This is a genomic window from Pantoea sp. S62, assembly GCF_016658625.1.
Taxonomy (GTDB): domain Bacteria; phylum Pseudomonadota; class Gammaproteobacteria; order Enterobacterales; family Enterobacteriaceae; genus Pantoea; species Pantoea vagans.
On the sequence record NZ_JACVVI010000004.1, the window covers coordinates 1 to 230,686 of the forward strand.

Here is a 230,686-nt window from a genome sequence, read left to right on the forward strand (position 1 = left end):
ACCACCAGCGACAGCACGCCAACGATTGGCGGCGGCGGCATGCAGCCGGGCTCAACCGTGACCGTCTCTGACGGCGACAGCGAACTCGGCACCGCCACCGTGGGCGAGGACGGCAGCTGGACCTTCACGCCTGAAACCCCGCTGGACGACGGCGAGCACGCGCTGGTCGTTGACGGCACCGACGCGAACGGCAACGCCAGCAGCAGCACCGTCGACGTTATCATCGACACCAGCGCCACCGCGCCGGGCCTGACCGACGACGCCGGTAACCCGGTCGCCGACGGCGCAACCACCAGCGACAGCACGCCAACGATTGGCGGCGGCGGCATGCAGCCGGGCTCAACCGTGACCGTCTCTGACGGCGACACCGAGCTCGGCACCGCCACCGTGGACGCGAACGGCAACTGGACCTTTACACCGGATACCGCGCTGGCCGACGGCGAGCACGCCCTGGTCGTTGACGGTACCGACGCGAACGGTAACGCCAGCAGCAGCACCGTCGAAGTCATTATCGACACCAGCGAAACCGTGCCCGGCATGACCGACGACGCCGGTAACCCGGTCGCCGACGGCGCGACCACCAGCGACAGCACGCCAACGATTGGCGGCGGCGGCATGCAGCCCGGCTCCACCGTGACCGTCTCGGACGGCGACAGCGAACTCGGCACCGCCACCGTCGGCGAGGACGGCAGCTGGACCTTCACCCCGGATGCGCCGCTGGACGACGGCGAGCACGCGCTGGTCGTTGACGGCACCGACGCCAGCGGCAACGCGGTGAACGACACCGTGAACGTGAACGTCGACACCAGCGCCACCGCGCCGGGCCTGACCGACGACGCCGGTAATCCGGTCGCGGACGGCAGCACCACCAGCGACAGCACGCCAACGATTGGCGGCGGCGGCATGCAGCCGGGCTCAACCGTGACCGTCTCTGACGGCGACAGCGAACTCGGCACCGCCACCGTGGGCGAGGACGGCAACTGGACCTTCACGCCCGATGCGCCGCTGGCCGACGGCGAGCACGCCCTGGTTGTCGACGGTACAGATGCCAGCGGTAATCATGTCAATGACACCATTAATATCGTGGTGCAAACCGCGCCGTCTATGGAAATCGTTGATGATAACGGTACCGCTATTCTGGATGGCGACACCATCAGTGACAGTACGCCAACGTTCAATGGTAAAAACTTTGAACCTGGAACCACGATTGTCATCGCAGACGGCGATACCACGCTGACTACTGTGACTGTAGGCGCAGATGGCAACTGGACCTTCACACCAACCGCTGGATTGATTGACGGTGCGCATGCCATCGAGGTCACCGTTACCGATCCACAGGGCGTCAGTGCCAGCGGCGTCTTCAACGTCACTGTCGATACCACACCGCCGGAAGGGGTTGATATCTCTACGGTCACGATGGTCGATAACGACGGTGCCACCATCACCGCAGCCGGTATCACAGCAGATAATACGCCAACCTTCAGTGGTACAGCGCTGGAGCCGGGCGCGACCGTGATTATTCGCGATGGTGAAACCGTATTGGGTGAAACCACGGTCAGCGAAGATGGCAGCTGGTCCTTTACACCTTCAACCTCGCTTGACGATGGTGAACATCAGTTCACATTCGAAGTCACCGATGCAGTCGGTAACAGCAGTGGCGTATCTGAAGCGCTGGACCTGTCAATCTCCGCAACTAAAGGTATCAACACCGGTGTTGTGGTGACCGATGATGCCGGCAATGTAATTGTGAATGGTGAAGCCATTAACGACAGCACACCGACCTTTAGCGGCCAGGATCAGACGCCAGGCGTAACAGTCACCATCGCCGATGGTGAAACCGTGCTGGGCAGTGTCGTGGTTTCTGAGGACGGAAGCTGGAGCTTTACGCCTGATACAGCGCTGGCTGACGGTAACCATGCATTAATCGTGACCGTAACAGATGCGGAAGGAAACACCCGTACAGACACTGTTAACGTCGTGGTCGACACCGTTGCGCCAGAGATCATTGATCTGGCCGCAGTTGTCGTCTCTGATGATGCTGGTAATGCGTTAGCTGCTGGCAGCGCGATCAGTGACACCACGCCGACCTTCAGTGCCTCAGGACTGGAAGCAGGCACCACCGTTATCGTTCGCGATAACGATACGGTATTGGGTGAAGCGCAGGTTGCAGATGACGGCAGCTGGTCATTCACGCCGTCTGAAGCGCTGGCTGATGGTGATCACAGCTTTACGTTTGAGACAGTCGATGCGGCAGGTAACAGCAGCGGTAAATCAGACGCTGTCAGCTATGTGGTGGACTCTGTGGCACCTGAAGGCGTGGACATTACTACGGTAGTGATCACGGATGAAGTGGGTGCAACTATCGATACAGCCGAAATCCAGAGCGACAGCAAACTCACCTTCAGCGGCAGCGATCTTGAGCCTGGTGCCACGGTCACGATGTACGACAAAGGCCAGGTTGTCGGTGAAACCACCGTCGCCGAAGATGGCAGCTGGACTTTCACCGCCACTGACGGATTGTATGATGGCAGCCATGAAGTGACCTTTACTGTCACAGACGCGGCAGGCAACAGCAGCGATCCATCCGGCACGCTGGATCTGAATGTGCAGGCCATTACGCTGACGGCCTCCGACAATGTCAGCTCAGGTGCCGCGGTAGGCTTTACCTATCCGGTTGATGTCAGTGAGGATCTGGGAACCATCCTGCAGGACGGCGGGTTAATCGCGTTCAACAATAAGATCGTCAGTGATCCGATTGTGGTCGCAGACGGCACCATTATCGATCTTGATGTAACCGCGACTTCTTCTGCCTTCATTAACGTCGCCAGTAACTCGACACTGGTGTTGCAGAAGTATGACTCGTCAACCAGCACCTGGGTCACCGTGTCTGAAGAAAACAGCGGAAACCTGTTTGGCATGTTTGGACTGGGCGCATCGACGTCCACCATCACGCTAACCGGGCTGACTGCCGGCCAGTATCAGCTGGTTTACACCACCAGCGGTATTAACGTCGGCGTAAGCTTTAATCTGGACGCCTCTAAAACCGTCTATACGCTGGCGGAACAGGGCACACCGACCGACTACACCACAGCAACCGGCAATGTGATAACAGATGTCGACAGCGTTTATGGTGCAGATGGTATTCCGCACAGTGCCTATACCTCTGTGAGCGCAGCGAGCGTGACCAACAGTGATGGCACCGTGACCTCTGTCACGCTGGATGCCACCACCAAAACCGCCACGCTGGTCGGTCAGTATGGCACGCTGGTCATCAACGCTGATGGCAGCTATGTCTATACCCCGATCTCATCCATGGACAGCATCGGTAAGGTGGATTCGTTTACCTATACCATTACTGACTCTGCGACAGGTCTGAGCTCATCAGCTCAGATTCACGTACAGATTGGTACAACAAACGAAGCGCTGGATCTGAGCTGGGATGCTACCGATCCTTCTGCAACAGCCGTGACGGATATCGCTTCCAGCAACGAGGCGAATGCCAGCGTTACGGTGACTTACGAGTCATCCAGTGCGACGAATACCGACGTTAAGCTGGTCGCAGGCGGGACCGAGAACTACAGTTCGACCTTTACCCTGGCAGGGAATGACGACCTGGTTACCGGTTCGCTGACGCTAACCACCGAGTGGGGATTATTCGGCAACAACTTTGACTCACCATTGAACATCACTTATGCCGTGCAAATGCAGAATAGTGATGGCACATGGACCACGGTGAAAACGCAGACTGCCGTCGTAGCAGCCGGACAGCACAATGAAGAAGTTATCCAGAACCTGGAGATGTCGTCGCTGCTGGACGGCCTGGGTGAGGGGACCTACCGCGTGGCGATTTCAACAACTGGCGCAACAAACGTGGTGAAACTGGATATGTCAGTTCAGACAGTCAGCCCCACCGAGTACGTTATCACCGCGAATGAGGTCGCAACCGGCAACGTGCTGACCGACGAAGGCACAGACGGTGCAGTTGATAAGCTCAGCTCTATCTATACACGGATGTATGCCAAGGCCGGTGACAGCACCAGCGATGTAACGGTCGATAACAGTTATACCTGGGTCACCGAAAGTGGCGTCTCCATAGCGGGTCAGTATGGCACCCTGGTGATCTATAACAACGGTGCTTATACCTACACCCCTGCCACGACTACACTGCCAGCCGGCTCTGAAGACGTCTTCACCTATGCGCTGAAAGGGGCCAATGGTGAAGTGGTTAATGCTACCGTTACGATCCATCTGGGTGTTGAAGTCAACGGCAGCAATGGCGGTGCGCTGGTGTTCCACGGCACTGAAGTCAATGATGTGTTTGATGTGTATGACACCAGCTTCGCCTCGGTAGATGGCGCGGCTGGCGACGATACACTGGCATGGCATGGCAATGGCCAGCTGGTCTTGAGCGACGTCGCGGCGAAAGTCAGCAATATCGAATCAATCATGCTGACCTCAACCACCAGCAGTGACAACCTGGTACTGGATGCGCAGAGCGTGGAAGATGTCACCAGCGAAAGTAATGCTCTCTATATCAAGGGAATCGCTGGCGACAGCGTGACGCTGGAAGGCACCTGGATCAACAGTGGTACGGTGATTGTCGACAGCATCACTTACACGCACTACACCAGCACCACTGCTGCCGGTACCCTGGTCGATATCTACGTGCAGCAGGGGGTTAATCTCTCTTCAACCACCTATACGGATAGCCAGAATGGGACGGAATATACCGTTACCGCTGCGCAGGATGTAACCGGTACGGCAAGCGACGATATCTTTAACGTGAGCGATACCAGCTTTACCCACATTGATGGCGGTGAAGGTCTGGATACGCTTGTGTGGAGCGGTACGGGCACACTCACACTCAGCGATCTGCAGTCGAAAATCAGTAACATCGAAGAGATCGAGCTGGTGAATGACAGCGCAGTGAATAATCTGGTGGTCACCGCGCAAAACGTAGCGGACATCACCGATGCTGATAACACGCTGTTTGTTAAAGGTGTCATCACAGACACACTGACACTCTCTGGTAGCTGGACGCTGTCAGGCAGTGAAGTGGTCAACAATGTGGATTACGTCCATTACGTTGGTACCACCGCTGATGGTCAGACGGTGAATCTCTATGTTGATCGCGACATGAAACTGAGCAGCACCGAAACCGCGTCTGAAAACAATGCGGCCGACGTAACGGGCGATGTTGCCCTGCTCAGCGACAGCGTGGCACAGAGCACCACGATGAACACCGCAACCAGCAGTTTTACCAGTGAGAGCTTCACGGTTAACAGCATCAGCGATCTGCAGGAGATTAACGTCAGCGTGACCGGGGCGTCGATCAATGCCAGCAATACTGTTTCGGTGAACTGGTCGTTGCAGGTTTACAACGAGCAGACGCTGCGCTGGGACAACGTGACCACCGGCACACAGGCGATCACCAGCGGTAGTCCGCTGAATGTTTCGCTGGCGGGTCAGAATGCGGGAACCTACCGCATCGTGGTCGACAGCACGCAGTCCGGACATCCTGGCTTCCTGTGGTCTACCAGCTATGACGCGCTCACCGTGAAAGTGGCAGTGAACATCGTCAGCACCACCGACTATAAAGTCAGCACCAGTTCCAGCGTCAATGGTTCGGTCTTTACCAGCGACAGCACCAGTGACAGTTCGCTGGTAGTGACGTCGATAACGGCGGGTATTGTGACCGGTGCCGCAAGCTATACGTTGGTTGCCGCTGCGGGAACCACTATCGCGGGTACTTACGGCACGCTGACGATTAAGAACGATGGCAGCTATAGCTACACACTGAATAGCGACTCGGTGATCAAACTCACCGGCAGTGAAGATTCATTCACCTATGTTCTGGCGGATGGAAGCACCAAAAATCTGGTGATCACGCTGGGTGTCTCCGTGGATGGCTCTGAAGGTGGCGCGCTGATCTTTGCCGGTACCGTTGGCGATGACAGCTTCACCGTTCACGACACCCAGTTCACCTCGGTGGACGGGAAGTCGGGTCAGGATACGCTGGTCTGGAATGGCACAGGCGAGCTGAATGTCAGTGAGATTGCGGACAAAGTGAACAATATCGAAATCATCGATCTGCAGGATAACGCCCAGGCAACGGCGCTGCTGATTGGTGCCGATGATATTGAGAAAATCACGGATGCCAGCAATGTGCTGTATGTCAGGGGTGGCAGCAATGACTCCCTTTCACTGCAGGGCGTGTGGGCTGTTAACGGCGTGGAAACGCTGAATAACATCACCTACACCCTCTACACCAGCACGGCGCTGGATGGCACGGCAATCAAACTCTATGTTCAGCAGGGTCTGCAATTCAACGAAGTGACAGAGCATCTTGCCGGTTCCATCCAGGATGTCTCCGCCGATCTGACCGTGGTATCGGTGAGCCAGAACGGTGAAACCACCGCGATCACTGACGATGCGGTGAGCGTCAAAGGTGCCTACGGCACGCTGGTTATCGATGAAGCGGGTCACTACAGCTACGTGGTGGATGATGCGTATGCGCACAGCGGCAACACTGACACCTTCACCTATGCCCTGTCAGACGGCAGCAATGCTTCTCTGAGCTTTAACCTGGGCGTTGATGTTGATGGCAGTGCAGGCGGCGAGATCACCTTCACCGGTACCCGCGGTGGAGATGTTTTCGAAGTCTATGACACCGATTTCACCTCTATCAACGGTGCAGAGGGTAACGATACGCTTGCCTGGCATGGCACAGGAACGCTGAACCTCAGTGATATCTCCGCCAGGGTCAACAATATCGAAACCATCGACCTGATGACGGATGCCGGAAAAGACAATCTGGTCGTAAGTGCAGAAAGTCTGCTGAAGGTCACTGATAACGATAATACGTTATATGTCAGAGGGGAAAATGGCGACACGGTGACGCTGAATGGTAACTGGGAGCAGGCAGACGGAATAGTGGCAAATGGGGTTAACTATAACCATTACACCAGTTCTGCAGCCGATGGCTCCGTGGTACAGTTATATATTGAAGACGATATCACCATCGGATAATTAATATCCGCATTAAAAGCAGGCTGGGTTATTTATACCAGCCTGCTACTTCCCCGCGCTTTAAGCCACCTTTTATGACGGAGATATATTTAATTATCTAAACATCATGAAAAAAATTATTATCATTTTGCACTGCATTCTTATTACCCAATATTCTTTTGCTGCCGATCAAAAACTTTTCTCAGGCAGCGAGCCAGCCATTAATGAAGCACCGGCAGGTTTCTGGGGCGTATTTTCTAAAACGCCGGATCCGGGAACCTTACCTGCAGGCGGCTCTGCGCTGGCAGACAAATTACAAATTAATCCGGCAGAAATTGAAATGCAGCCTGCGGCGTCGAACGGGGCTGAAAGCTTTCCGGCTGACTGGCAGGCGGCTATCCAGCTGGCGGTGAATCATCATCCCTCCATCAGCAGCAGCATTGCGACGCTGGAGTCATCAGGGTTCACCATTGATGCTGCAAAAGCGGGCTATCTGCCCTCGATAAAAGCGGGCATCACAACCGGTCGACAGCAGGATGAAGGCAGCGGCCATATCGCCACCGTCGGCCTCTCTCAGATGCTTTACGACTTTGGTAAAACCGGCAGCGCGGTCGATCAGGCCAGCGCGAAATATCTGCGCCAGCAGGCCACTGTTCTGATGCAGATCGATACCATTATCGAACAAACCGCACTGGCACTGAATGAAGTTTATCGCTCGACGCAGCTGCTTGATAACTCGAAGAAAGAGGTAAAAGCCCTGCGGGATATCCTGGCGCTGACGCAAATGCGTGCCGATGCCGGAGCCAGCACACGGGTGGATCCGGTTCAGGCGCAGGCGCGTGTTGAAGCGGCCCAGGCAGAGCAACTGGATCTGGAAATCAAACTCCAGCAGCAGAAATACCATCTGCAATCATTGCTGGGACAGCCGGTTGCCGAAAAGAAAATATCCGCGCCGATCTCGCTGCTGCCGCTGATTGAGCGTCAGAATGCCCGGATTGATTTAAACCGTAACCCGACTATTTTAGTTGCCCAGGCCGATGCCGCCGTGGCACTGGCCGAGTTACGTAATTATAAAGCGCAGCGCTATCCCACTTTATCGCTTGAAGCCAATACCAATAAATATATCGGCGATATTGCGGATTATCAGCGCCATAGCCAGTACCAGAACGTTTATCTGTCTGTTAACAGCACGCTTTATCAGGGTGGTGCATTAGTGGCGCAGGAAAGTGCCAGTGCCCGCGCACTGGAAGCGGCCAGAACCACTATAGCCAGTAAAAAACTGGAGATCAGCGATCAGCAACGGAATTATTTCCAGAGCGTAACGGGATTACAAAAAAATATCAGCCTGCTGACGCGTCGTATGAAAACGATTATGGAGACGCGCTCCCTTTATCGTGAGCAATATTTATCACTGGGTAACCGAAACGTACTCGACTTACTTAACGCCGAACAGGAAATAAGCCGTGCTCAGCAGGATTTAATTAATGCCCGCTGCGACCTGTGGGCCTCATCCGTTAATTATCTGGTAGTCACCGGTATGGCACGCGAAGCGTTTGATTTAAATAATAAGGTCATTCAGGGACTGCGCATTGCGCCGTAATTCTGTCAGCAATTAAGAGAAGATGATAATGAACACGATATCTGACAGCGAAAATGCATCAGCACAGCCTGAGGCTAAAAAGGCTTACACCCCCTGGCTCGACGCGCTGCTGCTGGTGGCGAAACATTACCGCCTTGATGGTTCACCTGAACGGGTGAAAGGCGAAGCGGAATGGCACATGCAGCACCTTTCACAGGATGCCCTGATTGAGAATATGGCGCGCCAGCTCGGCCTGCTGGTGATTTTTGACGCGTTTGACCCGGATCAGCTCGATCCGTGGCGCATGCCGTTGATCGTCGATTTCGGTCCTCGCGGCGTCGGCGTTATCACCACGGTGGGCGAAGATGGTCAGGTCAGCGTGATGCTGAGCGGTGAAAAACAGCTGCAGACCACGCTGAGTATTGAAGATCTGTCGCAGCATGCACAGCGCGTACTGCTGGCGAAACCGGAGTCTTCCGTGCCGGATGCGCGGGTGGATGACTATATTAAGCCGCATCGTGCTGACTGGCTGTGGCAGACCATTCTTCGTGAGTGGCCAGCCTATGTAAACGTCATGTTTGCGTCGCTGATCTCCAACGTGCTGGGCCTCTCAGCGATGCTCTTCACCATGCAGGTGTATGACCGGGTGATCCCTTCCCAGTCCGTTCCCTCTCTCTGGGTACTGTTTGGCGGCGTCATGATCGCCCTGACCTGCGTGTTTGTGATGCGCATTATCCGCACGCATATCTCTGATGCAGCCGGTAAAAGCGCGGATCTGCGCATCTCCGATCGCGTCTTTGGTCACGCGCTGCGGATCCGTAACGATCAGCGTCCCAAATCGACCGGATCGTTTATTGCTCAGATCCGCGAGCTGGAACAGATCCGTGAGCTGATTACCTCGACCACCATTTCAGCAATTGCCGATCTGCCTTTTTTAATCATCTTTCTGTTTATCCTCTGGTTACTGGGTGGATGGCTGGTGCTGGTTCCGCTGGCGGCGATTCCGCTGATTGTTATTCCGGGCCTGCTGGCGCAGGGTTCGCTGGCGAAGCTCTCCAAAGCAACCATGCGCGAGTCCGCAGTGCGCAGCGCTATGCTGGTTGAGACCGTACAGGGCATGGATGACATCAAGCTGCTGCGCGCAGAGCCCTACTTTCAGAACCAGTGGAATCACCTGAATGAGGTGATCAGTAAATCTTCACAGAAGCAGCGTTTTGTCAGCGGCCTGCTGATGAGCTGGACCAGTGAAGTCCAGACCGTTGCCTATGTCAGCGTGGTGCTGGTGGGTGCCTTTTTTGCCATGAGCGGTGACCTCTCTACCGGCGTGTTAATTGGCTGCTCGATGCTGGCGTCACGCATGATGGCACCGCTGGGCCAGCTGGCGATGATATTTGGCCGCTGGCAGCAGGCCAAAGTGGCGCGTGAAGGACTGGAGAACCTGCTTAATAGCGAGGTCGATCAGCCAGAACGCAGCATCCGCATTCATCGCCCGCGCATTAACGGCGAATATGCTCTCTCTTACGTCATCTATCGCTACGACCCGAACTCCCCTGAACCGGTGCTGACGGTGAAAAAGCTGACCATTAAAGCGGGTGAGAAAGTGGCGCTGTTGGGGCGTAACGGATCCGGTAAATCAACGCTGTTGCAACTGATGGCAGGTCTGTTGCAGCCGGGCGAAGGTGCCCTGCTGCTGGATGGCGTGCGGCTTTCCTCCATTGACCCGCTGGATGTAAGGCGTGACGTCGGGCTGCTTACCCAGAACGCATCCCTGTTCTACGGCACGATTCGCGAGAACTTACGCCTGGGCATGCCGCTGGCGACCGAAGAGGAGATGCTTCAGGCCCTGGAGATCAGCGGCGCCCTCGACTTTATTCAGCGCCTGCCGGAAGGCATGGATTATCTGTTACAGGAAGGCGGCAAAGGCTTATCTGGCGGGCAGCGTCAGCAGCTGCTGCTCGCGCGCACCCTGCTCCGCCAGCCCAGCGTGTTGTTGCTGGATGAACCTACCGCCTGGCTGGATGATGCTGCTGAAAAACATCTGATTGAACGACTGATGACGTGGATGGGCAACCGCACATTAATTATCGCCACTCACCGGCCGGCGGTATTGCAGCTGGTTGACCGCATCATGCTGATCGATAAAGGCAGGATCGCGCGGGATGGCTCAAAAGCAGAGATGCTGGTTACCCGGCCCGAAGCCAGTGCCGCGCCTCATCAGGGCAAAGTCAATGTTAAACCGCAGGGAGCACAGGCATGATTTTCTCCTTATTCCGTAAAAAGAAGCATCAGCGTTCCCGTCAGCGCGTCTCTTCCGGCGGTCTGATTATTATGTCAGTGCTGATCATGCTGCTGTTGTTCTTTATCTGGGCTTCGAACTTCGAACTGGATGAAGTCACCGTCGGTGTCGGCAAAGTCGTACCCAGCTCACACGAGCAGATCATCCAGTCACTGGAGGGCGGGATCCTGAAAGAGCTGAAGGTTCACGAAGGCGATGTGGTTGAGGCGGGTCAGGTGCTGGCATTGCTGGATCCCACCCAGATTGACTCGGGTGTGCAGGAGAGCACGTCGCGTTTACGTGCTGCGCTGGCGACGGCGGCCCGCTTGCAGGCTGAGACCGCAGGCACGCTGCTGATATTTCCGCCGGAAGTATTAGCGGATCCGCCACTGGTGGCTGCTGAGACGGCGCTCTATCATTCACGTCGTGAGAACTACAGCAAAACCATCAGCGGCCTGACCGAAGCGCTGAGTCTGATTAATCGCGAGCTGCAGCTGACCTCATCACTGGTGGCAAAAGGCGCGGCCAGTAACGTGGAAGTACTGCGCCTGAAACGTCAGGCTAACGACCTGCAAAGTAAGCTCAACGACGCGGAAAATAACTATATTGTGCAGGCCCGTGAAGAGCTGGCGAAAGCCAACGCCGAAGCGGCATCTCAACGCTCCATTATCATCGGGCGAGCGGACTCACTGAAGCGCACAGTCGTTGTCACGCCGGTCAGAGGAATCGTTAAAGATATCGAGGTGAACACCGTTGGCGGCGTTATCCCGCAGCGCGGCAATCTGATGGAAATTGTGCCGCTGGATGAGCAACTGATGATTGAGGCGCAGATCGCCCCGCGCGATGTCGCCTTTATCACGCCCGGCCAGCGTGCGGTGGTGAAGCTGACCGCGTATGACTACAACATCTATGGGGGTCTGGAGGGCAAAGTGGCTTCTATTTCGCCCGACACCATTCAGGATGAAGTGCATCGCGACCAGTACTATTATCGCGTCTATATCCGCACCGATAAGGATTATCTGGTCAATAAAAAAGGCAAAAAGTTTCCGGTTTATCCGGGGATGATCGCGATGGGCGAGATCCACACCGGCAGTAAAACCATTATGGAGTATCTGATGAAACCGCTGAACCGGGCGAAGGAAGCGCTGCGGGAGAGGTAAACATAAGATTTGCTGCCCCTGCTGGTGGGGCAGCTAACACCGGATTTCATGCCCTGCCCCGCCCATCAGGCACCCACTCATCTTCCACTTCCCTGTTCTGATATTCTTTAACCTCCTCTCAAAATATTTCGAAAATTCACTTTCAGGTGGTCAGCCTGACCGTCGGGTTGTGGCCATGTTTTAATATTTACATGGCATAGTCCCTTTGCTTAGATGATAACTGACAAGGTGAATAACTGATTAAGCGGACCCTGATGATGATGAAGGCGCTGACTGAGCGGCAACTGACGATTATGCGACAGCTTATTTCTCATAACAGTTATGTGAGCCTGCACACTATTTCAGAAAAAACAGCCATCACCACCCGAACCTTACGCCGCGACATCGCTGATATTAATGAAAAACTCTCTGACCAGGGAATCAACCTCAGCGGTAAAAGTGGGAGAGGCATCACAATTAAATTTGCTGACGCACAGTCAGAAATAGCCGCACGCCGGATTTTCTCAACAGAAGCGGATGATTTCAGCAGCAACTTCCGGATGCTGAAAATAGCGTCAGACCTGTTAATGCTGTCACCCAGAAGTTCATCGATCAGTGAACTGGCAGACAAATATTTTATCAGCCGGGCTTCGATAGTAAATGATTTAAAAACATTAGAAGCCTGGTTACATCAGTTTGATTTAACCTTATTAAAAAGTCGGGTCGGCACCAGCATAAAAGGCAGTGACCAGAATATTCGCATGGCGATGAAAGCGCTGGTATTAAAATCGATTTATAACCATCAGGACATGATGGAAAGCCGTCTGGATGAAAGCACGTTGCAGGAGCTTTCAGAAAAATTTGGTCAGCAGGCTGTCCACTTTACCCTGCAATTAATTAATTTTATTGAACAGCAACTGCAGTATACGATTAGCGATCCTTACTACATCAATTTATTTACTCATATTCTGGTGCTGATCCACCGGAGTCATTCGCCGATGCACAGGACCGATGCCCGCGCGGTGACCATGAGCCGGGTCAGCGACCATCACGCCTGGCAGGTTTCGCTGGCAGTGATAGAACGCATCGAAACCGCTTACAACACGGTACTGGTAGCTGAAGAGTCTCACTCTATCTATCAGTATCTGGTCTCCTCCGGTAAGGCGGGCGGCGAGATGCCACAGCATGATGACTCGCTGATATCCGAACGTGAAACCCGCTTTGCTGAGGCGCTGATTGCCCGCGTAGCGCAGCGCATCAACATCGAAATCACCACTGACCAGAACCTGCAGGCTTCGCTGTCCTCGCATATCAAGCCGATGCTGAACCGCCTCCGATATCACATCCGGATTAAAAATCCGCTACTGCATGATATCCGGACCGAGCTGGGAACGGTCTTCGCCGCCGTCAAAGCGGTCATCAGCCAGCTGACGGAGGAGTACAGCCTGGATGAGATCAGTGACGATGAGGTGGCGTACCTGACCGTGCATATTCAGGCCGCCATCGAAAACAGCATCAAGGTCAAGCGGGTATTGCTGGTCTGCTCCAGCGGTCTGGGCACCTCACAGCTGCTTTACGGGCGGATTATCCGCGCCTTTCCCGACTGGAAGATTATCGACATCGTGCCAGGGAAAAACATCGCGGATTCCCTGAAACGACATGAGTGTGACGTGGTGATCTCCACCATCCGGCTGGAGCCGCTGGAAAAACCGGTGGTCTATGTCTCGGCCCTGTTTTCAGCGAAAGATATCGCAAGAGTAACGGAGTGTCTGGTATCGAATTCGATTAATTAATAATGGAGAAGCAACATGACGACAGCTGTAGCTATTAATGAAGTCCTGAAAGAAGAATGTATTATTCTCGATGTCGACTGCCAGACAAAAGAACAGATTATTTCTCAGCTGACTGACCTGCTCTGCCAGAGCGGCGCGGTCACTGATAAAGCTGCGTTTCTGAACGATGTGTATCTGCGTGAGGAATTAGGCTCAACAGGTTTTGAAAATCACATTGCTATTCCGCATGGCAAATCTGCTGCCGTGGCCAAAACCCGGATTGCCGTCGGGCGTTTACGCCAGGATATTCCCTGGGAGACTATTGACGGCACCAAAGTCCGGCTGGTTATTCTTTTCGCAGTGAAAGAGTCTGATAAAGATGTCGGCCATATCAAAATGCTCGCCAGAATATCCATCGCGCTAGGTGATGAAGATGTGGTCGAACAATTACTGAATGTGGAACACCGCGAAGAGATGTTTCATTTACTGCTATCCCGATCGGGGGCCTGAATAAACCGAAGCTATTTATGAAATAAAAGATTAAGGAGGTATTCCAGGTTGTAGCCATCCCTTCAGACCGAAAAACATAAATATAAAATTTTCACTGGAGAACGTTTATGAACATCATTGCCATTACCGCCTGTCCTACAGGTGTCGCCCACACCTACCTTGCCGAAAGTAATTTAAAAAAAGCGGCTAAAAAACTGGGCCTGAATGTATTAGTTGAAACCCAGGGCGCGATTGAGAGCGAATATATTTTCAGCGACGACGATATTCATCAGGCCGACGTGGTGTTAATCGCCGCAGATAAGAAAGTTGAGATGGCGCGCTTCCAGCACAAAAACGTGATCGAGGTCCCCGTCACCCGTGCCGCGAAAGACGCTGAAGGATTACTCAGCGCCATTGTGAACGGAGAATTGGCGCCCAGGCTGGTCGATTCCGCCCCTCAGAACAATACGTCTGAACCGGCTAACAGCGCGCGCGAGGCGTCAGGTTCCCGTTCCTGGATCTCAGAGTTTTATGTGCACCTGATCACCGGTGTGAACCTGATGATCCCGTTTGTAGTGGCTGGCGGCATTCTGATCGCCCTGAGCTTTTCATTCGGGATTACGGCGGCCACACCAGGGGACGCTAATTTCAGCCCGATAGCGAAGATGCTCTCTGACATCGGCGGCGGTTCGGCCTTTGCCCTGATGCTGCCGATTCTTGCGCTGGGGATCAGCCAGTCCATCAGCGGCAAAGCGGGCATCGTGGCAGGCGCGGTGGGCGGAATGATGGCGATCCACACCGGCTCCGGCTTCCTTGGCGCGCTAATTGCCGGCTTTCTGGCCGGATATATCACGCTACTCATCACCAACCATATTCATCTGCCCAAAGCGGTCGCCGGGTTAAAACCTATTTTAATCGTGCCGCTGCTGAGCGTGCTGCTGACCGGCGCACTGATGGTGCTGCTGATTGGTGAGCCCATCAAAATGCTGCTCGGCTGGCTGACCGCCTTCCTCAGTTCACTGGGTAACACCAACGCAGCCATCCTCGGCCTGCTGTTCGGCATGATGGTGGCCTTTGATATGGGCGGCCCGCTGAATAAAACCGTCTGCATGTTTGCGATTGGCCTGATGTCGAGCGGTATTTATGGACCGATTGCGGCCTGTATGGCGGCGGGCATGGTGCCGCCGCTGGGCATCGCGCTGGCGACCACCCTCTTCCGCCGCAAATTTACCGAGCAGGAGCGTGAGACTGGCAAAGTCACCTACATCCTCGGCCTCTCCTTCATTACCGAAGGCGCTATCCCTTTTGCGGTCGCCGATCCGCTGCGCGTCATCCCGGCCATTGTGGCGGGTTCCGGTTTAGCGGGCGCCCTGTCAATGATGCTGGGCTGTGCTTCCCGCGCGCCGCACGGCGGCATTTTCGTCATCTTCATTCCCAACGTGATCAGCAATGTCATGGGTTATCTGTTTGCGATTGCCGCAGGCAGTTTACTGACGGCGCTCATCCTGTTGTTCCTGAAAAAAGATATCTCCGTTCCTGCAAAATAAGGATAAAACCTATGCTTTACAACATGAAAGATCTGCTCAGCGTTGCCCAGCGTCATCAGTTTGGTGTGGGCGCGTTTAACATCGCCAGTGCGGAGTTTGGCCGCGTGGCGGTTGAGACAGCCGAGCGACTGGATTCCCCGCTGATTCTGGAGATTCATCCCGAAGAGATGGCGTTTACCGGCCCGGAATTTATCGGCTATCTGCGGACGCTGGCGATTCAGGCGCGTGTGCCGGTGGTGATCCATCTGGACCATGGCCGCTCTCTGGAAGAGGTGATGAAGGCGATCTACGCCGGTTTTACCTCGGTGATGATTGACGCCTCATCTCACCCTTTTGAGCAGAACATTGCACTGACGAAGAAGATTGTCGAGATAGCGCACACGATTAATGTCTCTGTGGAAGCGGAGCTGGGCACCATCGGTGTGGCAGAAGGCAGCGGCGAAGGCGGCAGTAACGAGATTCTCTATACCGATCCACAGCAGGCCGCGACCTTTGTACGCGAGACCGGCACCGATACGCTGGCGGTCGCCATCGGCACCTCGCATGGTCTCTACCCCAAAGGGAAGCAGCCGAAGCTGGATATCGAGCGTCTGCAGCAGATCCGTAAGGTGGTTGATATCCCGCTGGTGCTGCATGGCGGTTCGGGCAATAAAGACAGCGAAGTCGCGGAGTCGATCCGCTATGGCGTCGGTAAAATCAATATCTCCAGCGACATGAAGAAAGCGTTCTTCGTGGCGCTGGAACAGGAGCTGAAACAGGGCGGACACGAGCCTAATGCTCTGTTTGTTAAACCGATGCAGGCGGCAAGTGAAGTGGTCGCGGCAAAGATGGCGCTGTTTAGTTCGGTGGGGAAAGCGGCGCTGTATCGGTAAGGGTTATATAGAGTGGGTTAAGAAGAATTATGAAAGGCACTGATTTTAGTGCCTTTTTAGGCTAGGGTTGGACACGGAAGCGGAATGATTTGAGTGGCAGACCTGTGATCAGTATGCCAAAAATGCTGTTGGAGATTCTTTTCCAGGAAAATCATATACTAAAAATAAATCCCGAGGAAAATATTATAATAAGTGAAAAATATCGAAATAATAAAGAATTTAGATAAAGTAACACTTAAAATTTTCGAGTTATTCTGCTATATCACTGCCTTCTCTTATAAGCAATTTTAGAAAGTTCATTTGCTATCTCGCTAATCGTATGAATTGAAGTTTGTAACGCGATTTTATCTGCCAAATAATAGCTATACTGTGCTACTTCACTTGCATCAATATTATGCCAGATGGGTAACAAAACCTTATTTTCATCATTTACAGCCCTATGAATCAAACCATCTAACTCATACTGAGTCCATTTTTTACTAAAAAAAGAATGTGAGAGAATAACAATCCCATAGGATGCTTTTTTTAAACCGGCATCTATATTTCTTCTTAAACTATCGCCTAACTCTAAAGTCTGCTCGTCATACCAAACACTAATTCCTAGTCGTGCCAACTCATTAACTAATGGTCGGACAAAACTTTCTTTGTCTTCACTGGCGTGGGATATAAAAAAATCAAGGTATTCTTTCTTACTTTCTTTCATTACGGTATTCTGAACCTCATAAGACTGATGAAAAACAGCTTGTAATTTAGCCCACTCCATTTCTGCTCTACTTTCTCTTCTCTGATAAAATATTTTATGAACAGGAAAGTCAATATTTGATATGTAAATAAAGAAGGTGTTTTCTATCTTTTTCCCATCGAGTTCTTTCCATTTCCACTCATAGTTATGTATATAGGAAATCGACTGTTGAAAATAATTATAATCAATAAGACTTCCCACACGAAAAGAAGCGGCTGCAATATTAAATGCTATGTAAGAGTTGCCTGCTCCGGAAAAAATAATATTATAACCATCTTTGGCAAGATGAGTATGAATCTCCTTTGATATTTTAAGCTGCTTAAATGAAAAGTATATCATAACCGGCACTATTAAAACCATTATGACAATTGGCAATGCAGGGAATAGCTCCATAAATAAAACCTCACAGAAATAATGATTACAAACAAACGCATATCATACTAAAAAGCTCTCGTATAAATTTCGCGTCTTAATTTTATGCGGAGATCAGGTTAAAAATCTTCTTTCACTGTCCGGAAGAGCTTAAGCATTGGACTATTTTCATACATTTATGAGTATAATGCGCGGACAAGTCTATTTCAATGAATGCATTGAAATCCTTTTCAATCATCATGGGTGTGTGGTTCATTACCTTCGGGGCTGCTTAATGGGATGCTAAGGCCATAATGAAAAATGCTGATGATAACCTGCCGACCCGTAACGTCAAACAATGCCTTGATATTTGCTCACAATCATCTTTAAGCCACATGTAAGCTTGATTAGGAATTTGACAAATTCCTTTTGAAATTAATTACCTTGATAAACAAACTGTAGCAGAAGTTTTTTAATAAAATATTTAGAAATACAAGTACTGTAAGAATGTAAGCAGAAGAATTTTGTTTATCTATAATAAAAAAGCCATAAGGCAGGAAGCGAAATAGCACAAAAAAATGAATGTTAATGAGAATATTTTTGCTAACCGACGTAGTGTCGAAAACATCCACTCTTTAGGGAGACAGGCTGGCCTGATTTTAAGCGTCACTCCGTTGGAAAAAGTGATAAGCACACTCATGACTGGAACAGCAATCAATATGTTAATTAAGAGACTAAAGCAAACCTGCAACGATTCCCAGGCCTCTGAGTCAGGTTCGCCTAAAATGAAATGGGTAAACCTTTGAGCGACTGGAAAATCATATCGCGCTGTTATAGAATCCACGAGTCCCTCATATGGAAACACTTTGGTATAAATAACATAGTCGCAATAAACAGCGTTATTTTGCTAAAAAGACTAAAGGCATGTTTTGCCATTGGCAATGACCTCAATCGTCCCGTAGGCCAATAACTGCTTCATGCAAGGAACTTCAACTTCCTCTGTTCTTAATAATGTATTTCGTAACATGGCATAATCTGAATCATGTGGAAGTGTAATACAGCCTTCAGATAACGTGCCGGGGTGCAAACGGACGTTACTACGTTTAACACTCTCTACCCATGTGTATTCATCGATTGTCCAGTCATCCCGCCATATTGCAAACAATTCTGAATGTCTGAATGAAGCACCACGGGAGAAATACTTATCAATATCCCTTACTCTGGCATTCAGCTGTGATTTAATACCGCCTTCAGGACGGTCAACGATCCAGTACTTTCCTGCGGGTACGGGTCCCTTTTCGGGAATTATTCCACAGCCACCACGTTACGGTAAGCACCATTACCAGAGAACGCTAAAAACGTCCCCACGCCCGGAAAGGATAATGGTGAATGATATGCGTCATTGATTATAAACTTTCCATGCAGAGCCATTAACTATCCTTGTACTTATAATCTTTTATGCCCTAATCCTACACTTTATAAATGAGGCTGAGGTTTGGTTATTCCCCGGCTGAAACGTCAGCCGGCGGCGTTGAAAGAATATCGCAGCGTTTATCCAGTAGCGACTCAACAGACGCCCGATTGCCCTTATCCCAGCCGCGCCGGGTGGTTAGCAGGATAAATCCTTTTTCTCCTGAGAACGTCGACGGGATAAGCGCCACACCTGACTCCGCCATCTGCGGCGAGGACACATGGAAACGGTGCGCCACGGAGGAAACAGGATAAATCCCCATCGCTGTGGGCTGCATAACACGACGGGCATAGTAGGTGTGGTTCAGCAAACGGTCAGGCAAGGGTCGCCAGTCATTATGAATAAAGGGGCGCTCGGCCTGAAGCTGGCGATAGACATCTTCCCGCAGGCAGGTCAGATGAATATGTAGTTGATTCTGGCTGCGGCCATAAGCGGAATTCAGCGCCATGCCGAGACGATCCTCAGGCACTTCAGCACCATAGGCCGCCATCAGACGATAACGCATTAACCAGGCGTAGCCGAAATAATCGGGACGTCCGGGACGCGACAGCGTAATGCTCTCAATACCGGACATCGCCACCGTGGGTACCAGAATAAAGTGCAGCTTATGGCGAGGATTCTGGATGATGCTGTAGCCCTGTGTGCTGTCCTGCGGCAGATAGATTTGCTGGCAGGGTGCAGGATCGCGACGATAGTGATAGTTATTCATGCAGAGGTCATGCGTGACCGTCCACAGCGCGTCAGAGCGGGCGCATCCTGTGAGCAGCAGCGCGATGACCAGCGGCAGAGACCGGCATGGCCACAATAATTTCCCGTTCGGTGGATTGCGTCCGGTCAGGCGGCTCAATGCAGGTACAACCTCCTCAGCAAGGGTTCATATCGGGGGAGCGTTTATCCGAATGGCAAATCAGCATTTAGCCTTAAGATAGAGATGCACTAACCTTTTGCCTCAAAAGATTCAGGAATTCTGCAGGCGTAGTTTCCCATAAGTCTGTAGAAAATTCCGCGCCATAGCGGCTTTCGAAATCCTCATCCAGGTTTTCACATTCCCTAATAAACTGCTCAACATCACCAATCAAGCCATGTCGGGAAGCAGGAGTGGAATCAGCAAGCCAGGCGTTGATTTGGGCATCAACACTTTCACTACTACCGAACAGGTCATAATCCTGTCCAAAATAGATGGCAATAAGACTATCCAGTCCGGCTATGTTAATGTTTTTCATAATTGCAGCCAGGGAACCTCATTTATTCAGAATCTTAGTCAGCTCAATCTCACGGGTAGTAGGGTTAACGTACAGATAAAACAGATCCCCATCCAGCTGATCAGGCTTTGCCCATATCTCCTTCTCACCCAGACTACGCTTTTGCTTCTCGTATCCCAGCTTTTCGAGATAAGTGCGCAGCGATGCAGTATCGGAAGCTCCTTTAAATACGATGCTATTTGAAGGGGAATAACCGTCACCAGGATGCGATTCAAAGTAGTAGTTGTCCGTTATACGCGGGGCATTTTCAATATCCGGATCTGTCAGCATGTGGTAGTTAAAGAAATCATTTTCTTTATAAACAGTCGCCTCATCAGAGCCCGATGCAACAAACCAGACAAACAAGCCAATGAGAATAAGGAGGGTGGCAGCCACAAGTGCGGGCCACTTAAACAGGTTTTTCATTGCTTCGTCCCCATGAATGAGAGTGATGTCCCATCATTGGTAACGACCTTAACGATTCCAGAAGTGAAATCGTTCCATGGCCTGAGCCAGGTCATAAAATGCGGAAGATTTACCTTATATGGCTGATGTCGGACGCATTTGTCATCCGGGTCAGGAAAAAGAATCGGGCGGAATCCATGATTTTTATGGGAGCCGATAGCCCCGTAGTAGTCCCAGCGCCGAACAGCTGAATCATAGCTGACTGGCTTGAGACGATAGCCATATCGACCCGGTATGATAGCCCGATAAAACCCGAACAGATCAGACACCAAATCCTCACCACTGAAGCCACTGTCTGTATACCATGAGAATGACCGCAGACTTTGCAGACCTTCAAATCTGGACGCGGTGTTCATCATCATCGCCAGCATGATTCTGTTTATCTCATCGGTGCTCCGGCCTCGCTTAATTTCCCAGTGAGAGAATTTGCCAACACCAAAGCGCGATTTGAACTTAAAAACGCCCATATCCTGCCGATACATGACTGAATAAGATGGCTTGCCGCTGCGCTCGCCCTCAGAGAACTGACGCCTCAGTGCAGCAACGTCATTGCCACGAGCATGGCCCATATCAATCCAGCCCAACACTTCGGTATAAACAATGCCTCTGTCGAGTACGTCAAATGATGCTCCATCCTTAATTTCTCTTCTGGTGCTCATACTTACATCTCCTTATGTAGTTCGCCCGAGAATGGTATAGCTGATTTTTCAGGCAGTCCAGATGTGAAGCGGATTTGATTAACCTGCTTCCCATTAATGCATACTCCACATTTGCTGCAGGGCGGTTCAGGCAACAAGGACTGTGAGGTCGTGGAACAGATGCAACTCTGTGAGTGTTCTTCTTAACATGCATTGAATCTCATACTTTTTAAGAGCATGATCGCAATAATTATCCGTTGCTTAGCCCTGACTATGACTCCAGCCCAATCACTTCAGATTGCCATTTCCGATGTAGCGGTCTGGCGCAAAGGCGATCAATGCGCCCCTCATAAACCTCTATTGCTGCTCTATGTATTATCCCAATACAGGAGAGGACATTCGCGGCTATTTAACTATGGAAATGAGATTGACGAGCCGTTAACCAGGCTGCTGATTGAGTTTGGTCCGAAAAGGCGTGAGTACTATCCCAATATGCCTTTCTGGCGGTTGAGAACAGATGGATTCTGGACGCTGGAAAACACAGAGAACTGCAGACCTCGTAAAGGAAACATCCAGCCGACTAAGCGCGAGCTGATTGAAAATCAGGTTAGCGGCGGATTTGATGAGGATAATTATCAAACGCTGAAAAAAAATCCAGCCCAGATCGACAAGCTGGCGCAGCAGATTCTGACTGAACGCTTTCCCGAGAGTCTCCAGATTAAACTGGCCGAACTGTTAGGCTTCGATTTAGTCACGCTGATGAGAACTCGCGACCCTCGCTTTCGCGACATGATTTTACGGGCTTATCACTCACAATGCGCCATTTGCGGGTATGACCTGCGACTGGATGGTGCGCTGGTCGGACTTGAGGCTGCGCACATACGCTGGAAGCAATATGGTGGCCCTTGTGAAGTCAACAACGGACTGGCCCTATGCTCCGTACACCATTCTGCATTCGACAAAGGTGCTATCGGCATTGATGAAGACCTGAAGATTCAGATATCAGGTGGGGTCAATCGTAGCCCTATTGTGGACCAGCTTTTCTGGGCGCTTGAGGGGCAAAGACTTCATCTTCCTAAAGATAAAATGCTTTGGCCTGCTGAGCGGTTTATTGAGTGGCATCAGACGCAGGTGTTTAAAGCCTGAGACGCATAAAAGCCTCCTCAGCCTTACGTTAATTATGCGGATGGCAAATGTCGGCAGAGGCTGAATATTTTCTTTTATTAATAAATAGTATGCTGGCGCATTCGCTTTGTATGAAGTGGATATAACGTTGACGTCGGGGATAGTATTTCTTTGCAGTCGGGCATTAAGGCGTCAGGCTATAATGCGGTGAACGTGGCCAACAGTGAAGAAGGTTTGGCAACGGATGTGCTGGTATAAGTGTTCTGGTCCTGATAGTTAACCGCTCCCGAAGCGATATCGGGAGCGGCGTTTCATTCAGACGACTTTCTGTTTACCAGATATAATCTGAATAAACTCCTGCACCTGCTTTTGTTTCCGCGCCGACAGCTTGCACACCTGGCGCAGCGACTGCATCAGTTCGCTCTCCTGTAGCGCGGTGAGCACAATGCAGCCTTCCATTACCTTTACGTCTACTGGTGTGCCCGTGGCAAAACCGGCTGTTTCCAGCCATTGCCCTTTCATGGTGATGGCGGGAATCCGGCTGTAATCCGGATAGCGACTCGCGTAGCCAACCGTTAATTGACGGTTATTTGCCGGGGAGACTTCTGATTCATATGGTTGTGCAATAGAATGGGCGTCAGTCATGATTACTATTCTCCGTAAATAGTAGTTGTGATTAGCGGCGCGGGTGTGTTGGCGCACATTCGTGCCGCGCTAAATACCTGTATATATCATCAGGAAAGGGAAGAAAAGTCCAGCTAAAAACAGAGTGAAATAAGTAAGTTATAAAATCATTTTAATATGAAGCGTAAGTTTTATTTGGCAGGAAATAATAAGAAGCGCACCAGCCAGGTGCGCAATAAATAAGAATCAGAATTTTTTTACGCGACGATTTTTTACCTGTACTGGCTGCACGTGCGGCTTTGATTTTTTCCAGTGCAGTGGGACGCCATCCATGTACACCGCCCGTGGATAAGGGAAGGTAAAAAGAAATGATGCACTGCCCGTACTGCAAAAGCCCGGCACATACCCGTTCAAGCCGGTATATGTCTGAACAGGTGAAGGAGCGTTATCACCAGTGCACAAACCTTGACTGCTCCTGCACCTTCAAAACGAATGAGAGCATTACGAAAGTGATTACCGCGCCGCCGCAGCCCGAACCGGCCCCCGCAGTTATCCCGGAGCGGATTAAAGAATGCCAGACTATCGGGCGCTACGGCTCAGCCTTCCACACCCTCCATTAACCGTCACGGCCGCTGAAAACAGCGGCTTTTTTGTCTCCGCGTTTAGTCCTTTCAACGCCCTTTTTCTGGCCAGCCCGGTTGTAAATAGCGATGCATTCATAAGGTGCATGGATTTGCATGCAAAATGCAGCGCCCCAGATACCCTGTCAGCCCACACCCGGCGAGGCTTTGCCCGGTTCATACAGCTGCATAAAACGATGCACAAAGCGGGCAGGCGAGGCGGGGGTAACATTGCGCGCTGGAGGTTAAATAGCTCATAGCCTATAAACAGAGACAGCCGCTCTTATTATTTAATAGAGTATACCTTCAAAGGATTCCGGGCGGAAATTCAAAAGAAATTACTATTGCTCATATAATAAAGAAGAGGCGCAAAATGCACCTCTCAATATCATCACAAAATGTTATGCATTAATTCAAAATGATGTTTAATTGTCATCTTTTTAATATAAGCAAGATTGGTCCTCTCGCCTGGAGTGTTATAAATGGCAATTAATTCTTTACAAGCAGTAGACCAATTTAAAATATCAGGTCTTTGACTACTGATAAATGCTTCTAATTTTTCGAGTGCTTCATCAATCAAAATAGCAACATCTTCAGCCGCCACTCTTGGATCCGACAAAAAATGATGAGCTAGAATTTGTGTTTTGTCTGTATCCTCATAAGTAACATGTATCACTGCTGTGACGGCTTGGCCTCCACCTTCTACAAAATGGTCGCCAACTATTGAAAAATCACCAAAACCCTGAAATCCTATCTGTCTGTAGTTCAAATATAAATCTGAGAAAAACTCAATAATATTATTAGCATATCCAGCATTTGTCTGAGTTCGATTTAATCCGTCATGTACTAACACTTTAAAGGTTTGGTTAAAGTTTGATACATAACTTGCACTACACTTACCTTCAATAAATATATTGCTTTTAAATAACCTATCAGAAAGTTCAATGCTGAGGAGTTGCTGAGCATTTACATAACTGCTCTTATGTATAATAGACTTTGCTTGCTGGAGATATGCATTGAAAAAAGAAGTGACCTGTGTGGGGCTAGTAGTATCATCCACAATAAAACCAAGCTCAACTTGGGGATATAATTCGATAGCACCTTTTATTAATTCTTCTGTAAGCCTTTCATTTCCCTCTAGCTCCCCGCACTTAGGGTTAACTATCAATATCAATCTTGCATTTTCATTTTTTGCATCCCTCAAACAACTATATAAATCCCTATTATTTTCTCTAACAGGCTCAATGATAATAGCCATATTTTTCTGAACTATTTTCGGTAAACACGACCTAACAGCTAATAGTTCATATTGTTTTGCTCTCAAATAACAATAGTACATGCTGTGATTCCTTATCAATTAACATAATGTTTCTACCATGTTTTCCCTAAGTGTCATTAAGCTCTTTCTATTTAATCGCAAATTTAATAATGTAGCCAGCAGTGACTGAGGAAGAAAAAGAAAATGATCTTTTTCAAATCGCTCAAGACCTCTTGCCGTTAATTTTTTTAGCATTTCCTTATGCGCGTTTTCAATGTCCAGCTCAACAAAAACATTTCTGCACATATCTTTAATATCGGCAGCTCTTCCAAAAGCTTTAATGCCAACTATTTCCTCATAAAGAGAAGCATGCTCAGAAGGCCTTAAACAATTAAATATTTTTTCTTTGGAAAGGGATTTTATATTTGAAATAGCCATACGTTCATAATTCAGGACATTTTTTTCATTTAAAGTTATTATCCCAGTATTATCATGTGCAACTCTTAGCGCTTGATTTTTTTTCTTTTCAGGTACAACCATATAGACAAACTCAAAAACATCCTTATAAACAGATAGTTGGTCATCCAGCCTTTCAAAAGAATCGAGTTCTGTCTTAATCTCGTAAGCGGTGGATGTATCATTAAAAATAGCCACGTCAGCTATACAACCATTGACCTTAAATTCATTAACATAACTAACATTACAAAATTTGTGACTTTTCCTTATTATATTTTTTGCTATTTCGTTCTTGTAAACATACTCGTTTCTGTATTTCTTTTTCAGCAAAGTATACATTTCATCGTATATCTTAGATATAGACTTACCTTTTGAGTTGTACGAAGGATAATTCTCCATGAGAATACTTCTAAACAACTCTAATCTGTTCTTCTTTGCTATTTCCAATACAACATTACGACTAAATATTTTACTTATCGCTTGATAATTCATTCTATTTTATACCAAAAACTCGCTAAAAGACTTTTTAAGAAAATCACTATAAATGAGAGACTTTAGAGTAATATGATTAAGAAATTTTTTTTTGTCAAACTATTATTATAGTAGCTAAAATAGCGTGATAATATAAATCACATTTAATATCAGTTAGTTATCTGTATCTTGTAAGCCTGCATTTCAAATTTACCCTTGCCTTGCGAAATCATAGGGGATTACAAACTCCACCTTATTTGCATCAAGAAAATCCGCCCACCATTGCATCATCAATCTGCGCTCATCCAAATGTTCAGAGGTATGAATGTAAGCAGCGCGTACATTATTACGATCGGAATGGCTCAACTGCCGCTCTATCGCATCATCACTCCACAATCCTGACTCACCCAGCGCGCCTCGTGCCATTGTCCTGAAGCCATGCCCGCAAACCTCGGTCCTAGTGTCATACCCCATAGCGCGCAGGGCATTGTTAACTGTGTTTTCGCTCATGACTTTTTTGGGATCATGATCGCCGGGAAAGAGTCTCTCGTTATCACCGCTTAATTGCTTCAGCTTTTCCAACAAGGCTAAAACCTGACGGCTTAGCGGTACAAGATGCTCCTCTTTCATCTTCATACCACGGTGAGAGTAACGAACTCCTTCTATCTCTTCGCGTTGTGCAGGAACCCGCCATAAAGCTCTTTCAAAATCGAACTCATCCCACCGGGCAAAGCGCAGCTCACTGAAACGGACAAAAGTCAGTAATGAAAGCTCTACAGCAATACGCGTCATAATTCGTCCACGATATGCGGCAAGGCGCTCAAGAAATTCAGGAAAACGACTGAACGGTAATGCGGGGTACTGGCGAGCCTTGACCGGAGAAAGTGCCCCAGCCATATCATGAGCGGGATTAGATTCTATGTAATCGTTCTGCACGGCATAGCGCATTATCGCCGTAACACGCTGCTGAAGGCGCTGAGCGACGTCATGCCTGCCACTGGCATCAACGGCCTTAATGGGTGCTAACAGCTGGCTGGTTTTCAGCTTACGAACATCTGCCAAACCAATATGAGGAAAAATATACAGCTCAAGATAGCGAAGGATGCGTGAGCGGTGATCGTCACTCCATCGCTTGTTACTGGCTTGCTATTCGCGGGCGATCGTTTCAAAAGTATAAGCCCCCGCATTTTCAGCCTGGGCTTCTTTCTGTTCAGCTTTGGGGTCAATTCCCTGCCCTAACATCTTTTTAGCTTCGTCACGCTTAGCACGTGCCTCAGCAAGCGTTACTGTCGGCCAGACGCCTAAGGCAAGCCGGTCTTCTTTTTTGTCGGCTGGCCGTCGGTACTTCATACGTCAGTACTTTGATCCTTTGGTCGTGACCTCGAGGTACAAACCGCCACCATCAGCCATTTTATAGTTTTTTCTTTAGGCTTTGCAGTGTCGACCTGACGGGCATTCAGCTTCATTTTGGGGGCACATTTCTTATCGAAGTGGGGATGCCCCCAGTGGGGTCTGGATTGCAACGGATGTGCTCGGACGATTCCGGATGATAAAATCAGCCTGCATATTGATTTTAAAGGCTTATTTGGACTTCCCCGGACGGGGATGGACAGGATACTGGTGCCGAAGGCCGGAATCGAACCGGCACGCCTCGCGGCGGTTGATTTTGAATCAACTGCGTCTACCGATTTCGCCACTTCGGCACTGAAGGGTATGCGGAAAACGTTGAGGATTATACCGTTACCCCCTGTTTCCGCAACCCTTATCCGCAGGCAGTGGTGCAACTGCTGAAAAAAACGTCTTTTGGGATCTCAGGTTCACCGGCTTAACCCGAAACAGGCTTCACATCCGTTACCAGCGTCGGCAGATCCCAGGTGCCGCCCGCATGGATATAACGGCACATGCCGGTCCCGCCGTCATAGCTTTTGCGGAAAGCCTTGCCGTCCCATACCCAGCTTTCCTGGCTCATGCAATCGCCAATGCCGCGTCCTTTCTGCACGCTGGTAATCTCGCCCTTGTCATAATCGGACCCGGAAATGGTCACCAGCTCAGGCTTGCCTTTCAGCTGGTTATCAATAACCCAGTAGCCATAGCCTTCGTTATAAGCGGCACGCCAGCAGAGCGCTGAAAGCAGAACGTGGCTGTCATCCAGCGGCGTAAGCGTGAGTCCGTCAGTTTCCGGATCGCTGTTTTCTGCTGGTGAATAGAGACTGTCGCATGTGTCATCGTCATTATGATTGACCGTTGCAAGCAGTCGGGTTTTCAGCGCGTCGCTTTCCGCAGCGGTCAGCAAACGGGGGTCGCCGCTGAGAGTTTTCGCCGCCTGGATAACCGGTGCGGGCACAGCCTTAACCACGCTGCTTTCCGGTTTATTGCCCTTTTTGGTGAGCGCGCCTGGCGTTCCGATACGACCCTGCACGTCGTCCGCTTTCAGCAGCACGGCATACGCGCCTTCACCAGAAAGCTGGAATGGCTTGGTGCCGCCTTTAAATTCCACTTTACCGCTGCCTTTCACGGCGCTGATTACCGCAGCGGTCTGACTGGCCGACATTCGCCAGTTGTCATCAGCCGCCACCAGATCGCCAGCGGATTTTCCATCGATCCATAGCGTCAGCTTTTCCGCCGGTTCGCTGTCATCTTCGGTGTCGCCCAGCGTCACTTCACCCACTGTCTCCGTTCCCGGTCCAGCAGCACGGGTGAGCAGGATAGAGCCGGAGGGATCCTCTTCTTTGGCATAACCCGCAATGCGGCAGGTCAGGGTGTTATCACAGACCACTTCCCAGTCTTTGTGCTCAAGCGTTTTGCCGCTCTGAGCGGCCTGAGCCGACAGGGAGAACGCCGCCAGCATGAAAAGCATCGGTTTACAGTTCACTTTAATCCCTCAGGTTTTATTTCTGCCCGGTCTGCACAGATAGCGCCTGATTATATCGAAGAGAATTTGACGTCGTTATCCGTTTTTATTGCCTTCCCCACACAACGCAAAAGAGCCAACCTCGCGGTTGGCTCTTCCTTGCATCTTCAGCATTGGGTATCAGCGATACCCATCAGCGCCTGTTGTTGTCAGGATAAGCGCCTCAATGCGAATGATCATGCAGCTTATGCTCTACCTTATCTTTCACTTCGCCAGCTTTGTCCTTCACTTTCTCAGTCAGGCTCTCTTTGTGGTCGCGGTTATGCACGCCGGGTGACTGCGCAGCGGCGGCAGGTTTCCCCCCTGCTGCTGTACCCGGCAGTTCGCTCTCCAGACCACCTCGTGCATGGTCGATGTCCACTTCCTGACGACGCACCGTGTCGTTGATGGTCTCAGTACGATCGCTGCCGTCGGTACGCACCACCACTTCTTCTTTCACGTGGGTCGTTTTGTTAATCACCGGCTGTTCGTGAGTCTCAGCAACCTCAACGGTTTTCTCTGACCAGTCCACTTCTCCGGCCAGCGCGGGTTCGTTCACCGAGCGGCGGAAGATGTCAGCGTGCTGCTCATGCAGCGAGATATCTTCAGATACGTTGTCGGTCACGGTATAGCGGCGTACGCGGGTCGAACCTTCGCTGACCAGGCGTTTACCCACTTCCACCTGCTCTTCGGCCAGACGCAAAATATCTGCTTCGCTCTCATCACCGGTCAGTGAGGTGCGTAGCGGCTCAGCCGGGCGGTCGTTGGTCTCACCGGCAAATTGCTTGCCTGCGGTCGGGTTAATGCCCGGTGCAGTGGTGCCGTTCCCGACTGAACTTTGCATACGTGACGGCACATCTACCGAGTCATGAGAATGGAGAATCGTCATGGCGCGGGCCAGCTTCTCTTCCTCGGTGCGGATGGTCAGCACGACGCCGCCCTTGTCCATTGCCCGGGTGTAGACATCCGCCTCATCTTTATCGACGTCATGCCCAAACAGACGCTGCCACAGGCTCGGATGGCGGATAGACTGCCCTTCCTGCTGCAAACGTTCTCCACTGATAAGACTGATGTCCCGATCAGAAAAGCCTGCTTTTACGAGATTTCTTTTCGCGGCCTCTGCCTGAATTGCAGAATCGAACAGTGTTACGATTTTTTCCTGTGCCATGATAGGTTCCTCTCTGTTAGCTGATTTGATCGTCATCTCTCTCAACGTTCACCTGCTGCTCACGTCGGGTCACCACTTCCTGAAAAGGAACATTCTCCTGCACTTTTCGGATGTGGATTTCCTCTTTAAGCACCAGCTTTCTGACGATTTCGATTTCTTCCTCTACTACCGGGACAATCAGTACACCGTTCTCTTCCCTGATTTCGGGCATCGTTTCAACGGGCTGTGCTTTCGCTACATGCTTAACCTCAACCTTCTCCCGGTTAAGCAGCGTACTGATGACCTCGTCATGCTCAGTTGTGGAACGGGTAACGCGGACATGTCCATCCACAATCTTTTGCTTCGTCAGGGCTATTTGCTCTTCAACGAGTTTAAGCGTGACCTCTGCATTATTATTGTGCTCTGGCTGTCCAGCCATAATAACTCTCCCGTTAATTTAAATATCGGCCACAACTGCCTGACACAGTGATTAAGCATGAACACCCTCGCGATTTTCGCAAGGCGGGATAATAAAATTTTTTGCGGAAACAATTTAATTACGGCACAAAAAAACCAGAATAAAACCAGTAAACCCTCTTTCATCACCGCTACGCTAAAAATAAAAAATCCTTATAAAACCGAAACCTGAAAATAAGTAATTGCGAAGGTAAATATTAACACCGCAGACACAAAGACTTATAAAATCGCTTATAGAAAAACGGATATTTTAATTCAGACCAGGACAATTCCTGATAAAACTGGCGAGAATATTAAAGAATGTTTCAGCCGAAGAGATAATTGACGCATCAGGGCAAGTCATCTCACGAAATAATAACACCCGTACTCATCCGGATATTTAATCGCCTTTATTACAGAAGATTCCCAAAGCGTTATTTATGAAGGGAGTTCAGGAACTTTCTGCTCGTCAGACTCTCTTAGCAAAACTGAATAAGCAGATACTGAGGTTAAGATGAAACAGGCACAACGCAGTGCATGGATGTTGGGCATGGCGGCACTTCTGGTGGCAGGCAGTGCATCAGCGGCAAGCTGGCAGGATCAGCTGAGCAGTGCAGCATCGCAGCTCAGCCAGCAGAACAACGGCAGCACCACCAGCACCACGCAGCAGAATGGCGGCATGTCGCTTTCTACTATTACCAGCATGCTGGGCGGCGGCGACAAAGCGGTCAGCGCCAACAGTATGACCAATGCGGCCGGTGTAATGCAGTATTGCGTCGAACACAACGTGGTGAAAAATAATGTGCAGTCGGTGAAAGATCAGGTGCTGAGCAAGCTCGGTCTGAACACCACTACCGCGCAGGAGCAGAAAACCGACTACACCCAGGGCGTGGCAGGCCTGCTGAATACCGGGAACGGCCAGCAGCTGAATCTGCAAAGCCTGAGCAACTCACCGATGGGTGAGAAGCTGAAAACCAAAGCCTGCGACGTGGTCCTGAAGCAGGGCAAAAACTTTATCTCCTGATCCCTCTCCTCTTCTCTCCCCTCTCTTCTCAGAGGGGAGCGTTAAACCCCGCTTTGCTGTGATGCCTGACATTCCCTTAACCTGGGGTTGAGCGCTATAGTGTTGTTTTGGTTTCTACAGGACAGCACGCATGAAAGGCATCAACATCGCACTTTACTTCGACCCCGATCAGATTCAGGCCTGCGTTCACGAACAGGACGACAGCTATCTCAGCAAAAAATTCGAGTATGACGATGGCGTGATTGAAGAGATCTACCAGTGGCTGGAGCAGTACGAACCTAAACGCACCCACATCTGCCTGATTGAAAACGAAACCGCCGAGTTGCTGGCCGATGAGCTGGTCGACAGCGGATTCCGCGTCCATCAGGTCACTATGCATCAGCTGCTGAGCTGGTTTGCTACCGAGCCACCCTCCACGCCAGACGGTACGCCGATGCGCGCGATGCTGCGCTTCCTGGAAGATGAACATCCGCGTGAATATGAGTCGCGCACGCCGCAGACCGAAGCGCTGATGGAGATGTTCGACGAGCTGGATGCGCTGGAGATGGTCGATGACGCCGATGATGAAGACGCGCTGCCAGGCGATCTGCTGCGCGCCATGAAGAAGCACAAAATCACTGCCAGCGCCGCGGCCCAGCGCCTGCTGCCGGACGTCAATGAGCGTATCCGCGAACATCTGATGCAGTATCCCGAACTGATGACGCCGGAAATCCTGCAGGACTTCTTCCCGGAATTGCTTGAGGCGCTGGAGCGCCCGAAACACTAATCAGGGAGATCGGACATGCTGGAGCTGATTAAAGCGGTCAGCCTGGGGCTGGTCGTCATCCTGCCGCTCGCGAACCCGCTCACCACCGTAGCGCTGTTTTTAGGGCTGGCGGGTGACATGAATTTCGAGGAGCGCAACCGTCAGGCGCGCCAGGCTTCCATCTACGTTTTCGCCATCATGATGGTGGCGTGGTACGCGGGCAGCGCGGTGCTGAACACCTTCGGTATCTCTATACCAGGTCTGCGCATGGCGGGCGGCCTGATCGTCGCCTTTATCGGCTTTCGGATGCTGTTTCCGGCGAAGCCGGCGGGTCATTCGGTAGAAGCGAAGCACAAACTGGATGAACAGGAGGCAACCAAAGAGCCGGTGAATATCGCCTTCGTGCCGCTGGCGATGCCAAGCACGGCGGGACCGGGAACCATTGCGATGATCATCTCCTCTGCCTCAACGGTAAGAAGTGGCGTCGATTTTCCTGCCTGGGTGATCAGTGTTGCGCCGGTGCTGACCTTCCTGCTGGTGAGCCTGATCCTGTGGATCTCGCTGCGCAGTTCGGGAGCCATTATGAAGCTGGTGGGTAAAAGCGGCATTGAGGCGATTTCACGCCTGATGGGATTTTTACTGGTCTGTATGGGCGTGCAGTTCATCATTAACGGCGTGCTGGAAGTGGTGCGCACCTTCCATTAATCCGGGTTTTCCCCTCTCCGGACAGGCAGAGGGGAAAGCGCGATTACTTCAGCGTTTTACGTACTTCAGCAACCTCATCTTTGCTCACCGCAGGCGCGGTGTTGCTCCAGCCCTGACGAATAAAGGTCGCCAGCTGCGCGACTTCATCATCATTCAGCCGCTGGGCAAAGCCCGGCATCGCCAGTTTAGACGGCGCTTTCTCGGTAGAAGGCTGCTGCGCGCCGGCCAGAATGGTGTGGATCAGGCCGGTTGGATCCTTGGCATTGACGATGGTTGCGCCATCCAGCTCCGGGAAGATCCCTGGTGCGCCTTTGCCGGTCACGAAGTGACAGGCGCCGCAGTTATCCAGATAGAGACGCTCGCCTTCGCTGAGGTTCTTCGCGGCAGTGAGTTTCGCTTCCGTTGCCTGCTGCGCCTGCACGTTGAAGGCCTGCAGTGGCGGATTGCCGCCCAGGAACTTCAGGTAGGCCGCGATAGCTTTGAGATCGGCATCGGTCATGTGTGAGCTGCTGTGCTCAACCACCGAGGTCATCTCGCCGCCTACTGCCGCTTTATCGTTACGGCCGGTCTGCAGGTAATCGATGACTTCCTGCTCGCTCCAGTGTGGCAGGCCACGCAGTGACGGCACATCCCAGTTGTTCAGGCTGCCGCCCGCCAGGAATTTATCGTCACCGCTATCCAGCGCTTTCTCGTTCATGCCCAGACCGCGCGGCGTATGGCAGCTGCCGCAGTGGCCCAGACTCTCCACGATATAAGCACCGCGATTAACTTCGGCTGATGCACCGCCAATCGGCTGGAACGGCTTATCGGACGCGAATGCCCAGTTCCAGAACCGCATGCCCCAGCGCTGGCTGAACGGGAAGCTCAGATCGGTTTCCGGTGGCTGTTCCGCGCTCGGCTGCACGCCTTTCATGAAGTAGACGTAGAGCGCGTGCATATCGGCATCGCTGATTTTGGCGTAGTCAGGATACGGCATCGCCGGATAGAGGTGCGATCCATCCGGTAATACACCCTTGCGCACCGCGTCAGAGAACTGCTGCTCGCTGTAGTTACCGATGCCGTGCTGCTTATCCGGCGTGATGTTGGTCGAGAAGATGGTGCCGAGGTTCGACTCAATCGCCAGACCACCTGAATAGGCCGGTTTGCCGGGTAGCGAGTGACACGCCATACAGTCGCCCAGCCGCGAGAGATACTCGCCCTGCTTAATCAGTTGCGCTTCATCCTCGGCGTGAACCGGCAGCGCAAATCCGCTGGCCAGCAGCACCGCGTTAGCAAAAATAAAAGACTTCAGTTTCAGCTTATTCATGCGTTTATGCCTGTACCAGTGGGCCGGGATTTTTCAGGTAGTGATCTTTGATCGCCTGCGCCGCCATCAGGGTAATCGCACCGATGGTATCGGTCGGGTTCGCCTGGAAGTTCTGCGGGAAGGCGTTGCCGCCGGGCACAAAGACGTTATGCACATCCCAGCTCTGCAGATACTTGTTCAGCGCCGAGGTTTTCGGGTTATCGCCCATCACCGCGCCGCCCACGTTGTGGGTAGAGACATACTTGGTGATATCGAAGTCCGCGCCCATCGGCAGGAAGCTCATGCTCATGCTGTCGGGGTTCAGTTCTTTAGCGATGTTGCCGACGATGCCTTTCAGATGCTGCTGCAGCTTCAGCTCATTCTCTTTCCAGTTAAACGTCATACGCAGCAGTGGCAGGCCACGGTGATCGTTGTAGTTCGGATCGAGATCCAGATAGATGTCGCGATAAGACTGGCAGGTGGTGGTGATACTGATCTTCATCGAATGGCCGTACCACTCTTCCAGACCTTCCTTGTAGCCCATGCCCCAGGTCGGCGTGCCTTTTGGCAGCGCGGTACTGATCGGCGTGCCGGTCGCCTGTGAGCTGTGGATCTTCGCGCCGCCCAGGAAGCCGAGCGAAGGACCGTCGAAGTTGCCTGGCGAGATATCGTTAAACATCTGGCCGGTCGCGCCCGCAGTCGCATACGGATTGAAGTTTTTATCTTTGAAGAACAGCGTTGCGCCGCCGTTCGACAGGAACGCGTAGTTACGGCCGACCACGCCCTCTTCGGTAATCGGATTGTAAGGCTTGCCGATACCGGAAAGCAGCATCAGACGCACGTTATAGAGCTGGAAGCTGCTCAGCACCACGATTTTGGCGGGCTGGAAGCACTCATTGCCCTGTGCATCGATATAGATCACGCCCTTGGCGGTTTTCTTATCATCGTTCAGCACGACCTTAATCACTTCCGCATTCACTTCATACGAGAAGTTCGGCATACGCTTCAGCGAATCCATCACCGCGGTCTGCGGCGACGCTTTGGAGTAGTTCAGGCACGGATATTTACTGCAGTAGCCGCAGTAGTTACACGGTGCGATCTGGTTGCCGTACGGGTTTTTCCACGCACGCGACACACAGGCTGACGGGTTCGGGAACGGGTGGTAACCGAGTTTCGTCGCCACCTCTTTGAACATCACGTTGTTCAGCGTGTCATCCAGCGCGGGCAGCGGATAAGGTTCAGAGCGCGGGCCTTCAAACGGGTCGCCGCCTTCCAGGATTTTACCGCGCAGGTTGCCGGTGTTACCAGACTGGCCGCAAATCAGTTCAAATTTGTAGTAATAGGGCTCGATCTCTTCCCAGCTGAACGGGAAGTCCATCACCCGCATATCATCCTGCAGAATGCCGGGCTTGTACGCCTCGTCAACGTAGGTTTTAAGTTTGATATCGGTCGGCGTCGGACGGATCAGTACCGCCGTCCAGTGCAGGCCGGAGCCGCCCACGCCAGTGCCCGGGGCGAACGCGCCCCATTTACGGGTTGGCAATGCCGTCTGGCTGCTGTTGTAGCGCACGGTGACCGCCACTTCGGCGGGTGTCGCAAACACTTTGTTGCGCACCGCGTAGGCATATTCATCCGCCGGTTTCGGGTAGGCGAACTCGTCATAATCGCGATCGCCGCCGCGCTCCAGGGCGCGCACGTCCAGACCTGCCAGTGCCAGCTCGATGCTCATCAGCGAGCCTGCCCAGCCGAGGCCGCAGACCACGACGTCGACTTCTTTTTTAGTAACCTGTGCCATGATAATCCTGTTTACCTGATGTGGAAGCGCTTATGCGCGTTCACCTTTGATGCTGACCGGGCCGAGTGGATAAGGAACGTTGTGCTGTTTCACCCATTCGGTGAAGCTGGCACGCGCCCCCGGGAAGCCGATGGCGATCCAGGCTTTCATGCCTTTATTACCGCCGTACATCGGGTCGGCCAGGTAGCCATGCTTGGTATCGGAAAGCAGCTGGCTGAAGAAATGGGAAGGCTTAAGATCGGCTTCGCCCAGCGCGGCAAAGTCGATCTCGTTTTTGTTGACCTGGGTCAGCACCGCATCTTTCTCTTCCAGCGTCAGCGCATGAAACGCTTTCTGGTGCGTGTTCTGCGACCACTGATTGATCAGCCGGATACCGGTCTGATACATCTGCTGGGGACGGAACGGGATCTGATAACCCATCGTGGCGGGTGCTTTCGTGTTGAAAGGTCCCTGCATATAGATTTCGCTGCCAAACGCTTCGCTGTGCAGCTGCTGATCGATAAAGATCGGCACGTTAGTTTCCAGCGCGCCTGGCGCTTTGCCTTTGCCGCCCGCCGGAATCAGGCGGTCGGTGGCGGCCAGAATAAACTGCCACTCATCGGCACTAAAAAAGATCGGTTTGTAATCGGCTAACTCGGGTGCGGCCATCTCTGCAGCCTTTGCCGCAGTCATGCCTTTCAGGACCAGCTCACTTAATGGCAACGCCAGCAGTGAACCGAGCAAAAATTTACGCCTGGTGGTGGGTTTTTCTAAAAGCATATCCGCACGACTCTCATCTGCTAAATACCCGCTTACGGTGTTATGACGCTGAAAGGCCTGGTGCAGGCAGAAAACTTCCCGCAGGGATGAACGCACACAGCACAGACAACGGCAGAACAGAGAAGGCAGGTAGAATTATGGTTCGGTGACTAACGGAACATATCGGTTAATAACCTGGCAATATTAGGGATATAACTATGTCTGAATGTAAAAATTGAATTTAAAATGTGTCGCAGTGAAAGTTTATCATGGTGTTGCGGAAGGGTTACGGATAGGTAAAAGATTTACAGCGAGGAAATTGCGTCTAAAACCGCATAAACATCGGGTATTTAGCCGTTTTAACGCAGGAGCGACGGATATTATTTTCGTCCTGTCATCATCACGCTGAATAACCGATAAAAAAATATCATACTTCCATACCAGAGAATCATTCTCATCGATAACACTATAGTGACTTTGATGGTCATACAATCAGACAGTGCGCAAATTGTGATCGCCTGGATAAATCCGGCTTTATTCCGCCTGCTGTAAAATGACGCTGAAATAATAACTGACCGACATTATCTTAATTCGTCTTTTTGCCTGAATAACTAAGCATGTAATTGTGCAAAGCTCATAACAAACCGGCATTTTGAGATTATCCGGCGCCCGATAGAGTAGAGCGATCAACGACTCAGGATAACTCTCGATGTGCAAATCGCTACTCTCACTCTCCTTATTGACTGCACTGGCACTGGTTCACCCGGCACACGCCGCGACGCCTGCCGACACGCTGGTGGTTGCCGTTCCCCTGGATGGCATCATTAGTTTCGATCCGGCGGAAAGTTTTGAAATGGTCAGCAACAGCAGCCAGCGCAATATCTATCAGAGGCTCGTGGAGCCGGACCATCAGAATCCGCAAAAATTATCGCCGCTGGCCGCTACGTACTGGCAGGCCGGGAAAACGCCGCACAGTCTCGTTTTTGATCTCAATCCGCAGGCCCGCTTCTCCAGTGGTCATCCACTGACGGCTCAGGATGTGGTGTTCTCATTAACCCGTGCGGTAAAACTCAACAAGGCGCCCTCCTTTATCCTGGGTGAGTTTGGCTGGACGCCGGAAAATATCGATCAGCAGTTCACGGTGATCAACGATCACCAGATTGAGCTGCGCTGGCCGGCTGAGATCGGCAGCGATCTGGCGCTGCGCCTGCTGACTGCGCCGGTCGCCTCCATCGTTGACAGTAAACTGGCACAGCAGCACGTCAGCAACAATGATTACGGCAACGCCTGGCTGAAAACGCATTCGGCTGGCAGCGCGGCATATGCCATCAAACAGTTTGTCCCGCTGCAGGCGCTGGTGCTGGAAGCTAACCCTTACAGCACGCAGAAGCCGCATCTGAAGCGGGTATTGCTCAAGGGCGTCGCCGAAGCCGGCAGCCGCCGACTGCTGCTTCAGCAGGGTGACGTGGATGTCGCCTACCAGCTCGGCCCGGACCAGATTGCCGCGCTGAAAAATGTGGCCAATGTGCGGGTCGACGCCTTCCCGTCCAGCCTGGTTTACTACGTTGGCTTTAATACTCAGAGCGCGCAGCAACCGGCGCTGGGCAATCCGGCCCTGTGGCAGGCGGCACGCTGGCTGGTGGACTATGACAGCCTGGCAAACCAGTTGCTGAAAGGTCAGTACCGCATCCATCAGAGCTTCCTGCCGGACGGCTTCGATGGTGCACTGAACACCACGCCGTTCCATTACGATCTGAAAAAGGCGCAGGAAATCCTGCAGAAAGGCGGCATCAAACCGGGCACCCACATCGCGCTGACGGTGGTGAACCAGCCGCCGTTTATTGACGTGGCGCAGGCGCTGCAGGCGAGCTTTGCCAAAGCGGATGTGCAGCTCGATATCCAGCCGGTGGCGGAGTCAGAGCTGTGGAGCAAAATGCGCAGCCGCGACTTCCAGGCCATCTTCACTTACTGGGGCGCGGACTACGTCGACCCCAACACCAATGCCAGCACCTTTGCTTCTAACGTGCCAGGCGGCGGTAAAACCCTGGCGTGGCGCGTCGGCTGGACCATTCCGGAGCTGAGTGCGCAGACCCGCGCCGCCGCCGGAGAGAGCGATGCGGCTAAACGCCGTAGCCTCTATACCGGGCTGCAAACCCGTATCCAGCAGGATTCGCCGTTTATCGTACTGTTACAGGGCGCGACTCAGGTGGCGGTGCGCAGCAACCTCAGTCACCTGCAGCAAGGCATCGGCGTCAGCCTGCTCAATTTCGAAGAGGTGCAGAAGTAATCCCGCGTTTCAGGCCGCTGCTCTAGGGGCAGCGGCCGCGTTTTTGACGAATTGTTCTCCTCCTGTCTATGCTCCGCTTGCTATCCTTCAGGCATAATCCTTTGACTGAGAGTGGAAAACTATGACTTCCCCGCTACTGATTGCCCGTACGCCAGACGTCGAACTTCATCTGTTACCGCAAATGGCCAACCGTCACGGTTTAATTACCGGTGCGACCGGCACCGGGAAAACCGTGACGCTGCAGAAGCTGGCCGAATCGTTCTCTGCGAGTGGCGTACCGGTCTTTATGGCTGACGTCAAAGGCGATTTAACCGGCGTGGCGATGGCGGGCCAGTTCAGCGAAAAGCTGCAGGAGAGGCTGGCGAAAATCGGCGTCACCGACTGGCAGCCGCAGAGCAATCCGGTAGTGCTGTGGGATATCTTTGGCGAGAAAGGCCATCCGGTGCGCGCCACCGTCTCCGATCTCGGTCCATTACTGCTGGCACGGCTGCTGAACCTGAATGAAGTCCAGAGCGGCGTGCTGCAGATTATTTTCCGCATCGCCGATGACCAGGGCCTGCTGCTGCTGGACTTCAAAGATCTGCGCGCCATGACGCAATATATCGGTGACAACGCCAAAAACTTCCAGACCCATTACGGCAATATCAACAGCGCCTCGGTCGGCGCGATTCAGCGCGGATTACTGACGCTGGAGCAGCAGGGTGCGGAACACTTCTTTGGTGAGCCGATGCTGGATATCGCCGACTGGATGCGCGTCGACAGCAACGGCAAAGGCGTCATCAACATCCTCTCCGCAGAGAAGCTCTACCAGATGCCAAAACTCTACGCCACCAGCCTGCTGTGGCTGCTGTCGGAGCTTTACGAGCATCTGCCGGAAGCGGGCGATCTCGATCAGCCAAAGCTGGTGTTTTTCTTTGATGAGGCGCACCTGCTGTTTACCGACGCGCCAGCCGTGCTGCTGGAGAAAATCGAGCAGGTGATGCGGCTGATCCGTTCCAAAGGCGTTGGCGTCTGGTTCGTCACTCAGAACCCGGCAGATATTCCCGACCGGGTGCTGGGCCAGCTCGGCAACCGCGTCCAGCACGCCCTGCGTGCTTTCACCCCGAAAGATCAGAAAGCGGTGAAAACGGCCGCCGATACGCTGCGCGCCAATCCGGCGTTTGACAGCGTGGAAGCGATTCAGGCGCTGGGCACCGGCGAAGCACTTATCTCTTTCCTGGATGCCAAAGGCAGCCCGTCGGTAGTAGAACGCGCCATGGTCATTGCGCCAGGCTCGCGCATGGGTCCGGTCACCGGCGATGAGCGTAACGGCCTGATCAACCATTCGCCGCTTTATGGCAAATATGACACCGAAATCGATCGCGAATCGGCGTTTGAAAAGCTGCAAAAAGGCTTTCAGGCCGCCAGCGATGAGGCGAGTGCACCCCCGGCCAAAGGCGACGCTGTCGCGGTCGATAATGGCATTCTCGGTGGTCTGAAAGAGATCCTGTTTGGTCATACCGGCCCGCGCGGCGGCAAACACGATGGCGTGGTCCAGACCATGGCGAAAAGCGCCACCCGCCAGATCACCAGTCAGATCATCCGTGGGGTGCTCGGCAGCCTGCTGGGTGGCCGTCGCCGATGAACCGCGCTCTCTGCTAAGATCAGGTTATGGATAAACACTACGAACTGAAACGGATGAAACGCCTGGCGCTGCTGTTGCTGCTGCTCGCCGTCGCCACCTTTGTTGTCACCCTTTTCCTGCCGCCCGGCTTCTGGGTCAGCGGCGTCAAAGCGATTGCGGAGGCCGCGATGGTCGGCGCACTGGCGGACTGGTTTGCCGTGGTGGCGCTGTTCCGGCGCGTGCCGGTGCCTTTTATCTCGCGCCATACCGCCATCATTCCACGCAATAAAGATCGTATCGGTGAAAACCTCGGGCGCTTTGTGCAGGAGAAGTTTCTTGATACCGACTCTCTGCTGAATCTGATTCGCCGTCACGATCCTTCAAACCTGCTGGCACAATGGCTGAATGCGCCGGGCAATGCCGACCGCGTTGGCCGCCATTTGCTGCAGGTGATGCGCGGCTTCCTTGATCTGACCGATGACGCACGAATTCAGACCTTTATGCGCCGCGCGGTGCATCGCGCCATCGACAAGGTCGATCTCACCCAGACCAGCGCTATGGTGCTGGAGAGCCTCACCAAAAATAACCGTCATCAGGCGCTGCTGGATGCGGCCATTGAACAGCTGCTGAAGCTGCTGCATAAACCCAGTACCCGCGAGTTTATTGCGATGCAGCTGGTGCGCTGGCTGAAACGCGAGCATCCCATCAAAGCCAAAATGTTGCCGACCGAATGGCTGGGCGAACACAGCGCCGAGCTGGTGGCGAACGCGGTCGATTCTCTGCTGGATGATGTGGCGCTGGATCAGGGCCATGAGCTGCGCATCGGCTTCAACCGGGCAGTTGATAAACTGATCGTTAAGCTGCAGACCGACCCGGAAATGGCCGAGCGCGCCGAAGAAATTAAGGGCTGGCTGAAAGAGGATGCCTCGTTCAATCGCTACATCGGCGAGCTGTGGAATGATATGCGTAACTGGCTCAAGGCGGATCTGAGCAGTGAGGATTCGCGGGTGCAGGAGAAAGTGCGCGGTGCGGCCCTGTGGCTGGGCGAAACCCTGGCGGCCGATCCGGCGCTGCGTGACTCCATGAACCAGCATCTGGAACAGGCGGCGCGCAGCGTTGCGCCGGAGTTTGCCAGCTTCCTGACGCGTCACATCAGCGACACCGTGAAGAGCTGGGATGCGCGCGACATGTCGCAGCAGATCGAACTCAATATCGGCAAAGACCTGCAGTTTATCCGTATCAACGGCACGCTGGTCGGCGGCACCATCGGGCTCATTCTCTATCTGTTGTCGCAGTTGCCCGCCGTGCTGCCGGTGGTGAAAAGCTGGCTGATCTGAACCTGGTGTAGCACGGTGGCCGCCACACTCCACCGTTCTCACCTGAACAAAAAACGTCGCCTCATCTATGGGATTTTCTGTTGCCTGCGTCAGGTGCTAAACGGCAGCTACGCCTGATCCAGCGCAGCCTGCGCCACCGCCATAAAATGTTTTACCCTGTCCCGATCCACATCGTTCCACCAGACGCCATCGACTTTGAGCGCGCTGGCAACAATGACAGCCTGCGTGCGTTCCAGAATCTGGCAGATGTTGGCAGGCGTCACGCCCGATCCCACCAGCAGCGGCAAAGTGGTGGCGGCGCGGATCTCGTCGATTTCCTCCAGCGTGGCGCTGTCACCGGTACGTTGTCCGGTGGCGATAACCGCATCCGCTTCGAAGAAATCGACATCGCGGGTCAGCTCCTGAATGGAGCGATCGGCCACTATCGCATGGCTGCCGTGTTTAACGTGGCTGTCGGCGAACACCCGGATATGTTCGGCGCGAAGCTGGCTTCGGTAGCGCAGCGCTTTTGCCGCGGCCCCTTCAATAAAGCCTTCATTGGCGATATACGCATTGGCCCATTGATTGACGCGGATAAAATCCGCCCCGCCCGCCAGCGCGGTGGCAAAAGCAGGTAAGGCTGCGTTCGCCAGCACGTTAATGCCCAGCGGCACGCCGAAACGCTCCCGCACTTTTTCCGTAATTACCGCCATCAGCGCCGGCGTTTCCGGGCCAATATCCTCAGGTTTTGAAAAAGGAATATCGCCATGATTTTCCACAATCAGGCCATGAACGCCGCCAAGAATATAGTTTTCCGCATCACGTAACGCACGATCAATTATCGCGCTGACAGGTTTGCCGCGATATTTTGGTGACCCCGGAAAAGGGTCACAGTGAATGACGCCAATAACTGCTTTAGGGCGTGAAAATATCGCTTGTATTGCATCAATTTTTTCTGCTGATATAGCAACCATCGCTTCTTTATCCTGTTCAGGAAAACACTATGCGTGTTTATGTGGCTGGTAATATTACTGTCGATGAAACCTGGTCTGTGACTGATATTCCGGCTAAGGGCGCCTCTGTTCACGGTTATCAACGTTCGCAGGATATCGGCGGTAAAGGCGCGAATCAGGCGATACTTTTATCCCGTTGCGGCATTGAAACGTATTTAATTGCCGCGACCGGTTATGACAGCAATGGAAAATGGATCCGCCAGCAGCTCATGAACGAGCCCGTGACGTTATTGCCCACGCAGCCCATGACTGCGTTGAGTGATACCTCGCTTATTCTGCACAGCGCCGATGGCGATAACGCCATTATTACCAGTACAACGGCGGCAGATGCGCTGGACATCGATACGCTTAAGCACCATCTTGCCAGCTCGCGTCCGGGCGATCTGCTGGTGCAGCAGGGCAATTTCTCGCCCGATAAAACCTATGCGCTGTTCAGCCTGGCCAAATCCCACGACCTGATCACCGTATTTAACCCCTCGCCAGTGCACGCAGGGTTCAGCGCATGCTGGCCGCTGGTGGATATTGCGGTGGTCAATCAGCACGAAGCCCAACAGCTGCAGCCCCGCGTAGTGAAAACGTTAGTGACCACATTCGGCAGCGCCGGTGCCTGGCTGACGCAGGGTGACCAGCGAACCTTTTACCCGGCACAACCCGCCAATGCCGTCGATACTACCGGCGCAGGTGATACCTTTCTGGCCGTGATGCTGGCGTCCGCACTCCTGCGTGGGGGTGAAATTGATACCCTGGCACTGACTCATGCCAGTCAGGCTGCTGCGCTGACCGTCAGCCGTCATGGGACACTTCAGGCCTTCCCCACCGCAGAGGAACTCGCCGCGCTGCTCCAGACAGGCGGCGAGTCAGCGATTACTTAAATATCGCGCGGTAGCTGTCCACATTGGCTTTGGTGACCACCGTGGCCGGCACCAGAATGGTTTTTGACACGGTTTTGCCCGACGTAAGCGCGTTCAGGGCCTTAACCGCCTCTTCACCCATCTTTTTCGGATCCTGCTGCAGCACGGCCTCGACATAACCGCCATCAATTCCGCTAATGGCTTTTGACGTCAGATCCCAGCCAAAGACTTTGATCTCCTTCTGACGGCCCTGGTTTTCAACAGCAGCAATCGCCCCCAGGAGTGCCGGTTCACCGGTCGCATAGATAGCGGTTAAATCCGGGTTACCGGTCATCAGGTTTTCTGCCGCCGTCATTGCGGTATCCTGCACGTTCTGGCCATCAACCACGTCTGCCACGGTGATGCCCGGATTGCTCTTAATGGTGTCTTCAAACCCTTTCTGACGCTGGTTCTGCACGGCTGAATTCAGCGCGCCCACAATGCCCAGTCGCGCTTTGCCGCCCATACTTTTCGCCACGTAGTCGACAAAATATTTACCGATAATTTTGCCGCCTTCCAGATTATCCACGCCCACCTGCGCCGCCTGAGGGCCCGCCGGTAATACCGCATCAATCGCAATCACCGGTATTTTAGCGGCGGCCGCTTCTTTTATGGCTGGCATAATGCCGTTGACGTCAATCGCATCCACCAAAATACCCTTCACGCCCTGTTGAATATAATTTTCGATCGCATCGTTTTGCGACACAGGATTATCGTTGGCGTTAAAGATCACTAACTTTTTACCGCTGGCGTTTGCTGCGTCCTGGGCGCCCTTATTCATCTGATTAAAAAACAGGGCCTGCTGATTAATCTGAACCAGCGCATAAGTGGGAGCGGCCTGCGCCAGTGAAAATAAAGAACCCGCAGACAGTAAGCCGGTTGCCAGCGCAACAGCACGCAGTTTTCTGGTGTTAAATGCCATCATCTTAAAATTCCTCGTCGGGAATGAGCGATAACCAGTTGATCTCCGCATCGAAATGCAGAGGGAATAGTGTTGGCGGGCAAATATCGTCTGAATGGCTGCTTGAGCCAGAACCTGAATAATCGACTTTCTGCACACCGTCCATTATGGTGCACGTGTGAAAGGGATTAATCGGGTTTGGGAGTGACTCCCGGGTAATGCGGTAAACTGCCTTTAACATTCGCTTTTGGCTAAATTTTGTCAAGCGATTATTTTATCGTCAGCGGGCAGGGAAAAACTGTATTCGCTGCGCGCAACGGTGTTAACTGAGAGCCGATTCCGGGCAAGATGGCAGGTGATATGAGTAAAAAACGGGTGCTGTTATCCGATGTCGCAGCGCTGGCTGGACTGTCTAAAGCGACCGTATCCCGCTATATGAATCAAAGCATTATGCTGCCGCAGGAGACGATTAACCGTATCGAAGCGGCGATTCGTCAACTGGATTATCGCGGTAACAGCCTGGCACGCCGCCTGAGTAAGGGCGGTAGTGAAACCCTGGGGCTAGTGCTGCCTGATATTACCAATCCCTTCTTTGCCGAACTGGCAGATGCCGCCGAAGAAGCCGCCTCTGCCCATGGCTACAGCCTGGTGCTGTGTATTACCCGCAACCATCCAGACAAAGAGAGCCAGTTTATCCGCTGGCTGGATACCTGCCAGGTAGACGGCCTGCTGTTTACCACCAACCATCCTGATAACGGCCTGTTGTGCAAAGAAATTAACCGCCACCAGCGCATCGTGCTGCTGGATGAGGACATTCCTGGCAGCGAAGTGCCCAAGGTGTTTGTCGATAACGTTCAGGGTGGCCGGATTGCTACCGAAAAGCTGATCGCTGCGGGTCACCGGCATATCGCCTTTGTCGGCGGTCCGGACGAACTGATGAGTGTGCGCGAACGCTTCCAGGGGTTTTGCACCGCTATGGAGCAGGCTGGCCTGTGTATCCCGCCCGAATGGGTGATGTACGGCGAATACCAGCGTGAGTTCGGTAAACAGGCGCTGGAACAACTGTTTAGCCGCGCTAAACGCCCTACTGCCGTCTTTGCCGCGAGCGATTTTCTCGTGCTGGGATTGATGGATGGCCTGCGCGCGCGTGGACTCAACGCGCCCGACGCGCTGTCGCTGGTCGGCTTTGATGACGCGACCTATGCTGACTTTACCCAACCCCGTATTTCAACCATCCGCCAGCCCGCCCGTGAACTGGGCCGCACGGCGGTAGAGATCATGCTGCGCATTCTGAATGACGACCTCCCCGTCCCCGCCGAAACCCGTCTGCCAGTGGAATGGGTGGCGCGCGATTCAATACAAATGTGTTAACAACGTCCCGAAATGGCGCAAAAGCGCACAGTTTTAGCGCAAATAACGCGCTTTTTAATTTCTCAGCATTATAGTAAGTAAACCGGTTTACCTGAAGTTAACATTTAAATGTTCTTCATTACAAAAGGTTAGACCGCGAGTGTAGCGCCTGTTCACAGGCTGGCACGGAAGCTGCAATGTCTTACCCGGCAAACAAATATCGTTGTAGCGTGTTGTTCTGTGTGTTGTGACAAAGGTTTTATTCTGCAGGTAAACCGGTTTACATGGGCATAAACCGTGCCGGATAACCCTTTTTTGCATACAGAGTAACGGTCCCGTTAATGGTGATGGGAGTAATCACATGCAGCAAGCACAAACTGCCCGGACTCGGGTAGAGATGGTGAATATTACCAAGACCTATGGCGCGATACGGTCTCTGCGCGGCGTCAATCTGCAACTGGCGCCGGGTGAAGTACTGGGCCTGGTGGGCGACAACGGTGCGGGGAAATCCACCCTGACCAAGGTGCTGTCAGGTGCAGTCGTACCGACCAGCGGCACGATTCGTATTGATGGTGAGGCTCAGCATTTCAGCAACCCGGCGGATTCACGCCGCTGCCATATCGAGATGGTTTATCAGGATTTGTCGCTGTGCGACACCGTCGATGTGGCAGGCAATCTGTTTATGGGACGTGAGCCGATGAAATCGATTCTCGGCATTCCGTTTCTGGATGAAGAGAAAATGCACGCTGACGCACGGGAGATGCTGAAGGGACTGGGGATTTCTATTCCGGACACACGATTGCTGGTGCGCAATTTATCCGGCGGACAGCGCCAGGCGATTGCCATTGCGCGCGCCGCCGCCTTCGATCCCAAAGTGCTGATCATGGATGAACCCACCGCCGCGCTGGCCGTCGCCGAAGTAGAGGCGGTGCTGGAGCTGATCCGGCGGGTATCGGCACGTGGCGTGAGTGTCATCCTGATCACGCATCGCCTGCAGGATCTGTTCCTGGTCTGCGATCGCATCATGGTGATGTACGAAGGCACTAACGTGGCGGAACGCCGGGTGGCCGAAACGGATCTGACCGAGATCGTCAATTTGATCGTGGGTGAGAAATTTGTCGCCCGCTCGGCCGCAGCGCACTGAGCGAGGTAACAGGATGACTATTATGAATCTGAGCAGTTCCCGTATGGCACAGCACTCGCTGCCGCGTCGCCTTCTGCACAACCACTCTGGCGTGGTCAGCATCGCGCTGTTTTTCGTTTTCTGCTGCGTGGTGTTTTCCCTGATCACCGGCAACTTTCTCAGCAGCGCGAACTGGCTGAATATCATTCGTCAGAGTGCGCCGCTGCTGATCGTCGCCACAGCGATGACGCTGGTGATCACCACCGGTGGGATTGATCTTTCGGTGGGATCGACACTGGCGCTGGTCGGCGCGCTGTCCGCTATCGCCCTGAATAACTGGGGCCTGCCCTGGCCGGTGGTGTTGCTGGGCGGTCTGCTGCTGGGCGCGCTGGTCGGTGCCATCAACGGCTTCTTTATTGCTTACGAAGGCATCCCGGCCTTTATCGTCACGCTGGCGACGCTGGCGGTGGTGCGCGGCGTGGCGCTGCTGGTCACCCAGGGTTACTCCATTCCTATCCCTGCCGACAGCCTGTTCGCCTTTATGGGACGCGCCTGGGTGCTGGGCGTTCCGATGCCCGCACTGATTGGCATTGTGGTGCTGGTGGTCGGCCATATCGTGCTGAACCATATGCGTTTTGGTCGTTATGTCACGGCAATTGGCGCGAATGTGGAAGGCGCACGCCGCAGCGGGATTAACACCAAAGCTGTGACCATGAAGGTCTACATCCTCAGCGGCATGGCGGCAGCGCTGGCGGGCATGATCATCACCGCCCGTCTCGGCAGCGGATCCTCTAATCAGGGCGAAGGCTTTGAGTTGCAGGTGATCGCTGCGGTGGTGCTGGGCAGTACCAGTCTGTTCGGCGGCTTCGGCACCGTTATTGGCACGCTGTTAGGCGCGCTGTCGATTGCCATCATCCAGAACGGCCTGATTTTGTCGCATATCTCCCCGTTTTACACGCAGATCGCCACCGGTACGATTATTCTGCTGGCGATCTGGCTGAACACCCGCATTCTCAACCCGACGCGATCGGCGGCGAAAGGATAGCTGATGAAACATTCGATTTTTCGTCATCCTGCCCCCCTGCCGCTGGGCATTAACAGTGGCTATGTGATGACCGTACTCGGCCCGCTACCTGTCTGTGAGATGGGTGTGACGCTGATGCACGAACATATTTTGCTGGATGCCTCCGGCAAATGGGTGCCGCCCTGCTGCTGTAGCGATCGTCATCTGGCGGAATTGCCCGTCAGCATCGAAAACCTGGGCGAGCTGTCGCTTAATCCCCTCATCAGCCGCGATAACTGCCAGCTGTTTGATGTCGATTTAGCGGTTGAGGAGCTAATGAAGTTCCGGGCGCTGGGCGGCGATACCGTGGTGGACCCCACTAATATTGGCATTGGCCGCGATCCCAAAGCACTGCAACGCATCGCACGCCTGACCGGGCTGAATATCATCATGAGCACCGGGTTATATCTGGAACCGTCGCATCCGGATTGGGTGAAAACGATCAGCATCGAAGCCCTGACTGAGAAGCTGATTTACGACCTCGGCGGCAGGGAGGAAAAACCCGAGGTGCTGGCTGGCCTGATTGGCGAGATTGGCGTGTCCAGCCGCTTTACGCCCGACGAGGAGAAATCCCTGCGGGCGGCGGGCCGTGCCAGTGCCGCGACACGTGTGCCGGTTGAGGTGCACCTGCCCGGCTGGGCACGATTAGGCCATCAGGTGCTGGATATCCTTGAAGATGAAGGGGCAGACCTGCGCCATGTGGTGCTGTGTCACATGAACCCCAGCTTCGCCGACAAACGTTACCAGCGCGAACTCGCGCAGCGCGGAGCCTTTCTGGAGTACGACATGATCGGCATGAGCTATTACTATGCCGACGAGTCCGCACAGTCACCGTCCGATGAGGAGAATGCCCGTGCTATTCGCGAGCTGATCGATGACGGCTTTATTGAACAGATTTTATTGTCGCAGGACGTGTTCCTGAAAACCATGCTGACCCGCTACGGCGGTCATGGCTATGGCTACATCCTTAAACATTTTGTTCCGCGTCTGAAACGCCACGGCGTGAGCGGCGAACAACTTGAAACCTTACTGATTGCTAACCCACAGCGCGTTTTTGGTGGGTAAGGGAGAACCGTAATGCAGAAGAAAATTTTACTGGTCGGCGAGTCCTGGACCAGCACGTCTGTTCACGTCAAAGGCTTCGATCAGTTTGCCACCGCTACCTGGCATAATGGCGCAACCGACTTTATGGCGGCGCTGGCCGACAGTGATTATGCCATTACCTACATGCCCGCCCATGCTGCTGCCACCGAGTTTCCTTTAACACCGGACGGGCTTCAGCAGTGGGACGCGATCATTCTCTCCGACATCGGCGCGAATACATTGCTGCTGCACCCGGATACCTGGCTGAAGAGCCAGCGCACGGCGAACCGTCTGACGCTGATTCACGACTATGTGGCCGCGGGCGGCGCGCTGATGATGGTGGGCGGCTACTTTAGTTTTCAGGGTATTAATGGCGGCGCGCGCTATCGCAACACGGCAGTTGAGAAAGTCCTGCCGGTGCGCTGCCTGGCCTGGGATGACCGTATCGAAACGCCCGAAGGCGTTTACCCCAGCGTGACGGAATCCCACGCGCTGTTCACCGATATGCCAGACGAATGGCCGTGGTTGCTGGGTTATAACGAAGTAGAAATGCACCCTGAAGGCACATTGCTGGCAACCATTGATGGTACGTCACATCCGCTACTGGCGGTGCGCGAGTATCAGCAGGGCCGCTCACTGGTCTGGACCAGCGATATGTCTGCGCACTGGCTGCCGCAGGAATTTGCCCGGTGGCAGGGTTATCGCCAGCTGTGGATCAACTGTCTGGACTGGTTAACGGTGCGCGGATGATGAGCCAGAGCCAGACGCTGGCGCAGCAGCTGCTGCGCTTTGACACCATTAACCCACCGGGCAATGAAGCGGCCTGCATGCACTTTCTGGCGAACTGGCTGGTGGAACAGGGATTTGACGTCACCTTGTCCTCCTTCGGTGAAAATCGCCTGAACCTGATTGCCAGTCTGCCTGGCAGTCAGCCCGGACCGCAGCTGGCGTTTACCGGCCATCTGGATACCGTCCCGCTCGGCAATGCTGACTGGCAGTACGATCCTTTCGGTGAAATCGTGGGTGACCGACTTTACGGGCGGGGATCGAGTGACATGAAGGCCGCTGTCGCGGCGTTTGCTGTTGCCTGCGTGACGAATCAGCAGGCGATTCTGCAGGGTTCCGGCGTAGTGCTGTTGATCACCGGCGGGGAGGAAACGGGCTGTGACGGCGCGCGGGCGCTGATTGATACCGCTGACCTGCCCGATATTGGCGCATTGATTGTCGGCGAGCCTACCGCCAACTATCCGGTTATCGGCCACAAAGGAGCACTATGGCTACGCTGTGAAACCCGCGGGAAAACAGCCCATGGCGCAATGCCGGAACTGGGCATCAATGCCATTTATCTGGCGGCGGAGGCACTGGGAAAGATTCAGCACTTCTCACCTGGCGCACCCCATCCGCTGATGAAGCAGCCGACCATTAACGTCGGACGCATTGCAGGCGGCCTGAACATTAACTCGGTGCCCGATCGCACACATTTTGACGTGGATATCCGCAGCGCACCCAATCTGCAGCACGCCACCATTCGTCAGCAACTGACAACCTTACTGGGAGACAGCGTAACGGTGACGACGCTGGTGGATCTGCCGGCGGTGCTGAGCGAAGACAATCAGGCCTGGATTCATTCTGTTTATCAGCATTGTCAGGCGTTACATGACGCCCCGCTGACACCGCGCATTGTGCCCTACTTTACAGATGCGTCACTGTTGTTACCCGCGCTGGGTTCGCCGCCCTGCATTATCCTCGGTCCCGGCGAGCCTTCAATGGCGCACCAGACCGATGAATACTGCCTGCTGAGCCGGTTAGCGGAAGCGGAAGTGTTGTATGGTGCGTTGATTAACGACTGGATGAGGTAATGGAGAGATGCATCAGACGGCTGGACGAATAAACTGACGCACAGTGCCTGCCATAAAAAAGGCCGCCCTGAGAGGCGGCCATTTGCGTGATGACGGTCAGCGCCGCTTAATCAACATAAACATGCTGATAGCAAAGAACGCAAAGCTCGGCAGAATCGCCCCCAGAATCGGCGGCAGGCCGTAAACCAGACTCAGCGGGCCGAAAATCTGGTCCAGCACGTAGAACAGGAAGCCGAAGCTGATACCGGTTACGACGCGCACACCCATCGACACGCTTCGCAGCGGACCAAAGATAAACGACAGCGCCATCAGCATCATCACCGCGACGGACAGCGGCTGGAAAATCTTGCTCCACATATTCAGCTGATAACGTCCCGCTTCCTGACCGCTCTGCTTCAGATACTTGCTGTAGCTATGCAGACCGCGAATCGACAACGCGTCAGGATCCAGCGCCACCACACCCAGCTTGTCTGGCGTCAGATTGGTTTTCCATTCGCCACTCAGACTCTGTGAACCGGTAATCTGCTTCGGATCGGTCAGGTTTGACTCATCGACCTGTGACAGCATCCAGCGCTTTTTAGCCGCATCCCAGGTCGCCGTCGCCGCGTAACGCACGCTCTGCAGACGACGCTGATCGTTGAAGTTATAGATGCTCACACCATCAATTTCATTGTCGCCTTTGATGCGCTCAATATAGATGAAGTTATTGCCATCTTTCGCCCACAGACCATTCTGCGTTGAGACCAGTGCGCCGCCATAAAGCTGCTGCGCCCGATAGTTACGCGCCATCTGCTCGCCCGATGGCGCAACAAACTCACCAATCGCCATGGTCAGCAGCACCAGCGGAATCGCCGTTTTCATCACGGACAGCGCCACCTGCATGCGGGTAAAGCCCGCCGCCTGCATCACCACCAGCTCACTGCGCTGCGCCAGCGCGCCCAATCCCAGCAGCGCACCCAGCAGGGCCGCCATCGGGAAGAAAATCTCAATATCTTTCGGCACGCTGAGCAGGGTGTAATAACCGGCACTCAGCGCGCTATAACTACCCTGGCCGGTTTTACGCAGCTGATCGACGAACTTGATGATGCCGGAAAGCGACACCAGCATGAACAGCGTCAGCATTATGGTATTAAAGATGGTTTTACCGATATAGCGGTCAAGTACGCGAAACATCAGACCGACCCTCCGCGGGTAAAGCGGGCGCGAATCCGACGCATCGGCACCGTATCCCACAGGTTAAGCAGCACCGCCAGCACCAGATAGCTGATATTCACCACCCACATCCAGAGCGCCGGATCGAGCCGCCCTTTCGCTCCGCTCGACTTCAGCGAGCTCTGCAACAGGAAGAAGATCAGATAGAGCAGCATGGCGGGCAGCATCGACAGTACGCGACCCTGACGCGGGTTCACTACGCTGAGTGGCACCACCATCAGCGCCATCACCAGCACCGCAAACACCAGCGTCAGACGCCAGTGCAGCTCGGCCTGGAAATCCGGTGTCTTATTCGCGAATAGGTCGGTCATGCTGGCCTGCTCGGCATCGTTAGGATCGAGCGTTGCCGCTTTATAGCCCACGATCGCCTGATAGTTGGTGAAGTCTGTGATACGGAAATCACGCAGCAGTGCGGTGCCCTCAAAGCGGGTGCCTTTATCCAGCGTTACCACCTGCGAGCCATCTTTATGCTGCTCCATGTGACCGCTGTCAGCCAGCACCACCGAAGGACGCGCGTTGCCTTTTGGCCGTAACTGCGCCAGGAATACGTTGCCAAAGTTGTTGCCCTTCACATCCTCGACAAACAGCACGGCGCTGCCGTCGCTGGAGGTCTGGAACTGCCCGGCGGCCATCGCCGCAGCACCTGGGTTCGCTTTGGCGTTCTGCGTCACCTCATCCTGATAGCGGGATGACCATGGCCCCAGCCAGATGACGTTCACCGCTGCCACCACCGAGGTAAACAGCATCAGTACCATCGCCGCTTTTACCAGGACGGCCTTACTCAGGCCGCAGGCGTGCATCACGGTAATTTCACTTTCCGTGTAGAGACGCCCCAGCGTCATCAGGATCGCCAGAAACAGACTTAAGGGCAGTATAAGTTGTGCCATTTGAGGCACACCGAGTCCTAACAAGGTCAGAACGAGGTTTGTCGGCACTTCGCCATCCACCGCGGCTCCCAGGATCCTGACTAACTTCTGGCAAAAGAAGATGAGTAGCAGGATAAACAGGATAGCCAGCTGGCTTTTGAGCGTTTCCCGAACCAGATATCTAATGATGATCACGCTTAGTACGCCTGTGAAAACTTGTCTTTTTGCAGGAAAATCGCTAGTTTCAACGCTTATCAGCCATTTTTCTTCATCAATGGCCGTCGCCGTAGCTAAATTTGTATGAAAAACGCGTCCGGGTGGTGAAAAAACAACATCTTGTCACCCTGATTCATTATGACCTCCAGCGGCAGAATGTCATGCTGCGACAATGAATAAATGGGTCATGAGCGCGCTACATTCTAGCGGCAGCAGCGGCCGTTGTCTTTAAGATTCAGGAGAGTGCATGGAGTTCAGTGTAAAAAGCGGAAGCCCGGAAAAACAGCGCAGTGCCTGCATTGTCGTTGGCGTTTTCGAACCGCGTCGTCTGTCACCGATTGCCGAGCAGCTGGATAAAATCAGCGACGGCTACATCAGCGCCCTGCTGCGCCGCGGCGAGCTGGAAGGAAAAGTGGGCCAGACACTGCTGCTGCATCATGTGCCAAATATCCTGTCCGAGCGTATTCTGCTGATTGGCTGCGGTAAAGAGCGTGAGCTGGATGAACGCCAGTACAAGCAGGTCATTCAGAAAACCATTAACACGCTGAATGACACCGGCTCCATGGAAGCGGTCTGCTTCCTGACCGAGCTGCATGTCAAAGGCCGCAACACTTACTGGAAAGTGCGTCAGGCGGTGGAGACCTCAAAAGAGGCCCTCTATAACTTCGACCAGCTGAAAAGTAACAAAGCCGAGCCGCGTCGTCCGCTGCGCAAGCTGGTGTTTAACGTGCCGACCCGCCGTGAACTGACCAGCGGCGAACGCGCGATCCAGCACGGATTAGCGGTCGCTGCCGGTATGAAAGCGGCTAAAGATCTCGGCAATATGCCGCCAAACATCTGTAACGCTGCCTATCTGGCGTCGCAGGCGCGCCAGCTGGCCGATGCCTTCAGCAAAAACGTGACAACCCGCGTGATCGGCGAACAGCAGATGAAAGAGCTGGGCATGAACGCCTATCTCGCCGTCGGTGCCGGTTCGCAGAACGAATCGCTGATGTCGGTGATTGAATACAAAGGCAATCCGGATGCTGAAGCGCGTCCGATTGTGCTGGTGGGCAAAGGACTGACCTTTGACTCCGGCGGCATCTCTATCAAGCCTGCCGACAGCATGGACGAAATGAAATATGACATGTGCGGAGCGGCCGCCGTCTATGGCGTGATGCGGATGGTGGCCGAGCTGAATCTGCCGCTGAACGTAGTGGGCGTGCTGGCGGGCTGTGAAAACATGCCGGATGGCCGCTCGATGCGTCCGGGCGACGTGCTGACCACCATGTCGGGCCAGACGGTTGAAGTACTGAACACCGACGCCGAAGGCCGTCTGGTGCTGTGCGATGCGCTGACCTACGTGGAACGCTTCGACCCGGAAGTAGTGATTGACGTGGCAACGCTGACTGGTGCCTGTGTGATTGCGCTGGGCCATCACATCAGCGGCCTGCTGTCGAACCACAATCCGCTGGCGCATGAGCTCATCAGCGCCTCGGAACAGTCGGGCGATCGCGCCTGGCGTCTGCCGATGGCGGATGAGTTCCAGGAGCAGCTGGAGTCCAACTTTGCCGATATGGGCAACATCGGTGGCCGTCCAGGTGGCGCGATTACCGCCGCCTGCTTCCTGGCACGCTTTGCCCGCAAATATAACTGGGCGCACCTGGATATCGCCGGTACCGCCTGGCGTTCCGGCAAGGCCAAAGGCGCGACCGGACGTCCGGTGCCGATGCTGTCGCAGTTTCTGTTGAATCGGGCAGGATTGAACGGCGACGACTAACCGCCCTCTTTTCTGACAGCAGGGGCGGATCTGAATCCGCCCCTGATCTTCTGATGAGCTAACCGATGAAAAACGCAACCTTCTACGTGCTGGAAACCGATGCAACGAGCGATGGCCTGAGTGCCGTTGAAGCGCTGGTGTGCAATCTGGCGGAAACACGCTGGCGGGCCGGAAAGCGGGTGTTGATCGCCTGCGAAGATGAACAGCAAGCCATTCGTCTCGACGAAGCGCTGTGGCAACGACCGGCAAACGCCTTCGTGCCGCACAACCTGGCGGGTGAAGGCCCGCGCTACGGTGCGCCGGTCGAGCTGGCCTGGCCACAGCGTCGCGGCAGTTCACAGCGCGACCTGCTGATTAGCCTGCTGCCCCACTTCGCAGATTTTGCTACTGCTTTCCATGAAGTGATAGACTTCGTTCCTTACGAAGACGCTCTCAAACAACTGGCGCGCGACCGCTACAAAGCGTATCGCAGCGTTGGATTCCAATTGAATACGGCAGCGCCACCACAGCCGGAAACGACATAGCAGAAATGGAAAAGACATATAACCCGCAAGATATCGAGCAGCCGCTTTACGAGCATTGGGAAAAGCAGGGCTACTTCAAACCGAATGGCGATACCAGCCAGGAAAGCTTTTGCATCATGATCCCGCCGCCGAACGTCACCGGTAGCTTGCACATGGGTCACGCCTTCCAGCAAACCATCATGGACACCATGATCCGTTACCAGCGCATGCAGGGGAAAAATACCCTGTGGCAGGCCGGTACTGACCACGCGGGCATCGCCACGCAGATGGTGGTTGAGCGCAAAATTGCGGCTGAAGAGGGCAAGACGCGCCAGGACTATGGCCGCGATGCGTTCATTGAGAAAATCTGGCAGTGGAAAGCGGAATCCGGCGGCACCATTACCCGCCAGATGCGCCGCCTGGGTAACTCCGTCGACTGGGAGCGCGAGCGCTTCACCATGGACGATGGCCTTTCCAACGCCGTGAAAGAGGTGTTTGTTCGCCTCTACAAAGAGAACCTGATCTACCGTGGCAAACGCCTGGTGAACTGGGATCCTAAGCTGCGCACCGCAATCTCCGATCTGGAAGTGGAAAACCGCGAGAGCAAAGGCTCTATGTGGCATATCCGCTATCCACTGGCTGATGGCGCAAAAACCGCCGACGGTAAAGATTACCTGGTCGTTGCCACCACCCGTCCGGAAACCCTGCTGGGCGATACCGGCGTGGCCGTTAACCCGGAAGATCCACGTTACAAAGATCTGATCGGCAAATTTGTGATGCTGCCGCTGGTTGGCCGTCTGATTCCAATCGTTGGCGACGAACACGCTGACATGGAAAAAGGCACAGGCTGCGTCAAGATCACCCCGGCGCATGACTTCAACGACTATGAAGTGGGTCGTCGTCATAAGCTGCCAATGATCAACATCCTGACCTTCGATGGTGATATCCGCGACCGCGCTCAGGTGTATGACACCAACGGCGAAGCCAGCGATGCCTGTTCCGATGAGATCCCGGCCGCTTTTCAGAACATGGAACGCTTTGCCGCGCGTAAAGCCATCGTTGCCGCCGTCGATGAACTGGGCCTGCTTGAAGAGATCAAGCCGCACGATCTGACCGTACCTTACGGCGATCGTGGTGGCGTGGTGATCGAGCCGATGCTGACTGATCAGTGGTATGTGCGTACCGCGCCGCTGGCAAAAGTCGCCGTTGAAGCCGTTGAGAATGGCGACATCCAGTTCGTGCCGAAGCAGTACGAAAACATGTACTTCTCCTGGATGCGTGATATTCAGGACTGGTGTATTTCCCGTCAGCTCTGGTGGGGTCACCGCATCCCGGCGTGGTATGACAACAACGGTAACGTCTACGTTGGCCGTACCGAAGATGAAGTTCGCGCCGAGAACAACCTGGCCGCCGATGTGGCGCTGCGTCAGGATGATGACGTGCTGGATACCTGGTTCTCCTCAGGTCTGTGGACCTTCTCCACCCTGGGCTGGCCGGAAAACACCGAAGCGCTGCGCACCTTCCATCCGACCAGCGTGCTGGTCAGCGGCTTCGACATCATCTTCTTCTGGATTGCCCGCATGATCATGCTGACCATGCACTTCATCAAAGATGAAAACGGCAAACCGCAGGTGCCGTTCAAAACCGTCTACATGACCGGTCTGATCCGCGATGAAGAAGGTCAGAAGATGTCGAAATCCAAGGGCAACGTGATTGACCCGCTGGATATGGTCGACGGCATTTCGCTGGAGGCGCTGCTGGAAAAACGCACCGGCAACATGATGCAGCCACAGCTGGCGGAGAAGATCCGCAAACGTACCGAGAAGCAGTTCCCGGACGGCATCGAGCCATCAGGCACCGATGCGCTGCGTTTCACTCTGGCGGCGCTGGCCTCAACCGGTCGCGACATCAACTGGGACATGAAGCGTCTGGAAGGGTATCGCAACTTCTGTAACAAGCTGTGGAACGCCAGCCGCTTCGTGCTGATGAACACCGAAGACCAGGATTGCGGACAGAATGGCGGCGAGATGACGCTGTCGCTGGCGGATCGCTGGATCCTGACCGAGTTCAACAACACGGTGAAAGCATACCGTGAAGCGCTGGATAGCTACCGTTTCGACATCGCGGCTAACCTGCTGTATGACTTCACCTGGAACCAGTTCTGCGACTGGTATCTGGAGCTGACCAAGCCGGTGATGAACAGCGGCAGTGAAGCTGAACTGCGTGGCACCCGCCATACGCTGGTTCACGTGCTGGAAGCGCTGCTGCGTCTGGCGCATCCGATCATTCCGTTTATCACTGAAACCATCTGGCAGCGCGTGAAGGGGCTGAAAAATATCAGCGACGACACCATTATGCTGCAGCCTTTCCCGCAGTACGATGCGGCGAAAGAAGATGCCGAAGCAAAAGCGGACATCGAATGGATGAAGCAGGCAATCGTCGCGGTGCGTAATATCCGTGCCGAGATGAATATCGCCCTGAGCAAGCCGCTGGATGTGCTGCTGCGTGACTGCTCACCTGCGGCGCTGCGTCGCGTTGAGGCTAACCGCAACTTCCTGTCGCGCCTGGCGCGTCTGGAAAGCCTGACCATTCTGCCTGCGGGCGAGAAAGGCCCGGTGTCGGTGACCAAACTGGTTGAAGGCGCAGAGCTGCTGATCCCGATGGCAGATCTGGTGGATAAAACCGCCGAGCTGGAGCGTCTGGCGAAAGAGCTGGTTAAGCTGGATGTCGAGATCGAGAAGATTGAGACCAAGCTGGCAAACGAAGGCTTTGTTTCGCGTGCCCCGGAAGCGGTCGTCGCGAAAGAGCGCGAACGCGTGGCAGACCTGCAACAATCAAAAGCAAAACTGATTGAACAGCAGGCGGTCATTGCGGCATTGTAAGCGTCTTAGCTGACAGCTTATTCATAAAGCCGGGCTTGCCCGGCTTTTTTATTGACCTCGTACAAATCCGGAAGAGATGATGACGACCAGTACCATCCCGCGTTTTGACCTCCAGGTGCGGCCAATTACGGCCGCCGATAATCCGCATATTGCCCAGGTGATCCGTGATGTTTCAGCGGAGTTCGGCCTGACGGCTGACAAGGGCTACACCGTCTCCGATCCGCAGCTCGACCAGCTGTTTGAGCTCTACAGTGCCGAACAGAGTGCCTACTGGATTGTGGAGTATCAGGGCAAAGTGGTCGGCGGCGGCGGGGTTGCACCTCTGGCCTGCAGCGCGCCCGATATCTGCGAACTGCAAAAGATGTACTTTCTGCCAGAGGTGCGCGGTCAGGGCCTGGCGCGCGAGCTGGCGCTGAGGGCGATAGAATATGCACGCAGCCACGGCTTCCGTCGCTGCTATCTGGAAACCACCGCCAGCCTGACGCGGGCGATTAAACTCTATGAGTCGCTGGGCTTTGAGCATATCGATAGCGCGATGGGCTGCACCGGCCATGTCGACTGCGAAGTGCGGATGCTGAAAGCGCTATAGGCCACGTTCGACGTAACGCATATCATTGACGGCCTCAATGGCGAACTTTCCGCTGTCGGTGTAGCGCAGCAACGTAACGCTGGCATTACTGAGTTGCGCATGTAATGAGGTATCACCCAGCGCCTGCAGCAGTGTTGAGATTGCCATTCCATGACTGACGACCAGAACGTTGCCGCCGCCCTGCTGCTGAGCCTGTTTTGCGATCGCGGTGATACCCTCAAGCATGCGCTTAGCAACCTGCTCATAGGTTTCGGCCTGCCCGGTAGAGTTGATGCCTGCAAGCGATGGCGTACCTGATGCTTCCGCCTGGTGGATCGCGTCTATAATGCCATTCATATGAATCTTACCTGTGCTGAACGCATCCAGTAACGCCGCATCCGATGCATAGCCCGCCTTAAGCGCCGCAGCAGTAATCATGTTCTTATCCAGGTCGCCTTCATAAAGCCCAAAACAGACTTCCCGCAACCGCTTATCCTCGTTAAGCACCGGCACCTTCTTCCAGGCCTTCATCGCGAGTTGGGCGGTTTCTCTCGCCCTGCCCGAATCGCTTGACCAGGCCGCGACGAACGTTAAAGGTTGCAGCCCTCGCCCCAGTTGCTCTGCTACCGCTGCACCGGAGGCCGTCAGCGGTGTATCAGCCCACCCCTGTGCACGATGAACCGTATTAAACATCGTCTTGCCATGCCGGGTGACATAGAGCATAACGTCGGCTCCCCAGGCCCCGCCGGAAAAACCGGAGGCTATCGCCACGGTCACAAATAGAATTTTAATTAAAATATTCATATTTTTCTCCTGATTAAAAAATATTAAACTTATATTCAATAACAATCTCAGCTGAGAGGTTATCAGAGCGCATAAAGTGCCCGCGGGCATTTAGTCGGGGTGTCTCTTTACTGTTTTTATAGGACCAGCCATAGCCAAACAGGGTTGAGAGGGTGAGATCTTTAAAAGAGGGATGCCAGTTACTGAACCGATTAATTAATGCTACCTCACCGGTTCGCACCAGATTATTTCAATAATGAAACTGACCATAGTTGAGCTGTATTCCGCTTTTTATGCCGCGTGAGATCTGATACTGACTTAATGAAACCAGCGCCAGCTCTTTATCACGCGTATAGTCTTTACCGGCAGAGGTCAGTGAGCTGAAACGTCCACGGCTGTTTTTTGTTAAAGGCCGGACATAATACCCTACCGCATTTTTTTTAGGGGCTGAGGTCCAGGCGACAGCAAACCTCTGGGTCCAGGCATCCTGTGTCCACTTCGCTTCACCCACGTAGTGCCAGGCGTGTTTATCAAAACTTCGTTTGCTGGCAGGCATATTCTTATAATTTTCCAGCCCCTGACTGCCATAAATCTGCGAGGAAAAATGCCAGCGTGGTGATAGGGTGTAAGCGGCCTCAATTACGTGGCGACGCTGGTAATCTTTGGCTTCCCCAAAAGCGTAGACCAGCGCGCTTTGTTCATCTTTAAAGCTCAGCGCACCCGTATAAATAGCATCAACTTTGCGGCCGGACTGTGTTTGCAGGTTGAGCGTTTTAGCCGAGTCATGGCGTAGGGTTTTGTGGAAAACCCCCACATCGAGTTGCGTATTTCGCCAGTTCAGCGCCCCACTGTAGCCCGCGTAGCTGTTTCGTGATAACCGATCGGTTGAAGTCAGCACGCCGATATTTTTTAGCTCCTGCCATCCGGCCTTTGCCTTCAGCGCCAGCGCGCGATCACCCAGCTTCAGCTTCAGATAACGCTGGCCAAATTTACTGAAGCCGTGGGCATCCTCTTTTTTCATGTTGCCGCCGCTATCATAAAGCAGCCCGCGCGTGGAAAAGTAGTCACTGGCACCCAGCCTGAAAGCCCGGGTGTAGGTTGTATCAAACCCAATCCGGTCCCATAAATACCCGGAGTGAAAGTCCAGCGCCAGTGCCTGTCCCCAGGCATTATGAACCGCCACAGGTTGTGCTTCGTTCTCCTTAAGGTATTTCCAGTGGTTATGTAGTTTCAGATCAAGCTCAGCCTCCTGCCAGAGGCTATTCCGGATGAAAGAGGCAGACGCTTCGGAGAAATCAGCCTTTGCCTGGAACGCCATTAATATTAGCGAAGTCAATAACGGAAATAAGACCTTCTCCTTCATGATTGACGCCCTCCCTGCGACATTTATTAAAAGTGATACAAAAAAGATAAAAACACCGTTCAGTGTGCAATAAAAAACCCGACGCATAACCTTCTGATAAAAAGGTCACGCGCCGGGTTTTGCTTTTAAGAATAACAATCCCGATTCACTATCTGGAATATATTTATATATAGCGCGGGAGTCAGCGGGAAAAATATTTTATGTGAGGCATGGCACAGAAAAACGCCCGACAAAGCCGGAGTTATTAAATTAATACGTTACCTGAACATTTATTTCAGGCAAGGCTGCGCAAGTGAAAATGATAAAGTATTAAAAAGAACAACGGGGAAAATGGAGAAAATAAGGTGACACCCTGAGAGGGTGTCATCAGGCATGGCTTACCATGCCGGTACGCCACTGTGAAAACGTAATTCGTTATCGGGTTCGCTGATTAACCGCCCTTCTGTCACGCCAATCGCCTGAACCCGCGGCGCGATATCTTTACCGGCAATCTGTGCCGCCAGCATTAAATAGTCCTGATAATGCCGCGCTTCGGAGCGCAGCAGCGAAATATAGAACTTCGCCAGTTCATCATCAAGATACGGTGCCAGGCTGGCGAAACGCTCGCAGGATCGCGCCTCAATGTAAGCGCCACAAATCAGCTTATCCACCAGCGTTTCCGGCTCATGGGTGGTCACTTCGCGCAGCAGCGATTTGGCATAGCGGCTGGAGGTAATCTTCTGATAGACCAGCCCGCGCGACTGCATAATTTCCCACACCTGATAGAAGTGATGCAGCTCCTCTTTAATCAGCAGCACCATCTTCTCCACCAGCTCATCCGCCCACGGCAGCGCATTGCGCACAATAACGCTTTTCGTCAGGTTCTTATGGGCGTTGATAAAGTCGCTGTCGCCATCTTCGCGGAAAATAAAATCTTCATAGGGCTTCAGCCACGCCAGAATGGCGTCGTCGCTGGGTTTGTCGGCGACATATTTGCGGATCAGCCACACCGCGGTCTGGGCAGCTTTCAGCTCGCACACCAGATGGTCGGTTAACAGCAGAGTCAGGTTTTCCGGCTTGCGCGCCTCGTCAATCCAGGCCTGTGGCGTGCGGCAGTGCAGAAACTGATAGATCGGTTCAAGTAAGGGTGCGTAATTCATGATGTCAAAAGGGGTGGCAGAAGTGACAGGCGGAGAACGCTCCGCCCCGGCTACTTAGTGGCGAATACCATCATCATCTTCATCTTCGATGGCGTCGTCATCTTCGTCTTCATCTTCGGCATCAGGGTCTTCGAAATAGGTGCCCCAGCCGTCGTAGTCGACGTTGTACTTACCAATCAGGTTCACCAGCTGCTCAACCTGCACATCAATCAGTTCAGGCTTCAGCGCAGATTCGCTGATGATGTCGACGCACATCACGGTGGTGCCATCTTCCAGCTCCAGCTCTTCCGGCTCGGTCACTTCATAACCCAGCTTGAATGCATCAACCGCGGCTTTTTCCAGTGAATCAAAATTATTGCATGAGAGATGATGCTCGATGGTATAGAGCGCATCAGGATCGCTGCCATCCTCCAGCAGCTCTTCGATAATCTGCCGTGTCTCTTCCTGCTGCTCTTCCAGTAATGCTTCATATGCCATGACAATGTCCTCTCTGAGTTCGGCAATAATCAATTATTTTCCCACACTGCCTGTCGCGCCACTACACAAAACGAAAAGTTTATTAGCTCCAGACTTGAAAATGAATATTCATACGGTTAAATTGAATTTTAATTCATTTTAATGATTACCGGAGTGTTGTATGAGTCAACTGTATCAGCGCCATTTCCTCAGGCTTCTGGATTTTACCCCCGCCGAAATTGATCACCTGCTTTCCCTGTCCGCTGAGTTGAAACAGGCGAAAAAAAGCGCCAGCGAAGTGCAGTATCTGAAAGGCAAAAACATCGCGCTCATCTTCGAAAAAGACTCGACCCGTACCCGATGCTCTTTCGAAGTTGCCGCTTACGATCAGGGTGCAAACGTCACTTATCTCGGCCCGAGTGGCAGTCAGATCGGCCATAAAGAGTCAATGCGCGACACCGCGCGGGTGCTGGGCCGCATGTACGATGGCATTCAGTATCGCGGTTACGGTCAGGAGCTGGTAGAGACGCTGGCAGAACACGCCGGTGTGCCGGTGTGGAACGGTCTGACCACCGAGTTTCACCCAACCCAGCTGCTGGCTGACCTGCTGACCATGCAGGAGCATCTGCCGGGCAAAAAACTCAGCGAGATGACGCTGGTTTATGTGGGCGATGCGCGCAATAACATGGGTAACACCATGCTGGAAGCCGCCGCTCAGGTCGGTCTGGATCTGCGTCTGGTGGCCCCGAAAAGCTGCTGGCCAGAGGACGAACTGGTGGCGCAGTGCCGCGACGCTGCGCAGCAGACCGGTGGCAACATTACCCTCACCGAAGATATTGCTGATGGCGTAAAAGGCGCTGACTTTATCTACACCGACGTCTGGGTGTCGATGGGCGAAGCCAAAGAAGTCTGGGCCGAGCGTATTGCCCTGCTGCGTGACTATCAGGTTAATCGGGCGATGCTCGATCTGACCGGCAACCCGCAGGTGAAATTCCTGCACTGCCTGCCCGCCTTCCACGACGACCAGACCACACTGGGCCAGCAGATGGCAGAGCAGTACGATCTGCCCAACGGCATGGAAGTGAGCAACGAGGTATTTGAGTCGCCGCATAGCATTGTGTTTGACCAGGCCGAGAACCGGATGCACACCATTAAAGCGGTGATGGTCGCCACGCTGGGCCAACGCTGATCGAAGAGGTTCAGACGGGCTGAGGACGCTGAGTCACGTCCGCTGGTGAAGAGCGCGTCACCCGTCTGACGGCCCATGCGCGCTTAGCTGCTACCGAGGCGCAAACGTTTTCCTCTTGCCGCCCCACCACGAACGGGTATAATGCGGCCCAATTTGCCGGAGGAAATATGCGACAGCACAGCGGACAATTTAACGTTCAATCACGCCTGACCGCAGGCGGCGCTGCTGTTTCTTTCGGTCATCGACCCGATCTTAAAAAAGCCCCTTAATGAGGGGCTTTTTTTTGTCCGCAATCCGGCCGCGCAGAGGAGAGAGCTATGCCTAACCCGCTATATCGCAAGCACATTATTTCAATCAACGACCTCAGTCGTGAAGAGCTGGAACTGGCGCTGCACACCGCCGCAAAGTTGAAAGCCCATCCGCAGCCGGAACTGCTGAAGCACAAGGTTATCGCCAGCTGCTTCTTTGAGGCCTCGACCCGTACCCGCCTGTCGTTTGAAACTGCAATCCATCGCCTGGGCGCGTCAGCGGTGGGCTTTGCGGACGGCAGTAATACCTCGCTGGGCAAAAAAGGCGAAACCCTGGCCGACACCATTTCTGTCATCGGCACCTACGTTGATGCGATCGTGATGCGTCATCCGCAGGAGGGCGCGGCGCGACTGGCGACCGAGTTCTCCGGCGGCATCCCGATTCTTAATGCCGGTGACGGCGCAAACCAGCATCCGACCCAGACGCTGCTCGATCTCTTCACCATTCAGGAGACGCAGAGCCGTCTTAATCAGCTGAATGTGGCGATGGTCGGCGACCTGAAGTATGGCCGTACCGTGCACTCCCTGACACAGGCGCTGGCGAAATTTGATGGCAACCGTTTCTTTTTCATCGCACCCGATGCGCTGGCGATGCCGGCCTATATCACCGACATGCTGGATGAGAAGAACATCGCCTGGTCACGGCACGACAGTTTTGAAGAGGTGATGCCGCAGCTCGATATCCTCTACATGACCCGGGTGCAGAAAGAGCGGCTCGACCCGTCCGAATATGCCAACGTTAAAGCACAGTTCATTCTGCGCGCTGCCGACCTCAGCACAGCGCGCGACAACATGAAGGTGCTGCACCCGCTGCCGCGCATCGACGAGATCACCACCGATGTCGATAAAACCCCGTATGCCTGGTATTTCCAGCAGGCGGGTAACGGCATCTATGCGCGCCAGGCTCTGCTGGCACTGGTTTTAAACAGCGAACTCGCCCTGTAAGGAGAACCCCCATGACGCAGGACAACAAATTGCAGGTCGAAGCGATCAAACGCGGCACGGTCATCGACCATATTCCGGCGCAGATCGGCTTTAAACTGCTCTCCCTGTTCCGGCTGACCGAAACCGATCAGCGCATTACCATCGGTCTGAATCTGCCGTCGGGCGAGATGGGCCGCAAAGATCTGATCAAGATTGAGAACACCTTTCTCACCGACGATCAGGTGAATCAGCTGGCGGTCTATGCGCCGCACGCCACGGTTAACCGCATCGACGACTACGAAGTGGTGGCGAAGATCGCCCCGACGCTGCCGGATCACGTTGAACGGGTGCTGACCTGCCCGAACAGCAACTGCATCAGCCGCAGCGAGCCGGTCTTCTCCAGCTTTGCCGTGAAGCAGCGTGCCGACGATGTGCATCTGAAGTGCAAATATTGCGAGAAAGAGTTCGCCCGTCATGTGGTGCTGGGTCACTGGTAATCGCCCTGCCCGACCCTATAATGGGCTGCACCGGCGGCATCGCCGCCTGACGACATAATCAAAGGAGCCATGATGTCTCGTGAAATCAGTACGGAAAAAGCCCCTGCCGCTATCGGTCCCTATGTTCAGGGTGTCGATCTGGGCAGCATGATCATCACCTCAGGTCAGATCCCGGTCGATCCGGCGACTGGCCAGGTGGCAGATGACATTGCCGCACAGGCGCGTCAGTCACTGGAAAATGTGAAGGCGATTGTTGAAGCCGCGGGTCTGAAGGTGGGTGACATCGTGAAGACCACAGTGTTCGTGAAGGACCTGAATGATTTCGCCACGGTCAACGCGACCTATGAAGCGTTTTTCACCGAGCATGAAGCTAACTTCCCGGCGCGTTCCTGTGTTGAAGTGGCGCGTCTGCCAAAAGATGTGAAGATCGAAATCGAAGCGATTGCCGTCCGTCGCTAAGCCTCACGCCGCCTCTTCCCGCGTAAGCCGGAGAGAGGCGGCGAATTTGTTACCGCTTAGCCGGTCGCCATAGCCACAGCACCGTAATCGCCAGCGCAAACAGCACGCCAAAACCGACGCCCGTCGCCACCGCAGGGGCTCCCGCCTTAATCGCCAGCGTATAGAGCCCCAGCATGATCAGCATGGCGCTGTTCTCGCCCAGGTTCTGAACCGCAATCGCATTGCCTGACCCGACGCTCTCTTTGCCGCGCGCCTGCAGCAGCGCATTCAGCGGCACCACAAAGAAACCGCCCAGCGCACCAATCAGCATCAGCACCAGATAAGCATTCATCAGGGAGTGCTGCAGCGCGAAGAGCACCACCATCACGCCAATCAGCACACCAGCTGGCATGCAGCGACGCACGGTCTCCAGCGTGACCAGCTTCGCCGCCGCCGCCGCGCCAATCACAATGCCGATCGCCACCATCGCATTTAGCGTGGTTGGCGTGGTGTTGTCATTGATGCCCAGCGCCACCGGCACCCAGAGCACCAGCAGGAAACGCAGCGTCACGCCTGCGCCCCAGAACAGGCTGGTGCCGAGCAGCGAGAAGCGCGTCTCTGCGTCACGCCACAGCAGCGCAGCGGCACTGAAGAAACTGCGCGTCATCACGCCAAACTGCCAGCTCTGACCCGGCCGTGCCGCCTGAAGTTTCGGGATAAACAGGTTCGCGATCACGGCGATACCGTAGGTCAGCGCACAGATCCCCAGTGCCGCCAGAATATGCCAGTCAGCCAGCATACCGCCTGCCACCGAGCCAAGCAGAATGGCGGCGATGGTCGACGCCTCCATCAGCCCGTTGGCTTTCACCAGCTTCTCGCCGTGAGTGATCTCACCGAGGATGCCATATTTGGCCGGTGAGTAGGCCGCTGCGCCCGCGCCCACCAGCGTGTAGCCGAGGAAGGGATTGAAGCCGAAGCAGATCACCAGCGCGCCCAGCAGCTTCAGGCTGTTGGCGAGCATCATCACCCGCCCTTTCGCCATGCTGTCCGCCACCTGCCCGACAAACGGTGCCAGCAGAATGTAGGCTGCAACAAACAGCATCTGTAATACCGGCTGGCTCCACTCGGGATAGAACTGACTTTTCAGCACCGCCAGCGTGGCAAACAGCAGCGCGTTATCGCCGAAGGCCGAAAAGAACTGGGCGATAATCACGGCAATCATGCCGCGCGACATCAGCGGCGCATTACGATCAAGGCTCATGCCTGCTCCTCTTCCGCCATTTTTTTCAGCGTGACGTAGTCGGGTTTACCGCTGCCCAGCTGCGGCAGCTGCTTCATGACACGGATATCACGCGGCAGTGCCAGCTCTGGTGCACCCAGCTCGCGGGCCGCTTTCTGCAGCCTGTCGCGCGCCAGCTCAGCATCGGTGGTGAACAGCACCAGTGCCTCACCGCGCTGACCATCCGGGCGCAGTGAAGCGGCGTGCTGTTTGTCCGGTGACGCTTTAAGGGCGATCTGCTCGACGATCTCCAGTGACACCATCTCACCGGCAATCTTCGCAAAGCGTTTGGCACGGCCCTGAATCTGGCAGAAGCCGCCTTCATCGAAGCTGACGATATCGCCGGTGTCATACCAGCCCGCTTCCATATTGCCTTCACCATCGTCGGCGGCCGGTGCTTCCAGCACGCCAGGATTTTCGACCCGCAGATAGCCCTTCATCACGTTCGGCCCACGCAGTTGCAGGCGTCCGCCGTGCTCAATGCCCGGCACCGACATCAGTCGTGAATCCATGCCCGGCAGAATGCGCCCCACGGTGTGCGTCTTCGCCGCCATCGGCACGTTAATCGCCACAACCGGTGCGCACTCGGTTACGCCGTAGCCTTCGAGAATGCGAATGCCATACTTCTCGATGTAGAGCTGACGGGTGTTCTCCTGCAGCTTCTCCGCACCCGCGACCACATAGCGCAGACGGGCAAAATCATAGGGCGCGGCAAAGCGCGCGTAGTTACCCAGGAAGGTTGAGGTGCCAAACAGCACGGTGCAGTTACGGTCATAAACCAGCTCCGGCACGATGCGATAGTGCAGCGGGCTGGGATAGAGGAAGACCTGTGCGCCGGTCATCAGCGGCGTAAACAGCCCGACGGTCAGACCAAACGCATGGAACAGCGGCAGCGCCGACATAAAGCGGTCGCGCGGGGTGAAGTCCGCGATGGTGCGGATCTGCTCAACGTTTGCCAGCAGGCTTTTATGCGAGTGCACCACCCCTTTAGGGTTGCCTTCCGAGCCGGAGGTAAACAGCACCATCGCGGCGTCTTCCGGCTGCTGAGGCAGCTGGGCGCGATGCGGCATCAGCAGATGCGCGAGGATCCACAGTTTGTCCTTGCCGGTGACGGTATCTTTCAGATCTTCCAGGTAGATCCACTGCACATCGTCCAGCCCCTGCGGCAGATGCCACAGGTTGCCTTTGTCCAGGAACTGCCGTGATGTGAAGACGGTTTTGATCTGCGCGGCGGTCAGTGCAGCCCGCATGCCGTTAACGCCTGCGCTGTAGTTGAGCATTGCCGGAACACGCCCGCGCAGGGTGGCCCCGAAAATCGCTGCTGCTGTCACAGTGGTATTGGGCAGCAGCAGCCCCACCACTTCACGCGGCTGGCTGTAGCGCTCCAGAATACGGCCCACGCCCAGCGACTTCTTCAGCAGTCCGGTGTAGCTGTCGGGTTTGAAATTCACATCTTCGATGCAGCGCTTAAACGCGCCATAGCGTGTCCGCGCCGCCAGAAACGCCTCAAACAGGGTTTCACGCGGACGCACCGCCATGCGCGCTTCCATCATCACGTGATGCAGATGCTCCCCGGCCAGCACGCGCCGGTCGCGCGCCCGTTTCGCCTCCGGCATCGGAATGCGGGTCGCGGGCAGAATGGTCAGGGTGATGCGCGGGAACAGGCGACGTTTGAACACGCCCGCCAGACGACCGAACGGCGTGTATTCAGCGCCTTCGATGCGCATCGGCACCACATTCGCGCCTGAACGCGCGGCGACAAAGCCGGCCCCGCTGTAGATCTTCATCAGCGATCCGGTCACGGTTATCCGGCCTTCCGGGAAGATCACTACCGGACGGCCCGTATCAATCAGCCGTACCAGCTGCTTCAGCGCCATAGGCCGGGTCGGATCCAGCGGCACAAAGTCGATAAAGGGTTTAATCAGACGCATAAACCAGCTTTCGCTGATGGTCGAGTAGACGGCGAATACCGGTTTAATCGGTAAAAAGAGCGCCAGCAGCATGCCGTCGAGAAACGACATATGGTTCGGCGTGATTAATACCTTCTGCTTATGCAGTTCGGCGACGTCGCCACGCAGTTCGACCCGCCATAACAGGCGAAATATCAGGCGTAAAAGTGTGAAAGCCATGCCGGTTCCTTAGCATCGTGAAAATTAGCCCCTCACGATGCAGGATTTGACGCGGTTCGACAACCGAATTATCGGCAGTCTGACGCGGCTTCAGGGGGCCTGCCAGCCACCGCCGAGCGCGGCAATCAGCGCCACGCTGCTGACCCACTGCGTGCTCTGCAGCGTCAGCAAACTCTGCTGCGCACTCAGGCTGCTGTTCTCAGTGGTCGCTACATCCAGGTAGTTAATCATACCCGCCTCATACTGCAGACGCGTCACCCGCGCCGAGGTCTGTGCAGCATCGGTGGCGCGCTGCTGTGCGGCGATTTCGCCCTGCAGCGTGTTCAGCTCCACCAGCTTATCTTCCACTTCCTGCATCGCGGACAGCACCGTCTGACGATAGGTCGCGACGCTGGCATCCCAGCCAGCCCGCGCCTGATCGACTTTGGCAGAGGTCGCGCCCGCGTCAAGCAGCGTGCCGCTCAGCTCCGGCCCCAGCGACCAGACGCGGTTCGGCAGTGAGAACAGCGAATGCAGCACCGAAGCGCTGACGCCACCGCTGGCGCTCAGGGTCAGGTCGGGATAGTAACCGGCCACCGCCACACCCACGGCGGCATTGGCGGCGGCCATGTTACGTTCGGCGTACGCAATGTCGGGACGGCGCTGCAGCAGCTCGCCCGGCAGGGCCGCCGGTATCGCAGGCAGCGTGGCGGTCAGCGGCGCGGCGGCCAGGCTAAAGTCGGCGGGGGCTTTGCCGATCAGCAGCGCAATGGCGTGCTCCATCTGCGCGCGCTGCCACTGGTAATCCTGCGCCGAGGCGCTGGCATTCTCCAGTTGCAGCTGCGCCTGAGCCAGAGTCGCCCGCGACGCGGTGCCCGCCTGATACTGGCTGGTAATGACGTTCAGGTAGCGCTGATAGGCGTCAACGCTCTGCTGATAGCGCGCGATTTTCTGATCCATGATGCGCAGCTGGAAATAGTCCTGCGCCAGCTCAGACTGGGCGCTCAGGGTGATATTGGCCAGTTCCGCCGCACTGGCCGCGGCGCTGGCGCGGTCCTCCTCCAGCGTGCGCCGCAGTTTGCCCCACAGATCCAGCTCCCAGCTGGCACTCAGCTCCGCCTGATGGCTGCTGCTGGTGGTGCGAACGCTGCTGTTGGTTGCATGGCTGCCGCTGCGCGTCACACTGCCGTCATAGCCCAGCGAAGGAAACAGCGCCGCGCGAGACTCCGCCGCCAGCGCCTGCGCCTGCCGGTACTGCGCGGCATAGGTCGCCACATTCTGATTCGACACGCTGACCTGGCTCAGCAGCCCGCCCAGCGTGGCGTCGTGATAGACCGCCCACCATTCGCCTTTGCTTTGCGCATCCAGCGGCGTCGCCTGCTGCCAGCCTTTCGCCTCTTTATAGTGAACCGGCATCGCCACCGCCGGGCGCTGATAATCGGGACCAACGCTACAGCCAGCCAGCAGCAGCACAATAAACGGGATAAGAGATTTCATGGATCAGGATTCCGCATGGCGCAGACGACGCCATTGACGTTGAGTGGCACGACCCAGACGGTCGAGCCACAGATAAACAACCGGTGTGGTAAACAGCGTCAGCAGCTGGCTGAGCGCAAGACCGCCCGCGATGGCAATCCCCAGCGGACTGCGCAGATCGGCATCCCCGCCACTGCCCAGCGCCAGCGGCAACGCGCCGAAAAAGGCGGCCAGCGTAGTCATCATGATCGGCCGGAAGCGCATCAGACACGCCTGGGTGATCGCCTGCTGCGGCGACATGCCCTGCCGCCGTTCCGCGTCGATGGCAAAATCGATCATCATGATGGCGTTCTTTTTCACGATGCCAATCAGCAGGATGATGCCAATCAGCGCGATCACCGTGAGCTGCGTGTTGGTCAGCAGTAGCAGTAACAGCGCGCCGACGCCCGCAGACGGCAGCGTCGAAAGAATGGTCAGCGGATGGATGTAGCTCTCGTAGAGCACGCCGAGCACGATATAGACCGCTGCCAGCGCCGCCAGAATCAGCCACGGCATGGTGGCGGTCAGCTGGGAAAAGGCGGCGGCGGTACCGGCAAAACCGGCATGAATGGTCGATGGCAGGCCCAGCTTCGCCATCGCCTGTTTAATCAGACCCTGCGCCTGCTCCAGTGAAACGCCATCATTGAGATTGAACGCCACCGTGCTGGTCGCTGACTGGCCCTGATGGGCCACCGACAGCGGCGCATTGCCGCCGCTGAAGCGGGCAAAGGCGGAGAGCGGCACGCGGTCACCGCTGTCGTTAATCACATAGAGCTGCTGCAGCGTCTCCGGATTCGCGGTGTCGCTGTCCTGCAGCGACATCACCACGTGATACTGATTCAGGGTGTGATAGAGCGTAGCGATCTGCCGCTGGCTGAACGCATTATTCAGCAGCGTATCGAGCATTTTCACGTTGACGCCCAGCCGGGTCGCTCGGTCGCGGTCGATGGTCAGTTCCACCTCCTGACCGCCGGTCTGCGAGTCGGAGTCTACGCTGTTGAGCTGAGGGATCGCCGCCAGCGCCGCCTGCACTTTCGGCGTCCAGATCCGCAGCAGATCAAGATCGTCTGCCTGCAGACTGTACTGATACGTGGCGTTAGCGCTGCGTCCGCCAATGTGCAGATCCTGCGCCGCCATCAGGAACATCTGCGCCCCGGCAATGTGGCTGGTTTTACGCGTCAGCCGGTTGGCCACTTCGGTGGCCGTGGCATCGCGCTGGTCAAAGTCCTTCAGCCGCACGAAGAAGTTGGCGCTGTTGCGGGAGCCAAACATCCCGCTGCCCATTGACGACATTACGCTCTCGACCGCCGGGTCTTCCTGAATGATCTTCGTGAACATCAGCATTTTCGGCTTCATCGCCTGAAATGAAATATTCTGATCGGCGCGCAGCGCGCCCATCAGTAGCCCGGTGTCCTGATTAGGGAAGAAGCCCTTCTGCACTACGGTAAAGAGAAAAACATTCAGCAGCACGGTCAGCAGCAGACTGAGCAGCGTCAGTTTCTGATGGCGCATCACCCAGGCCAGCCCGCGCCCGTAGGCGGCCAGCAGGCGGTTCAGCTGATTTTCAATAAACTGATAAAGCGGATGCGGCCGCTGGCTGACGGACGGCTTTGGTTTCAGCAGACGTGCGCAGAGCATCGGCGTCAGGCTGAGCGAGACAAACAGCGAGATCAGCAGCGACACGGTGAGCGTCACGGCAAACTCGCGGAACAACCGTCCGACAATGCTGCCCATCAGCAGGATCGGGATGAACACCGCGATCAGCGACACGGTCATCGACAGCACGGTGAAACTCACCTCCTGCGCTCCGCGCAGCGCCGCCCGCAGCGGGCTCAGCCCGCGCTCAATGTGACGCGTGATGTTCTCCAGCACCACAATCGCATCATCCACCACGAAGCCGGTGGAGATAATCAGCGCCATCAGCGACAGGTTATCCAGGCTGTATCCCAGCAGGTACATCACCGCGCAGGTGCCGATCAGCGACACCGGCAGCGCCAGTGCCGGAATGATCACCGCCTGCAGATTGCGCAGGAAAATAAACACTACCGCAATGACCAGCAGCACCGCGATCAGCAGCGTCTCTTCGGTATCATACAGCGAGGCGCGCACGCCGGGCGAGCGGTCAACCACCACTTTCAGCTGGCTGTCCGCGGGCAGGCTCTTTTCCAGCAGCGGCAGCTGCGCTTTTATCGCGTCGATGGTTTCGAGCATATTAGCGCCCGCCTGACGTTTGATGCCGATCATCACCGCAGGCGTGGCATTCAGAAATCCCGCCTGGTAGCGATCTTCCACCGAATCATAGACCGTGGCAACGTCGCGCAGCCGCACCGCCTTGCCCTGCTGATACGTGACGATCAGATCGCGATAGCTGGCGGCCTTTTCCAGCTGGCCGTTGCTGTCCACCAGCCACGACTGGTCACTGCCCTGCAGGATTCCCTTGGGCAGATTGGTGGTGCTGTTGGCAACGGCGGCACGCACCGTCTCCAGCGAGATGCCGTAATGGGTCAGCTTCAGCGGCTGCAGATCAATCCGCACCGCGGGTAAGGCGCTGCCCATCAGCGACACTTCGCCCACGCCCTGCACCTGTCCCATCGCCTGTTCGATCTTGCTCTCCGCCAGATCGTAAAGCTCGCCGGGCGTGCGGGTGGCAGAGGTCAGCGCCAGCATCACAATCGGCGCGTCTGACGGATTGGCTTTGCGATAGGTCGGCAGCGAGGCCATCGCGCTCGGCAGCAGGCTGCGCGACGCGTTGATCGCCGCCTGCACGTCGCGTGCCGCGCCATTGATATCACGGTCCAGCTCAAACTGCAGGATGATGCTGCTGGAGCCCTGCGAACTGCTGGAGGTCATCTCACTGATACCCGCAATCTGCCCCAGCGAACGTTCCAGCGGGGTGGCGACCGTCGCCGCCATAGTTTCCGGGCTGGCTCCCGCCAGGCTGGCGCTGACCATGATGGTCGGAAAATCGACCTGCGGCAGCGGTGCCACCGGCAGCAGCCGGTAGCCCAGCGCGCCGAGCAGCAGGATCGCCAGCGTCAGCAGCAGCGTCGCCACCGGACGAAAGATGAATAGCCGGGTCAGATTCATTGCCCGCTCCGCGCCTGCTGCTGACGGCGTTTCACCCAGGCGTTGCCGCGCTGCGCCAGCCCGTCAAACCAGAGGTAGATGACCGGCGTGGAGAAGAGCGTCAGCACCTGACTGACAATCAGCCCGCCGACAATCACCAGCCCCAGCGGCTGACGCAGTTCGGCACCCGAGCCGGAGGCGAGCATCAGCGGTAGCGCGCCAAGCAGCGCCGCCATCGTCGTCATCAGGATCGGGCGGAAGCGCAGCAGGCAGGCCTGATGAATCGCCTCACGCGCGCTCAGGTGCTGCTGATGTTCCGCCTCCAGTGCGAAGTCGATCATCATAATGGCGTTCTTTTTCACGATGCCGATCAGCAGGATGACGCCAATCAGCGCAATCAGGCTGAACTCCGTGCCCGCCAGCAGCAGCGTCAGCAGGGCGCCCACCGCCGCCGACGGCAGCGTAGAGAGAATCGTGACCGGATGGATAAAGCTTTCGTAGAGGATACCGAGCACCACATACATGGTGATCAGCGCCGCCAGAATCAGCCACAGCGTGTTGCCGGTGGCGCTCTGGAACGCCGAGGTTTCCCCCTGATAGCGCAGCGTGGTGCTCTCCGGCAGCTGCAGCTGCTGGCGCACCTCTGCAATTGCCCGCTGACCATCCTCCAGCGAGTAGCCTGGATTAAGGTTGAATGAGATCATCACCGCCGGGAACTGATTCAGCCCCATGTGCATCAGCGAGCCGGTGCGCTGATGAATCGTCGCGATAGAGGTGAGTTTCACCATCCCGCTGCTGGCCGTGGTGCTGTCCGAACCTGAGGTGGACGTCGACGTTGATGAAGAGGTGGATGAAGAGGTGGACGAAGAGGCAGATGACGTCGTGCTGGTGGATGACGACGTTGAACTGCTGCTGGTGGACGGCTGCAGATAAACATCATCAAACGACGCCGGCCCCTGCTGGTAAGCCGGCGCTACTTCCAGCACCACCCGATACTGATTCGACTGGGTAAAAATGGTCGAGACCAGACGCTGACCAAACGCGTTATAGAGCGCAGTGTCCACGTCCGATGCGGTAATGCCGAAGCGCGCCGCTTTGTCGCGGTTCAGCTCCACGTAAGAGACACGCCCCTGATCCTGCAGGTTACTCACCACGCCATTAAACTCGGGCCGCTGCTGCAAGGCAGCCACCAGTTTCGGCGACGTGCGGACCAGATTTTCACTGTCGGCGTCGTCGAGGGTGAACTGATACTGACTCGGCGATACCTGATCGTTGACGGTGAGATCCTGCGCTGGCTGCAGATAGAGCCGGATACCCGGCACGCTGGCGGTCGCCTGGTTCAGCTGGCTGATGACCTGGCTGGCACTGAGATCACGCGAGCCAAACGGCTTAAGGTTGATCTGCAACCGTCCGCTGTTGAGACTGGTGTTGGTGCCGTCGATACCGATGGTCGATGAGACGCTCTCCACCGCCGGGTTTGTCAGGATAAGTTTAGAGAGCGCCTGCTGGCGCGAGGCCATGGCGTTAAACGAGACATCCTGAGAGGCAACGGTGACGCCCTGAATCAGCCCGGTATCCTGCGTCGGGAAGAAGCCTTTCGGCACCATCAGATAGAGCAGCGCCGTCAGCCCGAAGGTCGCCAGCGCCACCAGCAGCGTCAGTTTCTGATGATTCAGCACCATGGTCAGCAGCCGGTCATAGCCGCGCACCAGCCGGTCAAACAGCGCGCCGCCCTTGCGGGCAAAGGTTGACTGCTGCTCTGGCGGAATGTGCCGCAGCAGATACGCGCACAGCATCGGGGTCAGCGTCAGTGACACCAGCATCGACACCAGGATCGCCACCGCCAGCGTAATCGCGAACTCCCGGAACAGCCGCCCGACCACATCGCCCATAAACAGCAGCGGGATCAGCACCGCAATCAGGGAAAAGGTCAGCGAGATGATGGTGAAGCCAATCTGCTGTGAGCCTTTTAGCGCCGCCTCCATCGGTGACTCGCCCTGCTCCAGCCGCCGGGAGATGTTCTCGACCACCACGATCGCGTCATCGATGACAAAGCCGGTGGCGATGGTCAGCGCCATCAGCGACAGATTATTCAGGCTGAAGCCCGCCAGATACATCACGCCAAAGGTGCTAACCAGCGACAGCGGCACCGCCACGCTCGGGATCAGCGTGGCGGCCACGTTGCGCAGGAACAGGAAGGTCACCATCACCACCAGCGCAATCGACAGCATCAGCTCAAACTGCACGTCGCTGATTGAGGCGCGAATGGTCTGGGTGCGGTCGGAGAGAATGGTCATCTTTACCCCGTCCGGCAGCGCCGCCTGCAGTGCGGGAAGCTGCGCCTTGATGTTGTCCACCACCTGAATAACGTTTGCGCCGGGCTGGCGCTGCACGCTGATGACAATCGCGGGCTGGTTATTGGCCCATGCGGACTGGAAGCTGTTCTCCGGACCCTGCTCAATATGGGCGATATCTTTCAGGCGCAGCGCCGCGCCGTTCTCGTAAGTGAGGATCAGGTTGCCGTACTCTTCGGCGGTACGCAGCTGATCGTTGGCGTCGATGGTGACCGAATGATATTTGCCGTCAAAGCCGCCTTTGGAGCCATTGACGTTGCTGTTGCCGATCAGCGTATTCACCGCCTCCAGCGTCAGATGATGCGCCGCCAGCGCCTGCGGGTTCATCTGCACCCGAATCGCGGGCTGATGACCGCCCGCCAGCGTCACCATGCCGACGCCGGAAATCTGCGACAGCTTCAGCGCCACCCGGGTATTCACCAGATCCTGCACCTCTGTCAGCGGCAGCGTGTCTGAACTGGCTGCCAGCGTCACCACCGCGCTGTCCGCCGGATTGACCTTTTTGTAGGTCGGCGGATTAGGCAGATCGTCAGGCAGCAGGTTATTTGCCGCATTAATGGCCGCCTGCACCTCCTGCTCGGCGACATCCAGCGACAGATCCAGGCTGAACTTCAGAGTAATGATTGACGAGCCGCTGGCGCTGGTGGAGCTCATCTGGCTCAGCCCCGCCATCTGCCCTAGCTGGCGCTCCAGCGGTGAGGTGACCGACGATGCCATGACATCCGGGCTGGCGCCAGGATAGAGCGTGGTGACCTGAATGGTCGGATAGTCGACCTGCGGCAACGCCGAGGTCGACAGGAATTTATAGGCGAAGATGCCCGCGATCAGCACGCCGACCATCAGCAGAATGGTGGCGACCGGACGCAGAATAAACAGGCGAGACGGGTTCATTTCGATACAGCACCGGCAGCGGGCGTCTCATCCGCCAGCGTGACTTTGCTGCCGCTGGTCAGACGATCGATCCCTTCCGTTACCAGCCGATCGCCCGGCGAAACGCCACTGAGGATCGCCTGCTGATCGTCGCCGAACGCCGGGCCGGTGGTGACCGCTTTGCGCGTGACGGTGTGATCTTTGTTGATCACAAAGACGAAGCTGCCATCGCTGCTGAGCTGCAGCGCCTGCGCCGGGATCACCGTCACGCCTTTCAGCACCCGGGTCTGCAGCCTGATATTCACAAACTGGTTAGCAAACAGCGCTTCATCCTGGTTGGCAAACATCGCCTTCAGCGCCACGGTGCCGGTGGCGGTGTCGATCTGGTTGCTGATGAACTTCACTTCGCCGCTGGCGAGCGGATGCTGATTGTCCTGATCGAACAGCGTGGCGGGCAGGCTCTGTCCCTGATGCAGCACGCTGACCAGCGCCGGGATGTCGCTTTGTGGCACGCTGAAGGTCACGGCAGCGGGCTGCATCTGCGTAATGGTGACCAGGCCGGTACTGCTGGAGCTCTGTACCATGTTGCCGGGATCGACCTGACGCAGGCCGACACGCCCGCTGATCGGGGCGGTAATCCGGGCATACTCAATGCTCAGCTTCGCACTGGCAATCTGCGCCTGATCGGCGGCGACAGCGCCGCGATACTGCCCGACGGTGGCAATCTGACTGTCCAGATCCTGACGCGCCAGCGCATCCTGCGCCGCCAGTTTGCGGTAACGCGTCAGCGTCAGCTCGGCACTTTTCAGCAGCGCCTGGTTTTCGCTGAGTTCAGCCTGATACTGGTTCAGCGTCGCCTGATAGCTGCGCGGATCGATCTGCGCCAGCAGTTGCCCGGCGCTGACCTTCTGCCCTTCAGTGAAGAAAACCTGCTCCAGCTGACCATCAACGCGGCTGGTCACCGTCACGCTGGCGTTGGGGATCACCGTGCCGAGCGCATTCAGCCATACTGGCACATCCGCCGTGCTGGCGACGCCGCTGTGAACCAGCGTTGCACCGCCGCCCATCATGCCAGGCGCACCCGGTCTGCCCGGCGGCATTCCCTCACCCGGCCCGTGCCCCGAAGAGAGCAGACGCCAGATAACGCCCGCGACAATCACAACAACCAGCAACAGGAGCAGCCATTTAAGCCCAAAGGAACGCGCGGGGCGAGAAAGGTGAGTCATCGTCGAACTCTTCAGATAAGCAGAAAAAGAAATCCCGGAACGTGCGGAATGCGGCAGTGAAAACCGGTTGTGGCGAGCAAAAAAACGCCAGGCGTCACGGCGGCCATTATCGGTGAAAGGCGACGCGCGTTTCTACCGGCAAACTGTCAGGGTTTCGTTAAGAACGATGATGATTTAACGGCGGTTGATACAGCCGAAAAGGCAGGAGTCCGGTGCGCAGGCAAAAAAAACCCACGCATCTGCGTGGGTCGGTGTAATAACAGGGTCTCACTGCCGAAGCGGTGTTGTTTTCACACCCATCAATACCTCTGGGACTGCTATCCTCGCACTGATTGACCGCGCGGAGACAGCAGGAAAACGCAACCGAATTCGGGGAAGTGCAACGAGGTGTGACTATTCTTCACGCCTCGCTTACACTCTGATTTAACTAAGATTTATCCGAAGGGCTGGCCGCAGGCCTGGTGTAGATGGCATCCGGCGCAACGTTCATGTGTTTCAGTACCGGCCCCATGATGTTGCCGAATACCGGCGCAGCAACCGAACCACCGAAGTGATCGCCCGCCGTCGGATGGTTGATCATCACCACCAGCGCCACTTCAGGATGGCTGGCGGGCGCGATACCGGCGGTGTAGTTGACGTAGCCGCCATCATACTTGCCGCTGGTGCCCATCTTTTCCGCTGTACCGGTTTTGGTTGCCAGACGGTAGCCCGGCACCGCCGCTTTCAGTCCGGTTCCGCCTGGCAATACGTCGCTCTCCAGCATATGCACCACCTCTTTCACCGTTTCCGGGTTGGCAACCTGCCGTCCCATAACCGGTGGCGTGACGCGGGTGATCGACAGCGGACGGTAAACGCCATAAGAGCCGAGCGTGGCGTATTCGCGTGCAATCTGCAGCGGCGTGACGCGCAGGCCATAACCAAAGGAGAAGGTGGCCCGCTCAATGTCAGCCCAGCGGGCACGGTGCAGCGGGAAGTAACCGACGCTTTCGCCGGTCAGCCCTAATCCGGTCGGTTTGCCCAGGCCAAACGCATGATAGGTATTCACCAGCGCTTCCGCGGGCATCGCCAGCGCGAGGTGAGAGACCCCGATGTCGCTCGATTTTTGCAGAATGCCGGTCATGGTCAGGCGCGGCCAGTGGCCGACGTCGCGGATCAGGTGGCCGTTCACGCTGTAAGGCGTGGTGTCGATCACCGAGTCCGGGCGAACCAGATGGCGCTCCAGCGCTTCCATCACCACCAGTGGCTTCACGGTCGATCCCGGTTCGTAGCTGTCGTTGATGGCCGAGTTACGCATCTGCGCCGGGGTAGCCCCTTCATAGTTGTTGGGGTTGAACGACGGATAAGAGGCCATCGCCAGAATCTCGCCGGTGTCAATCTTCACCAGCACGGCGGCACCCGAGTCCGCCTTGTTGATCAGCACGCCGTCGCGCAGTTTGCTGTAGAGCGTGTACTGGTCATATTTGTCGATGCTGAGCTGCACCGTTGGCGGCTGCGTCGGCGGCTGGTAGTTGATCATCGCGATGATATTGCCTGCCGCATCCTGACGATAGACCTCTTTGCCTGGCTCGCCCTGCAACACCTTATCAAAGCCTTTTTCCAGCCCGTTCAGGCCGACGTTATCCGCGCCAACGATGCCGATCAGCGGCGCAGAAGCTTCACTCATCGGATAGAAACGGCTGTCGTCATACACTTCACTGATGCCTTTCAGCTTCAGCTCTTTAATGTCTTTGGCGATACCCAGTTCGACTTTACGCCCCAGATAGAGGAAGCGACGTTTCGGGTTGGCGGTGATCTGCGCCGCCAGCTCTTCAGGACGGGTGTTCAGCGCCGCTGCAAGATAGGCCCATTTGGCACTGGTAAAATCGGGGTTGCTCTCCAGCACGCGCAGTGGATCGGCAATCACGTCGCGCGATGGCACGCTGAGCGCCAGGGCTTCGCCGTTACGATCCAGCAGGGTGCCGCGGCTGGTGGGCAGCGTGACGGTTCGCAGCGATCGCTGATCCGCTTCGTGCTCCAGCATCGGCTGATTCAGGAACTGCAGGTCCGCGACGCGCGCCAGCAGCACCACCAGGCAGGTCGTGACACCGAGGCAGATCAGCCGAAAACGAAAAGGGTTAAAGGGCGCTTTTATCTGGTCTTTTCCCAGTAGTTTTTTAATCCGGGGCATGGCATTCCGCTGCGCAAAATAAAGAGAAAGGGGCTGGTGCCAGCAGTTATAAAGAAAGCGCTGGCCGTATAACAGGAAAACTGTGTATCAGTTCGTTATCGACGGCAGATTGCGGGCAAAAAAAACCTGCGCATCTGCGCAGGTTGGTGTAATCAAGAAAATCTATTGATGTTCACCCATCAATACCTCTGGGACCCTGAATGTAGCAAAGGGGATTGATCGGCTGCCATCGCCTAAACGCAACAGTTACCCGCAAAATGTAACCAGCCATGAGATCCTTACGCTATTGTGCAATCCTGATGTTTTTTGATTTCCACCAGGCAACTCATGGCGTTTGGCCCCTGCGTCAGCGACGAGGTGCCGATGTCGAGCGTCAGCACGTTGGGGTTACCCGCGCGATCGAAAGGCTGCCATGCCCTGCCGAAGCCCGGATCAAACCAGGCACCGGTGGCGATAATCACCACGCCCTGCGTTACACCCTCAGTGATGCGCACACCCGCCAGCATCACACCACGGGCGTTGCTCACCTCAATTTCATCGCCTTCCACCAGTCCGCGCGCGGCCGCATCCACTGGATGCATGCAGAGCGTTTCATGTCCGGCCGTTTTGTTGCCCTGCACCGTGTCGGTGGCATCCAGCTGGCTGTGTAACCGGTCGGACGGCTGAATGGAGATCATGTGCAGCGGATAGTCACGGCTCACGGGCGAACCGAGCCACTCCTGCGGTTCACGCCACTCCGGATGACCGGCGAAATCGTCCAGCTGGTAGTCCGCAATGGTCTGGCTGAACAGCTCGATTTTGCCGCTGGCGGTTTTGATCGGATTCGCCTGCGGATCGGCACGGAAATCCTCCATAAACTGATAAGGCTTGCCGCCTTCCGGAATTTCCACAAAGCCGCGCTGCCAGAATTCATCAAATTCGGGGAAATCGATGCCTTTGCGCTGATGGGCGGTGGCGCACTGCTGATAGAGATGCACGATCCACTGCATCTCGTTGCGTCCTTCGGTAAAGGTGTCGCGATAGCCGAGACGCTCTGCTAAATCGGCAAAAATATCGAAGTCGTTGCGTGCCTGATGCTGCGGCTTAATCGCCTGATGCATGGCCAGCACAAAGCGGTCACGTGAGGAGCCGCCTATGTCGTTGCGCTCCAGTGTGGTCGTCGCGGGCAGCACGATGTCCGCCATCTGCGCCGCTGGCGTCCAGACGATATCCTGCACCACCACCGTATCGGGCCGTTGCCAGCCCTCCACCAGCCGGTTCAGCTGCTGGTGATGGTGGAACGGATTGCCGCCCGCCCAGTGCACCATGTGGATGTCGGGATAGTGCAGCGTTTCGCCCTGGAAGCGATAGGGCTGGCCGGGATTGAGCAGCATATCGCTGATGCGCGCCACCGGAATCGACAGTCCCGAAGGATTCGGGCCGGTGCTCATCATCGGCGCTGGCCCTTCCTGACGCGGGTTGCCGACGCTGTTCATCGACCCGTGACCAAAGGAGAACCCTGCGCCCGGCAGGCCAGGCTGACCGAGCATTGAGGAGAGCGCAATCATCATCCAGTAAGGCTGCTCACCGCGATGGGCGCGCTGCACGGAATAGGAGCAGGTAATAAAGCTGCGTTTGCCGGTCAGCTGCTGCGCCAGCTGCACGATGCGGTCAGCCGGAATGCCGGTGATACGGCTGGCCCAGCCGGCGGTTTTCGCCACGCCGTCGGTTTCGCCCAGCAGATAGGCGCGCAGCTGCGGCCAGCCGGTGCAGTGGCTGGCGAGAAACGCCTCGTCAACCGCGCCGCGCTGGGTGATCTCATGACCCAGCGCCAGCATCAGCGCCACGTCGGTGTTGGGGCGAATCGGGATCCATTCGGCGTTCACAAATTCCGGGCAGTCATCGCGCATTGGGCTGATGTTGATGACCGGCGTGCCTTTAGCCGCCAGCTGCATCAGCGCCGGTTTCAGGCTGTGCTGCCCTGCGCCTCCTGAGGCGACCTGGGCGTTTTTCAGCGCCAGCCCGCCAAAGGCGACAAATATTTCGGCGTGCTCCACCACCTGCGGCCACTCGGTAACGCGTCCGGTCAGCGGCATATAGGTGCCGATCACATAGGGCAGGAAGAACTGCGCCGCGCCCCAGCTGTAGTTACCCTGCTGATCGACGCCGCCGCCACCCTGAAAGTAGAAGCGACGCACCAGCGTGCGGGCGTGGTTAACGCGACCGGCCGATGACCAGCCGTAGGAGCCGTTGAAAATACCCGATGCACCGTAGCGCTCGCGGACGCGGCGATTCTCTTCCGCCACCAGATCCAGCGCGGTTTCCCAGTCCACGGCGACAAAATCTTCCCGGCCACGCAGCGTGCGGTCGCTCTTCTCGCGTGACTTCAGCCACGAGCGGCGCACCATCGGCTGGCGAATGCGTTTGTCGGAATAGACCAGCTCGGGAATAGTGTGGATCATCGGCGACGGATCGGCATCGGCGAAGAAAGGTTCGCAGCCAGTCAGACGATCGTTTTCAGTGACGGCGGTAAACGCGCCCCAGTGCGCCAGATGTGGCACTTTGATTTTCATCGTTGTTTTTTCACGGTAGCCAGGTGGGGAACTGAGCATAACATGGGGCGACGTCTCAGCAGAAGATGTGCAACAGCGGCCGGTTTTGCCCCTTTTTGCGACGACGCTGGCATTCTGTCGGGTTGATGTGTCCGCCCTTTTCCGTAACACTGATGCGATGTGTAAACGTTTTCCCCAAAGCAGGTCAACGCATGGCTACCATAAAGGATGTTGCGCGACTGGCTGGCGTTTCTGTCGCCACAGTCTCCCGTGTAATCAATAATTCTCCCAAAGCCAGCGACAGCTCCCGACAGGCCGTAGGCCAGGCGATGGAGCAGCTTCAGTATCACCCGAATGCCAACGCACGCGCGCTGGCGCAGCAATCGACCGAAACGCTCGGCCTGATTGTCGGTGACGTCTCCGATCCCTTTTTTGGCGCCATGGTGAAAGCCGTGGATGAAGTGGCAGGCGACACCGGTAACTTTTTGCTGATTGGTAACGGTTACCACAATGAGCAAAAAGAGCGTCAGGCGATTGAACAGCTGATGCGTCACCGCTGCGCGGCGCTGGTGGTGCACGCCAAGAAGATTCCCGACGCAGAGCTGGAAGTGCTGATGAAGCAGGTGCCCGGAATGGTACTGCTGAACCGGCTGATAAAAGGCTTTGAAAAGCGCTGTATTGCACTCGACGATCGCTACGGTGCCTGGCTGGCGACCCGCCATCTGATCCAGCTCGGCCACCAGAATATCGCCTTTATCTGCTCAACCCACACCATCTCTGATGCCGAAGATCGCCTGCAGGGTTACTACGATGCGCTGAAAGAGCACGGTCTGCCGTGCAGCGATCGGCTGGTGACCTGGGGCGAACCGGACGAAGTCGGCGGTGAGCAGGCGATGACAGAACTGCTGGGACGCGGCAGAAATTTCACCGCCGTCGCCTGCTACAACGACTCCATGGCGGCGGGCGCGCTGGCGGTGCTGAGCGATAACGGCGTCCGCGTGCCGGAAGAGATGTCGCTGATCGGTTTCGATGATGTGCTGGTGTCGCGCTATGTGCGACCACGCCTCACGACAGTCCGCTATCCGATTGTCACCATGGCGCAGCAGGCCGCTCAGCTGGCCCTGGCCCTGGCCAACGATCTGCCGCTGCCGGAAGTCACTCACATGTTCAGCCCGACGCTGGTGCGCCGTCACTCGGTCAGCGGCCCGGCCTGACGCCGCGGTGGCCGGTTCATCCAGCCATCGCGTTTACTGAAAGGCACGCAGCAGCGTCTCCAGCGGCCTGACCAGCGCTATCACCGTTTCATCCTGCACCTCTGCGGCGGCATCCAGTGTCGCCTGCATCCCGGCCACTTCAGTGGCACCAGATGCCTGATTACGGACGTAAGCATTCACCAGCGCGAAGCCCATGGTGCTGAGCATTTCGGTCTGTTGCACGCTGTGTGCCAGCGGCTTCAGCGTCGCGCTGCTGGTGACGATCGGCATTACCGCCGTCGCGTTGGCCTGCCAGCGCTGCAGGAAACCTGAACCCGAACCCGATTTTTTACGTCGGTCGGAATTTTCTGCCGGGTTGAGGCTTCCTTGCTTCAGGTCAAATCAGAGCGCATTAATTCTCAGCAATCACTACATGTAGGGAATAGAATCCTCCCGAACCCCATATGTAGTTTACGGAGAGAGAAATGGCGACGGTGGTAATCAAGCGCGATGGATGCCGGACAGGCTTTGATGCGCAGCGTATCGAGCAGGCTGTCATGGCGGCGGCACGGGCAGCAGAGGTCGACGATGCGGCCTGGTGCGCGCAGGTCGCCGAGCGCGTTGCTTTGCGGCTGGCGGATCGTCCCGAAGTGGATATTAGTGAGATTCAGTGTGCGGTAGAAGAGACGCTGATGGCGGGCCCTTATCCACAACTGGCGCGCGCCTACATTGAATACCGCCACGATCGCGATGTCGCCCGAGATCGCCAGAGCCAGTTACACCACGCCATTCGCGGTCTTGTCGATCAGACCAACGCGGCGCTGCTGAACGAAAATGCTAACAAAGACAGCAAAGTGATCCCGACACAGCGCGATCTGCTGGCCGGGATCGTGGCGAAGCACTACGCGCAGCAGCAGATCCTGCCGCGGGATATCGTTCTGGCGCACGAGCGCGGCGAGATCCACTATCACGATCTCGACTATTCACCCTTCTTCCCGATGTTTAACTGCATGCTGATCGATCTGAAAGGCATGCTGACCAATGGCTTTAAAATGGGCAACGCTGAGATCGAGCCGCCTAAATCGATCGCCACCGCCACTGCTGTGACGGCGCAGATCATCGCCCAGGTCGCAAGCCACATTTACGGCGGCACCACCATTAACCGCATTGATGAAGTGCTGGCCCCGTTTGTTGAGCAGAGCTATGCCCGGCATCTGGCGATCGCTGAACAGTGGCAGATTCCGCAGGCTGAACAGTATGCACGTCAGCGTACGGACAAAGAGTGCTACGACGCCTTTCAGTCGCTGGAGTACGAGGTGAATACCCTGCACACCGCCAACGGCCAGACGCCGTTTGTCACCTTTGGTTTCGGCCTGGGAACGGACTGGGCGGCGCGGCTGATTCAGCAGTCGATTCTGCGCAACCGGCTGGCCGGACTGGGCAAAAATCGTAAAACTGCGGTATTCCCTAAACTGGTGTTCAGCATTCGTGAAGGCGTCAACCGCCGGACGGGCGACGTTAACTACGATATCAAGCAGCTGGCGCTGGAGTGTGCCAGCAAGCGGATGTATCCCGACATCCTCAATTACGATCAGGTGGTGAAAGTCACCGGCTCGTTCAAAACGCCCATGGGCTGCCGCAGCTTCCTGGGCGTTTATGAAGAGAATGGCGAGCAGATTCATGAGGGCCGCAACAACATCGGCGTGATCAGCCTGAACCTGCCGCGCATTGCGCTTGAGGCGGCTGGGGATGAAGCCCGCTTCTGGACGTTGCTTGATGCCCGCCTGCTGCTGGCTAAGCGGGCGCTGATGACGCGTGTGGCGCGTCTGGAGAAGACCAAAGCACGCGTCGCGCCCATCCTCTACATGGAAGGGGCCTGCGGCGTCCGGCTGAATGCTGATGATGAAGTCGGCCCTATTTTCCGTAATGGCCGGGCGTCACTGTCGCTGGGCTACATCGGCCTGCACGAAACCCTGAATGCCCTCAGCGGCGGCCACCAGCACCCTTACGATGACGCGGCACTGCGCGCCAAAGGCGTAGCGATCATCGCCTATCTGCGCGCCGCCACTGACCGCTGGAAAGCGGAAACAGGCTACGGCTTCAGCCTTTATAGCACGCCGAGTGAGAATCTGTGCGACCGCTTCTGCCGACTGGATGCGGCACAGTTTGGCGTGGTACCGGGCGTTACCGACAAGGGTTATTACACCAACAGCTTCCATCTTGACGTCGAGAAGAAGGTGAATCCTTACGATAAAATCGACTTTGAAGCGCCCTATCCGCCGCTGGCGAATGGTGGATTCATCTGTTACGGCGAATACCCGAACGTACAGCACAACCTCAAAGCGCTGGAGGATGTCTGGGATTACAGCTACGACCGCGTGCCCTATTACGGTACCAATACGCCGATTGATGAGTGCTACGAGTGCGGCTTCAACGGCGAGTTCACCTGTACCAGCCGTGGATTTACCTGTCCGAACTGCGGCAATCACGATCCGGCACGCGTCTCTGTGACACGGCGGGTCTGTGGCTATCTGGGCAGCCCGGATGCGCGACCTTTTAACGCCGGTAAGCAGCAGGAAGTGCAGCGTCGCGTTAAGCATCTGGCCGAAGGGCCGCTGGGATGATGCATATTCACCGCTACTACGATGTGGATATCGTGAATGGCCCCGGCACCCGCTGCACGCTGTTTGTCGCCGGTTGCGAACATCAGTGTCGCGGCTGCTACAACCAGAGTACGTGGCGCACTGACTCCGGCGTGCCCTTTACGCTGGCGATGGAAGAGCAACTGCTGGCGGATTTGCAGGACACACGCATTCCGCGCCAGGGATTGTCGCTGAGCGGTGGCGATCCCCTTCATCCGCATAACGTGCCGCACATTCGCCGTCTGGTGAAACGGGTGCGAAAGACATGCCCCGGTAAAGATATCTGGCTCTGGACCGGCTACCGGATGCAGGAGCTGAATGCGGCACAGCGTGCCGTGCTGGACTATCTCGACGTGCTGATCGATGGCCGCTTTGTCGAAGAGGAGAAGGATGCCACGCTGCAATGGCGCGGCAGCCGAAATCAGATCGTCTGGCAGTTACGCTGAGTGACGCGGGATGTCGCCCGACTCAATGATGCTGACGCTCTCACTACCCGGCATGCATGCCTGCTGATGCAGACAGCGTGCCACGTCGCGTGCGTGAACCGCCCGCCAGTTGCCCGGCAGCAGCGAAAACAGCGGTCCCGCCAGGCTTTCGCCCTGTCGTTTCTGCGCGCGATCCCCCAGCAGCAGTGAAGGCCGCACCAGCGTCAGGCGCGGCCAGCCCTGATGGCGCAGCGCATTCTCCATTTCGCCTTTGACGCGATTGTATAAAAACGGTGAGTGACGGCTGGCACCGTGCGCGCTGACCACCAGCATCTGCTTCGCCCCCAGACGTAATCCGCATAACCCGCTGTCCACCACCAGCGTGTAATCGACGTGAATAAAGGCCTGCTTGCTGCCCGCCTGCTTACGTGTGGTGCCCAGGCAGCAGAACACCGTATCCAGCGAACTCTGCAGCGGCCCCAGCACATCGGTGAGATCGGCCTCTACCGGATTCACCACTTTGTGCATTACGGGCAGTGGCCGGCGGGTGGGCGCGATGATCTCATCAACACGCGGATCCTCAATCAGTAAGCGCAGCAGATGCGACCCGACTAAGCCGGTGGCACCGGTCAGTAATACGCGATTCATCTCAGATTCGTCCTTATTTCACTGCTGACAGCTTAAAAGATAGCTGATCTTAACGGGCTGGCTTGCGTTCTCACGCTCAGCGACCAGGCTTACAACGTTATCCGGATAGCGCGCCTCGCGCTCCACAAATTTAAGGAGGAAAAAAGATGAGCAAGAAAGTTGCGGTTTTGATTACCGATGAATTTGAAGACTCAGAATTTACCTCACCTGCGGAAGCCTACAAAGGCGCGGGTTTTGAGGTGGTGACCATTGAGAAACAGGCCGGTAATGTCGTTAAAGGCAAGAAAGGCGAAGCGGAAGTGACCATCGACCGCAGCATTGATGACGTCAGCCCGGCGGAATTTGATGCCCTGCTGCTGCCAGGCGGCCACTCGCCTGACGCGCTGCGCGGCGACGATCGTTTTGTTGCCTTTACCAAAGAGTTTGTCGCCAGCGGCAAACCGATCTTTGCCATCTGCCACGGTCCACAGCTGCTGATTAGCGCGAACGGCGTGCGCGGTCGCAAGATGACTACCGTTAAAGCCGTTGCCATTGACCTGATCAATGCCGGTGCTGACTTCCATGATAAGGAAGTGGTCGTGGATGGCGATAAGCTGGTCACCAGCCGTACGCCGGACGATTTACCGGCCTTTAACCGTGAATCCCTGCGGATCCTCGAAGCGCTGTAAATCCGCCACGCCCTTTTCTGCTGAAAGGGGCGTATCTATTTCTCCCGCTGCCAGGCAATTTTCTTGCCGAATCCCAGCGCATTATCCGTCATCTTCACCTCATCCAGCTCAATCTCCCACAGCGGGGCCGACACTTTGCGTGAGACCGGAAAACGTTTCTGGTAAGCCGCTCTGGCGATCTGCTCTGATGCTTCATCCAGCCGTGTGACCCGGCCACGATACTGCACCCCTTTAATCAGCAGGACAGTTCTGGGCTGGCCATTGACGGTGCCTGCAACCTGCGGATTCAGCACCATGAGTTCACCGTGGCGGGTATCAGGTTCGGTCATGATCCAGAAGGCCATGCGCGTCTCATCAAAGACGTAGTAGCAGTTAGCGCACCAGAGTTGATCGTCGGCGGTACAGCAGAGTGAAAGCACATGCTGCTTTCGGAGGTAGCGAACAAGATGGGCGTGATCGGACAAGATAAACTCCTGGCGGTGCACCGGAGCGTGAAGCGCGCTACACTGCCCGGCACCTTTTTTTGGGAATAGATTACGTATGGCTCAGCAGTGGCAACTCTACATCGTCCGGACGGCGAAAGGGAGCCTGTACACCGGCATTACCACGGATGTGGTGCGCCGGGTTGCTCAGCACCAGAGCGGACGCGGCGCCCGCGCGCTACGGGGCAAAGGTCCGCTGGACCTGGTGTTTCACTGTGAGGCGGGCGATCGCGCCAGCGCCTCCAGACTGGAGTATCAGGTTAAACAACTGACCCGTCAGCAGAAGTTACTGCTGGTGGCGGGTCAGCCGATCAGTCTGGAGAGCTGGCTGGGTATTACGGCTGGCGATTAAAAGGTTCGGCGTAGTCGATCTGCCCTTCCGCGCCGTCAAAAGCATTGTCCGCCAGACGGTAGACCTGGAACGTTGTCTCTGTTCCCGGCCAGCGAGTGCGCAGGCCATGGCGTGCAGCCGATTCAAAACCAAACCGGCTGAACAGCGCCGGATCGCCCAGCACCACGACCGCGCTGTAGCCAAATTCATTAAGCGTATCCAGCCCCTCATAAATCAGCTTGCTGGCAATGCCCTGACCGCGCAGCGTCTCATCAACGGCCAGCGGTGCCAGCGCCACCCAGCCGCGATCGTCGCCCTGAACGCTGACCGGACTGAATGCGGCATAACCCAGCACCTGTCCCTCATCATCCGTGGCGACCACGCCCAGGGTCAGCAGGCCATCTTCACGCAGCGCCTGAGTCAGTTCCGCCTCGGCGGAGGTACTGAAGCAGCGTCTGAGCAGTACGTCGATGCCTGCGGCATCAACACCAATTTCGCTACGGATCAACATGCGGCACCCGCGCGTGCCTGTGCGGCCTTCGCGTCCTGTTTCATGCCGGCGTCGACAAATGCCGCCATCTGCTCAATAGCCGTGCGTAACGCGGTGGGCATAGCCTCGGGTTCAATAGCATCCATTACGTTCTTCACCTCAAGTCCCAGTTCTGTGTCGCCTTCAATCACCAGACGGCGTTGAAAGAACAGCATGTCGGGATCTGCTTTACGTGCTGCCACCAGCAACAGATCATTGGCATTGCCCCGAAACCAGACATCCGCTTCGGACTGTTGCAATACCGCCAGTCGGCCATCCTGCAGCGTGGTTATCCATTGCAGATTGAGATCGGCAATCCCGATACCCAGCAGGCGACCGTTCAGAAAGTCTAACTCACCTTCAGCCAAAGCATGGCGAAATTGCCAGTTTAAGAGTTGTTGCAGCAGCAACTTTTTGACCGGGAATGGGGTAAGCGCTTCGGGTAACCCTAAGATTTTTGGACCATTTTTCACACAATGGGCATGTATCCGCTCTAACACTTTCGTCACTCCCTTCAGAAAATTTTACGTATATTGCCATATCCTTTTCTGCGCGCCTCATCCGGGATCAATAAAAAACGCGGCTATAGAGGGAAAAAAAGCGCCGCCAGGCCGGATGAACTGGAATTTCACTGCCCCAAATCAACACGCAGACCACACCAGATGCCTAGACTCGACGCCCATCGCATGTTGAGAGGAACACCTATGGAACTGCTCTGCCCGGCAGGAAACTTACCCGCAGTGCGCACCGCCACAGAGAATGGCGCAGATGCGGTCTATGTGGGACTGAAAGATGACACCAATGCCCGACACTTTGCGGGCCTGAACTTCACCGATAAAAAGCTGGCTGAAGCGGCGCGCTATCTTCATCAGCATCGGTGCAAACTGCATGTGGCGATCAACACGTTTGCCCACCCGGATGGCATGGGACGCTGGCAGCGGGCGATTGATGTGGCGGCGCAAAACGGAGCCGACGCGCTGATTCTGGCCGATATTGCCACGCTGGAGTATGCCGCGAAGCATTATCCACAGGTTGAACGTCATCTCTCTGTGCAGGCTTCGGCAACCAATCTTGAGGCGATTCGCTTTTATCATCGCCACTTCAATCTGCAGCGCGTGGTGCTGCCGCGGGTGTTGTCGATTCATCAGGTTAAACAACTGGCGCGCAGCACGCCGGTGCCGCTGGAGGTGTTCGCCTTTGGCAGCCTGTGCATTATGGCGGAAGGCCGCTGCTATCTCTCCTCCTGGATGACCGGCGAATCGCCTAACAGCGCAGGTGCCTGCTCCCCGGCTAAATTTGTGCGCTGGCAGCAGACGCCGCAGGGCATGGAGTCACGCCTGAATGAGGTGCTAATCGATCGCTACGCGCCCGATGAGAGCGCCGGTTACCCGACGCTCTGCAAAGGACGCTATGAGGTTAACAATCAGCGTTATCACGTGCTGGAGGAGCCTGCCAGTCTGAACACACTGGAACTGCTGCCGGAGCTGCTGCGGGCAGGCATTGCCTCGGTGAAAATCGAAGGCCGCCAGCGCAGTCCCGCCTACGTCGCTGATGTGGCGCGCGTCTGGCGTCAGGCGATCGATCGCTGCAAGGCGCAGCCGGAACAGTTTGACGTCGCGCCACAGTGGATGCAGACGCTGGGCGATCTCTCCGAAGGCACGCAAACCACGCTGGGTGCTTATCACCGTGAATGGCAATAAGGAGTCATGATGCAATATGCCCTTGGGCCGGTGCTCTGGTACTGGCCGACCGATACGCTGGAAGATTTCTACCAGCAGGCTGCCCGCAGTAGTGCGGATATTATTTATCTCGGCGAGGCGGTGTGCAGTAAACGCCGCGCCACGCCCTATGCCCGCTGGATGGCGCTGGCGCGTGACGTGGCGTCCAGCGGCAAACAGGTCGTACTCAGCACACTGGCGCTGCTGCAATCCCCTTCTGAGCTGAAAGAGCTGCAGCGCTATGTAGAAAACGGCGAGTTCCTGATTGAAGCCAATGATATCGGCACGGTCAATATGGCCGCTGAGCGCCATCTGCCGTTTGTCGCCGGTCCGACGCTGAATGTCTATAACGCCGACACGCTGCAGCTGCTGGTCAAAGAGGGCATGACGCGCTGGTGTATGCCGGTGGAGATGTCGCGTGACTGGCTGCTACAGCTGCTGGCGCAGTGCGAAACACGGGGTATCCGGCAGCAGTTTGAAGTAGAGGTGATGGGCTACGGTCATCTGCCGCTGGCGCTGTCAGCGCGCTGCTTCACCGCCCGCTCTGAAAACCGCGCGAAAGATGACTGTGAAACCTGCTGCATCAACTATCCGACAGGCCGCCGCGTCAACTCTCAGGAGGGACAGCAGGTGTTCGTCCTCAATGGCATTCAGACCATGAGCGGCTACTGCTATAACCTGGGTAACGATCTGGCGGGAATGCGTGGCCAGGTCGATTGCGTGAGACTCTCGCCGCAGGATACGTCGACGCTGGCGGAGATTGACCGTTTCCGCGCTAATGAAAACGGTCAGGCCCCGCTTATGGTCGCGAAAGGCTGCGATTGTAACGGTTACTGGCGCAAACTGGCAGGTATGACGCTGGCATCCTGAGTAAAAGCACATACCGGCTATATTCCTGCTGAGGTTAGCAGTTTTAATATAAGGAATGATGCGTAATACTAAATGGTGCAGGTTTTTACGCCTGCGCCATACAACGGGAGTAGTCATGTCTGATAAAAAACCTCTTCGCCTGTCCGTGCTGGATCTTGCGCCGATTCCACAGGGCGCGACCGCACGGGATGCGTTCCATAATTCACTGGCGCTGGCGCGTCAGGCTGAAAAACTGGGCTTCGAACGCTACTGGCTGGCTGAACATCACAACATGACAGGGATTGCCAGCGCTGCGACGTCGGTATTGATCGGCTATCTGGCGGCGAACACCGAGACCCTGAAGCTGGGTTCCGGCGGCATTATGCTGCCTAACCATGCGCCACTGGTCATCGCCGAGCAGTTTGGCACCCTGGCCTCTCTCTATCCTGGCCGTATCGACCTCGGCTTAGGCCGTGCGCCCGGTTCTGACCAGCGCACCATGATGGCGCTGCGCCGTCACCAGGCCAGCATGCACGCTGACACCTTTCCCGAAGATGTGGCTGAGCTGATTCACTGGTTTGATGCTGACCCGGATGCGCAACTACCGGTTCAGCCAGTGCCGGGTCTGGGCCTGAAGATCCCGGTCTGGCTGCTCGGTTCCAGCCTTTACAGCGCCCAGCTGTCAGCGAAAATGGGCCTGCCATTTGCCTTTGCCTCCCATTTCGCGCCTGACCAGCTGTTCCAGGCGCTGCACGTGTATCGTGAGAACTTCCAGCCTTCAGCGCGTCTCGACAAGCCGTATGCCACCGTCTGTATTAACGTGGTTGCCGCTGATAATGAACGTGATGCGCGCTTCCTGTTTACCTCGCAGCAGCAGCAGTTTATTAACCTGCGCCGCGGCAAACCTGGCCCGTTACCGGCACCGGTTGAGAACATGAATAACCTCTGGTCGCCGTCAGAACAGTATGGCGTGCAGCAGGCGCTGAGCATGTCGCTGGTAGGCGATACCGACAAGGTGCGTCATGGCCTGGCCTCGCTGATGCGTGAAACGCAGGCGGATGAAATTATGGTTAATGGTCAGATTTTTGACAGCGAGGCACGCCTGCGCTCCTTTGCCATTGCGATGGAAGCGGCAAACAGCCTGTAATCAGTTTTGCGGTGGGCGCAGGGTATCCGGGCTCACCGCCAGCTGACGACTGTCCCTGGCCGGAGATTGCCCATACAGGCGGCGATACTCGCGGCTGAACTGTGATGCGCTCTGGTAGCCCACCCGATAGCCTGCGGTACCGGCATCCAGCTTTTCCACCATCATCAGACGTCGCGCCTCGTTGAGCCGCAGTTGTTTCTGATATTGCATCGGCGTCATGGCCGTGACGGCTTTGAAGTGATGATGCAGCGAAGAGATACTCATGCCGACACTGCTGGCGAGCTGGTCTATCTTCAGCGGCTGATGAAAATTCTCACGCAGCCAGCGAGCTGCCTGCGCCACCCGGTTACCCGGCCGCTCAGCCAGCGCCATGTTCAGGATGCGCGATCCCTCCGGCCCGGTCAGCAGCCGGTAGAAAATTTCCTGCTCAATCAGCGGGGCCAGCGCCTCAATATCTTCCGGATGGTCAAGCAGACGCACCAGCCGGATGACCGCATCCACCAGCAAAGGTGAAACCTTATGCACGGTGACACCACGTTCATTGCCTGCGGTTGACAGCGGCAGCGCTGGCGGAAACTGTTCAAGGTAGCGCATAAGCCGGGATTCATTAATCGCGATACCTATCCCGAGATTCGGCTTTTCCGGCGTGGCGACAGTGACGCAGGCGCGCACTGGCATATCCAGCGTCACCAGCAACAGATCCCCCGGTCCATAGTGCAGCACCTCATCACCCATATGTAGTGCTTTGCTGCCCTGCGCCACCAGCGCAAAACTGGCCCATTGAGCAAAGTGCATCGGCTCTGTGGGTGCTGAAACCCGGCCAAAAAACAGGCAATCGATGGCACTGGAATGCCGGCCATCCTCCGGCGCATGACGGGCAATTAACTGTGCCAGCGCCTGCCACTTGTCACTCTCTGTCACTGCGTTCTCCCCTTCCGCTCTCTGTGCCGATATTACCTGACGTCAGGCGAAATGCCTGTCCTGCTGCCGCACTTTTGCAGGATCGTGCAAAAAGCTTGCAGGATTGCGCTACCCGCTTTTCGTCACCAGCGCGCATAGTCTTTCGACGCAATCATTACGGCGGAGAATGACATAATGAAAGCACTGCAGAACAAAATCGCACTGGTGACAGGCGCCTCAAAAGGGATTGGTGCAGCGATTGCCATCGCGTTCGCCGCAGCGGGCGCCAGGGTCGTGGTCAACTATCGTCAGGACGAGGTGGGAGCGGCAGACGTGGTGAGCGATATCGTCACGCTGGGCAGTGAAGCCGTGGCGGTACAGGCTGATATTTCTCATCTGCGGGACGTGGAACGGCTGTTTGCCACCACCGCAGAGTGTTTCGGCGCACCCGATATTGTGGTGAATAATGCGGGCAGTTTTCATCATGGCGAGTTTGCGGCGCTGACGCCAGAGGAGATGCAGCAGCAGATTAACGTTAACCTGCTCGGCACGCTGCTGGTCTGTCAGCAAGCAATTCGTCACTTTCCCGCGCACGGCGGCAGCATTATTAACCTCAGCGCCCTGAACAGTAAAAACAGTACGCCAGGTTCCGTGCTCTGGGCGGCCACCAAAGGTGCAGTGGATACGCTGACTCAGGGGCTGGCGCGCGAGCTGGGCGCAAAAAATATCCGGGTTAACGCGCTGGCACCGGGCATGATTCTGACCGAAGGATTGCTGGCCGCGAAGAGGATGAGCCCGCAGCTCAAGGCACAGCTGCTGGCGGCTACCCCGCTGGGGCGTTTTGGTCTGCCGGAGGATGTGGCGCAGGTTGCATTGTTTCTGGCGTCTGAAGAGTCCGCTTATGTCAGCGGCGAGCGCGTCATGATCAGCGGCGGTGCCTGACAGGCATAAAAAAAGGGAAGCCAGCGGCTTCCCTTTTCGTTACGACGTTAAATCGTTATGCATCACGACGACGTGGAGCGGCAGCTGCGCCTTCTTCACGACGTGGACCACGGCTACCTTCACGGTTGAAAGTGCGTCCACCGCCTTCACGACCACCTTCACGGCGCTCTGAAGAGAAGCGACGACCACCTTCACGGTTGGCTGCGCCAGGACCGCTGCGACGCTCACCGCCAGCACCGGCTGGACGACGATCGCCACGGCCTTCGTTTGGCTGTGCATCACCCAGCAGCTGCATATTCATCGGTTTGTTCAGAATACGCGTACGGGTGAAGTGCTGCAGCACATCGCCTGGCATGCCTTTCGGCAGCTCGATAGTCGAGTGGTTACCGAACAGCTTGATGTTACCGATGTAACGGCTGCTGATGTCGCCTTCGTTAGCGATAGCGCCAACGATGTGACGAACTTCAACACCATCATCACGGCCCACTTCGATGCGGTACAGCTGCATTTCGCCAACGTCACGACGTTCGCGACGTGGACGATCGCCATCACGGCTGTCACGGCTTTCACGTGGGCCACGATCGCTACGCGCTTCACGGCTGTCACGACGACCATCACGCTCGTCACGATCGCGGTATTCGCGACGTGCAGGACGTGGTGCTTCTGGTGGCAGAATCAGAGGACGTTCGCCCTGTGCCATCTTCAGCAGTGCGGCTGCCAGAGTTTCCAGATCCAGTTCATCTTCCGGCTGCATTTTAGTCAGCAGAGCACGGTACTGATCCAGATCGCTGCTTTCCAGCTGCTGCTGAACTTTAGCGGCAAACTTGGCCAGACGACGCTCACCCAGCAGTTCTGCGTTAGGCAGCTCGACTTCAGGAATTGTCAGCTTCATGGTACGTTCGATGTTGCGCAGCAGACGACGCTCGCGGTTCTCAACGAACAGCAGCGCACGGCCAGCACGACCGGCACGACCGGTACGGCCGATACGGTGAACGTATGATTCTGCATCCATTGGGATGTCGTAGTTTACAACCAGGCTGATACGCTCAACGTCCAGGCCACGGGCCGCAACGTCGGTTGCAATCAGGATGTCCAGACGACCATCTTTCAGGCGCTCCAGCGTCTGCTCACGCAGTGCCTGGTTCATATCACCGTTCAGCGCGGCGCTGTTATAGCCACTACGCTCCAGCGCTTCTGCCACTTCCAGCGTTGCGTTTTTAGTACGCACGAAGATGATAGCAGCATCAAAGTCTTCTGCTTCCAGGAAGCGAACCAGTGCGTCTGTTTTACGACCGTAAGCGGTCCAGTAACTCTGGCTGATGTCAGGACGCGTTGTCATGCTTGACTGAATACGCACTTCCTGTGGATCTTTCATGAAGCGTTTGGTGATGCGACGAATCGCTTCCGGCATGGTTGCAGAGAACAGCGCAGTCTGATGACCGGCTGGAATCTGAGCCATGATGGTTTCAACGTCTTCGATGAAGCCCATACGCAGCATTTCATCAGCTTCATCCAGCACCAGACCGCGCAGGTTAGAGAGTTCTAACGTGCCGCGTTTCAGGTGGTCAAGCAGACGACCAGGGGTACCCACAACAACCTGTGGTCCCTGACGCAGAGCGCGCAGCTGCACGTCATAACGCTGGCCGCCGTAAAGGGCAACCACGTTCAGGCCACGCATGTGCTTAGAGAATTCAGTGATTGCTTCAGCAACCTGTACCGCCAGTTCGCGGGTCGGTGCCAGCACCAGGATCTGTGGTGCTTTAACAGTCGGGTCGATGTTGTTTAACAGCGGCAGAGAGAACGCCGCAGTTTTACCACTCCCGGTCTGCGCCATGCCTAACACGTCACGGCCCGCCAGCAGGTGAGGAATACACTCAGCCTGGATTGGGGATGGCTTTACGTAGCCCATGCCATTCAGTGATTCAAGGATGTCGGCGTTCAGGCCAAGGTCAGCAAAAGTGGTTTGAATATCAGTCATGTAGTACACGTGCCTCTTAGATTGCGGCGGCCAGTCTACATAACTCGTCGTGAAAACTTTCAGTCATTTTCATCAAAAAGTGTGAACCGGCTCAAATTAGAAGTTTTGACGAACAGAAAAGCCTTCATCCCTTAAGATGATGACTTAACAGGTTTTACAGGCAAATTAAGTTCGTCAGCTATTGCTGGTCAGATTCTGATAAATCGTCTTGTGCCTGGCCGAGTTGCGCCAGTTCCAACAATGCGTATCGGTGTTCAACAAAGTTGTTAACGTTGTTGGCGACCGCCAGTTTGAACAACGCTTTCGCGTCGTCCTTCTCCCCCAGACTTAGGTAGTACTTACCTAAATAGAAGTTGGTTTCACTGAGATGTTCAGCGAGCGAGGTGTTATCCGTTGCGTCCGCCTTGAGACTTTCCATCAACGTTTTCTCGTTGATATCTCCAAGGTAGAACTCGACAATATTCCATCCCCATTGGTCTCTGACCGCTTTGTCGTGACGCTGTTGAAGCGCGACTTTTGCCTTGTCGACATCCATCTCACGTTCAACGAGATAGAGCCACAGACTGCGGAAAGGATCGTTAGGATCGTCTTGATAAAACGCCAGCAGATCATCTTGCGCTAACTTGTATCGACCGCCGTAATAGAGGGCGATACCACGGTTTAAATGCGCATAGTTGTAAGTTGGATCAAGCTCAAGTACAGAATCGAACGCTTCATAGGCGGCATCAAAGTTGCCCGCCTGCGTTAAATATATGCCTAAGTAGTTAAACACTTCGGGCATATCTGGTCTTATAGACAGCGCTTGCGAAAAATCGTTCCGCGCTAATGCCCGCAGACCTAAACTATCATACAACACTCCGCGCTCATATAACAGCTGTGCGCGTTCATCATCGGTGAGAGCGCGACTGGCAAGAATTTGTTCCATGCGCGCCAGTATCACTTCCTGCTGCAGTGTGGGCTGTAAAGGCACTGCAAGAACTTCGTTCTTACGCCAATTGGAGTTGCTGCATCCTGCCAGCGTCAAAGCTGTCGCAACAAAACACCAGCGCAGAAAAGGCTTCATTTCCCACTCCCGAATACAAACATTGGGATAACCATCCTGTCATCCGCCTGCTGTGCACAAGGATTCCCGCCCTCGCGATGATACAAACGCCCCTCTCTGCCAGGCAAAGAGGGGCAAATCAGCAACGACTTATTCAGCGTCAGGCGTGGTCACCGCTGCAGCTTCTTCAGTCTGCGGCTTAGATTCTGTCGCTTCTTTGATGCTCAGACGTACGCGACCCTGGCGATCAACTTCCATCACCTTAACCGGCACTTCCTGACCCATCTGCAGATAGTCAGTCACTTTCTCAACGCGCTTGTCAGCGATTTGTGAAATGTGAACCAGACCTTCTTTACCGCCGCCGATAGCAACGAAGGCACCGAAGTCAACGATACGGGTCACTTTACCACTGTAAATGCGGCCCACTTCGATTTCTGCAGTGATCTCTTCGATACGACGAATCGCTTCTTTCGCTTTCAGACCATCGGTCGCAGCGATTTTCACGGTGCCGTCATCTTCGATTTCAATCGTCGTGCCGGTCTCTTCGGTCAGTGCACGAATCACTGAGCCGCCTTTACCGATCACATCTTTGATCTTGTCAGAGCTGATTTTGATGGTGTAAATGCGTGGAGCGAATTCAGAAATCTCGGTACGCGGTGTGCTGATAGCCTGTTCCATGACGCCCAGAATGTGCAGACGCGCACCCTTGGCCTGGTTCAGGGCTTCCTGCATGATTTCACGCGTGATGCCTTCGATTTTGATGTCCATCTGCAGCGCGGTGATACCTTCACGGCTACCGGCTACTTTGAAGTCCATGTCGCCCAGGTGATCTTCGTCGCCCAGAATGTCTGACAGAACGACAAACTTCTCATCTTCTTTTACCAGACCCATTGCGATACCGGCAACGGCGGCTTTGATTGGCACACCTGCATCCATCAGCGCCAGTGAGGCACCGCAGACAGAGGCCATTGAAGAGGAGCCATTAGATTCAGTGATTTCAGACACCACACGCACGGTGTAAGGGAAATCTTCCGCTTTAGGCATTACCGCTAACACACCGCGCTTCGCCAGACGACCGTGACCAATCTCACGACGCTTCGGCGAACCGACCATGCCGGTTTCACCGACAGAGTATGGAGGGAAGTTGTAATGGAACAGGAAGCTGTCGGTACGTTCGCCCATCAGCTCATCCAGGTTCTGCGCATCACGGGTAGTACCCAGCGTTGCCGTAACCAGTGCCTGTGTCTCACCACGGGTAAACAGTGATGAACCGTGAGTACGTGGCAATACGCCAGTACGCACGTCCAGACCGCGGATCATATCTTTTTCACGGCCATCGATACGTGGCTCGCCATTCAGGATGCGGGTACGAACGACGGTTTTTTCGAGGCTATGCACGATGTCGCCGATTTCTGAACCATCCAGCGTTTCATCTTCAGCCAGCAGCGCAGCAATGGTTTCGTCTTTGATGACGCCAACCTGCGCGTAACGCTCCTGCTTGTCAGTGATGCGGTAAGCATCGCTGATGCGCGCTTCTGCCAGGGCAGCAACACGAGAAATCAGCGGGGTGTTAGCCGCTTCTGGTTGCCAGTCCCAGCGTGGTTTGCCGGCTTCAGCCACCAGAGCATTGATGTTTTCGATAACGATCTGCTGCTGGTCATGGCCAAAGACCACGGCACCCAGCATCTGCTCTTCTGACAGGATCTCAGCTTCAGATTCAACCATCAGTACGGCATTCTGCGTACCGGCAACGACCAGATCCAGACGAGACTGTTTCAGCTCATCTGCGGTTGGGTTCAGAACATATTGATCGTTGATGTAACCGACACGCGCAGCACCAATCGGGCCATTAAACGGCAGACCAGAAAGCGCCAGTGCAGCAGAGGCACCAATCATTGCAACGATGTCCGGATGAACCTGTGGGTTAACAGACACCACGGTCGCAATAACCTGAACTTCGTTAACAAAGCCTTCCGGGAACAGCGGGCGAATCGGGCGGTCAATCAGACGCGAAATCAGGGTTTCGCCTTCGCTTGGACGGCCTTCACGACGGAAGAAGCTGCCTGGGATACGACCAGCAGCGTAAGTACGCTCCTGATAGTTCACGGTCAGTGGGAAGAAGTCCTGACCTGGTTTAGATTTTTTCTGACCTACGACAGTGACGAACACTGCAGTATCGTCCATGCTCACCATCACAGCGGCTGTCGCCTGGCGAGCCATCATGCCGGTTTCCAGCGTGACGGTATGTTGACCATATTGGAATTTGCGTACGATCGGATTCAGCAAAATCAAAGTCCTTAACTTCGGGGCTGGGCTATCTGTAGCCCGCCATTGATTACCAATCTTCAGCTGCATCCTCGCGACTAATGACAACCCTCGACCGCCCCTGCGGTAAAGCCTCTCATTAGCCGCGCGAAATTCTGCAAACTAAAGATCACACTAAGCAACAATACATCAGTTTGGTCCGGATTGCTGCCGATTGCTCGAAAAAAGGGGCCATAAAGGCCCCCTCTTCACGAAACTCGCACAAATCTGATCGTAAGCTGCACACAGTGCAAAAGCTCGCATAATGCCCCGACGATCAGATTCTTCAGACTTAGCGACGCAGACCGAGACTTTCGATCAGGCTGCTGTAGCGTGCAACGTCTTTACGCTTCAGGTAGTCCAGCAGCTTACGACGCTGAGATACCATGCGCAGCAGACCGCGGCGGCTGTGGTGGTCTTTTTTGTGCTCAGAGAAGTGACCCTGCAGATGGGTAATCTGCGCGGTCAACAGGGCAACCTGAACTTCAGTTGAACCGCTGTCGTTAGCACCACGGCCATATTTAGCAACGATCTCTGCTTTAGCTTCTACGCTTAGAGACATAATAAACTCCAGTAATAAATGAATGTATGGGTGCCAATCTCTAATTCAGCATCCCGCTTTAAAGCCGCGCTATTCTACTCTGCGCCCGATAGCAACGCAAATGCCCCATCAGCGAAAAGTGAACGCCTGGCTTAATCCTGATACTCAACCACTAAACGACGTGGCGCAAGACGACCATCATCGGCAATTTCTGCCATACCGATAAACTTACGCGCTTCGCCTTCCGATACCCTGACCAGCCCGTGAGCAGGCGCATTGCTGGCCTGCACCGGCTGTCCCTGGCGGAAAAAATCTGCCACGGCGGGCGGGATATTTACTTCAGGGAAATCAGAAGCGGGACTGTCCATCGGCAACAACAGCGGATCGAGCTGCGTTTCCAGTGGGATGCCCGCTTCTGTGGCTTCCGCCAGCAGGGTATTGAGCTGTTCCAGCGTCACCATCCGTTCATACGGGTAACGGGCAACCTGTACACGACGCAGCATGATGACATGCGCACCGCATCCCAGCTTTTCGCCCAGATCATCGATGATGGTACGGATATAGGTGCCTTTGGAGCAGTGAATTTCCAGCTCCAGCTCATTATCCTGCCAGCGAATAAATTGCAGCTCATAGACCGTAATCGGACGCGGTTCACGCTCAATCACAATGCCCTGACGTGCATATTCATACAGCGGACGACCCTGATGCTTCAGCGCCGAAAACATTGATGGCACCTGCAGCGTGTCACCGCGGAAGCTCTCAAGGGCGCTATCCAGATCGGCCTGACTGAAGCTGACCGGACGCGTCTGCACGATGTTGCCATCGGCGTCTGACGTGTCAGTGCGCTCGCCCAGTCGGGCAATCACACGGTAGCGTTTGTCGGAATCGAGCAGATACTGCGAAAACTTGGTCGCTTCACCCAGGCAGATTGGCAACATGCCGGTGGCCAGTGGATCAAGCGCGCCGGTATGGCCTGCGCGATTGGCGTTGAAGATACGCTTCACTTTCTGCAGGACATCATTCGACGAAACGCCTTGTGGCTTATCCAGCAACAACACGCCATGGACGTCGCGACCGCGACGACGCGGACGACTCATTACGCCTCCTCGTCATCGCCGGTGGCATCCGGACCACGGCGCTCTGCATCGTTCTTCACGACGCTGGTGACGAGGTTAGACATGCGCATCCCTTCGACTAACGAGTTGTCGTAGAAGAACGTCAGCTCAGGCACGATACGCAGGCGCATCGCTTTGCCGAGCAGAATGCGAATGTAACCTGAGGCTTCTTTCAGCGCTTTCAGGCCATGCTTAATCGCATCTTCATCTTTGTCGTTGAGGAACGTCACGAACACTTTTGCGTAAGCAAGATCGCGTGACACTTCAACGCCGGATACGGTGACCATCATGCCAAGGCGCGGATCTTTAATCTCACGCTGCAGGATCATCGCAATCTCTTTTTGCAGCTCTTGTGACACGCGCTGCGGGCGACCAAATTCTTTCGCCATCATTATTTCTCCCAAATAATTCGGGAGGCCAGAGGCCTCCCAAATTGCAACACATCAGCAGTCTATTACTCGATGGTGCGTTTAATTTCGATGATTTCAAACACTTCGATCATATCGCCAACGCGAACGTCGTTGTAGTTCTTCACGCCGATACCGCACTCCATGCCATTACGCACTTCGTTGACGTCATCTTTAAAGCGACGCAGAGATTCCAGCTCGCCTTCGTAAATCACCACGTTGTCACGCAGGACACGGATTGGATTGTGACGTTTGATGTTACCTTCCGTCACCATACAACCGGCAATCGCGCCAAACTTCGGTGATTTGAACACGTCGCGCACTGCAGCCAGACCAATGATCTGCTGTTTGTACTCTGGTGCCAACATGCCGCTCATCGCCGCTTTAACTTCGTCAATCAGGTTATAGATGACAGAGTAGTAGCGCAGATCCAGGCTTTCTGCGTCAATGATGCGACGCGCAGAGGCATCGGCACGAACGTTGAAGCCAAGGAGGATGGCGTTAGAAGCAGCCGCCAGGGTTGCATCGGTTTCGGTAATCCCGCCTACGCCTGAACCCACAATCTTCACCTTCACTTCGTCGGTGGAGAGTTTCTGCAGGGAATCAGAGATGGCTTCCACAGAACCCTGAACGTCAGCTTTCAGAACGATGTTCAGTTCAGACACTTCGCCTTCGGTCATGTTAGCAAACATGTTCTCGAGCTTAGATTTCTGCTGGCGAGCCAGTTTAACTTCGCGGAATTTGCCCTGACGATAGAGCGCAACTTCACGTGCTTTCTTCTCGTCACGAACCACGGTCGCTTCATCACCTGCAGCCGGCACGCCGGACAGACCCAGAATCTCAACCGGGATAGAAGGACCCGCCTCCAGAACTTCGCGACCCAGTTCGTCACGCATTGCACGAACACGGCCATATTCGAAACCACAAAGAACGATGTCGCCTTTGTTGAGCGTACCTTCACGAACCAGCACGGTAGCAACCGGACCACGACCTTTGTCGAGGAACGATTCAATCACTACGCCGCTCGCCATACCTTCACGGATAGCCGTCAGTTCCAGCACTTCCGCCTGCAGCAGGATAGCATTTAACAGGTCATCAATGCCGGTACCCGCTTTCGCAGAGACATTCACGAACATGTTTTCGCCGCCCCACTCTTCCGGAATAATTCCGTACTGAGTCAGTTCGTTTTTAACACGATCCGGATCCGCTTCTGGCTTATCGCACTTGTTCACGGCAACCACAACCGGCACTTTAGCGGCTTTGGCGTGCTGAATAGCTTCGACAGTCTGTGGCATCACGCCATCGTCTGCGGCAACGACCAGGATAACGATATCTGTCGCCTGTGCACCACGTGCACGCATCGCGGTAAACGCGGCGTGGCCCGGGGTATCCAGGAAGGTGACCATACCGTTGTCGGTTTCAACGTGGTAAGCACCGATGTGCTGTGTAATACCGCCCGCTTCGCCAGAGGCGATTTTAGTGGAGCGGATATAGTCCAGCAGAGAGGTTTTACCGTGGTCGACGTGGCCCATGATGGTCACAACCGGCGCACGAGATTCCTGTGCCGCATCGGTATCACGATCGTCCATTACCGCTTCTTCCAGCTCGTTCTCACGACGCAGGGTCACTTTGTGGCCCATCTCTTCGGCTACGAGCTGTGCAGTTTCCTGATCGATGACCTGGTTGATAGTCGCCATGGCGCCCATCTTCATCATCGCTTTAATGACCAGAGAACCTTTCACCGCCATTTTGTTCGCCAGTTCGGCTACGGTGATGGTTTCGCCAATCACAACATCGCGGTTAACGGCCTGCGCTGGCTTGTTGAAGCCCTGCTGCAGTGCGCTAGGTTTGCGATGCTTACCGCCTTTACCGCCACGAACCTGCGCACGCGCTTCTTCACGGTCAGTTTTGGCTTCGGAATGTTTGTTGCCTTTTTTCGCCGGACGCGCAGCTTTAGCAGTCGTACGCGCACGCGCACGGCCTGCTTCAACCTGACGGTCGTTTTCGTCTTCTGCCTGGCGGGCGTGGGTCGAAGTGGTGACGTGATAGTCGCCTTTATCCTCTTCTTCCGGTTTTTCCCATTCAGCTGATTTCTCTTCAGCCAGACGGCGGGCTTCTTCGGCTACGAGGCGGGCAGCCTCTTCAAGCTTACGGCGGGCTTCTTCTTCAGCTTTACGCTTCAGTTCAGCAGCTTCAGCTTCGCGACGGGCTTTGTCTGATTGCGCAGCCCTGGTCACTTCATCGGTAGGTTGATTTGTCACTTTGTCATTTTCCGCTGCTGCACGTTTGGCCTTATCAGCGGCTTCGCGCCTTGCTTTATCTTCGGCTTCACGTTGCGCTTTCTGTTCAGCTTCGCGACGGGCTTTTTCTTCAGCCTCGCGTTGCGCCTGCTCTTCCGCTTCACGCTGCGCCTGGGCTTCAGCTTCTGCCTGAGCTTGCTCAGACTCTGCATCACCTTTCACATAGGTACGCTTTTTGCGGACTTCAATTTGCACCGACTTACTTTTACCCCCGGTGCCTGGAATATTCAAGGTGCTGCGCGTTTTACGCTGCAGCGTCAGCTTAGCTGAACCGACCTGACCGTGTTCACGGTTCAGATGAGATAGTAAGGTTTCTTTCTCTTGCTGGGTCACCGCGTCATTTTCAGACTTAGGGATCCCCGCATCAGCAAATTGCTGTACCAGGCGATCGACCGGAGTCTGAATTTCTGCGGCCAGCGATTTTACGGTTACATCTGTCATGCTGTTCCTTCCTGTTATTACGCGTCATCGCCGAACCAGCAGATATTACGTGCGGCCATAATCAGCGCGCCGGCCTGTTCATCAGACATGCCTTCAATATCCGTCAGATCGTCAACACCTTGCTCAGCGAGATCTTCCAGCGTGCAAACGCCTTTTGACGCCAGGCGGAACGCCAGCGCACGATCGAGGCCTTCAAGATTCAGAAGGTCCTCAGCGGGCTCCTGATTTCCAAGACTCTCTTCTTTCGCCAGTGCCAGGGTGGTTAACGCATTTTTTGCTCGTTCACGCAGGGCTTCAATGGTCTCTTCGTCGAGGCCGTCGACTTCCAGCAGCTCGTTGATTGGCACGTATGCCAGCTCTTCCAGCGAGGAGAAGCCCTCTTCCACCAGTACGGTGGCGAACTCTTCGTCGATGTCGAGATGTTTAGTGAACATATCGATCGCTGCATGCGCTTCAGCCTGATGCTTAGCCTGCAGATCATCGACGGTCATCACGTTCAGCTCCCAGCCACTCAGCTGCGAAGCGAGACGCACGTTTTGGCCGTTACGGCCGATCGCCTGAGCCAGATTGCCAGCTTCTACGGCGATATCCATGGTGTGATTATCTTCATCAACCACGATTGACGCCACATCGGCCGGAGCCATGGCGTTAATAACAAACTGCGCCGGGTTATCGTCCCACAGCACGATATCGATACGCTCGCCGCCCAGTTCACTGGAAACAGCCTGAACGCGCGCGCCGCGCATGCCCACACAGGCACCCACCGGATCGATACGTTTGTCGTTAGTTTTGACTGCAATTTTAGCGCGCGAACCCGGATCACGGGCAGCAGCTTTAATTTCAATCAGTTCTTCGCCAATTTCTGGCACCTCAATGCGGAACAGTTCAATCAGCATTTCCGGTTTGGAACGCGTCACGAACAGCTGCGCGCCACGCGCTTCCGGACGTACAGAGTAGAGTACGCCACGAATACGGTCGCCTGGACGGAAGTTTTCACGCGGCAGCATATCTTCGCGCAGAATGACCGCTTCGGCATTACTGCCAAGGTCGAGGGAAATGTTGTCGCGGTTAACTTTTTTCACCACACCAGTGATGATTTCGCCTTCCTGCTCACGGAACTGATCAACCACCATCGCGCGCTCAGCTTCGCGCACTTTTTGCACGATAACCTGCTTAGCGGTCTGGGTAGTGATACGGTCAAAGGTGACCGATTCAATCTGATCTTCGACATATTCGCCCAGATTGAATGCTTCATCTTCGAAGCGGGCCGCATCCAGCGTGATCTCGCGCGTCGGCTGTGTCACCTCTTCTACGATTTCCCAGCGGCGGAAAGTATCGAAATCGCCACTGCGGCGATCAATGCTGACGCGTACTTCAATTTCCTGCTCGTACTTTTTCTTGGTCGCAGTCGCCAGCGCGCTCTCCAGCGCTTCGAAGATTTTCTCACGCGGCAGGGCTTTTTCGTTAGAAACGGCTTCTACAACAGCTAAGATCTCTTTGTTCATCCTGGTTAGCCTCAATCCGGACTTTTAAAAGTGGGGGACCAGGTTCGCTTTCTGAATATTACTCAGCGCGAACACTTCATCGCTACCCTCAACGTGCACCGTGATCATCTCGCCATCAACTGACTTGATGGTTCCCTGCCATTTACGGCGGTTCTGAACGGCCATACGCAACACCAGACTCACTTCTTCACCCATAAAACGGGTGTAGTGTTCTGCGGTGAACAGAGGACGATCGAGTCCCGGTGAAGAGACTTCAAGGTTGTAAGGTACCGTAATCGGATCTTCAACATCCATTACCGCACTTACCTGGTGGCTGACATCGGCGCAATCATCGACATTGATGCCATCTTCACTATCAATATAGATGCGCAGGATAGATGTGCGACTACGAACGAATTCAATTCCAACCAGTTCGTAACCCAGCGCTTCTACGGGAGCCGATACCAACTCTGTCAATTTTTGCTCTAATGTGGACAAGCCCACCCCCAAGACATAAAAAAAGGGCCTATAGCCCAGTATTACGATTCGCTAATAACAAAAAACCCCGAATATTCGGGGCTTTTAGTCACTGGACCCTGTATGCCGCAATGCGGCCCGGACTCCATCCAAAGAATTTTCTTTCAAAAAATAGCCGTGAATGCGTCCGTCGATGCATACAGTATATTTGAAAAAGAACTCAAAGGGAAAATTGGTTGCGGGGGCCGGATTTGAACCGACGACCTTCGGGTTATGAGCCCGACGAGCTACCAGGCTGCTCCACCCCGCGTCCGAAAACGTGGCGAATAATACGCCAGACCTGCATAAAATGCAAGAGATACTGCTATTTGGTACCGAGGACGGGACTTGAACCCGTAAGCCCAATCGGGCACTACCACCTCAAGGTAGCGTGTCTACCAATTCCACCACCACGGCACTGCACTGACCACAACGATTCGTTGTGCTGACGACCTTACTTAGGAATATCGCTGCCCGGTGTAACCGGTTGAGCTGGCTTTTCAGTCTGTTGAGAAGACTGCGCCGGCGCAGAAAGATTTTCCCACTCGCTTCCTTTCGAGGCTTTATTGCTGTTCAGATTACCCAGAACCAGGCTGATGATGAAGAACAGTGCCGCTAAGATGCCAGTGGTACGGGTCATGAAATTACCTGAACCCGAAGAACCAAACACCGTACCGGATGCGCCTGCACCGAATGAGGCTCCCATATCAGCGCCTTTGCCTTGCTGCAGCATGATCATACCCACGAGGGCGATAGCTACAATAAGGAAAACAACTAAAAGAGCTTCGTACATATTCAACCTGTTCCTTGCACGATAATCGTACAGTTAAAGCTTCAACCAGTATTGATGGGGCGTCTCGTCATCACCCATCAGAAGCGGGTGTGAATACTAACCAAAGGCGCATATCTCTGCAAGTGCAATTTCTCTTACGCAAACTGATTGCAGAAAAAAGCGCCATCCCGGTGATTTTACAGGCGGATCCGCATTCTGATAACCGCCTTTAAGAGGTTTAAACCGCTTTGACCTGATCGGCAATACGATTAGCCAGTTCGGTGACCTGCGCCTCATTTTCGCCTTCGACCATCACACGAATCAGCGGCTCAGTGCCTGACTTACGCAACAGAACGCGTCCGCGACCCGCCAGCGCTTTTTCAACATCGGCGGTGACCGTTTTGACGGCGTCGCTTTGCAGCGGGTCATGCTCGCCCGCGAAGCGTACGTTGACCAGCACCTGCGGCAGCATCTTCATACCACTGCAGAGATCGTGCAGGCTCATGTGGTTACGCACCATCGCAGTGAGCACTTGCAAACTTGCCACGATACCGTCGCCTGTGGTGGTTTTATCCAGCAGGATCACATGACCGGAGTTCTCCGCGCCGAGACGCCAGCCCTTCTCCTGCATCTTCTCCAGCACATAACGGTCACCGACTTTGGCACGGGTAAACGGAATGCCGAGCTGTTTCAGCGCTAATTCCAGGCCCATGTTGCTCATCAGCGTACCCACTACACCGCCACGTAACTGCCCCTGACGCAGCGCTTCACGTGCAATGATGTAAAGGATCTGGTCACCGTCAACTTTGTCACCCAGATGGTCAATCATCATGATGCGGTCGCCGTCGCCGTCATAGGCCAGGCCAATATCCGCCTTCTCTGCCAGTACGCGTTGCTGCAGCAGTTTAAGATCGGTCGCACCGCACTCTTTGTTGATGTTCATGCCGTCTGGCTGCACACCGATTGCGATGACGGTTGCGCCCAGCTCGCGCAGGACATTCGGCGCAATGTGGTAAGTCGCACCATTGGCACAGTCGACCACAATTTTCAGGCCATTCAGATTGAGCTCGCTGGGGAAAGTCCCCTTACAGAACTCAATGTAACGCCCTGCTGCATCGACGATGCGGCTGGCGCGCCCTAACTGCGCGGACTCCACGCAGGTAATCGGCTTTTCCATCTCCAGCTCAATCGCTTCTTCCACGTCATCAGGCAATTTGGTGCCTTCGGACGAGAAGAATTTAATGCCGTTATCGTCAAATGGATTGTGCGACGCTGAAATAACGATGCCCGCCTCAGCGCGGAAGGTTCGGGTCAGATAGGCGATGGCGGGGGTCGGCATCGGACCGGTAAACGCAGCGGTCAGGCCCGCGGCGGCGAGACCCGCTTCCAGCGCAGACTCCAGCATATAGCCAGAGATACGGGTATCTTTGCCGATGATGATCTTTTTGGAACCGTGGCGCGCCAGTACTTTACCCGCGGCCCAGCCCAGCTTCAGGACGAAATCTGGCGTGATAGGTGTTTCACCGACTTTGCCGCGAATGCCGTCTGTACCGAAATATTTACGATTACTCATGATGTTCCTTTTGCTCTTCGGGTCGCTTCGACCACGCGCATCGCTTCGGCCGTCTCTTTTACGTCATGGGCGCGAATAATCTGCGCGCCCTGCATGGCAGCAATCACCGCGCAGCTCAGGCTGCCGGTTAAACGCTGTGACGGGCCGACATTTAACAACTGGCCAATCATCGATTTACGCGACATCCCCACCAGCAGTGGCAGACCAAAGTGGTGAAAATCGCTGAGATGAGCCAGCAGTTCATAATTGTGGCTGAGATTTTTACCGAAACCGAAGCCCGGGTCGAGTATCAGCTGCTCTTTTTTCATTCCCGCCGCTTCGCAACGCGCAATCTGCTGAGCGAAGTAAGTGTCCACTTCGCTTAAGATGTTTTCGTAAACCGGTGCCTGCTGCATGGTGCGCGGTTCGCCCTGCATATGCATTAAACAGACAGGCAGTCCGGTTGCGGCGGCGGCTTCCAGCGCCCCCGGTTCGGAGAGTGAGCGGACATCGTTAATGATGTGAGCACCCACTCGCGCGGCTTCCCGGATCACGTCCGCTTTAGAGGTGTCTACTGAAATCCAGACTTCGAAACGCTGGGCAATGGCATCGATCACCGGAATGACCCGCTCCAGCTCCTCCTCCACACTGACCTCATCAGCGCCAGGACGGGTTGATTCGCCGCCTACATCGATAATGGTTGCGCCGGCGTTGACCATCTCATTGGTATGCGTCAGCGCATCGACCAGCGCGTTATGTTTACCACCATCTGAAAAGGAGTCCGGCGTGACATTCAGAATGCCCATCACATGAGGAAACGATAAATCGAGATGGGAATCACGGGCAAACAACTTCATGGTGAAAACTCCTTGCTGATCAATATCTGGATGTAAAAAACCCCGGACCAGCCGGGGTTTTGTCTGACGATGATGCGTCTTATTTGTTGTACTGCTCTGACATGGTATTGCCTGGGTTCGGCGTACGCGGTTCATCAACCGGACGTGGCGCTTTTGGCGTACCGTTGCTGTCTGAGTTGCTGCCTGGATCTTCCCAGCCCGCTGGCGGACGCACTTCGCGGCGTGCCATCAGGTCGTCGATCTGTGGTGCATCAATGGTTTCATACTTCATCAGCGCGTCTTTCATCGCGTGAAGAATGTCCATGTTCTCACCCAGAATGCGGCGAGCACGTTGGTAGTTGCTGTCGATCAGGTGTTTAACTTCCTGGTCGATGATGCGGGCTGTTTCATCAGACATATGTTTCGCTTTCGCGACAGAACGTCCAAGGAACACTTCACCCTCTTCTTCTGCATAGAGCAACGGACCCAGTTTTTCAGAGAAGCCCCACTGCGTCACCATGTTACGTGCCAGATTCGTCGCGACTTTAATGTCGTTGGACGCGCCGGTAGAAACATGTTCAACACCGTAGATGATCTCTTCTGCCAGGCGACCGCCATACAGCGTTGAGATCTGGCTTTCCAGTTTCTGACGGCTGGCGCTAATCGCGTCGCCTTCAGGCAGGAAGAAGGTCACACCCAGCGCACGGCCGCGCGGGATAATCGTAACTTTATGCACCGGATCATGCTCTGGCACCAGGCGGCCAATAATGGCGTGGCCCGCTTCATGATAGGCAGTGGATTCTTTCTGCGATTCCGTCATCACCATGGAGCGACGTTCCGCACCCATCATAATTTTGTCTTTCGCTTTCTCGAACTCAACCATCGACACCACACGCTTGTTCGAACGAGCGGCGAACAGCGCTGCTTCGTTCACCAGGTTAGCCAGATCGGCACCTGAGAAGCCTGGCGTGCCACGTGCAATGATTGCGGCATCAATGTCGGTTGCCAGTGGCACACGACGCATATGCACTTTCAGGATCTGCTCACGACCACGTACGTCTGGCAGACCGACCACAACCTGACGGTCAAAGCGGCCTGGACGCAGCAGCGCAGGGTCCAGTACGTCAGGACGGTTAGTCGCGGCGATAACGATAATTCCTTCGTTACCTTCGAAACCATCCATCTCAACCAGCATCTGGTTCAGCGTCTGCTCACGTTCATCATGACCACCGCCTAAACCGGCGCCACGCTGACGACCGACGGCATCGATCTCATCGATGAAGATGATGCACGGTGCGGCTTTCTTGGCCTGTTCGAACATGTCGCGCACACGTGATGCACCGACACCGACAAACATTTCCACAAAGTCAGAACCAGAAATAGTGAAGAAAGGCACTTTGGCTTCACCGGCAATCGCTTTTGCCAGCAGGGTTTTACCGGTACCCGGCGGCCCCACCATCAGAACGCCTTTTGGAATTTTACCGCCCAGCTTCTGGAAACGGCTCGGCTCACGCAGATATTCCACCAGCTCAGCCACTTCATCTTTCGCTTCGTCACAACCCGCAACGTCGGCGAAAGTGGTTTTAATCTGGTCTTCTGTCAACATGCGGGCTTTGCTTTTGCCGAAGGACATCGCGCCCTTACCGCCGCCGCCCTGCATCTGACGCATAAAGAAGATCCACACACCGATCAGCAGCAGCATCGGGAACCACGAAATGAAGATGGAAGCCAGCAGGCTCGGTTCTTCCGGCGGTTCGCCAACCACTTTGACGTTTTTGGTCAAGAGGTTATCGAGCAACTTAGGATCATTGACAGGAATGTAGGTGGTATATTTATTGCTGTCTTTTTTGACAACGTTAATTTCACGCCCGTTAATACGTGCCTCGCGGACCTGATCCTGGTTCACTTCCGACAGGAAGGTTGAATAATCAACCCGACGGCCATTCGACTCGCTGGGCCCAAAGCTCTGGAATACTGACATCAGCACGACCGCGATGACTAACCAGAGAATCAGGTTTTTCGCCATGTCACTCAAGGGATTAACCTCATATTACATCGGTGTTAACAGATAGCGTAGGGTACTATAGTTCCTGCATACATGGAATCGCAGCAAAGCTGCGGACATCTCCAGCAATTTGGTTATAGTTTGCGCCCAGTCGCCACAATGTACACTTCACGTGAACGAGACCGTGAAGCGTCCGGCTTACGAATTTTTACTTTCGTAAACAGGGAGCGAATTTCCCGCAGGTATTCATCGAAGCCATCTCCCTGAAACACTTTCACTACAAAACTGCCGCCAGGTGCCAGGATATCCCGACACATCTCCAGCGCCAGTTCCACTAAATACATCGACCGGGGAATATCTACGGCAGGTGTACCACTCATATTCGGCGCCATATCGGACATGACAACCTGAACTTTCTGATCGCCAACGCGCTCAAGCAGCGCATTGATTACCGATTCTTCACGAAAATCGCCCTGAAGGAAATCGACACCGACTATCGGATCCATTGGCAGGATATCACAGGCAATGATGCGGCCTTTATTCCCGATTTGCTGAACCACATACTGCGACCAGCCACCAGGTGCAGCACCCAGATCTACCACGGTCATGCCGGGTTTGAAAAGCTTGTCACCCTGTTGTATTTCATCAAGTTTAAACCAGGCGCGCGAGCGCAACCCTTTTTTCTGCGCCTGAAGCACATATTTATCGCTAAAGTGTTCCTGAAGCCAGCGGCTGGAGCTGGCCGAACGCTTTTTACCCGTCATAATAATTCCAGTTAAATCGTCATCGTAGCGATAAACCTGCACGCAATGGGTTGCGTCGATTTGGTGATATACCCGAGATGGCGGTAGAATGAACCGTTTTCAATCCCTGAGTAAGTAAAAAACTACGATGAATCTAAGTACCAAACAAAAACAGCACCTCAAGGGCCTCGCCCATCCGCTCAAGCCAGTGGTTATGCTGGGTGGCAATGGCCTGACTGAAGGCGTGCTGGCCGAAATCGAGCAGGCTCTGTCGCATCACGAACTGATTAAGGTAAAAATCGCCTCTGAAGATCGTGAAACGAAACAGCTGATCGTCGAGGCTATCGTGCGTGAGACCGGTGCCAGCAACGTACAGGTGATCGGCAAAACGCTGGTGCTGTATCGCCCCTCTAAAGAGAGCAAAATTTCTCTGCCACGCTAAGTGGGCAAAGAAAGTGACATGCTCTTACCTCAGATAAAAGGCCGCAATGCGGCCTTTTTCCTTTCTTTACATTGTGCTTAAACGCTTTTCAAAGCGTAGCAACATCTTAAAGGTATTCCACCTTCAGGATCTCATACTCAACGTCGCCGCCCGGGGTTTTTACGATAGCCACATCATCGGCCTCTTTGCCCACCAGGCCACGCGCCATTGGCGAATTGACCGAAATCAGATTTTGCTTAAAGTCCGCTTCGTCATCGCCCACGATGCGATACGTGGCTTCTTCGTCGGTCTCGACGTTCAGCACGGTCACCGTGGCACCGAAGATCACGCGGCCGGTTTTCGGCATCTGCGTGACATCGATAACCTGCGCATTGGAGAGTTTGGCTTCAATCTCCTGAATACGGCCTTCACAAAAGCCCTGCTCTTCACGCGCAGCGTGATATTCCGCGTTCTCTTTTAAATCGCCATGTTCGCGTGCATCAGCGATAGAGGCGATAATGCGCGGGCGCTTCACGGTTTTCAGCTCGTTCAGCTCTTCGCGCAATCTTTCAGCGCCTCTTAACGTCATCGGAATCTGATTCATTTAAGCTCCTCGCCCTCTTTCCTGTTTAACGATGTCATCCTGACCGGTGACCGCAGAAAAAAGCGCTCTGCGGCGCATTAGCCCGTTTTTGCAAATAAAAGAATCCTGACCCGGAGATGCCTCCAGGCCAGAAAAGAGTTTTGCAATTTGATACGTATTTTACCCCAGAGTTCCCTGCGGGTCATCGTTTACTTTGCACCGCCCAGCGACGTAGTATTGACGCCCTCACCTGCCAGTTACCGCGAGATTATGCGATTTTCACGACTTGTTACCGGATTAAGCTGCGCATTTATGCTGCAGGCACACGCAGCGCCAGTTGATGAATACATGCAGTACCTGCCAGATGGCGCCAATCTGGCGCTGATGGTTCAGAAAGTGGGTGCATCAACACCGATCATTGATTACCACGGCAAACAGATGGCCCTGCCCGCCAGTACCATGAAAGTGGTGACGGCGCTGGCGGCACTACTGGAACTGGGTGGCGATTTCCGTTTTCAGACCACGTTTGAGACCCGGGGTGCCATTATAGATGGCACCCTGAACGGCGATTTAGTCGCACGTTTCGGCGGTGATCCGACATTAAGCCGTCAGGATCTGCGCAACATGATCGCGGCGATAAAGAAGCAGGGCATTAACCATATAAAAGGCAATCTTGTTATCGACACCTCGGTTTTTGCCAGTCATGACATGGCACCGGGCTGGCCGTGGAACGATATGACCCAGTGCTTCAGCGCCCCGCCGGGTGCCGCGATTGTAGATAAAAACTGCTTCTCGGTGTCGCTCTACAGCGCTAATACGCCGGGTGAAAATGCGTTTGTGCGCATCGCTTCCTATTATCCGGCGCATATGTACAGCCAGGTCCGCACCATCGGCCGTAACAGTGGTGAAGGGCAATATTGTGAACTGGATGTGGTTCCGGGTGAGCTGAACCGCTACACCCTGACAGGCTGTATGCGCCAGCGTGCCGAACCGCTGCCGCTGGCCTTTGCGGTGCAGGATGGCGCGGCCTGGGCGGGTGAAATCCTGAAGGCAGAGCTGCGGTCGTCAGAGATCGACTACAGTGGCCATCTGGTACGCCAGACGCAGGTTACGGAGCCAGGTACCGTACTGGCATCGACCCAGTCTGCCCCGCTGCATACGCTGCTGCACACCATGCTGAAGAAGTCAGACAACATGATAGCCGACACGGTCTTCCGCACCATTGGTCATCACTACTTCAACGTGCCCGGTACCTTCCGCGCCGGGCAGGATGCTGTCCGCCGGATCCTGAAAGCCAAAGCCAATGTGGATATGGGCAACAGCATTCAGGTCGATGGTTCCGGTCTGTCGCGCCACGATCTGATTTCGCCGCAAACCATGATGCAGGTGTTGCAGTTCATTGCGAAGAATGACAACACGCTGGATTATATTTCGATGCTGCCGCTGGCGGGTTATGACGGCACGCTACAGTATCGCGGCGGACTGCATGAAGCGGGACTGGATGGCAAGGTCTCGGCGAAAACCGGTTCACTGCAGGGCGTCTATAATCTGGCGGGCTTTATTACCACCTCCAGTGGTGCCCGTGTCGCCTTTGTTCAGTTCCTTTCCGGTTATGCAGTGCCGCCGGAAGATCAACGTACCCGCCGTATTCCACTGGTACGTTTTGAGAGCCGACTCTACCGCGATATCAATCAGAACAACTGATAAAGCAGAGATAAAAAACGCAGCGGGCGATCACCCTGCTGCGTTTTTTTATGGCTGAACCGATCAGAAGCGGGTGTTCACGCTCATATAAAATGTGCGGCCCGATTCGTTAAAGGTATTGGCTCCCGCGCCGTAGAGGTAAGCGCCGGTGGTGGCATTGCCGGTAGTCTGCGCATTGCCCTGACGGAAATGACGCTTGTCGAACAGGTTGTCGATACCGACCGTGAGGCTGGCATACTGATTAACATCATAGGTGCCGCTCATCCCCACCACCGAATAGGGGCTGACCTGATCGGTCGCGCTGCCGGTTACGGCGTTACCCTTATAGTCATACTTCTTCGGCACCTGTTTACCGTACCAGGTCAGGGTTGTCTGGAGGGAGAGATCCTGCGTCGCCTGCCAGCTCAGCGTCGAATTGAGCGTATACGCCGGAATAATTGACAGACGATCGCCAGTCTCTTTATTTTTGCTTTGCAGCATATACGTGAAGTTGTTGTTCCACGTTACGCTGTCGGAGAACGGGACGTTAACCGTACCTTCCAGCCCCTCAACCACCGCTTTGGGCACATTTTCCCATTTGTAGATGTCGGTTTTGCCGTTAGACGCGGTGCCGGTGGGAGCCGTGCCTGCCTCAATCTTGTTGCGATAGTCGTTGCGGAACCAGGTCAGACCCGCCTGATAGCCGTCGCGCTTCCATTCCAGTCCAATCTCTTTGTTGATGCTGTTTTCCGCTTTCAGGTCATCATTACCCATCAGATAACAGGCACCGATACTGGCCGCGCAGCCCTGACCATTGCTGTAAAGCAGATAGTTCGGGTTGGTCTGGTAGAGGCTCGGCGCTTTATAAGCGCGCGCAATGCCCATTTTCAGGGTGACCTCATCGCCTAATCCCTGTGAGAGGTTGAGCGACGGGCTCCAGTTATCGCCGACAATCGAATGGTGATCGAAGCGCAGGCCTGGCGTCAGCATGGTGCTGTCGGTCAGCTCAATATTGTCTTCCGCAAACAGTGAGAAGATCTCCGCCTGCGAATAGGGAGAGCGTCCGGTGGAGGCGATACCGGGAATCGAACCGTAGCTGGCGGCCTGCGTCGTCGAGGACGGATCCTTCATCCGCTGCTGATTCCATTCCGTGCCAAAGGTTGCGGTCTGATTCACCAGCCACTCAAACGGCACGCTGATCTCGCTGTGCAGCAACACATCATCCAGCTGGATGGTGTTGAAGTTGCTGTTGGAAAAGATACCTTCAGTGCCGCCCGCCAGCCCTTCATTCAGGCGCGAGTTGCGGGTGTTTTCATACTGCGCATAGGTATTGGTGCTGATGCCATTATCCCAGGCGCCGGTCCACTTAACCGAAAAGTTCTGCCGATAGAGCCGGTTGGCCTCGTCACCATATTTGCTTTTCACAAGCGCGTTGGTATTGGTGTTCTGGGTGTCGCCAGCATAGAGGTTGCCCTGACGGCTGTAACCGGCCCCCACTTCCAGCGCCTGCATTGGTGCAAACGCCCAGCGCAGCAGGCCATGAACATCTTTATTGACTGAACCTTCCCGGCCAGCCGGATAGGATCCTGCATAACTGCCGGTGCGGTCAGCGGCGTGACCTTCATTGATGTCGTAAGCGTCGGCCTGCGTTTTTGCCAGACCGCCATAGAGCCGGAAACTGACATCATCGCCCAGCGGTCCTTCAAGACTGAAGTTGGTACGCCGCGTCGCGCCCTCCTCCTTGTGTTGCGGCACGTTGTAATAGGCGCTCCACGAGCCGTGCCACTGATTATCCATCTCTTTTTTGGTGATGATATTGACCACGCCACCCGCCGCACCATTGCCGTAACGGGCCGCTGCCGGACCGCGGATGACGTCAATGCGGTCAATGATCTCTGGCGGTACCCAGTTCGTGTCGCCGCGTGTGTCGCGCTCGCCACGCCAGCCAAGCCGCACGGAATTACGGCTGGTTACCGGCAGCCCATCGATCAGAATCAGGGTGTTTTCCGGCCCCATGCCACGGATATCGATCTGACGGTTGTTTCCGCGCTGGCCGCTGGTGGAGTTACCGGTCAGGTTGACACCCGGCATGGTGCGGATAATTTCGGCAACGTCGCGCGCAGGGGGATGTTTTTTTATTTCGTCGGCGGTAATCGTCGATACGCCAGGTGCCTGCAGCGTCTGCTCAGCGGCGGTGACCGTCATGGTGCCGTCGTGGATCGTATCTGACGTGTTGTTGATCGCCGGGTCGCTGTGGGCTTGGGCAGCCACTGCGCCAGCAGAAATGAGAGAGGCAGTAAAACCCAGTTCAATCATAATGGCTAACGAAAGCCGGGATAACTTTTTCATTTTTCTGTTCCTGGAGTGCCAGCGAGCATGCCACTGCCGGCTTACCGGTAAAAAGGTCATAACCTTGCCTGCAACGCATTAACCCTCCCGCCACACCTGCTTCAGAACCGCGTTACGTCCGTCTGAAATCCGATGCGACAGAGAGAATGCGCGCGCTCCCTGTCGAGCGGAAACACCCTATTGCAAATGCAAATAATTATCAATACTATTATCTGTAACATGCATGACCCTAAGCAAGTGCGATTAAATCATGGCGCGAATGGCGTGGTTAAACGAAGAGACCGGCAGCGAACGCTGGTGGCATCATCAGCAGCAACAGGGCATTCCCCTGATTGAACCCGCTGAAAAGGGGACCTGTCAGGTCACTTTTTTCTGGCGTGATCCGCAGGGTGATCCGCTGCACTCTGATACCCGGCGCGTCTGGATCAACATTACCGGTGTAACCGATCATCATCACACAGCCTCACCTTCCTCCTTAACACCTGTTCCTGATACCGATGTCTGGTGGTGGCAAACCATCCTGCCCGCTGACTGGCGCGGCAGCTACTGCCTGATCCCTGATAACCAGACAGAGACGTTTACCGGGCAGGCTGATATGCAGGCGCTGCGCCAGTGGTGGGGTCAGAAATTCCGGCACGCACAAAGCGATCCGCTCAATCCGCTGCGGAGCTGGTCGGCCGGGCGCGGCATGAGCGTCTCACCGCTGCATCTGCCGCTTGCGCCTGAGCAGCAGGTCTGGCGTGCAGTTGATGAAGGTCGCGCCGCCACTCTTCCGCTGCAGCAGCATCTGTGGCGCAGCCAGCGGCTAGGCAATCAACGTCAGGTCTGGCTTTATGTCACCGGCGAGGCAGACGCTGCCGATCGTCCGCTGGCACTGCTGCTGGATGGTCAGTTCTGGGCGCACAGCATGCCGGTTGCCGGTCCGCTTCAGGAACTCACTGAGGCAGGCGAACTGCCTCCTGCGGTCTATGTCATGATCGACATCATTGACCGCGAACACCGCACGCGTGAACTGACCTGTAATCCCGATTTCTGGCTGGCGATTCAGCATGAGCTGTTACCACAAATTCAGCAGTGGGCACCGTTCCGGGCCGACAGTACGCTGGTGGCCGGACAGAGTTTTGGCGGCCTTTCTGCCGCTTACGCCACCCTGACCTGGCCGGAAACCTTTGCGGGTGCCGTCAGTCTTTCCGGTTCGTTCTGGTGGCCCGCGCGCGGCGACCCGAATGGCTGGCTGCCGCAGCAGTTACAGCAGGGTTTGCTGCAGGCGCCCTCCCGGCGCTTTTATCTGGAGGCGGGACGGCGCGAACGACTGATTCTGGCGGCAAACGAGCAGTTTCAGCGCGATCTGACTGTGGCAGGACATCAGGTCAGCTATCACTCGGTTGAAGGTGGTCACGATGCGCTGTGCTGGCGCGGCGGGCTGCTGGCGGGCCTCAAAGCTATGTGGCAATCGTCATAACCCGCTGAACTCCCGCCGCCTGTGCGCCATTAAAAGAAAGAAAAAGGATACGCAGGAGAGCGGCGTTAACGCGCCCGACGACTTCGGACAGGAGACCAACATGCAACAACGCAATCCTTTCGACGATCCCCAGCAGGATTGTCAGGTGCTGAAAAACGATCAGCAGCAATACAGCTTATGGCCCGCCTTTTGTGCGGTTCCGCCAGGATGGCAGCCTGTTTATGGGCCCGAACCACAGGTTCGCTGCCTGAGCTGGCTGAATAAAAACTGGCACGATATCCGTCCGGTTATGACGCAGGATAGTGGGAGCCGCGATGTCTGAGACCATTCTGAACCCGCTGACAGAGCAAAAAACATTGCCGCTGGTGGCCGCTCAGCCCGGTATCTGGATCGCTGAGCAGTTATCCCCCTATTCCAATGCCTACGCCGTGGCACATTTCGTTGAACTGCGTGGTGCGCTGAACAGCGCGCTGCTGTCTCGCGCCATCATTGCCGGCATGCAGGAAGCGGACACACTGAATATGGCCTTTGGCGAGCAGGAGGGTGAACCGCTGCAGTGGCCTGCCCCCCAGCATTTTCGCGAGCCTGAAATAATCGATCTACGCGATGCCGCCGATCCGGCGGCGGCCGCACGGGCGCTGATGCAGCATGATATGTCCGGCGATCTGCGGGTGCTGAGCGGTGCGCCGCTCTATCATCACAGCCTGCTTCGGCTGGGCGAGGATCACTGGTACTGGTATCAGCGCTACCATCATCTGGTGGTCGATGGTTTCAGCTTTACCGCCCTGACCCGCCGTATCGCCCATCTCTACAGCGCCTGGCGGCACGGCGACACGCCGGAGCCGAGCTCCTTTGTCCCGTTCAGCGAGGTCGTCGACGAGTATCAGCGCTATCAGCACTCTTCGACCTGGCAGCGCGATCGTCAGTTCTGGCTGGAAAAAGGGGCGCATTTACCTGCGCCCGCCTCGTTATCCTCGCTGCCGCTGGCGGGTCAGAGTGCCAGCACCGACCTGCTGCGACACACATTTGCCGTGGAGCGACACACCTTTAAGGCGTTGCTGGCGCATACTCAGCAGCAGAATCTCAGCGCGGCGGACACCGCCTTTGCGCTGGTGGCGCTGTGGCTGGCGCGCCTCACCGGTCAGAACGACTTTGCCGCCGGTTTCATCTTTATGCGCCGCATCGGCTCGGCCGCGCTCTGCGCCACTGGTCCGGTGATCAACGTATTGCCTATGGCGATCCATTACGATCCGGCACAGCCGCTGACGGCACTGGCCGCGCGGCTGGCGGGTGAGGTCAGAAAAATGCGCCGTCATCAGCGTTACGACGCTGAGCAGGTGCAGCGCGATCTGGGGCGCTTGGGTGACAGTGCTCCGCTCTATGGGCCGGTAATTAACCTGAAGATGTTCGACTATCAGCTCGATTTCGCTGGCATTGAAGGCATCACTCATCAGCTGGCATCAGGCCCGGTTCGCGATCTGGAGATTGCTATCTACCTCAGCGAACAGGGCGACCTGACGCTGGAATTACTGGCTAATGCAGCGCGCTACAGCGAAACCGTGCTGAAGCAACATGCCAGCCGCTTTGGTCTGCTGCTTCAGCAGCTTGCCGTCCGGCCAGCGTGCGCCTGTGGCGAGCTGGATATGCTGATACCGGAAGAACATCAGCAGTTGGCAGCGATCAATCAGACCGCCGTGATGCTGCCTGCAGAGACGCTAAGCAGCCTGCTGCAGCAGCAGGCGCAGCGTACGCCGCACGCCGTGGCGCTGGCGGATGAGGCGCATCAGCTTAATTATCAGCAGATGCAGCAGCAGGTCGCCGCGCTGGGACAACAGCTGATTGCGCAGGGAGTGACACGGGGCGACATCGTCGCCGTGGCGCTGCCGCGCTCGGTCTTTTTATCGCTGGCACTGCAGGCGATTGTCAGCACAGGCGCAACCTGGCTGCCGCTTGATACCGGCTACCCGGACGATCGGCTGAAGATGATGCTGGAAGATGCCGCGCCGAAAACGCTGATCACCTGCCGCGAACTGGCAGACCGGCTGGCGGCTCTCTCACCGGTTGCGCCGCTGTTTTACGACGCGCTGTTAACACCGGTTGATCGCGTGCTGACACAGGCTCCGCGTCCGCATGATGGCGCTTACCTCATCTATACCTCTGGTTCGACCGGTCGGCCAAAAGGCGTGCTGGTCAGTCATGAGGCAATCGTCAACCGGCTGCTGTGGATGCAGGATTGTTATCCGCTCGGCGGTGATGATGTCGTGCTGCAGAAAACGCCGAGCAGCTTTGATGTCTCGGTGTGGGAGTTCTTCTGGCCCTTGATTGCTGGCGCACAGCTGGTGATGGCACCGCCTGATGCCCACCGCGACCCGGAAGCCCTGCAGCAGCTGTTTGCCCGCTACCGCGTGACCACCACCCATTTTGTTCCCTCGATGCTGGCGGCCTTTGTTGCCTCGCTGCAGGATGACAATGCGATAGAAAGGTGCACCACCCTGCGGCAGGTGTTCTGCAGTGGCGAAGCGCTGCCCGCTGAGCTGTCGCGCCAGTGGCAGACGCTGACCCGGGTACCCTTGCATAACCTGTATGGCCCGACCGAAGCGGCAGTGGATGTCAGCTTCTACCCGGCGTTCGGACCCGCGCTGGCAGCCGTCGACGGTGCCAGCGTGCCGATTGGCTTCCCGGTCTGGAACACCGGCTTACGGATTCTGGATGCGCGTCTGCAGCCGGTGCCGCCAGGCGTGGCGGGCGATCTCTGGCTGACCGGCGTGCAGCTGGCACAGGGTTATCTGGATCGCCCCGACCTCACGGCCAGCCGGTTTGTGGCAGATCCGTGGGGTCACGGCTCCCGCATGTACCGCACCGGCGATGTGGCGCGCTGGCTGCCGGATGGTGCGGTGGAGTATCTGGGCCGCAGCGACGATCAGCTTAAAATCCGCGGACAGCGCATCGAGCTGAATGAGATCGACCATGCCATGGCTGCGCTGCCTGGCATTGTGCAGGCCGTGACGCATGCGGTGGTACTGGGCAGCAGCAGCGACCAGCAGGGTGATGCCCGCCAGCTGGTCGGCTATGTAGTGGCAGATGGCCCGATTGATGCCGACGTCATGCGCCAGACGCTGGCGACACAGTTGCCCGCGCATATGGTGCCGGTGGCGATTGTTCAGCTGGCGGCATTACCGCTCAGCAGCAACGGCAAGCTGGATCGTAAAGCGCTGCCGCTGCCACAGACCCGGACAGCGGCTGCCGGTCGTGCGCCGCACCCTGGTCTGGAAACCACGCTGGCGCAGGCGTTCGCCACGCTGCTGGAACGTGAGTCCGTCAGCGCACAGGATGATTTTTTTGCGCTGGGTGGCCATTCGCTGCTGGCGATGCGGCTGGCGGCGCATCTGCGGCGGACGCTGAATCAGCCGGTGTCAGTGGGCCAGATTATGGTGGCAGCTACGGCAGAAAAGCTGGCCGCCCTGCTCAGTAGCGAATCCGCGGAGACAGCCCGCGCCGGATTTGAGGCGGTCTTGCCGCTGCGGCGCACTACCGGCCCGACGCTGTTCTGCTTCCATCCCGCCTCCGGTTTTGCCTGGCAGTTCAGCGTGTTGCAGCGCTATCTGGATGCCCGCTGGTCGCTGCTCGGTATTCAGTCACCCGACATTACCAGCCCGCTGAATCAGGCGCAGCACCTTGATGCGGTGTGTGACGCACATCTGGTGACGGTGCGCCAGCAGCAGCCAGAGGGGCCCTACTATTTCCTTGGCTACTCACTGGGCGGCACGCTGGCACAGGGTATCGCTGCGCGGCTGGAGGCCGAAGGTGAAACGGTCGCCTTCCTCGGGCTGCTGGATACCTGGCCGCCAGAGACGCAGAACTGGGATGAACGGCGCGGCGAAAACGTGCTGGACCCGGCGGTGCTGGAAGAAGTGAATCGGGAGCGCGAGCAGTTTATCGCGGCACAGCGCGAGCAGGCAGGTGAAGGGATGGCGGCGCTGTTCACCACCATTGAAGCCAACTACGCCAGTTCGGTGCGCCTGCTGGCGACGGCACGCAGCGCCCGCTTCGGGGGACACGCCACGCTGTTCCTGGCGCAACAGACGCAGCAGCCCGGTCAGGATGTGCGTCGCGCCTGGGCGCCCTGGATTGGCGGGCTGACCGTCTGGCCGCTGGACTGTGCGCACGTCGAGATCATCTCACCACGCATGTTCGAGCAGATTGGCCCACGACTGCAGCAGTGTCTGGCGGCGCTGATTTCCTGAGCCGTCCTGACCTCGCGCTTTCTTCACCAGAGAAAGCGCGGGTCAGCCTCTGCCCAGCGGCACAATCATCGGCGTACCGGCCACGGGATCGTTAATGATGATGCAGCGCAGGCCGTAGATCGCTTCTATCAGTTCCGGCGTCACAATCTCCGCCGGTTTCCCTTCGGCAACGATTTTCCCGTCGCGCATCGCTATCAGGTGGCTGGCGTAGCGGCACGCCTGATTAAGATCGTGCAGCACCACCACCAGCGTTCGGCCATGCTGCTGATTGAGATCCTGCATTAATTCCAGCAGTTCAATCTGATGGGCGATATCCAGCCAGGTGGTCGGTTCATCCAGCAGCAATAGCGGTGTCTGCTGAGCCAGCACCATCGCAATCCACACCCGCTGCCGCTGACCGCCAGAGAGCGTATCAACCTGCTGCTGCGCTAAACCGGCCACGCCGGTGGCCTGCATGGCCTGCTGCACCGCTGCCTCATCTTCCTGTCGCCAGCGCCCGAACAGCGACTGGTGCGGATAACGCCCGCGCGCCACCAGTTCGCTGACGCTGATACCCGCAGGCGCGTTCGAGCTTTGCGGCAGCAGCCCCAGCCGGCGTGCCACCTCTTTGGTAGCGTAGTGAGCAATCGTATTGCCATCCAGCAGCACCTCGCCCTGTAGCGGCGAGACCAGGCGGCTTAAGGTACGCAGCAGCGTCGATTTTCCGCAGGCGTTGGGACCGATGATCACGGTCAGCTCACCGTCAGGGATCGCGACAGAGAGATTCTCCGCCACGATTTTTTTGTCATAGCCCAGCGTCAGCGCGTCACCCTGCAAACGTGTTGTCACTTTCATTGACGTCGTGCCTCCCGCACCAGTAGCGCAATCAGATAGAGTCCGCCCAGACTGACCGTGATCACGCCAACCGGCAGCTGATAAGGCAGGAAAAAGTGCTGCGCGGCGTAATCCGCGGCGATTAACAGCAGCGCGCCACACAAGGCAGCCAGCGGCAGCGCGCCTTTAGTACCACCACTGAGCCGCCGCGCAATCTGCGGTGCCAGCAACGCAATAAAAGAGATCGGACCGGCCAGCGCCGTCGAGGCGGCGGTGAGGATAACGCCCGTCAGCATCAGCATGATGCGGCTGCGCTCAACCGGAACGCCCAGCGCGCAGGCCGTGTCGTCACCCATCTCCAGCAGTCGCATGCGGCGGGCCAGCATGCCTGTTGCCAGCAGCGCCAGCAGCAGCACGGTGATCACCGGCATGGTTTTTGCCCAGGTAATGCCGTTAAGTGAACCGGCGCTCCAGAGCCCGGCACTCAGTGCCGCCTCCAGTGAAGCACTGATAATCAGCCAGTTGTTCAGCGCCATCAGCAGTGCCCGCACGCTGATGCCCACAATAATCAGCCGGAAGGTCTCCACGCCGTTGCGCCAGCTGAACAGCCAGACCACACCTGCAGTGAGCAGCCCGCCTGCCAGCGCCGCCAGCGTCATCCCTTCCATGTTTTGCTGGAACAGCACCAGCGCCACCAGCACACCGCTGTAAGCGCCAGTGTTGAAACCCAGAATATCGGGACTGCCCAGCGGGTTGCGCAGCAGCGACTGGAAAATCGCCCCGCTGACGCCCAGCGCCGCACCAATCAGCAGCGCCATCATGACGCGCGGCAGACGCCACTCCAGTACAATCAGCTGAACATTGCGCGCTGCCTCGCCGTTGAGAAGTGCCCATAACTGGCTGGCGGAGATCGGTAAGGTGCCGCGCGTGACGCCCAGAAAAGCCAGCGCCCCGCAGGCCATCAGCAGCAGCGCATTGATCATCGTCCGTGTCATATCTGCCCTCTTCCCAGCTTACGGCGCACCAGCACAATCAGCATCGGCGCACCGAGAATGGCCGTGACAATTGACACGCGCAGTTCACCCGGCACCAGCAGCCGTCCCAGAATATCGGCCGCCAGCAGCAGACAGGGAGTGATCACCAGGGTTCCCGGCAGCATCCAGCGATGATCGTTGCCCAGCAGCCAGCGGGCCAGATGCGGTGTCATTAACCCGACAAAGGCGATGGGGCCGACTGCCGCCGTCGCCGCACCGCTCAGCAGTGCAATCGCCAGCAATCCCACCAGTTGAGTACGCATCACACGGGTGCCCAGCGCGGTTGCCATATCTCCGCCCATACTCAGGCTGTTGAGCGAACGTGCCAGCAGCAACGCCAGCAGGCTCCCGGCTACGACCGCCGGAAAGACAGTGCGCAGAATGGCGAAATTGCGGATATCCAGCGAGCCGCTGTGCCAGAAACGCAGATGATCGTAAATATCGGGATTAAGCAGCGACAGGCCAGATGTTAAACCCTCCAGCACCGCACCCAGCGCCACGCCTGCCAGCGTCAGACGCAGCGGATTCACGCGGCCGCCGCCGATCGCACCCGTCATGGCCACCAGCAGCGACGCCAGCAGTGCACCCGTAAAAGCAAAACCCAGCCATTCCGCAGGAGAATCGGCGCCAGAGAGGGCGATGCCAAGCACCACCGCAAAACCCGCTCCGGCATTCACACCAAGAATGCCTGGATCGGCCAGGGGATTGCGCGTCAGGCTCTGCATCAGTGCGCCCGCCAGACCTAAACTGATCCCGGCCAGCAGTCCCGCAAGGGTTCGCGGCAGCCGGGCATCGCGCACGATCACGCAATCGATGCGGCTGCAGTCGGAGAGTAAGGCATGTGTGACATCATGAAAGGGTACAGGTCTGGCTCCCAGCATCAGGCTGAGCGCAATAAGCAACAATAGCAGCATCCCTGAACCGGCTATTGCACGGAGTTGACGCATAACGTTTAAACCTTCACGAATTCAACATGGCTCGCAATTGCGAGTGTTTATGATAATGATACTTGTTATCGTTATTAACTATTTTTTGTATGTTACCATGACTCTCAGATTCAATAATGAGGAAAATGGGTGCTAAAAAGCGACGCTATGAACAAACCCTCCCATTTTATCGATCTCACTCTGCTGAGAACCCATCCCGCCTTTCGCGCCCTGTTTATCGCCCGCTTTATCTCGATTGTCGCTCTCGGCATGCTGGCGGTGGCGGTCCCGGTTCAGATTCAGCAACTGACGCAATCACCATTGCTGGTAGGACTGGCGGTGACGCTGGCCGGAGCCGGTATGTTTATCGGTCTGCTGACCGGCGGCGTGCTGGCCGATCGCTATGAGCGTCGTCGCCTGATCCTGTTTGCCCGATCCACCTGTGGCCTGGGCTTTGCCGCGTTGTGCATTAATGCCCTGCTCCCTTCACCGTCGGTCATCGCCGTCTTCGTGCTGGGACTCTGGGATGGTTTTTTCGGCGCGATAGGCGTCACGGCGCTGCTGGCGGCCACGCCGGCGCTGGTCGGGCGTGAGAATCTGATGAAGGCGGGTGCCATTACTATGCTGACGGTGCGCTTTGGCGCGATTCTGTCACCCGCGATTGCGGGTATGGTGATTGCTCAGGGCGGTGTGGCGTGGAACTACGGGCTGGCCGCGTTCGGCACGCTGCTGACGGTGTTAACCCTGTTGCGATTGCCGCCGCTTGCGCCACCGCCGCAGCCGCGTGAACATCCCATAAAGGCACTAAGCAGCGGCGTCCGCTTCCTGTTCGATACGCCAATTGTAGGTATGGCGGCGCTGACTGGCGCGCTGGTAACGCTAGCCAGCGCGGTGCGTGTGCTCTATCCGGCGCTGGCCCCTCACTGGCAGGTCGGTCTGACGGCGCTGGGACTGATGTACGCCGCCGTGCCGTTGGGTGCTGCGACAGGCGCGCTGACCAGCGGACGGCTGGCACAGTCGCCACAGCCGGGCCGCCTGATTCTGGTCAGTGCCATCGCGGCATTCGTCGCACTGGCTCTGTTCAGCCTGATGCCGTGGTTCAGCCTGAGTCTGATCTGCCTCGTAGCCTTTGGTTATTTCAGTGCCATCAGCAGCCTGGTGCAGTACGCGATGATTCAGACGCTGACGCCCGATGCGCTGCTTGGCAGGATCAACAGCCTCTGGACAGCGCAGAATGTCACCGGCGATGCGATAGGTGCAGCAATAATTGGCGCGATGGGTTCACTGCTGTTGCCGCAGCAGGCCGCCGCCCTCTCTGGCCTGGCAGCCACCGTGCTGGGTCTCATCATGTGGCTGCTGATGGCCCGCCTGCGACGCTATCAACGGCCTGCCTCCGACGATGCCACATCATGATTTCACGAACAGCGCTTCCAGCCGCGTCAGTAAATGACTGGCGCTGTAGTAGTCGAGACGAAAGCTATCCAGCCCCAGCGCATAGACCGCTTTAGCGCGCACCGCTGGGGTCTGCGCCAGAAAAGCATTGCTCATTACCTGCGCAGCCGTGTTATCTTCGGCGGCAAACAGCAGATAAGTCTGTCCATTCAGGCCTTCCGCCAGATTTTCGCCTGACAGCTGAAGAATATCTTTACGTTGTCCCATGCTGTGAGCAGACTGAAGCGTCGCCGGTGGCGTTGCCAGCGTGAAGCCCAGCTCCTGCAGTAACTTCCCCTGTGCCGATGCCTCCGTCCAGAGATTCACAGCCCGGCCATCTCCGTTCCACACCATTGCAGAAACCGGCTGCGGAGGCAGGGTCAGCTTTGCCTTCAGCGCCTTTTCACGCGCGTCGAACTCGCTTATCCGGGCAGCGGCATCCGCCTCATGCCCGGTCGCCTCACCCAGCAGCGTCACCAGCTGCTGCCAGCTTTTATCGTCATAGTTAACGACCAGTACCGGTGCAATCGCCGAGAGCTGATCGGCCAGTTTGATCGCTGAATCATTACCGGTGGCGCTGACCACAATCAGGTCTGGCGCTTCCGCAGCGATCGCTTCCGCATTGGGTTCACCAATATAGAGCCGCTTTACGCCACGCTGTTTCGCCACACGCCCCCACTGCCGGAAGAATCCCTGTTCATCAGCCAGCCGGCTGCCGGGTGCGGTTGCGCCACTGGCAACTACTGGCGCATCAATCGCCAGCAGCGAGCCAGTCAGGGTGACACTGGTCGAGACAATGCGGGTCGGTGCCTGAGCCAGGGTGACCTGACCTTTTGCCCCCGCGAAGGTGCGCGGCCAGCCGGTCTGTGCAACAGCGGTCACGCTGAACAGAGTGATACTCAGCAAAAACAGCGCTAATGCCGACGTTACTCCCTGTTTAGTCATTTGTTTTCATCCTATTTCTCTCTGGTAATCCGGGCGACAACTTGTGCTGATTTAACCAACAAAACCAGCTGAATCACCGCGTATTTATTGACACCTTCGGCTATTCGACGTAGGTTACTGCACCATAATACAAATGATAATCATTATTAGTTATCTTATCATTTATAGGTGAAATTATGGTGGAATCACTGGCATTTGAACATCCCCTGCTGCAGGATTTTCCGGCACTCTGCCGTGGCTTCCTGTTTACTTCTCCCTGGCGAAGCCTGACGACTCAGGGCTGTTTTACGACACTCACTGCTCCGGTAAACCAGGGTGAGCAGCTGACCGGAGAGTTTCAGCAACAACTGCAGCATCATTTTGCCTCGGCCAGAAAACAGGGCATAGCCCATCCCATTCTGGTGGGTGCGATCCCGTTCGATGTGGATCAGCCCGCTGCACTGTTTATCCCTGAGTCGTATCAGACCTTTCAACGTGACGATCTGAAAGCCCACGCCTCATTGGCTGAAAGCAATCTGCCAAAAGTTCGTCGCCGTACGGCGCTGCCGGATCACGCCACCTTCACTGACATGGTTGCGCAGGCCGTAACGGCCACGCAGCGCGGCGATCCGCATAAAGTGGTGCTGTCGCGGCTGATGGAGATCGTGGCGGAACAGCCGGTCGATACGGCCGCCCTGATGCAGCGCATCCTGGCGCAGAACCCTGACAGCTATCATTTTCATCTGCCGCTGCCTGATGGCGGCGCGCTGGTGGGTGCCAGCCCTGAACTGATGATCCGTAAGCAGGGCCGTCAGTTCAGCTCCTGTCCGCTGGCCGGTTCAGCGCCGCGCAACAGCGATCCACAGCGTGACCAGGCCTCAGGTGACAGCCTGATGCGGTCAGCTAAAGACCGGCATGAACATAAACTGGTGACGGACGCGATGCGCATGACGCTGCAGCCGCGCAGTCGCCTGCTGTCAGTCCCGGAAATCCCTTCCCTGCTGACCACCCCGACACTGTGGCACCTCGCTACGCAGATTCGGGGCGAAGTGCTGGACGACCGCGAAAATGCGCTGTCACTGGCCAGCCTGCTGCATCCGACACCGGCGCTCAGCGGCTTTCCGCATCAGCGTGCTCAGGCGCTGATTCAGCAACTTGAACCGTTTGAGCGTCAGCTGTTTGGCGGCATCGTCGGCTGGTGTGACGATCAGGGCAACGGCGAATGGGTCGTCACCATCCGCTGCGGCACGGTGAATGGTCCGCGGGTCCGGCTGTTTGCTGGCGCGGGCATCGTGGCGGACTCACAACCTGAATCCGAGTGGCGCGAAACCGGCGTCAAACTCGACACCATGCTTCGCGCTTTTGGATTGCACTAAAGGAACCTGTATGACGATTGCTTACAGCCGCTGGCCGGACGATCTGGCTGCACGTTACCGTGAAAAAGGGTACTGGCTGGATCTGCCGATGACCGACATCCTGGAACGTCACCGCGACAGCGAATGCGTGGCGGTGATTGATGGCGACCGGCAATTTACCTATCGCCAGATGGCCTCACTGAGTGACAATCTGGCAGCGGCCCTGCAGCATCGTGGCCTGAAACCCGGTGATACGGCGCTGGTGCAGCTTGGCAACGTGGCGGAATTTTATCTGACGCTGTTTGCGCTGTTCAAAATCGGCGTCGCCCCGGTTAACGCTCTTTTCAGCCATCAACGTACCGAACTGGTCGCCTATGCCAGTCAGATCGCGCCGTGCCTGTTGATTGCCGATCGCAGCCATCCCCTGTTCGCCGATGACGCCTTTATCACGCAGCTTCGCCGGGAACAGCATTCACTGCAGCAGGTGATCCTGCGTAATGACGCTCATGCGGAAAACAGTCTCGACGCCCTGCTGGCAGAACCCGCAGGTGACTTCAGGGCAACCCCGACCGCAGGCGATGACGTCGCTTTTTTCCAGCTGTCGGGCGGCAGTACCGGCACTCCGAAGCTGATCCCGCGTACCCACAATGATTACTACTACAGCATCCGGGAAAGTGACGTGATCTGCGGGGTCAACGCAGATACCCGTTACCTGATTGCTCTGCCCGCTGCACATAATTTCCCGATGAGTTCTCCGGGCGCGCTGGGCGTCTTTTACGCGGGCGGCCAGGTGATCTTAGCGGCCGATCCCAGCGCGACCCTCTGTTTCCCGCTGATTGAAAAACATCAGGTTACTGATACCGGCCTGGTTCCACCCGCGGCCAGTCTCTGGCTGCAGGCGATTCAGGAATGGGGCAGCAATGCCGCGCTGGCCTCAGTGCAACGTATTCAGGTCGGTGGCGCAAAGCTGGGTGAAACGCTGGCTGCGCGCATCCAGAACGAGATGGGCTGTAACCTTCAGCAGGTGTTTGGGATGGCGGAGGGTCTGGTGAACTACACCCGGCTGGATGACGATGAACAGACCATTCTCACCACGCAGGGCCGTCCGATCTCACCGGATGACGAGGTGTGGGTCGCAGACGAACAGGGGCATCCGCTGCCGGTCGGTGCCATTGGGCGCCTGATGACACGCGGTCCTTATACGTTCCGTGGCTACTACAACAGCCCGGAACATAACGCCGCCAGCTTTGATGACCAGGGCTTTTACTGCTCTGGCGATCTGGTTGAGATCACCCCCGCTGGCAACATCATTGTGCAGGGTCGTGAGAAAGATCAGATCAACCGGGGCGGCGAAAAGATCGCAGCTGAAGAGATTGAAAACCTGCTGCAGCGCCATGCGGATGTGATCCACGCGGCGCTGGTCTCTATGAGCGACGAACTGATGGGTGAAAAGAGCTGTGCGTTTATTGTCACCCGTCAGCCGGTGAAACCGGTGGCGCTGCGTCGTCACCTGCGTGAACTGGGCGTCGCCGAATTTAAGCTGCCCGACCGTATTACCTGCGTAGATGCCCTGCCGCTGACCGCGGTCGGCAAGGTGGACAAAAAACGTCTGCGCCAACAACTTGCCGATCAGCGTGCGCAAGCCTGATCTGTCCGGAGAATTTTAATGGCTATTCCACAACTGACCTCTTATCCGCTACCTGACGCCACTGAGCTGCCGAACAACAAGGTGAAATGGACGCTGGAGCCGGGCCGTGCTGCCCTGCTGATCCACGATATGCAGCGCTATTTCCTTAACTTCTGGGGCGATAACAGCCCGCTGGTTGAGCAGGTCGTTGACAATATTGTCCGCCTGCGACGCTACTGCAAAGCGCAGGGCATTCCGGTGTTTTACACCGCTCAGCCTAACGCGCAGAGCGATGAAGATCGTGCGCTGCTCAACGATATGTGGGGACCCGGCCTGAATAAACATCCCGATCAGCAGAAGATCGTGGAGGCGCTGGCACCGGATGAGCACGATCAGGTCCTGACCAAGTGGCGCTACAGTGCGTTTCATCGATCGCCGCTGGAGGCGATCCTGCAGGAGATGGGCCGCGATCAGCTGATTATTACCGGCGTCTATGCCCATATCGGCTGCCTGACCACCGCCACGGATGCGTTTATGCGTAATATCCAGCCGTTTATGGTGGCCGATGCGCTGGCTGACTTCAGCCGTGAGGAACATATGATGGCGCTGACCTACACCGCGGGTCGCAGCGGAAAAGTGGTGATGACCGCCGATCTGATGCCTGTACCGCTCAGCAAAGACGAACTGCGCATGCTGATCCTGCCGCTGCTGGAAGATGATGAGGTGCCGGACGATGATGAAAACCTGATCGACTACGGGCTGGATTCGGTACGTGTGATGGCGCTGGCGGCACGCTGGCGTCAGGTACATCGTGACATTGATTTTGTCAGCCTGGCCAGAAATCCTAGCATCGACGGCTGGTGGGCGCTGCTGTCGCGGGAGCCTGCTGAATGAGCCATCTATCCGATTTCAGCGGTAAAATCGTCTGGGTGACCGGTGCCGGTCAGGGCATTGGCTACCACACAGCGCTGGCCTTTCACCAGGCGGGCGCGCAGGTAGAGGCCTTTGATCTGCGGTTCCAGGGTCATGACTATCCGTTTTCCTGTCACATTATGGATGTAGCCGATCCGGCGCAGGTAAAATCCGTGTGTCAGCGGGTGCTGGCCGCCCAGCCGCGCATCGATGTGCTGGTCAACGCAGCCGGTATTCTGCGTACTGGTGCCACCGATGCGCTCTCATTTGCTGACTGGCAGGCCTGTCTTAACGTCAATGCGGGCGGTGCGTTTAACCTATTTCAGCAGACGCTGCCGCGTTTTCGCGAACAGCGCGCCGGTGCCATCGTTACTGTCGCATCGAATTCAGCGCATGCACCGCGTATTGGTATGTCCGCTTATGGTGCGTCAAAAGCCGCGCTGCGCAGCCTCTGTCTGACCGTGGGTCTGGAAATGGCGCCTTACAGTGTGCGCTGTAATATTGTTTCGCCTGGCTCCACTGACACCGATATGCAGCGCAGCCTGTGGCACACACCGACCGGCGAGCAGGAGATGATTGCGGGCTTCCCGGATCAGTTTAAGCTGGGTATTCCGCTGGGCAAGATCGCGCAGCCGCAGGAAATTGCGGCCACCGTTCTGTTTCTCGCGTCGGATCTTGCCAGCCATGTGACGCTGCAGGATATTGTGGTCGATGGCGGCGCAACCCTGGGAGCCTGATGATGACTGCGATCTGGAAACGATCCCTTGATCTTCCTGCACTGAACGCGCTGGGTGAGCACTCACTGGTGGCGCATCTGGGGATCGTTTTTACTGCGATAGGTGATGATTATCTGGAAGCGACGATGCCGGTCGATGCCCGGACGCAGCAGCCGTTCGGGTTGTTGCATGGTGGCGCCTCCGTGGTACTGGCGGAGTCGATGGGTTCAATTGCCGGGTATATGGCGGTTGAAGAAGGCAGCAGCGTGGTCGGTGTTGAAGTTAACGCCAGCCATCATCGCGCGGTGTCAGCGGGGCGGGTGCGAGGGACCTGCCGTCCATTGCATCTGGGTAAACGCAGTCAGAGTTGGCAGATTGAGATTCGGAACAGTCGGGATCAGCTGTGCTGCAGTGCGCGGCTGAGCGTAGCGGTCATGAGCTAGCGGCAGAAAGAACGATGCCCCCTTTCATACTGAAAGAGGGCATCACATATTACGCTGTAGCAGGCGTTCTGTTAACGCTGATAGATAATTTCAACGCCTTCGTCGTCTTCATCATCCCAGTCGTCATCCCACTCTTCGTCTTCCACTTCGACCGTGTTTTCAATGGTTTCTTTGTGGTAATCATCCCACATGAATTCCACTTTCTCCGGCTGCTTCTCTTCAAGCTCCGCTTCTTTCGGGTTAGCGTTGATGAAGCTCATCACGTCCCAGCAGAGTTCTTTGACGCCGGTCTGGCTTGCGGCAGAGATCAGGTAATACTTATCTTCCCAGCCCAGCGCTTCAGCAACCGCTTTCGCCCGTGACTGCGCTTCTTCTTCACTGATCAGATCAATTTTGTTGAAGACCAGCCAGCGTGGTTTGTTGAACAGCTTCTCGCTGTATTTTTCCAGCTCGCCGAGGATGATACGGGCATTTTCAACCGGATCGCTTTCATCAATGGGGTCGATATCGATCAGGTGAAGCAGTACGCGGCAGCGTTCCAGATGCTTCAGGAAGCGAATGCCGAGGCCTGCGCCCTCTGCTGCGCCTTCAATCAGACCCGGAATATCGGCCACGACGAAGCTCTGCTCGCTGTCCATACGCACCACGCCCAGGCTTGGCACCAGGGTGGTAAACGGATAGTCCGCTACTTTAGGTTTGGCTGCCGAGACGGCACGAATAAAGGTCGATTTACCGGCATTCGGTAAGCCCAGCATCCCGACGTCCGCCAGCAGCATCAGCTCCAGCTGCAGGTCACGCTTTTCACCTGGGGTACCCATGGTTTTCTGGCGCGGACTGCGGTTCACTGACGATTTGAAACGGGTGTTGCCCAGGCCATGCCAGCCGCCTTTACCGACCATCAGTTTCTGGCCGTGGCGCGTCATGTCGCCAAGTGTCTCACCGGTACCCTGGTCGATAACCCGGGTGCCGACCGGCACTTTAACTTCGATATCCTTACCGCGTTTACCGGTACAGTCGCGGCTCTGGCCGTTCTGCCCACGTTCGGCGCGGAAAGATTTTTCGAAACGATAATCGATAAGGGTATTGAGGTTTTCATCAGCGATCAGATAAACGTCACCGCCGTCACCACCATCACCCCCATCAGGGCCGCCTCTCGGGATATATTTTTCGCGGCGGAAGCTGACGCAACCATTACCGCCATCACCGGCGACGACCAGAATTGTCGCTTCATCAACAAACTTCATTTTTAAATCTCCGTCACACAATCGCCTGCAGCACTCTGCAGACGGGTCCGCCAGGGTCTTCTGCGCTGACCAGCGGCGGATAAATCAGGATTGGCTTTCGCCAGTGCGTACACAAAGTGTACAGCAAACTTTTGTGATGCGTCGCTTTTACCGCGACAGACCGCAGAATGTAAAAAGCCCCGCAGGAGCTGCGGGGCCTTCAATTCGTGCGTTCAGACGTCAGACGTCTGCGTCACGACAACCTTACTCAGCAACGATGCTGATGTATTTACGGTTGTTCGGACCTTTAACTTCGAACTGTACTTTACCGTCTGCGGTAGCAAACAGGGTGTGGTCACGACCACAACCTACATTGGTACCGGCGTGGAATTTGGTGCCACGCTGACGAACGATGATGCTACCTGCCAGAACAGATTCGCCACCGAAACGTTTTACACCCAGACGTTTTGCATTGGAGTCACGACCATTTCGAGTCGAACCACCAGCCTTTTTATGTGCCATTTGTCAGATCTCCTCTTACGCCGTGATACCAGTGATTTTCACATCAGTGAACCACTGGCGATGGCCTGCTTGCTTACGGTAGTGCTTACGGCGACGAAACTTAACAATCTTAATTTTCTCGCCACGACCGTGAGCAACAACTTCTGCCTTGATCATTCCGCCTGAAACCAGTGGCGCGCCGATTTTCACGTCTTCGCCATTAGCAATCATCAGAACCTGGTCAAACTCAATCGTTTCACCGGTTGCGATGTCCAGCTTTTCCAGGCGAACGGTCTGACCTTCGCTTACTCGGTGTTGTTTACCACCACTTTGGAAAACCGCGTACATATAAAACTCCGCTTCTGCGCTTGCCTTTTAGTTCATCAGGCGGCGCGCTAAATATTCACAATAGGGCGCGAATTCTACGCAAAACTCCAGAAGAAGACAAGAGCACTTTGCACACTCTTGCAGAAAAAAAACACAGGCTGAATGCAACCGTTTCTCAGGCACAAAATTCAAGTACAATCAGTAACAGATTACCTGAACGCTGGCTGGGTAAACCACTTACCATGGCAGAGATAACGAGTCATAGCTGAAAAGACGAATGAACTTAGAACAGATTAATGAATTAACCGCACAGGATATGGCTGCCGTTAACCAGACCATCCTCGACCAGCTGAATTCGGATGTCTCGCTCATCAACCAGTTGGGCTACTACATCATCAGTGGCGGGGGCAAGCGTATCCGTCCCATGATTGCCGTGCTATCTGCACGTGCCATGGGCTACAAGGGCGACCTGCACGTGACCAATGCGGCGCTGATCGAATTTATCCACACCGCCACGCTGCTGCATGACGATGTCGTGGATGAATCCGATATGCGTCGTGGCAAAGCGACCGCGAACGCGGCGTTTGGCAATGCGGCAAGCGTGCTGGTCGGTGATTTTATTTACACCCGCGCCTTCCAGATGATGACCAGCATGGGGTCGCTGCGTATCCTGGCGCTGATGTCAGAGGCGGTAAACGTGATTGCTGAAGGCGAAGTCCTGCAGCTAATGAACGTCAACGACCCGGACATCACCGAAGAGAGCTACATGCGCGTGATTTACAGTAAGACCGCGCGCCTGTTTGAAGCGGCCTCACAGGCCTCGGCGATACTGGCTGAAGCGACGCCTGAAGAGGAAAAAGCGCTGCAGGATTATGGGCGCTATCTGGGTACCGCTTTCCAGTTAATTGACGATTTGCTGGATTACAGTGCTGACGGCGAGACGCTGGGTAAAAATACCGGCGATGACCTGAGCGAAGGCAAACCGACGCTGCCGCTGCTGCATGCCATGCAGCACGGCTCGCCTGAACAGGCGAAGATGATCCGTGAAGCCATCGAGCAGGGAAATGGCCGCCATCTGCTGGAGCCAGTGCTGGAAGCGATGAATCAGTGTGGTTCGCTGGAATGGACGCGCAGTCGCGCGGAACAGGAAGCGGATAAAGCGATTGAAGCCTTGCGGATTCTGCCTGAATCCCCCTGGCGCAGCGCGCTGGAGTCGCTGGCACACATGTCTGTTCAGCGCGACTTCTGATCCCTCACGGAGCCTGCCGGGCTCCGTTTTTACGACCCTGCTCTCACTTCTTTTTGTTCCCTCTTAGCTATTGCACTCCTGTTGCGTGCCACCACACAGACCAGACGCGGGATCCAAATATTACTGGAAATTAACAGGAAATATTTGCTATAAAATTCTGACTATTTCCAGATAATGGTAAAAGGAAAGCCAGCGTCTCGCTGGATGATGCAATGACAAGGAAAAGGAGAACAGGTTATGCAAAAAATAAAGGAAGACTGGCACCCGGCTGACATTATCGCGGCACTGCATAAGCGTGGTATGACGCTGGCAGCGCTGTCACGCGCAGCAGGCCTGAGTTCATCCACGCTGGCGAATGCACTGACGCGTCCATGGCCCAAAGGTGAATGGCTGATCGCCGACGCGATCAAAGTTCATCCCAGTGAGATCTGGCCCAGCCGCTATTACGATCCCGATACAAACTGCCTGCTGGATCGCAGAAAACGTATCCGGCCGCCTGCCGGCCAGACGGATAACACCTGAGATATCTGGCGATCCTCAGGCGAAAAAAAACCAGCCCCCGCGGGGGCTGGCTATTTCAGCGCATCTGCAGGATTACTCTTCGCTGACGCGCTCGATGTTCGCGCCCATCGCTTTCAGCTTATCTTCGATGTGCTCATAGCCACGATCGATGTGATAAATGCGATCAACGAACGTCGTTCCTTCTGCAATGCAACCTGCCAGAACCAGACTGGCAGACGCACGCAAATCGGTCGCCATCACCTGCGCACCTGACAGGGTTTCAACCCCGTGACAGATCGCCGTGTTGCTCTCAATCTCAGCATGTCCACCCATACGAATCAGTTCCGGGATATGCATGAAACGGTTTTCAAAGATGGTTTCGGTAATCACGCCCGTGCCTTCCGCAACCATGTTTAACAGAGTGAACTGCGCCTGCATATCGGTCGGGAACCCCGGATGCGGTGCGGTGCGCACGTTGACCGCTTTTGGTCGCTTGCCGTGCATATCCAGACTGATCCAGTCTTCACCGGTTTCGATATCGGCACCCGCATCACGCAGCTTCGCCAGCACTGCATCCAGCGTATCGGGCTGAGTTTTGTGACACATCACTTTGCCGCCCGAAATCGCGGCAGCCACCAGGAAGGTACCGGTTTCGATACGATCGGGCAGGACGGTATAAACACCGCCACCCAGGCGCTCTACGCCTTCGATGGTGATTTTATCGCTGCCTGCGCCACTAATTTTAGCGCCCAGGGTGTTAAGGAAGTTGGCGGTATCCACAATTTCCGGCTCGCGGGCCGCATTTTCAATCACGGTAGTACCGGTCGCCAGCGTCGCAGCACTCATGATGGTCACGGTTGCGCCAACGCTGATTTTGTCCATGACAATCAGCGCGCCTTTCAGACGGCCATTGACTGACGCTTTGACATAGCCCTCTTCCAGCTTGATCTCGGCACCCAGCTGTTCCAGACCGGTGATGTGCAGGTCAACCGGACGCGCGCCAATCGCACAGCCACCCGGCAGGGAAACCTGACCCTGACCAAAACGTGCCACCAGCGGGCCCAGCGCCCAGATTGAGGCACGCATGGTTTTAACCAGATCGTAAGGCGCACAAAAGACATCTACCGCGCTGGCATCGACATGCACAGAACCGTTGCGTTCCACCTTCGCACCCAGCTGGCTCAGCAGCTTCATGGTGGTATCAATGTCGCGCAGCTTTGGCACATTCTGGATCTCTACCGGCTCTTCGGCCAGCAGGGCAGCAAACAGAATAGGAAGTGCGGCGTTCTTCGCCCCGGAAATGGTGACTTCACCACTTAAGCGGGTGGGGCCTTGCACACGAAATTTTTCCATTAACACGGCTCTCAATTAACTAGCTAAAAATTGGACTCGCCCACGGCGAGTTCACTACGCTGCGGGATCAGAAACCGTTGAGTTTACGGTCACGCGCCCATTCAGCGGGAGTATAGGTTTTGATAGAGACAGCATGCATGCGGTTATCCGCGATGAATTCCATCAGCGGCGCGTAGACAGCCTGCTGTTTTTTCACGCGGCTCAGTTCGCCAAACAGTTCGCCTACGGCGATCACCTGAAAATGGCTGCCATCGTTGCTCATCACATGAACTTCGTCTAAAGGCAATGCGGCCATCAGCACGGCCTGAATTTCACTGTTTTCCATTGGGCTTAACTTCACTTAATAATAATAAGGCTGACATAGTAGAGGAAAGCGGCTGACTCTTAAATACGCAAAAGCCCCTGTTGAAAACAGGGGCTTACGATAACAACCGGAAATCAGGCGCTTTTATCCGCAGAAACAATAATCTGTTGCAGATTGTAAAGTGTAATCAGCGAGTGCAGTTTGTCACTGATACCCGTAAAGCGTGGCGTAATGCCCTGTGCCCGGGCGATTTCCCGCAGGTGCACCAGCAAAGCGAGACCGGAAGAATCAACACGCTCCAGCGCTGCAACGTCGATGGTATCGACATCTTTAATCAGCGTTTCACGTTGCTGCCACAGGCTCATTAACGTGTCACGATCCAGCTCGCCTTTCAGCAATAGCGTGCTGGCTTCCCGCTCCCAGCGTAACGATTCGTGCATTATTTTTGTTTATCCAGCGTAATTGGCTGTGCCGCAGAGGATTTCAGTTGCGCTGTCAGACCGTCGATACCTTTAGTACGTAACAGATCGCTCCACTCATTTTGTTTGGTGGTGATCATGCTCACGCCTTCGGCAATCATATCATAAGCCTGCCAGTTACCAGTCTGGCTGTTTTTACGCCACTGGAAGTCGAGACGAACTGGTGGGCGGCCATTAGGATCGATGATGGAGACCCGAATAGCGACAATCTGGGCATCGCCCAACGGCTGCTCAGGCTGAATCTGGTAGCTCTGACCGTTATAGAGTGCCAGTGCCTGACCATAGGCCTGTGCCAGATAGTCACCAAAGGCGCTGAAGTAGGCTTCACGCTGCGCCGGGGTCGAATCACGATAGTAGCGGCCCAGCACTAACGCGCCCGCGTATTTGATCTGTACATAGGGCAGCAGCTCCTGACGCACAATCTGACGCAGGTAGTTTGGGTCCTGCTTGATTTTCGGCTGCTCATTTTTAAGACGGGTAAACGTCTTTTCCGCCGCTTCGTTCATCAGCTTGTAGGGATTGCTCTGATCGGCTGCTGTCGCCGTCAGTGGTACGGCAACCACCAGCATGGCAATCATCAGTAAACGTTTAAACATGGTATACCCTCTTCTTTAAGGTTGAGCCGGTGCCGCAGGCGCAGCACTGTCGCCTTCCTGCGCATCCTTGTTGTCACTGTTTTGCTTGTTATCGCCGCTCTTATAAAGGAACTGGCCAATCAGGTCTTCGAGCACCATCGCTGACTTGGTATCGCGCAGCGTATCGCCATCTTTCAGCATCGCCGAACCGAGTTCAGGATCGTCAAAGCCTAAGTTGAGCGCCAGGAACTGCTCACCCAGCAGTCCCTGCGTGCGAATCGCCAGCGAGCTGGTGTCTGAAATTTTATTCGCATACTGATCGCTGATCTCCATCGTGACACGTGGCAGCAGCGTTTTCGGTTCAAGCTCAATGTCCGTTACCCGGCCAATCACCACACCGCCGATTTTGACCGGCGAACTGGCTTTCAGGCCGCCGATATTGTCAAACGTGGCGTAGAGTTTCCATGTTGGCTCTGTGCCCATCGACTTTAAATCGGCGACGCGCAGACAGAGAAACAATGCGGCGATCAACGCCATAATCATAAAAATGCCAACCCAGATTTCGCTTTTTTTGCTTTGCATTGCATCAATTCCCAAACATCAGTGCTGTCAGCACAAAATCCAACCCGAGCACCGCCAGTGAAGCATGTACTACGGTACGCGTTGTCGCGCGACTGATCCCTTCAGAAGTGGGAATCGCGTCATAGCCATTAAAAAGAGCAATCCAGGTAACCGTCACGGCAAAGACGGCGCTTTTGATGATGCAGTTAACAACGTCGGTGCGGAAATCGACCGCGTTCTGCATGGCTGACCAGAAGAAACCAGGATCGATTCCCTTCCAGCTCACGCCAACCAGGGCACCGCCAGCAATGCCTACCGCGGTAAAGATCAGTGCGAGTAGCGGCATACTGATAAAACCGGCCCAGAAGCGCGGCGAAACGACGCGACGCAACGGATCCACCGCCATCATCTCCATACTGGAGAGCTGTTCAGTGGCTTTCATCAGACCGATTTCAGCCGTGAGGGCCGAGCCTGCCCGTCCGGCAAACAGCAGCGCGGTCACGACCGGCCCCAGCTCACGCAGCAACGACAGCGCCACCAGCATGCCCAGACTGGTTTCAGCACCGTAAGTGGTCAGTACCAGATAACCCTGCAGTCCCAGTACCATGCCGATAAACAGGCCCGACACCACAATAATCAGTAACGACAACACGCCAACACTATAGAGCTGTTTAATCAGTAGCGGCGAGTGTCTGCGGAACGCGGGTTTTCCTACCAGCGCGTGAAACAGCATTAATCCTGCGCGTCCAAAACTGGCGCACGTTTCAATTCCCTGACGACCGAATGACGCCAGCGCCTTCAAGACCATCTGTTTAGTTACTCCCTGAGCCGGTTAAATCAGCGAGATAGTCGCCGGCAGGAAAACGGAAGGGAACCGGACCATCCGCATCGCCATCAATAAACTGGCGGACGCGCGGGTCGTTATTCTCTCGCAGTTCCGGCGTGGTGCCGTGTGCGATAATTTTTTGTCCGGCCACGATATAGGCATAGTCCGCAATACTCAGTACTTCCGGTACGTCGTGCGAGACCACAATACAGGTCAGGCCCAGAGCATGGTTCAGTTCATCAATGAGTTTGACCAGCACACCCATGGTGATGGGATCCTGACCGACAAAAGGCTCATCGAACATGATCAGTTCCGGCTCAAGCGCAATCGCGCGCGCCAGCGCCACACGACGCGCCATTCCGCCCGACAGCTCAGCCGGTTTCAGTTGAGCTGCGCCACGCAGCCCCACGGCTTCCAGCTTCATTAATACCGTGCTGTGCAGAATAGGTGCGGGAAGACGGGTATGTTCACGCAGCGGCCAGGCGACATTTTCATAGACCGTTAAGTCAGTAAATAGCGCGCCAGACTGGAACAGCATGCTCATCTTCTTGCGCGCTTCATACAATTTAGCGCGCGACAATGACGGAATGTTTTCGCCACGGAAAAAGATGTCACCGCGAGTCGGCTGAAGTTGCCCCCCAATCAAGCGTAGCAGAGTGGTTTTCCCTATCCCCGACGGTCCCATTATCGCCGTCACTTTGCCTTTCGGCACGGTCAGCGAAATGTCGTCGAAGATGGTGCGATCTCCGCGCGAAAAACTCACGCCACGAACCTCAACCAGATTCGTTTGCTGCTGGATCATTATTACCTCTTGTAAGGATCGGGCGTAAACATGGGGTACGATGGTAGCCTGTTCGGTCCTGATTCACGATAGCTTTACAGAAACTTACCGCTAAGATTTGGCGAAAATGGTCATTAAATTTACTTTTGCCGTTCAGACGGTCAAAATCAGCGGCTGTCTCGCCAAACAGAACCTTAAACCGGTCGGTAAAGGCATTGCCGGCCCGGGTTTTTACGCAAGGATTTTTCATGTTCGTAGCTTCTGCACTGCTGATCATCGGTTTGCTTTTACTGGCATATGGTGCCGATCGTCTGGTGTTTAGCGCCTCTATATTGTGTCGATCCTTTGGCATTCCGCCGCTGATCATTGGCATGACCGTTGTCAGCATCGGCACCTCGCTGCCAGAAATGATCCTCTCCTTTTCCGCGGCCCAGCATGGCCAGATGGATTTGGCTGTTGGCACCGCGCTCGGCTCGAATATTACCAACATTTTACTCATTTTGGGTGCCGCTGCGCTAATGCATCCACTCAGCGTCCATTCTAATCTGATACGCCGTGAACTGCCGTTGATGTTGCTGGTTACCCTGCTCAGCGGATTCATGCTGTTTGACAATCAGCTTAGTCGACTGGATGGAATTGGCCTGATTGCCATCGCCGCTATTTATCTGATGGTGGTGATTCGCATTGCGCGTAAAGCAGAACGGGACAACAACGACACCCTGACCCGCGAGCAGCTGGCCGAGCTGCCCCGTGAAGAGAGCGGAAACACGGTGGCCTTTCTTTGGCTGGCCGTCGCGCTGATAATTCTGCCGATGTCGACCCGGATGGTGATCGACAATGCCACCGCCTTTGCTGACTACTTTGGCGTCAGCGAACTGGTAATGGGCCTGACGCTCATCGCCGTAGGCACCAGCCTGCCTGAACTGGCGACGGTGATTGCCGGGGCGCTGAAAGGTGAAGATGATATCGCGATCGGCAATCTGATCGGTGCCAACATTTATAATATTGCCATCGTGCTGGGCCTGCCGGCGCTGATTCACCCCGGCAGTATCGACTATCACGCCTTTGCCCGTGATTACTGGGTGATGCTGGGCGTCAGCGTGCTGTTTGCCCTGCTCTGCCTGCTGCGTCGCCGACGCGTTGGCCGCATCGCCGGCCTGATTTTACTCTGTGGTTTCTTCGTCTGGGTGACGCTGCTGTGGATGCAGCCGGCATTCATGGACGGCTAACAAGGACAGACTCACTATGTCATATCAGCAACCAACAGCATTTGATTTTCAGCAGGCGGGGAAAACCGTCCTGCGCATCGAGCGTGAAGGACTGGAACAGCTCGATCAATATATTAATGACGATTTCGCCCGCGCCTGCGCCCTGATCTACGCCTGTCAGGGTAAAGTGGTCGTGATGGGCATGGGTAAGTCTGGTCATATCGGCAAAAAAATGGCGGCGACCTTTGCCAGTACCGGTACGCCAGCCTTTTTTGTTCATCCGGCCGAAGCCAGCCATGGCGACCTGGGCATGGTGAGCAAAAATGATGTGGTGATTGCCATCTCTAACAGCGGTGAGTCGAATGAAATCCTCGCGCTGATTCCGGTGTTAAAACGTCAGCACATTGCGCTGATCTGCATGACAGGACGGCCTGACAGCGCGATGGGCCGGGTTGCCGATGTGCATCTGTGTGTCCATGTTCCGCAGGAAGCCTGCCCGTTAGGCCTTGCGCCAACCACCAGTACCACAGCCACACTGGTGATGGGCGATGCGCTGGCGGTTTCGCTGCTGGAAGCACGTGGATTCACGGCGGAAGATTTCGCCCTCTCCCACCCTGGCGGTGCGCTGGGCCGCAAACTGCTGCTGCATGTAGCGGATATCATGCACAGCGGCGATGAGCTGCCGCACGTCACCCGTGACGCCTCACTGCGTGATGCGCTGCTGGAGATTACCCGCAAAAATCTGGGCCTGACGGTCATCGTCGACGGTCTGATGAAAATTGAAGGTATCTTTACCGATGGTGACCTGCGCCGCATCTTTGATATGGGCATCGATTTTCAGCGCGCCACCATCGGGGAAGTGATGACGCCAGGTGGCATCCGCGTCCGGCCAAATATGCTGGCGGTTGAAGCCCTGAACCTGATGCAGACCAAAAACATTACCTCGATTCTGGTGGCCGATGACGACCATCTGCTCGGTGTGGTACATATGCATGACATGCTGCGCGCTGGCGTAGTCTGAACAGGAAAAAAAAATGCAACAGGTAACGCCCACGATTGACACCTGCTATGGACCGATCAGTGCTGACGTCATGGCGCGCGCCAGCAACATTCGTCTGCTGATCTGCGACGTCGATGGCGTCATGTCCGACGGGGTGATCTACATGGGAAACAAGGGTGAAGAGCTGAAATCCTTCAACGTGCGGGATGGTTACGGTGTACGCTGTTTGCTGACCGCCGATGTGGAAGTGGCTATTATTACTGGCCGCAATGCCCGTCTGATGGAAGATCGCTGCAAAACGCTCGGCATCCGCCATCTTTATCAGGGACAATCGGATAAGCTTTTGGCCTATCGTGAACTTCTGGATAAACTGTCTCTCTCTGATGATCAGGTCGCCTATATCGGTGACGACCTGATCGACTGGCCGGTGATGGCGAAAGTGGGATTAAGCGTGGCGGTAGCGGATGCACATCCGATCCTGTTGCCGCGCGCGCAGTATGTTACGCGGATTGCGGGTGGACGCGGCGCGGTACGCGAAGTATGTGACCTGATCTTAATGGCGCAGAACAAATTTGAGGATGCCAAAGGGCAATCAGTATGAGTAAAAGCAGGCGTTGGATAACGCTGATTCTGACCTTGATTGCACTGGTTTTGATCGGCTGGAATCTTACCAACCAGGATGGCGATGGCACGCCAGTCGGGACGGATAGTCAGTCGCCGACCTATACCAGTGATGATTCTCACACTGTGGTGTATAACCCGCAGGGCGCGCTGTCCTATAAACTGGTCTCTGACAAAGTGACCTATTTCTCGGATGACGAGCTGAGCTGGTTCGACAATCCGGTAATGACCACCTTTGATGAGAATAAAATTCCTACCTGGACGTTACGCGCAGATAAAGCAAAGCTCACCAAAGATCGTATGCTTTATCTGTATGGCCATGTTGAGCTGAATACGCTGACGCAGGATTCCCAGCTTGAGCGGATCAAAACCGATAATGCACAGATTAACCTTGTCACTCAGGACGTTACCTCTGATGACCAGGTGACATTGTATGGCCGCAGCTTTAACTCCACCGGCATGAAAATGCGCGGCAATTTACGGACAAAAAACGCCGAGTTAATCGAGAAGGTCAAAACCTCTTATGAAATTCAAAATGAACAAAAATAGCCTGAAGATTTTACTGGCCAGCATGTTACTGGCAACCAGCGTTCCGGCGCTGGCCCTGACCGGTGACTCGGACAAACCCGTCAATATTGACTCGCAGAATCAGGCGCTGGATTTGCAGGGCAATGTCGCGACCTTTACCGGCAATGTCATCGTGACGCAGGGCTCTATCAAAATCACGGCCGATAAAGTCGTGGTGACCCGTCCGGGCGGCGACAGCAAGAAAACCATCGTTGACGCCTACGGTAATCCCGCCACTTTCTATCAGATGCAGGACAGCGGCAAGCCGGTTCAGGGCCATGCCGCTAAACTGCACTACGAACTGGCCAACGATTTCGTTGAACTGACCGGCAATGCGTTCATTGAGCAGCAGGACAGCAACATCAAAGGCGATCGTATTACCTATCTGGTGAAAGAGCAGAAAATGCAGGCTTACAGCCAGGGCCAGAACAAGCGCGTCACGACCGTACTGGTGCCGTCGCAACTTCAGGATAAAGGTTCGTCCAACAGCGGAAAGAAGAGTAACTGATAGCTATGGCCACATTAATCGCAGAAAACCTGGCGAAGGCATATAAAGGCCGTCGCGTGGTAGAAGATGTCAGCCTGCAGGTAAAATCCGGCGAGATTGTCGGCCTGCTGGGTCCGAACGGAGCCGGTAAAACCACCACCTTTTACATGGTGGTGGGCATTGTGCCGCGTGACGCTGGCCGCATTGTCATTGATGATGAAGACATCAGTATCCTGCCGCTGCATGCGCGTGCGCGTCGCGGCATCGGTTATCTGCCGCAGGAGGCATCGATCTTCCGTCGCCTCAGCGTCTACGATAACCTGATGGCGGTACTGCAGATCCGTGATGACCTCACCGAAGAGCAACGCCAGGATCGCGCCCGTGAGCTGATGGAAGAGTTCCACATCGAGCACCTGCGTGACAGCATGGGTCAGGCACTGTCGGGTGGTGAACGACGTCGTGTTGAGATTGCCCGCGCGCTGGCTGCCAATCCTAAGTTTATTCTGCTGGATGAACCTTTTGCCGGTGTTGACCCTATTTCCGTTATCGACATCAAGAAGATCATTGAGCATCTGCGTGACAGCGGCCTCGGCGTTTTGATTACCGACCATAACGTGCGCGAAACGTTAGCGGTCTGTGAGCGGGCCTATATCGTCAGCCAGGGCCACCTGATTGCGCATGGTACACCCAATGAAATTCTTGCGGATGAGCAGGTTAAGCGGGTTTATTTGGGTGAAGAGTTCAGACTCTGATAAGGTGTCGTTAATACCGATGTTTACCTGGGAACTACCATCCTGTCTATGAAGCAAGGTTTACAACTCAGGTTCAGCCAACAGCTGGCAATGACTCCACAGTTGCAGCAGGCGATTCGTCTGCTGCAACTCTCCACGCTTGAACTCCAGCAGGAGTTACAGCTTGCACTGGAAAGTAATCCCCTGCTTGAGCAGACCGATCTGCATGACGAGATTGACTCCCGGGAATCGTCAGAAGCCGAAGCGCTGGATACCCGTGAAGCGCTTGAGCAGAAAGAGATGCCTGATGAGCTGCCGCTGGATGCCACCTGGGATGAAATCTACACCGCTGGCACCCCTTCCGGCACCGGTACCGATTATCAGGATGATGAGTTGCCGGTCTATCAGGGCGAAACCACGCAGTCACTGCAGGATTACCTGATGTGGCAGGTCGAATTGACGCCTTTCAGCGATACCGACCGCGCGATTGCGACCTCTATCGTCGATGCTATCGATGACACCGGATATCTCACCGTCTCGCTTGAGGAGATCCTCGACAGCATCGGCAATGATGAGCTTGAAGCGGATGAGGTTGAGGCGGTGCTGAAACGCATCCAGCGCTTTGACCCGATCGGTGTGGGCGCACGTGATTTGCGTGACTGTCTGCTGGTTCAGCTCTCCCAGTATGCGCCAGAAACGCCGATGCTGACTGAAGCACGCCTGATTGTCAGCGAACATCTCGACCTGCTGGCCAATCACGACTTCCGTAGCCTGATGCGCGTCACGCGCCTCAAAGAAGAGGTGCTGAAAGAGGCGATGCTGCTGATTCAGTCGCTGGACCCGCGGCCGGGTCAGTCCATCAACACCGGCGAGCCGGAATATGTTATCCCCGATGTGCTGGTGCGTAAGGTCGGCAACCGCTGGACGGTTGAGCTCAATGCCGACAGCGTGCCTCGTCTGAAAATCAACCAGCACTATGCGGCAATGGGCGGTGCAACGCGCAATGACAGCGACAGCCAGTTCATTCGCAGTAATCTGCAGGAAGCGCGCTGGCTGATTAAGAGTCTGGAAAGCCGCAATGACACGCTGCTTAAAGTCACGCGCTGTATCGTTGAGCAGCAGCAGGCGTTCTTTGAGCAGGGTGAAGAATTTATGCGTCCGATGGTGCTGGCCGATATCGCCCAGGCTGTTGAGATGCACGAATCGACCATTTCCCGTGTGACCACGCAGAAATATCTGCACAGCCCGCGTGGCATTTTTGAACTGAAGTACTTTTTCTCCAGCCACGTTAATACGGAAGGTGGCGGTGAAGCCTCCTCTACCGCGATCCGTGCTCTGGTGAAGAAATTAATTTCGGCGGAAAATCCAGCCAAACCCTTGAGCGACAGTAAACTGACCTCCATGTTATCTGATCAGGGGATCATGGTGGCACGGCGTACCGTCGCCAAATATCGTGAGTCTTTATCCATCCCGCCATCGAACCAGCGTAAACAGCTGGTTTGAAAGAAATGAGAAGGAAGACCTATGCAGCTGAACCTGACCGGGCAACATGTTGAAATCACGCCACCTTTACGTGAATTCGTCAGCGGTAAATTTGCCAAACTGGAACACTATTTTGAACATATCAATCAGGTCTATATTGTCCTGAAGGTTGAGAAAGTCACGCAGGTGGCTGACGCAACACTCCACGTGAACGGTGGCGAGCTGCACGCCACGTCGGAAGCGGAAGATATGTATGCGGCAATTGACGGGCTGATCGATAAACTGGCCCGTCAGCTGACCAAACACAAAGATAAACTGAAAAAACACTAACCTTCACGCTAGCTACGCGCGCCTGCCGCGCAGAGCCGACAGGATGGGGCGGATAATCCGCCCCGTTTTGTCATCTGAGCAAGCGCCGTTTGTCGCACATATCAGCGCGCTGGTGGTGAATGGCCTGGTGAACACGCAAGTGAAACGATAATGAACAACGACCTTACACTGGAATTGAGCACAGTGCTTTCGCCAGACTGCACCCGCAGCGGCGTACACTGCCAGAGCAAAAAACGTGCGCTGGAAATCATCAGCGAACTGGCCGCTAAGCAGCTCAACCTGCCGCACCAGACGCTTTTCGAAGCGATTCTGACCCGCGAACGCATGGGCAGTACCGGTATTGGTAACGGAATAGCCATTCCTCACGGCAAGCTGGAAGAGGATACGCTGCGTGCGGTTGGGGTATTTATCAGCCTCGAGCAGCCGATTGCGTTTGATGCCGTCGACAACCAGCCGGTCGACCTACTGTTTGCATTGCTGGTTCCGGCTGACCAGTGCAAAACACACCTGCACACCCTTTCACTGGTGGCAAAACGTCTGGCAGATAAAACGGTTTGCCGTCGCCTGCGTGCTGCGCAGAGTGATGAAGAACTCTATGCCATTATTACGGAAGTCCAGACAGAGCAGTAACGCGTCTTTACCGGCCCGGTGCCGGTTTTAAAACGGGAGAGAAGGTCATGGTGCTGATGATCGTTAGCGGTCGTTCAGGCTCGGGGAAGTCAGTGGCGCTCCGTGCGCTGGAAGATATGGGATTCTACTGCGTTGATAACCTGCCGGTCGTGCTGCTGCCTGAATTGGCCAATTCGCTGGCGGAACGCAATATTTCGGCGGCGGTCAGCATCGACGTGCGTAACATGCCTGAATCCCCGGAAATTTTTGAAACCGCGCTGAATAATCTGCCTGACACATTTTCACCTCAGCTGCTGTTTCTCGACGCCGATCGCAATACCCTGATTCGCCGTTACAGCGATACGCGCCGTCTGCATCCCCTCTCCAGCAAAAATCTGTCGCTGGAGAGCGCTATCGATGAAGAGAGCGATCTGCTGGAGCCGCTGCGTTCGCGTGCCGATTTGATCATCGACACCTCAGAGATGTCGGTACATGAGCTGGCCGAGATGCTGCGTACCCGTCTGCTGGGCAAGCGTGAACGCGAACTGACCATGGTGTTTGAATCCTTTGGCTTCAAACATGGCATCCCGATTGACGCTGATTATGTCTTTGACGTGCGCTTTCTGCCTAATCCCCACTGGGATCCTAAGCTGCGCCCGATGACCGGCCTTGATCGTCCGGTGGCGGCCTTCCTTGACCGCCACACTGAAGTGCACAACTTTATCTACCAGACACGCAGCTATCTTGAACTCTGGCTGCCGATGCTGGAGACCAACAACCGTAGCTATCTTACCGTGGCGATTGGCTGTACTGGTGGCAAACACCGCTCAGTTTATATTGCAGAACAGCTGGCGGATTACTTCCGTTCGCGCGGTAAGAATGTACAGTCACGCCATCGCACGCTGGAAAAGCGCAAATCATGACCGTCAGACAAACTGTAGAAATCAAAAATAAGCTGGGCATGCATGCCCGTCCGGCAATGAAGTTGTTTGAGCTGGTGCAGAGCTTCGATGCCGAAGTGTTGCTGCGCAACGAAGCGGGCACAGAAGCCGAAGCCAGCAGCGTAATTGCGCTGCTGATGCTCGACTCGGCTAAAGGCGGACACATAGAGATTGAAGCCAGCGGTCCGGAGGAGATCCCGGCGCTGGCAGCGGTCATTGAGCTGTTTGAAGCAGGCTTTGATGAAGACTAAGTCTTAGTCGAGCTTATTACGCTGCAGGAAGCCTTCCCCGCCAAGCTGGCGCATCTGACGCATTATCCACTGCTGTCGCTCTCTGACGTAGCCTGAAGGCGCAGCCGCACGATAACGGATAGGATTAGGCAGAACGGCCGCCAGTAAGGCGGCATCGGCAGCGGTAAGCCGGCTGGCTGGCTTGTGGAAGTAGCGCTGTGAAGCTGCTTCAACGCCAAAGATACCCGGTCCAAACTCTGCAATATTAAGATAGACGGTCAGAATACGTCGTTTCGTCCAGACTGTCTCAATACCTACTGTCAGCCCCGCTTCCAGACCTTTGCGCACCCAGCTGCGGCCATCCCACAGAAACAGATTCTTTGCTGTCTGTTGTGACAGCGTAGAGGCACCACGCATCCGGCTATCGCTGTTATCCAGTACAGATTCAATCGCCGCGACATCGAAACCCCAGTGGTCCGGAAACTTTTGATCTTCTGAGGCGATAACGGCCAGCCCCATCCACGGCGAAATCTCATCATGTCCGACCCAGTCAGAATGGGCGACATAGCTAAAGTCACCGCGTAACCAGGCACCGATCTGTCGTTCAGCCATCACCGCTGAAAACGGTACCGGCAGGAACGAAAAGAGCAAAATTCCCGCCAGCCATACGCCCAGCCATACCAGCATGACACGACCAATAATACGTCTGATACGCTGTCCGACGCTTCCTTTATGCTTGTTCATGCAATCTTCCCATACCTGTTTCAGACGTTAATTAATCACTCATGTAATCACTGCCAGAAAAGCAGCTTTTTCACAAAAATCGCTGAAAACCTTGCGGCGGTTTCCAGACTTTATTCAATCATTTTGCATCAAAATGCTGCAACAGTTCGAAATAGTTCAAGGACTTCCGGTAAAAAGGAATCGGTTCCATTCATTGCCACGGCTTAGCATCTTTCCAGATAAACACTTAATAATGGGTGATAAGCGCCGGTTTAAATCATTCGATATTCTTAACTGTTATTTTTTTATGAATGATGAGCCGCCCAAAGCTTAAACAGAATCACGCTGATAACGTATAAATAAACAGCGCTTAACAGCGTTACTCAGAGTTGTTGTGGCCCTTTTTACTCTCATTAAGCGCAATGATGTCAGTGCAAGTGCAGGACAAAGTTTTAGATTCTTTTTTATCATTCCAAATCGTTTTGGATAATTCGTGTCATTTCAGGGTGGTCACTTGCAATATCAGCGCGTTAGCCTCTCTGAAGAGGCAGAGGTTAATGCCAGCTTAATTTACAGCTGCTCAGCCTTTGCTTTGCAGCTGAGCAGCGTCAAAACTATACCAAAAACCACAAATTTGATTAAAATAACAGCAATGCAGCAGAGAAAATGATTCCTTACTTGACTGTGTTGCCAAATTAATGTTTTCTGTATTTAAACGCTGCTCAATATCACAAATTTTAATGAATCTTGTCGCATGAGAAGATGAATTTGCTAAGGTGATGTCAGTGTTAACCAATACCCTGCGGCTGCATTAATTATTCAAATCATAGCGGCCGCAATATTTTCCCTGGTGTTGGCGCAGTATTCGCGCACCCCGGCCTCGGCTGGGGTCATTTTTTTCCGGGATATGACTTATCCTGCTCTGCCACCCAGTCGCGCAATACCTGCACATCATGTCGCCACTCATGCTTCAGCTCGTCAATCCATTCAACAACGTTGTCCCACCACGCCGGTAATTCAGGACTCTGGATCTGTTTCGCCAGCATCTGCAAGCGCTGCAGCCCGACCGAACCTGCCGCCCCTTTGATCTTGTGCCCCTCTTCAGCAATGCCTTTTTGATCGCGCGCCATCAGATTCGATTCCAGCACCGCAAGATAGTCCGGCATCATCTTTTCAAACATCGTCAGGCTTTGGGTAATCAGGCCCGGGCCAACCAGCTCGATATACTGTTCGAGCATCGCGACATCCAGCAGCATCCGGGTTTTGTCATCGCTGACCTCTGCGGTTTCCTCTTCCGAATCTGCCTGATAATCCCAGTACTTTTTGATCATCGCGGTCAGCGCCGGCACTGCCAGCGGTTTGCTCAGAACATCATCCATGCCCGCGTCGAAATACTCTTTTTTGTCTTTAAGGACGTTGGCGGTCAGTGCCACCAGCGGTGGCAGATGCGTTCCCTGATACTGCTGGCGAATCGCACGCGAGACATCCAGCCCGGTCATATCGGGCAGCTGAATATCCAGCAGCACCAGATCAAACTCCAGCGGGTCGAACAGCGCCAGCGCTTCGCTGCCGGTCATGGCGACCTCGACGCTGCAGCCCAGCTTCTCAAGCACCGAGCGCGCCACAATCACATTCAGCTCAATATCTTCAACCAGCAGGACATGCAGCGCAGGCAGTGGCAGGCTGTCGTCCAGGCCTTCATCCTCCACCTCTTCAGCAATGCGCGGCGCCTTAATCTCTACGGTGAAGCATGAGCCCTGTCCTGGTGCGCTATGTACATGGATGTCACCGCCCATCGCCTGCGCCAGACGACGTGAAACCGCCAGCCCGATACCGGTGCCAGTCGCCGGTTTACCGCCATGCTGATCTTTGACCTGATAGTACATCGCAAAGATCTTATCCTGCTCCTCCTGCCGAATACCCATACCGGAGTCCTGCACCTCAAAGCGCAGCGTTTCGTCCTGCTCATAGGCTACCCGCACCACGATTTCGCCCTGCTGAGTGAACTTCACGGCGTTACCAATCAGGTTCCACAGAATCTGACGCAGACGCGTTCCGTCCGTCGAAATCATATGCGGCAGCGGCAGTTGTGGCGCAAGCACAAACTTCAGCCCTTTTGGCTGAGCCAGCAGGCCGGAAAGATTTTCTAAATCGGCGAGGAAACCGGTGAAGTCGAGCGGCTGATTGTCCAGCTGCACTTTGCGGCGCTCGATTTTGTCCACCTCAATCACATCATTGAAGATGTTGCCCAACGTGATGGCAGAGACGTGAATGGTTTTCAGGTATTTCAGCTGTTCCTGATTAAGGTCGGTATCCAGCAGAATACGACTCAGGCCGACAATGCCATTAAGCGGCGTACGAAGCTCGTGGCTGATCGTAGAGATAAAGGTGGTCTTCTCCCGGCTGGCGTTCTCTAACGCGTCCTGATAGCGCTTACGCTCCGTTATATCGCGGCCAAAGCCCATCAGCCCGCTGCGCTTACCGACGCGGTCGTAATAAGGCACTTTACGGATCTCGAAACAGGCTTTGCGCCCGTCGGGATATTGCAGCCACTGTTCATAAGTCAGCGAGACGTTATGACGGAACACCTTCTCGTCCGTTTCCAGCACCTTCGTTGCCGCTTCATCATCATAGATATCGCGTGGCGTCAGGCCAATCAGCTGTTTCTCGCTTTTGCCGGTCAGCAGTTCCATCGCCCGATTACAGCCGGAGAACTGCTTATCAATGTTGCGATAGAAAACCAGGTCAGGCGAAGCATCCAGGAATGAGCGCAGGAAGGAGGATTGCTGCTCCAGCTCAATCTGTGCCTGCTCGCGACGGGTCACCTCTTCACGCAGCTTGTCCATCACCTGCTCGCGAGCCATCTCCGCCTTTTTACGGTCACTGATCTCCTGATTCAGCTGCGTGATGGTCTCTTTCATCTGCTGGTTCAGTTCCAGGTCGCGGGTGCGCATCTCTTCCAGCTTATCCACCAGCCGTGCCAGCCGTTGCCGCGATTCCTCCAGCTGATCGACCACCACCGACAGAAAATAGACCGCCCAGGGCGTAATCAGCAGCCCGAAGAAAACCGAACGCACCACGTCAATGCTCTCGACATGACCTCGCAGTACCATCGTAACCGCCATCTGGACGATCATCGCCAGCACCACCAGCGCAGATGCCAGCAGCAGCGAGAACCTCACCAGTCCAAGCTTGACCATTAAATCAACGTAGTACTGCGCCAACAGACGAATTTGTTTCATAACAACTCCCTGAAAGAGAAACAGCCTCATAATAGCGCAGTTAGCCTGCTGACGTCCCGGCACGTCGCGTGGAGATACGGGATCAAATGCGCTTTTATGGTGCATTCGCATAGCCGATCGGCGACGTTAAGGACAAAGCGGTTAAAACCCTTGACTGATTGTGCCAAATGAATAATCTGTAATGCCGCCAGCGAATCCGTGATTTCTTCGTATGGCCTGTTTTCAATATCCTGGCAACGTCCTGTTGCGCAGGCACACCCTGTTTACATGCATACCCATTCAACTTAAATGATATTTTAAGCAAGACAGTGTTGATTAATTTTTCTTATAACCAACCGCTGTTTCATTCAAATAGACGGACATAAGAAAAACAGATACATGCTATGCATCAACGGTTCTGAACAGCATTTAATGCTGTCTAACACCCCGTCACCAGCATGGTGCAGAGATCTGACGCCTGCACTACAGTGAGTCAGTTCACATTTATGGGCCGATCGGCAGGCAGCAGAGTGATACATTTTAAACCTTAAAATGCAATAAATTCAATATCTTATGCAGATAAAACCCCTGTTAACCCTGTCTGACCGCCCTATTTGACCTGATTACGCTTTCCCGATAAGTTGGAAATCCGCTGAAAGCTTTCCAGACGGGCCATTGTCTCGGCATATCTATGCAACAAGAAGACTCCCGCGCGGTTTAAGTCATCTCCTTTAAGAGACCGGAAATCAGAGAGCAGCTCAATTAAGGACGTTTTATCGATGTCTGGAGAGAAATGCTCAGGGCTATGACGCGCGCTCGACAGAGCATGGCGATGAAAATGATGTTGCGCCCCGTTGCGCTCAGACCCTGAAACAGTGCAGGTAATGTCAAAGCAGTTAAGGAGACCCTCAATGTCCACTAAAAAACCTCAATCCTATGGCTTGTATGATCCGACAGCAGGCAGTGACAGCTGTGGTGTAGGTTTCATTACGCGCAAGGACGGCGAGCAGACCCACGAAATTCTGCAGATGGCGCACAGCGCCCTGTGCACGGTGCCTCACCGCGGCGGTATGTCAGCGGAAGGCGTCGGCGACGGCGCCGGGGTCAACGTTGACCTTTCCCTGCATTTCTTCCGCAAGATTACCGGCCAGCCGCTGGAAGCGGGCCGCTTTGGCGTCGGCAACTTCTTTGTGCCGAAAGATGCTGCGCTGCGCGCGAATGCCGAACGTCTGGTAGATGAGACACTCAACAGCTTTGGCCTGCCGGTGATCATGAAGCGTGACATGCCGCTCGACAGCAGCGTGACGCGTCCGGCCGCCGTACAGTTTCAGTTACCGATCCTGCAGTGGATTTTCACTGCGCCACAGGACGTGGTTGACCAGAACGACTTCGAGCAACGCATCTACCGCGCCCTGTTAACGATTGAAGCCCGCGCCTTTACCGAGAGCGAATTTGGCGGCCTCTATCCGCTGTCGCTGTCGTCGCGCACCCAGGTGTTTAAAGCCCGCCTGAATTCCAATGAAGTGATCCCCTACTTCAAAGATCTGACCGATCCCGATCATCAGGTGCGCGGGCTGTTTTTCCATACCCGCTTCTCCACTAACACCGATCCGCATACCACGATGGCCCAGCCGTTCCGCCTGATGGCGCACAACGGTGAGCTGAATACGGACCGTAAAAACCGCATCGCTGAGTCCGCGCTGGCACTGGCCCGTGGCAAGAAAATCGTGCGGCCCAAAGGTCAGTCTGACAGCTCGCGTCTGGACCAGAGTATCCACAGCCGTCTGATGGAAGATAACCTCGATCTCATCACCGCCGTGGTTTCAATGATGCCACCCGCCTGGGAAAACGACAGTTCACTGCCGCCAGAAGTGCGTGACATGCTGGAATATTTCTCACTGTATGAAGAGAAGAACGACGGCCCGGCAGCATTAATCTTTGGCAATGGTGAAGTGATTGGCGCCCGTCTTGACCGTCTTGGCCTGCGTCCACTGCGCTCAGTCGAAACGGCTGAGTATATCGGTGCGATGTCAGAAGCCGGTCAGATCGCCTTCCCACCCGAAAGCGTCTTGCGTCGTGGCCGTATCGAAGCGGGCGGCATGCTCTATTTCGATCACCGTGAAAAACGCAGCTACACCACGCTGCAGGCGCTGGAAAAACTGGCTGCGGAAAAAGATTATTCAGCGCTGCTGCGTGATGCGCGCGTCGGTCTTGACGATCTGCCTGAGATCCCGGCAGAACAGCAGGGTTCACCGCTGCGTTATCGCGGCGATCTGAAAACCTATCAGCGCTTTGTGGCTTACTACTACAACCAGGAAAGCTTCAAGTTCATGATGGACCCGATGCTGAACACCGGCGCAGAGAAAATCTCCGCGATGGGTTACGGCAACGCCATTAACGGCTTATCCGATCATGAAGGCGGCATGGCGCACTACTTCTCTCAGCGCTTTGCTCAGGTCACCAACCCGCCGCTGGACTCAATCCGCGAAGTGGATGGTATGACGCTGCGTGTCGCGCTGGGTGCGAAACCGCATCTGGGCCGCAGCAAAGGTCGTCAGATTGTGGTGCCGACCCCAATCCTCAGCCACCTTGATATGCTGCGTTTGCGCGAGCAGACCATCGCACCTTATGCCCGCTTTGAGATGCTCTATGAGCCGGTAATCGGCAAAGATCTGCTGAGCACCACCGCGAACGCAAACGCGCTGGAAAAAGCGATTGATGACCTGGCGCAACAGGTCGTGGATTTTGCCCGTTCGCAGGGTGGCATCGCCGTGCTTACTGACCGTCACATCTCGTCAACGCACGCCGCAATCCCGATGCTGCTGGTGGTTTCTGCCATTAACCAGCGCCTGGTGCAGGAAGGCCTGCGTCTGGATGTTTCTCTGGTCGTAGAAAGCGGCCAGAGCATATCTTCGCACCACATTGCTGCCACCCTCGGCTTCGGGGCTTCCGCTATCTATCCGCTGGGCGTACAGATGCGTGCAGAGGAAAAATTTGGTGAAGGTGAAGAAGGCAACAAAGCCTTTAAGCGCTATGCCAAAGCCGCTGAAAAAGCGCTGATGAAAACCATGGGCAAAGTGGGCCTTTGTACCGTTGAAAGTTACAGCAGCGGCGAATTCTTTGAGCCTAACTTCCTCAACACTGACGATCCGGTGCTGAAAAAGTATTTCCCGAATATCAAAACCCCGGTGGGTGGCGCGGGCTTCGCAGCCATCGCAGCGATGGCCGTTGACTGGCACCAGAGCGCGCTCAGGATTCAGGGCGAATCTGAAGTGCCGTTGCTGGGCCTGTTTAAAGAGCGTGCAGAAGGTGCAGGTCACTCCTACGGCACTATCGCCGTGCGCACCTTCATCGACATGACCGAAGAGCCGATTCGCTTTGCCGACAAGGCGCGCGAAGAGGACAACTTCATTCGTCTGATGACGCTGGCAAAACTGGATAACGCGTTTGGTATCAAGCCAGAGACCTTCAAAGACAGCAGCTTTGAGCGCATCCCGGATGACGTGATCAACAACTTTGCGATTACGGCCGATTACCGTCAGTTCTCAAGTTTGATGTATGAAGAGCGTAAACGTCGCCCGGCGGCGCTGCGTGACATTCTGACATTCCCGGCTGATCTGACCCACATTGACAGCGAAGCGGAGTTCCGTCGCAAGCTGGGACGCTACTCGCTGACCAACAACGGCTTTGCTATTCGTGGCATGGAGTGTGAAGCGGTGGATGGCAGCCTGAATCACTTTGTGCTGCGTCTGACCGATGCGATTGAGGGGCTGAAGCCTGAGAGTGAACGTCTGCAAAACCTCTCCCGCGCCCTGAAATCCCGTTTCGGCGATGATATCGAGAGCAGCGACGTGGTCACTGGCGCTTTGAAAGTGACCGCATACGGTAAAGCGGCAGATTATCTGTCACGTATCTTCACCACCCTGCCCTCACTGCCGCTGAGCGAAGTACAGCCAGCCTGTGAAATTACCCGTACCTTTGCTTCCGGGGCAATGAGCCACGGTGCACTGGTCGCGCCGGCTCATGAAGCGGTCGCACACGGCACCAACATGGTCGGCGGCATGAGCAACTGCGGTGAAGGCGGCGAGCATTACTCCCGTCACGGCACCATCCGTGCCTCGCGTATCAAACAGCTGGCTTCGGGTCGGTTCGGTGTCTGGGCTGCCTATCTGGCGGATCCGATGCTGGAAGAGCTGGAGATCAAAATTGGTCAGGGTGCGAAGCCTGGCGAAGGCGGTCAGTTACCGGCGGCCAAAGTGACCGTAGAGATTGCTGCGGCCCGTGGCGGTACGCCTGGCGTCGAGCTGGTCTCGCCGCCGCCGCATCATGACACCTATTCCATCGAAGATCTGGCGCAGCTGATCCACGATTGTAAAGCCGCGCGCGTGCGCGTCATTGTCAAACTGGTGTCGTCAGAAGGGATCGGCACCATCGCAGTTGGCGTGGCTAAAGCCGGTGCCGACGTGATTAACGTTGCAGGTAACACCGGCGGTACCGGCGCGGCGTCGGTGACCAGCCTGAAATATACCGGACGCGTGGCCGAAATCGGCATCGCTGAAGTCCACCAGGCGCTGTGTGCCAACGGCCTGCGTGAGAAAGTGCTGCTGCGCTGCTCTGGCGCACAGCAGACCGGCAGCGACGTGGTGAAATCTGCCTTGCTGGGCGGTGACAGCTTTGAGTTCGGTACCACCGCGCTGATGATGCTGAAATGCGTGATGGCGAAGAACTGCAACGTGAAGTGCCCGGCTGGCTTAACCACTAACGCCGAGGCCTTTGATGGCGATCCGCGTCAGCTGGCGCAGTATTTCCTCAACGTCGCGCATGAAGTACGTGAAATTCTGGCACGTATGGGCCTGCGTTCCCTGCGTGAGGCGCGTGGTCGCTCTGACCTGCTGCACCTGATGGATCATCCGCTGGAAGTCGGCAAACTCGACTTACGCGCCATGCTCACCGTGGTGCCAGAGCTGAAAATCGACAAGGCGGTTTACCTGGAAAAAGATTTTGAGCTGGATGATGGCTGGATTGAGCAGGTTAAGCAGTCACTGGTGGAGCAGGGAAATCCTGACGTCTCACTGGGCAACAGCATCGTCCTGAACAACCGCAACAAAAGCGTTGGCGGCCAGCTGGCCATCGACATTGAGCGCATGCTGAACCATCAGCTCAGCGCAGAGCAGTTGCAGGCGATGCCTGCGGTAATGACCGACGATCGCGGTCGCCGCTATCTGGCCCCTGAAAGCGTAAAAATTTCTACCACCGGATCTGCCGGTCAGTCATTTGGCGCCTTCTGCAACGATGGCATGCAGCTGTCCCATTACGGCACCTGTAACGACGGTGTCGGCAAAGGACAGTGTGGTGGTGAGCTGATTGTAATGTCGCCTGGCGGCGGCGCGCAGGATGGCGATGGCAACGTGCTGATCGGTAACTTTGCCCTGTTTGGCGCGACTGGCGGACGACTGTTCGTGCAGGGCCAGGCTGGCGACCGCTTCGCAGTACGTAACTCCGGCGCAACGGCTGTGGTTGAAGGCGTGGGTGACTTCTGCTGCGAATATATGACTAACGGTGCCATTCTCAACCTCGGCACCTTTGGTAAAGGATTTGGCAACGGCATGAGCGGCGGCTTTGCTTACCAGTACGACCCGTATGGATCGCTGGCCAGCCACGCTGCAGGTGATTCAGTACGCTTCGGATCGATTGCGGATCAGGATGAGATGGCGCAGGTGCACAAGCAGGCCGTGCTGACCATGCTGAACTGGCACCTGGAGGCGACCCAGTCACCGCGTGCCGCGTGGCTGCTGGAGAACTGGGAAACAGAGTGCCACCACTTTGTTTACGTGATGCCGCGCTCACTGCTGCTCTATCAGGATGGCGGCGAGATCCTGAAAGCCAAGAGCCGCAAAGATTTGCTTGAAGAGCTGTCGACAGCGCTGGCAGGCCATCAGGTGGCGAAATTCAAAGCCGCGTGGCGTCAGGGTAAAACCATTGCCAACGGTGCCGTTCCGGCCTATGGCGCGACCGATACGCAGGAGATGTTTGTCCTGCTGAACAACTACACCGTGCTGAGCTTTGCCCAGCAGCTGGCACTGGCGAAGTTGCCGAAAGGCACGCCGGTTGAAGATGCGGCGGTGGAAAAAGCGGTCCGCAATCTGCTGATGACGGAAGACTTTTCACTGGTCAGCAAGCTGCAACGTCATGCCCGTTCTGCCATCGAGAGTTACAGCGATGATGAACTGGCCAGTCTGATTGGTACTAAACGCATGTCAGATTACAAAGCGGCACTGACGCAACGTAACATCCGCTCCATGGACAGTCTGGCGACCTACGGCTGGATCATGTATCAGGATGCCTGTAACCGGGAAGTGCTGGGCCACCTGCCTGACTTTGAAGAGCTGTTTGCACGTGCGGCATTGCCGGAAATTGCCGCTGCGGTGGGTAAACTCTCCTGACAGTGATACTGATCAGGCTGAACTGAATATTATTAATTGATCATTGCCCGGATTAATCGTTGTACCGGACAGAGGCAGAACCGCTTTCCCCTGCTGCACACACTGCGGCGCGGGGAAGCGGAACCGCTTTCAGACCGGGGAACGCCACTGATATCGGGCGAGAACGGGATTGAGTAAAAGTACCCATGAAAATTCCTTATATTCCAGAAGATGCACCTTTTAATGGCGATCAGAAGTACTGGCTGGCTGGCTTTCTCGCGGGCCTTCACTCCCGTTTGCTGGTTTTAGAAGACAAGCAGCAACCTGCTGCAGGTACGGGCGCAGCCGCGACCACGCAACTGCATATTCTGTACGGCTCACAGACCGGCAATGCCGAAGCGCTGGCGCAGACCGCTGCGAAATCTGCCCGAGCGAAAGGGCTGGTGCCAGTGGTTCAGGCGCTGGGCGATGTCGATCTCGACGTGTTTGCCACCATGCGCCATGTACTGATTGTCACCTCGACCTATGGTGAAGGTGAGATGCCGGACAATGCCCAGCTGTTCTGGGATGCGATCTCTGCCAGTACCGCACCGCGTCTGGAGCAGATGCATTTCGCCGTGCTGGCGATTGGCGATACGGGTTACGATGGCTTCTGTCAGGCGGGCAAATTCATCGATATGCGCCTTGAGCAGTTGGGTGCAAAACGCGTGGTAGATCGCATTGACTGCGATATCGACTATGAAGAGCCGTCCAGCGAGTGGCTGAACAGCTCAATGCCACAGTTTGCCGCCAGCGCAGGCAGCAGCGGCACCGTGCTGGAGAGCGCGCCTGAAGCGCCGGTCATTCCAGGCAGCAACAAATCGAATCCGTATGCCGCCGCGCTGATCACGAATAAGCGCCTGTCAGGCGAGCAGTCAGCCAAAGATATTCGTCACTTCGAATTCGACCTGTCTGACAGCGGCCTGAAGTATGAAGCGGGCGATGCGCTGGGCGTGATTCCGGTCAACGAACCTTCACTGGTCAGCCTGCTGCTGACCCAGCTTAATGCTGACTACCAGACGCCAGTACCTGGCTTCGACCGCAGCCTCGGCGACCTGCTGACCTATCAGTTTGAGATCTCAGAGCCTTCACGCAAGTTAATCGAGTGGGTTGGACAGAACACCACCAATCAGGAACTGCGTCATGTCTTACAGCATGATGATAAAGATGCGCTGGGCGTCTGGTTGTGGGGCAAAGATACCCTTGACCTGCTGCAGCTCGAACTGACGCGCACGCTGACAGTGCCGGAGTTTGTTGCCCTGTTGCGCCCGCTGCAGCATCGTGCTTACTCAATTTCATCCAGCTCTAAAGCCCATCCGAATCAGGTGCACCTGACCGTTGCCTCTGTGCGTTATCACAGTGGCGGCCGTAATCGCGGTGGCGTCTGCTCGACCTATCTGGCCGAACGCGTGCGTCGTGGTGAGAAGCCCGCCATCTTTATCTCACCCAATAAAGCGTTCCGCGTCCCTGCCAATAACAGCGCACCACTGATCATGGTGGGACCGGGCACCGGTATCGCACCGTTCCGCGCCTTCCTGCAGGAACGCCAGGCAACCGGCGCGCAGGGCAAAAACTGGCTGTTCTTCGGCGATCAGCATCAGGAACATGACTTTATCTATCAGGATGAGCTGCTGGCCTGGCGGGATAACGGCCTGCTGACCCGTCTGGATCTGGCCTTCTCACGCGATCAGGAGAAGAAGATCTACGTGCAGAGCCGGATGCTGGAACAGGGCGCTGAGCTTTACGCCTGGCTGCAGGAAGGGGCGTACTTCTACGTCTGTGGCGATGCTTCGCGTATGGCGAAAGATGTGGATAATGCGCTGTATGAAGTGGTTCGTCAGTTTGGTGGTCTCTCCACCGAGCGCGCTGCCGACTATGTCGATCAGCTGAAGAAAGAGAAACGCTACCTGCGCGACGTCTACTAATCGCGAAGGTCTGCTGAAAAATCCGGCTTGCGCAGGCAGCCGGATTTTTTTATGGCTGACAGGCAAAAAAATACCCGCCGGATGGGCGGGTATTCGCTGTTATGTCACGGCTATTTCACGACGCGCAGTGAAGGCCGACCGCCACGTGGCGGTGGATCGTCATCAGGCGGTGTCTCGTCATCGCTGGCATCGTCAGGACGATCACCATCAATCACTGACATCATGGTCTCTTCCTGACCTTCTGACGCCTCCTGCATACCCAGCTCGTAAGCCGGTTCCGGTTCAAACATCGTGCCGGCACCGTTTTCACGTGCATAGATCGCCAGAATCGCCGCCATCGGCACGTTAACCTGGCGAGGAACGCCACCAAAGCGGGCGTTGAACGACACCTGATCATTGGCCAGGTCGAGGTTACCCACAGCGCGTGGCGCAATGTTCAGGACAATCTGACCATCACGCGCATACTCCAGCGGCACCTGCACACCCGGCAGATTAATGTCGACCACCAGATGCGGCGTCAGCTGGTTGTCGAGCAACCAGTCATAGAAGGCGCGCAGCAGATAGGGACGACGTGCAGTAAGTTGCGACATTTCCATACGTTAAGCCCGGGCTTGCAGGCGCATTTCACGTTCAGCTTCAGTTAATGAAGCAAGGAAAGAATCACGCTCAAATACGCGGTTCATGTAACCTTTCAGCTCTTTTGAACCCGAGCCGATCAGATCGATGCCCATGGAAGGCAGACGCCATAATAGCGGCGCCAGGTAGCAATCGACCAGACTGAACTCTTCGCTCATGAAGTAAGGCGTACGACCAAACAGTGGCGCGATAGCCAGCAGCTCTTCACGCAGTTGCTTGCGTGCGGCTTCGGCTTCCTGACCCGTGCTGTTCTCGACTTTCCGCATCAGGCTGTACCAGTCCTGCTCGATGCGATGCATCATCAGGCGGCTGTCACCACGGGCAACCGGATAAACCGGCATCAGTGGCGGATGCGGGAAGCGTTCATCCAGATATTCCATGATGATGCGTGATTCATACAGCGTCAGCTCACGATCTACCAGCGTTGGTACCGTGCGATACGGATTGAGGTCAATCAGATCCTGCGGCAGGTTATCCATTTCGACCTGCTCGATCTCTACGCTGACACCCTTCTCCGCCAGGACGATACGAACCTGATGGCTGAAAATGTCAGTAGGACCAGAAAACAGCGTCATTACCGAACGTTTGTTGGCAGCGACAGCCATGAAAACCTCCAAGTTTGTTCACAAAAAGATACTGCGAATAGCCAACCACACGGCGATTCACCAGCTTATCGAACTCGCACGCAACCTGGTTAGCCGCGTCACAGATACTGACGCCCCGACAGAGGGAAGGCGCATAACGCACCGGCCTGCGGGCGCAAAGTGACACAGAGTTTACCAGATTTTAGGCTGCTTGTGGGCGTGTAATGAATCTTTGCAGGTAAATTGAGCGCGATGTTACGGTTTTCGCGGGAAGTCGTGGGAAGGCAGAAAATAAAAAACCCGCCGAAGCGGGTTTTTTGAGCCAATTGCCGCAGCCGGAGCTGCAAACAATTAACGCTTGGAGAACTGAGGACGACGACGTGCTTTACGCAGGCCGACTTTCTTACGTTCAACCTGACGCGCATCACGAGTAACGAAGCCTGCTTTACGCAGTTCGCCACGCAGTGATTCGTCGTATTCCATCAGAGCGCGGGTGATACCGTGACGGATCGCACCAGCCTGACCAGAAATACCGCCACCTTTAACAGTGACATAGAGATCGAATTTACCAACCAGGTCCAGCAGCTCAAGCGGCTGACGAACTACCATGCGGGCAGTTTCGCGACCGAAGTACTGTTCCAGAGAACGTTGGTTAATTACGATGTTACCGCTACCCGGCTTAATGAATACGCGAGCGGTAGAGCTTTTGCGGCGACCAGTGCCGTAGTTTTGAGTTTCAGCCATTGCCTTTAATCCCGATTAAATGTCAAGAACTTGCGGTTGCTGTGCCGCATGGGTGTGCTCGTTGCCTGCGTAAACTTTCAGTTTACGGTACATAGCACGACCCAGCGGGCCCTTCGGCAGCATGCCTTTAACCGCGATCTCAATCACACGCTCAGGACGGCGAGCAATCATCTCTTCAAAGGTCGCCTGTTTGATACCACCGATGTGGCCGGTGTGGTGATAGTAGATCTTGTCAGTACGCTTGTTGCCGGTTACAGCAACTTTTTCTGCGTTCAGAACGATGATGTAATCACCCGTATCAACGTGCGGAGTGTATTCCGCTTTATGCTTACCACGCAGACGGCGCGCCAGTTCAGTCGCCAGGCGACCCAAAGTTTTGCCCGTTGCGTCAACTACAAACCAGTCACGTTGGACGGTTTCTGGTTTAGCTGTAAAAGTTTTCATCGAAAAGCTTACCCAAATTAAGTTACACGTTGGTGAAATCCCAAACGCTTAAGTAAACGAATGAGGCTCACACGACCATTTTGACCAGCAAGCCACCCCTTCGGATAAGAGTTACTGGAACACAGAGGATTTGGGAAAAAAATCCTTTGCTGTAACGTGGGGTCGCAAGATTATAGAGAAGTCGGTTACAAAAATCGAACCCTATTTCGGTATTTATCCTGTTTATTCTCACGGCAGGTGCGGCAAACGCAGATACTCTTCGCTCTGCATCTCCTGGAGTCGGGATAAACAGCGCTGGTATTCAAACTTCAGTCGCGTGCCCTGATAAATCTCGGTCAGTGACGTTTCCGCCGCGACCACCAGCTTCACATGACGTTCATAGAACTCATCGACCAGCGCCAGGAAACGGCGCGCCTGATCTTCGGTTTTGTAGATCATCACCGGCACGTCATAGAGCAGCACGCTGTGAAAACGGCGCGAAAGCGCAATGTAGTCATGCTGACTGCGTCCCTCACCGCAGAGGGTCGTGAAATTAATGGCCAGCACGCCTTCGCTCACACCCAGCGTCGGCATCTGGCGATGATTAATTTCCAGAACCGGTGCCGCTTCAGGCTGGCTGCCTGACAATGCTTTGAACATCCGGCCCATCTCGGCATGTGTCTCTGCGTTGAGCGGGAAGTTCCACAGATGCGCGGAGGTCAGCGTGCGTAACCGGTAGTCGATACCCGCATCCACGTTCATCACATCACAGTGCCGTTTTATCTGCTCAATCGCAGGCAGGAAGCGCGCACGCTGCAGACCATTGCGATAGAGATCGTCCGGCGGAATGTTCGAGGTGGCGACCAGCGCGATGCCACGTTCAAACAGCGCTTCCATCAGCGTGCCCAGCAGCATGGCATCGGTGATATCGGAAACAAAAAACTCATCAAAACAGAGGATGTCGGTTTCGGCTTTGAATTTGTCCGCCACGATCAGTAACGGATCGCTCTGGCCCTGAAGCTGCGTAAGTTCTTCGTGTACCCGCAGCATAAAACGGTGGAAGTGCAGACGCAGTTTGCGATCGCCAGGAATAGACTGAAAAAAGAGATCCATGACCCAGGTCTTACCGCGACCGACACCGCCCCACATATAGAGCCCGCGTACCGGTTGTGCCGTCTCGTTTTTCTCTTTGCCCATCAATTTAGAGAGGCGTCCCAGCAGGCCGGATGAGGAAGGCGCGGCGGCTTGTTGCCGGGCAACCAGCGCCTGCTGCAGCGCGTCTAAACGGGTAATCGCTTCACGTTGTACGTCATCGGGCCTGAATTCGCCCTGCGACAGCGCCTGCTCATAGCGTGCAAGCGGAGTTGAGGTTTGCATTATTGTTTCAAAGTCCCTGAATGGTGTCTGATTGATACCACGGTTGCTGAAAAAAAGGCCGTTCTACACTAAGCCATGCTGCTCCGGAGTTCCACATCCATAAGATTAACGGGTATAGTGACTATTATTGAATATGGTGTAACGCCCTACGGAACAATGGAAATAACACGGGAGTCATTATGACCTGGGAATACGGGCTAATTGGTTTAGTGGTAGGTATTATTGTCGGCGCAGTCGCCATGCGTTTTGGCAACAAAAAGCTGCGTGAGCAGCGCAGCATGCAGTATGAGCTGGAAAAATCGAAAGCGGAGCTGGCTGATTATCGTGAAGAGCTGACCAACCACTTCGCGCAGAGCGCGGAGCTGCTGGACAACATGGCGCGTGACTATCGTCAGCTCTATCAGCATATGGCAAAAGGCTCGAATGACCTGCTGCCAAATCTGCCTGGCCAGAAAAATCCGTTTGCCTATCAGCTGACTGAAGCTGAAGCGGACAACGATCAGGTGCCGGTGCAGATGCCGCGCGACTACTCTGAAGGCGCATCCGGTTTACTGCGTGGCGAGCGCCCTGCCCGCGACTAATCTTTTTGGGGCGCAGCCTGTCTGCGCCCGCTGTTTTTGCGAACCCTGACCGCAAACGACTGTCACACTCATTAATTCCTCCCACCTTTTGCAGCGAGAGCGTTGTAGCAATGAAAAAACAAGCACGCCTGTTTAGCGCATTAGCCCTGAGTATTGGGATGAGCCTTGCCGCCGCGCCAGACGCGATGGCAACTCTGCCAGCACAAATTGCGGGCCAGCCGCTGCCAAGTCTGGCACCGATGCTGGAAAAAGTGTTACCTGCCGTGGTCAGTGTTCACGTGGAAGGCACCGATTCCGGTGCGCAGGCTCAGGATATTCCTGAACCCCTGAAGCGTTTTTTCGGCCAGATGCCTGGCGGAAACAGTCAGCCACAGCCATTTGAAGGCTTAGGTTCTGGCGTCATTATTGATGCCGCTAAAGGCTACGTGCTGACCAACAATCACGTGGTCAACGGTGCGGATAAGATCAACGTACAGCTTGGCGACGGCAGTGAATATGAAGCCAAACTGATCGGCCATGATGAGCAGACCGATATCGCGCTGATTCAGATTCAGGGCGCAAAAAACCTCACGCAGGTGAAAGTCGCAGACTCCGATCAGCTGAAAGTGGGTGATTTCGCAGTGGCGATCGGTAACCCGTTTGGCCTGGGACAGACCGCCACCTCCGGGATTATCTCGGCGCTGGGCCGCAGCGGCCTGAACCTGGAAGGGCTGGAAAACTTTATTCAGACCGATGCTGCCATTAACCGCGGCAACTCAGGCGGTGCGCTGGTCAACCTTAACGGTGAGCTGATCGGTATCAACACCGCGATTCTGGCCTCCAGCGGCGGCAACATTGGCATCGGATTTGCGATTCCGAGCGATATGGCGATGAACCTCGCGCAACAGCTGATCAAATTTGGTGAAGTGAAGCGCGGTCAGCTCGGCATCAAAGGCACTGAAATGACGGCCGATATGGCTAAAGCGTTCAATGTCGATGCGCAGCGCGGCGCCTTCGTCTCAGAAGTCTTACCGCAGTCTGCAGCACAGAAAGCGGGCGTGAAGTCAGGCGATATCATTACGTCGATTAACGATAAGCCGATTACCAGCTTCGCAGAGCTGCGCGTCAAAGTGGGCACCACGCCGCCAGGCGAACAGGTTAAACTTGGCCTGCTGCGCGAAGGTAAGCCGCTAACCGTTACCGTCACGCTGGAACAGAGCGCCCAGAGTACCGCCAGCGCTCAGCTGATGTCACCTGCACTTCAGGGCGCAACCCTGAGTGATGGACAGACCAAAACCGGTGACAAAGGCGTGAAGGTCGATACCATCGAAAAAGGCACGCCGGCTGAACAGGTTGGCCTGCAGAAAGATGATGTGATTATCGGCGTTAACCGCAATCGCGTTCAGACCATTGCAGAAATGCGTAAAATTCTGGAAGGAAAACCGCCGGTACTGGCACTGAATGTGGTACGCGGCGATGAAAGTATCTATCTGTTGTTGAGATAAACCTCGCATTACGGCGGACACAAGCGCGTGTGTGTCCGCCGCTCTCATGTTATTCTCCCCTGCGATCTCCCCTGGCGTGATTTAACACCATGTTTCTTAAACTTTTGCGTGCCGTGGTGCTGGGCCTGATTGTGGCGGGTATTTTGCTCGCAGCACTGCCTGCACTGCGTATGGGCAGCGACGCCCTCTATAACCACGAAAATATTACCGACGAAACGCCCTTTAGCTTCAATCAGGGGGTGCGCCGCGCCGTGCCTGCCGTTGTGAACGTTTACAACCGCAGCGCTCATGGCAACAACAATCGTGGCATCACTACCCTGGGTTCAGGGGTGATCATGAATACGAAAGGCTACATCCTTACCAACAAGCATGTGATCAACAATGCCGATCAGATTATCGTGGCATTGCAGGATGGCCGCTTCTTTGAAGCGACGCTGGTGGGTTCCGATGGCATGACCGATCTGGCCGTACTGAAGATTACCGCTTCTGGCCTGCCTGTTATCCCGATTAATCCCAACCGGCAGCCGCATATCGGCGATGTGGTAATGGCAATCGGTAACCCCTACAACCTCGGTCAGACGGTAACGCAGGGCATTATCAGCGCCACAGGCCGCGTAGGTCTGAGTTCGTCAGGCCGACAGAACTTCCTGCAGACCGATGCCTCAATCAACCAGGGTAACTCCGGCGGTGCGCTGATTAACTCGCTTGGCGAACTGATGGGCATTAACACCCTGACGTTTGATAAGAGTAATGATGGTGAAACCCCGGAAGGCATCGGCTTCGCCATTCCAACTGTCTTAGCCTCAAAAATCATGGATAAGCTGATTCGTGATGGCCGGGTCATCCGCGGCTATATCGGCATTACCGGGCGTGAGTTGCCGCCGCTGCACGGACAGGGCAGCAATCTGGATCGGGTTCAGGGGATTATTGTCAGTGTGGTCACGCCAGATGGGCCAGCGGATAAAGCCGGGATTCAGGCCAATGATGTATTGCTCAGCGTCAACGGCAAGCCAGCCATCTCCGCGCAGGAGACCATGGATCAGGTGGCCGAAATTCGTCCGGGTTCAGTAATTGATGTACAGGTGCTGCGAAACGACCAGAAGCTGACGCTGCCGGTGACGATTCAGGAGTTTCCGGATAGCAGCAGCTGATTGCCTGGGCCTTAAACTAACAGCAATGCCTTAGCCTGACGGGCAGGGGGGCCCATCTGAAGAGCAAAGCGTCCGAGCCAGGATGGCGAGGCCGACCTGCAGGGATGCAGGTTTCCTTTGCGATCAGATGGGCCATCCCCGCCCTTTTCACCCGGACGTTTAGCAACGATCCACCGGAAACGCGATCACTTCACTCAATGACTCCGCTTTCAACGCCAGCATGATCAGGCGATCGATACCCAGCGCGACCCCGGAACAGGCTGGCATGCCATGCGCCAGCGCATCCAGCAGATAGGTATCAATCGGATGCACAGGCAGGCCGCGCGCCGCACGGCGACGGTTATCCTGCTCAAAGCGCTGACGCTGCTCACGGCTGTCGGTCAGCTCACGGAAACCGTTCGCCAGCTCAATGCCCTTGTAATAGACCTCGAAACGCTCGGCCACACGATGATCTTCCGTACTGATCTCCGCCAGTGCCGCCTGGCTGGCCGGGAAGTGATAAACGAAGCAGGGTTTATCCTGACCAATCTTTGGTTCCACACCCAGCATAAACAGCAGCATCAGCAAGGTATCGCGATCCTCTTCTGCGCGCGCCAGCTCACCTTCACCCAGCTTCTCTGCTGCTTCACGCAACTGCGCTTTGTCCGCTGACAGCGGATCCAGATCCAGATGGCGGATAAATGCCTGCTGATACGAGAGCGACTCGGCGCTGTCACACTCCAGCACCTGCTGCATCAGATCGTCGACTTCGTTCATCAGACGGTACATGTCGTAATGCGGACGATACCACTCCAGCATGGTAAATTCGGGGTTATGGTGCCGTCCCGCCTCTTCATTGCGGAAGCTGCGCGCCATCTGGTAGATCGGGCCACTGCCCGCCGCCAGCAGGCGTTTCATATGATATTCCGGGCTGGTCATCAGCCAGAGATCGCGCCCCTGCGCCGCACCAGGCCCGACAAAGCGCGTCTGGAAGGGCACCAGATGGATATCGGTAATCGTTGCCTGGCTCATCGCCGGCGTATCGACTTCCAGCACGCCGCGATCGGCAAAGAAACGACGCACTTCGGCTAAAATAGCGGCGCGTTTTAACAAATTGGCGATGGATGCGCTTGGTTGCCAGCTTGCCGTTTCGCTCATGGTGATGACTCCTGATACAAATTAGGGGGGGAAGTCTACCTGCAATGCCTGCGGCAAACAATCTCGTGCCCGCGCTGCCAAAAACAGCGTTTCGGCTTCTATACTTAAGCGGTTAAATCACAAAGGAATCCCACTATGTCTCCATGGAAAACAGTTGTTGCCAGCCTGAGTGCTTTTCTCTCAGTTGCCTGTAGCACCACGCCGCCAAAGAACGTCACGGTCATTGATAACTTTGACAGTCAGCGCTATCTCGGTCAGTGGTATGAGATTGCCCGCCTCAACCATCCCTTTGAGCGTGGCCTTGAGCAGGTGACGGCAAACTACAGCCCGCGTGAAGATGGCGGCCTGAAGGTGATTAATCGTGGCTATAACGTCAAAAAGCAGCGCTGGCAGGAGAGCGTCGGTAAAGCCTACTTTACTGGTGAATCTCAGCGTGCGTCGCTGAAAGTCTCTTTCTTTGGCCCCTTCTACGGTGGCTATAACGTTATCGCACTGGATCCCGACTATCGCTATGCGCTGGTGTGCGGCCCGAATCGCCACTATCTCTGGATACTGTCACGGACACCCCAACTGGAGCCGGGCGTAAAAGAGAAACTGGTTGAGCAGGCGCGTCGGGATGGTTTCCCGGTCGAAGAGCTAATCTGGGTAAAACAGAAATAGTGCAGATTATGACAAGCCGGTACGAAAAGCCTTTCGTACCGGTTGGAATAACAGGTTACTTCGTGCTGTTCTGAATCGCCTGGCCACCCGCTTCGACATCTTCACCGACACCGCGCGTAGTATTACACGCCGTCAACAGAGAAGAGAGCACCAGTACAGAGAAGATTGCGGCAATACTTTTCTTTAACATAACAATGTCCTTTTTGATGGATGTAAAGTACAGCGCTTTAAGCATAGCCGGATTTCAGGCAGTTGCTGCGGGCGGGACTCTAAAAAGGACAATCAGTTAAGGTCATTTTGCCGCACGCGAAATGGCACCGCCTAAGTGGGAGACATCTTCGCCAAAACCGTGGAATGTGTTGCAGGCGCTAAGCGCAGAAGAGACCAGCAACGCGAATGCGATTAATTTTGCCAGCTTGATCATTTTTTCTCTCATACAAGAAAAAGGCGCACCAGAAGATGCGCCTGCGAATCTTATTTCACGCGTGACACGTATTCGCCAGAGCGGGTGTCAACTTTGACCACTTCGCCCTCTTGCACGAACAATGGCACTTTCACCACGGCGCCGGTAGACAGCTTGGCTGGCTTGCCGCCAGTACCCGCAGTATCACCTTTCAGACCTGGATCGGTTTCGATAACTTCAGCTTCGATAAAGTTCGGCGGCTGAACGGCGATTGGACGACCATTCCACAGCGTAACGATACATTCAGCGTTATCCTGCAGCCATTTCGCTGCATCGCTTACCGTCTTCTCTTCAACCTGGAACTGCTCAAAGCTTTCCGGGTGCATGAAGTGGTAGAACTCGCCGTCGTTGTACAGGTAGTTCAGGTTGGTATCTACAACGTCTGCACCTTCAGCGGAGTCGGTAGATTTAAAAGTTTTCTCAACGCGAGAACCCGTCAGCAGGCGACGCATTTTAACGCGTGCGAATGCCTGACCTTTACCCGGTTTAACGAACTCACTGGATTCGATGGCATACGGCTCGCCTTCGAACATGATTTTAAGACCGGGACGGAAATCGTTGCTAGAATAAGTCGCCATGAAGGCCCTCTACGAAAATTGACACTGGTACTAAGCCAAAAAAATGGCACACATTGTAACCCTAAAAACACCTTCCAGAGAAGATTGGTTGCAGCAACTTGCGGATGTTGTCACCGAACCTGATGAATTACTGCGGATTTTAGCCCTTGATCAGCACACTGAACTGGCTGAAGGTGCGGATGCGCGGCGTCTTTTCGCCCTGCGTGTCCCGCATGCGTTCATCCGCCGGATGAAAAAAGGCGATGCGCACGACCCGCTGCTGCTTCAGGTACTGACCCGCCGCCAGGAATTCATCGATGCGCCAGGTTATAGCACCGATCCACTCGATGAACAAAGCAACGTTGTACCTGGATTGCTGCATAAATACCGAAACCGGGCGTTATTGCTGGTAAAAGGCGGCTGCGCCGTCAACTGTCGCTACTGCTTCCGTCGTCATTTCCCTTATCAGGACAATCCCGGCAACAAGCGTAGCTGGCAGGCTGCACTGGACTATATCGCCGATCATCCCGAGCTGGATGAGATCATTTTTTCCGGCGGCGATCCGTTGATGGCGAAAGATCATGAGCTCGCCTGGCTGATCGCGGCGCTGGAAAAGATCCCGCACCTGAAGCGTCTGCGCATCCACAGCCGCTTACCGGTAGTGATCCCGGCGCGCATCACCGATCAGCTCTGTCAGATGCTCAGCGAAACCCGCCTGCAGGTGCTGATGGTAACGCACATCAACCATGCGCAGGAGATCGATGATGAATTGCGTGAGGCGATGAGCAGCCTGAAGCGTGCCGGTGTCACCCTGCTGAATCAGAGCGTGCTGTTGCGCGGCATCAACGATAATGCCCGGACGCTGGCCACCCTGAGCAATGCGCTGTTTGATGCCGGTATTCTGCCCTACTATCTGCATGTGCTTGATAAGGTACAGGGTGCCGCGCACTTCTTTGTGTCAGATGAGGAAGCCCGTCAACTGGTGCGTGCGCTGTTGTCACAGGTCTCGGGTTATCTGGTGCCAAAGCTGGCGCGTGAAATTGGTGGAGAGCCAAGTAAAACACCACTGGATTTACAGCTGCGTCAGGAATAAAAACGGCCAGCAAAAAGCTGGCCGATTAAATAAAGCAGACGCCCGATTTACATTATGGGCACTTATAAACCTGTCCGGTCATTTTGCTGTCGAGTGGCGCGAACGCGGACAACAGATTCTGCGTCGGGCTGGTTGCACCGTAAATGACGTTGCCGCCCATCTCCGCTGCGCGATTGCGCAGATCATTCGCTGCACCGCGCAGTGCGCTGGTTTCGCCGCCTGCACCGCTCAGCCAGTTGCTCTGTGAGCCGGTGATATTGCCCAGAAGCTGGCAGTTATTGCCAGGCTGCTGATCGGTAAACGTTACACGCTGTCCTGCTGAAGAGAGTTGCGTAGAGCTGCTGCAGCCCGCCAGCAATAACGCGCCAGCCGTCAGTCCGAGCAAGAGGTTAATCCGCATTGTAATCCCCATTTATTATCATCAGAGTCGGGTGGCAGCGTAGCAGAAAAAGATCACTTTTTTCTGAACATTCATTGCCTTAATCCCGTTATATCACCTCAATATTTCATACTGAGTTCAGGCTGGCAGATTGGCGCATCCCGATAAACTTACAGCAGTAAGTCAATCCGGCAGGGCGGCAACAGTCAGCGCGCAGACAGCGGGAGATATCAAGAGGAAAGACGAACGATTGCGCCACTACTTATACTATTTTCCTGCCCAAAAGAAAAACCCCCGACCGTTTCCGATCGGGGGTTCTGTGATGACTTAAGCAGTCAACGGCAATTACATCATGCCGCCCATACCGCCCATGCCACCCATACCGCCAGCGCCGCCGCCTAAATCAGGTGCATCGCCTTTTGGCAGGTCAGTGACCATACATTCGGTGGTGATCATCAGACCCGCAACAGAGGCCGCGTACTGCAGAGCAGAACGGGTCACTTTGGTTGGGTCCAGGATACCGAAGTCGATCATGTTGCCGTACTCTTCAGTCTGCGCGTTGTAACCGTAGTTACCGTCGCCCGCTTTCACGTTGTTAGCAACAACGGATGGCTCTTCACCGGCGTTAGAGACGATCTGACGCAGTGGAGATTCCATTGCGCGCAGCGCAACTTTGATACCGACGTTCTGATCTTCGTTCTGACCACGCAGATCGGCCAGCTGTGCGGCAACGCGAACCAGCGCCACACCACCACCTGCAACCACGCCTTCTTCGACAGCAGCACGGGTTGCGTGCAGCGCATCTTCAACGCGGGCTTTCTTCTCTTTCATTTCAACTTCAGTTGCTGCGCCTACTTTCAGAACGGCTACGCCGCCTGCCAGTTTCGCTACGCGCTCCTGCAGTTTTTCTTTGTCGTAGTCAGAGGTTGCTTCTTCGATCTGCTGACGAATCTGGGTCACACGGCCCTGGATTGTCGCCTCTTCACCCACACCGTCGATGATGGTGGTGGTGTCTTTGTTGATCACAACGCGTTTAGCCTGGCCCAGATCTTCCAGCGCCGCTTTTTCCAGTTCCATACCGATCTCTTCAGAGATCACGGTACCACCGGTCAGGATAGCGATGTCCTGCAGCATAGCTTTACGACGGTCGCCGAAGCCTGGTGCTTTAACCGCAGCCACTTTCACGATGCCGCGCATGGTGTTAACCACCAGCGTTGCCAGCGCTTCGCCTTCAACATCTTCCGCGATGATCAGCAGTGGTTTGCCTGCTTTCGCAACGGCTTCCAGCACTGGCAGCATTTCACGGATGTTAGAAATTTTCTTGTCAGCCAGCAGGATGAACGGAGATTCCAGTTCAATCGCGCCAGTTTCTGGCTTGTTGATGAAGTAAGGAGAGAGGTAGCCACGATCGAACTGCATACCTTCAACCACATCCAGCTCGTCCTGCAGGCCGGTGCCTTCTTCAACGGTGATCACGCCTTCTTTACCGACTTTTTCCATCGCCTGAGCAATCAGCTGGCCTACGGTTTCATCGGAGTTAGCAGAGATAGTACCAACCTGTGCAATCGCTTTAGAATCTGAGCAAGGCACAGACAGCGCTTTCAGTTTCTCAACTGCAGCGATAACGGCCTGGTCGATACCGCGCTTCAGGTCCATCGGGTTCATACCCGCTGCGACCGCTTTCAGGCCTTCGGTGATGATTGACTGTGCCAGTACGGTTGCCGTGGTGGTACCGTCGCCCGCAGCGTCGTTCGCTTTAGAGGCCACTTCTTTCACCATCTGCGCGCCCATGTTCTCGAACTTGTCTTCCAGCTCGATTTCACGTGCCACAGAAACACCATCTTTAGTGATGGTCGGTGCACCAAAAGATTTATCCAGAACCACGTTACGGCCTTTCGGGCCCAGGGTAACTTTTACTGCATCTGCCAGTACGTTCACGCCACGCAGCATTTTTACGCGAGCGTCATTACCGAATTTTACGTCTTTAGCTGCCATTTCAATTGTCCCTTAAATTCGTTTCGTTCAGTGAGTTACGCGAAAAAATTACGCTTCAACAATCGCCAGAATGTCGCTTTCAGAGATGATCAGCACTTCTTCGTTGTCGATCTTTTCGGTTTTAGCACCGTAACCTTCATTGAAGATCACGACATCACCAACCTTCACGTCCAGCGGCTTAACGTCGCCACTCTCAAGGATGCGGCCATTGCCGACAGCCAGAACTTCACCACGGGTGGATTTACCTGCTGCGGAACCGGTCAGCACGATGCCGCCAGCTGATTTAGCTTCAACTTCTTTACGCTTGACGATGACGCGATCGTGCAATGGACGAATTTTCATTTGATAGCTCTCCTTTGAGAAGTCCAATCATTCAGTTTTGGGGTTGAACACCGGGCTGCATGGCTTCCGGCCTCGTGACCAGAGAGATAGGGCCATACCCACCTGCTTTCAAGGGGGCGGACAACAAATTTTTTACGCGAACGTGATAAGTGGCGGCTTTTTGAACAGAAGGCGCGACAAATAAAAAACGCAGCCCGGAGGCTGCGCTTTCAAAGGTAACCGCTGTGATTAACGATCCTTGTGATCGTCATGGTGCTCAAGGCGATCGCTGTTTTTACGTTCGAATTCGCCATCCATGGTGTAACCGCTGTCCGGTCCGGCACCCGGTCCGCGCCAGACGCGCAGATGGGGCATCAGCTTCAGCGTCAGATGCTTCTGCACCGGTGGCAGCAGCAGCAACAGACCGAGCAGGTCAGTAAAGAAGCCCGGCAACAGCAGCAGGAAACCGGCGATGATCAGCGATACGCTTTTGATCATCTCACTGGCAGGACTTTCGTTACGCGCCAGCTTCTCCTGCATCAGCATGAAGTTCTTCATGCCCTGATTTTTGACCAGCGACACCCCGATGCACGAGGTGAAGACCACCAGCAGCATGGTCAGCAGCACGCCCATGACGTGCGCAACCTGAATGAAGAGCGAAATCTCGATCCAGGCCAGAACAAAAAAGACTAATAACGGTATCCAGCGCACCGTACTCTCCTGTAAGTAGGGCTGAACGGCAGCGTGCCGGTCAGCAGAAAGCGTTCATCCTGAGGATGATAAGAAAAGAGATGGGCACCCACGCCGCCATTTTCAACCGATCCTGTCAAATTTATCCTGCGGGGTTAATTTTGTAACCAACTTCACATATCGTTAACCAGACGGCAGCATTAAGTGATCTGCATGCGTGCTTTTCTTATGCATCAGAATATGATCGCACATGCCACGGTGAAGACGGATAATATGTCGGCACGGGCACACCACAACAAAATAAACACATCCTTTGTGATGGTTAGCGGCAACAACAAGAAGGTTATCATGGCGAACAACATTCGTATCGAAGAAGACCTGTTAGGTATGCGCGAAGTTCCGGCGGATGCCTATTATGGCGTTCATACTCTGCGTGCGATTGAAAATTTTTATATCAGCAACAGTAAAATCAGCGACATACCTGAATTTGTCCGCGGTATGGTGATGGTAAAAAAAGCGGCAGCGATGGCCAATAAAGAGCTGCAGACCATCCCGCGTAACATTGCCGATACCATCATTAAGGCCTGCGACGAAGTGCTGAACAACGGTCGCTGTATGGACCAGTTCCCCGTGGATGTCTATCAGGGCGGGGCCGGAACCTCGGTCAATATGAACACCAATGAGGTACTGGCAAACATCGGCCTGGAGCTGATGGGCCACCAGAAAGGGGAATATCAGTACCTTAACCCCAACGATCATGTGAACAAATGCCAGTCCACTAACGACGCCTACCCGACCGGTTTTCGCATTGCCGTTTACAGCTCGCTGCTGAAGCTGCTTGATGGCATCAGCCAGCTGGCCGAAGGCTTCCAGCACAAAGCCGATGAATTCCAGACCATCCTGAAAATGGGCCGCACCCAGCTGCAGGATGCCGTGCCAATGACCCTCGGTCAGGAGTTTCACGCCTTCAGCGTGCTGCTGAATGAAGAGACCAAAAGCATTCTGCGCACTGCTGAACTGCTGCTGGAAGTGAACCTGGGCGCGACCGCCATCGGCACCCGCCTCAATACGCCGGAAGGCTATCAGCATCTGGCGGTTCAGCGTCTGGCGGAAGTCAGCAATCTGCCGGTGGTGCCAGCGGAAGATCTGATTGAAGCAACCTCTGACTGTGGTGCCTATGTGATGGTCCATTCATCACTGAAACGTCTGGCGGTGAAGCTCTCTAAAATCTGTAACGACCTGCGCCTGCTCTCCTCCGGTCCGCGTGCTGGCCTGAACGAAATTAACCTGCCAGAGCTGCAGGCGGGTTCCTCTATCATGCCGGCCAAGGTCAATCCGGTCGTGCCAGAGGTCGTTAACCAGGTCTGCTTCAAAGTGATTGGCAACGACATTACCGTGACGATGGCTTCTGAAGCGGGCCAGTTGCAGCTTAACGTGATGGAGCCGGTAATTGGGCAGGCGCTGTTTGAGTCAATCAGCATCCTGACGAATGCCTGCTACAACCTGCTGGAGAAGTGCGTCAACGGCATTACTGCTAACCGCGCGGTGTGCGAAGCCTACGTCTTCAACTCGATTGGTATCGTCACTTACCTCAACCCGTATATCGGCCACCACAACGGCGATATCGTTGGAAAAATCTGTGCGGAAACCGGTAAAAGCGTGCGTGAGGTGGTGCTGGAGCGCGGCCTGCTGACGGAAAGTGAGCTGGACGATATCTTCTCGGTGCAGAACCTGATGTACCCGGTTTATAAAGCCAAACGTTATACCGATGAAAACGAACAGTAAGGCTTAACCGACGCTGGTTAACCAAAGGCACACCGCGATCAACACGGTGTGCCTTTTTTTTTGTTACACAGCACACCCAGGTTTTACCGGTTTACTTTACAGGAGTGATTCATGTTTGTGGTTGAGCTGCTTATCGTCTTAATGGCGATCTGGTTGGGCGCGCGTCTTGGCGGCATTGGCATCGGGTTCGCCGGCGGCATGGGCGTGCTGGTGCTGACGCTGGGATTTGGCATGGCACCCGGTGCTATCCCGTTCGATGTGATCGAAATCATCATGGCGGTGATCGCCGCGATCGCCGCCATGCAGGTGGCGGGCGGCATGGATTATCTGGTGAGCCTGGCGGAACGCCTGCTGCGCCGTCATCCGCGCCATGTCACTCTACTGGCTCCGCTGGTGACCTATCTGATGACGCTGCTGGCCGGAACCGGGCACACCGCGTTCTCGACGCTGCCGGTGATTGCCGAAGTCGCGAAGGAGCAAGGCGTTCGCCCTTCCCGGCCACTGTCGATTGCGGTGGTGGCTTCGCAGATCGCGATTACCGCGTCACCCATTTCAGCCGCGGTGGTCTTCTTCGCCACCCTGCTTGAACCGCGCGGCGTCAGCTATATCACGCTGCTGGCGATAGCCATCCCCTCAACTATGGTGGGTCTCTTCCTGGCGGCACTGGTGACCAACTTCCTGGGCCGTGAGCTGAAAGATGATGAGGTCTATCAGGCACGTCTCGCCAAAGGCGAAGTCACACTGCGCGGTGCCAGCATCTTCCAGGCAAAACCGGGCGCGAAAAAGTCGGTGCTGCTGTTTCTGACAGGGATTGTGGCCGTGGTGCTCTATGCCACCGCGACCAGCGCCAGCGTCGGCCTGATCGCCAATCCGCCGCTGCCACGTAACGAAGCGATTGTGGTGTTTATGCTGACCATCGCCACGCTGATCAGCCTGACCTGCAAACTCGACACCAGCGAAATCCTTAGTGCCAGCACCTTTAAATCCGGCATGAGCGCCTGTATCTGCGTGATGGGCGTTGCCTGGCTGGGCGATACCTTTGTCAAAGCGCATCTGGCGGAGATCCAGATGCTGGCGGGCGACGCGCTGAAAACCTATCCATGGATGCTGGCGCTGGTGCTGTTTTTCGCCTCCATGCTGCTCTACTCACAGGCCGCTACCACTAAAGCACTGATGCCCGCCGCGCTGCTGCTGGGCGTGACGCCGCTGACGGCCATCGCGTCATTCGCAGCGGTTTCGGCGCTGTTTGTGCTGCCGACCTACCCGACCCTGCTGGCCGCCGTGGAGATGGATGACACCGGCTCAACCCGGATTGGCAAGTTTGTCTTTAACCATGCCTTTATTATTCCCGGCGTGATCGCCATTGCGCTGTCGGTACTCTCCGGCTTCGTCTTTGGCGGCGTGCTGTTATAGCGCCGTCATCGTGTTACGGATGGAGCGTGCTATCATCGGCGCTCTTTTCAACAGGAGTCACAGGATGAACGCTGTCGTGATCCTCTGCACCGTGCCCGATCAGGCCACGGCAGAAAAACTTGCTGCCCTGGCGCTGGAAGCCCGACTGGCGGCCTGCGTCACAATGCTGCCGGGCGCGACCTCCTGGTATCTCTGGCAGGGCAAAATGGAGCAGAGCAGCGAAGTCCAGATGCTGCTGAAGTGCGACAGCGATCATCAGCAGGCGCTGTGTGACCTGCTCAAACAGGCGCATCCCTACGACGTGCCTGAACTGCTGGCGCTACCGGTTCAATATGGAGACAGTGAATACTTGTCATGGCTGCACGCATCTCTCGCTTAATTACGCTTCTGCTGACGCTGTTTCTCTGTCTGCAGGCGCACGCATCACTCTTTTCAAATCCGGCGACCAGCCGCTTTGTGCCGGTCGATCAGGCGTTTACGTTTGACTTTGACCAGCAGGGCACGCAGCTCAACCTGCACTGGAAAGTGAAACCGGGTTACTACCTTTATCGCCAGCAAATCCACATCACGCCGCAGAACGCGACCATTGCGCCGCTGACGCTGCCCGCCGGTCAGCCGCATGAAGATGAATTCTTCGGCAAAAGTGAGATTTATCCGCAGGACCTGACGCTGCCGGTGACGCTGAAACAGGCAGGCCCTGATGCCACGCTCAGCGTTACGTATCAGGGCTGTGCTGCCGCCGGATTCTGTTATCCGCCGGAGACACGCAGCGTGCCGGTAAGTGAGATTGCAGCCAGCAGCGCGCCAGCGCCGGTCAGTGCTCAGCCCGCGCCTGCCAGTCCGCTGCCCTTTTCTCCGCTCTGGGCGTTATTGATCGGCATCGGCGTGGCGTTTACCCCCTGCGTACTGCCGATGTATCCACTGATCTCCGGCATCATTCTTGGCGGCAAGCGCCACTATTCGCTGGGCCGACTATTTGCGCTGGCAATGGTCTATGTCCAGGGAATGGCGCTGACCTATACGTTATTGGGGATGGTGGTCGCGGCCGCGGGGCTGCGCTTCCAGGCTGCGTTGCAGCACCCCTACGTGCTGTTCACGCTCTCCCTGCTGTTCATCGTGCTGGCGCTGTCGATGTTCGGCCTGTTTACGCTGCAACTGCCCGCCAGCCTGCAAACCCGTCTGACCCTGTGGAGCAATCGCCAGCAGGGAGGATCGCTGCCCGGCGTCTTCCTGATGGGTGCGCTGGCAGGTTTGATCTGTTCGCCCTGCACCACGGCCCCGCTCAGTGCCATTCTGCTTTACATCGCGCAGAGCGGAAATCTGTGGGCCGGTGCCGGAACGCTGTGGCTCTATGCGGTCGGCATGGGCTTACCATTGATTGCCGTGACCCTGTTTGGTAATCGGCTGCTGCCGAAAAGCGGCCCGTGGATGCAAACCGTTAAAGAAGGCTTTGGCTTTGTCATCCTGGCGTTGCCGGTCTTCCTGCTGGAGCGGGTGCTGGGTGACGCGTGGGGCGTGCGGCTCTGGAGCCTGCTCGGCGTGGCCTTCTTCGGCTGGGCGTTCACCGTCAGCCTGCACGCCAGCAGCGGTAAGTGGCGCGTGATGCAGATTATCATGCTGGCCGCTGCGCTGATCAGCGCGCGTCCGTTGCAGGACTGGGCCTTTGGCGGTCAGGCCGCGCAGCATGCTGTAGCACCGCTGCCGTTCCAGACGCTTCAGACACCGCAGCAGCTCAATAGCGCGCTGCAGCAGGCCCGCGGCCGCATCACCATGGTCGATCTCTACGCCGACTGGTGCGTCGCCTGCAAAGAGTTTGAAAAATATACCTTTAGTGATAGCGCCGTGCGCGATAGCCTGAGTCAGGTACAGCTGCTTCAGGCCAACGTCACCGCCAACAGCGCCAGCGACAACGTGCTGTTGCAGCATCTTCAGGTGCTGGGCTTACCGACGATTTTGTTCTTCGATGCGCAGGGCCATGAAGTCCCCGGTTCGCGCATCACCGGGTTTCTCAATGCCGCCGACTTCAGAGCGCATTTGCAGAAACTTACCCCGTAAACAACACTGGAGTCAGGTCATTGCCCGGTGAATGACCGGGCCTGCATACCAGAGGAGAGTCACTTGCAGCGTGAACAGATACTCGAGCATGCATTGAATGTGCTTGAACAAAACGGCCTCGCCGCCACCCTCTCATTGGAAACCCTGGCGGGACAGACTGAATTAACCCTTGAGCAGCTTCAGCTGTTCTGGCCCGATCGTGACGCTCTGCTCTATGATGCGCTGCGCTATCACGGCCAGCAGATCGAAACCTGGCGCCGCCAGATCCTGCTGGATGAATCGCTGTCACCGGATCAGAAGCTGATGGCGCGCTATGAAGTACTGAGTGAGCAGGTCAGCAAAGGCCGTTTTCCGGGCTGCCTGTTTATCGCCGCCTGCAGCTTCTATCCACAGCCCGATCAGCCCATTCATCAGCTGGCCGAGCAGCAGAAACGCGGCTCCTGGCAGTTCACCCATGAGATTCTGGTAGAGCAGGCGCTGGATAATCCCAGTATGGTCGCCGATCAGATGGAGCTGATCCTTGAAGGCTGCCTGAGCAAGCTGCTGGTGAAGCGTAATGTGCAGGATGTCGCCACCGCTCAGCGGCTGGCAGAGGATGTGTACAGCATCGCACTGTGCCGTAAAAATGGTGCGCTGGCCTGAGGTTTTGCCCGCTTTGACTGAAAATCAGGCAATCAGTCACGTTTCCAGGGGTTTTTTAGTGAAAGCCGTTGACGACCCGCGGCCTTTACGGTTTAATGCGCCCCGTTGCCCGAATAGCTCAGTCGGTAGAGCAGGGGATTGAAAATCCCCGTGTCCCTGGTTCGATTCCGGGTTCGGGCACCAAAATTTAAAGAAACCCGCCTCTGGCGGGTTTTTTGCTTTTGGGACGCCAGTCCCCGTACCTCTGCCGTGTTTCCCACTATCCCTGGTTTATGTGCACTATTCTGCTGTTGTCCGCCAGCCCCGAGAGTCAGGCATGACGACTGAACTGACCCTCAATTATCCTCTGTACGCTTTAATGAACCTATTCACTATATTAATGGCCATCCCGGTAAAGACCCGGCGATCATGCTTGCTGTCACAAACAGGGATCCAGCTAGTCTCTACTTGCCCGGGCTATCCCCTTTTATCCAACAGTCCAGAATGGCATTTAAAAAAAATCATTATAAACGATCTTTCATGATCTTCATCAAGGCATTTTCTGTGGGTAGAAGAGATAACATCTTTCTCATTTATTACGATAGAAATACGAATCAAAATAAATATCAAATGATGATGAAATTATTATTCACTCTCAGGGAAAGGCTAAACTCATAAATCTCACCATTTCATTAAAAATAAATAACCTATTAACATAAGTTTTCAATATAGAATAGTTATTCATCAACACCCTGCCCATACAATAAAAAACCACAGGTGCTTTCTTCTTAAATAAATTATAATGCCCCCATCTTATTATTAAGAGGAGGGAATCACCCCACATACATCAAAACAGCAAAAACAAACAATAAAGAAAAAAATAAATTATATTAAAATCCAACACCTGTTTTTTTCGCATATTTACAGTAAAAATAATTTTTATATTTATTGTCAGCCCTTATTTACAAAACACAACAAAGCAAACTCAACAATAAAGGTGATTACATGAAATTAAATAAAAAAGACCTTCTGGTATTAGGTGCTTCAGCTCTGTTTCCGATGGGCTCAGCGCTGGCGGCAACGGCCAGCGGTGGTTCTGTCAATTTTAACGGAAGCGTCGTGACATCAGCCTGCGCCATCAGTGCCAACAGCGCAAACATTGATGTTGATATGGGTGAAGTCCGTACTGCAACGCTGGCCGCTGCAGGCAGTGAAGCAAGCGTGGCAAAAACGTTCTCTATCGCCCTGGAGGATTGCGCAATTGCTGATACCTCAGCTTCTACAGAAGAGAACCCGGTTGCTGCGACCACTGTCTCGGTGACCTTTTCAGGTACGCCAGATGCTAATGATGCCAACAGCCTGGCGGCGGGCGTAAACGGTGGTACAGCCTCTGCGCAGAATGTGGCCATTCGTCTTTATGACGAACAGGGCAATGTCGTAAAACTGGGTGAAGCAGCGACAGCAACCCCACTGCGTAAAGGCTCTAACACGCTGAACTTTAGCGCTAAATATTATTCCCCGACCGGTGGTGCCACTGCGGGCGATGCCAGTGCAGTTGCCACCTACACCGTAACCTACTCGTAATCGTTATGCCCGGTTTAACGACCGGGCATAAATAGACATTCAGGAGAAAAAAATGCGTTCTTTAACCTGGGTTTTTCTGGCTGCCGCACTGTGTTCATCCGAGGTATACGCGGGTGGCGTGGGGTTAGGTGCGACACGTATGGTCTACTCAGCTGATTCAAAACAGTCCACTCTTCAGGTCAGAAACACCCATGCAACAGCCTCATTTTTGATTCAGTCCTGGATGGAGAATGCCAGCGGTGAGCGCACGCAGGATTTTGTTATTACGCCCCCGCTTTATGTTTTAAAACCGTCAACCGAAAGCGTAGTGAAGATTATCTTTAATGGTAAATCTCTGCCACAGGATCGTGAATCCCTGTACTGGATGACGGTAAAAGCGATTCCACAGCAAACGAAAAATAGTGCAGGTAACTCTCTGCAGTTCGCCTCTGCAAATCGTATTAAGGTATTTTATCGCCCCGCTTCACTTTCCGATAATGCTAACGAAGGCTGGAAAAAAATTAGCGGTAAATACACTTCGGGCAAAATCGTGCTGAACAATCCAACGCCCTGGTTCATTACCACAATCAATCTCAAAGTTGATGGTAAGACGGTTAAGCCTGTAATGTTGCCACCAAAATCAACTATCACACTGGCGGAGAAATTCAGCCAGGCCACATCCCTGACCTTTCAGACCATCAATGATTATGGTGCATGGACACCTGTCACCCGCGCCCCGTTGAACCGTAAATAAACTCTTTGAGGGATGATCGCGTGAAAATGAAAATCGTTTGTGCGGTGGTGGCTTTCCATGCCATGCGGTATACCGCAGCCGCGGAAAGCGATTTGCACTTTAACCCCGCCTTCCTTAATGGCGAGAGCGCGTCAATGGCTGATTTATCCTGGGTAAATACAGGCAGTGCCTTACCACCAGGCGAATATAATATTAACGTCTATATCAATAAGAACTATGCCTTCACTGGCAACGTCATTTTTGCTGTGGATAAATCAAATGGGCAGGATATAACCGCAGCGTGCCTGACGGCCAGTCAGTTTAATGCGCTCGGCGTTGACATGGCACAGGCACAGGGTGTCAGCCTGCCGCTGGTAAAGCAGTGCTATTTTCTCAACACGCTGTTTCCCGGCAGCAGCACGGATTATGAGCCGCGAACCCTCACGCTCAACATCACTTTACCGCAGAGCATGATGCGCAATCTGCCACGTGGCTACGTTAGTCCGGAAAGCTGGGAACATGGCATTCACGCCGGGTGGCTGAACTATGTTATTAACGGCTCAAATAACACCTACCGAGGGAATAATAAAACTCGCGAGCAGCAGCTGTTTGCCAGCCTGAACAGCGGCATAAACATTGGCGCATGGCGGCTGCGTGACTATACCACCTGGACTAAAGACACCAATGAGCTGAAGCATGTACAGACCTGGCTACAGCGCGATGTTCCGGCGCTGGGCGCACAGCTTTACGCTGGGGAAACGTACACGTCATCTCAGATATTTGATTCCATAGGTGTACGCGGGCTGGCGCTTAAAACTGATGACAATATGCTGCCTGCCAGCCTGAACGGTTACGCGCCCGAAGTCAGGGGGATTGCGCGCAGCAATGCTGTCGTCACCGTTCGGCAGAACGGCAATGTTATTTATCAAACCAGTGTGTCGCCCGGGCCATTTGTGCTTAGCGATCTCTATCCAACCTCTTCCGGTGGTGATCTGTCTGTCACTATAAGGGAGAACGATGGCTACGAAACCCAGTTCAGCGTGCCTTTCGCCAGCGTTCCTAATCTGGTTCGAAGCGGCCAGGCTAAATATGCCCTTAGCGCAGGAAAATTCCAGCCCGTTAATAATCAGAATGCACCCACTTTTGCCCAGGGTGAACTCTTTTATGGCTGGCGGTATGGACTCACTTTTTATGGTGGCGCTCAGCTTTCCGAGCGTTATCGCGGAGTTGCAGCAGGCATCGGTCAGAACCTGGGCCGTTTTGGTGCCTATTCGCTGGATATTACCCATGCCCAGAGCCAGCTTGCGGATGACAAACATTACACAGGTGATTCCATTCGCCTGCGCTACAGCAAACTGCTCAATGACATCGGAACGCGCGTGAATTTCTACTCGCTACGCTACTCCACACAAGGGTTCTATAACCTCAGTGATACGGCTTATAAAAGGATGAGTGGCGGCAAGCCGGAACAAATAGTAGAAGCAGATGGAACTGTGACTACCCGCTATGAAAATCTCTATGACCTCCGGATGTCACGCAAAGCCAGAAACCAGCTGCAGCTCACGCAGCCGATGGACAAATATGGCTCACTGTCACTGTCCTGGGATCAGCAAACCTACTGGCATACTTCGAAAACGACTCAGGGAATCCAGTTTGCCTGGAATACGACATTGCGATCGGCCTCGCTGGGGGTGAGCTTCCAGCGCAGTACCAGTCTGTATGATGACAGTAAAGATAACATTCTGGCGTTATCGCTCTCGATACCCTTCGGCGATCCTAAAAATTCGACACGGGCACGTTTCTCCACCACTCAGGGGAAATCAGCAGGAACGACCTACAGCGGTGGCGTCAGTGGTTATGTACCTGGACAGGATGAGCTTTATTACAGCGTCAATCAGCGCTACAGCGCCCGGCAAGCGTATGGCGGCGATACTGCACTGCAATACAAAAATCAGCGGGGCCAGTACAACCTGGGTTACAGCTACGGGCGTGATGCTCGCAATCTCAGCTACGGCATAAGCGGTGGTGCTGTTTTACACGAAGATGGTCTGACGCTGAGCCAGCCTCTGGGCAATACCAATATTCTGATCAAAGCACCGGGAGCCAGCGAGGTTGCGGTTCTGAATCATAGAAGTATTAAAACCGACAGCCGGGGTTATGCGGTCATTCCTTACGCTACGCCTTATCGCATTAACCGGGTAGGACTGGACACCACGACCACGGGTAATGATGTTGAACCCGATAACGCCATCATCAGCAAAACGCCTACCGACGGCGCACTGGTGCGAGCCACCATTGCCACTCAGCAGGGTGCAAAAGCGATGATTGTCTTACGTCAGAACGGCACGGTATTGCCTTTTGGTACCGTCGTCGCACTGGAAGACAGCGAGGTTAGCAGCATTGTGGGTGATGGCGGCAGCGTCTATTTATCGGGCCTGCCAATGAAAGGCACACTTAACGCGGTCTGGGGCAAAGATAACATGGCACGCTGTTCTGTTCGCTTCCAGCTCAATAAGCAGGATTTCAATGCCCGCACGGGCCTCTATACACAGGAGGGAGTATGTCAGTAACAAAGCGTCTGGTATGCATCGTCCTTTTTTTCGCCGGTTCGTTACCGGTGCGCGGCTACGATGTGCTGGTTTCGGTAACGGGAAATCTGATCGCTAACACGTGTGTAGTGGCCGCCGACTCGCTGGAGAAAAATGTACCGCTTGGTGATATCGGCACCAGACAGCTAAGTAAAGCAGGTGCGGTAAGCAACATTAAAACTCCTTTCACACTCACACTGGAAGCGTGCGGCCCCACCTTTTCGGGCGTGAAGATCCGCTTCAGTGGCACGCCGGATGAGTTCGATCCGCGACTGATTAAAGTGGCTGAGGGCGGAGCAACAGGCGTGGCAGTGCAAATTCTCGATCAGGAGGGCGCGCTTGTCCCACTTGATACCCAGACGACCGCCTATGGCGTAGCCGGTAACGACAGCGTACAGATGAATTTTTATGCCCGGTTAACCGCTACAGGCCCTGAGGTTACCGCTGGCGGCGTTTCAGCCATCGCCACCTGGACTACGGAGTATCAATGATGCGTATTTTACTGTTGCTTGCCTGCTTTCTCACCTCTGCCAGCGCGCTGGCTCTGGAGTGGCGATCAGACATCACGCTCTCGCCCCTGCCAATGGAATATTCCGGGCCAGCGGATTCGGTAATGCCCGGAGATATTATTGGTTCGACCTGGAGCGCGACAGCTGACGTCTCGGAAGTGTTCTGGTGCGGACTGATATGGACTTGCTCAAAGGGCACGCTGGAACCCTCTCCCTCAGCAATATCCAGCGGCATGACGGTTACCGTTGATGGAGTAAATTACACCATTTTTGAAACGGGTATACCCGGCGTGGGTTACATCCTGGGTCTCAAAGATTTTAATGGGTCGGAATATGTTCCATTACAAACTGGCATCACTCAGAGCTATCCAGCCTCCGGTACATCAGGTTATGCCCAGAACCTGGGCTGGTCAGCAAAAGTAACATTTATTAAAACGGGAACAGCACTGAAGTCGGGCACCTATACAACGCCCACAATCACTGCTGCCATTCTGACGGCCTACAATAATGAAACCAAAACAGCGCAGGTCATCATCAACCCCACCACCATCACGGTGGTCGCCAGCGGCTGTACGGTCAATACGAAAAGTGCGAATGTCGATCTGGGCACGCTGGATATCCGCACACTTTCAACCGTGGGTAGCACCTCACCTTCGGGCACGTTCAACGTCACCCTCACCTGTGATCAGAACATCGCGGTGAATGCGGTTATGACCGACCAGACAACCCCATCAAATAGTTCATCGGTTGTGACACTAACGGGCGACTCTACCGCTTCGGGCGTAGGCGTACAGTTCTTCTACAACGGTATCGGTCCTCTGAGCATGGGCCCGGACAGCACGGCTGATGGTACACTCAACCAGTTCTTTATCCAGACAACCTCATCAGCAAACCAGGTATTGTCACTGCCTTTCCAGGCGCAGTATATTCGTACGGGCGATCTGGTGCCCGGAACAGCTAATGCACTGGCGAGTATTACTTTTTCCTATCAGTAACCGAACCGCCTCGTGAGCAGATCGAGCGGCCAGAGCTGACTTCCTGAACCAGAGCCAGCCGGTTTATATCCCGGTCATGATAAATAGCACTTCTATGGGTAGAGCAAGCGTGCCCCCTGGCCCACGATAAAGGCTCGATTCAGCAGATCACCCACTCTGCACCCGCATCCGCTGATTTCACGCACTGCGCCACCCAGCGCACGCCCGCTAATCCGGCATGCACATCGGGATACCAGAAATCCTCCAGGAAAGCGGTGTCACGGCGATCGGTGGCATCCATCGCCAGCGCAAAGCGGCGATAGAGATTCGACCAGGCTTCGAATAACCCTTCCGGGTGCCCGCCGCCAATACGATCCTCTTCCAGCGCGCGCGGGTTAAGGTAGCCCATGCCGCGCTCCAGAATGCGAACCGGCTCACCCTGCACCTCGTAACGCAACTGGTTTGGCTGCTCATCCCACCACTCCAGACTGGCTTTCGATCCGACCACGCGAATTTTCTGCCCATGCATGGAACCTGCATTCACCGCCGAGGCCCAGAGCGTACCCACCGCGCCGTTGTCATACTCCATCATCACAAAGGCGTTATCCTCCAGCGGCGCACGCGAGGCGACAAAACTCTGGCGCGAACAGAGCAGACGCGTCACCTTCAGCTGGGGCAACATCGTTTCGGCGATAAAAAGCGGATGCGTCGCCAGATCGCCTAACACGTAACTCGGGCCAACAAAGCGCGGATCCACCCGCCAGCGAGTGCTTTCACTCTGCAACTCCACCGCCTCATTATGAAAGCCGTGAGCAAACTGCATATTTACAATGCGGATCTCACCCAATATGCCTTCAGCGATCATCTCTCTGGCCTGATGAATCAGCTGATGCCCGGCATAGCCGTAGGTTACGCCCACAATCTTCTGCTTCTCCCGGCTAAGCTGCTCCAGCTCATCGGCCTCTTCGACCGTAAAACAGAGCGGCTTCTCGCACACCACATGCAGCCCGGCATTCAGCGCTGCGCGACAAATGGCGAAATGGGTATTGTTTGGCGTGGCAATCGACACCGCTTCAATGCCATCTTCGCGCGCCGCTTCTCCGGCGAACAGGCTGGCGTAGTCGGGATAGCAGCGTTCAGGTGCCACACCCAGCGCCTGACCAAACTCGCGGCCGCGCGCCGCGTCGATATCAAACGCCCCCGCCAGCAATGCAAAATTGCCGTCACGTTGCGCCGCCGAACGATGGATATAGCCAATCTGGCTGGTGCCGCCGCCGCCGATCATGCCCCAGCGCAATGAGCGATTAGCCGCTTTTTTACCGTTAATCATGCTGTTGTCCTCAGAATCCTGTTGATCGGAGATAGTCCAGGCTGGCTTTTACATCCTGCAGACTGGTGTCGGCATGACGCGGATCGCGCTCCTGCTCGATGGTGATCCAGCCCTGATAATGACGTTCAGTCAGCAGGCTGCGCACCGCCGGATAGTCGATTGCGCCCTGCCCCAGCGGACACATCACCCCCTGCGCGCAGGCAGTGAAAAAGTCGAGTCCCTGCGAAAGGGCATCACGCCAGACCGGCTGATTAACGTCTTTGAAATGGAGATAGTCGATACGGTCCCAGTACTGTTCCAGTGAAGCGACCGGATCCATGCCGGCGTAATAGAGATGACCAGTGTCCAGGCACAAACCGGCGACCTGATGCGGAATATCACTGACCAACTGTGCCAGCTCATCGGCAAACTCAATGCAGCCGCCCGCATGCGGATGGATTACCGGCCGCACGCCATACTCCTGCCAGGCGATCTCACTCAGAATGGTGATGTGCTGCATCATGCGCTGCCAGTCGTCAGCGGAAAGCCGTGGCGCTTTTTCAGACTGACCGGCATATTTCGCCCGCTCCGGATTACCGAAATCAATGATCACCAGATAAGGCGCGCTGGCACCGGGCGTTTTAGTCGCAACAGGTACGCTGGACAGCGTGCGACACAGATTGTGGGTCAGCGTCACCAGCGCCGGAAAATGCGCCTCACTGACCAAATCATCGAAGATCGTGCCTGCCACCAGCGAAAGCTGATGCGCATTAAGCTGCCGGGTCAGTTCAGCGGCATCGGTTGGCAGATAGCCCCAGGGGCCGAGTTCAATACTGGGATAGCCGGCCTGCGCGGCTTCGGTCAGGACTTTCTGCCACGGCGGCAGAAAGGGATTAGCGGGATCATCCACGCCCCAGCTACAGGGGGCATTTGCAATATGAAAGGTCATGATATCTGCCTGTGCAGTGAAAACTGCTGGCAGTATCAAATAAAAATTTCACCTCAGACAACTATGAAAGTTTCATTTTTTGATAGAGATCGCGTTTAAAAATCCCATTAAATGATAGATTACTATCAAATACTGACTAACCTGTTCTTTCTACAGGTTTTCACGCGTTACGATCTCAAACGGTACGGTCACCTGTGCAAAATGGTCAGGCTGATCCATCCGGCTGCTGAGACAGGTAGCGATCACCGCCTCCGCCATCGCATCAATACGGTGCCGCACCATCAGCGTGATGGTGCCATCAATCAGCGCCAGTTCATCGCCAGGCAGCGGGCCGTGGCACAGCAAATCAATCTGCGTGCGACCGCTCTCACGCAGCGCCTGTATCACGCCCTCTATGCCGCCACAGGGCGCATAAATCATGACCAGATCATCGTGGGCTTCCAGCAGTTGCCGGGTCGCCTGATAGCCTCCTTCACCCGACTCATGCGTTTTTAACGGTTCCAGTACCCGTTGACTGATGCCCGACTCGCGCAGATAGGAGCGGAAACTGATTTCGCTGCTCTCCTGGCAGGTGAAACGGTGGTCGCCCAGCAGCACACCGACACATCCCGGCTGATGCAGGAGATGCTGTGCCATCCAGGCCGCAGTGCGTCCTGCTTTCTGATTATCGATGCCAATAAATCCGGCATGGTCACAGGGCGAAAAATCGGAGAACAGTGCGTAAACCCGCACACCCAGCCGTGAAACATCCTGGATTGCGTGACGGATCAGCGGGTGATCCAGCGCCACCAGAGCAATCACATCGCTGCGCTGTGCCAGCTGACGCAAGGAATGCGCGACGGCTTCAACCTCGTGGATATCATGCCAGCAGAATTCAGGTTCGCTGCCCTGTGGCTGCTGCGCCCTGAGCTGCTGTTTCAGCGCCTCGCCCAGCTGCTGATAAAACGAGTAGCGGGCAGGCAGCAGGATAAAGCTCACGCGGAGTGCGGCTGCAGCCAGTGGCGCGGTGGTCTGGCTGTGTGCCTGGGTCAGGCGATAGCCCAGTTCACGGGCCGCAGCCAGCACCTTCTGTTCGGTCACACTGCGTACCGGCGCACGGCGGTTCAGCACCCTGTCTACCGTCGCCACACCCACGCCCGCCGCCTGCGCAATGGCCGTCATCGTCACTTTTGACATCACCCTTCTCCTGCTTTTCCTGTTCCCGTTAACTGACGGCTACGTCTTTATGTTCTGTTGTTTAAAACAGCACTACTTTATCGCGACAGGGTATCGCGACAGGGCCATTTCCTCTCATTTATTTGATAGAAAATCAGAGCTAATTTTGATCTTCCTCTCAAAATGAAACATCCATTTCTTTCTGTGTTCTCTTTAAAACGTCTATTTGCTAAAACGGGTAAAAATCCCGCGTCGATCCGGTTGATGGGATCACATCATCAAAAGGTTAGAGCGGTGACGGTGAGCTTTTTATAGTGGAGACCTGAGCACCCCCAGCCTGCACGTAAAAAAGGAAAAGTAATGTTCCCATCAACGCTTCCGGCTCCACGCATAACCGATTCCCGTCAGGTTCCGCAACTGCGCTGGGGCATTATCGGGCCAGGCTGGATCGCCGACCATTTTGCTCATGCGCTGCGCCAGCATACTCACCAGCAGATCACCGCGGTGGCTGCGCGCGACCCGGCAAAAGCACGGACCTTTGCTGACAAATGGTCAATCGGCCATGCCACAGGCGACCTCAATGCGATGCTGGCGCGGGATGATGTGGATGCGGTCTATATCGCGACACCCCACAATCACCATTTTCCCGATGGCCTGCGCGCGATTGCCGCCGGAAAGCATCTGCTGATCGAAAAACCGCTGGCGATGAATGCGCAGCAGGCGGCTCAGCTTAAACAGGCTGCGGCTGCCGCCAATCGGCTCTGTATGGAGGCGATGTGGTGCAACTTTGCGCCGAAGTATGACGTCATTCGTCAGCTGCTGGCGGATGGCGTACTCGGTGACGTCCACACCCTGATTGCCGATCACGGTGAGTTTTTCACTCCGGATCACCGCATCTTCAATGCCGATCTGGCGGGCGGTCCGATGCTCGATCTCGGCAGTTATCTGGTGGCGCTTAGCGTGTTTGCTGGCGGCGGTGCGCCCGACACGATCGTCGCCCGTGGTCAGCTCGTCCCGGATGGCCGCGTCAACGGTCAGACGTCGATGCTGTTTACCCATCAGCACGGCATGCAGTCGGTGCTGAATACTACCCTGTTCAGCAACACGCCCGGCTGCGCGGTGATTGCCGGTCGCGACGCTACGCTGGAGCTGGCAGGCCAGTTCTATGCACCCGGTAATTTCACGCTTACTTCCAGCGATCGGCGTCATCGCCTGCAGTGGCAGGAACCCACTAACCGCTATGAACAACTCTGTCATGAAATTAACCACTTCGCCTGGTGCGTCGGCCAGAACCTGATCGATTCACCTGTCCATTCGCTTGACCAGGCGATCATCACCCTGGCCGCAATGGACAACGTCAGGCAGCAGATCGGCGTGACCTTCAACGAAGAACAGCAACCTTAATGTGCCCGGAGCAGAAAGATGAAAATCGCTTTTGATGTGGATGTGATTAAAGACTTAGGCATCACCCGAATGGTTCATCAGGTGGCCGACTGGGGCTACAAATATATCGAACAGTCGCCGCATCCGCAGATCAACCCGTTTTATAAACATCCCAAAGCCAGCCGTGAGATCATCACCGAGTATAAGAATGCATTGAGCGCCACCGGGCTGGAAATCTCTTCTTTTATCGTGGTCTATCGCTGGTCCGGCCCGGATGAGTTGCGTCGTCAGGCGGCGGTAAAGAACTGGAAGCGGATGATTGAGATTGCGGTTGAGATGGGTGTGCAGGTCATTAACACCGAACTCTCCGGCACGCCTAACGAGCCGGAAATCTGTGAAGAGATGTTCTATCGCTCCATGGAAGAGCTGTTGCCGATTATCGAACGTGAAGGTATCCGCGTCGAAATTCAGGCGCATCCGTGGGATTTCTGCGAAGAAAACAATGAAACGGTGGATATCGTGAAGTCGTTCCGTAGCGATAACGTGAAGTATATCTACAGCGCGCCGCACACCTTCTTCTATGACAAAGGCAAAGGCGATGTGAAACCGATGCTGGAGTATGCGGGTGACGATCTGTCGCACATGCTGATCGCCGACACCATGAACCATACGAAGCACTGTCGCTACATCGTCAACCCGCCAGGGGTGGATGCCACCATTCACCAGCATGTCGGCGTTGGCGAAGGTGAAGTCGACTTCGATACCCTGTTTAAAACCCTGCGCGACACCGGCTTTGCTACCCGCACGCATAAAGTGGGCGGTGAACCGATTATCGCAGCGTCACTGTTTGGCTACCCGGAAAAGATGAAGGTGCAGGCGATTGAAACCCGCGAACTGATTGAACGCGAACTGCTGTAAACCTGCCTGCCGTGCAGCCGTTGCTGGCTGCACGGTTATGTCCGCGCAGGACAAACATCGCCCCGTCTGACACACTTGTAAGCACTTTTCCGCTAAGCCGCTCCCCGCCTGACCTCGGCCCGTCGCAGTATGGCCTCGCGCAGCCAGCAGAGTTAAACCGCCTTCGCAGCACCTGCTACACTCCAGACCAATACCACACCATAAGGCGAACTTTCATTATGTCGGAAAATGCATATCAGCCCGCAAAAGTCTGGACCTGGGACCCTGAAGCCAAAGGTAACGGCGCTAAAACTAATCGTCCGTTCGCTGGTCCCACCCATGAGAAAGCGTTGCCGGTCGGCAAACACCCTCTGCAGCTCTATTCGCTCGGCACGCCTAACGGCCAGAAAGTCACCATCCTGCTGGAAGAGCTGCTGGCGCTTAACGTCAAAGATGCCGAGTATGATGCCTGGCTGATCCGTATCGGCGACGGCGACCAGTTCTCGAGTGGTTTTGTCGACGTGAACCCGAACTCAAAAATCCCGGCGCTGAGCGACCACTCGGCAACACCGCCGATTCGGGTATTTGAATCAGGCAATATCCTGCTCTATCTGGCGGAAAAATATGGTTACTTCCTGCCGAAAGATATCGCTGGCCGCACTGAAACGCTGAACTGGCTGTTCTGGCTGCAGGGCTCAGCGCCTTACCTTGGTGGTGGTTTCGGCCATTTCTATCACTACGCGCCAGAAAAAATTGAGTACGCCATTAACCGCTTCACGCTGGAAGCGAAGCGTCAGTTTGACGTGCTGGATCGCCAGCTGGCTGATAACCGCTATCTGGCCGGTGATGACTACACTATCGCCGACATCGCCACCTGGCCGTGGTACGGCAACATGGTGCTCAACGATCAGTATGGCGCAGCCGAATTCCTGGATGTGCAGTCCTATAAAAACGTGGTGCGCTGGGCGAAAGAGATCGCACAGCGTCCTGCCGTCATCCGTGGCCGCAAGGTTAACCGCGTTATGGGTGACCCGGCCGACCAGCTGCATGAGCGTCATGATGCAGCCGATTTTAACATTAACACTGAAGATAAACGCCAGGCGTAAAGGAGCCCACAATGAGCGCATATGTAATCTTTATTCGCGACAAAATTACTAATCCTGAGGAATTCGCTATTTACGGCGAGAAAGCGGGCAAAGCGCGCGGCGACCATCCCATTACGCCGCTGGCGTTTTATGGACAGCTTGAGACGCTGGAAGGACCGGAAGCGGACGGCGTTGTTGTGCTGGAGTTTCCGACGGCTGAAGCAGCGCACGGCTGGTATGACAGCCCGGAATATCAGGAAGCGAAACAGCACCGCCTGAAAGGTGCGGAATACCGCGTGGTGCTGGTTCAGGGTGTGGATAAGTAACTAAACAGGCGGCAGCAATGCCGCCTTTTTTTATTGCAGCGTAATACGCGCTACGCCATCCAGCCCCTGACTGCTGTGATCGCTATTAAAGCCCTGCTTCAATGTCACGAACAGCGTCTGCCCGTCGGGTGACACCAGCAGGCTGTTCGGGTGACTATCAAATGACCAGCTGTTTTTCACTTCATAGGTCGTGCCGTCCAGTTGCAGCACCTTCTTCGAGTCGCGCTGGCTGATATAAATCTCATTGCGCTTGCCATTAAACTTAATCCCCATCGAATCAGCCGGATCCAGACGCTGAATCAGCTTGCCGCTGCGCTCATCAAACACCAGAGTGTTTTTCGCCTTAGAATTATCCGTGACAAACAGGCGGCCCGTCGCCGGATCCTCTGCCATGTTCAGGAACTGAGTGTTCTGCCCGCCACCGGCTGTCAGACGCTGTTCGATCCTGTGATTACGTGGATTGATCACCAGGATTTCGCCGCTGCCGTTCGCCGCGTAAATCCGGTCGCTGACCGGCGAGAAGATAATGCCTGTGACCCATTTCCCGGCATTTTTAATCCGGGTTTTCAGGGTCAGTGTTTTGGCATCGACCACCCAGATCACACCCGGATCGCCTGTGCCGCCGACATAGAGAAGCCCGTCATGCAGAAAGATTTCACGCGTGCCAACAGGTAACCCTTTCTCGTTTTTGTCGTCAAACATCAGGCGCTTCAGCACCTTTCCGTTCTCCGGATCAATCTTCGAGATACCGCCGTCCAGTGAGTTGGTGGCGTAGAGTGCGCTGCCGTCCGGCTCGCTAATCAGCCCAAAGTTTTTCAGGTCGAAATGCCCCGCCCCGGTGCTCTGCAGCGTGGTGCCATCAAGACGGTAGATCATCCCGCCGCTGATATCCTTACCTTCCGGCGCACTGGCGACATAGAGCGCGTTTTTCGCGGGCAGATAAGCCATCTCATACAAACCTTCACCCAGCTCGCGCTCAATCAGGTTATCGGGGCTGGAGGGCTGCATCACTACGGCGCCGCCATCGACTTTTTTCACCGCGGTCTGGCATGCCGTCAGGCTGAAGGTGATGACTACCGCCAGTGCGAGTGCCGTTTTACGCGGGCTGAACAACGCTTTCATGCTTAACTCCCCTATCGACCTGCTCTCCCGGATGCCCGCAATGCAGAGGGCAGGCAGGGAAGAAAATGAATGAGAATCATACGCAGCAGAAAAAAGGCTGTAAACGCAGCGGCAGCCTGAAGCCACCGAATCAGCTTAATACGGTATGTTAATTGTCCACAGGTGCTTTTTCACGCACGCCAGTCAGTCAGTCAGTCAGTATAAGAACATGATTAATCAACCGATTGCAGATTGCTCTGCAGAAACGCCACAAACGCGATGATGCGTGCCGGCAGCTGGCGCTGCGCCTGCCAGACCGCAAAAATATCGCCATCAGGTGCCTGCCAGTCGGGTAAAACATGCAGTAACTCGCCTGTTGCCAGGCTGTGCTGCGCGTCCCACCAGGAACGCAGCAGAATGCCATGCCCATCCATCGCCAGCCGCATCGCCACTTCACCATCGTTGGTGATCAGGCTGCCGCGCACTTTCTGGCTGATGCTCTGTTCGCCGCTGGTCAGCCGCCACAGGGTAAAATCGCTGTCGTGCTGGCGCAGCAGAATACAGTTGTGCTGCGCCAGATCGCGCACCGTAACGGGCAGGCCGTGGCGGGCAGCATAGGTGGGTGAGCAGCAGAGGATGCGTGGATTCGTGCGCAGTTTACGCGCCACCAGCCGTGAGTCCGGCGGTTCGCCGACGCGGATATCAATGTCCATGTGCGCATCCAGAAAATTAAGCGGCTGGCTGCTGAGCTGCAGTGAGAGTGAGAGTTCCTGATGCAGCGCAGCAAAGGCAGAGACACAGGGCGCAATATGGCGACGGCCAAAACCAAATGAGGCGTTGATGTTAAGCGTGCCACGCAACTGAGCCGTTTCACCGCTGACCGCCTCTTCCAGCGCCACCAGCTGATCCAGCAACGGACGCGCGCCCGCCAGATAACGGCGGCCTTCCGGCGTCAGCTCCAGCCGTCGCGTGGTGCGGCGCAGCAGTTGCACACCAAGCCGCTGCTCCAGCTGGCTCAGACGTTTGCTTACCGCCGCCAGCGACAGTCCCAGTTCGCGCGCCGCCGCAGTCAGACTATCCAGTGCGGCCAGGCGAACAAAAAAGGCTAAGTCATCGGTGGAGGTGCGGGATTCTCTACTTTGATTCAACAATGGATTGCCTTTCAGGCTCATTATTTCCCCGGAATCGACAGTTATACTGCGTACACAATTCGAACATCAACCGGAAAGGTGCCCTGTGACTGACAAAATCCACCATATTGCCGTGATCCCTGGCGACGGCATCGGCAAAGAAGTGATGCCGGAAGGCGTCCGCGTAATGAATGCGGCCGCAGAGAAATTTAACATCCCGCTGCGCTGGGAGTGGTTCGATTACGCCAGCGCCGACTACTGGCAGCAGCATGGCAAGATGCTGCCTGACAACTGGTTCCCGCAGCTGAAAGCCTTTGATGCGATCTATTTTGGCGCGGTGGGCTGGCCCGATGTGGTGCCCGACCACGTTTCGCTGTGGGGTTCGCTGCTGCAGTTCCGCCGGGAGTTTGATCAATACGTTAATCTGCGCCCGGTACGACTGATGCCAGGCGTCAAAGCGCCGCTGGCGAATCGTCAGCCCGGCGATATCGACTTTTATGTGGTACGCGAAAACACCGAGGGTGAATACTCCAGCGTTGGCGGCACCATGTTCCCCGGCACCGACCGTGAAGTGGTGATTCAGGAAACGGTGATGACGCGCACCGGCGTCGATCGCATCCTGAAGTTTGCGTATCAGCTGGCGCAGAGCCGGCCGAAGAAACACCTGACCTCCGCCACCAAATCCAACGGCATCGCCATCACCATGCCTTACTGGGATAGCCGCGTCGAAGCGATGTCCGGCCAGTTCCCCGAGGTTCGCGTCGACAAATATCACATCGATATTCTCACCGCCAACTTCGTGCTGCACCCGGACTGGTTTGATGTGGTGGTCGCCAGCAACCTGTTTGGCGATATCCTCTCCGACCTCGGCCCGGCCTGTACCGGCACCATCGGCATTGCGCCGTCCGCCAATATCAACCCGGAAGGCCTGTTCCCCAGCCTGTTCGAACCGGTTCACGGTTCTGCGCCCGACATCGCTGGCAAAGGCATCGCCAATCCCATCGGGCAGATCTGGTGCGGGGCGATGATGCTGGAACATCTCGGCTACAAAGCGGCGGGTGATGCGGTGTTAGATGCGATTGAACGCACGCTGGCGGCGGGACAGCATCTGACGCGCGATCTCGGCGGCAGCGCCAGCACCGGACAGCTCGGTGCAGCCATCGCCGCCGCGCTGTAAATCAATCCGGCAACTGCACCACGCACTCCGGGTGCCAGCCTGGCGGTAATGGCTCCGGACGTGTTATCACCAGGCTGTGCAGCTGCAGGTTCTCCACCCCGCGCGCAAACAAGCCCGGCAGCCCGCCGGGATAGCGCTCGACGCCAAAGGCTTCGCCGGTTTTCGGGTCAAGTCTGTAGGCGTTATCCAGCCCCATGCCGGTCGGTGAGTCCGGGTTACAAGGCGGCCGCACGTCATAGTGTCCCTGTGTCATCGGCGACACGCTCTGCCGCATCTGCAGCTGGCTGATCACCACATCACGTATCCAGCCGGGTTCAGCCGCATGCAGGTTAATCGCCCCTTCTGCCACCCCCGTCAGATTACTGAACTGCACCTGCTCCACAATGCCAGGCGTGATGGCGGGATCGCGGCGGCGCACCGAAATATGCAGCGGATCGGCTTTACCCCAGTGACAGGGCGGCGCGTGGTGACAGGCGAAGGTCAGGTTGCTGAACAGCAGACGCCGCATCGCGCCGCCGTCACGCGACAGAATGCCGATGCCGCGGTTGGAATCAAAAATGGTGCAGCCGGTTACCGTGACATCTTCGACGTCATCCCAGGTTTCGGTGCCGATCTTAAAGGCGCAGCTGTAGCTGTGCAGCAGGCAGTTGGTGATCATAATCTGCCGCGCCGGACGCCGCAGCGCGGCCGGTTTATGGGTGGTTTTAATGCAGATGGCATCATCAGCGGCGCTGAGGTAGCTGTTGCTGACAAACACGGCTTCGCAGCTGTCGATATCCAGCGCATCGGTATTCGGCATGGTCATCGCATTGTCGATGGTGAGGTGGTCGATATGCACATGGCGACAGCTCACCAGATGCACTGTCCACATCGGTGCCTGCACAATGGTAAAAGCGGTGAGCGTCACCTGCTCGCAATCCTCAAACACAATAATGCGTGGCCGGTCGGCACGCGGCAGACGATAGCCCTGCTCATCCCGCTCAGCGGCAAACCAGGCTTCACCCTCGCCATCGATGCGACCGGTGCCGCTGATGATGATATTGCGCTGGCCCAGCGCATAGAGCAGCACGTTGTGGGACTTTTCCGCGCAGCTCAGCGCCTGCACCGCCTGGTAGTCGGCCAGCCGCGGACTGGCGATCAGCACCGCACCTGCTTCAAGGTGCAGTTCAAAATCAGAGGGCAGATTCAGGCAGCCGCTGCGATAACGTCCGGCAGGCAGCGTCAGACGGCCACCGCCTGCCGCCGCAATCTGATCCATCGCGCGTTGCAACACGGCCGTGTCCGGGGTTTCGCCATCGGCGACAGGGTGAAAATCAGCAAGGGAAAGGTGCATCATGCGTCTCCCGCAGGGTTGAGGAGGAGGAATTGCAGCACGACACGGCGCGGCAAACCTTTGTCTGGCCGCCAGTGCGCCGTTTCGTGCGGGACATCACAAATTACTTAACGGCCCCTTCGGTGACGCCGCTGATAAACTTGCGCTGGAAAATCAGGAACACCACGATCAGCGGCATAATCACAATCATCGCGCCCGCCATCAGCACCGGAATGTCGATGGTGTTTTTGTTCTGGAAAAACATCATGCCAATCGGCAGCGTGCGCAGCTCATCCTTGTTAACCAGAATCAGCGGGATCAGGAACTCATTCCAGGTCCAGATAAATAGCAGCAGCCCCAGCGTTGACAGAGTCGGCCAGATAGCGGGCACCAGAATGCCCCACAGAATTTTGACGCGTGACGCGCCATCCATCACCGCCGCTTCTACCAGCTCTTTCGGCACCTGCTGAAACGCGCTGGCGATCATCAGCGTGGTAAAGGGCAGCGACAGGGCGATTTGCGGCAGGATCAGCGCCAGGTAGGTGTTGGTCAGCCCCATCCAGCGCAGCTCGTGATAGAGCGGAATGATAAAGGCTTCGCTCGGCAGCACCATCCCCAGCGCCAGCATCGCCCCAATGACTTTTTTACCGGGGATTTTCAGCCAGGCGAAACCGAACCCGGCCAGAATGCCGAGCAGCACGCTGAACAGCACCACCGGGATCACCACCAGCACCGAGTTGAGGAAGTAGACGTTAAAGTGTCCCTGCTGCCAGGCGGTCACGTAGTTTTTGAAATTCAGCGAGGCGGGCAGCGTGAAAACACCCTGAAACAGCTCCATCTGGGTTTTAAACGAGGTCATCAGCGCCATCAGAAACGGCAGAATCGTCATCAGCGCCACGATCCAGATCAGCGCGCGTGAAATTACCGGCGTGCTTCGCATCAGTAACGCTCCTTCAGGGCCAGATGGATCAGATAGTTAATCCCTAAAACAATAATCATGCTGAACACCGCTACCGACGAGGCGTAGCCAAAGTAGTGCAGGTCAAAGCCCTGCTTATACATAAAGATGTTGGTGACCATGGTGGAGGTGCCCGGCCCGCCCTGGGTCATCACATAGACCAGGTCAAAGGCTTTCAGGCTGGCGATCACCGTCAGCAGCAGGGCAATCCGCAGCTCAGGCCGCAGGCCAGGCAGCGTGATGCGCATAAATTTCTGGCGACGCGATGAGCCATCCAGGTCGGCGGCTTCCAGCAGTGAAGGGTCCATGCGCTGCAGGCCCGCCATAAACAGTACCAGACAGAAGCCAAAGAAGTACCAGGTGGCGACCAGACCGACAGCGGGCAGCGCCCAGGTAAAATCACCCAGCCAGGAGAGCGCCAGCTGTGGCAGGCCGATCGCGCGTAATATCTGGTCGATCGGGCCAAACGCCGGGTTATAGAGCCAGCGCCACACCACGCCCAGTACCGCCATCGGCATGATGTAGGGCAGGAAAAAGAGAATGCGCAGTACGCTGCGTTCGCTGTTGTTGCGCGTGTCATAGAGAAAGCTGCAGAGCAGCAGGCCGACGCCAATCGGCAACAGGGTATAGAACAGCATCAGGATGGCGTTATTGCCCAGCGCAATCCAGAACACCGGATCGCTGAACATCCGCAGATAGTTGCTGATGCCGCTAAACACCGGCAGCGAGGTGCCGTCCCATTCGGTAAAACTGATGCCCAGCGAGGCCAGCAGCGGGAACAGCAGAAACACCGCATAGACCAGCACCGCAGGCAGAACATAGAGAAAATTACGCCAGCTGCTTAAATTCAACATAACCCTACTCGTGGTTCAGAACGATGCTCAGGCCCGGCTGTGCGCCGGGCCTCCGGCTTAATGCTTCAGAGTTTTCAGGTAACGCTGATAGTTGTTATCAAAATTCACCACCATCTGATCGGCAGTCTGACGACCCGCCAGCAGCAGCTGGACATTCTGATTCAGCTCGGCATTCATGGTCGGCGTGGCCCAGTCTACATAGTGACCTAAACCGTCATAGTCGTTGAGCGTCAGCCAGACCTGATACGCCTCTGCCAGCAGCGGATTATCCGCCGGCATTTTGGCCGCCTTGTTGGTGCTGGCCGGCAGGAAGCCCACTTTCAGCCAGCGGTTCGCCATGGCATCCGAGACCATATAGTTGATGAACTTCGCCGCCCCATCCTGCTGATCTTTGCCTTTAGCGGTGCTGGTAATCGAGAACGCCAGATCGGTTCCGCCTACCATCAGCGGCTGCTTCACGCCGTCACCGGCAGGCATCGCAGCAAAGTGAATATCCTTGTTGTCTTTAAACTGGCCGAGATACCAGGTGCCGCTGACCAGGAACGCCGCCTGGCCGTTCTGGAACAGTGTCGCCGCATCGTCGTGACCAATGCCCTGAAAACCAGGGAAGAAGTACCCTTTGTCGGTCCAGCTTTTCATCATGGTGGCGGCATTGACCAGCTTGCTGTCTTTGAAGGTGCCGCCCACATCGTAAATCAGGTTATCCAGCGTCTTGCGGTCGTGGCTCTCAATCTGCGCCTGCCACAGGGTGCTGAGCAGCTGCTGGCCCATGTTGCCATCGAGCAGGCCCAGCATCATCGGTGCGGTGCCCTGCTGTTTCAGCTTCGCCATGGCGCTCTCCAGCTCGGCCAGCGTTTTCGGCACCGCAATGCCCGCTTTATCCAGCAGCGCTTTGTTGTAATAGAGCCCGACCATTTCGCCCAAGCTGGCGACACCGTAGAGCTTGCCGCTGCCGAACTCGCCGCTATCTGACCAGCGGTTACGTTTCAGAATTGAGTCCGGGAAGCGGGTGGTCCAGCCATAGCTGGCGGCGTAACTGTCGAGCGGCAGCAGCAGCTTATCTTTAACCAGCGAGCCCATATCGCCGCCGCCCTGATTGACCTGGGCGATCTGCGGGCCATCACCGGCAGTCAGTGCCAGCTTCAGCGGAATGCGGGTATCTTCAAAGGAGTGAACCGAACGGTTAATCACGATGCCGGGATTCTGCTGTGAGAACTCTTTAATCCCTTCATCCACCGCAGCAGTCTGCTCCGGGTAATTGTAGATATCCCACTCATTCAGATTAACGGCGGCGTGAGCGGCATGAGAAACGCTGCCCGCCAGCAGGCCCGCTGCCAGCAGCCGACCCACATTGCGAATTCGGAACGAACGAACGGAGGAAACAGACATTATGCTCACCTTCTTCAGACCAGGATCGGCATCCTTTCATCTCACCGCCTGACATCCTGCAGGCTGCAGCCGCACACAAACGCACTCACTCATACTTACTTTAATGGAAAAATAAAGTCAAACAGCCTGCATTGGGAATTGCAACGCTGTGAGCACGCGCAAATAAACAACGATATGAGGCGAAATTCAGCACGCCACGCTGGCTTTTACGTCATTAACCGTGGCGGCACGTCGCCAGCCGCTTTTTCTTCAGCAGGAGATACCAGCCTGATAATCGCAAAATAACGTCCTGATAAAACATATGAAAATCCTATCACGCTCACACTTTTCTCTTTTGATCGGCCGTGAATCTGCCGCCAGCCGCCCTGTTCCGGGCGTGTTGGCGATCACAGTTGTGCATCCTGACGCCGTTAAACGTTGCCGAACCGCCCATGTTAGTGCGATAAGGTAATTATTCTATCTTGAAAACTAAGTCCACTTTCATTAACGTAACTTTCACCTGCGGATCTGTTCAATCCCTGACCGGTTCCCTCACTCACGAGAATTCATCATGGCGAATCAAGGTGTCATTCGTCCGGCCACGCCGGCGGACTACCCGGCGCTCTACCGCATCTGCCTGGAAACAGCCGATGCAGGCGGCGATGCCCGCGCGCTCTACTCCGATCCTGACTATCCCGGCCAGCGTTTTGCCGTCCCCTATGCGCGCTTCGCGCCAGACTTTGCTTTTGTGCTGGAGCGGGACAATGAGGTGCAGGGATATGTGGTGGCAACACCGGATACCCGCGCGTTCGAAGCACAGCTTGAGGCCGAATGGTGGCCACAGCTGCAGGAAAAATATCGCGACCGCAGCCCCAGCGCCCCGCTCGACAGCAAGGTGCTCGACGCGATCCGCCATCCCGACCAGGCCGCAGAAACGCTGGTGACACAGTGGCCCGCGCATCTGCATATCAACCTGCTGCCGGCAGCGCAGAAAGGCGGCTGGGGTCGCCGGATGATTGAGCATGAACTGGCGGCGCTGCGGGCGGCGGGCGTCAGTGGTGTCCATCTTGGCGTAAGCCTGCAGAATGAGCAGGTCTGCGCCTTCTATGCGCGCATGGGTTTTACCCCCATCCTGCGCAGCAATGCCATCTACATGGGCCAGTTACTCTGAGTGAGGTAGCCGATGACCAGCCTGCGCTTGCAGAATGTGAAGAAGTCGTATGAACACGTTAATGTCATTCATGGCATCGATCTGACGATCAACAGCGGCGAATTTGTGGTGTTTGTCGGGCCATCCGGCTGTGGCAAATCGACGCTACTGCGGATGATTGCCGGGCTGGAGGAGATCAGCAGCGGACAGTTGCTGATTGAGGAGCAGGACATGACGCAGCAGCCCGCTACCGAGCGCGGTATCGCGATGGTGTTTCAGTCCTATGCGCTCTACCCCAACATGACGGTGCGCGGCAATCTGGCCTATCCGCTGGAGGTGATGAAAAAGTCCAAAGCGGAGATCAACGAGGCAATCACTCAGACGGCAGCCCGTCTGCATCTCACCGAACTGCTCGATCGCCTGCCGCGCGCGCTCTCGGGCGGACAACGGCAGCGCGTGGCGATTGGCCGGGCGATTATCCGTCATCCGCGTATCTTCCTGTTCGATGAACCGCTCTCTAACCTTGATGCCGAGCTGCGCCTGCAGATGCGGATTGAGATCGCCCGGCTGCACGCCTCGCTCGGTAACACGATGATTTATGTGACCCACGATCAGCTGGAGGCGATGACGCTGGCTGACCGCATTGTGGTGCTGCGTCAGGGCCGCATTGAGCAGGTCGGCGCGCCGCTGACGCTCTATCACGATCCGGATAATCTGTTTGTCGCTGGCTTTATCGGCTCGCCAAAGATGAATTTTCTGCGGGCGGAGATCAGCGCCACCGGCGAAGGTGAAGTGCAATTGCGGGTGCCGGAACTAAAGATTGAGGGGCTGGTGCTGAAGATTACCGCCGACTGCCGCGAGGGGCAAACCGTGACGCTGGGCATTCGTCCTGAGCACTTCCAGCCTGCCGCGCAGACACCGGAGGCACAGCGCTTTCATGGCGAGCTGGCCTATGGCGAGATGCTGGGCCACACCAACTATCTCTACCTGGATATCGGGCGCGAGCAGATGCTGGTGGTGGAAGAGCGCGAGGCAACTACGCGCGATCTGGGTACGCAGGTTGAACTGGGCTTTTCTGCCGCACACTGCCTGCTGTTTGATGAGCAGGGAATGCGTCTGCGCTAAGGCAAACGCGGAAATAAAAAACGGGCGCTTAGCGCCCGTTTTTATTCGAGGGTTAACTCATGTGACCGGCTCTTCGTCGGCCTGCGCCGCCAGCAGATCCAGCAGCCGGTTGACGGCAAAACCCGCCGCGCCCAGCGCCCACATCCGGTTCGACTCCGTCAGGAACTGCAACGGCGTCATGTGTGGCGTCAGTTTGAGCCGGTAAGCCTGGAAGCTCTGGGTGATGTGATCGAGCAGAATGCGTGACGCCATGTGCGGCTCCATCGCCAGATAAACCACATCCGGATCGTAGGCCACGGACAGGTTTGCCAGCGAAATCCCCAGCTCGCGCCCGGCTTCCTGCAGTACCGCCAGAACCTCAGGCGTGGGTCGCTGATCCAGCGCCTGCAACGTGAGGCCTTCTACCGGTTCCTGCTCAGCCAACTGCTGCAGAATGGCGCGCGATGAGGCGACATCCTCCAGCAGACGCAGCGAGCCGTCGCCCACCAGCCCGTTGCCGATCTCGCCTGCCTTGCCGTGACGACCGCGGTAGAGCTGACGATTCAGGATGATGCCCGCCCCGATCCCTTTGCCGTAGGTCGCGATCACCGCCGACTGGGCGTTGCCGAGCTGACCAAACACCAGCGCAGCCATTGCCATGGCGTTGGCGTCGTTCTCGATAAACACCGGCAGCGAGAAGCGTTCTTCCAGCAGGCGTGCAATCGGGACGTTATCCCAGTCGAGCACTTTGGAGCGGATGCAGTAGCCATTTTCGGCATCGACCAGGCCCGACAGCGCCAGGCCTATCGCCCCAACCCGCTTCTCCTCCACGCCGCGCAGGAACTTCGCCAGCGCATCGCCAAGCTGACGTGGTGTCAGCGTACCTTTCGGCATCTGCTGTTCGCCCAGCAGATTGCCGCTGAGATCGGTCATGACAATCAGGTTACGTTCCGCATTGAGCTGAATGCCAATCACGCTGGCGCGATCGGGATTGAGGCCCAGCAGGGTTTTTGGTCGCCCCATCGACACGCGACGCAGCCCCAGCTCCTGTACAATCTCCTGCGCCAGCAGCCGATTAGTGGCCTGCGACACGGTCGACATGCTCAGTCCGCTGCGGACTTTCAGGTCTGACTGGCTGATCGGCGCATTTTCAACAATCAACCGCAGAATACGCGCGGTTACGTTGGGAGCGGTCATAAATTCCTCGGGTTATCTGGCTGAGAAGGCTCAGCCAGTTTCAGATCGGTAATCGGACAGAGGTCAGCTGCTGCGCCAGTATCAGCGCCCCGCTCAGGGCATCGCCCTGTGGCGTCACGAGCCGGGCCTGGATATCGTCGTCCAGCCAGCGCTGAATTGGCGTGGCCAGGCCACCCATCAGCGCCACCCGTCCGCTGCTCAGCGCAATCAGACGGCGCACCATCAGGCCGATATCGGCGGCGGTCTGATGCAGCAGATCCTGTGCGTGGCTGTCGCCCGCATCGGCGGATGCGAAAATCTGTGGCACCACGCGCGCCCAGTCGGCAGGCGTCGCTGAGCGCGTCCAGAGCAGCATCGTTTCCGGGCTGTCACCGAACTGTGCCATCAGCTGCCGGGAAAAGGCGGTCGGCGTAATAATGAACTCATGGGCCAGCAGCGCCAGACGCAGCGCACGGCGGCCCAGCTCCGCGCCCGATCCCTGATCGGACAGGGCAAAGCCCCAGCCGCCAAGCAGCGTAAAGCGTTCGCCATCCCAGGCCGCGCCCTGACTGCCGGTGCCGATGATAAAGACGGCGCCAGGAGCGCCAGCATGCGCGCCCGCACAGGCGATTTCCACATCACTGACCACCTGTAACGCCGCGCAGGCAGGCTGCCAGCTGGCGAGCCGCGCCTGCACCGAAGCGACATTGGCACCCGCTAATCCGGCCACCAGCGCGGTCTGCGCCAGCGCCTCCGACGCTAATCCCGCCAGTGACAATACCCGGTCAATCAGCTGTCCGACGCAGGTCAGCGCCGCGTCATAGTCTGACCAGACGTTGGCAGGCCCGCCGGTGGCTTCCGCCAGCACGCGGCCCTGCAGGTCGGTTAACCGCGCGCGACACTGTGTACCGCCGCCATCAATGCCAAGAAGATAGTGTGGTTGCACGCGCTTCCTTCCCGATTTTGGGTTATAGCCATAATGAGCGAACGATAGGATAAAAAAACTTAAATCGCAATAACAAATAAATATGGCAAAAATATATCGAAACTTTTTGTTTATTTTACATTGAGATAACAAAAGGTACGCCGCAAAACGCGCAGCGCGTTATTGACATTAGTTTTTCCATCGTAATAAGTTGGTGGTCAGATTATCAACAGGCGCGCCCGATCGCAGGCGGGCTATGCATTATCCGATTTCAGGAGCAGGGGTTTAACATGAAAGTAGGCATTATCGGTCTCGGCTTTCGTCTGTCCCACGTGATCAAAGAGTTCAGCAAAGCCGACGACGCCTTCTCGGTAGTGGGTTATTACGATCCGGCCCCCGCCGGACTGCCTAATCTGCACAGCTTTGGTATCGCGCCCGGCCAGGCCTTTGCGTCCATCGACGCGCTGCTGGAACACGGCGGCATGGATGTGGTGCTGGTTGGCTCCCCCAACTTCCTGCATCTGGAGCATGTAGGTCAGGCGCTGGCGGCGGGCTACACCGTATTTACCGAAAAGCCGGTAGTGATCAATGAAGAGCAGACCATGGAGATGGCGAAGCTGGTGCGCCAGTATGGCGAGGCACGCATTCTGGTTGGCCTGGTGCTGCGCTACTCCCCGCTCTATCACGATCTGCTGGCGGCACGCGATGCCGGGCAATTAGGTGAAATCACCTCGATTGAGGCGACAGAACATATCAAGCCTTATCACGGCGCCTTTTTCCAGCGCGACTGGCGACGTCTGGAGAAGTATGCCGGTCCTTACATTCTGGAAAAGTGCTGCCACGACATCGATCTCTATCAGGGCCTGTTGCAGGAGCGTCCGATCCGCGTCGCCAGCTTTGGTGGCCGCAAATCTTTTACCCCGGCGCATGCGCCGCAGGGGGCGATCACCGCTGAATCAGCGCTCTATCACGAGAAACCCAGCGGCTGGTCGAGCACCGATGCGGTCTTCGACAGCGACGCCGATATTGTAGACTACCAGACTGCCCTGATTGAGTACGAAGGCGGCGCGACACTTGCTTTCCATGCCAACCTCAACGTTCCGGATGAGTTCCGCCGTTTCTGCGTCATGGGCACGGACGGCATGGCGGAAGGCGACTTCGTGCGAAACTACTTCCGCGTTCACAACGCGCGCAGCGGTGAGAAAGAGGTCGACACCGCTTACAGCGGCAATGCTTATGATGGTCACTACGGTGCAGATGCCCTGATGGCAGAAGAGATCGTTAAACATATTAAACAGGGAACACCGCTGAAAGTTTCAGTTGTGGACGCGCTGGAAGCGGGCCTCACCGCCATAAAAATCGATGAGGCGCGCAAAACCCGCAGCGTAGTGGACATGCGTGAAAGCTGGCTAACATTTGACGCCAACCTGGGAAAAACCGGGGCCTGATGGTCCCAGCCTGCGGGTCAGACTCCCCCTCTGACTCCGGGTTTTGAATGGCAGTATGACTGGTAACTTCCTCTACTGGCCTTCGGGCCAGTGACATTATTGATGTTGAGCGCCACCTTAATAACTCTGCCCAACTCTCAACCAACGTCTTTTCCCTTCTCCCCAGCCTGAGGCAACTTACATTCTTAAAGCGATTGGGATATAGGCCTGCATCCGATCCAGACCTGCTCTCCACAACCAGCCCTAACAAACCACTCCTCAGCCCAAGGCAACTTACGCACTTAAAGCGATGGGAGCATACGCCTGCAGCAAAGCATCGCGGGCCAGGGATGGGCCGCGCTGAGCCTGCCAGGGATGGCGTCTTTTGCGTCTTTGCGAAAGGCGTATACTCCCTGAGCCTGCTCAGTGGCCCATGACCGCTGCATACCTCTAACCAGCTCTAAACCGGATCCACCTCATTCTCCAGCTTCTGACGCCGTCGAAGATGCGGAAATAGCTTCATCCACAACGCCACCACAATCAGCGTACCGATGCCGCCAATTGCTGCCGCGGGTGCAGCTCCCATCCAGGCTGCCAGCAATCCCGACTCAAACTCGCCCAGCTGATTTGACGTATTGATAAAAATTGCGTTAACCGCATTCACCCGTCCGCGCATGGCATCCGGCGTATCCAGCTGCACCAGCGCACCCCGGATCACCATACTCACCATATCAAAGCCGCCCAGCGCACAGAGCGCAATCAGCGACAGCCATAGCTGCGTGGACAGCGCGAATACCAGCGTGGCCACGCCAAATCCCGCCACCGAGCCAAACATAATCATCCCGACATGCTTGTCCAGCTTGTGACGGCTCAGCCAGATGCCTACCAGCAATGCACCGACCGACGCCGCGCCGCGCAGCATCCCCAATCCCCACGGCCCGGTATGCAGAATATCTTTGGCAAAAATCGGCAGCAGCGCTGTTGCGCCGCCCAGCAATACCGCAAACAGATCGAGCGAAATCACCCCTAAAACATCTTTGCGCTCGCGGATAAAGTGAATCCCGGCAAACAGATTCTTCATATTCATCGGCAGACGGGTCTGCACCGGACGCTCATAACGCAGCAGACTCACCAGCGTCAGCGAAATCAGATAAAACAGCCCGGAAACGCCATACACAACATGCGGCCCGGCAACATACAGCAAGCCGCCTATCGTCGGCCCGACAATCACCGCCGCCTGGCCCCCTACCGAGTTCATCGCCATCGCGCGTGCCAGAATCGAGGGCGGCACCAGCGACGGCAACATTGAGGACATCGCGGGCCACTCCAGCGCCTTCGCCACCGCAATCATAAACACCAGCCCCCACAGCGCGGTCTTATCGGCGGTATGGAATAAGGTAAGCACCACTAATGCCACCAGTGCAGCAAATTCCACCAGTTGCCCCAGCAGCACAATGCGCCGCCGGTCATATTGATCCGCAAGATGACCTGCAGGTAGCGCCAGCAATACCGACGGCAGAAACTGCATCAGGCCAATCATCCCTAACGCCATTGCGCTGTTGGTCAGCGCATAGATCTGCCAGCTGATCGCTACCGAGAACATCTGAAAACCAAATGATGAGCAGGTGCGCGCCAGCCAGAATGCGACAAATGTCCGATGTCGCCACAGCGACTCTTCCGCTGTTGATGCCATAAATCCCATGTCTTATCCCAAATCAGGTGAGGAAGCCCGCATCGTTGCACGGTGTTATTGGTGTGGTGATTGATGATGCTAAATTAACAGACCGGATGAGACCTGAATGACTGCGGCTCCAGCCCTGTCTCTCTGCCCAACAAAAGGCATACCCGTCTGGCACAGGCACGTCCGACCTCTCCTGACTATTACCAGCCTATTGGTCCCGACTATTGAATATATTCCAGCACATCATCAGACGCCAAAGGAATTATCATCTCTTTGCTAATGGGTTTATTTACTTTCTCAGGCAACAAAAGGATGATTTGGATTAAGCAGATGATCTATATTTATTCACGCGTTTAAAAAAATGCGACTTTTTATATGATTAATTATCAACAAATCCTTTTTTATTGCATTTCATAGAGATAATGAAAAACAGTTTATATAACCCCTATGTTACTGAACCTATCCATCACGTTAAGCGTAATGTCTCTGGCATTTGCTATAGCGTGCCTTATCTTCAGCAAAACCAGGAAAGCAGAAATACACTTAATACAAACAACATTATTTCATTATACAATCAAATTGCCACTGAAGCAGCATTAATGATTATTCCGATCGATGATATGCGATTACGGGGAATGATTGCTGTACCGGACGCTTATTCACATTTACAGAATGGGCGTATCCGGATTGGAATCAATTATTCCAGTTTAGTGGCACATTATGCGCCACTGCTTGAATTAACTAAGAAATTTGATTTCTGGCTTTATGATTTTGCGCCGCCGGGAGCAGACTGGCGACTGCTGGAATCCTTTCCTTTTTCAGGAATTGTTTTAAACGAAGCGTTCTTTAATGACAATTATGAAAAATTTACCTTTCCCTTTTTTATGGCGACATTTCGTGAAAAAGGAGCAGAGGTCATCGTGCGAAGTCATACGCCGACTTTAACGGCTGAGCAGTTTGCTGAGATAAATATCAGCGGCTGGCAACAGCAACGCTCGGACGGCGATCTTATTAGCTGCTGATTCACAAATCCTGCCTTCCGGCGTTAAGGGCACACGGCGGTGCGCTTAACGTCCTTTAATCCCTCATAAAATGTCGCATTACTGCATTTGTTAAGCGCTTTAAGCTAAAAAAATCAAACCTCGATCTGATTTTGCTATAACATTTAACACAAAGGGATCGTCTGTCTTAGCGGAAGAGATACTCAAGAACACCCTTAATCATTTGTACTTGATAACTGGAAGCAACCTATCTGGTTGTTTTCGTGTGTTTTATGGTAACGAAACGAGGTCGATATTATGGGGAAAAACTCCTCATCATTTGGCGTAATTCGTTTTCTGACAGTGCTGTTCGCAGCGCTGACGGGCGCGTTTATGCTGATTGGCGGTGGCTGGTTAGCCGCCATTGGTGGTTCCTGGTATTACGTTTTCGGCGGTGTGGTGATGCTTATCACCGCTTATCTGCTTTCCCGTCGTAAAAGCACCGCGCTGGTTCTCTATGCGCTGCTGCTAATCGCCACCCTGATCTGGGGTGTATGGGAAGTGGGTACGGACTTCTGGGCACTGGCACCGCGCACCGATGTGCTGGTGATCTTTGGTGTCTGGCTAATCCTGCCGTTTGTTTATCGCAGTGTTAACGCAGGCAGTAAAGCCGCGCTGGGTACGATGGCTGTGGCGCTGGTTGCCAGTGCTATCGTGCTGGCCTATGCGGTGTTTAACGACCCGCAGGTGATAAACGGTTCAGTGCCAGAAACCGCTGACAACGCCCCGCAGGCTGCGCCGCTGAGCAACACCCCGGATGCTGACTGGCCCGCTTATGCGCGCGATCAGCAGGGAACCCGTTTCTCGCCGCTGAAGCAGATCAATCACCAGAACGTGAAAGAGTTGCAGGTTGCCTGGCAGTTCCAGACGGGCGACATGAAAACCCCTAACGATCCGGGTGAAATCACCGACGAAGTTACCCCGATTAAAATCCGCGACACGCTTTACCTCTGTTCGCCACACCAGATCCTGTTTGCTCTGGATGCGGCCACCGGTAAGCAGAAGTGGAAATTTGATCCGGGCATGAAGGTTAACCCAACCTTCCAGCATGTGACCTGTCGTGGTGTTTCTTATCACGAAGTGCCGGCAGCCGCCGATGCGGCAAACACGCAGCCTGCGCTTTGCTCACGTCGTATCTATCTGCCTGTCAACGATGGTCGCCTGTTTGCCCTGGACGCAGAGACCGGCGAACGCTGCCCGTCATTTGGCGTCAACGGCGAGCTGGATCTGCAGCACAAACAGCCTGTCACGACTGCGGGTATGTATGAGCCGACCTCGCCACCGATCATTACTAACACCACCATCGTCATGGCGGGTGCGGTTACCGATAACTTCTCAACCCGCGAGCCGTCAGGCGTGATTCGTGGTTTTGATGTGAATACCGGCAAACTGCTGTGGGTGTTTGATCCAGGCGCGAAAGACCCGAATGCCATTCCGGCTGATGAACACACCTTTACCATGAATTCACCGAACTCATGGGCACCGGCAGTGTACGATCCGAAACTGGATACCGTTTATTTGCCAATGGGTGTGACCACACCGGATATCTGGGGCGGTAACCGCACACCAGAGCAGGAGCGTTATGCGAGCAGCGTGCTGGCTCTGAACGCCACCACCGGTAAGCTGGTCTGGTCTTATCAGACCGTGCATCACGACCTGTGGGATATGGATCTGCCGTCGCAGCCAACGCTGGCTGACATCACCGATAAAGATGGCAACACCGTACCGGTGGTTTATGCGCCAGCGAAAACCGGCAACATCTTTGTCCTGGATCGCCGCACCGGCAAGCCAGTGGTACCTGCGCCAGAAACGCCAGTACCACAGGGTGCTGCCAAAGGCGATCACGTTGCCGCTACTCAGCCCTACTCTGAGCTGACCTTCCGTCCGAAGCAGAACCTGACGGACAAGGATATGTGGGGCGCAACGATGTTTGACCAGCTGGTGTGCCGCGTGATCTTCAAGCGCCTGCGCTATGAAGGTCCGTTCACCCCGCCTTCTGAGCAGGGTACGCTGGTGTTCCCGGGTAACCTCGGTATGTTCGAATGGGGCGGTATTGCCGTCGATCCACATCGTCAGATTGCGATTGCTAACCCAATGGCGCTGCCGTTTGTCTCGAAGCTGGTTCCACGTGGCCCGGGCAACCCGATTGAGCCGCCGAAAGGCGCTGAGGGTGGTTCAGGTACGGAAACCGGTATTCAGCCACAGTATGGCGTGCCGTATGGCGTCGAGCTGAATCCGTTCCTGTCACCGTTTGGTCTGCCATGTAAACAGCCTGCCTGGGGTTACATCTCCGCGGTGGATCTGAAGACCAACGACGTGGTGTGGAAACAGCGTATCGGTACCGTTCGCGATAGCGCACCGGTTCCGTTGCCGTTCAAAATGGGTATGCCGATGCTGGGTGGTCCTATCACCACCGCGGGTAAGGTGTTCTTCATTGGCGCGACCGCCGATAACTACCTGCGTGCGTTCAGCACCGATACCGGTGAGCTGTTATGGCAGGCCCGTCTGCCAGCAGGCGGCCAGGCGACCCCAATGACCTATGAAGTGAATGGCAAGCAGTACGTTGTCATCGCAGCAGGTGGGCACGGTTCGTTTGGTACTAAGCTGGGCGATTATGTGATTGCCTACGCCCTGCCAGACCAGAAGTAATTCACGACGCTGTGAATAAACTAAGGCGGACTCCGGTCCGCCTTTTTTGATCGCGTTATTTACGCATCCCGCGCCAGTTGAGCCAGGCGCAAAACAGCATCACCACGCAGGTCGCCAGAAACACTGGCCGCATCCCGAATGTCCCACCCACCAGCCCACCAAACAGCGGGCCGCTGACCTGACCGATATACTGCGCCGAGGTTGAATATCCCAGCATCCGTCCGACCTGGGAACCGGGCACGTTATGGCGGATAATCGCTGTAATGCACGGCATCAATCCGCCCAGCGCCATCCCCATCAGAAAACGCAGCACCACCAGTTGCCAGGCCGCGGTAATAAACGCCTGCGGAATCAGCAGCAGCCCACTGACCAGTAGGCCGCCGGTCAGAACCCGCCAGTGCCCTACCCGATCGGCCAGACGACCCAGCCGGGGTGCCGCCAGCACCGTACCCAGCGCCGCCGCAGACATCACCAGTCCGGCGATCATCGTGATTTGATGGTCGCCCTGCACGAACTCGCCCACGTAGAGCGTGATGATCGGCTCAATCGACATGCTGGCGAAGATCAGCAACATGCCGGAGAGCCACATCAGCCTCACCAGGGTGTGATTCACCGGCTCGTCTGCGGACTGCGCTTGCTGGCTGGCACGCGACCTCGCAGCAGCACGCGGCTGCTCTTTGAGTAAAAAGGTGGTGGCGAGGAAGGCAAGAAAGATTACCGCGCCGGTCAGCCAGAACGTCTGACGGATGCCGATCAGCGGCGGTAACACTCCACCCAGCAGCGGCCCGACCACATTGCCCGCCATAATGCCGGAAGACAATACGCCCAGCGCCCAGCCGGTCTGCGCTTTTGGCGTCTGCGCTGCCACCAGAATGGTCGATCCCGATGCGTAGCCACCCAGCAGTCCGGCCAGCAGCCGCAGCGCCACCAGCTGCCAGGGCGCGGTCGCCATGCCGATCAGCGACATCGCAATCGCCATCCCCAGGCTGGCCCGAATCAGCATCAGCTTACGACCATAGCGATCAGCCAGCCTGCCCCACAGCGGCGCAGTCAGCGCGGCGCTGAAAAAGGTCGCGCCATAGGCTATCCCGGACCAGCGGGCGATGGCTGCCGGCTGCTCAACGCCCAGTTGCTGCACATAGAGTGGCAGAAACGGCAGCAGCAGCGTCATCGCCACGATGGTGGTAAAAGAGCCGACGACGCAGACTGCTAAGTTACGTCGCCAGTGCTGAAACTCTGCCGTTTCGGGTGACTGTTGCATGATGATATCCGTTGAATGATCAGGGATACAGGCTAACCGGAGTCGCAGAGTAACAACAGTCGTGGCGTAATAGTTACTCTGTGGCGCTGATTGTTGTCAGCAGGCAACAATCAGCCCGGATTCAGCGCCGTAATCAGGGCATCGCACAGCAGTGTCACCGGCGACGCCGGTTCAGGCGTATTGTGCAGCAGCAGATAGCTTTGCAGGCGATCCATCTGCCACTCCGGCAGCAGTTGCCGGATATCGCCGCGCGCCACCGCCTCCTGCGCCATATAGGACGGAAGATAAGCGATACCGCTGCCTGCCAGTGCGGCATTGAGCAGCGCCATACTGTTATTGGCGCGAAAGCGGCTACGCACGTCCAGTGCCAGCCGCTGTTTATCACGGCGGAATGGCAGCGCAGCGGTGTGCGCCGGACCGTGAAATAGCAGCAGGTCATGGCGCGGCAGCATTTCAGGATGGGTGATTACGGGTCGCTGCGCCAGATAAGCCGGCGCGGCATAAAGCCCCCACTCGATATCGCTCAGTACCCGGAAATTGCCCTGCTGCGGCGAGCAGGATCGGATCACAATCGCCAAATCAACCTGATCGTCCAGCCGATCGTGATTGCGATCGGTCAGATCGAGATCGACGTTAATATGCAGATGGCGGCGCAGGAAATGATTGAGAACGGGAACCACGCACTGGCAGCCGAACGTGACGGGCGCCTGCAGCCTGACATGCCCAGTGGGCTGCTGATGCACCTGCTGCACAAACGCCTCGGCGCGCTGCACTTCAGCCAGCATCCGCACACAGTAGGGATAATAAGCCTGGCCCAGCTCAGTCAGTGCCAGCCGCCGGGTGGTACGCTGTAGCAGCCGGATACCGAGCCGCAGCTCCAGACGGGCAATTTCCCGGCTGACGTGAGATTTGGACAGGCCAAGTGCCCGTGCTGCCTCACTGAAACTCTGCAATTCCACGACCCGTGCAAATACCAACATGGCGGTTAAATTCTCGCCGTTTTCCATGTTCCCGACTCCGACAGTAAAAGGGGCAGGCAACAAACTAACACGTCAGGGCGGGGTCACTGTGGCGGGCGGGCAAAAAAAGACGAGGCAAAGTTCAGGAGGAGAGCGGCGCTGAGCGCGGGCCGACCTTCCCGTCTGTATGCGGTGACGGGAAGGTCTTAACAGGCATCAGCTGGCCATCGCCAGAGGAAACAGCAGCCGATCCGGCTCAACGCGACGCTGACGGCGCAACTGGCCCGGCGTCATCATAAAGTAGTTTTTAAAGGTGCGGGTATAGGCCTGCTGGGTATCGAAGCCGTAGTTCATCGCCACCTGCAGTATCGCTTCGTTGCTGCTTAGCAGACTGAGTGCAGACTCGGTTAAGCGGCGCTGGCGGATATATTCTGCCAGTGAAAAGCCGGTGTGCTGGCGAAACAGGCGTTGCAGATGCCAGCGCGAATAGCCCGAGCGGCGTGCCACCTCATCCAGATGCAGATCGTGTCCTAAGTTGTTCTCAATCCAGTCCAGCAAACTCCGAATAAACTCGCGCTGATTCATGGTTCCTCCTGTTGATGCTGATGTGCAGTGGAGCCACTCTACCCGCTAAAATTTATCCCTTAATTAGCAGAAAATTAGCGCAGAATTAGCAACGGCGGGAATGGGCGCGGAAGGGTGCGGCCAGCGGGGCTTTGGGGGGAAATCTGTGGTGAGATTGCTGTTGAAAAAAGAGGTGAGATGTTTAAAAAACTTAGTCAGCCCGCATCATTTTTATGCGGGTTATGTGCGTGATTGTTGAGTCTTGCCTGACTTCAACCATTCTGAGGTACCGCTGATATTCCTGAGTCAGGAAATCCACTTTTCGGGATAACTCTTCCTGATAAAATTCGGGTGGCACCTCGTGGTCTGGATCCTGTTCCAGCTCAGCGACCAGTTGTTCAACAATACGGAATAAGGGGATCCTGTGTTCTGCCTGAAAACGTCTGAATGACCTATCCCAGATAAACGAAATAAAATAATCAACGTAACGCCTTCCCTGCCGGAAAGGTAATGTTTGTAACTTCTCAAGTAAAAAGTTAAAAACTGGCAGAGCCAGTACCCGAATTCGCTCAGCTTCAGTCAGCCTGTCTTTGCCCATAGGCACAGTGGCGTTCGACAGACGGGAGCGGATACAGGCAACAGGGTTCAGCACCCGCACGAATTCATGACTCATGGCTGCGCCATGTCGATCAGGCATAACCAGAAAGGGTTCCGTATTAAGTGCAAGTTTATCACCGACAAAATCCCCAACTTCAAAGCCTGTGGGGCGATCGATAATATCGACAATATTTGCCTCATTAAGCGGCTCATTGAGGAACTGACCCTGAGCATCTTCCTTGACTCTGCCTGTATCTTTATCAATAAGACTGAGAACCGCAATCGAGGGCGGATTAAAAATTTCCTGAACCTGAGCTGACACATTAAAAATTTTTGCTATGACATCAACGCCTTCTTTTCGCGTGACATAGTCGACATCAATTGAGGTAATGGATGTTATGTCAGGTTGATCAGGATAAAAGTGCAGGTAAGTCAGATACCAGTACATAACAGCCTGACCACCAACAGTGATAACCGGGGATGGCAGTTGTACGGCGTTATCGATCAGATAACGATTGAGTTTGAGGATTTGTTCTTCTGGAGGAATAGCGTGCGATGTCATAAAAAAAGCCCACCTGGATGATGAGCTTATTTTATCACTTAGCCGATTTCAGCAGGGCATGATGTCAGAAAAATGCGAGGCTGCGTCCATCTTTTGCAGGCACAATACCGTCAGGACGTTTTTCAAGAACGCGGCCCGGAGCCTGACCCTTTCGGACGGCTTCAACACGCTCCTGATACTCGCGCTGATGTCTGATTTTTGCTTCCTGAGCTGACATACTTTTCACCGCTGAAATGTCTGGCATGAATCTATTGTTCAAATATACGTCACCCCATTTACGCTTGCAATCACGGGTATCTCAGTGGGTATGGAGAGGGACGCTAAGCCACCGGTTAATTCTGTAAAATATCGGTGATGGCGGTCCGCCAAAATAATTCGTGCTGTGGCAAGGCGGCAAAGGCGCGAATCCCCAGGAGCTGACATTGGTCAGTGACTGGGGTGAGCAAAAGCAGCCAACGCCGCCACAGTGCGAAGTATGACGGCGGAAGGATAATTCTGGCCTAACAATTGATGGATAAACTCTCTCTTATCTTTACGAAGGAGATCAGCCATGCGCGTGTTACTGGTTGAAGATGATGAAATGATCGGCGCGAACCTGCAACAGGCACTGCAGGGCGCGGGCTGGTCAGTAGATTGGGTGCGCGATGGCGTCTATGCCCAGAATGCCTGGAGCGAAGGCGGCTACAGCTGTGTACTGCTTGATCTCGGCTTACCGCGCGATGACGGTCTGCAGGTTCTGCGCCGGGCGCGCGGGCGCGGCGACGCCACGCCGGTCCTGATTCTTACCGCACGCGACACGGTGGCGCAGCGTATTCAGGGACTCGACAGCGGCGCGGACGACTACCTGCTTAAACCGTTCGATCTACAGGAAGTGATGGCCCGGATGCGCGCCATTACCCGGCGCAGCCACGGCGCGGCAGACTCGGTGCTTGGCAGCGGCGATGTGCAGCTGGACATGATGACCCGCGAGGTGCTCTACAAAGGCCAGCGCGAGCAGCTGACGGCGCGGGAATATGCCCTGCTCTACGCGCTGCTGGAGCGGCCGGGCGCTATTCTGTCGCGCGAGCAACTGGAAAACCGCATCTACGGCTGGGGCGATGAAGTCAGCAGCAACGCGGTGGATGTCCTGATCCACGGCATGCGTCGCAAACTCGATAACGACGTGATCCGTAATGTACGCGGACTGGGCTGGCGGGTTCCGGCGATATGAAACCTTTCCGCTTTATGCGCTCACTGCGCAATAAACTTCTCTCTACCCTGCTGATTATTCATCTGCTGATGATCGGCGGCGTCACCTGGTATTTCTTCAGCTGTTACGGCGATATGGTCGGTACCATGAAGGACGATCAGCTGGCAAAAATCGCTGATGCCTGGTCCACCAATAAACAGATGCCCGCCCTGATGCCGATGCTTATTGCACCTGACAAAGCAAAGAGCGCCTTTGTAGTTCAGCTCTGGGACGATCAGGGCCAGCTGCGGGCCAGTTCATGGCCGGAGTTGCAGGCCCCGCTGCAAAACCAGCGCGGTTATCACGATGTGCATGTGGGTCAGTGCGACGACTGTGAATGGCGTATTTTTTCCCGGCCCGGCATGCCTGGCAGCGAGATCAAAACGATTCAGGTGATGCACAACCTCAGCTACATGAAGGCCTCAATGGTCAAGCGGGCGCTGTCGGCGATCATTCCGATGATCCTGATGATGCCGCTGTCGCTGCTGGTGATCTGGCTGGTGGTGCGCAAGATCACCCGCGATCTGCAGGTCGCTTCGCGTCAGATTGCGGCGCAGGAAACCCATCATCCACACAATGTCTCACCGGAAGGCTTACCGGATGAGATCCTGCCGCTGGTAGCCGCTTACAACTCGCTGCTGAGTAAGCTGCGTGACGCCTGGTCGTCGCAGCGTCAGTTCCTGGAAGATGCCGCGCATGAGCTGCGTACGCCGGTAACAGCGGTGACGTTACAGCTGGAAAACCTGCGTCAGCATATTCAGCCGGGTGAAGCGAGCCGTCAGTTCAGCCAGTTGGAAGCGGGCGTCACGCGTACCCGTCACCTGGTCACGCAGTTACTCAATGTCTCACGTCAGGATGACCAGAGCGTGGTGGCCAGCGTGGAGCATATCGAACTTGAAGATCTGCTAAAAGAGAGCATTGAGCAGTTGATGGTGGTGGCGGATAAGCGCGGCATCGATATCGGCTTTAATGGCTCCACGCAGTATCGCCTGCAGGCCAGCCGTTCCGAATTGCGCAGCCTGTTCGACAATCTGATAGGTAACGCCATGTTGCACACGCCGGAAGGTAGCCTGGTCGATGTGCTGCTGCATCGGGTCGCGGGCAAAACGGTGGTCGATATTGTCGATAACGGGCCAGGTATGCCGGAATCCTTTATCGAACGTGCGTTCGACCGTTTTACCCGTTCGCCTGACGTGAAAGCGCAGGGCAGCGGGCTGGGACTCTCCATTGTGCGCAACGTCGCACAGAAACATCAGATCCACGTCGCCCTTTCCAATTGCCTGACGCCACAGGGGACGATTTGTGGTTTGCAGGTTCGCGTCACTCTTCCCTGATCCCGCCTGTTTGATCACGAACCAGACAACGTAAACGGTTGCCTGGTTCCGTTCGATCCACGCCGTTATTGTGAAGTGCATCACATTTTAGCTGAATTGTAATGCAACACTTTTTGACAAACGTGAGCAAAATCTATTTTCTATCGATCTGTTACAGGCACGCTACGCGGGCTGAAGAACGGGTTGTTATTCGCTGTGAAACCCTCATTCCCATCAAGGGACCGATTTCTCTCTGACTGCGTCTGGTGTGCAGCGGTCAAAAGCATGTGGCTGATAATAATGAAATATAAAACGTTGATAGCAGGTGCCGTGCTGGCATGTTCATTGAGTGGTGCTGCGCAGGCCGCTGAAAGCGATCCGCAGTATCTCTCGGATTGGTGGCATCAGAGCGTTAACGTGGTAGGCAGCTACCACACGCGTTTCGGACCGCAGTTTAACAACGACGTTTATCTGGAATATGAAGCGTTTGCGAAGAAAGACTGGTTCGATTTCTACGGCTATCTCGACGTACCTAACTTCTTCGGCGTCGGCAACAGCAATGCCAACGGCGTATTCGACCACGGTTCACCGATGTTCATGGAGATTGAACCGCGCTTCTCTATCGATAAACTGACCGGCACCAGCCTGGCCTTTGGTCCGTTCAAAGAGTGGTATTTCGCTAACAACTACATCTACGATATGGGCCGCAATAGCGATAACCGCCAGAACACCTGGTATATGGGTCTGGGCACCGATATCGATACGCACAGCGATGTCGGCCTGTCGCTGAACGTCTACGCCAAATATCAGTGGGAAAACTACGGCGCGGCGAACGAAAACAGCTGGGATGGCTATCGCTTCAAGGTGAAATACTTCGTGCCTATCACCACGCTGTGGGGCGGTAATCTGGGCTATGTGGGCTTCACCAACTTCGACTGGGGTTCCGATCTCAACGAGAAAGGCGGTTCATCACGCACCAGCAACTCCATCGCCTCCAGCCACATTCTGTCACTGGGTTACGATCACTGGCACTTCTCTGCGGTGGCGCGTTACTTCCACAACGGCGGACAGTGGGCTGATGGTCAGGAGCTGAACTTCGGCAAAGGCCCGTTTGAAGTGAAATCGACGGGCTGGGGTTACTACCTGGTGGCGGGTTACAACTTCTGATAAAGATAACGGGCGGCTGAAAAAACCGCCCGTCACGCAGGAGATCTGGCCTGGAGCGTTGTCTCTCCAGGCCAGCTTTTGAGAGGCAGTTTTAGCAACTCAGTCCTGCATCTTACCTTCGGTTATTCCTGTGGCTTCTCAACGTTGATGCGCCATGGAATGTTGAACTTATCGATAAACATCGCGAATCCGTTCGACCAGAACGTCTCCTGCCACTCCGTTGTGACCTTGCCGCCTGCCGATAGTTTCTCAAACCAGGCTTTACCCTTTTCGACATCAGTAGTTGAAAGGCTGACCGCATAACCGGCATGTTCAGACGCGGGCGGCTTCTCGGTATTACCATCGCTCAACATCAGCTCACCGTCACCGATACGCAGTTGCGCATGCATGATCTTTTCTGCCGGCTGCGGCGCAGCAGACTGATCGCCTACCTGCTCACCCTGATCCGGCATATCACCAAATTTCATTTTAGAGAGCAGCTCTCCCCCGGTCGCCTGCAGGTAAAAGTCGATAGCCTCTTCACAACGGCCATAGAGAAACAGATAAGGACTGACTTGCATCGTAACCTCTATTTGTCGGGTGGATTTTTTACAGTACCCCTATAGTGTAGACGATCGACTTTACTCCCTGAATTTACTGGCAATAACGCCGGAAGAGTTGCGCCATATAACTGCTCATCGGCGTCAGCGCGGTGTCTTTGCACTGGATCAGATAGAAGATGGCTTTCGGCAGGGGCTCGTCGAGCGTCAGCGCCACCAGCGACCGCCCCAGAATGGGATCGTCAATCACGTCGACCGACAGAATACTGATGAAATCGCTTTGCGCGACCAGGCTGGTGCAGGCCATAAAGGTTTCACAGGTCACCACGATTTTGGGTGCCATACCGCGCTCGCCAAACAAATCGTGCAGCAGGCGGTAGTAACTCCCTTTTGGCGTTGGCATCGTCCAGTCCGCCTGCTGTAACGCCGCCAGAGAACGGGCCTTTTCCAGCGGGTGGCCTTTACGCACCACCACTCTATACTCGCGCTCCATCACCCGCTCATACATCAGCTCCTGATCGAGATGACTCTGATCGTAGGTGTTGATGGTGAAATCGAGCGCCCCCTGACGCAGCTCATGCACCATCGACACCAGCTGGCCCTCGACGATGCGTACCTTAATCAGCGGGTATTCGCGATGAAACTGGTTTATCACCTGCGGCATGATGGTGCGCGCGACGCTGCCCCCCACGCCGATGTTCACCTGACCGCCACCCAGCCCCAGGCGCTGCTGGATATCCTCTTCTGCGACCCGCAGTTCCGCCAGCACCAGGCTGGCATGGCGAAAAAAGTTATCACCGATATCGGTCAGTACCACGCCCTGCTGACGGCGGATAAACAGCTTTGCGCCCAGCTCTCGCTCCAGTTCCTGAATCGCTTTGGTTAACGCCGGTTGCGACAGCCCGGACAGCCGGCTTGCCGCCCGGATACTGCCCTGTCGTGCTACGTCAGTGAAGGCGCGCAGCTGATGAAGTTTGAGATTGGCAGACATAGTTTTGCGATAACCGTTGTTTATCAGTCACAAGATATTCGCATCTTATGCCACCCAGTACCATTGTGTAGATTCGACGCAGTGCATAAAAAATCAACAACGAGGAAAGAGCCGATGACCCCCCTTTCAGACCACGTCAATGCCCTGCTGCCACAGCTGCAACAGTGGCGTCGCGACTTCCATCACTACGCCGAATCGGGCTGGCTGGAGTTCCGTACCGCGACGTTAGTCGCTGAAGAACTGCATAAGCTCGGTTATCAACTAAAGCTGGGCCGTGAAGTGATCGATGCCGATGCGCGGATGGGCTTGCCCGACGACGCCGTGCTGAAGCAGCAGGAAGCCCGTGCGCTGCAGCAGGGCGCACTGCCGCAGTGGATCAGCCACTTCTCTGGCGGATTCTGCGGCATCGTGGCAACACTCGATACCGGCCGTCCCGGCCCGGTGATGGGCTTCCGCGTCGATATGGATGCACTGGATCTCAACGAAAGCCAGGCCACCGATCATCTGCCGCAGCGTGAAGGATTTGCTTCCTGTAACGCGGGCATGATGCATGCCTGCGGGCACGACGGCCATACCACCATTGGCCTGGGCCTCGCCGCAGTGCTGATGGCGATGAAAGATCAGCTCAGCGGTACGATTAAACTGATCTTCCAGCCCGCCGAAGAGGGTGTGCGCGGCGCGAAAGCGATGGTCGCCGCGGGCGTGGTCGATGACGTTGAGCGCTTCACTGCGATTCACATCGGTACCGGCGTGCCGGCAGGTGAAGTGGTGTGCGGCAGCGACAGCTTCCTGGCTACCACCAAGCTGGATGTTCACTTTATCGGCGTCGGTGCCCATGCGGGCGGTCGCCCGGAAGAGGGTCGCAATGCTCTGCTGGCCGCGGCACAGGCGACGCTGGCGCTGCATGGTTTAACCCAGCACAGCGGCGGTGTGGCGCGGGTTAACGTGGGCGTGCTGCAGGCGGGAACCGGCCGCAACGTAGTGGCCGACTGCGCCCTGCTGAAAGTCGAAACCCGTGGCGTGACCAATCAGGTTAACGACGATATTTATCAGCAGGCGCTGCGGGTGATTGCCGGTGCGGCAGCGATGTATGGCGTTGAGCAACAGGTTTCACTGATGGGTGCCGCGCGCAGCTGTACGCCTACACAGCCGTGGGTTGATTTCATCCACCAGCAGGCAGATGCACTCGGCCTTTTCGACTCGGTGGTCGATCGTAAAGCGCAGGCAGCAGGTTCGGAAGATGCGACCTACATGATGGAGCGCGTAAAACAGCGCGGCGGCCAGGCCTCTTACGTTATTTTCGGCTGTGAGCTGGCGGCGGGTCACCACAATGCGAAATTCGACTTTGACGAGCGGGTCATGCCAGACGCCATTACGCTGCTGGCAACGCTGGTGCTGAACCAGGCGCAGTTTGGGGGCTCACGATGATGGAAGCGTTTATTGCCGATTATATCGATCGCCATCAGCTCCGCTTCAGCACGCTCAGCGACGCCATCTGGGACACGCCGGAAACGCGCTTCGCCGAAACCCGTTCCTCTGCTCTGCTGGCCGATGCGCTGGAAAGAGAAGGATTTACAGTGGAACACGGCGTGGGGGGCATCGACACGGCCTTTATCGCCAGCAAGGGCAGCGGTAAGCCGGTGATTGCTATCATGGGTGAGTTTGATGCGCTGGCCGGTCTGAGCCAGCAGTCGGGCTGCGCCCGGCCACAACCGCTGGAAGCTAACGGCAACGGACATGGCTGCGGCCACAACCTGCTTGGCACGGCGGGCGTGGCCGCCGCCTGCGCCGTGAAAGCCTGGATGGAGCAGCATCATACCCGCGGTACGGTTCGCTTTTATGGCTGTCCTGGCGAAGAGGGCGGCTCGGGCAAAACCTTTATGGTGCGCGAGGGGCTGTTTGACGACGTTGACGCCGCCGTGACCTGGCATCCGGAAGGTTTCAGCGGGATGTTTAATCTGCGCACGCTTGCCAATATTCAGGCGGCCTTCAGCTTCAAAGGCGTCGCCGCTCACGCCGCCAACTCACCCCATCTGGGCCGCAGCGCACTGGATGCCGTCACGCTGATGAACACCGGCGCCAACTTCCTGCGCGAGCATATCGTACAGGAAGCGCGTCTGCATTACGCCATCACCAACAGCGGCGGCGTCTCGCCGAATGTGGTGCAGGCCGATGCGGAGGTGCTCTACCTGATTCGTGCCCCGGAACTGCCTCAGGCGCAGGCGATCTATGAGAGGGTGATCAATATCGCCAGAGGCGCAGCGCTGATGACCGACACCACGCTGACCGTGCGTTTTGACAAAGCCTGTTCTGACTACGTGCCTAATCGCGCGCTGGAGGCGGTGATGGAGCGTTATTTGCATCAGTTTGGTTTGCCCGACTATAGCGACGAAGAGCGCGCGTTTGCGGCTGAACTGCGTGCCACCCTGACCGATGACGATCTGCGCAATGCCCGGCTCAATGCCGCCCGCACCGGTGGCGAAGCCGGTCATGCCTGGGCTGAACAGCTGGGCGATAAGCTGTTTATGGATGAGGTCGCGCCCTATGCGGTCACGCGCGAGCTGCTCTACGGCTCCACCGATGTCGGCGATGTCAGCTGGGTGACGCCGACCGCACAGTGCTTTGCGCCCTGCTTTACCTTCGGTACACCGCTGCACACCTGGCAACTGGTGGCGCAGGGCCGCACCAGTATCGGGCATAAGGGGATGTTTCTGGCGGGCAAAGTGATGGCGGCCACGGTGTTAACGCTGTTAACGGATCCGCAGGCGCTGGCTGGCTGCCGGGCCGAGTTTGATCGAGTACGCGCCGCGCAGCCTTATATCTGTCCGATCCCGGCGGGGATCACACCCACAAAACTGGCCGAATGAGCCAACGGCCGTGTCTCTGACGCGGACCATTATAAAAATATTGCAAACACTTCCCTGATTCAGCGGAGCCGGAACTGAACTCACCGTCTGTCGTCTACCACGACCGGCGCCAGGCCGGACCTCCGCCGATAAGGGGAATACAAGACGAGAACCAATACCATGGAAGCAACCTCGGGAAACCGCAGCCCTGGCCGGCTTTTCAGCTGGATCGAGCGCGTGGGCAATAAAGTGCCCAACCCTTTTTTACTGTTTGTCTATTTGATTGTTGTTCTGATGGTGGCGACCGCCGTTATCAGCGCGCTGGACCTGACGGTAAAAAACCCCAGCAACGGCGAAATTGTCCGGGTGAACAACCTGCTGAGCGTCGCAGGTATTCAGTGGATACTGCCCAATATCATTAAGAACTTCAGCAGCTTTACCCCACTGGGATCGATTCTGGCGCTGGTGATTGGTGCCGGACTGGCAGAAAAGGTCGGCCTGTTACAGTCGCTGATGGTAAAGATGGCATCGCGCGTCAGCCGCCGCTATGCCAGCTACATGGTGCTGTTTATCGCCTTCTTCAGCCATATCTCCTCGGATGCCGCGCTGGTAGTGATGCCGCCGTTGGGTGCGCTGATCTTCCTGGCGGTAGGGCGTCATCCGGTGGCGGGCCTGCTGGCCGCGATTGCCGGTGTGGCTTCTGGCTTTACCGCCAACCTGCTGATTGTCACCACCGATGTGCTGCTCTCGGGGATCAGCACCGAGGCGGCTAAAGCGGTCAGCGACACAGTGCACGTCAGCGTCATCGATAACTGGTTCTTTATGGCTACCTCGGTGATTGTACTGACGATTGTGGGTGCGCTGCTGACCGACAAATTTGTCGAGCCGCGCCTGCCAGAGTGGCAGGGCAATGGTGAGAAGCTGGCGGCACTGACGCCGCTGGAGAACCGCGGCCTGCGGGCAGCCGGGATCGCCGCATTACTGTTTATCGCCGTAATGGCGTTGCTGGTGGTGCCGGAACATGCGCCGCTGCGCAACCCCGCTACCGGCGCCATTATCCCCTCCCCCTTTATTCAGGGCATCGTACCGATCATCATTCTGTTCTTCTTTGTGGTCGCCATTGCTTACGGTGTGGTCACCCGACAGATCCGCCGTCCGGATGATATCCCGCAGTTGCTGGTCGATCCGATGAAGGGCATGGCGGGCTTTATCGTGATGGTGTTTCCGCTGTCGCAGTTCGTGGCGTTCTTTAACTGGAGCAACATGGGCAAGTTCATGGCAATCGGGCTGACCGACGTGCTGGAAAGCGCAGGCGTCAGCGGTGCGCCCGCGTTTCTGGGGTTGATGTTCCTGTCGGCGTTTCTCTGCATGTTTATTGCCAGCGGCTCAGCAATCTGGTCGATTCTCGCCCCGGTCTTCGTGCCGATGTTTATGCTGCTTGGCTTCCATCCCGCCTTTGCCCAGATGATTTTTCGCATCGCCGACTCCGCCGTGCTGCCTCTGGCACCGATGTCGCCGTTTCTGCCGCTGTTCCTGGCCTTTTTGCAGCGTTACCAGAAGGATGCGCAGCTCGGCACTTATTACGTGCTGATCTTCCCCTATCCGCTGGTGTTCTTTATCAGCTGGATAGCGCTGCTGATGGTGTGGTATCTGCTGGGTCTGCCAATCGGGCCAGGCGTCTGGCCGAAACTGCCTTAAGGCGC

198 protein-coding genes, 4 tRNA genes and 3 pseudogenes are annotated in these 230,686 nt (G+C 55.6%); 99 read left to right on the plus strand and 106 right to left on the minus strand.

Annotated features, from left to right (window positions below):
* From IBT54_RS07675 to IBT54_RS07710, 8 genes are all read left to right on the plus strand, one after another.
* The coding region (locus IBT54_RS07675; RefSeq protein WP_201251956.1) for a BapA/Bap/LapF family large adhesin at positions 1-7,029 on the plus strand (7,029 nt) is incomplete at its 5' end.
* A gap of 106 nt (positions 7,030-7,135) precedes the next feature.
* Positions 7,136-8,608 (plus strand): TolC family outer membrane protein, encoded by a 1,473-nt coding sequence (locus tag IBT54_RS07680; RefSeq protein ID WP_201251957.1) that lies wholly within the window; start codon positions 7,136-7,138, stop codon positions 8,606-8,608.
* A gap of 28 nt (positions 8,609-8,636) precedes the next feature.
* A complete protein-coding gene (locus IBT54_RS07685; RefSeq protein WP_236263069.1) occupies positions 8,637-10,844 on the plus strand; it encodes a type I secretion system permease/ATPase in 2,208 nt (735 codons plus the stop codon).
* The gene (locus tag IBT54_RS07690; protein WP_095706258.1) at positions 10,841-12,022 is read left to right on the plus strand and encodes an HlyD family efflux transporter periplasmic adaptor subunit; all 1,182 of its coding nucleotides are present in this window, start codon (positions 10,841-10,843) and stop codon (positions 12,020-12,022) included. The genes IBT54_RS07685 and IBT54_RS07690 overlap by 4 nt, the downstream gene beginning before the upstream one ends.
* Before the next feature lie 254 nt (positions 12,023-12,276).
* Positions 12,277-13,794: a transcription antiterminator gene (locus tag IBT54_RS07695; protein WP_236263070.1), complete on the plus strand. Its 1,518-nt coding sequence runs from the start codon at positions 12,277-12,279 to the stop codon at positions 13,792-13,794.
* 15 nt (positions 13,795-13,809) lie between these two features.
* Positions 13,810-14,283, plus strand: a complete 474-nt coding sequence (locus IBT54_RS07700; RefSeq protein WP_013359990.1) for a PTS sugar transporter subunit IIA — start codon at positions 13,810-13,812, stop codon at positions 14,281-14,283.
* Positions 14,284-14,390: 107 nt separating this feature from the next.
* Complete coding sequence (locus IBT54_RS07705) at positions 14,391-15,809, plus strand: PTS fructose transporter subunit IIC (RefSeq protein ID WP_201251959.1); 1,419 nt, start codon at positions 14,391-14,393, stop codon at positions 15,807-15,809.
* Positions 15,810-15,820: 11 nt separating this feature from the next.
* A complete protein-coding gene (locus tag IBT54_RS07710; protein WP_013359988.1) occupies positions 15,821-16,681 on the plus strand; it encodes a ketose-bisphosphate aldolase in 861 nt (286 codons plus the stop codon).
* A gap of 262 nt (positions 16,682-16,943) precedes the next feature.
* Here IBT54_RS07710 and IBT54_RS07715 read toward each other — a convergent pair whose 3' ends face one another.
* From IBT54_RS07715 to IBT54_RS07740, 6 genes and pseudogenes are all read right to left on the minus strand, one after another.
* Positions 16,944-17,816, minus strand: a complete 873-nt coding sequence (locus IBT54_RS07715) for a toll/interleukin-1 receptor domain-containing protein (RefSeq protein WP_201251960.1) — start codon at positions 17,814-17,816, stop codon at positions 16,944-16,946.
* Positions 17,817-18,690: 874 nt separating this feature from the next.
* Positions 18,691-19,205 (minus strand): annotated as a pseudogene (locus IBT54_RS07720) (DUF2778 domain-containing protein).
* A 68-nt stretch (positions 19,206-19,273) separates the two neighbouring features.
* Positions 19,274-20,083, minus strand: a complete 810-nt coding sequence (locus tag IBT54_RS07725) for a CDP-diacylglycerol diphosphatase (protein ID WP_370585067.1) — start codon at positions 20,081-20,083, stop codon at positions 19,274-19,276.
* Positions 20,084-20,165: 82 nt separating this feature from the next.
* Positions 20,166-20,468 carry a contact-dependent growth inhibition system immunity protein gene (locus tag IBT54_RS07730; RefSeq protein ID WP_201251962.1) on the minus strand — a complete coding sequence of 101 codons (303 nt, stop codon included), beginning with the start codon at positions 20,466-20,468 and terminating at the stop codon, positions 20,166-20,168.
* 18 nt (positions 20,469-20,486) lie between these two features.
* Positions 20,487-20,912: a hypothetical protein gene (locus tag IBT54_RS07735; RefSeq protein WP_033781739.1), complete on the minus strand. Its 426-nt coding sequence runs from the start codon at positions 20,910-20,912 to the stop codon at positions 20,487-20,489.
* The gene (locus tag IBT54_RS07740) at positions 20,909-21,610 is read right to left on the minus strand and encodes a hypothetical protein (protein WP_201251963.1); all 702 of its coding nucleotides are present in this window, start codon (positions 21,608-21,610) and stop codon (positions 20,909-20,911) included. Before IBT54_RS07740 ends, IBT54_RS07735 begins: the two co-directional genes overlap by 4 nt.
* Before the next feature lie 252 nt (positions 21,611-21,862).
* Between IBT54_RS07740 and IBT54_RS07745 the strand changes: the two genes are divergently transcribed.
* A complete protein-coding gene (locus tag IBT54_RS07745) occupies positions 21,863-22,735 on the plus strand; it encodes a phosphorothioated DNA-binding restriction endonuclease (RefSeq protein ID WP_201252038.1) in 873 nt (290 codons plus the stop codon).
* Between the two features lie 294 nt (positions 22,736-23,029).
* Here IBT54_RS07745 and symE read toward each other — a convergent pair whose 3' ends face one another.
* Positions 23,030-23,359 carry an endoribonuclease SymE gene (symE, locus tag IBT54_RS07750; RefSeq protein ID WP_201251964.1) on the minus strand — a complete coding sequence of 110 codons (330 nt, stop codon included), beginning with the start codon at positions 23,357-23,359 and terminating at the stop codon, positions 23,030-23,032.
* A 347-nt stretch (positions 23,360-23,706) separates the two neighbouring features.
* On the opposite strand from symE, the gene IBT54_RS07755 reads away from it, so the two are divergent.
* On the plus strand, positions 23,707-23,958 hold the full coding sequence (locus IBT54_RS07755; RefSeq protein ID WP_201251965.1) for an ogr/Delta-like zinc finger family protein: 252 nt from the start codon (positions 23,707-23,709) through the stop codon (positions 23,956-23,958).
* 391 nt (positions 23,959-24,349) lie between these two features.
* Here IBT54_RS07755 and IBT54_RS07760 read toward each other — a convergent pair whose 3' ends face one another.
* The 7 genes and pseudogenes from IBT54_RS07760 to IBT54_RS07790 all read right to left on the minus strand — a co-directional run bounded on the left by IBT54_RS07760 (position 24,350) and on the right by IBT54_RS07790 (position 30,619).
* Complete coding sequence (locus IBT54_RS07760; protein ID WP_201251966.1) at positions 24,350-25,297, minus strand: sce7725 family protein; 948 nt, start codon at positions 25,295-25,297, stop codon at positions 24,350-24,352.
* A gap of 18 nt (positions 25,298-25,315) precedes the next feature.
* Positions 25,316-26,164: a sce7726 family protein gene (locus IBT54_RS07765; protein WP_201251967.1), complete on the minus strand. Its 849-nt coding sequence runs from the start codon at positions 26,162-26,164 to the stop codon at positions 25,316-25,318.
* Positions 26,165-26,353: 189 nt separating this feature from the next.
* Positions 26,354-27,609: pseudogene (locus IBT54_RS07770) on the minus strand (tyrosine-type recombinase/integrase).
* 152 nt (positions 27,610-27,761) lie between these two features.
* Positions 27,762-27,846: transfer RNA gene (locus IBT54_RS07775), tRNA-Leu, on the minus strand.
* Between the two features lie 122 nt (positions 27,847-27,968).
* Positions 27,969-29,000, minus strand: coding sequence for a DUF1176 domain-containing protein (locus IBT54_RS07780; RefSeq protein WP_201252039.1), 1,032 nt, complete (start codon positions 28,998-29,000; stop codon positions 27,969-27,971).
* A gap of 217 nt (positions 29,001-29,217) precedes the next feature.
* A complete protein-coding gene (locus tag IBT54_RS07785; protein WP_147789339.1) occupies positions 29,218-30,201 on the minus strand; it encodes a YsnF/AvaK domain-containing protein in 984 nt (327 codons plus the stop codon).
* A gap of 16 nt (positions 30,202-30,217) precedes the next feature.
* Positions 30,218-30,619 (minus strand): DUF2382 domain-containing protein, encoded by a 402-nt coding sequence (locus tag IBT54_RS07790; RefSeq protein WP_201251968.1) that lies wholly within the window; start codon positions 30,617-30,619, stop codon positions 30,218-30,220.
* A gap of 531 nt (positions 30,620-31,150) precedes the next feature.
* On the opposite strand from IBT54_RS07790, the gene IBT54_RS07795 reads away from it, so the two are divergent.
* The 3 genes from IBT54_RS07795 (at position 31,151) to IBT54_RS07805 (ending at position 33,110) form a co-directional block, all read left to right on the plus strand.
* Entirely contained in the window at positions 31,151-31,660 is a 510-nt protein-coding gene (locus IBT54_RS07795) for a DUF2501 domain-containing protein (protein ID WP_013359966.1), read from the plus strand.
* Between the two features lie 130 nt (positions 31,661-31,790).
* Positions 31,791-32,426, plus strand: coding sequence for a hypothetical protein (locus IBT54_RS07800; RefSeq protein ID WP_201251969.1), 636 nt, complete (start codon positions 31,791-31,793; stop codon positions 32,424-32,426).
* Between the two features lie 15 nt (positions 32,427-32,441).
* Entirely contained in the window at positions 32,442-33,110 is a 669-nt protein-coding gene (locus IBT54_RS07805; protein WP_135910277.1) for a MarC family NAAT transporter, read from the plus strand.
* Between the two features lie 43 nt (positions 33,111-33,153).
* On the opposite strand, the gene IBT54_RS07810 is transcribed toward IBT54_RS07805, so the two are convergent.
* The 3 genes from IBT54_RS07810 to IBT54_RS07820 are packed head-to-tail and all read right to left on the minus strand — an operon-like array spanning position 33,154 to position 36,949.
* Positions 33,154-34,416 carry a cytochrome c gene (locus tag IBT54_RS07810; RefSeq protein ID WP_107319288.1) on the minus strand — a complete coding sequence of 421 codons (1,263 nt, stop codon included), beginning with the start codon at positions 34,414-34,416 and terminating at the stop codon, positions 33,154-33,156.
* A 4-nt stretch (positions 34,417-34,420) separates the two neighbouring features.
* On the minus strand, positions 34,421-36,190 hold the full coding sequence (locus IBT54_RS07815; protein WP_033731366.1) for a GMC family oxidoreductase: 1,770 nt from the start codon (positions 36,188-36,190) through the stop codon (positions 34,421-34,423).
* Positions 36,191-36,220: 30 nt separating this feature from the next.
* On the minus strand, positions 36,221-36,949 hold the full coding sequence (locus tag IBT54_RS07820) for a gluconate 2-dehydrogenase subunit 3 family protein (protein WP_201251970.1): 729 nt from the start codon (positions 36,947-36,949) through the stop codon (positions 36,221-36,223).
* Positions 36,950-37,637: 688 nt separating this feature from the next.
* Here IBT54_RS07820 and IBT54_RS07825 point away from each other — a divergent pair.
* The 3 genes from IBT54_RS07825 to IBT54_RS07835 all read left to right on the plus strand — a co-directional run bounded on the left by IBT54_RS07825 (position 37,638) and on the right by IBT54_RS07835 (position 42,155).
* Positions 37,638-39,215, plus strand: coding sequence for an ABC transporter substrate-binding protein (locus IBT54_RS07825; RefSeq protein ID WP_095706285.1), 1,578 nt, complete (start codon positions 37,638-37,640; stop codon positions 39,213-39,215).
* Positions 39,216-39,336: 121 nt separating this feature from the next.
* Complete coding sequence (locus tag IBT54_RS07830) at positions 39,337-40,839, plus strand: helicase HerA-like C-terminal domain-containing protein (protein WP_201251971.1); 1,503 nt, start codon at positions 39,337-39,339, stop codon at positions 40,837-40,839.
* 26 nt (positions 40,840-40,865) lie between these two features.
* A complete protein-coding gene (locus IBT54_RS07835) occupies positions 40,866-42,155 on the plus strand; it encodes a DUF445 domain-containing protein (RefSeq protein WP_095706287.1) in 1,290 nt (429 codons plus the stop codon).
* Positions 42,156-42,262: 107 nt separating this feature from the next.
* Here IBT54_RS07835 and IBT54_RS07840 read toward each other — a convergent pair whose 3' ends face one another.
* Positions 42,263-43,108 (minus strand): BtpA/SgcQ family protein, encoded by an 846-nt coding sequence (locus tag IBT54_RS07840; protein ID WP_201251972.1) that lies wholly within the window; start codon positions 43,106-43,108, stop codon positions 42,263-42,265.
* Positions 43,109-43,137: 29 nt separating this feature from the next.
* Between IBT54_RS07840 and IBT54_RS07845 the strand changes: the two genes are divergently transcribed.
* Positions 43,138-44,019: a ribokinase gene (locus IBT54_RS07845; protein ID WP_147789332.1), complete on the plus strand. Its 882-nt coding sequence runs from the start codon at positions 43,138-43,140 to the stop codon at positions 44,017-44,019.
* Here the strand turns inward: IBT54_RS07845 and IBT54_RS07850 are convergent.
* Positions 44,012-44,962 carry a substrate-binding domain-containing protein gene (locus IBT54_RS07850; RefSeq protein ID WP_061061485.1) on the minus strand — a complete coding sequence of 317 codons (951 nt, stop codon included), beginning with the start codon at positions 44,960-44,962 and terminating at the stop codon, positions 44,012-44,014. The two genes, IBT54_RS07845 and IBT54_RS07850, sit on opposite strands and share 8 nt — an antisense overlap.
* A 324-nt stretch (positions 44,963-45,286) precedes the next feature.
* On the opposite strand from IBT54_RS07850, the gene IBT54_RS07855 reads away from it, so the two are divergent.
* The 6 genes from IBT54_RS07855 to IBT54_RS07880 all read left to right on the plus strand — a co-directional run bounded on the left by IBT54_RS07855 (position 45,287) and on the right by IBT54_RS07880 (position 51,416).
* Positions 45,287-46,309, plus strand: coding sequence for a LacI family DNA-binding transcriptional regulator (locus IBT54_RS07855; protein ID WP_033781712.1), 1,023 nt, complete (start codon positions 45,287-45,289; stop codon positions 46,307-46,309).
* A gap of 376 nt (positions 46,310-46,685) precedes the next feature.
* Positions 46,686-47,432, plus strand: a complete 747-nt coding sequence (locus tag IBT54_RS07860; RefSeq protein ID WP_162470140.1) for an ATP-binding cassette domain-containing protein — start codon at positions 46,686-46,688, stop codon at positions 47,430-47,432.
* A 22-nt stretch (positions 47,433-47,454) separates the two neighbouring features.
* A complete protein-coding gene (locus tag IBT54_RS07865; protein WP_195857411.1) occupies positions 47,455-48,456 on the plus strand; it encodes an ABC transporter permease in 1,002 nt (333 codons plus the stop codon).
* Positions 48,457-48,459: 3 nt separating this feature from the next.
* A complete protein-coding gene (locus IBT54_RS07870; protein WP_201251973.1) occupies positions 48,460-49,539 on the plus strand; it encodes a phosphotriesterase in 1,080 nt (359 codons plus the stop codon).
* 12 nt (positions 49,540-49,551) lie between these two features.
* Complete coding sequence (locus IBT54_RS07875) at positions 49,552-50,307, plus strand: glutamine amidotransferase (RefSeq protein WP_013359950.1); 756 nt, start codon at positions 49,552-49,554, stop codon at positions 50,305-50,307.
* On the plus strand, positions 50,307-51,416 hold the full coding sequence (locus IBT54_RS07880) for a M20 family metallopeptidase (protein WP_201252040.1): 1,110 nt from the start codon (positions 50,307-50,309) through the stop codon (positions 51,414-51,416). Before IBT54_RS07875 ends, IBT54_RS07880 begins: the two co-directional genes overlap by 1 nt.
* Positions 51,417-51,512: 96 nt before the next feature.
* Here the strand turns inward: IBT54_RS07880 and lptG are convergent, their stop codons facing one another.
* Positions 51,513-52,589, minus strand: a complete 1,077-nt coding sequence (gene lptG / locus IBT54_RS07885; RefSeq protein ID WP_033781702.1) for an LPS export ABC transporter permease LptG — start codon at positions 52,587-52,589, stop codon at positions 51,513-51,515.
* Complete coding sequence (gene lptF, locus IBT54_RS07890; RefSeq protein ID WP_033731353.1) at positions 52,589-53,689, minus strand: LPS export ABC transporter permease LptF; 1,101 nt, start codon at positions 53,687-53,689, stop codon at positions 52,589-52,591. The genes lptG and lptF overlap by 1 nt, the downstream gene beginning before the upstream one ends.
* A gap of 268 nt (positions 53,690-53,957) precedes the next feature.
* On the opposite strand from lptF, the gene pepA reads away from it, so the two are divergent.
* The 4 genes from pepA (at position 53,958) to IBT54_RS07910 (ending at position 59,443) form a co-directional block, all read left to right on the plus strand.
* Positions 53,958-55,469 (plus strand): leucyl aminopeptidase, encoded by a 1,512-nt coding sequence (gene pepA, locus IBT54_RS07895; RefSeq protein ID WP_009092357.1) that lies wholly within the window; start codon positions 53,958-53,960, stop codon positions 55,467-55,469.
* A gap of 65 nt (positions 55,470-55,534) precedes the next feature.
* Positions 55,535-55,993 carry a DNA polymerase III subunit chi gene (locus tag IBT54_RS07900; protein ID WP_095706295.1) on the plus strand — a complete coding sequence of 153 codons (459 nt, stop codon included), beginning with the start codon at positions 55,535-55,537 and terminating at the stop codon, positions 55,991-55,993.
* Positions 55,994-55,998: 5 nt separating this feature from the next.
* Positions 55,999-58,854: a valine--tRNA ligase gene (locus tag IBT54_RS07905; RefSeq protein WP_107319280.1), complete on the plus strand. Its 2,856-nt coding sequence runs from the start codon at positions 55,999-56,001 to the stop codon at positions 58,852-58,854.
* A 76-nt stretch (positions 58,855-58,930) separates the two neighbouring features.
* A complete protein-coding gene (locus IBT54_RS07910) occupies positions 58,931-59,443 on the plus strand; it encodes a GNAT family N-acetyltransferase (RefSeq protein ID WP_013359944.1) in 513 nt (170 codons plus the stop codon).
* On the opposite strand, the gene IBT54_RS07915 is transcribed toward IBT54_RS07910, so the two are convergent.
* Positions 59,438-60,226 carry a histidine phosphatase family protein gene (locus tag IBT54_RS07915; RefSeq protein ID WP_201251974.1) on the minus strand — a complete coding sequence of 263 codons (789 nt, stop codon included), beginning with the start codon at positions 60,224-60,226 and terminating at the stop codon, positions 59,438-59,440. The genes IBT54_RS07910 and IBT54_RS07915 overlap by 6 nt on opposite strands.
* A 229-nt stretch (positions 60,227-60,455) precedes the next feature.
* Positions 60,456-61,523, minus strand: coding sequence for an OprD family outer membrane porin (locus IBT54_RS07920; protein ID WP_236263074.1), 1,068 nt, complete (start codon positions 61,521-61,523; stop codon positions 60,456-60,458).
* On the opposite strand from IBT54_RS07920, the gene IBT54_RS25165 reads away from it, so the two are divergent.
* Complete coding sequence (locus IBT54_RS25165) at positions 61,474-61,641, plus strand: hypothetical protein (protein WP_236263084.1); 168 nt, start codon at positions 61,474-61,476, stop codon at positions 61,639-61,641. The genes IBT54_RS07920 and IBT54_RS25165 overlap by 50 nt on opposite strands.
* Before the next feature lie 304 nt (positions 61,642-61,945).
* On the opposite strand, the gene IBT54_RS07925 is transcribed toward IBT54_RS25165, so the two are convergent.
* Complete coding sequence (locus IBT54_RS07925; RefSeq protein ID WP_201251975.1) at positions 61,946-62,707, minus strand: tRNA-(ms[2]io[6]A)-hydroxylase; 762 nt, start codon at positions 62,705-62,707, stop codon at positions 61,946-61,948.
* A 54-nt stretch (positions 62,708-62,761) separates the two neighbouring features.
* Positions 62,762-63,184 (minus strand): ribonuclease E inhibitor RraB, encoded by a 423-nt coding sequence (gene rraB, locus IBT54_RS07930; protein ID WP_013359940.1) that lies wholly within the window; start codon positions 63,182-63,184, stop codon positions 62,762-62,764.
* 160 nt (positions 63,185-63,344) lie between these two features.
* On the opposite strand from rraB, the gene argF reads away from it, so the two are divergent.
* The 4 genes from argF to ridA all read left to right on the plus strand — a co-directional run bounded on the left by argF (position 63,345) and on the right by ridA (position 66,540).
* Entirely contained in the window at positions 63,345-64,352 is a 1,008-nt protein-coding gene (gene argF, locus IBT54_RS07935) for an ornithine carbamoyltransferase (protein WP_201251976.1), read from the plus strand.
* 317 nt (positions 64,353-64,669) lie between these two features.
* Positions 64,670-65,605, plus strand: a complete 936-nt coding sequence (gene pyrB / locus IBT54_RS07940; RefSeq protein WP_147789326.1) for an aspartate carbamoyltransferase — start codon at positions 64,670-64,672, stop codon at positions 65,603-65,605.
* Positions 65,606-65,616: 11 nt separating this feature from the next.
* Positions 65,617-66,081: an aspartate carbamoyltransferase regulatory subunit gene (gene pyrI, locus IBT54_RS07945; protein ID WP_010251684.1), complete on the plus strand. Its 465-nt coding sequence runs from the start codon at positions 65,617-65,619 to the stop codon at positions 66,079-66,081.
* Positions 66,082-66,153: 72 nt separating this feature from the next.
* A complete protein-coding gene (gene ridA, locus IBT54_RS07950; RefSeq protein ID WP_013359937.1) occupies positions 66,154-66,540 on the plus strand; it encodes a 2-iminobutanoate/2-iminopropanoate deaminase in 387 nt (128 codons plus the stop codon).
* A 49-nt stretch (positions 66,541-66,589) separates the two neighbouring features.
* On the opposite strand, the gene lplT is transcribed toward ridA, so the two are convergent.
* From lplT to IBT54_RS07990, 8 genes are all read right to left on the minus strand, one after another.
* A complete protein-coding gene (gene lplT / locus IBT54_RS07955; RefSeq protein ID WP_201251977.1) occupies positions 66,590-67,780 on the minus strand; it encodes a lysophospholipid transporter LplT in 1,191 nt (396 codons plus the stop codon).
* Positions 67,777-69,927, minus strand: a complete 2,151-nt coding sequence (gene aas / locus IBT54_RS07960; protein ID WP_110331251.1) for a bifunctional acyl-ACP--phospholipid O-acyltransferase/long-chain-fatty-acid--ACP ligase — start codon at positions 69,925-69,927, stop codon at positions 67,777-67,779. Before aas ends, lplT begins: the two co-directional genes overlap by 4 nt.
* Before the next feature lie 90 nt (positions 69,928-70,017).
* Positions 70,018-71,403, minus strand: coding sequence for an efflux transporter outer membrane subunit (locus IBT54_RS07965; protein ID WP_201251978.1), 1,386 nt, complete (start codon positions 71,401-71,403; stop codon positions 70,018-70,020).
* Between the two features lie 3 nt (positions 71,404-71,406).
* Positions 71,407-74,508: an efflux RND transporter permease subunit gene (locus IBT54_RS07970; protein WP_201251979.1), complete on the minus strand. Its 3,102-nt coding sequence runs from the start codon at positions 74,506-74,508 to the stop codon at positions 71,407-71,409.
* On the minus strand, positions 74,505-77,732 hold the full coding sequence (locus IBT54_RS07975; RefSeq protein ID WP_201251980.1) for an efflux RND transporter permease subunit: 3,228 nt from the start codon (positions 77,730-77,732) through the stop codon (positions 74,505-74,507). The genes IBT54_RS07970 and IBT54_RS07975 overlap by 4 nt, the downstream gene beginning before the upstream one ends.
* Positions 77,729-78,937 (minus strand): efflux RND transporter periplasmic adaptor subunit, encoded by a 1,209-nt coding sequence (locus IBT54_RS07980; RefSeq protein ID WP_095706305.1) that lies wholly within the window; start codon positions 78,935-78,937, stop codon positions 77,729-77,731. Before IBT54_RS07980 ends, IBT54_RS07975 begins: the two co-directional genes overlap by 4 nt.
* A 427-nt stretch (positions 78,938-79,364) precedes the next feature.
* Positions 79,365-81,104, minus strand: coding sequence for a penicillin-binding transpeptidase domain-containing protein (locus tag IBT54_RS07985; RefSeq protein ID WP_013359930.1), 1,740 nt, complete (start codon positions 81,102-81,104; stop codon positions 79,365-79,367).
* Between the two features lie 278 nt (positions 81,105-81,382).
* The gene (locus tag IBT54_RS07990; RefSeq protein ID WP_195857418.1) at positions 81,383-83,656 is read right to left on the minus strand and encodes a molybdopterin guanine dinucleotide-containing S/N-oxide reductase; all 2,274 of its coding nucleotides are present in this window, start codon (positions 83,654-83,656) and stop codon (positions 81,383-81,385) included.
* Between the two features lie 191 nt (positions 83,657-83,847).
* Between IBT54_RS07990 and galR the strand changes: the two genes are divergently transcribed.
* A complete protein-coding gene (gene galR, locus IBT54_RS07995; RefSeq protein ID WP_003851033.1) occupies positions 83,848-84,849 on the plus strand; it encodes an HTH-type transcriptional regulator GalR in 1,002 nt (333 codons plus the stop codon).
* 33 nt (positions 84,850-84,882) lie between these two features.
* Here the strand turns inward: galR and IBT54_RS08000 are convergent.
* Positions 84,883-85,152, minus strand: a pseudogene (locus tag IBT54_RS08000) (beta-N-acetylhexosaminidase); the annotation flags it as partial.
* 161 nt (positions 85,153-85,313) lie between these two features.
* On the opposite strand from IBT54_RS08000, the gene nrdD reads away from it, so the two are divergent.
* Positions 85,314-87,452: an anaerobic ribonucleoside-triphosphate reductase gene (gene nrdD, locus IBT54_RS08005; RefSeq protein ID WP_095706308.1), complete on the plus strand. Its 2,139-nt coding sequence runs from the start codon at positions 85,314-85,316 to the stop codon at positions 87,450-87,452.
* Positions 87,449-87,916: an anaerobic ribonucleoside-triphosphate reductase-activating protein gene (gene nrdG / locus IBT54_RS08010; protein ID WP_013359926.1), complete on the plus strand. Its 468-nt coding sequence runs from the start codon at positions 87,449-87,451 to the stop codon at positions 87,914-87,916. Before nrdD ends, nrdG begins: the two co-directional genes overlap by 4 nt.
* On the opposite strand, the gene IBT54_RS08015 is transcribed toward nrdG, so the two are convergent.
* Entirely contained in the window at positions 87,908-88,543 is a 636-nt protein-coding gene (locus tag IBT54_RS08015; RefSeq protein ID WP_033781671.1) for an NAD-dependent epimerase/dehydratase family protein, read from the minus strand. The genes nrdG and IBT54_RS08015 overlap by 9 nt on opposite strands.
* A gap of 146 nt (positions 88,544-88,689) precedes the next feature.
* On the opposite strand from IBT54_RS08015, the gene IBT54_RS08020 reads away from it, so the two are divergent.
* Complete coding sequence (locus IBT54_RS08020) at positions 88,690-89,211, plus strand: type 1 glutamine amidotransferase domain-containing protein (protein WP_033731332.1); 522 nt, start codon at positions 88,690-88,692, stop codon at positions 89,209-89,211.
* A gap of 35 nt (positions 89,212-89,246) precedes the next feature.
* Here IBT54_RS08020 and IBT54_RS08025 read toward each other — a convergent pair whose 3' ends face one another.
* Positions 89,247-89,675: a YhbP family protein gene (locus IBT54_RS08025; RefSeq protein ID WP_013359922.1), complete on the minus strand. Its 429-nt coding sequence runs from the start codon at positions 89,673-89,675 to the stop codon at positions 89,247-89,249.
* Positions 89,676-89,751: 76 nt separating this feature from the next.
* Here IBT54_RS08025 and IBT54_RS08030 point away from each other — a divergent pair, with 76 nt between their 5' ends.
* The gene (locus IBT54_RS08030; protein ID WP_013359921.1) at positions 89,752-90,045 is read left to right on the plus strand and encodes a GIY-YIG nuclease family protein; all 294 of its coding nucleotides are present in this window, start codon (positions 89,752-89,754) and stop codon (positions 90,043-90,045) included.
* On the opposite strand, the gene IBT54_RS08035 is transcribed toward IBT54_RS08030, so the two are convergent.
* Together IBT54_RS08035 and IBT54_RS08040 are read right to left on the minus strand one after the other, a co-directional pair.
* The gene (locus IBT54_RS08035) at positions 90,029-90,535 is read right to left on the minus strand and encodes a GNAT family N-acetyltransferase (protein WP_201251981.1); all 507 of its coding nucleotides are present in this window, start codon (positions 90,533-90,535) and stop codon (positions 90,029-90,031) included. The two genes, IBT54_RS08030 and IBT54_RS08035, sit on opposite strands and share 17 nt — an antisense overlap.
* On the minus strand, positions 90,529-91,053 hold the full coding sequence (locus tag IBT54_RS08040) for an SCP2 sterol-binding domain-containing protein (protein ID WP_201251982.1): 525 nt from the start codon (positions 91,051-91,053) through the stop codon (positions 90,529-90,531). Before IBT54_RS08040 ends, IBT54_RS08035 begins: the two co-directional genes overlap by 7 nt.
* Positions 91,054-91,257: 204 nt before the next feature.
* Between IBT54_RS08040 and IBT54_RS08045 the strand changes: the two genes are divergently transcribed.
* The 3 genes from IBT54_RS08045 (at position 91,258) to IBT54_RS08055 (ending at position 94,267) form a co-directional block, all read left to right on the plus strand.
* Positions 91,258-92,253, plus strand: a complete 996-nt coding sequence (locus IBT54_RS08045) for a peptidase U32 family protein (protein WP_201251983.1) — start codon at positions 91,258-91,260, stop codon at positions 92,251-92,253.
* Positions 92,254-92,262: 9 nt separating this feature from the next.
* Entirely contained in the window at positions 92,263-93,141 is an 879-nt protein-coding gene (locus tag IBT54_RS08050; protein WP_147789427.1) for a U32 family peptidase, read from the plus strand.
* Positions 93,142-93,256: 115 nt separating this feature from the next.
* Positions 93,257-94,267: a luciferase-like monooxygenase gene (locus tag IBT54_RS08055; RefSeq protein ID WP_013359916.1), complete on the plus strand. Its 1,011-nt coding sequence runs from the start codon at positions 93,257-93,259 to the stop codon at positions 94,265-94,267.
* On the opposite strand, the gene IBT54_RS08060 is transcribed toward IBT54_RS08055, so the two are convergent.
* Entirely contained in the window at positions 94,268-95,188 is a 921-nt protein-coding gene (locus tag IBT54_RS08060; protein WP_013359915.1) for an AraC family transcriptional regulator, read from the minus strand. It abuts the gene before it with no gap.
* Positions 95,189-95,362: 174 nt separating this feature from the next.
* Here IBT54_RS08060 and IBT54_RS08065 point away from each other — a divergent pair, with 174 nt between their 5' ends.
* Entirely contained in the window at positions 95,363-96,109 is a 747-nt protein-coding gene (locus IBT54_RS08065; RefSeq protein WP_033781664.1) for an SDR family NAD(P)-dependent oxidoreductase, read from the plus strand.
* 55 nt (positions 96,110-96,164) lie between these two features.
* On the opposite strand, the gene IBT54_RS08070 is transcribed toward IBT54_RS08065, so the two are convergent.
* The 17 genes from IBT54_RS08070 to rlmE form a co-directional block, all read right to left on the minus strand.
* Positions 96,165-98,087, minus strand: a complete 1,923-nt coding sequence (locus tag IBT54_RS08070; RefSeq protein WP_013359913.1) for a DEAD/DEAH family ATP-dependent RNA helicase — start codon at positions 98,085-98,087, stop codon at positions 96,165-96,167.
* A gap of 16 nt (positions 98,088-98,103) precedes the next feature.
* On the minus strand, positions 98,104-98,160 hold the full coding sequence (gene yrbN, locus IBT54_RS25450; protein WP_098053093.1) for a protein YrbN: 57 nt from the start codon (positions 98,158-98,160) through the stop codon (positions 98,104-98,106).
* Positions 98,161-98,265: 105 nt separating this feature from the next.
* Entirely contained in the window at positions 98,266-99,150 is an 885-nt protein-coding gene (gene nlpI, locus IBT54_RS08080) for a lipoprotein NlpI (RefSeq protein WP_010251765.1), read from the minus strand.
* A 129-nt stretch (positions 99,151-99,279) separates the two neighbouring features.
* A complete protein-coding gene (pnp, locus tag IBT54_RS08085) occupies positions 99,280-101,415 on the minus strand; it encodes a polyribonucleotide nucleotidyltransferase (RefSeq protein WP_033781662.1) in 2,136 nt (711 codons plus the stop codon).
* A 310-nt stretch (positions 101,416-101,725) separates the two neighbouring features.
* Positions 101,726-101,995, minus strand: coding sequence for a 30S ribosomal protein S15 (rpsO, locus tag IBT54_RS08090; protein ID WP_003851063.1), 270 nt, complete (start codon positions 101,993-101,995; stop codon positions 101,726-101,728).
* A 131-nt stretch (positions 101,996-102,126) separates the two neighbouring features.
* Positions 102,127-103,071 (minus strand): tRNA pseudouridine(55) synthase TruB, encoded by a 945-nt coding sequence (gene truB, locus IBT54_RS08095; RefSeq protein WP_033781661.1) that lies wholly within the window; start codon positions 103,069-103,071, stop codon positions 102,127-102,129.
* Positions 103,071-103,478 carry a 30S ribosome-binding factor RbfA gene (rbfA, locus tag IBT54_RS08100; protein WP_033731320.1) on the minus strand — a complete coding sequence of 136 codons (408 nt, stop codon included), beginning with the start codon at positions 103,476-103,478 and terminating at the stop codon, positions 103,071-103,073. Before rbfA ends, truB begins: the two co-directional genes overlap by 1 nt.
* Before the next feature lie 65 nt (positions 103,479-103,543).
* The gene (gene infB, locus IBT54_RS08105; RefSeq protein WP_201251984.1) at positions 103,544-106,237 is read right to left on the minus strand and encodes a translation initiation factor IF-2; all 2,694 of its coding nucleotides are present in this window, start codon (positions 106,235-106,237) and stop codon (positions 103,544-103,546) included.
* A 17-nt stretch (positions 106,238-106,254) separates the two neighbouring features.
* Entirely contained in the window at positions 106,255-107,742 is a 1,488-nt protein-coding gene (gene nusA, locus IBT54_RS08110; protein ID WP_010251792.1) for a transcription termination factor NusA, read from the minus strand.
* A gap of 24 nt (positions 107,743-107,766) precedes the next feature.
* A complete protein-coding gene (rimP, locus tag IBT54_RS08115) occupies positions 107,767-108,219 on the minus strand; it encodes a ribosome maturation factor RimP (protein ID WP_010251795.1) in 453 nt (150 codons plus the stop codon).
* Positions 108,220-108,431: 212 nt separating this feature from the next.
* Positions 108,432-108,508, minus strand: a tRNA-Met gene (locus IBT54_RS08120).
* Between the two features lie 59 nt (positions 108,509-108,567).
* Positions 108,568-108,654, minus strand: a tRNA-Leu gene (locus IBT54_RS08125).
* A 37-nt stretch (positions 108,655-108,691) separates the two neighbouring features.
* Positions 108,692-109,030, minus strand: a complete 339-nt coding sequence (gene secG, locus IBT54_RS08130) for a preprotein translocase subunit SecG (protein ID WP_003851074.1) — start codon at positions 109,028-109,030, stop codon at positions 108,692-108,694.
* 217 nt (positions 109,031-109,247) lie between these two features.
* On the minus strand, positions 109,248-110,582 hold the full coding sequence (glmM, locus tag IBT54_RS08135; RefSeq protein ID WP_013359908.1) for a phosphoglucosamine mutase: 1,335 nt from the start codon (positions 110,580-110,582) through the stop codon (positions 109,248-109,250).
* The gene (gene folP / locus IBT54_RS08140; RefSeq protein WP_013359907.1) at positions 110,579-111,418 is read right to left on the minus strand and encodes a dihydropteroate synthase; all 840 of its coding nucleotides are present in this window, start codon (positions 111,416-111,418) and stop codon (positions 110,579-110,581) included. The genes glmM and folP overlap by 4 nt, the downstream gene beginning before the upstream one ends.
* 79 nt (positions 111,419-111,497) lie before the next feature.
* A complete protein-coding gene (gene ftsH, locus IBT54_RS08145) occupies positions 111,498-113,423 on the minus strand; it encodes an ATP-dependent zinc metalloprotease FtsH (RefSeq protein ID WP_033731314.1) in 1,926 nt (641 codons plus the stop codon).
* Positions 113,424-113,536: 113 nt separating this feature from the next.
* Positions 113,537-114,166: a 23S rRNA (uridine(2552)-2'-O)-methyltransferase RlmE gene (gene rlmE / locus IBT54_RS08150; protein ID WP_013359905.1), complete on the minus strand. Its 630-nt coding sequence runs from the start codon at positions 114,164-114,166 to the stop codon at positions 113,537-113,539.
* Between the two features lie 127 nt (positions 114,167-114,293).
* Between rlmE and yhbY the strand changes: the two genes are divergently transcribed.
* Complete coding sequence (yhbY, locus tag IBT54_RS08155) at positions 114,294-114,587, plus strand: ribosome assembly RNA-binding protein YhbY (RefSeq protein ID WP_010251809.1); 294 nt, start codon at positions 114,294-114,296, stop codon at positions 114,585-114,587.
* Between the two features lie 106 nt (positions 114,588-114,693).
* On the opposite strand, the gene greA is transcribed toward yhbY, so the two are convergent.
* Positions 114,694-115,170 (minus strand): transcription elongation factor GreA, encoded by a 477-nt coding sequence (gene greA / locus IBT54_RS08160; RefSeq protein WP_010251811.1) that lies wholly within the window; start codon positions 115,168-115,170, stop codon positions 114,694-114,696.
* Between the two features lie 249 nt (positions 115,171-115,419).
* On the opposite strand from greA, the gene dacB reads away from it, so the two are divergent.
* Positions 115,420-116,853, plus strand: coding sequence for a serine-type D-Ala-D-Ala carboxypeptidase (dacB, locus tag IBT54_RS08165; protein ID WP_095707670.1), 1,434 nt, complete (start codon positions 115,420-115,422; stop codon positions 116,851-116,853).
* Between the two features lie 63 nt (positions 116,854-116,916).
* On the opposite strand, the gene IBT54_RS08170 is transcribed toward dacB, so the two are convergent.
* A complete protein-coding gene (locus IBT54_RS08170) occupies positions 116,917-119,181 on the minus strand; it encodes a TonB-dependent siderophore receptor (RefSeq protein WP_201251985.1) in 2,265 nt (754 codons plus the stop codon).
* Between the two features lie 250 nt (positions 119,182-119,431).
* Between IBT54_RS08170 and fes the strand changes: the two genes are divergently transcribed.
* The 3 genes from fes (at position 119,432) to IBT54_RS08185 (ending at position 124,887) form a co-directional block, all read left to right on the plus strand.
* Positions 119,432-120,643 carry an enterochelin esterase gene (gene fes, locus IBT54_RS08175; protein ID WP_201251986.1) on the plus strand — a complete coding sequence of 404 codons (1,212 nt, stop codon included), beginning with the start codon at positions 119,432-119,434 and terminating at the stop codon, positions 120,641-120,643.
* A 100-nt stretch (positions 120,644-120,743) separates the two neighbouring features.
* Complete coding sequence (locus tag IBT54_RS08180) at positions 120,744-120,965, plus strand: MbtH family protein (protein WP_201251987.1); 222 nt, start codon at positions 120,744-120,746, stop codon at positions 120,963-120,965.
* On the plus strand, positions 120,958-124,887 hold the full coding sequence (locus tag IBT54_RS08185; RefSeq protein ID WP_201251988.1) for an enterobactin synthase subunit F: 3,930 nt from the start codon (positions 120,958-120,960) through the stop codon (positions 124,885-124,887). The genes IBT54_RS08180 and IBT54_RS08185 overlap by 8 nt, the downstream gene beginning before the upstream one ends.
* A 42-nt stretch (positions 124,888-124,929) precedes the next feature.
* On the opposite strand, the gene IBT54_RS08190 is transcribed toward IBT54_RS08185, so the two are convergent.
* The 3 genes from IBT54_RS08190 to fepD are packed head-to-tail and all read right to left on the minus strand — an operon-like array spanning position 124,930 to position 127,681.
* Positions 124,930-125,721, minus strand: a complete 792-nt coding sequence (locus IBT54_RS08190; protein ID WP_033781646.1) for an ATP-binding cassette domain-containing protein — start codon at positions 125,719-125,721, stop codon at positions 124,930-124,932.
* Entirely contained in the window at positions 125,718-126,695 is a 978-nt protein-coding gene (fepG, locus tag IBT54_RS08195) for an iron-enterobactin ABC transporter permease (RefSeq protein WP_201251989.1), read from the minus strand. Before fepG ends, IBT54_RS08190 begins: the two co-directional genes overlap by 4 nt.
* Positions 126,692-127,681 (minus strand): Fe(3+)-siderophore ABC transporter permease, encoded by a 990-nt coding sequence (gene fepD / locus IBT54_RS08200; protein WP_013359898.1) that lies wholly within the window; start codon positions 127,679-127,681, stop codon positions 126,692-126,694. Before fepD ends, fepG begins: the two co-directional genes overlap by 4 nt.
* 147 nt (positions 127,682-127,828) lie before the next feature.
* Here fepD and entS point away from each other — a divergent pair, with 147 nt between their 5' ends.
* Positions 127,829-129,073, plus strand: a complete 1,245-nt coding sequence (gene entS, locus IBT54_RS08205) for an enterobactin transporter EntS (RefSeq protein WP_033781640.1) — start codon at positions 127,829-127,831, stop codon at positions 129,071-129,073.
* Here entS and fepB read toward each other — a convergent pair.
* Positions 129,068-130,036: a Fe2+-enterobactin ABC transporter substrate-binding protein gene (fepB, locus tag IBT54_RS08210; protein ID WP_033781638.1), complete on the minus strand. Its 969-nt coding sequence runs from the start codon at positions 130,034-130,036 to the stop codon at positions 129,068-129,070. The genes entS and fepB overlap by 6 nt on opposite strands.
* Before the next feature lie 176 nt (positions 130,037-130,212).
* On the opposite strand from fepB, the gene IBT54_RS08215 reads away from it, so the two are divergent.
* The 5 genes from IBT54_RS08215 to IBT54_RS08235 are packed head-to-tail and all read left to right on the plus strand — an operon-like array spanning position 130,213 to position 135,068.
* A complete protein-coding gene (locus tag IBT54_RS08215) occupies positions 130,213-131,391 on the plus strand; it encodes an isochorismate synthase (protein WP_201251990.1) in 1,179 nt (392 codons plus the stop codon).
* A 10-nt stretch (positions 131,392-131,401) separates the two neighbouring features.
* A complete protein-coding gene (locus IBT54_RS08220) occupies positions 131,402-133,018 on the plus strand; it encodes a (2,3-dihydroxybenzoyl)adenylate synthase (RefSeq protein WP_201251991.1) in 1,617 nt (538 codons plus the stop codon).
* Positions 133,019-133,036: 18 nt separating this feature from the next.
* A complete protein-coding gene (locus IBT54_RS08225) occupies positions 133,037-133,891 on the plus strand; it encodes an isochorismatase family protein (RefSeq protein ID WP_033781634.1) in 855 nt (284 codons plus the stop codon).
* Positions 133,888-134,646: a 2,3-dihydro-2,3-dihydroxybenzoate dehydrogenase gene (gene dhbA / locus IBT54_RS08230; protein ID WP_201251992.1), complete on the plus strand. Its 759-nt coding sequence runs from the start codon at positions 133,888-133,890 to the stop codon at positions 134,644-134,646. Before IBT54_RS08225 ends, dhbA begins: the two co-directional genes overlap by 4 nt.
* Before the next feature lie 2 nt (positions 134,647-134,648).
* Positions 134,649-135,068, plus strand: coding sequence for a hotdog fold thioesterase (locus IBT54_RS08235; protein WP_033731990.1), 420 nt, complete (start codon positions 134,649-134,651; stop codon positions 135,066-135,068).
* 71 nt (positions 135,069-135,139) lie between these two features.
* Here IBT54_RS08235 and cgtA read toward each other — a convergent pair whose 3' ends face one another.
* The 3 genes from cgtA to rplU form a co-directional block, all read right to left on the minus strand.
* Positions 135,140-136,312, minus strand: coding sequence for an Obg family GTPase CgtA (gene cgtA, locus IBT54_RS08240; RefSeq protein WP_013359890.1), 1,173 nt, complete (start codon positions 136,310-136,312; stop codon positions 135,140-135,142).
* A 243-nt stretch (positions 136,313-136,555) separates the two neighbouring features.
* Entirely contained in the window at positions 136,556-136,813 is a 258-nt protein-coding gene (rpmA, locus tag IBT54_RS08245) for a 50S ribosomal protein L27 (RefSeq protein ID WP_003851093.1), read from the minus strand.
* Between the two features lie 15 nt (positions 136,814-136,828).
* On the minus strand, positions 136,829-137,140 hold the full coding sequence (gene rplU, locus IBT54_RS08250; protein WP_008925416.1) for a 50S ribosomal protein L21: 312 nt from the start codon (positions 137,138-137,140) through the stop codon (positions 136,829-136,831).
* A gap of 256 nt (positions 137,141-137,396) precedes the next feature.
* Here rplU and ispB point away from each other — a divergent pair, with 256 nt between their 5' ends.
* Entirely contained in the window at positions 137,397-138,368 is a 972-nt protein-coding gene (gene ispB / locus IBT54_RS08255; RefSeq protein WP_008925415.1) for an octaprenyl diphosphate synthase, read from the plus strand.
* Positions 138,369-138,605: 237 nt separating this feature from the next.
* Positions 138,606-138,890: a helix-turn-helix transcriptional regulator gene (locus IBT54_RS08260; protein WP_013359889.1), complete on the plus strand. Its 285-nt coding sequence runs from the start codon at positions 138,606-138,608 to the stop codon at positions 138,888-138,890.
* Positions 138,891-138,962: 72 nt separating this feature from the next.
* On the opposite strand, the gene murA is transcribed toward IBT54_RS08260, so the two are convergent.
* The 8 genes from murA to IBT54_RS08300 form a co-directional block, all read right to left on the minus strand.
* Positions 138,963-140,222 carry a UDP-N-acetylglucosamine 1-carboxyvinyltransferase gene (murA, locus tag IBT54_RS08265; RefSeq protein ID WP_013359888.1) on the minus strand — a complete coding sequence of 420 codons (1,260 nt, stop codon included), beginning with the start codon at positions 140,220-140,222 and terminating at the stop codon, positions 138,963-138,965.
* A gap of 67 nt (positions 140,223-140,289) precedes the next feature.
* The gene (ibaG, locus tag IBT54_RS08270; RefSeq protein ID WP_003851098.1) at positions 140,290-140,547 is read right to left on the minus strand and encodes a BolA family iron metabolism protein IbaG; all 258 of its coding nucleotides are present in this window, start codon (positions 140,545-140,547) and stop codon (positions 140,290-140,292) included.
* A gap of 113 nt (positions 140,548-140,660) precedes the next feature.
* Entirely contained in the window at positions 140,661-140,966 is a 306-nt protein-coding gene (mlaB, locus tag IBT54_RS08275) for a lipid asymmetry maintenance protein MlaB (RefSeq protein ID WP_010251883.1), read from the minus strand.
* On the minus strand, positions 140,966-141,601 hold the full coding sequence (gene mlaC / locus IBT54_RS08280) for a phospholipid-binding protein MlaC (protein WP_033731285.1): 636 nt from the start codon (positions 141,599-141,601) through the stop codon (positions 140,966-140,968). Before mlaC ends, mlaB begins: the two co-directional genes overlap by 1 nt.
* Positions 141,602-141,616: 15 nt before the next feature.
* Positions 141,617-142,162: an outer membrane lipid asymmetry maintenance protein MlaD gene (gene mlaD, locus IBT54_RS08285; protein WP_033731989.1), complete on the minus strand. Its 546-nt coding sequence runs from the start codon at positions 142,160-142,162 to the stop codon at positions 141,617-141,619.
* A gap of 4 nt (positions 142,163-142,166) precedes the next feature.
* The gene (gene mlaE / locus IBT54_RS08290) at positions 142,167-142,949 is read right to left on the minus strand and encodes a lipid asymmetry maintenance ABC transporter permease subunit MlaE (RefSeq protein ID WP_033731283.1); all 783 of its coding nucleotides are present in this window, start codon (positions 142,947-142,949) and stop codon (positions 142,167-142,169) included.
* A 4-nt stretch (positions 142,950-142,953) separates the two neighbouring features.
* The gene (mlaF, locus tag IBT54_RS08295; RefSeq protein WP_095706325.1) at positions 142,954-143,769 is read right to left on the minus strand and encodes a phospholipid ABC transporter ATP-binding protein MlaF; all 816 of its coding nucleotides are present in this window, start codon (positions 143,767-143,769) and stop codon (positions 142,954-142,956) included.
* A complete protein-coding gene (locus IBT54_RS08300) occupies positions 143,741-143,998 on the minus strand; it encodes a hypothetical protein (protein ID WP_148707093.1) in 258 nt (85 codons plus the stop codon). The genes mlaF and IBT54_RS08300 overlap by 29 nt, the downstream gene beginning before the upstream one ends.
* Here IBT54_RS08300 and IBT54_RS08305 point away from each other — a divergent pair.
* The 11 genes from IBT54_RS08305 (at position 143,997) to npr (ending at position 151,975) form a co-directional block, all read left to right on the plus strand.
* Positions 143,997-144,977, plus strand: coding sequence for a calcium/sodium antiporter (locus IBT54_RS08305; RefSeq protein ID WP_033731280.1), 981 nt, complete (start codon positions 143,997-143,999; stop codon positions 144,975-144,977). The two genes, IBT54_RS08300 and IBT54_RS08305, sit on opposite strands and share 2 nt — an antisense overlap.
* A 16-nt stretch (positions 144,978-144,993) precedes the next feature.
* Positions 144,994-145,977, plus strand: a complete 984-nt coding sequence (gene kdsD / locus IBT54_RS08310) for an arabinose-5-phosphate isomerase KdsD (protein WP_013359882.1) — start codon at positions 144,994-144,996, stop codon at positions 145,975-145,977.
* Positions 145,978-145,990: 13 nt separating this feature from the next.
* Positions 145,991-146,557, plus strand: coding sequence for a 3-deoxy-manno-octulosonate-8-phosphatase KdsC (gene kdsC / locus IBT54_RS08315; protein WP_201251993.1), 567 nt, complete (start codon positions 145,991-145,993; stop codon positions 146,555-146,557).
* The gene (lptC, locus tag IBT54_RS08320) at positions 146,554-147,126 is read left to right on the plus strand and encodes an LPS export ABC transporter periplasmic protein LptC (protein ID WP_013359880.1); all 573 of its coding nucleotides are present in this window, start codon (positions 146,554-146,556) and stop codon (positions 147,124-147,126) included. Before kdsC ends, lptC begins: the two co-directional genes overlap by 4 nt.
* Positions 147,101-147,652: a lipopolysaccharide ABC transporter substrate-binding protein LptA gene (lptA, locus tag IBT54_RS08325; RefSeq protein ID WP_013359879.1), complete on the plus strand. Its 552-nt coding sequence runs from the start codon at positions 147,101-147,103 to the stop codon at positions 147,650-147,652. The genes lptC and lptA overlap by 26 nt, the downstream gene beginning before the upstream one ends.
* 5 nt (positions 147,653-147,657) lie before the next feature.
* A complete protein-coding gene (lptB, locus tag IBT54_RS08330) occupies positions 147,658-148,383 on the plus strand; it encodes an LPS export ABC transporter ATP-binding protein (protein ID WP_009092467.1) in 726 nt (241 codons plus the stop codon).
* A gap of 48 nt (positions 148,384-148,431) precedes the next feature.
* The gene (rpoN, locus tag IBT54_RS08335) at positions 148,432-149,865 is read left to right on the plus strand and encodes an RNA polymerase factor sigma-54 (RefSeq protein ID WP_033731275.1); all 1,434 of its coding nucleotides are present in this window, start codon (positions 148,432-148,434) and stop codon (positions 149,863-149,865) included.
* Between the two features lie 21 nt (positions 149,866-149,886).
* A complete protein-coding gene (hpf, locus tag IBT54_RS08340) occupies positions 149,887-150,174 on the plus strand; it encodes a ribosome hibernation promoting factor (RefSeq protein WP_013359877.1) in 288 nt (95 codons plus the stop codon).
* A gap of 150 nt (positions 150,175-150,324) precedes the next feature.
* On the plus strand, positions 150,325-150,804 hold the full coding sequence (ptsN, locus tag IBT54_RS08345; RefSeq protein ID WP_013359876.1) for a PTS IIA-like nitrogen regulatory protein PtsN: 480 nt from the start codon (positions 150,325-150,327) through the stop codon (positions 150,802-150,804).
* Positions 150,805-150,851: 47 nt separating this feature from the next.
* Positions 150,852-151,706 carry an RNase adapter RapZ gene (rapZ, locus tag IBT54_RS08350; protein ID WP_010251920.1) on the plus strand — a complete coding sequence of 285 codons (855 nt, stop codon included), beginning with the start codon at positions 150,852-150,854 and terminating at the stop codon, positions 151,704-151,706.
* The gene (gene npr, locus IBT54_RS08355; protein WP_010251923.1) at positions 151,703-151,975 is read left to right on the plus strand and encodes a PTS phosphocarrier protein NPr; all 273 of its coding nucleotides are present in this window, start codon (positions 151,703-151,705) and stop codon (positions 151,973-151,975) included. The genes rapZ and npr overlap by 4 nt, the downstream gene beginning before the upstream one ends.
* A gap of 3 nt (positions 151,976-151,978) precedes the next feature.
* Here npr and mtgA read toward each other — a convergent pair whose 3' ends face one another.
* On the minus strand, positions 151,979-152,698 hold the full coding sequence (gene mtgA, locus IBT54_RS08360) for a monofunctional biosynthetic peptidoglycan transglycosylase (RefSeq protein ID WP_013359875.1): 720 nt from the start codon (positions 152,696-152,698) through the stop codon (positions 151,979-151,981).
* An 869-nt stretch (positions 152,699-153,567) separates the two neighbouring features.
* A complete protein-coding gene (arcB, locus tag IBT54_RS08365; protein ID WP_201251994.1) occupies positions 153,568-155,919 on the minus strand; it encodes an aerobic respiration two-component sensor histidine kinase ArcB in 2,352 nt (783 codons plus the stop codon).
* Positions 155,920-156,809: 890 nt separating this feature from the next.
* On the opposite strand from arcB, the gene IBT54_RS08370 reads away from it, so the two are divergent.
* Positions 156,810-162,341, plus strand: a complete 5,532-nt coding sequence (locus IBT54_RS08370; protein WP_201251995.1) for a glutamate synthase-related protein — start codon at positions 156,810-156,812, stop codon at positions 162,339-162,341.
* A gap of 185 nt (positions 162,342-162,526) precedes the next feature.
* Positions 162,527-164,284 (plus strand): sulfite reductase subunit alpha, encoded by a 1,758-nt coding sequence (locus IBT54_RS08375; protein WP_013359872.1) that lies wholly within the window; start codon positions 162,527-162,529, stop codon positions 164,282-164,284.
* Between the two features lie 110 nt (positions 164,285-164,394).
* On the opposite strand, the gene sspB is transcribed toward IBT54_RS08375, so the two are convergent.
* From sspB to zapE, 5 genes are all read right to left on the minus strand, one after another.
* Positions 164,395-164,880, minus strand: coding sequence for a ClpXP protease specificity-enhancing factor (sspB, locus tag IBT54_RS08380; protein ID WP_013359871.1), 486 nt, complete (start codon positions 164,878-164,880; stop codon positions 164,395-164,397).
* A gap of 3 nt (positions 164,881-164,883) precedes the next feature.
* Positions 164,884-165,525, minus strand: a complete 642-nt coding sequence (gene sspA / locus IBT54_RS08385; RefSeq protein ID WP_003851135.1) for a stringent starvation protein SspA — start codon at positions 165,523-165,525, stop codon at positions 164,884-164,886.
* 330 nt (positions 165,526-165,855) lie between these two features.
* Complete coding sequence (rpsI, locus tag IBT54_RS08390) at positions 165,856-166,248, minus strand: 30S ribosomal protein S9 (protein WP_008925401.1); 393 nt, start codon at positions 166,246-166,248, stop codon at positions 165,856-165,858.
* A gap of 15 nt (positions 166,249-166,263) precedes the next feature.
* On the minus strand, positions 166,264-166,692 hold the full coding sequence (gene rplM, locus IBT54_RS08395) for a 50S ribosomal protein L13 (protein WP_008925400.1): 429 nt from the start codon (positions 166,690-166,692) through the stop codon (positions 166,264-166,266).
* A gap of 228 nt (positions 166,693-166,920) precedes the next feature.
* On the minus strand, positions 166,921-168,048 hold the full coding sequence (gene zapE / locus IBT54_RS08400) for a cell division protein ZapE (protein ID WP_095706327.1): 1,128 nt from the start codon (positions 168,046-168,048) through the stop codon (positions 166,921-166,923).
* Positions 168,049-168,227: 179 nt separating this feature from the next.
* Here zapE and zapG point away from each other — a divergent pair, with 179 nt between their 5' ends.
* The 3 genes from zapG (at position 168,228) to degS (ending at position 171,264) form a co-directional block, all read left to right on the plus strand.
* Positions 168,228-168,629 carry a Z-ring associated protein ZapG gene (zapG, locus tag IBT54_RS08405; RefSeq protein WP_003848291.1) on the plus strand — a complete coding sequence of 134 codons (402 nt, stop codon included), beginning with the start codon at positions 168,228-168,230 and terminating at the stop codon, positions 168,627-168,629.
* A 110-nt stretch (positions 168,630-168,739) separates the two neighbouring features.
* Positions 168,740-170,113 (plus strand): serine endoprotease DegQ, encoded by a 1,374-nt coding sequence (gene degQ, locus IBT54_RS08410; protein ID WP_010251960.1) that lies wholly within the window; start codon positions 168,740-168,742, stop codon positions 170,111-170,113.
* 89 nt (positions 170,114-170,202) lie between these two features.
* Positions 170,203-171,264, plus strand: a complete 1,062-nt coding sequence (degS, locus tag IBT54_RS08415; protein WP_033781618.1) for an outer membrane-stress sensor serine endopeptidase DegS — start codon at positions 170,203-170,205, stop codon at positions 171,262-171,264.
* A gap of 159 nt (positions 171,265-171,423) precedes the next feature.
* Here the strand turns inward: degS and epmA are convergent, their stop codons facing one another.
* Positions 171,424-172,401: an elongation factor P--(R)-beta-lysine ligase gene (gene epmA / locus IBT54_RS08420; RefSeq protein ID WP_013359868.1), complete on the minus strand. Its 978-nt coding sequence runs from the start codon at positions 172,399-172,401 to the stop codon at positions 171,424-171,426.
* A gap of 135 nt (positions 172,402-172,536) precedes the next feature.
* Here epmA and IBT54_RS08425 point away from each other — a divergent pair, with 135 nt between their 5' ends.
* Entirely contained in the window at positions 172,537-173,061 is a 525-nt protein-coding gene (locus IBT54_RS08425; RefSeq protein WP_013359867.1) for a lipocalin family protein, read from the plus strand.
* Between the two features lie 55 nt (positions 173,062-173,116).
* On the opposite strand, the gene IBT54_RS08430 is transcribed toward IBT54_RS08425, so the two are convergent.
* The 3 genes from IBT54_RS08430 to efp form a co-directional block, all read right to left on the minus strand.
* Entirely contained in the window at positions 173,117-173,251 is a 135-nt protein-coding gene (locus IBT54_RS08430; RefSeq protein WP_003848302.1) for an entericidin A/B family lipoprotein, read from the minus strand.
* 102 nt (positions 173,252-173,353) lie between these two features.
* A complete protein-coding gene (locus tag IBT54_RS08435; RefSeq protein WP_003848306.1) occupies positions 173,354-173,485 on the minus strand; it encodes an entericidin A/B family lipoprotein in 132 nt (43 codons plus the stop codon).
* A 50-nt stretch (positions 173,486-173,535) separates the two neighbouring features.
* Positions 173,536-174,102, minus strand: a complete 567-nt coding sequence (gene efp / locus IBT54_RS08440; protein WP_010251979.1) for an elongation factor P — start codon at positions 174,100-174,102, stop codon at positions 173,536-173,538.
* Positions 174,103-174,145: 43 nt separating this feature from the next.
* On the opposite strand from efp, the gene epmB reads away from it, so the two are divergent.
* The gene (gene epmB, locus IBT54_RS08445) at positions 174,146-175,174 is read left to right on the plus strand and encodes an EF-P beta-lysylation protein EpmB (protein ID WP_095706329.1); all 1,029 of its coding nucleotides are present in this window, start codon (positions 174,146-174,148) and stop codon (positions 175,172-175,174) included.
* A gap of 52 nt (positions 175,175-175,226) precedes the next feature.
* Here the strand turns inward: epmB and IBT54_RS08450 are convergent, their stop codons facing one another.
* From IBT54_RS08450 to IBT54_RS08465, 4 genes are all read right to left on the minus strand, one after another.
* Positions 175,227-175,574, minus strand: coding sequence for a DUF4156 domain-containing protein (locus IBT54_RS08450; RefSeq protein WP_008925394.1), 348 nt, complete (start codon positions 175,572-175,574; stop codon positions 175,227-175,229).
* Between the two features lie 324 nt (positions 175,575-175,898).
* Complete coding sequence (gene groL / locus IBT54_RS08455) at positions 175,899-177,548, minus strand: chaperonin GroEL (protein WP_003848314.1); 1,650 nt, start codon at positions 177,546-177,548, stop codon at positions 175,899-175,901.
* Positions 177,549-177,596: 48 nt separating this feature from the next.
* Positions 177,597-177,890: a co-chaperone GroES gene (locus tag IBT54_RS08460; protein WP_009092502.1), complete on the minus strand. Its 294-nt coding sequence runs from the start codon at positions 177,888-177,890 to the stop codon at positions 177,597-177,599.
* Positions 177,891-178,118: 228 nt separating this feature from the next.
* Complete coding sequence (locus IBT54_RS08465; RefSeq protein ID WP_013359865.1) at positions 178,119-178,580, minus strand: FxsA family protein; 462 nt, start codon at positions 178,578-178,580, stop codon at positions 178,119-178,121.
* A gap of 327 nt (positions 178,581-178,907) precedes the next feature.
* On the opposite strand from IBT54_RS08465, the gene aspA reads away from it, so the two are divergent.
* From aspA to IBT54_RS08520, 11 genes are all read left to right on the plus strand, one after another.
* Positions 178,908-180,344 (plus strand): aspartate ammonia-lyase, encoded by a 1,437-nt coding sequence (aspA, locus tag IBT54_RS08470; protein WP_033731988.1) that lies wholly within the window; start codon positions 178,908-178,910, stop codon positions 180,342-180,344.
* Positions 180,345-180,455: 111 nt separating this feature from the next.
* Positions 180,456-181,757, plus strand: coding sequence for an anaerobic C4-dicarboxylate transporter (locus tag IBT54_RS08475; RefSeq protein WP_013359863.1), 1,302 nt, complete (start codon positions 180,456-180,458; stop codon positions 181,755-181,757).
* 64 nt (positions 181,758-181,821) lie between these two features.
* Entirely contained in the window at positions 181,822-182,136 is a 315-nt protein-coding gene (gene cutA / locus IBT54_RS08480; RefSeq protein WP_013359862.1) for a divalent cation tolerance protein CutA, read from the plus strand.
* A complete protein-coding gene (locus tag IBT54_RS08485) occupies positions 182,112-183,812 on the plus strand; it encodes a protein-disulfide reductase DsbD (RefSeq protein WP_201251996.1) in 1,701 nt (566 codons plus the stop codon). The genes cutA and IBT54_RS08485 overlap by 25 nt, the downstream gene beginning before the upstream one ends.
* Positions 183,813-183,875: 63 nt before the next feature.
* A complete protein-coding gene (locus tag IBT54_RS08490; protein ID WP_033731223.1) occupies positions 183,876-184,454 on the plus strand; it encodes a transcriptional regulator in 579 nt (192 codons plus the stop codon).
* Between the two features lie 107 nt (positions 184,455-184,561).
* A tRNA-Phe gene (locus IBT54_RS08495) sits at positions 184,562-184,637 on the plus strand.
* 801 nt (positions 184,638-185,438) lie between these two features.
* The gene (locus IBT54_RS08500) at positions 185,439-186,017 is read left to right on the plus strand and encodes a fimbrial protein (protein WP_013359859.1); all 579 of its coding nucleotides are present in this window, start codon (positions 185,439-185,441) and stop codon (positions 186,015-186,017) included.
* Positions 186,018-186,069: 52 nt separating this feature from the next.
* Positions 186,070-186,750, plus strand: a complete 681-nt coding sequence (locus IBT54_RS08505; protein WP_201251997.1) for a molecular chaperone — start codon at positions 186,070-186,072, stop codon at positions 186,748-186,750.
* A 20-nt stretch (positions 186,751-186,770) separates the two neighbouring features.
* A complete protein-coding gene (locus tag IBT54_RS08510) occupies positions 186,771-189,299 on the plus strand; it encodes a fimbria/pilus outer membrane usher protein (RefSeq protein WP_201251998.1) in 2,529 nt (842 codons plus the stop codon).
* Positions 189,290-189,808: a fimbrial protein gene (locus IBT54_RS08515; protein WP_201251999.1), complete on the plus strand. Its 519-nt coding sequence runs from the start codon at positions 189,290-189,292 to the stop codon at positions 189,806-189,808. Before IBT54_RS08510 ends, IBT54_RS08515 begins: the two co-directional genes overlap by 10 nt.
* Positions 189,805-190,821, plus strand: coding sequence for a fimbrial protein (locus IBT54_RS08520; RefSeq protein WP_370422410.1), 1,017 nt, complete (start codon positions 189,805-189,807; stop codon positions 190,819-190,821). Before IBT54_RS08515 ends, IBT54_RS08520 begins: the two co-directional genes overlap by 4 nt.
* Positions 190,822-190,960: 139 nt before the next feature.
* On the opposite strand, the gene IBT54_RS08525 is transcribed toward IBT54_RS08520, so the two are convergent.
* From IBT54_RS08525 to IBT54_RS08535, 3 genes are all read right to left on the minus strand, one after another.
* Entirely contained in the window at positions 190,961-192,130 is a 1,170-nt protein-coding gene (locus IBT54_RS08525; protein WP_201252000.1) for a Gfo/Idh/MocA family protein, read from the minus strand.
* A gap of 10 nt (positions 192,131-192,140) precedes the next feature.
* A complete protein-coding gene (locus IBT54_RS08530) occupies positions 192,141-193,058 on the minus strand; it encodes a TIM barrel protein (RefSeq protein ID WP_147789295.1) in 918 nt (305 codons plus the stop codon).
* 150 nt (positions 193,059-193,208) lie between these two features.
* A complete protein-coding gene (locus IBT54_RS08535; RefSeq protein WP_201252001.1) occupies positions 193,209-194,234 on the minus strand; it encodes a LacI family DNA-binding transcriptional regulator in 1,026 nt (341 codons plus the stop codon).
* Between the two features lie 339 nt (positions 194,235-194,573).
* Between IBT54_RS08535 and IBT54_RS08540 the strand changes: the two genes are divergently transcribed.
* From IBT54_RS08540 to IBT54_RS08555, 4 genes are all read left to right on the plus strand, one after another.
* Positions 194,574-195,617: a Gfo/Idh/MocA family protein gene (locus tag IBT54_RS08540; RefSeq protein WP_147789293.1), complete on the plus strand. Its 1,044-nt coding sequence runs from the start codon at positions 194,574-194,576 to the stop codon at positions 195,615-195,617.
* Positions 195,618-195,635: 18 nt separating this feature from the next.
* Positions 195,636-196,514 (plus strand): sugar phosphate isomerase/epimerase family protein, encoded by an 879-nt coding sequence (locus IBT54_RS08545; protein ID WP_003855643.1) that lies wholly within the window; start codon positions 195,636-195,638, stop codon positions 196,512-196,514.
* Positions 196,515-196,732: 218 nt separating this feature from the next.
* Positions 196,733-197,599, plus strand: a complete 867-nt coding sequence (gene yghU / locus IBT54_RS08550; RefSeq protein WP_201252002.1) for a glutathione-dependent disulfide-bond oxidoreductase — start codon at positions 196,733-196,735, stop codon at positions 197,597-197,599.
* Positions 197,600-197,610: 11 nt separating this feature from the next.
* A complete protein-coding gene (locus IBT54_RS08555) occupies positions 197,611-197,904 on the plus strand; it encodes a DUF1330 domain-containing protein (protein ID WP_095706338.1) in 294 nt (97 codons plus the stop codon).
* A 30-nt stretch (positions 197,905-197,934) separates the two neighbouring features.
* On the opposite strand, the gene IBT54_RS08560 is transcribed toward IBT54_RS08555, so the two are convergent.
* Together IBT54_RS08560 and IBT54_RS08565 are read right to left on the minus strand one after the other, a co-directional pair.
* Positions 197,935-199,026, minus strand: coding sequence for a YncE family protein (locus IBT54_RS08560; RefSeq protein ID WP_201252003.1), 1,092 nt, complete (start codon positions 199,024-199,026; stop codon positions 197,935-197,937).
* A 212-nt stretch (positions 199,027-199,238) separates the two neighbouring features.
* On the minus strand, positions 199,239-200,177 hold the full coding sequence (locus IBT54_RS08565) for a LysR family transcriptional regulator (protein ID WP_095706340.1): 939 nt from the start codon (positions 200,175-200,177) through the stop codon (positions 199,239-199,241).
* Between the two features lie 64 nt (positions 200,178-200,241).
* Here IBT54_RS08565 and IBT54_RS08570 point away from each other — a divergent pair, with 64 nt between their 5' ends.
* Positions 200,242-201,312, plus strand: coding sequence for a tartrate dehydrogenase (locus IBT54_RS08570; RefSeq protein WP_201252004.1), 1,071 nt, complete (start codon positions 200,242-200,244; stop codon positions 201,310-201,312).
* A 1-nt stretch (position 201,313) separates the two neighbouring features.
* Here IBT54_RS08570 and IBT54_RS08575 read toward each other — a convergent pair whose 3' ends face one another.
* From IBT54_RS08575 to IBT54_RS08590, 4 genes are all read right to left on the minus strand, one after another.
* Positions 201,314-202,645 carry a glycoside hydrolase family 28 protein gene (locus IBT54_RS08575; RefSeq protein WP_201252041.1) on the minus strand — a complete coding sequence of 444 codons (1,332 nt, stop codon included), beginning with the start codon at positions 202,643-202,645 and terminating at the stop codon, positions 201,314-201,316.
* A 103-nt stretch (positions 202,646-202,748) separates the two neighbouring features.
* Entirely contained in the window at positions 202,749-203,564 is an 816-nt protein-coding gene (locus IBT54_RS08580) for a carbohydrate ABC transporter permease (RefSeq protein WP_013359842.1), read from the minus strand.
* Positions 203,564-204,436, minus strand: coding sequence for a carbohydrate ABC transporter permease (locus tag IBT54_RS08585; RefSeq protein ID WP_013359841.1), 873 nt, complete (start codon positions 204,434-204,436; stop codon positions 203,564-203,566). Before IBT54_RS08585 ends, IBT54_RS08580 begins: the two co-directional genes overlap by 1 nt.
* Positions 204,437-204,493: 57 nt before the next feature.
* Positions 204,494-205,825 (minus strand): extracellular solute-binding protein, encoded by a 1,332-nt coding sequence (locus IBT54_RS08590; RefSeq protein WP_013359840.1) that lies wholly within the window; start codon positions 205,823-205,825, stop codon positions 204,494-204,496.
* A 550-nt stretch (positions 205,826-206,375) separates the two neighbouring features.
* Between IBT54_RS08590 and IBT54_RS08595 the strand changes: the two genes are divergently transcribed.
* A complete protein-coding gene (locus IBT54_RS08595) occupies positions 206,376-206,975 on the plus strand; it encodes a GNAT family N-acetyltransferase (protein ID WP_013359839.1) in 600 nt (199 codons plus the stop codon).
* A gap of 12 nt (positions 206,976-206,987) precedes the next feature.
* Positions 206,988-208,079: an ABC transporter ATP-binding protein gene (locus tag IBT54_RS08600; protein WP_201252005.1), complete on the plus strand. Its 1,092-nt coding sequence runs from the start codon at positions 206,988-206,990 to the stop codon at positions 208,077-208,079.
* Between the two features lie 57 nt (positions 208,080-208,136).
* On the opposite strand, the gene IBT54_RS08605 is transcribed toward IBT54_RS08600, so the two are convergent.
* Positions 208,137-209,255 carry an ROK family transcriptional regulator gene (locus IBT54_RS08605; protein WP_013359837.1) on the minus strand — a complete coding sequence of 373 codons (1,119 nt, stop codon included), beginning with the start codon at positions 209,253-209,255 and terminating at the stop codon, positions 208,137-208,139.
* A 40-nt stretch (positions 209,256-209,295) separates the two neighbouring features.
* Complete coding sequence (locus tag IBT54_RS08610; RefSeq protein ID WP_201252006.1) at positions 209,296-210,180, minus strand: BadF/BadG/BcrA/BcrD ATPase family protein; 885 nt, start codon at positions 210,178-210,180, stop codon at positions 209,296-209,298.
* Between the two features lie 269 nt (positions 210,181-210,449).
* Between IBT54_RS08610 and IBT54_RS08615 the strand changes: the two genes are divergently transcribed.
* On the plus strand, positions 210,450-211,607 hold the full coding sequence (locus IBT54_RS08615; protein ID WP_013359835.1) for a Gfo/Idh/MocA family protein: 1,158 nt from the start codon (positions 210,450-210,452) through the stop codon (positions 211,605-211,607).
* A gap of 439 nt (positions 211,608-212,046) precedes the next feature.
* Here the strand turns inward: IBT54_RS08615 and IBT54_RS08620 are convergent, their stop codons facing one another.
* Entirely contained in the window at positions 212,047-213,288 is a 1,242-nt protein-coding gene (locus IBT54_RS08620; RefSeq protein WP_201252007.1) for an MFS transporter, read from the minus strand.
* 401 nt (positions 213,289-213,689) lie between these two features.
* On the opposite strand from IBT54_RS08620, the gene IBT54_RS08625 reads away from it, so the two are divergent.
* Together IBT54_RS08625 and IBT54_RS08630 are read left to right on the plus strand one after the other, a co-directional pair.
* Positions 213,690-214,289, plus strand: coding sequence for a hypothetical protein (locus IBT54_RS08625; protein ID WP_201252008.1), 600 nt, complete (start codon positions 213,690-213,692; stop codon positions 214,287-214,289).
* 276 nt (positions 214,290-214,565) lie between these two features.
* A complete protein-coding gene (locus tag IBT54_RS08630; RefSeq protein WP_201252009.1) occupies positions 214,566-216,956 on the plus strand; it encodes a glucose/quinate/shikimate family membrane-bound PQQ-dependent dehydrogenase in 2,391 nt (796 codons plus the stop codon).
* Between the two features lie 55 nt (positions 216,957-217,011).
* Here IBT54_RS08630 and IBT54_RS08635 read toward each other — a convergent pair whose 3' ends face one another.
* The 4 genes from IBT54_RS08635 to IBT54_RS08650 all read right to left on the minus strand — a co-directional run bounded on the left by IBT54_RS08635 (position 217,012) and on the right by IBT54_RS08650 (position 220,899).
* The gene (locus tag IBT54_RS08635) at positions 217,012-218,217 is read right to left on the minus strand and encodes an MFS transporter (protein ID WP_201252010.1); all 1,206 of its coding nucleotides are present in this window, start codon (positions 218,215-218,217) and stop codon (positions 217,012-217,014) included.
* 110 nt (positions 218,218-218,327) lie between these two features.
* Positions 218,328-219,224: a LysR family transcriptional regulator gene (locus IBT54_RS08640; protein WP_201252011.1), complete on the minus strand. Its 897-nt coding sequence runs from the start codon at positions 219,222-219,224 to the stop codon at positions 218,328-218,330.
* A 168-nt stretch (positions 219,225-219,392) separates the two neighbouring features.
* Positions 219,393-219,761: a helix-turn-helix domain-containing protein gene (locus tag IBT54_RS08645; protein ID WP_013359828.1), complete on the minus strand. Its 369-nt coding sequence runs from the start codon at positions 219,759-219,761 to the stop codon at positions 219,393-219,395.
* A 190-nt stretch (positions 219,762-219,951) separates the two neighbouring features.
* Positions 219,952-220,899, minus strand: coding sequence for a hypothetical protein (locus IBT54_RS08650; protein ID WP_201252012.1), 948 nt, complete (start codon positions 220,897-220,899; stop codon positions 219,952-219,954).
* A 550-nt stretch (positions 220,900-221,449) separates the two neighbouring features.
* Here IBT54_RS08650 and IBT54_RS08655 point away from each other — a divergent pair.
* The 3 genes from IBT54_RS08655 (at position 221,450) to IBT54_RS08665 (ending at position 224,607) form a co-directional block, all read left to right on the plus strand.
* Positions 221,450-222,109, plus strand: coding sequence for a response regulator (locus IBT54_RS08655; protein WP_003855687.1), 660 nt, complete (start codon positions 221,450-221,452; stop codon positions 222,107-222,109).
* Positions 222,106-223,461: a HAMP domain-containing sensor histidine kinase gene (locus IBT54_RS08660; RefSeq protein ID WP_201252013.1), complete on the plus strand. Its 1,356-nt coding sequence runs from the start codon at positions 222,106-222,108 to the stop codon at positions 223,459-223,461. The genes IBT54_RS08655 and IBT54_RS08660 overlap by 4 nt, the downstream gene beginning before the upstream one ends.
* Before the next feature lie 279 nt (positions 223,462-223,740).
* Complete coding sequence (locus tag IBT54_RS08665; protein WP_033781580.1) at positions 223,741-224,607, plus strand: nucleoside-specific channel-forming protein Tsx; 867 nt, start codon at positions 223,741-223,743, stop codon at positions 224,605-224,607.
* A 122-nt stretch (positions 224,608-224,729) separates the two neighbouring features.
* On the opposite strand, the gene yjdN is transcribed toward IBT54_RS08665, so the two are convergent.
* Together yjdN and IBT54_RS08675 are read right to left on the minus strand one after the other, a co-directional pair.
* Entirely contained in the window at positions 224,730-225,167 is a 438-nt protein-coding gene (gene yjdN / locus IBT54_RS08670) for a VOC family metalloprotein YjdN (RefSeq protein WP_201252014.1), read from the minus strand.
* A 73-nt stretch (positions 225,168-225,240) separates the two neighbouring features.
* The gene (locus IBT54_RS08675; RefSeq protein ID WP_201252015.1) at positions 225,241-226,137 is read right to left on the minus strand and encodes a LysR family transcriptional regulator; all 897 of its coding nucleotides are present in this window, start codon (positions 226,135-226,137) and stop codon (positions 225,241-225,243) included.
* A 114-nt stretch (positions 226,138-226,251) separates the two neighbouring features.
* Here IBT54_RS08675 and IBT54_RS08680 point away from each other — a divergent pair, with 114 nt between their 5' ends.
* The 3 genes from IBT54_RS08680 to abgT all read left to right on the plus strand — a co-directional run bounded on the left by IBT54_RS08680 (position 226,252) and on the right by abgT (position 230,681).
* Entirely contained in the window at positions 226,252-227,565 is a 1,314-nt protein-coding gene (locus IBT54_RS08680) for an amidohydrolase (protein ID WP_201252016.1), read from the plus strand.
* Positions 227,562-229,004 (plus strand): M20 family metallopeptidase, encoded by a 1,443-nt coding sequence (locus IBT54_RS08685; RefSeq protein WP_201252017.1) that lies wholly within the window; start codon positions 227,562-227,564, stop codon positions 229,002-229,004. Before IBT54_RS08680 ends, IBT54_RS08685 begins: the two co-directional genes overlap by 4 nt.
* A gap of 159 nt (positions 229,005-229,163) precedes the next feature.
* Complete coding sequence (abgT, locus tag IBT54_RS08690) at positions 229,164-230,681, plus strand: p-aminobenzoyl-glutamate transporter (protein WP_201252018.1); 1,518 nt, start codon at positions 229,164-229,166, stop codon at positions 230,679-230,681.
* Positions 230,682-230,686 lie beyond the last annotated feature (5 nt).

Bases quoted from the DNA above. Each gene is read 5' to 3' on its own strand.
- epmA (WP_013359868.1), bottom strand. From the start codon at position 172,401: ATGAGCGAAACGGCAAGCTGGCAACCAAGCGCATCCATCGCCAATTTG.
- rbfA (WP_033731320.1), bottom strand. From the start codon at position 103,478: ATGGCGAAAGAATTTGGTCGCCCGCAGCGCGTGTCACAAGAGCTGCAA.
- IBT54_RS08655 (WP_003855687.1), top strand. From the start codon at position 221,450: ATGCGCGTGTTACTGGTTGAAGATGATGAAATGATCGGCGCGAACCTG.
- IBT54_RS07780 (WP_201252039.1), bottom strand. From the start codon at position 29,000: ATGCTTTTCATGCTGGCGGCGTTCTCCCTGTCGGCTCAGGCCGCTCAG.
- nlpI (WP_010251765.1), bottom strand. From the start codon at position 99,150: ATGAAGCCTTTTCTGCGCTGGTGTTTTGTTGCGACAGCTTTGACGCTG.
- kdsC (WP_201251993.1), top strand. From the start codon at position 145,991: ATGCAACAGGTAACGCCCACGATTGACACCTGCTATGGACCGATCAGT.
- IBT54_RS07685 (WP_236263069.1), top strand. From the start codon at position 8,637: ATGAACACGATATCTGACAGCGAAAATGCATCAGCACAGCCTGAGGCT.
- IBT54_RS07860 (WP_162470140.1), top strand. From the start codon at position 46,686: ATGGTGAATATTACCAAGACCTATGGCGCGATACGGTCTCTGCGCGGC.
- IBT54_RS08605 (WP_013359837.1), bottom strand. From the start codon at position 209,255: ATGACCGCTCCCAACGTAACCGCGCGTATTCTGCGGTTGATTGTTGAA.
- lptB (WP_009092467.1), top strand. From the start codon at position 147,658: ATGGCCACATTAATCGCAGAAAACCTGGCGAAGGCATATAAAGGCCGT.
- IBT54_RS07765 (WP_201251967.1), bottom strand. From the start codon at position 26,164: ATGAATTATCAAGCGATAAGTAAAATATTTAGTCGTAATGTTGTATTG.
- IBT54_RS08515 (WP_201251999.1), top strand. From the start codon at position 189,290: ATGTCAGTAACAAAGCGTCTGGTATGCATCGTCCTTTTTTTCGCCGGT.
- IBT54_RS08215 (WP_201251990.1), top strand. From the start codon at position 130,213: ATGGTGGAATCACTGGCATTTGAACATCCCCTGCTGCAGGATTTTCCG.
- ibaG (WP_003851098.1), bottom strand. From the start codon at position 140,547: ATGGAAAACAGTGAAATTCAGGCCGTGCTGATGGCCGCATTGCCTTTA.
- IBT54_RS08305 (WP_033731280.1), top strand. From the start codon at position 143,997: ATGTTCGTAGCTTCTGCACTGCTGATCATCGGTTTGCTTTTACTGGCA.
- IBT54_RS08590 (WP_013359840.1), bottom strand. From the start codon at position 205,825: ATGTCTGTTTCCTCCGTTCGTTCGTTCCGAATTCGCAATGTGGGTCGG.
- cgtA (WP_013359890.1), bottom strand. From the start codon at position 136,312: ATGAAGTTTGTTGATGAAGCGACAATTCTGGTCGTCGCCGGTGATGGC.
- mlaC (WP_033731285.1), bottom strand. From the start codon at position 141,601: ATGTTTAAACGTTTACTGATGATTGCCATGCTGGTGGTTGCCGTACCA.
- IBT54_RS07790 (WP_201251968.1), bottom strand. From the start codon at position 30,619: ATGGCTGGACAGCCAGAGCACAATAATAATGCAGAGGTCACGCTTAAA.
- IBT54_RS08070 (WP_013359913.1), bottom strand. From the start codon at position 98,087: ATGACTGATATTCAAACCACTTTTGCTGACCTTGGCCTGAACGCCGAC.
- fepB (WP_033781638.1), bottom strand. From the start codon at position 130,036: ATGACTAAACAGGGAGTAACGTCGGCATTAGCGCTGTTTTTGCTGAGT.
- IBT54_RS07695 (WP_236263070.1), top strand. From the start codon at position 12,277: ATGATGATGAAGGCGCTGACTGAGCGGCAACTGACGATTATGCGACAG.
- folP (WP_013359907.1), bottom strand. From the start codon at position 111,418: ATGAAGTTGTTTGCCCGTGATTCCCATCTCGATTTATCGTTTCCTCAT.
- IBT54_RS08500 (WP_013359859.1), top strand. From the start codon at position 185,439: ATGAAATTAAATAAAAAAGACCTTCTGGTATTAGGTGCTTCAGCTCTG.
- nusA (WP_010251792.1), bottom strand. From the start codon at position 107,742: ATGAACAAAGAGATCTTAGCTGTTGTAGAAGCCGTTTCTAACGAAAAA.
- IBT54_RS08220 (WP_201251991.1), top strand. From the start codon at position 131,402: ATGACGATTGCTTACAGCCGCTGGCCGGACGATCTGGCTGCACGTTAC.
- lptG (WP_033781702.1), bottom strand. From the start codon at position 52,589: ATGTTTCGCGTACTTGACCGCTATATCGGTAAAACCATCTTTAATACC.
- IBT54_RS08525 (WP_201252000.1), bottom strand. From the start codon at position 192,130: ATGATTAACGGTAAAAAAGCGGCTAATCGCTCATTGCGCTGGGGCATG.
- yhbY (WP_010251809.1), top strand. From the start codon at position 114,294: ATGAATCTAAGTACCAAACAAAAACAGCACCTCAAGGGCCTCGCCCAT.
- IBT54_RS07730 (WP_201251962.1), bottom strand. From the start codon at position 20,468: ATGAAAAACATTAACATAGCCGGACTGGATAGTCTTATTGCCATCTAT.
- IBT54_RS08540 (WP_147789293.1), top strand. From the start codon at position 194,574: ATGTTCCCATCAACGCTTCCGGCTCCACGCATAACCGATTCCCGTCAG.
- fepG (WP_201251989.1), bottom strand. From the start codon at position 126,695: ATGACACGGACGATGATCAATGCGCTGCTGCTGATGGCCTGCGGGGCG.
- lptC (WP_013359880.1), top strand. From the start codon at position 146,554: ATGAGTAAAAGCAGGCGTTGGATAACGCTGATTCTGACCTTGATTGCA.
- sspB (WP_013359871.1), bottom strand. From the start codon at position 164,880: ATGGAAATGTCGCAACTTACTGCACGTCGTCCCTATCTGCTGCGCGCC.
- ptsN (WP_013359876.1), top strand. From the start codon at position 150,325: ATGAACAACGACCTTACACTGGAATTGAGCACAGTGCTTTCGCCAGAC.
- IBT54_RS08170 (WP_201251985.1), bottom strand. From the start codon at position 119,181: ATGAAAAAGTTATCCCGGCTTTCGTTAGCCATTATGATTGAACTGGGT.
- infB (WP_201251984.1), bottom strand. From the start codon at position 106,237: ATGACAGATGTAACCGTAAAATCGCTGGCCGCAGAAATTCAGACTCCG.
- ftsH (WP_033731314.1), bottom strand. From the start codon at position 113,423: ATGGCGAAAAACCTGATTCTCTGGTTAGTCATCGCGGTCGTGCTGATG.
- rplU (WP_008925416.1), bottom strand. From the start codon at position 137,140: ATGTACGCGGTTTTCCAAAGTGGTGGTAAACAACACCGAGTAAGCGAA.
- IBT54_RS08260 (WP_013359889.1), top strand. From the start codon at position 138,606: ATGCAAAAAATAAAGGAAGACTGGCACCCGGCTGACATTATCGCGGCA.
- IBT54_RS07825 (WP_095706285.1), top strand. From the start codon at position 37,638: ATGTGCAAATCGCTACTCTCACTCTCCTTATTGACTGCACTGGCACTG.
- rpoN (WP_033731275.1), top strand. From the start codon at position 148,432: ATGAAGCAAGGTTTACAACTCAGGTTCAGCCAACAGCTGGCAATGACT.
- IBT54_RS07835 (WP_095706287.1), top strand. From the start codon at position 40,866: ATGGATAAACACTACGAACTGAAACGGATGAAACGCCTGGCGCTGCTG.
- mtgA (WP_013359875.1), bottom strand. From the start codon at position 152,698: ATGAACAAGCATAAAGGAAGCGTCGGACAGCGTATCAGACGTATTATT.
- rpmA (WP_003851093.1), bottom strand. From the start codon at position 136,813: ATGGCACATAAAAAGGCTGGTGGTTCGACTCGAAATGGTCGTGACTCC.
- IBT54_RS07980 (WP_095706305.1), bottom strand. From the start codon at position 78,937: ATGACTCACCTTTCTCGCCCCGCGCGTTCCTTTGGGCTTAAATGGCTG.
- aas (WP_110331251.1), bottom strand. From the start codon at position 69,927: ATGGCTTTCACACTTTTACGCCTGATATTTCGCCTGTTATGGCGGGTC.
- IBT54_RS08450 (WP_008925394.1), bottom strand. From the start codon at position 175,574: ATGCGGATTAACCTCTTGCTCGGACTGACGGCTGGCGCGTTATTGCTG.
- degS (WP_033781618.1), top strand. From the start codon at position 170,203: ATGTTTCTTAAACTTTTGCGTGCCGTGGTGCTGGGCCTGATTGTGGCG.
- IBT54_RS08190 (WP_033781646.1), bottom strand. From the start codon at position 125,721: ATGAAAGTGACAACACGTTTGCAGGGTGACGCGCTGACGCTGGGCTAT.
- IBT54_RS08535 (WP_201252001.1), bottom strand. From the start codon at position 194,234: ATGTCAAAAGTGACGATGACGGCCATTGCGCAGGCGGCGGGCGTGGGT.
- sspA (WP_003851135.1), bottom strand. From the start codon at position 165,525: ATGGCTGTCGCTGCCAACAAACGTTCGGTAATGACGCTGTTTTCTGGT.
- IBT54_RS07800 (WP_201251969.1), top strand. From the start codon at position 31,791: ATGAAAGGCATCAACATCGCACTTTACTTCGACCCCGATCAGATTCAG.
- IBT54_RS07760 (WP_201251966.1), bottom strand. From the start codon at position 25,297: ATGTACTATTGTTATTTGAGAGCAAAACAATATGAACTATTAGCTGTT.
- IBT54_RS07905 (WP_107319280.1), top strand. From the start codon at position 55,999: ATGGAAAAGACATATAACCCGCAAGATATCGAGCAGCCGCTTTACGAG.
- IBT54_RS08580 (WP_013359842.1), bottom strand. From the start codon at position 203,564: ATGCGAAGCACGCCGGTAATTTCACGCGCGCTGATCTGGATCGTGGCG.
- IBT54_RS08055 (WP_013359916.1), top strand. From the start codon at position 93,257: ATGTCTGATAAAAAACCTCTTCGCCTGTCCGTGCTGGATCTTGCGCCG.
- rpsI (WP_008925401.1), bottom strand. From the start codon at position 166,248: ATGGCTGAAACTCAAAACTACGGCACTGGTCGCCGCAAAAGCTCTACC.
- IBT54_RS08625 (WP_201252008.1), top strand. From the start codon at position 213,690: ATGAAAAACAGTTTATATAACCCCTATGTTACTGAACCTATCCATCAC.
- IBT54_RS07740 (WP_201251963.1), bottom strand. From the start codon at position 21,610: ATGAGCACCAGAAGAGAAATTAAGGATGGAGCATCATTTGACGTACTC.
- IBT54_RS08615 (WP_013359835.1), top strand. From the start codon at position 210,450: ATGAAAGTAGGCATTATCGGTCTCGGCTTTCGTCTGTCCCACGTGATC.
- IBT54_RS07705 (WP_201251959.1), top strand. From the start codon at position 14,391: ATGAACATCATTGCCATTACCGCCTGTCCTACAGGTGTCGCCCACACC.
- kdsD (WP_013359882.1), top strand. From the start codon at position 144,994: ATGTCATATCAGCAACCAACAGCATTTGATTTTCAGCAGGCGGGGAAA.
- rapZ (WP_010251920.1), top strand. From the start codon at position 150,852: ATGGTGCTGATGATCGTTAGCGGTCGTTCAGGCTCGGGGAAGTCAGTG.
- efp (WP_010251979.1), bottom strand. From the start codon at position 174,102: ATGGCGACTTATTCTAGCAACGATTTCCGTCCCGGTCTTAAAATCATG.
- IBT54_RS08530 (WP_147789295.1), bottom strand. From the start codon at position 193,058: ATGACCTTTCATATTGCAAATGCCCCCTGTAGCTGGGGCGTGGATGAT.
- IBT54_RS07880 (WP_201252040.1), top strand. From the start codon at position 50,307: ATGAGCCAGAGCCAGACGCTGGCGCAGCAGCTGCTGCGCTTTGACACC.
- aspA (WP_033731988.1), top strand. From the start codon at position 178,908: ATGGCGAACAACATTCGTATCGAAGAAGACCTGTTAGGTATGCGCGAA.
- IBT54_RS08435 (WP_003848306.1), bottom strand. From the start codon at position 173,485: ATGATCAAGCTGGCAAAATTAATCGCATTCGCGTTGCTGGTCTCTTCT.
- IBT54_RS08635 (WP_201252010.1), bottom strand. From the start codon at position 218,217: ATGCAACAGTCACCCGAAACGGCAGAGTTTCAGCACTGGCGACGTAAC.
- IBT54_RS07830 (WP_201251971.1), top strand. From the start codon at position 39,337: ATGACTTCCCCGCTACTGATTGCCCGTACGCCAGACGTCGAACTTCAT.
- IBT54_RS08545 (WP_003855643.1), top strand. From the start codon at position 195,636: ATGAAAATCGCTTTTGATGTGGATGTGATTAAAGACTTAGGCATCACC.
- IBT54_RS08585 (WP_013359841.1), bottom strand. From the start codon at position 204,436: ATGTTGAATTTAAGCAGCTGGCGTAATTTTCTCTATGTTCTGCCTGCG.
- IBT54_RS07755 (WP_201251965.1), top strand. From the start codon at position 23,707: ATGATGCACTGCCCGTACTGCAAAAGCCCGGCACATACCCGTTCAAGC.
- IBT54_RS08460 (WP_009092502.1), bottom strand. From the start codon at position 177,890: ATGAAAATTCGTCCATTGCACGATCGCGTCATCGTCAAGCGTAAAGAA.
- IBT54_RS07865 (WP_195857411.1), top strand. From the start codon at position 47,455: ATGAATCTGAGCAGTTCCCGTATGGCACAGCACTCGCTGCCGCGTCGC.
- mlaE (WP_033731283.1), bottom strand. From the start codon at position 142,949: ATGGTCTTGAAGGCGCTGGCGTCATTCGGTCGTCAGGGAATTGAAACG.
- arcB (WP_201251994.1), bottom strand. From the start codon at position 155,919: ATGAAACAAATTCGTCTGTTGGCGCAGTACTACGTTGATTTAATGGTC.
- yghU (WP_201252002.1), top strand. From the start codon at position 196,733: ATGTCGGAAAATGCATATCAGCCCGCAAAAGTCTGGACCTGGGACCCT.
- IBT54_RS08620 (WP_201252007.1), bottom strand. From the start codon at position 213,288: ATGGGATTTATGGCATCAACAGCGGAAGAGTCGCTGTGGCGACATCGG.
- IBT54_RS07990 (WP_195857418.1), bottom strand. From the start codon at position 83,656: ATGAAAATCAAAGTGCCACATCTGGCGCACTGGGGCGCGTTTACCGCC.
- argF (WP_201251976.1), top strand. From the start codon at position 63,345: ATGAGTCAACTGTATCAGCGCCATTTCCTCAGGCTTCTGGATTTTACC.
- ispB (WP_008925415.1), top strand. From the start codon at position 137,397: ATGAACTTAGAACAGATTAATGAATTAACCGCACAGGATATGGCTGCC.
- hpf (WP_013359877.1), top strand. From the start codon at position 149,887: ATGCAGCTGAACCTGACCGGGCAACATGTTGAAATCACGCCACCTTTA.
- greA (WP_010251811.1), bottom strand. From the start codon at position 115,170: ATGAATCAGATTCCGATGACGTTAAGAGGCGCTGAAAGATTGCGCGAA.
- groL (WP_003848314.1), bottom strand. From the start codon at position 177,548: ATGGCAGCTAAAGACGTAAAATTCGGTAATGACGCTCGCGTAAAAATG.
- IBT54_RS07735 (WP_033781739.1), bottom strand. From the start codon at position 20,912: ATGAAAAACCTGTTTAAGTGGCCCGCACTTGTGGCTGCCACCCTCCTT.
- IBT54_RS07840 (WP_201251972.1), bottom strand. From the start codon at position 43,108: ATGGTTGCTATATCAGCAGAAAAAATTGATGCAATACAAGCGATATTT.
- IBT54_RS08595 (WP_013359839.1), top strand. From the start codon at position 206,376: ATGGCGAATCAAGGTGTCATTCGTCCGGCCACGCCGGCGGACTACCCG.
- npr (WP_010251923.1), top strand. From the start codon at position 151,703: ATGACCGTCAGACAAACTGTAGAAATCAAAAATAAGCTGGGCATGCAT.
- IBT54_RS08180 (WP_201251987.1), top strand. From the start codon at position 120,744: ATGCAACAACGCAATCCTTTCGACGATCCCCAGCAGGATTGTCAGGTG.
- cutA (WP_013359862.1), top strand. From the start codon at position 181,822: ATGAACGCTGTCGTGATCCTCTGCACCGTGCCCGATCAGGCCACGGCA.
- ridA (WP_013359937.1), top strand. From the start codon at position 66,154: ATGTCTCGTGAAATCAGTACGGAAAAAGCCCCTGCCGCTATCGGTCCC.
- mlaB (WP_010251883.1), bottom strand. From the start codon at position 140,966: ATGCACGAATCGTTACGCTGGGAGCGGGAAGCCAGCACGCTATTGCTG.
- IBT54_RS07925 (WP_201251975.1), bottom strand. From the start codon at position 62,707: ATGAATTACGCACCCTTACTTGAACCGATCTATCAGTTTCTGCACTGC.
- IBT54_RS08560 (WP_201252003.1), bottom strand. From the start codon at position 199,026: ATGAAAGCGTTGTTCAGCCCGCGTAAAACGGCACTCGCACTGGCGGTA.
- IBT54_RS08225 (WP_033781634.1), top strand. From the start codon at position 133,037: ATGGCTATTCCACAACTGACCTCTTATCCGCTACCTGACGCCACTGAG.
- IBT54_RS08650 (WP_201252012.1), bottom strand. From the start codon at position 220,899: ATGACATCGCACGCTATTCCTCCAGAAGAACAAATCCTCAAACTCAAT.
- symE (WP_201251964.1), bottom strand. From the start codon at position 23,359: ATGACTGACGCCCATTCTATTGCACAACCATATGAATCAGAAGTCTCC.
- lptA (WP_013359879.1), top strand. From the start codon at position 147,101: ATGAAATTCAAAATGAACAAAAATAGCCTGAAGATTTTACTGGCCAGC.
- pepA (WP_009092357.1), top strand. From the start codon at position 53,958: ATGGAGTTCAGTGTAAAAAGCGGAAGCCCGGAAAAACAGCGCAGTGCC.
- IBT54_RS08575 (WP_201252041.1), bottom strand. From the start codon at position 202,645: ATGCACCTTTCCCTTGCTGATTTTCACCCTGTCGCCGATGGCGAAACC.
- IBT54_RS08685 (WP_201252017.1), top strand. From the start codon at position 227,562: ATGATGGAAGCGTTTATTGCCGATTATATCGATCGCCATCAGCTCCGC.
- nrdG (WP_013359926.1), top strand. From the start codon at position 87,449: ATGATGCATATTCACCGCTACTACGATGTGGATATCGTGAATGGCCCC.
- IBT54_RS08030 (WP_013359921.1), top strand. From the start codon at position 89,752: ATGGCTCAGCAGTGGCAACTCTACATCGTCCGGACGGCGAAAGGGAGC.
- IBT54_RS08555 (WP_095706338.1), top strand. From the start codon at position 197,611: ATGAGCGCATATGTAATCTTTATTCGCGACAAAATTACTAATCCTGAG.
- mlaF (WP_095706325.1), bottom strand. From the start codon at position 143,769: ATGATCCAGCAGCAAACGAATCTGGTTGAGGTTCGTGGCGTGAGTTTT.
- IBT54_RS08475 (WP_013359863.1), top strand. From the start codon at position 180,456: ATGTTTGTGGTTGAGCTGCTTATCGTCTTAATGGCGATCTGGTTGGGC.
- IBT54_RS07795 (WP_013359966.1), top strand. From the start codon at position 31,151: ATGAAACAGGCACAACGCAGTGCATGGATGTTGGGCATGGCGGCACTT.
- IBT54_RS08015 (WP_033781671.1), bottom strand. From the start codon at position 88,543: ATGAATCGCGTATTACTGACCGGTGCCACCGGCTTAGTCGGGTCGCAT.
- secG (WP_003851074.1), bottom strand. From the start codon at position 109,030: ATGTACGAAGCTCTTTTAGTTGTTTTCCTTATTGTAGCTATCGCCCTC.
- IBT54_RS07815 (WP_033731366.1), bottom strand. From the start codon at position 36,190: ATGGCACAGGTTACTAAAAAAGAAGTCGACGTCGTGGTCTGCGGCCTC.
- IBT54_RS07805 (WP_135910277.1), top strand. From the start codon at position 32,442: ATGCTGGAGCTGATTAAAGCGGTCAGCCTGGGGCTGGTCGTCATCCTG.
- IBT54_RS08185 (WP_201251988.1), top strand. From the start codon at position 120,958: ATGTCTGAGACCATTCTGAACCCGCTGACAGAGCAAAAAACATTGCCG.
- entS (WP_033781640.1), top strand. From the start codon at position 127,829: ATGAACAAACCCTCCCATTTTATCGATCTCACTCTGCTGAGAACCCAT.
- IBT54_RS07855 (WP_033781712.1), top strand. From the start codon at position 45,287: ATGGCAGGTGATATGAGTAAAAAACGGGTGCTGTTATCCGATGTCGCA.
- IBT54_RS08630 (WP_201252009.1), top strand. From the start codon at position 214,566: ATGGGGAAAAACTCCTCATCATTTGGCGTAATTCGTTTTCTGACAGTG.
- IBT54_RS07745 (WP_201252038.1), top strand. From the start codon at position 21,863: ATGACTCCAGCCCAATCACTTCAGATTGCCATTTCCGATGTAGCGGTC.
- glmM (WP_013359908.1), bottom strand. From the start codon at position 110,582: ATGAGTAATCGTAAATATTTCGGTACAGACGGCATTCGCGGCAAAGTC.
- mlaD (WP_033731989.1), bottom strand. From the start codon at position 142,162: ATGCAAAGCAAAAAAAGCGAAATCTGGGTTGGCATTTTTATGATTATG.
- degQ (WP_010251960.1), top strand. From the start codon at position 168,740: ATGAAAAAACAAGCACGCCTGTTTAGCGCATTAGCCCTGAGTATTGGG.
- IBT54_RS07915 (WP_201251974.1), bottom strand. From the start codon at position 60,226: ATGAATATTTTAATTAAAATTCTATTTGTGACCGTGGCGATAGCCTCC.
- rraB (WP_013359940.1), bottom strand. From the start codon at position 63,184: ATGGCATATGAAGCATTACTGGAAGAGCAGCAGGAAGAGACACGGCAG.
- IBT54_RS08425 (WP_013359867.1), top strand. From the start codon at position 172,537: ATGTCTCCATGGAAAACAGTTGTTGCCAGCCTGAGTGCTTTTCTCTCA.
- fes (WP_201251986.1), top strand. From the start codon at position 119,432: ATGGCGCGAATGGCGTGGTTAAACGAAGAGACCGGCAGCGAACGCTGG.
- IBT54_RS08065 (WP_033781664.1), top strand. From the start codon at position 95,363: ATGAAAGCACTGCAGAACAAAATCGCACTGGTGACAGGCGCCTCAAAA.
- IBT54_RS08660 (WP_201252013.1), top strand. From the start codon at position 222,106: ATGAAACCTTTCCGCTTTATGCGCTCACTGCGCAATAAACTTCTCTCT.
- IBT54_RS25165 (WP_236263084.1), top strand. From the start codon at position 61,474: ATGAAAGAGGCAGACGCTTCGGAGAAATCAGCCTTTGCCTGGAACGCC.
- zapE (WP_095706327.1), bottom strand. From the start codon at position 168,048: ATGCAAACCTCAACTCCGCTTGCACGCTATGAGCAGGCGCTGTCGCAG.
- rlmE (WP_013359905.1), bottom strand. From the start codon at position 114,166: ATGACGGGTAAAAAGCGTTCGGCCAGCTCCAGCCGCTGGCTTCAGGAA.
- IBT54_RS08505 (WP_201251997.1), top strand. From the start codon at position 186,070: ATGCGTTCTTTAACCTGGGTTTTTCTGGCTGCCGCACTGTGTTCATCC.
- IBT54_RS08565 (WP_095706340.1), bottom strand. From the start codon at position 200,177: ATGAGCCTGAAAGGCAATCCATTGTTGAATCAAAGTAGAGAATCCCGC.
- nrdD (WP_095706308.1), top strand. From the start codon at position 85,314: ATGGCGACGGTGGTAATCAAGCGCGATGGATGCCGGACAGGCTTTGAT.
- IBT54_RS07715 (WP_201251960.1), bottom strand. From the start codon at position 17,816: ATGGAGCTATTCCCTGCATTGCCAATTGTCATAATGGTTTTAATAGTG.
- IBT54_RS07975 (WP_201251980.1), bottom strand. From the start codon at position 77,732: ATGAACCCGTCTCGCCTGTTTATTCTGCGTCCGGTCGCCACCATTCTG.
- IBT54_RS08375 (WP_013359872.1), top strand. From the start codon at position 162,527: ATGAAAATTCCTTATATTCCAGAAGATGCACCTTTTAATGGCGATCAG.
- IBT54_RS07910 (WP_013359944.1), top strand. From the start codon at position 58,931: ATGATGACGACCAGTACCATCCCGCGTTTTGACCTCCAGGTGCGGCCA.
- IBT54_RS08050 (WP_147789427.1), top strand. From the start codon at position 92,263: ATGCAATATGCCCTTGGGCCGGTGCTCTGGTACTGGCCGACCGATACG.
- murA (WP_013359888.1), bottom strand. From the start codon at position 140,222: ATGGAAAAATTTCGTGTGCAAGGCCCCACCCGCTTAAGTGGTGAAGTC.
- galR (WP_003851033.1), top strand. From the start codon at position 83,848: ATGGCTACCATAAAGGATGTTGCGCGACTGGCTGGCGTTTCTGTCGCC.
- zapG (WP_003848291.1), top strand. From the start codon at position 168,228: ATGACCTGGGAATACGGGCTAATTGGTTTAGTGGTAGGTATTATTGTC.
- IBT54_RS08035 (WP_201251981.1), bottom strand. From the start codon at position 90,535: ATGTTGATCCGTAGCGAAATTGGTGTTGATGCCGCAGGCATCGACGTA.
- IBT54_RS08045 (WP_201251983.1), top strand. From the start codon at position 91,258: ATGGAACTGCTCTGCCCGGCAGGAAACTTACCCGCAGTGCGCACCGCC.
- IBT54_RS08520 (WP_370422410.1), top strand. From the start codon at position 189,805: ATGATGCGTATTTTACTGTTGCTTGCCTGCTTTCTCACCTCTGCCAGC.
- IBT54_RS08370 (WP_201251995.1), top strand. From the start codon at position 156,810: ATGTCCACTAAAAAACCTCAATCCTATGGCTTGTATGATCCGACAGCA.
- IBT54_RS07680 (WP_201251957.1), top strand. From the start codon at position 7,136: ATGAAAAAAATTATTATCATTTTGCACTGCATTCTTATTACCCAATAT.
- pyrB (WP_147789326.1), top strand. From the start codon at position 64,670: ATGCCTAACCCGCTATATCGCAAGCACATTATTTCAATCAACGACCTC.
- epmB (WP_095706329.1), top strand. From the start codon at position 174,146: ATGGCACACATTGTAACCCTAAAAACACCTTCCAGAGAAGATTGGTTG.
- truB (WP_033781661.1), bottom strand. From the start codon at position 103,071: ATGAGTCGTCCGCGTCGTCGCGGTCGCGACGTCCATGGCGTGTTGTTG.
- pyrI (WP_010251684.1), top strand. From the start codon at position 65,617: ATGACGCAGGACAACAAATTGCAGGTCGAAGCGATCAAACGCGGCACG.
- IBT54_RS08430 (WP_003848302.1), bottom strand. From the start codon at position 173,251: ATGTTAAAGAAAAGTATTGCCGCAATCTTCTCTGTACTGGTGCTCTCT.
- IBT54_RS07850 (WP_061061485.1), bottom strand. From the start codon at position 44,962: ATGATGGCATTTAACACCAGAAAACTGCGTGCTGTTGCGCTGGCAACC.
- IBT54_RS08640 (WP_201252011.1), bottom strand. From the start codon at position 219,224: ATGGAAAACGGCGAGAATTTAACCGCCATGTTGGTATTTGCACGGGTC.
- IBT54_RS08300 (WP_148707093.1), bottom strand. From the start codon at position 143,998: ATGAAAAATCCTTGCGTAAAAACCCGGGCCGGCAATGCCTTTACCGAC.
- abgT (WP_201252018.1), top strand. From the start codon at position 229,164: ATGGAAGCAACCTCGGGAAACCGCAGCCCTGGCCGGCTTTTCAGCTGG.
- yjdN (WP_201252014.1), bottom strand. From the start codon at position 225,167: ATGCAAGTCAGTCCTTATCTGTTTCTCTATGGCCGTTGTGAAGAGGCT.
- IBT54_RS07965 (WP_201251978.1), bottom strand. From the start codon at position 71,403: ATGAAATCTCTTATCCCGTTTATTGTGCTGCTGCTGGCTGGCTGTAGC.
- IBT54_RS07870 (WP_201251973.1), top strand. From the start codon at position 48,460: ATGAAACATTCGATTTTTCGTCATCCTGCCCCCCTGCCGCTGGGCATT.
- IBT54_RS07700 (WP_013359990.1), top strand. From the start codon at position 13,810: ATGACGACAGCTGTAGCTATTAATGAAGTCCTGAAAGAAGAATGTATT.
- IBT54_RS07810 (WP_107319288.1), bottom strand. From the start codon at position 34,416: ATGAATAAGCTGAAACTGAAGTCTTTTATTTTTGCTAACGCGGTGCTG.
- IBT54_RS08665 (WP_033781580.1), top strand. From the start codon at position 223,741: ATGAAATATAAAACGTTGATAGCAGGTGCCGTGCTGGCATGTTCATTG.
- dhbA (WP_201251992.1), top strand. From the start codon at position 133,888: ATGAGCCATCTATCCGATTTCAGCGGTAAAATCGTCTGGGTGACCGGT.
- fepD (WP_013359898.1), bottom strand. From the start codon at position 127,681: ATGCGTCAACTCCGTGCAATAGCCGGTTCAGGGATGCTGCTATTGTTG.
- IBT54_RS07820 (WP_201251970.1), bottom strand. From the start codon at position 36,949: ATGCTTTTAGAAAAACCCACCACCAGGCGTAAATTTTTGCTCGGTTCA.
- IBT54_RS08235 (WP_033731990.1), top strand. From the start codon at position 134,649: ATGACTGCGATCTGGAAACGATCCCTTGATCTTCCTGCACTGAACGCG.
- IBT54_RS07875 (WP_013359950.1), top strand. From the start codon at position 49,552: ATGCAGAAGAAAATTTTACTGGTCGGCGAGTCCTGGACCAGCACGTCT.
- rpsO (WP_003851063.1), bottom strand. From the start codon at position 101,995: ATGTCTCTAAGCGTAGAAGCTAAAGCAGAGATCGTTGCTAAATATGGC.
- IBT54_RS07785 (WP_147789339.1), bottom strand. From the start codon at position 30,201: ATGGCACAGGAAAAAATCGTAACACTGTTCGATTCTGCAATTCAGGCA.
- IBT54_RS08485 (WP_201251996.1), top strand. From the start codon at position 182,112: ATGGCTGCACGCATCTCTCGCTTAATTACGCTTCTGCTGACGCTGTTT.
- IBT54_RS08675 (WP_201252015.1), bottom strand. From the start codon at position 226,137: ATGTCTGCCAATCTCAAACTTCATCAGCTGCGCGCCTTCACTGACGTA.
- IBT54_RS07970 (WP_201251979.1), bottom strand. From the start codon at position 74,508: ATGAATCTGACCCGGCTATTCATCTTTCGTCCGGTGGCGACGCTGCTG.
- IBT54_RS07690 (WP_095706258.1), top strand. From the start codon at position 10,841: ATGATTTTCTCCTTATTCCGTAAAAAGAAGCATCAGCGTTCCCGTCAG.
- IBT54_RS08600 (WP_201252005.1), top strand. From the start codon at position 206,988: ATGACCAGCCTGCGCTTGCAGAATGTGAAGAAGTCGTATGAACACGTT.
- IBT54_RS08020 (WP_033731332.1), top strand. From the start codon at position 88,690: ATGAGCAAGAAAGTTGCGGTTTTGATTACCGATGAATTTGAAGACTCA.
- IBT54_RS07845 (WP_147789332.1), top strand. From the start codon at position 43,138: ATGCGTGTTTATGTGGCTGGTAATATTACTGTCGATGAAACCTGGTCT.
- lplT (WP_201251977.1), bottom strand. From the start codon at position 67,780: ATGAGCCTTGATCGTAATGCGCCGCTGATGTCGCGCGGCATGATTGCC.
- IBT54_RS07710 (WP_013359988.1), top strand. From the start codon at position 15,821: ATGCTTTACAACATGAAAGATCTGCTCAGCGTTGCCCAGCGTCATCAG.
- IBT54_RS08680 (WP_201252016.1), top strand. From the start codon at position 226,252: ATGACCCCCCTTTCAGACCACGTCAATGCCCTGCTGCCACAGCTGCAA.
- IBT54_RS07985 (WP_013359930.1), bottom strand. From the start codon at position 81,104: ATGCCCCGGATTAAAAAACTACTGGGAAAAGACCAGATAAAAGCGCCC.
- IBT54_RS07920 (WP_236263074.1), bottom strand. From the start codon at position 61,523: ATGGCGTTCCAGGCAAAGGCTGATTTCTCCGAAGCGTCTGCCTCTTTC.
- IBT54_RS07900 (WP_095706295.1), top strand. From the start codon at position 55,535: ATGAAAAACGCAACCTTCTACGTGCTGGAAACCGATGCAACGAGCGAT.
- IBT54_RS08645 (WP_013359828.1), bottom strand. From the start codon at position 219,761: ATGAATCAGCGCGAGTTTATTCGGAGTTTGCTGGACTGGATTGAGAAC.
- dacB (WP_095707670.1), top strand. From the start codon at position 115,420: ATGCGATTTTCACGACTTGTTACCGGATTAAGCTGCGCATTTATGCTG.
- rplM (WP_008925400.1), bottom strand. From the start codon at position 166,692: ATGAAAACTTTTACAGCTAAACCAGAAACCGTCCAACGTGACTGGTTT.